The following is a 230,686-nucleotide window of genomic DNA, read 5'->3' as shown; positions in this document are numbered from 1 at the left end:
CATTCAAATTACTCCATCAGCAGTCCGTCATGCTCACAGCGCCAACACATCAGTTTATCAGAACGATGCCGCCCTTCACGATATGCGTTGCGGTTCCGTCAACAATTGTCAGGGCTCCCTTGGCATTCAAGGTCGCGTCCGCTTGAATCTGGATTACGGGTGATTTTATCTGAATCATCGCGGGCGTCATAGTGATCTTGCTCGCGCCGCATTTGAATTCGATCATCGCACCTGCCTTGACTTTCCAGGTTGCGCCAATGTCTTCGGTCACGTTAATGCCGACTTCTTCAGTGCGGTTCATGTCGATCTTGGTGGTCCGATCATTCTTCACGTGAAGATCGTCATTGTTCTCAACGACGGTTTCCATGTCCTTTTGTGCGTGTACACCAATTTTTTCCTGGCCTTTGGAATCATCCATGACCATCTCGTTGTAGCCACCGCCACCGATTGTTGAATCTGTCTTGATACCGGACTTGTTCTTCTCGCCGGGCAAGGAATAGGGTGGCATGTTGTCCGCGTTGTACACGGTTCCGATAACGATCGGCTGGTCTGGATCCCCCTCCAGGAACTGAATGATCACCTCCTGGCCAACGCGCGGAGTGTAAACACCGCCCCAGTTTTGTCCGGACAGGACCTGCGCAACGCGCACACGGCGCGACTGTGTCTTGTCCCGATCCCAGTGAAATTCGACCATGATCTGACCGTATTCGTCGACGTCGATTTCTCCCTGCCCCACGACCTTGGCCGTCTGCGGACCGGGAATACGCGGCTTCGAAGTATGCGCCGGCGTTCTGAATGGAATGTCTGTCGACAGGACGTCGTAGGCACCGGTGTAGGCCTCTTCCTGAGGCCCGCTCTCGCCAGACCGGTAGCTTTCGGTGATAATCTGGTGGCTCGCCCGGACAACAAGGTATTCCTTGTTCTGCGGGCCATGCGGGTGCTCTTTCAGTGTGAACAGGCCGCCTGCATAAAGACGCACGACCTCGCCTGCGCATTCGATGCGCTTGTCCGCTGCCTGCTCTGCTTCAAGGCGAATGTTGGAGTATTTTGTCCCCTTGTCCTTTTCGGTATATCGGCCGGGATAGTCATAGCTTTCCAGCGCACCGGCCCGATAGGAGGAGCCTGCGTCTTTTTCAGCCTCAAGCGAAGCACTTGGTTTTTCAAAATCGTAATCGTTGATCGCAAATTTTCCAGTCCTGAAATTCCGGCCCGGTATCCAGTCATAGATGTGTTCTTCGTCGCGCTGACTGTCCCCCCCGAGTGGAATGAACGGGATATTGGGATCGCCTTCAATTTGGCTGTAGGACGACTTGGAATCGGCAAGAATCATGGTGTGTTTGCCGTCGGAGTGTTCGAAACAATACGAAATACCGAACTCTTCCATCAGCCGGCAGCAGAAGTCGTAATCCGACTCGCGATACTGAACGCAGTAATGGATCGGATCGTATGATTCGGTGAGCTTGTCTTCGAAATCAGCAAAGTCGTGCTCGCCCAGAACCTCGGCCAGGATGTCCTGGACGGACATGTCCTTGAAAATCCGGCAATTGGCGTTTTTGGTCAACAACCAGAACCAGGGGCGCAGGAGCAGTTTATAACGGTAATATCCGCCTTGATGCCCTGCCCACCTGGCATCCGTCAAAAGTCCGTCGAAGTAACGGGTATCACCATTGTTCGTTTTGACCTTTACAGTCATGTGAGTCGCAATGGCGCGATCAAAATCCAGATCTTCCTGCTGACTTACGACTTCAAGACGAATCTCGAATTCTTCGCTCAGTCCCTCATCGCACTCTACGGTGACTAAGGAGAGCTCATCTTCGCCAAAGACCGTTTTGAGTTCGGCCATGCGATCGGTTTGTCTGAGTTGTCCAGTGGCCACGGAGGTCTCCTCGGAAATACTTCGGTTACAAACAACTGCCGTTTGCAGTCGTCTGACAATTTCCTATGGCGTTTCCGACAAAATTGATGTGCTCGGGAACACAATTATTGCAAATAGTTTAAACGCCATCGTCGGAAATTACCAAGCGTTGATTGATAACTTACCCAGCTGATTCTTAAATTGAAAACAGATCACATTAGACTCTTGCCCGCCTCACAAAAAACTCACGCCTGCCTCCTCTTGATAAATCACCGCAATTCGACATACTGATATCAAACCGTACTTTAGTGACTTTCGCCACATTAATATTTTCAAAATCTGGCACGATGTATATCGAAACTTAAATGCGACATTGTTCGCACGCACTCCAAAAGGGAGGATTGAAATCGTGACCTATCACCGCCTTGTTTCCGGTCCTGCAAATTACCGTAAAGAGTTTGCCGGTTCCCGGATGAAGACAGTACTGTGCGCAGCCGCCTTTTCGCTCGTATTCGCCGGATCGAATTTCGGAATTGGAACCGCATCGGCTCAAGATGCGACCTACTCCGCCGAGGAAGTGAGCCAACATTTCAAACAGTTGAAGACACGTTCGCTCAAACCGACTGGACAGACGCGTGCGCTGTGTATCGGGACAAGGGATGAATGCAATCCGAATGGTGCCAAACAAGAAGGTGGCCAGGTCGCCGTTACCTCACAGGATCCAGATGCCAACGCCGGTGACAACCAGACAGCGGAAACACTCGTGGTGGATCCTGATACCAAGGCAATCGACGAAGGTTTCAATCTACTCGTCTCGTTTGAATACGCGTCGGCGCGCCTGAGCACTGAGGCGAAGGTGAACCTGCGGGAATTTGCCAAGGGGATTGCTGATCCGGAACTCGCAAGTGCCGTCTTTGTCATCGAAGGCCATACTGACGGTATCGGTTCGCTGAACTACAACCAGCGCCTTTCGGAGGACCGCGCACAAGCCGTATCCGAATTCCTGGTCTCCCTCGGTGTCGGCAGAGACCGCCTGAAAACCGTCGGCTATGGCAAAACTCGACCGGCTGTCGCCGACATCAATGACCCGTCAAACAGAAGGGTCGAAAGCAAACTCGTTTTTGAATAATTTTTTTCAGACGACGTCCCTGCCGGAAGCGTATCGGCAGGGACATGGGAATTGGGGCAGGAAACTCAGATGAATTTCGATCCGGAGACATTTGGCAGCGAACTTTCGCCCGGTGCCGGGTGCGGCCCTGACCTTTATGATACGGAGCCGGCATTCGCAGCCCTGATGGATGCATGCGAGGAAATGCTGCCCGAACGCTTTGGCGACTTCGATCGCTCGGAAATAGAATTCTCTGACATTTTCAAGCAAATGGAAGGGTTCCTGAAGCAGTCGAGGGACCTCCGCCTGCTGGCAATGCTCGCGCAATTCGCCCTCCTGAACGGGCAGTTGCACCTGTTTGCAAATGTGATCAGAATTATTCGCAAACTCCTGGAAGATCACTGGGACCAGGTTCATCCTCAGGATGCCGATTTCGGACACATGGAGCGCGTCGGAGCACTCGAAGCGCTCAACAATCGACCAACAGTAACACTTCCGCTCGAAGCCGCCCCTCTTCTCAAGACACGACGCAGCGGTCCGATCAGCTACCGCGCGATCAAGATCGCCAACGGGGACACAACACCCCGTCCCGATGAACACACAATTTCGCTCGGAGCCATTGAAGCTGCCCTGACATCAGGCGAGCTGGAACAGGATGTCATCGAGGACGTGCTGCGGGATCTCGCAGAACTGCCTGACGAGTTGCGGGCAATCGCTGAAGTCAGTTCTGCGAAACTGACCGAAGCCGAGGCCAAAGCGTCGCCGCCGAACTACGAACCATTGATGACGCTGCTGCAGGAGATGAGCGCAGAGCTCAATCTTCGTCTCGGCCGGATGTCACCGGATGATGCCGAAGCGGCAACGTCTGAAGGCGACGAGGAAGACGCGACCGGCACCGGGGCTTCCGCGACTTCCAACCTGGAAATCAAAAACGCCGCACAGGCCAAACTGATACTGGATTCGGTTGAAGATTATTTCTCCTCCCGTGAACCGTCGCACCCGGCCTTGTTTCTGGTGCGAGAATCGCGAGGACTTGTTGGCAAGTCCTATCTGGACGCCCTGAAAATTCTGATGCCCCGAAGATTCGACGAAGTCGCACTCTTGCTCGGTGCAAGCGGGCTTCAACTTTCAAACGACAGGCTTATTGAGCTCAACGAGGGCGAAGAAAGCGAACTTGGAAGCATCGACGACTTTTCTGTTCTGGTTATTGAGAATCGTGCGGATGCGATTAAGGGCATTGCCGCCGTCAAGGGATATTTTTCTGCCAACGAGCCGACAAGCCCCATCCCGATGCTGTTGGAAGAGGCTCAAAACATGAGCTCCGGGTCCTTCACCGGCCTCCTCAACCTCTTTCTCCGTCCGGAAGACGAGTAAGACTGGAACCATCATGGCCACGAGCAACACCTTTGTTTCCCTAGAGTTCTCATACTTGTCCTTGACACAGGCGGCTAACGGGTCCTCAATATTTGAGGAAAATTTGTAAAGCGACATTGATGTGACTGTGATCACTTCCAAAACCAGGAATTCGAAGTAAATATAGTTTCAACAACGCGGCGCAACTTAAATAAAGACACAGTATTTTATGCGCCATGTACGAGTACTTGATTGAATTGAACATTTTTTTCTGAGGTCAAAATACGAAAGGCAAGTACAATGGCATCAGGTAGCGGGCAAAGCTTTATCAAGCGAAATAGGCCACCCAGAGTACACATTTTCTACGAGGATCCATTTGACGCAGAACAAAAGGTCGAGTTGCCATTCGTGATGGGCGTCATGGCCGATCTGTCAGGTGACAGTCCGGGAGTTGAAAAGGCAGATGTCGACGAGCGCAAGTTTCTCGATATCGATATGGACAATTTTTCCAAGCGCATGGAAGCGATCGAGCCCGGCACGTCCTTCACTGTGGAGGATAAACTTTCGGGCGATGAGAACACAAAACTTGGCGTTCAGCTGCGTTTCAAGAGCATGGATGACTTCACACCCGGAAAGGTTGCCGAGCAGGTACCGGCATTGAAGAAACTTCTTGATGCACGCAACAGCCTGGCAACTCTGCGCACGATGATGGACGGCAGGGTGCAGGCGATCAGTCAACTGGAAGAGCTGACACGTGATCCCGCACTGATGCAGGCACTCGCCAAGAAAATTGAAGCCGACAGTGCCTCGTCGTCGAATGACGGCGCAGCGGAAGGCGATGAAGAGGAGGCATAAATGAGCAACACCGATACAAGCGCTCAAAAGAGTGGTGCCGCCGTCGGCGAAGTTGCGGGTGAAAAAACCCCGGAGGAATTCGCTTCGATCTTGAAACAGAATTTCCGTATCAAGAGCGAGCAAGACACGGCCAATGAACTCGTTGACAACGCGATGTCGACATTCCTCTCAGAGGCCCTGTCGGACGAAGCGCTGATCAAGGATGATGTCTACGACACCATCGATGAAATGATTGCCAAGCTCGACGAAAAGTTGACGTCGCAAGTGAACGAGATCATTCATGCGCCGGCGTTCCAACAGCTCGAAAGCGCATGGCGCGGCATCGATTACCTGGTTCATAATTCGGAGACCGATGCGTCCTTGAAACTGCAGTTCCTGAATATTTCCAAAAAGGAACTTGCAGGTGTCTTCAAGAGCTACCGCGGCGCCAAGTGGGATCAAAGCCCGCTGTTCAAGCAGATCTATGAAGCTGAATTCGGTCAGCTCGGAGGTCAACCATACGGCTGCCTCGTGGGCGACTACGAATTCTCCTACGATCCGCAGGACATTACCGTCCTCAGGGGCATGGCGAAGATCGCTTCTGCTGCTCATGCACCGTTCCTAGCGGCGGCAGATCCGCAGCTCATGCAGATGGAAAGCTGGACTGAACTTCCGGCCAAACGCGATCTGTCCAAGGTCTTCGATACGGAAATCCACGCTCAGTGGCGCACGCTGCGCGAATCCGAGGATGCTCGTTATCTGGGACTATCGCTACCACGTGTTCTGGCGCGTCAGCCCTATGGTGCCAAATCCGATCCGGTCGAGGAATTCGCCTTTGAGGAAGAGTTCGACGAAGACACGCACGACAACTATGCCTGGATGAACTCCGCCTATGCGATGGCGAAGAACATCAACGCCGCCTACAAGGAATATGGCTGGACAGTTCGTATCCGCGGCGTGGAAAGCGGTGGCCTGGTTGAAGATCTGCCGACACACGTCTTTGAAACGGACGACGGCGGTGTGGATCAGAAATGCCCGGCTGAAATCGCGATCTCCGATCGCCGCGAACATGAAATTTCGCGACTGGGTCTGATCCCGCTGATTCATCGCAAGAATACCGACCAGGCGGCCTTCCTTGGTGCGCAGTCGGTCTTCAAGCCACGTCAGTTCTCCGGCCCGGACGGCAAGGACGCAACCGCATCGGACAATCTTTCTGCGCGGCTGCCCTACATGTTCGCAACCACGCGTTTCGCCCACTACCTGAAGGTGATGGTGCGCAACAAGATCGGATCCACCAAGGAGTCCGCCCAGCTGCAGCGCTGGCTGAACGACTGGATCATGGATTACGTCGATGGCGATCCTGACAACTCGACTGAAGAGACCAAGGCACGCAAGCCACTTCGCGAGGCGAAAGTCACCATCATCGATGACGAGGAAAACCCGGGATACTACAGAGCCCAGTTCTTCCTTCGTCCACACTATCAGCTTGAGGGCATGGACATCGGCATGAGCCTGGCCTCGAGAATTCCGCAAGACGGAAACTGATTTTCAGAATTGGCAGTTGGGCGGAGATCCGCCCAATCGCCAGGCATCCCTCGAGGATGCAATCCGGTTCGACCGGGTGGAGGTGCAAACGAGACGCAAATGCGCCAAGGGGTTTGGACCAGAAGGTCCGAGGTAGATGTCAAATATTGGAAGCACAGCGCCGGTCGAAAGGTGCCGGCCTGACACAAAAGAGGATTACTTAAAATGGCTGTTGATTATTTTCTGAAGCTTGAAGGCATCAAGGGTGAAGCACAGGACAAAACTCACAAGGAAGAAATTGATATTCTTTCCTGGTCCTGGGGTGCTTCGCAATCCGGTACAACGCACATGGGCTCCGGCTCCGGTGGTGGAAAGGCACATTTCCAGGATCTCAGCATTACCAAGTATGTCGACAAATCGACCCCGGTTCTGCTGCAGCACCTTTCGACCGGTAAACACATTGCCGGCGGTTATTTCTACTGCCGCAAGGCTGCTGGCGACTCTCCGCTTGAGTACATCAAGATCGAGATGAAGGACATCATCGTCACGAGCGTATCGACTGGTGGCAGCGGTGCCGACGATCGTCTTACGGAAAACTGCACGCTGAACTTCGGTGAGTACAAGTACGTCTATACCGAACAGAAGCCGGACGGTTCCAAGGGCGCAGCGCCGGAGTTCGCATTCGACATTGCAGCGAACACCAAGAAGTAAGGCATTCGCCGAATTGGCTGCCGCTCCAAGTGAGCGGCAGCCTGTGTTTTCGAGGGGCGCTTCTCCAAAGTCGGGCACAAGAATTCCATTCTTGATGTTGGTCCTCTCGCACATCATCCAGGACCGGATTCTCGTGGGCGTTGCCGATGGCAAAATCTAGTGTGAAAATGCATTCGCCACTGATGTGGGCATTCCGGGCCATGGACGACCCGGACTACAAGGCCGCACAGGATCGTCAGAAGACTTCGGCCTCCGGCAAAGCTCTCAAGTCAGGCCGCAGACTGTCGCGCGCTTACGGTGTATCGGAGCAGACCCTTTTGTCGGAAGTTCGGCAGAACTTGCAGGCGTTGCTCAACACGGTCAATCTCAATTCGACACAAGATCTTTCCGATTTTCCCGAAGTGGAAAATTCAATCCTGAACTTCGGCCTGCCGGACCTTTCCGTACATGTTGTCGATACCATACAGATCGAACGCCTCGCCGACGATATTCGCGAAGCGCTCATTCGTTTTGAACCACGTATGGATCCGCGTAGTTTGCAAGTCGTACGCGACGACAATGTCGAGAGCGATACATTTAAGGTACGATTTGTTATCAAAGCCGAAATTCGTTGTGACCCGGTGCGCGTCAGCAGTGAATTCATTGCTGATGTCGACCCTGCATTCGGTCGAATCAAGATTATCGGGGCGACTGGATGAACCGGGAATTTCTGGACCTTTTCAATCAGGAACTTACTTACCTGCGTGAGCAAGGCGCAGCGTTTGCGGAAGCTTACCCGGCAGTTGCCGAAAGGCTGGGTGGGTTGCTTGAGGACCGATCCGATCCGATGTTGTCGGGACTTCTGGAAGGCACTGCCTTTCTTGCTGCCCGCGTTCAACTCAAGATGAAGCACGAGTTTTCAGAATTCACGTCCAATCTCTTTGAGCAGTTGTACCCTTCAGCCCTCGCTCCCATCCCGTCCATGGTACTGGCGCGCGTGACGCCAAAATACGGCGATGCCAACCTGAGGTCCGGTATCAAGATCGACAGGCACGCGCCCCTGGAGGCCGTGTTTCGGGAGCGGCAGGGCGAAGTCAGGTGCCGTTTCACGCTCACCGCGCCCATTGTTCTGACGCCGCTGCAACTGACCGGGGCGAAATATCTGAGCTCAGCGGCGCAGGTCTCCGGACTCGGCGCGGAAATGGCAGAAGACAAGCGCACGAGAGCGGGCCTGGCCATCAAGTTGACGCACCGGATGGCAGAGGATGACGAAAATGAAGTCTCCGACGAGGAAGCGCTCAAGAAACCGGAATACCAGGTGGCCGGTTGCAGGATTGATGACCTGCCAATCCGGCTGATCGGACCCCTTGATCTCGCGGCCAAGATCTACGAACAGATTTTCGGGCATACGATCGCTGTCTATCTTCGAACCGAGGACGCCTTTGGCCAGGCATCTCTGCAACGTTTGCCGGTCAACGCCGTCGAACAGCTTGGCTTTGACGAGGACGATGCGCTGCTCCACAATGATCGGCGATTGTTCATCGGGTTCGACCATCTGAGGGACTACTTCAATTTTCCGCGCAGTTTTCTTGGGTTTCGGCTGACTGGTCTGCGACGCCACCTGGATCGCGTCAAGGCAAAGTCATTCGAAATCGTCTTCATTTTCGACGAGGCCGAAACCCGCCTTCCCTCCCATGTCGAGCACAAAATTTTCGCTCTTCACACATCTCCCGCCGTCAACCTGTTCGAAAGAGCCACGGACAGAGTGCCGATCAAGAAGGGTCAACACGAGTTCGCCGTCATTACGGATCGCACGAGGCCTCTCGACTATGAGGTTCATTCCGTCACCGAAGTGAATGCCCACTTTTCGGGTGGTGAAAAAAGGACGGTCGAGCCGCTGTACAGCGTGGCACCGGACACTGAAAAAGCGGGGCATGAATGGTTCTATACCGTTCGCAGGTTGCCCCGCAGGCAATCTTCCAGCGAGGTACGCAGACTGCAGCCAAGGTCCTATATCGGGACCGAGACCTTCGTGACGATTTCAAGCGGTGCTCAGGCCGCTGCCATCCTTCAAAGTGGCAACAAACGACTTGCCGAACTGTCCCTGAAGGTCATGGCATCCAACCGCGCGATTGCCGCCGATCTGCCGGTCGGAACCAATCCGGACAAGTCGAACATCGGAGATTTCCGCATTCTGGAAGACGTCAGCCTCAAGGTTGACTGTGTTGCCGGCCCCACACAACCAAGACCACCGCTGCTTTCCTACAATGAGAGATTGGGCGAAGAAGGCCACGTGGGCGCAATTGCCTGGCGCCTGATCAACGTACTCGCGCTCAATCACACAGGACTGATACACGACGCGGCCGGTAAAGATGGCCGCTCCTTCGGCGATATTCTGAGCCTCTTCGCTCCGTTATCCGACAATGCGGCCGACAGGCAGGCGCAATCAGTTCGTGCCGTTTCGACCCGCCCGGTTGTTCGCAGGCTTCAGCAAAAGTCCGGAACCGGTGTGGCACGTGGGCTGGAAGTTACAATCACTCTCGACGACAAGGCGTTTGAAGGAGCCAGCGCGTTTCTTCTGGGGGCGGTACTTGACCGCTTTTTGGCAGAATATGCGTCCATCAATCATTTCACCCAGTGCGTGATCGCAACGACGGAACGCGGTACCATCATGAAATGGCCACCGAGGATCGGCGCCAAAGGGATCCTATGAGCGACCTGGACGAAAAGGACCAGAAAACAAAGGTGCGCCCGAAGGATAATGTACCGGAGGGCGACAAGACTATTGTGCATTTCGCTGGCGCAAAAACGGTATGGCCCGACCCGGACGATACTCCAGATACAAAGCTTCCCGACCCGGATTCAGATGCCGACGCTCCGGCCGTCGAGGCTGAAGCGGACACGGACACGGAAATAGACATTCCGGCAACAGATCCCTGGACAATATCCGAAGACGCGATCCTGTCGCCCGCGATTGAATCTGAAGCGATCAATCAGAACGATCAGGAAACCGCCACCGTCACGGTAGACGAGGCGGATAAAACCGCGTCTGAGCCTGTCGGCGAAGAACCAGCAAAACTTGGCTCCGAGCTGGCGCCATTTGAGACGGACCTGACGCAAGTCGAAACAGTTTCAGCCCCTGAAGAGGCACTCCCGGCAACCGATGATACGGACGACGAACCTGTCGACGCGGTTACTGCGGACGCATCACCGGCCGACACTGAAATGCCGGAAGACCCGAAACCACCGGCAGAAACCCGGATAGAGGTTCCAGTTCAGCAGCAATATGCATCACTGCTTGCAGCCCTGAGCGACCGTGTCCAGAAACATCCGGGCGGCCATGACCTTCTCGCGGTACTGCGCATGCTGGAAGGACAGACCGCTCCCGGAGCTGCACAAGCTGGCATGGACCCGAAGAAGGCCGATGAGCCGGCCCCTCCGCGCATCGGCAAAAGCCGTCGGCTGATGGAAGACATTGTTCGATTTGGACAGGACCCGACCGGCGAATTCGCTACCTCGACAATCGAACGCGCCACCCGCGATGCAGACAACGGACTGATCCTTATGGAGCGGTTCCTGGGAATGCTCGGTCCTCAGGGTGCGCTTCCCTCGGCGCTCAACGATGAAGCGATCATGCGCGGTTTGCGGGGTGACGACAGTTTGCCCCGGTTCCTAGATGTGTTTAACAATCGCTTCATTCAGCTCTTCTTTCGAGCCTGGGCGGACGCCAGACCGATCGTCCAGCACGACCGTCCGGACGACGACCGGTTTCTTGCATATCTCGGCTCCAGCATCGGCATCGGTGGACCAATCTACCAGGACCTTGATGGTATCGATGACAGGCTCAAACTCCTCTATGCTGGTCTGAGTTCCTCGAAGTCCAAAAGCGCCGCGCGATTGAAAGCGCTCATCACAGGTGTGTTCGGCGTTGATGTGGATATCGATCAGTGCGTCGGCACATGGTTGCATCTTGAACCGGACGACCAGCTCAGCATCGGCGGGTTTGGGCCCGGCGGAGCCGGACAACTCGGCATGGATACAATTGTCGGGTCGAAGATCTACAGTGTCAGCGACAAAATCCGTATCAGAATATTCACTCAGTCACTGGATGAATATCGAAAATTCCTGCCACCGACACGGACAAAGCCAAATCCATGGACCGAAAAACTCTTTGATCTCATAGATTTCTATCTCGGGCTCGAGATTGAATACGAAATCGAACTCGCGCTGCCCAAACGCTGTGCTTCTGCTGTCCGGATGGACGGTTTGAGCTCGGCGACGCTTGGTCACATTGGTTGGCTAAAGCCCGCCGATACGGGCGTTCCGGACGACGCGGAATTCGACGACGAAGAAGACATGCTGACGGACACGCGCTTCCGGCCCGTTCGCCGGCATACATCCGTTTATCAATAGGTCTCCAATTTGAAAGGCCGATGCCATGAGCGACATTCTTGTAGAAACAGTTGCAAACAAACTTACGACGGTCAGCTACGATTGCCTGGAACAGGCCATGAGGCTCACAAAGAGCTCGGGCCACCGGAATTTGGAAATCCTCCACTGGCTGTATTACCTCGCGCGCGACGAGAACACCGATTTTGTTCATATCCTGCGCCATTTCGGCATCGATGTCGGGGTCGTCCATGGTGATCTTCAAAATGCGATCGGCGAGCTGAAAATCAACCAGACAGAGCTGCCCTCAATGGCCACCCCCTTCCAGGAAGCGCTTGAACGCGCCTGGTTCGAAGGCACCCTGAGGTATGGCGACTACAAGATCCGGTCGGCTTACGTGCTGATAGCGGCGATGGGCGACAAGACAACCTGGCGCCAGTTTCGAAGCTATTCATCCGCCCTTGAAACGCTCAATCGCGATGTTCTGGTGCGCGATCTGGACAAGATTGCGGGAGCATCCGCTGAAACGGGTGCAAGACCAATCGATGGTTCCGGCCCCAAGGCCGCGGCAACTGCGCCAGGTGGAGAAACTGCGGAAGCAGCGCCGGGCAGCGGTGTCGGCGAAGATGCGCTTTCCCAATTCACGGTCGACTTCACGGCACGCGCCCGTGCGGAAGAATTCGATCCTATCGTCGGTCGGGACGAGGAAATCCGGCAAGTCATCGACGTGCTCATGCGCAGGCGGCAAAACAACCCCATCCTGACCGGGGAAGCCGGCGTTGGCAAAACCGCGATCGTGGAAGGGTTTGCCCAGAAGATTGTCGCGGGAGATGTTCCGCCTGCCTTGCTGGGTACGCGGCTATGCGCACTCGACCTTGGCCTGTTGCAGGCCGGCGCATCGATGAAAGGCGAATTTGAAAAACGGCTGCGTGCCGTCATCGATGCCGTTCATGCTTCGATCGTGCCGACGATCCTTTTCATCGACGAAGCGCACACCCTGGTCGGTGCAGGAGGCGCAGCCGGTACCGGCGATGCTGCCAATCTGCTGAAACCTGCGCTCGCGCGCGGCACGCTTCGCACCGTCGCAGCAACAACCTGGTCGGAATACCGGCAGCACTTTGAAAAGGATCCTGCACTGACCCGGCGTTTCCAGCCTGTTCAGGTAGACGAGCCGGATGAAGAAAAGTGCTTTGCGATGGTCCGTGGGCTGCTTGATCCTATGGAGGAGCACCACCAGGTTCGAATCCTCGATAGCGCAGTCAAATCAGCCGTATCCCTGTCTCACAGATACATCCCCGCCCGACAGTTGCCGGACAAGGCCGTCAGTGTTCTCGATACGGCGTCGGCACGGGTGAACATTTCGCAGGCGGCCCAACCTGCGAGACTCGCGGATCTTGTTGCCAAAAAAGGGTTTCTCGAAACCGAAAAACAGGCACTCACCAACGACACCGAACTCGGCATGGAGCATCAGGAGCAGCTGGACGCTCTCAATACCGCCATCGACGAGACAGAGGCCGATATCGAGAAAGTCCGTGAGGAATGGGAACGGGAGCGCAATCTGGTGGCCGCCGTACGCCGCCTGAATGCCGCCCTCACCCACCTCAAGGGCGGTGAACCTGCTCCGCATCCGGAAAGCACGGAAATCGGGGATCCGGAACATGAGGGTCCGGACCTGGTATCGATAGATGACATCGAACTCGACCTGGACGTTGACCTGGAAGACGAAGAAGCCATTCGCGCGGCCCTTCACGAGAAACGGGCCGAACTTTCACAGATCCCGGAAGATGACCGGATGGTCTATGCCTATGTGGACGACGACGCTGTCGCCAGCATCATTTCAGACTGGACGGGAATTCCGGTCGGCAGGATGGTGCAGGACGAAATGGCAACCATCCTCAATCTGACCGACAGTCTGAACAAGCGGGTGATCGGGCAGGCACACGGTCTGGCGATGATCGCGAAACGCATCGAAACCAGCCGCGCACAGCTCGGGAACCCGGACAAGCCGATCGGTGTCTTCATGCTGTGCGGACCGTCGGGTGTGGGCAAGACCGAAACAGCGCTTGCACTCGCTGAAACGCTGTATGGCGGCGAGGACAGCCTGATCACGATCAACATGTCCGAGTTTCAGGAAGCGCATTCCGTTTCCGGCCTCAAGGGTGCCCCTCCCGGCTATGTCGGCTACGGTGAAGGCGGACGGCTGACGGAAGCTGTCAGGCGCAAACCGTATTCCGTAGTGCTTCTTGATGAAGTTGAAAAGGCTCATCCGGACGTGCATGAAATCTTCTTCCAGGTCTTCGACAAAGGGTGGATGGAAGATGGCATGGGCCGCAGGATCGACTTCCGCAACACCTTGATCCTGCTGACGTCGAATGTCGGAACGGAAATCATCATGAATGCGGCCGGTCATATGCTGGACGCGCCGGTTTCAAGCGATCCGGACCTCGCGGCAACCGACCCCAACGCGCCTGATGCAGAAGAACTCTCCGAAAACCTGAGACCTGCACTGCTTGACGTTTTTCCGCCGGCGCTGCTCGGCCGGATCGTGACGATCCCCTACTACCCACTGTCACCATCCATGCTTGGCTTCATTATTCGCCTGCAGCTCAACCGCATCGTGAAGCGGGTCAAGGAAAACAGAAATGCAGATCTCGCGTTCGGAGATGATGTGATTGCACATATCGTTTCTCTCTGCCGCGATCCGGACAGCGGTGGCAGGATGATCGACAACATCCTGACGAATGATCTTCTGCCAAAGCTTTCGCGTGCGTTCCTGACCGCGCAGATGAATGGCGAAGAATTGACGTCCGTGACAATAGCTGCAGGCGAGGATGGCCTGGAAATAGCGACGACGACCGGCACTTAGGTGCCGGTCAGGCATCCATTTTCCGCAAGGCCGAAAGCCGCGACACCATTTTCCCGGTGCAAAGGTTTGCGAGCCTCACCTGGTTTGTCGGAACAGGAGCACGTTCATGTTCAACATCTTCACGATGAATGCAGCGCTGAACCTGCTTCAAGGCATCGGGAAGCCTCTGCTCAGTCTGGGCGCGCAGAACAACAGCGTTGCAGTTCTGCAGAAATGCCTGGCGTCGCTCGGCTACGACCTGGCGCATTCCGAAACCTCGCAAGGCAATTTTGACGGAATTTACGGCTCCGGAACACAAACCTCCGTTGTCGACTTTCAGTCAGATCAGAAGATCAATCCGGACGGTGTCGCCGGAAACGTGACATTTACCCGGATCAAGGAAGACCTTCCGACCTATAGAGAGCTGCTGGAAAAGCTGAAAAACATCAATTCGGAAGAATTTCGGAAGAGATTCGACCTGTCGGGCGTGCCGACACCCAAGGGATTGCCAGAAAGCTTCGTATGGCGACCAATGGGATATGTGATAGCGATCATGACCCAAATCGACACGCTTCTGGGGGAAGGTGATGTACCCAAAGCGGTCATCGAGCAGATCAAGTACAGAGTGAAAATAAGGCCTGAAAAAACGTCCGCCTTTTCCAGTGCCCAGACTTCGCACGGGAGTATCAATTTCACTCCGGCGCATTACATTCCCGGTGAGAAACTCTATCTCGGGAAAGACTTCACAATACGCGCGTCGTTGTTACACGAAATTTTTCATGCGATGAGACACACGAACAAACTGGGTTCTTCCGACAACGTGGTGCAAACGGGTCGCAGGCGAAATTTGACGGAGGTGAGTTACCCACCCGGAGGCAGGGAAATGGGTAACGAAGTCAAATTGAACTTCAAGAACAGGGGTGAATTGCTGGCAATCACCGTCACCAACACATACCGGTCAGAAATCAACCCTGTTCCGATAAAACACCCCTACAACAAGGAAATGCTCTTCCTGCGGAGCGATCATGAGGGTTTTCTGAAGCAGAACGGCCTCCCGAGGCCGGACCTGTTTCACCTGTCTCCTGAAATAGCGCCACACCTGAAGATATTTCGGGGAGAACAGCCCGATCTTTGTAAAAAGATTGCTGTTTCGAAAGCGCCTTTCAATCCGATCAGGGAACTCAAGTAGAGCGTTAGTTCTCGCAAGCGTCCTCACTGTCCTGCCAGGATTTCCCCGACGACACCGCGATAGGTCTTGAGATCCTTGCTTGCAACAGATTGCGGTGCGTCCGCGCCCGTCTCCATTTCAAAGGAAAGCGGGTCAGCCGGCTCGCCTCGTTGCCGGATTTCGAAATGAAGGTGGGGACCTGTTGAAAGTCCTGTGGTTCCCACATAACCGATGAGATCACCGGCCTGGACAACAGACCCCTTCTCGACCCCGTCCGCGTATTCATGCATGTGGGCGTAACGGCTGGTGATGCCATCCTTGTGCGTGAGTTCTATGAAATTGCCATAGCCACCGCGAACGTCCTTGTAGGTCACTTTGCCGGAAAAGGCCGCCCGGATAGGTGTTCCGGTCGGCGCAGCCCAATCGACACCGGCGTGCAGACGCTCCGTTTTCTTGATCGGATGAAAACGCATGCCGAATTTTGACGTCAGAACGCCTTTGACGGGAACAAGCATTGCGCCAGACAGGCTGATCTTTCCGCCCTCACTGACGCAGGCGAAACCGCGATTTCCTGGTGCCTTTAGAACGTAACAGCGGACGGACCAGTCGTCTCCCCTGCGGACACCGGCAAACAATACCCTGCCCCCGCCCCGCTTTTCGTCCCGAGGCATGTCGGTGAAGACGAGTGTAAACCTTTCGTCCGGCTTGATTGCTCTTTTGAGATCTGTCGAAGGTGCCAGGTAAGCGATCGCCTCGCCGACGATTGACGCCGGTACGGCATTCCGCACCGCCGTGGCATAGAGGCCGTCAATCAATCGATGTCTCTTGGGTGAGCCTGCGCCCTGATCGTCTGCGATTTTCTCCTGTACGACCTCCTTGCCGAACCACGGATCTGCACCGTGCACGTAGGTCTCACCGTCACGGGAGACTGAATAGGCGGCGGTTCCGAGGTAACCCTCCGCAGAGTAGAGTGACAGCTGAACCGGGCGATAGTAGTCACCGATCCTGCCGAGCCGATTAGGCATCCTCGATCCCCTGACCGCGATCTTGTCGCCCACGATTAAATCGCTCCGCTCAAACTCCTGTTTGACGAATTCAAGCAGAGGTTTCGATGCATCGTCGTCAAAACCGTTTTCCTTCAAAAACGCCTCAAGCGAGCTTTTGTCGTCGATTTTCTTCCGGATTTCCATCCGGCTCGCGCCTTGTCCGATCGGGCGTTCGGTCAGATAGAGGTTCAGCGTGTCGGTTGGTGGCTTCAAGAACACAGGGAGGTTCGATGCCGTTGAATTGTCCGTTTCCCCACCTTCATCAACTACAAGACCTTCCGAATCCTCGCCTCCGCCAAAGTTTCCGAACTGGAAATCCGCCTCGCTGCCCGGAGCCCTGATGACGAGGTCGCCGCTTTCATTCAGCATCTGGCTATCCAGTACAAATGCGGTCAGGGTCGGCAGGGCTGCCACGCCCGCAGACTCGGAGCCGGAGGGGACGGGCCGCTCGGACAGCTCTATCCTTTGTGTCGCCCCCCCGTCATTCAGCAACACCGGATCGCCGGCCAGAGGAATGACTGCCGACACTGCCATATCAAAAAACGGATCGGACGGAACAACCAGTTCCTCATCCGAAGCAATGTCGGTTGCCGTTTCGATTGTATCAGTGCCTGGCTCTGCGGGTTTGTCCGCGACTGCAATGTCGGTCTGATCAGGTGCTTGATCGTCATCCGTTTCCTGAGGAGGCGGAATATTGGTTTGATCGACACTCGCCGTCTCTGGTGAAGACAGGGAGATCGCCCCGGATGAAATCAGATGGGCTATGCCGCCAATTCCCCCTCCGATAACAAGGAAAGCAATGGCGAGGATCGCATATGTCGCGACAGAAGAGACATTGGCCCGAGGCCTTTCAGGTTCAGGTGCCTGTCCGCGTGCGGGGTCTTGTTGCGGCTTTTGTGGAGCATTGGCCGGTTTGCCAGACGGCCGGATCACCGTGCGATCAAATTCGGGTCGGTTCGCACCGGAATTCTGATTGTCTGACCACTGAACCATCAACGTATCCTGGCTGAAGCAGGTATTTTTTTGTTTAAGTCGCTATCCTGATCATGCCGGATGACGCCACCAGATGCAAAATGCGGCTGTCATGAATTGGTCGCAGGCTTTCTCAACGGGGAAATTTAACCAGGTTGGAACCGCTTTGGCGGGATTGCTCGACTGATCTGAATTCCGAACCTTCCATATACATTTCGTCGGAATCCAGGGTGAATACGGAAATTTCAGTGCTTAAGCCTCGCAGCTGACCTTTCCAGATTTCCTTGACGGGATAATCATTGGGCAATCCAGTGGCGACGGAGTCACTGATCGCCAGCCGCACTTTCTTTTCCTTTGCAACGGATTCGACCCTGCTGGCTGTATTCACCGTCGTTCCCATGACGGTAAAGGAACGTCGGTGCTCGCCACCTATGTCACCGACCAAAACCGGTCCTGCATTCAACGCGATACGAAGATCCAGTCCCTGCTGGCCTGTAATCTCTCGAATGTGATCGAGAAGGTTGATGATCTCGTGTGCTGCGTCGACCGAAGATTTCTCGGGATTTTCAACCGTATTCGGCGCATTCCAGACCGCCATGATCGCGTCGCCGATATATTTGTCGATATATCCGTGATGCTTGGTAATCGTCTGCCCGATCGCATCGAAACAGTCATTGACCACGCGAACAACGTCCTGGTCCGCAAGTTGTTCGGACATCTTCGTGAAGCCGACAATATCGATGAATGCCACAACAACATGACGTGTATCGCCGCCCAGTCGCGGCAATTGTTCCGATGTCGCCATTTGCCTGATGACATCTGGCGCAAGATAATGTCCGAACAATCTGACCAGCGAACGTTGCCTGCGCTGGAGAATGCTCACTTTACCGACCGCGGCAACGACCATTGCGCTGATGCAACTGACCGGAGCAACACCTGGCGCCAGCAACACTGCGGCTTCGAGCCCGGCAAGCGATAGGACAAGTCCAGCGACGCCCCCCAGAACCGCTACCACCGGCAAAACCAGGAGCGGCAGAAAAAGACCTGCGACGGCTCCCGCGACAGCGAACAGAACCGCTATGGCAACAAGCACACCGTTTCTCGGCGCGACCGCGATGCGGTCGGACAGGGCCGCACCGATCAGATCCGCTAGAATGAAAACACCGGCTGTCTGAGGTTGAGCCCTGGGTCTGCCGCTGGGGCCGGTTTCGGAGGCCTCAACAGGAATACCTGGCAAAAACCGGTCTGAATAAAGATGCTCGTCTTCAAACGGGAGAAGCCCGCCCAACAAAACTATCCTGCCTGCAGAAAATTCTTCAAGCTGCTTTCTGCCCTCCTCGGTTGCCTTCAGACGCAGAACGTCGATCAGCGACATATAAGGCAGCGATGTCGCCAGTCTCGAGTTCGGAACGGCAGTATAGGCTTCCGAAATCTCCGCTTCTGATGCGCCCAAGAGGGCATCGATGAGATGGGGAGACTCATTGAGCGGCAACTCCGGTTCGTGTTGACGCACAATTCCGTCGATGTCGGTTGAGACTATGACGGACCGTACGCCACCGGAACCTATGGCCGCCGTAAAACTTCGATGCGGAACACCGATCTCCGTGTGGGCGATAAATACCCTGCCGCGGTTTCTATAGACAAAACTCTGAAATGGTCTGTCAAAGCCACTTAACCGCGCCTCGCCGGAGCTCGGGTCAACGAAAGAGTCAGCGCTGTAGGCGAACACGAAATCGAAACCCAGGGCCTTTGCGCCTGCGTCCAGAAGTGCCTGCCCCGCTTCAGCCAGAACCGGGGTCATCAAGACGCGGGGAATACGCGACAACCGTTCAGATTCGAGCGATGTCTGGTCCAGCCCGACGACAGCGACCGGGGCCGGAGCCGTCTCTTGCCCAGTCCCCATGCTGGCCCTGATCTGAAACAGGCGGTCAATGACCCAGCCTTCCCAGATGGCCTTGTTCGCCGACAATCCAACAACAATTCCTGCTCCCATCGCGACCAGTGCGATGAGAACCACAAGCTGTCTACGGCCCAAGGCAGAATCCGCCGATCGGCCTCCTGACATCATTTCACGAGAACAACCGCAGTTTTGCGACCGACTTGCGCCGGATCGATCGTGATCTTTCTCATTTCCACCCCAAAATCAGGCGCTTTTCCCTGGAGGAAGAGTTCGACTTCAACAGCTTCCTCATCATTGTCCCGCTTCGGCATTTCAGTCACGATATTATCGAGTACATCAAAGCGTTTCGGCTCGCCTCCGCCAAACGATACGAATACGGAACCGTACTGATCTTTCGCCTTGTCGTCGAAGCGCAACATCAGCGACGCTGCCTTCTTGTTTTCAAGGGTCAGACCACGCAACGTCACCGTCAAACCCTTGTCAGCAGTATTTGAGCTCGACCCACTGTCGGCCTGAAGACAATTTCCGGCGCGCAAAACCTTCTCTTCGCCACCTTCAAGTGAAATTCCTGCGGAAGAAACCGTCAAAGTACCCGATTTGATGCGCACTTCCTGACAGGCTGAATAGTCGAGCAGATCAACGTGTCCGGTCGCGCCCAGGTCAATAACGTCACCCGGCATCAATTCGGAAAATGCGGCAACGTCGATTCCCTCGGACCTGTCGAGCACGAGCGCCACCGGGTCTGCAAATGCCTGACCCGAAGCCAGTGCGCCAAGGGCCACGGCAACCAAAAAACTTGATTTCCTGATACTTCGCTGCGCAATGCCATTAATAAAAATTTTCATGACGGTCTCCAAGATCAATTGTCCTATTGCGCCATGCACTCACTGAAAAGCCAGACGCCAATCCAAGGCAAACAATACCAGAAAATGACGATTTGATTGTGGCCACAGTCACACAAAGACGCATTGGAAAGCAGCATAGAGGCATCTGGAATATTTGCCAGCTATCCTGCCGGTTCCGTGTAAACACCGGTTATTCCCACGGCGTCTGCAGATTTTCCTATGAGACTCAGCAGTTTTGGTGCCAATGAAGGATCAAGCGGGCGTCCCTCCATGGCCGACAACACTCCGACCAGTTGCGGCATCGGCTTTCTGGACCTGATCAACACGATGTGGTCAGCGCCAAACGGAAGCGCCGCTCGCAAATTGAGAACATAGGGGTAGTCGGCTTCAAGCTTTGTGTCCTTGCCCAGTGGATCTGCCGCTTTGTCTGGAGCCAGCAGACGCATGGTGCCATCCGCTTCAAGTGCGAAGACTGCCATGTAACCGCTCTCGTCCGAGGTCAGGCCTACCCTCAGCGGAGAGCCTTCAGGAATGTGTCCTACGGAAGGGGTCAAAGTTCCTTCAACCGGCTGGCGTTCACGCGACAGAGCATAAAGCTCGGACAAGAACAGCCACTTGGCAACGACTTCTGAGAATCGATCGGCATTTCCGGCATTCTTGCGAAGAACAACGTCACCGAATTTGGTCAGTACGTCTCCTGCTTCGACATCCCAGAACAGGTCTGCATTTGCCGCGTCAATCACCTTAAGAGCACCCTCATGACGCCTGGATAGATTGTTGAGCACAGGCATTGCCACGTCGGTGCTCGCGGATATGGTCAGTGCGCTGTTGCCACGTGCGAGGATATTGTCCTGAACCCTTGGCAAGACAGCAGAACGCGTGCCGCCACCGATGGTCAAGCTCGGCGTCTGCCGCCCTTCAGTTGCAACACGGACTGTTTCCTTCAGGAAGCGGGTCAGTTCCTCCATTGAAATTCCGCCGTCGCGGTCAAGGTCCGCGCGGCCCTCAACACCTCTTGCAAAGGACCAACTCAGTGCACCGCGGGGTTCTCCTGCGATCATCAGTTCAGGGATCACCTGGCCATCGACCGTTGCCCCGACATAGATCACGTTTGCAAGCTCCTGCAGGTCGTCCCCGTCTGACGCCTTGTCCTGCAACATCGGGTGCAAGGGTTGAGATCGCAGAAGATCGTTTTCAAAGGGCGGAAGACCTACAAGACGCGTCCCAAGGCGCACTATTCTCGGATCGATCGAGCGTGTCATCGTTCCCGAATGGCAACTGTCTGCGAGAACCAGAACACTTCTGTCTCCCGCAGCCCGAAGCATGGCGGCCAGATCATCGTCCCGCAGGCGTTCGCCGTTCCCGGGCGCTGATACATCGAAGCCGGCCAGGAGGAAAACTTCATCCAGTCCGTCGGCTTCCGAACCCTTGACCCATTCCGTTTCCTGCGCACCGTGACCGGCATAGGACAGGACCAGCACATCATCTTCAGCCGAGCGTTCGATAAGGTCCTGCCAGGCCGAAATAACACCGTCCCTGGTTGCCTCTGCGTCATACAATGTCTGAAGATCCCGCACACCTGCCGCTTTAAGCGTATCGGCAATGTCTTTGGCATCGTTCACCGCTCCCTTCAGCGGTGACACGTTCTGATAGGCATCGATCCCGATGACCAATGCCCGCCATTCGCCTGCGACCGAAGGCGAATGGCCTATAAACACGCATGCCAAAAGCGCTGACAATCGACCAATCCGTCGGCACGCTCCAGCAACCTTCAACACTTTGCTCATGAGACGGTACAATTCCCGGGGCCGCCTTAGCCCCAGCCACCACCGCCGCCGCCGCTGGGGCCACCGCCGCCACCTCCACCGCCGCCGCCACCGCCGCCACCGTTGTCATTGTCACGGAATGTCGGATCTTTTAACGGATCAACTGAAGGTGTTGAGGTGGTTGTCGCAACCGTTGGTGTAGTTCGCACAGGAGCCGCGGTTTTTGGCTGGATCGCACATCCTGCCAAGACCAATGCAAGAATGCTTGTCGAAGGTAGTAGATAAGACAAACGTTTCACTTCATATCTCCTCAAAAAATTAGAACAAATCGTATCTCGGGCGGCTCTGCTCCCACTGGACTTTGACGAGTGCTATCAAGGCATTGTCACCCTGGACAGGATCAAGTTTGGAAGACGTAAAAAAGTTACTCAACGCATCCCGCGTTTTTCGACCAGGCTGACCATCCACCGGCCCGGGTTCGAATCCCAGATCTGTCAGCGCTTGTTGCAGCACTTTCGCCTTCAGTTTCCTGTTGGCCGATTTCAACTCTTCACGGCCTTTTTCTGCCGCCGGAGAAGAAGGATTGACGGCCGTTGCCATGGCCAGCATCCGGATCCTGTCGCGCGCTGCCGCTTCCCCGGAGCGCTGTCCAAGCATCCACGCGGTGTTGAATGCACCCCAGGCATCTCCTCGCTCCGCACTCTCGCGGAACCACTTGGTGGCCTGGTCGTCGCTCTTTTCGACGCCCTGACCGTTGTAATAAAGCAGACCGATCGCAGTACCGGCAGACGGATGGCCGCCCTCATGGGCCTTTTCAAACCAGCCGAGTGCCGCATCAAAGTCCTGACCGGTTCCTTTTCCATCCCGATAGAGCGTACCCATATTGAGATAGCCATAGATATCTTCGCGTGCCGCCGACCGATTGTAGTAGTAGACCGCACGATCAATGTTTTCATCGACATGATCACCGCTCAGGTAAAAACTACCGATCGCATTGAATGAAAACGTGTGGCCTGCCTCAACAGACTGCAATAGCTTTTCCAATCCCGCCTTTTCGTTCTGCTTGGTGCCTTCACCCTTGATTTCTGCCATTCCGAGAGAATGCAGCGCGTAGGCGTCGCCACGCTCGGCGGCCTTGCGATAAAGACTGACGGCTTTCTTGCGATCCCGGTCAATGCCGGCCCCAAGATAGTACATCCGGCCAAGTACCTGACCGGCGCGAACGTGACCCATCTGGTAGGCCTGTTCAAAGTAGGCGCTGGCCTTTTCAAGATCGCCGGCTGCAAAAGCACCTCTGCCGCGCTGAAACACGAACCGACCGATTTCGGGATAGGCCGCCATAGCTTCTCCGCAAACCTTGTCGACCAGTTCCGAGTCGATTTCGTTCGCAAGCCGACCTTCGGTCACCGCCTGCAAATCAAAGGGCTGTGTCGCCAGACCATCGCACTGGGTTACTCTTGGTTGAATAATCTGGGTAACCCGTTCAACCGGTTTTCCGGCTTCACCGGGCAATTCAAGTTCGAAACGCCCTGCCCTGGTCTCAGATCCTATTTGGGGGCGCACTGTCAGGGACGAAAGTCCTGACATCGGGAAACGATCCCCAGGTCCAAGCAAACGTCCGTCGGAGGAAAGCTGCAGATCGCTGTCTACAGACACAACCTTGAGCCAATCATCCGACGCCGGCAGCCCATCGACAGGAGCCTTTGGATAAACCGGAACCGGTCCGACCCCGATATCTGCTTCAACGGCTCGGCCCGTGGCAGTTTCGGACAGCCATGCGACCAACGCCTCAAGGCGCTGTTCACGTTCCTTTTCCTTGTCAGCATCATCGGCATCAGCAACTGCTGTCGCCTGGACAACAGTGACGGACGCGATTGCAGATGCCGAGCCGCCCCATTCATCCTCTACTTCGTATCCGATAAGTTCAACGTCTCCAGCCCCCGATCCCGTTGGCATGAATTGCAGGCTTGCTAGTTGAACGGCACTAATCTTGTCCCCTTCACCAACTGTGCTGCCATCAGGCAGGCGCAATTCACCCTTTTCCGGGGACAGGGTAAGCGTCGCTGTAATGACCCCGCCTTCGGGCTGTACCGGTTCAGGTATGGAAAGCGCACTCGCCCCGCTTCCAACCGGTATACTTACGCGGTGGTGGGCGGTCACGATGGGTTCGGGTTTTGGAGGGACGAAATAGAAGTTCGTCACCAGTGTTGAATCTTCGTAAGGGATCTGTTGCCCGCCGGTCTTGCGCACGACCTCATCGCGAACCTTGGTCATCAGGTCCTTGATTTCGAGCGACGGATCAAGTGCGTTGCCGACAACGGATGAGGTGAACGGGCTCAGCGGCCCCTCACCGTCATAGGCCACCTGGCCAGGTCTCGTTGCATAGGAAATGAAACTGCCGAGCTTGTTCGGAATTCTCCGCAACCCGCGCGTTTTGCCGAGCGCATATTCCTCTTCACCCCAGAACAAACTGCCGATTTCAAACGGATTGTCCCTGCAGGCGTCCAACATCACGATCTGAAGGCTCGAAGCCGCTTTCATGTAGTCGAGCAGATGCGACACCTTGAGGCTTTCGAATTCCAGATCGTATTGCGTCGCCAGTTTTGCATCGACAGGCAAGATGAAGTTCGATTCACCGACCTGCAATGCGTGCCCGGAATAGTAAAATAGAGCGGTGTCACCGTCGTTCAGCTCCCGCAGGAAGCGGCGAACGACCTGTTCCATTGCCTTCTTGTCCAGATTGATCCCGAGGGTTACGTCAAAATCCGCTTCCCGAAGCATCCTTGTGATTTCTTTGGTGTCGTTAAGCGGATTCACCAAGGGTTCTACGAACTCGTAATCCTGGTTGCCGATTACAAGCGCGACCCTTCGCCCGGGATCCTCGGCTGTGGATCCCAGAGCCGGTGTCCCGATCATCGCAAGACCGAGCGGAAAACCAACAATGCCAATTCGAACCGCCCGGTGAAAACCGACTACCGGACCTGAAATTGTGTTTCTTGCTGACCGCATCAAAGCAGACAGGTATTTCCGTTTTTGCATGTCGCCCTCAGCGCTTATTTCGGCACTGTATCTTCTCATCAGTCTTCAAATAGGTCTGTGACGCAGTTCACAATGTAACCGATCTTTCATAGGTTTGGATCGATCTAAATAAATAAAGTTACGTTCAGTTAAGTGATGCACACTTGCGTCCACTTCGCAAGAGCCAGATAGGTATTATCACGCAGCTTTTTATTGCTCCGGCCGGGTGGATGGCGCTTATTGTGCCAGCAATTTGAAAACAGACCGAGTCGAACTACGATCAGAAACGTTTTGGATGATTCACTGATTGGTCGAAGACACATGTCAGATACACTCACTATCCGTCGCCTGAAAGAAAACGAGCTTCACATTCTTCTTGAAATGGCAATGCAGGAAGGCTGGAATCCGGGAATTGAAGACGGTCCGGCGTTTTATGCAGCCGATCCAAACGGTTTTCTTGCAGGTGAAATCGACGGCCAACTGATCAACGTGATTTCTGCAGTCCGATACGGCGATACTTTCGGATTTATCGGGTTTTACATCTGCAAGCGTGACTTCAGAACAAAGGGCTACGGGCACCAGATCTGGGATCACGCACTGTCTTATCTCGGCCCAAGGTTATTAGGCCTGGATGCCGTCAACGAGCAAACCGCAAGCTACGGCGAGCACGGTTTCAGATCGACCTACAGAAATATCCGGCAGATGGGTGTCTCCGTGTGCGATATGCCGATGGACGCGCGAATTGCGCCTCTCGGCCAGGGAATTTTTCCTTCGGTCAAGGACTATGACCAACGCTTTTTCCCAGGACCGCGCCCCGAATTCCTGACGATGTGGACTGCACCCACGCTGGAGACCAGGCGCGGGTTTGTCTTTGTGGATGACGGTTCAGTCAAGGGTTATGGCGTCATCCGACAGTGTCATGAAGGGTTCAAGATAGGTCCCCTATTTGCCGATACTCCGGAAATTGCCGATACATTGTTCCGTGCGCTGGCTGGCCAGGTAAAGGGTCAATTCGTGATTCTGGATACACCCGAACCCAATTCATCAGCATTGCTGCTGGCTGAAAAGTACGAATTGTCGCCGGAATTCGAAACCTATCGAATGTATCGCGGCCCGGTTCCCGATCTGCCACTGGATCAGATCTATGGCATCACGACATTCGAATTGGGTTGAAGGATCGAAGGATAGGCGTCAATGCTCGACGTTCTGGTAGGCGAGCGTTGCTCCGGCCAGATCCTCCAATGCCGCGCCAACGGACTTGAACATGGTTATGGTTGCGTCCGATTGACGGCCCGGGTGCTCTCCCCGGCAGAGTTCATAGAGGTCAGCCTTGATATCCCCGGGCGTAATCAGGCCGGACTTCAGCGGCTGAACGATGTCACCTCCTTCCGACAAGCAACCATCACGCGTATCAACATATATCTCGGCACGCTCGATTAGGTCATCGTCGCTTTCGCGCATCGTTGGCTTGAAGGCACCAACCAAATCAACGTGCGCACCGGGCTTCAGGAGATCTCCCTTGATCAAGGGCTCAGTGGACAATGTGGCCGCGCTGACGATGTCGGCCAAACCAAGAGCATCCCGAAGACTGGATGCGGCCTGAATACGAATCGGCAACTGTCCATCAAGATCACGCGCAAACTGTGCCGTCTTCTCCTGCGAACGTCCCCAGATCGTCACTTCCTCGATCGAACGGATAGCCATATGTGCCGCGATCAGGTTCGGCGCAAGGCGACCGGTTCCCAGCACGAGCAAGTGTCTGGCGTCTGACCGGGCCAGATAACGGGCTGCAAGAGCTGAAGCTGCTGCGGTGCGCCGGGCTGTCAACTCGCCGCCATCTATCATGGCGAGCATTTCGCCCGTTCTGGCATCGGACAACAGATATTGTCCGTGAACGGCGGGAAGGTTTCGTTCCGAATTTCCCGGAACGACATTCACGACCTTGACCCCCGCATACCCACCCGGCACCCAGGCAGGCATGAGCAGCATGGTTCCATCCGGCTCTCCGGGTATCTTGAAATCATGATGGTGACGGGTCGGCATTGTGCAACCTGACCGGAACATTTCCGCCAGCGCATCGATCAGATCCGGATATGGAAGCGCATTGCGCGTTTGGTCTTCAGACAGGAGCAGCATAGGAGATCATTCGATTACAGTTAAAACACCGCGCGACCAAATCACAGAAGATGTGCCGGACCAAGTCGTTCAAATTGCAGAAATGCACTTTCGCCTGCAATTTTCACGATAAATCGAAGATCATCATCACATAGGCGGCAAACAGCGCCAGATGCACAGCCCCCTGAAGATAGCTGGTCGTCCGCGTACTGAAGGTCAGCAAGCTTACGAACAAGGTCAGGACAAGGAGGATAATATCTGCATATTCGAGGCCCAGTTCCAGCGTATGCCCTGTAACCCAGCTGACGACAAGCACGGCCGGTACCGTCAGACCGATTGTCGAAACAGCTGCCCCGAGGCAGATATTCACGGCTCGCTGCAACTTGTTTTCCAGTGCCGACTGCAAGCCACTCATTCCCTCGGGCATGAGCACCAGAGCGGCAACGATGAACCCGCTCAGCGCCAACGGTGCGCCAATTCCGGATATTCCGAACTCAACGTAAAGCGCGAGTTTCTTTGACAACAAGATAATGGGTATCAAGGCGCCGAACAGCCCTGCGACGTGAAACGGAATCGATCTCACCACTACACCATGATGGCCGTCTTCACCGTCGACCGCATCGGGCTGACGGAAGATATCACTATGCGTAACTGTCTGCATGGCGAGGAAAACGCCATAGAGCAAAATGGACATTATCACTTCGAAACCGGCCTGGAGTGGGGACAATTCGCCTCCGGGCGCGGAATGCGTGACCCTGGGCAGCACCAGTGCGAAGATGGCCAGGGGAACAAGCACGGACAAAAACGCATTTGCCCCTTGAAGATTGTATGTCTGGTTCCCGTGCCGCAGTCCACCTGCCAGAAGGCACAGCCCGATCAGCCCGTTCAACACAATCATAATCACCGAAAACATCGTATCCCGCGCCATCGTCGGCGCTGCCTGGCCAGAAATCATGATCGCCACGATCAGTGCCACTTCAATGCCGACAACAGCCAGCGTCAGAATCAGCGTGCCAAAGGGCTCACCCAAGATCGTGGCAAGGCATTCGGCGTGTCTGACAACCGAAAATGCGCACCACATGACAGTGAGGAAAAGAAGAGCAAGCAGACCGAGTGAAGGCCCTACGCCTATCGTTTCGGGATTGAGAACGTCACCTGCTGCGGTGAATGCGGCAAAGACAATGAAGCCGGTAAGGCTTGGCAATTCGTTTCTTAAGATGGACACATGACACCAGAGTGCGGGAGTTTGCAGGTTTCAGGCTTGAAACAATAAGGTGTTGACGAGAAAAACTGCAAGTCACACAAAAGCCCGGCGCAATGCACCGGGCTTTTGTTCCCAAACAGACAAACTCAGATAGCCAGATATTCCTGACGTAGCTCCGCGTTGTCGAGTACTTCCTGCGCGGTGCCGTCAAAAACAACTTCACCCATGTCGAGAATGACCGCGCGGTCGGCCAGATGCAGCGCGGCGATCGCATTCTGCTCGACGATAATGGTCGTGATGCCAAGTTCCTTGACACCTTCAAGAATGCGTTCAATTTCCTGCACGATCACCGGGGCAAGGCCTTCGTACGGTTCGTCCAGAAGGAAGAGTTTGATATCCCGGGCCAGGATCCGTGCGACCGCCAGCATCTGCTGCTCGCCGCCCGAAAGCGTGACAGCCTCCTGAAGTCGGCGCTCCGCCAACCTTGGAAAGTGATCATAGATCCTGTCAATCGACCAACCCTTCGGTTCTGCGATCTGGGAGAGTTCAAGGTTCTCCTGAACCGTCAGGCCCGGAATGATCCGTCGGTCCTCGGGAACCAGACCGACGCCGACGCGTGATGCCTGATAGCTTTTCATGTCGTGAAGGGGCTGGTGATCGAGCCAGATCTCGCCATGGGTCAGGTTGGGATCATCCATGCGCGCGATTGTGCGCAATGTTGAGGTCTTGCCCGCCCCGTTGCGCCCAAGAAGCGCCAGAATCTCGCCTTCGCGGACGTCAAAGCTGACACCCTGCACGATGTAACTTTCACCATAGTAGGAGTGCAGGTCCCAGGCCGAGAAAAATGCCGGCGCCGTTCCCCGCGCTTTTTGCGGTTTCACGGACGGTGCCGTTTTTCCGGCAAACTGATCTTCGAGAATGGTCACAGGTGTGCTCCTCCCAGATAGGCTTCCTGCACGCGCGGATCACCCTTGATCTCTTCCGGCTTGCCTTCGGCGATAATCGCCCCCTGGGCCAGAACAGTTACTTTCTCGGCCAGCGAGAAAACAACATGCATGTCGTGTTCGATAACCACCTTGGTGATTCCCCGATCGCCAATCCGCTTCAACAAATCGATCGTGTTGTTCGTATCCGCGCGGGACATTCCCGCGGTCGGTTCGTCGAGCAACAGAAGCTTCGGATCTTGCGAGAGGCACATTGCGAGTTCCAGCCTCCTCTTGTCACCTCGTGACAAAGACCCTGATATGTCGTCCCTTTTTTCCACCAGGCCGACGTCCTCCAGCATATGGAGTGCCTTGTCGCGGACCTCGGCATCCTGATCCAGGCGCTTGAAGGCATGAAGCGCAAACGATCCATCCCGTTTGGCCATGGTCGGAATCATGATGTTCTCGATCAATGACAATTCGGAGAATATTTCCGGCGTCTGAAAGACGCGGGATACACCGACCTGATTGATCTCGTAGGGTTTCATTCCCGTGAGCGATATGTCGCCGAACATCACGGTTCCGGTGTCCGGAGCAAGACGTCCGATCATGCAGTTCAGGAATGTCGACTTACCGGCGCCGTTCGGGCCGATGATGGCCTGAACGGTTCCCTCTTCTACGGAAAAGTTCACATTGTTGAGGGCTCTCAAGCCTCCGAACGATTTGTTCACGCCCTCTACGCGCAAGATTTCCATGTCTCTTGTTCCTTACTCAGCTGGGGCGGTCGCACCGCTCGGTTCGGCTTTGGAAGACGAACGTTTGAACAAACGCCCGATCCTGGAAACGCCTTCCATGATGCCTCCCGGCAGAAAAATCACGATCAGCATGAACAAGACACCGAGGGTCAAGTGCCAGCCTTCACCGACAAACAGGCCCGCAACGGAAACGACAGGATATTCCAGAAAGTCCGGCAAGAAACTGAATACTTCGTGCAGGGTCTGTTCGTTGAATGCGGAAAAGATGTTTTCGAAATACTTGATGAGCGCAGCACCGAGAATCGGACCGAGCAACGTGCCGGCTCCGCCAAGGATTGTCATCAGCACCACCTCACCCGATGCGGTCCATTGCATGCGTTCGGCACCGGCGAGCGGGTCCGTGATGCACATCAAGGCGCCAGCCAGACCTGCATACATGCCTGATATCACGAATGCGGCAAGCGTGTAGGGACGCGGATTGAGCCCCGTGTAGTTCATTCTGTTCTGATTGGTCTTGACGGCACGCAACATGATGCCGAACGGCGAGCGGAATATTCGTTGCGCAATGAAGAAACCGATCAGCAGCACAATGGCGCAGAAATAGAACCCCGCATAACCCGTCATTTCAATCCCGAACAGGTTGGAAATCAGCGGGCCGTCGGCATTGGCCGAGCTGTCGAACAACCTCGGATCGGATTCCAGGACGCGCAGACCGGTTTCACCGTTGGTGATAGGTGTCAGCACGGAATAGGCCAGATTGTAGGACATCTGTGCAAAGGCAAGCGTCAGGATGGAAAAGTAGATGCCAGATCTGCGCAGGGAGACATATCCAATTGCCAGCGCAAAGACACCTGACGTCACAACCGCCAGAATGGCAGCGGGAATCGGGTTCATGCCCAGCAACTTGAAAGACCAGACAGCAGTATAGGAACCAACTCCAAGAAAGGCCGCGTGGCCGAAGGACAGATATCCGGTCAGTCCGAACAGCAAATTGAAGCCGGTGGCGAAAAGCCCGAAGATTGCAAACTTCTGCAGCAGGTCCGGATATCCGGCCCCGATCGGCGCGAGCCACACGGGCATCGTCAGAACCGCGATGGCAAATACGCCAAACAGGAGATAGTCGCGGGCAGGAGAAATTTTTGTAACCATGTTCTTAGTTCTCCATGACGCCCTTACGGCCCATCAATCCACGTGGACGCACGAGGAGGACAATCACCGCTACGAGGTAAATAATGATCTGGTCGATACCGGGAAAGATCGCCTTAACCTCGTTCATGGAAGCGAAGGACTGCAAAATTCCGAGCAAAAACCCGGCCAGGACGGCGCCGGAAAGAGAGCCCATTCCACCAACCACAACAACAACAAAACTTAGCACGAGGAAGTCCATTCCCATGTGATAGTCCGGTGGCAGGATCGGCGTATACATCACGCCTGCAAGCCCGGCGACAACCGCAGCGATGGCAAAGACGATCGTAAAACGGCGCTCGATGTTGATGCCAAGCAGTCCAACAGTGTCTCGATCTGCCATTCCCGCCCTGACAACCATTCCGAAAGTCGTGAATTGCAGGAATGCAAACACTCCAGCAATCATCACTCCGGCAAATGCCAGGTAGACCATGCGCCAGTAGGGATAAACAATCACTCCCGGATCAAACCCAAACAGCGCGCCGATATCGGCTGCACCGCGCACTGCAACCGGCGCGGCTTGAGGTATCGGGTTGGCGCCGTAAATCGACTTGATGATTTCCTGTAGAACGATGGCAAGGCCGAAGGTGACCAGGATTTGGTCAGCGTGCGCACGCTTGTAAAAATGCTTGATCAGGCCACGTTCCATGACGAAGCCGACGAGCAGCATCACAGGTATGGCTATCAGGATTGAAACCGGCACAGAGTAGTTCAGGATCCAGGCGCCGAAATCGCCAAGATAAGCTTCGACATAAGGGGTCCTGACTTCAAGCGGCGTTCCCCAGGCCGTGGTTTGGGTTTCATCGACCGTAACCACTTCCAGACCGAGCAGTGCATTGAAGGACACCGCACAGAATGCGCCAAGCATGAACAATGCCCCGTGGGCAAAGTTGACGACCCCCAAGGTCCCGAAAATCAGGGTCAGTCCAAGAGCAATCAGCGCGTACGCCCCGCCCTTATCCAGCCCGTTGAGCAATTGTAGAAGAATCACATCCATAGTTTCGCCGCCAGTTTCTGCACCCCTGCCACAGAAATACAACAGCCGCCGGTGGCCGGGCCTCCGGCGGCTGTTTTATTCATGGCTTTATGCGCCGTTGTTACACGCGCCGAGTTCACCACCGAGCATTTCAGCAGGATATTCAACCTGCGAACGCGGGGTAACTTCCACAACTTCGAGAACGTCGAACTGAGAGCTCGGGTTTTCCTTACCCTTCACAACCAGAACATCCTTGAAGCACTGGTGGTCTTCCGCACGATAAAGTGTCGGACCATTGCCCATGCCGTCGAACTCGAAGCCTTCCAGAGCGGCTGCCAGAGCACAAGGCTCGAAGGTACCGGCCCGCTGCGCGGCATCCGCATAGAGCAGTGCCTGACAATAGGTGGTATGGGCAGCCTGGCTCGGCGGGAAGCCGTATTCCTGGCCAAAGGACTTGACGAACGCCTTTGAGCCTTCGTCCTGCAAGGACCAGTGCCAGTTGGTGGATCCGAAGATCCCCTTGACGTTTTCACCGGCACCTTGAGCCATCAAACGGGAATACAGCGGAACAACGATCGCAAAATCCTTGCCGTTGACCTGTTTGTCCCGAAGACCGAACTGAACCGCCTGAGTCAGCGAATTCACCATGTCCTTGCCGTAGTGGTTGAGAACCAGAACGTCGGCACCGGAATTCAACACAGGCGTGATGTACTGCGAGAAGTCGCCCGCGCCAAGCGGCGTGCGGACGGCTGCTGCCGTGTTCCAGCCCATTCCTTCGGTGTATTTCTTGATCGACCCTTCCTGGGACCAACCCCAGGTGTAGTCGGCGGTCAGGTGATAGGCAGTTCGGTCGGTTCCGAATGCATTCTTCAGCACCGGAGCCAGGGCCGCGCCCGACATTTCCGTATTGAAGAAGTGGCGGAACCCGTTCTTGCGCTTGTCCTTGCCGGTCGTGTCATTGGAGTGCGTCAGACCGGCCATGAAAATGACGCCGGCTTCCTGGCAAAGAGACTGCACCGCAATCGCAACACCGGAGGACGAACCGCCCGTGATCATGACCGCACCATCTTTTTCAATCATGCGTTTTGCGGATGCGCGCGCAGCGTCAGACTTTGTCTGGGTGTCGCCCGTCACATAGGCAACCTTCTTGCCGTTCACACCGTTGCCCTGCAACGCCTTTGAACTGAAGGTGTTCAGCATGCCGCCGTCGCCTTCACCGTTCAGGTGTTTCACGGCCAGTTGATAGGCACGCAGTTCGTCGGCCCCTTCGTCGGCGTAGGCGCCGGTTTGCGGGACATTGAATCCGAGAATAACTTCAGCGCCGGTCGGCTCATTCAAATACCCTGCGGACCAGACCTTGCTGGTGAAAATGGTAGGTGTTGCCAACGCGGCTCCGCCAACCGCGCCAGCGCGCAGAATTGAACGACGATTAAGGGGTTTACGAATTAAGCTCATACTTTCCTCCCAGAAAGGCACGGCACGCCCCCGTCGGACGCACCTGCGATAGCTGTACAGCCGCTCGCAATTCTGGACTGTTCCCCGACCGGGAGACCGGCTCCTCAACGCCAAAATCGCAAGCTTCGGGGACTGTAGAAAAAGTCCTTACAAATCAGCAATACGACTATCGGATCGCATCTACTTTTCGCATCATTAGACTTTCGAAGTATTCGCAGCTTCAATTCGACCCTCAATCTGTAATAATATTGCGATGCAACATCGCTTTTTCGAAAACTAAACAATACGTTATTCAATCGAAATTTGGCAGTGCAATATATCGACGGCCAGTTGACTGAAAATGGAAATGTCTTCAGCCACTTAGACCAAAGTTGCACGGGACCGTACCCTTCCGGTTGTATTCGTTGAATTTGACGCGTAACTGCCTGCACATTAAGTGTGCAACAACATCTCCATTCCCGCCAATTTCGACAACAGGACAATCTCATATGGCTGTAATTTCCACTCTTGATGAGCTGCATGATCACTATGGTGTCGTCGGCGAGGCCTCTCTTATCAAGGAGATTGATTCGCTGAGTCCCGCGTATCGCAAAATCGTCGAGGCATCATCGTTCTGCACCCTGGCAACGTGCGGACCGGAGGGACTGGATTGCTCGCCTCGCGGCGATGAGGGCTGTGTTGTCCGAATCCAGGACAACAAGACACTGTTGCTGCCGGACCGTCGCGGCAACAACCGCATCGATTCACTCCGAAACATCGTCCGGGACCCTCGCGTGGCATTGATGTTCATGGTGCCAGGCTGGAACAATGTTCTACGGATCAATGGCAAGGCTGTTCTATCGGTTGATCCGGCCCTCCTCCTCTCCTTCGAGCGCGAAACACACCAACCGCGCTCGGTAGTCGTTGTCACAATTGAATCTGTATATTTTCAATGCGCGCGCGCGATCATGCGGGCTGGGCTCTGGAACCCGGACAGCCAAATTTCGCAGGGCGACCTCCCCTCTGCCGGAATGATCATGCAGGAAGTCAAGTCGAGTTTCGATGGCAGGAGCTACGACGCGGAATGGCCAGCACGTGCAGCTAAAAGCATGTGGTGACAAGTCTTGGAATAACGCATCCAGCGCGCCATATCTGGTCCACACACCGCAAATCGGAACAAGAGATCCCACATGACCACAAATCCGCTGCTCACAGACTGGACCACCCCGTTTGAGCTACCGCCATTCGACAAAATCAAGCCGGAACACTTTGAAGAGGCCTTCGAGACGGCGATGGCTGAAGCAAAAGCGGAAAGCGACGCAATCGCGAAACAGTCGGATCGACCAGACTTCGGGAATACGATTGCCGCACTTGAAAAATCAGGTGAACGGCTGACGAAGGTGGCCCGTACCTTTTTCAACCTCACGAGTGCGGACACGAACGAGACGCTTCAACAGATCGAGCGCGACATTGCACCAAAGCTTGCCAGGCATTCGTCCGACATGCTTTTGAACGAAAAGCTCTTTGAGCGTATCGCCGAACTCTGGAACCAACGGGAAACGCTCGGCCTGAACACCGAGGACGCGAAGGTTCTGGAACGCTATCACATGATGTTCCAGCGCGCCGGTGCCGGTCTCGACGAAAACGGGAAATCCCGTATCGCCGAGATTTCGCAACGCCTTGCAACACTCGGCACGCAGTTTTCCCAAAACATCCTGAGAGATGAGTCGGACTATCAGCTGGTTCTTGAGACGGAAGAAGACCGTGCGGGTCTTCCAGACTTTCTGTTGACGGCTGCGGCAGAGGCGGCACGTGAACGCGGGCATGACGGCAAACACGTCATCACGCTTTCACGATCCAGTATCGAACCCTTCCTGCAGTTTTCAACCAACAGGAGACTGCGCGAAGAGGCTTTCAATGCATGGAGCGCACGAGGAGAACTTGAAGGAGAAACAAACAACGCAAGGATCATCACCGAAACGCTCGCACTTCGATCTGAGAAGGCAAAACTGCTTGGTTTTGAAAATTTTGCTGCATTCAAGCTCGACGACACGATGGCCAAAACGCCCGACAATGTACGCGACCTGTTGACAAAAGTCTGGGAACCGGCTGCCGCACAAGCGCGCGCTGAAGAACAGAAGCTTTCGAAAATGGCGGCGAATGATGGCGAGAATCACACGATTGAAGCATGGGACTGGCGTTTTTATTCCGAGAATGTGCGCAAAGAAGAACACGACCTCGATGAAACAGAGCTGAAACCCTATCTGCAACTCGACAGCATGATACAGGCAGCCTTCGACACCGCGACACGGCTGTTTGGGGTTACATTCAGGGAACTCGACGACATTCCGGTTTATCATCCCGACGTCCGGGTCTTTGAAGTTCTGGACCCGTCCGGACAACATGTCGGTCTGTTTTTGGGTGACTATTTCGCCAGGCCTTCGAAACGTTCGGGTGCCTGGATGTCCGGCTTCCGGTCACAACACAAGCTGAACGGTAACGTTGCGCCGATCATCGTCAACGTAATGAATTTTTCCAAGGGCGCTCCTGGAGAAGCCACTCTGCTCACATTCGATGACGCCCGAACGCTCTTCCACGAGTTCGGCCATGGTTTGCACGGACTGCTTTCAGACGTGACCTACCCGATGATATCTGGAACGAGTGTTGCCCGCGATTTCGTCGAGTTGCCGTCACAACTGTACGAACATTGGCTCTCGGAACCGGAAGTCCTTTCGAAATTCGCGACACATTACAAGACCGGTGAGAAAATGCCGACGGACCTGCTGGACAAACTGCTTGCTGCCGCGAATTTCAACCAGGGTTTCGCAACTGTCGAATACACGGCATCCGCGTTGATCGATCTGGAACTGCATCTTCTGGATTCGCCGGACGAGATTGACATCGCTGCTTACGAAAAAGCGGAACTCGGCAAGATCGGAATGCCCAATGCGATCACGATGCGTCACCGGATTCCTCATTTTCAACATGTCTTTTCCGGAGATGGTTATTCAGCCGGGTACTACAGTTACATGTGGTCGGAGGTGATGGATGCCGATGCGTTTGGCGCTTTCAAGGAGGCTGGAGACATTTTTGATGAAGAGACGGCGGACCGTTTGCTGACGCATATATACTCCGCTGGAGGGCGTCCGGATCCTGAAGAAACCTACAAGGCCTTCAGAGGGCGCGCGCCGAAAATCGACGCCCTCTTGAAAAAACGCGGATTTGCGGCCTGAATATCGACCGGCCAGTGATCAACCGGCCGGTTTCAGAGATTTGGGATCGAAAAATGATAAAACCCATGGCGCCACCGCCTGAACCAACCGCAGGACTGCTGCGTTTTTGTCTCGTGTTGAGCGGCATAGCTGGAGCGGTTGGCATCGTCACGCTTGCGCTATCGGCACATTCCGGCATTTCGGCTTCGCTTGAAACTGCGGCCCAGATGCTGCTGTTTCATGCCCCGGTGTTTCTCGGCATCGGCGTTCTTTCGCAGATACGACAAGTACTGATTCTTCCCTTTACAACACTGAGCATGGCAACGGGATTGATCCTGTTTTGTGGCGACCTCATCACAAACGCCTTGCTCGGCGATGGATTGTTTCCGATGGCTGCTCCGATCGGTGGGATGCTTTTGATTGTCAGCTGGATTGCCCTGGCCCTTGGAGCGCTACGCGTCGTGCCGCGGCAATCCTGATATCTCCGATATCCTGCTTTCAGCCTTTCAACCGCTCAGCGTGCCAGGCAACGTGGTCGCGGGCAAAAGTTGACACGAAATAGTAGGAGTGGTCGTAACCTTCCTGTAGCCGGTAGCAATGTGCCGTTTTTGTTTCGATCAGGGCGTCCGACAATGCACTGGCTTTCAACAGGTCGAAAAACTGGTCATCGGCTCCTTGGTCCACAAGCACGTCGCCGACCCATCCCTTGTCTCGCAGCAGCATTGATGCGTCATGGGCTGGCCAGAGTGTTTCGTCAGCCCCCAGATAAGCGCCGAGCTGCTTCCTTCCCCAGTCAGAGTTTGCCGGATTGGAAATTGGAGCAAACGCGGAAAGCGACTGGTAGTGACCGGGATACTTCATTGCAAGCGTCAGCGCACCGTGTCCACCCATGGAGTGTCCGGTGATACCGTGGTGAACGGAAACTGCGAAATTCTCGGTGACGAGATCGCGAAGTTCGCTTGCGATATAGGTTTCCATCTGGAAATGCGGCCCCCAGGGCGCCTCGGTTGCATTGACGTAAAAACCCGCTCCTTGCCCAAGATCGTAAGCATCATCATTGGCGATATCATCGCCACGGGGACTGGTATCGGGGAAAACAATAGCCAGACCAAACTCGGCAGCATGCGCCTGCATTCCAGCCTTGGTCATGGCGTTCTCATGCGTGCAGGTCAATCCTGAAAGATACCATAGGCACGGCACCGGTCCTTCCTGGGCCTGTGGCGGCAGATAGACGGCAAAAGTCATCTCGCAGCCACACGCATCTGACATATGGGTGTAGACGCCCTGAACGCCGCCAAAAGCCTTGTTCTCGGAAATGGTTTTCATGAAATTCCCACCGATTTAAGAATGTGGAAGACGCCAAGGAACACGCTTGGCGTCTTGCGTTGTTTCCCTCCGCCGGTCTCCGCCGTCCCTGCAGCGGTGTAAACCGGGGGGAAAGTCCAAAAAAGATTTTCAGCCCGGAGTAATCAATAGACGACAACGGAACGGATCGACTCGCCCGCGTGCATCAGGTCGAAGCCCTTGTTGATGTCTTCGAGCGGCATCGTGTGAGTGATCATCGGATCGATCTCGACTTTCCCGTCCATGTACCAATCGACAATCTTCGGCACGTCTGTTCGTCCCCGAGCACCTCCGAAGGCCGTTCCCCTCCAGACACGGCCGGTAACCAGCTGGAACGGGCGGGTCGCAATTTCAGCGCCTGCCGGCGCAACACCGATGATGATGCTCTCGCCCCAACCCTTGTGCGCAGCTTCAAGTGCGGTACGCATGACCTGAACGTTTCCGGTGGCATCAAATGTGTAGTCGGCACCGCCTTTGGTCAGATTGACCAGATAAGGCACCAGATCTCCTTCAACCTCGGCCGGATTGACGAAATCGGTCATGCCGAAGCGTGTCGCCATTTCAATTTTCGCAGGATTGAGGTCGACGCCAACGATCTGGTCGGCTCCTGCAAGACGCAAGCCCTGGATAACGTTGAGCCCAATGCCGCCGAGCCCGAATACGATGGCCCGCGAGCCTTGTTCGACCTTCGCGGTATTGATGACAGCACCGATCCCTGTCGTGACGCCGCAACCGATGTAGCAAACCTTGTCGAACGGCGCGTCCGGACGGATCTTCGCTAACGCAATTTCTGGCACGACCGTGTAGTTGGCGAATGTTGAGGTTCCCATGTAGTGCAGGATCGGATCTCCATCCAGCGTCGTGAAACGCGAAGACCCGTCGGGCATCAGGCCCTGCCCCTGGGTCGAGCGGATCGCCTGACAGAGGTTGGTTTTCGGATTGAGGCAATATTCGCAATTCCGGCATTCCGGCGTGTAAAGCGGAATAACATGATCGCCCGGTTTCAACGACGTGACACCAGGGCCGACTTCAACCACCACGCCGGCTCCCTCGTGCCCGAGAATTGCCGGGAAAAGACCTTCCGGATCGGCCCCCGACAAGGTGAACTCGTCGGTATGACAGATGCCGGTGGCTTTTACTTCCACCAGCACTTCGAAAGCGCGCGGTCCCTCAAGGTTTACCGTTGTGACTTCAAGCGGTTTTCCGGCGCCTACGGCTACAGCTGCACGAACTTCCATGGAAGGTTCTCCCCTGTTTGATCTTTCCGGGAGAGTTACCGCCCAATGTTTCAAATGCAAGAACCGAAACGACCTTTGTTATAGGGAATGCGCAAATCAGCAACAATTCGAGCGAAATTTTCCGGTCCAGCGCGTGCAATGCTATTCGGTTCGCCCGTTTTTGGTCCACTTTTTCCACCGGTTCAGATCGTACGCGACACCTATGTCGTATTCTGACAAACAAGCGACCGAAACCTGATACGCAAGTTGCGGCGCAAACATGAATATGCCCGGCAATAGACCGTCCCTGACCCCGTGGTTATGGTAGCGATCTCAAACCTCAACAAGTTAGGCAACACTCTTGCTAGATCCGCAGGAAACCGGCCTGAAACGTGCGGAGCCGCTGCTTCATGAAGCGTTATTCCTTTCTGGAACTGGCGAAAAACGCCTTTTCCGCGCACCAGAACTGGGGACGCCAGTGGCGATCACCAGAGCCAAAGGCCGAATACGATGTCGTGATCGTCGGCGCAGGCGGCCATGGCCTTGCCACCGCCTACTATCTCGCCAAGCAACACGGTATCCGCAACGTTGCGGTCATTGAGAAGGGCTGGCTCGGAGGTGGCAACACAGGTCGAAACACGACGATCGTGCGTTCGAATTATCTCTGGGAAGAAAGCGCTGCACTCTACAATCACGCGATCGGATTGTGGCAAGGACTGTCACAAGACCTGAACTACAACGTCATGTATTCGTCGCGCGGTGTCATGATGCTCGCGCACACCGTCCACGACGTCCAGGTCGCCCAACGGCATATTCATGCAAACCGGCTTGCGGGTGTGCAGAACGAATGGCTGACACCCGAACAAGCCAGGGAATATTGCCCGCCGCTCAACATTTCCAAGAACATTCGCTATCCCGTCATGGGAGCGGCTCTTCAGCGCGTCGGTGGAACGGCGCGGCACGACGCAGTTGCCTGGGGGTACGCACGCGGTGCCGACGATCTCGGTGTCGACATTATCCAGAACTGCGCGGTGACGGGCATCAAGCGCGGCCAGGATGGCGCCGTTGAAGGCGTTGAAACGTCGAAGGGCTTCATCAAGGCGAAGAAGATCGGTGTCGTGGCAGCCGGGCATACCTCGACCGTCATGGATATGGCAGGGGTCCGCATGCCGCTGGAGTCCTATCCGCTGCAGGCGCTCGTTTCCGAGCCGGTCAAGCCGGCATTCCCATGTGTGGTGATGTCCAACACCATCCATGCCTATATATCGCAATCCGACAAGGGCGAACTGGTGATCGGTGCCGGTACGGACCAGTTCATCTCCTATTCTCAGACGGGCGGCATTCACATCACCAATCACACCATTGACGCAATCTGCGAACTGTTTCCGCATTTCCGCAGAATGCGCATGCTGCGCAACTGGGGTGGTATCGTGGACGTGACACCTGACAGGTCACCAATCCTGTCGAAAACTCCGGTTCCAGGACTGTACGTCAACTGCGGTTGGGGCACAGGCGGTTTCAAGGCAACACCGGGCTCAGGTCACGTCTTTGCACACACGATCGCAAAAGACGAACCGCACCGTATCAATGCACCTTTCACCATCGACCGGTTCCGCACCGGACGTCTGATCGACGAAGCGGCTGCCGCCGCCGTCGCGCACTAAGGGGAGTTTTCATCAGATGTTGCTGGTTTATTGCCCCTACTGCGATGTCGAACGGGCGGAAACGGAGTTTTCCTGCCGTGGTCAAGCGCATATCGCCCGGCCCTCGGATCCTTCACAAACAAGCGACGAGGACTGGGTCAATTATCTCTATATGCGAGCCAACACCAAAGGCGTCTATGCCGAACGCTGGCGTCACATTCACGGCTGCGGACGTTTCTTCAATGCCGTGCGTGACACCGTCAGTGACAAGTTTCTGAAATTCTACAAGGCTGGAGAACCGATGCCGGACCTTGAAGCGCTTGCCAAGGAGGCCGGCAAATGAGCCAGCCATTCCGTACTGAAAAGGGCGGCCGGATCGAACGTGCCGAACAACTCACCTTCACTTTCGATGGTGAGGAGATGCACGGGCACAAAGGCGATACGCTCGCGTCAGCCCTGCTTGCCAACGGTGTTCATCTGGTTGGCAGGTCATTCAAGTATCACCGCCCGCGCGGGATCCTGACAGCAGGTTCCGAAGAGCCCAATGCGCTGGTCGGCATTTACCGGAACGGTGACCAGACCCCGAACTTGCGCGCGACGCAGGTGGAGCTCTACCAGGGCCTTGAAGCAACTTCACAGAACCGGTTTCCATCGCTCGGATTTGATATCGGTGCAGTCAACGACCGATTGTCGATGTTCTTTCCGGCCGGGTTCTACTACAAGACCTTCATGTGGCCGAAATCGTTCTGGGACAAGGTTTATGAACCTGTCATCCGGTCCGCAGCAGGTCTCGGAAAACCGCCCAAAAATCCGGATCACGATTTCTACGGCAACTTGTACGCTCATTGCGATGTGCTTGTTGCGGGATCAGGCCCGGCGGGCCTGACGGCGGCTCTTGCTGCCGCGGAGACAGGCGCGAAGGTGATATTGTGCGACGAACAGGCAGAATTCGGCGGCTCGTTGCTAAGTGAAGTCAACGCCAGTATCGATGGCAAATCCCCCACTGAGTGGGCCGGAGAGGCAATCGCCAAGCTCGATGCGATGGACAACGTCACTCTTCTGACAAGAACCACTGCGTTCGGTTACTTCGCGCACAACTACGTCGCACTCGTTGAGCGGGTCACCGAACACCTGTCCAGCCCTGATCCGAAACTGCCGCGCGAACGGCTTTGGCAGGTCCGGGCGAAAGAGGTCGTCATTGCGTCCGGTGCCATCGAGCGTCCCATGGTCTTTCCGGAAAACGACCGTCCGGGCATCCTGCTCGCCGAAGCCGGCCGGACCTATCTCAACCGATACGGTGTCAAGGTCGGTCACAAGGTCGTTGTCACGACAGCATGTGACACGGCTTGGCAAGCCGCCTTCGATCTTGCCGACCATGGCGTCGAGATCGCCGTAATTGTCGATATGCGCGAAACACCGCCGGAAAGCCTTCTATCGATAGCAAAGGCACGGGGTATCCGGGTCGAAGCCGGTTGTGTCGTCACGGGAACGCTGGGACGCAAGCGCGTCAAGTCGGCATTGATCGGTCGATTGATGACGTCCGGCAAGGTCGCCTCGGGAGGTCAGATCGACTGTGATGCACTGCTCATGTCCGGTGGCTGGACACCGACCGTCAGCCTCTATTCCCAATCCCGCGGCAAAGTCGTCTGGAATGCAGACATGGGAGCATACGTTCCCGGCAAGTCCGTCCAGAAGGAACGCTCTACCGGAGGCGCCAAAGGCCTTTACGGCCTGCAGGCCACACTGGAAGACGGATATGCTGCCGGTGAAGAAGCTGCCAAGGCTGCCATCGGAAAATCCGCCAAAATCACCTACGCCGCTTCAAGCGGCGGCGAGGCAGGCGAAGGCGGTACCCTCGGAGCACTGCCACACGACCGCAATGCGACAAAGGTCAAGGCGTTCGTCGACTATCAGAACGACGTGACAGCCAAGGATGTGAAACTTGCCGTGCGCGAAGGTATGCAGTCCATTGAGCATATCAAGCGTTACACCACAACCGGCATGGCCACCGACCAGGGCCGCCTTTCCAACATGAACGCGCTTCAAATTGCCTCCGGAGCGCTAGAAAAACCCATGACGGATGTGGGACTGACGACTTTCCGGCAACCTTATACACCGACAACTTTCGGTGTCTTTGCAGGCGTCGCACGGGGTGATTTCTTTGATCCTGTCCGCAAGACCCCGTCCCATGACTGGGTGGTGGAACATGGCGGTGTTTTCGAGGATGTCGGCCAATGGAAAAGAACCTGGTACTTCCCGAAGAGCGGTGAGGACATGCATGCCGCCGTCGCGCGCGAGTGCAAAACGGTTCGCGACAGCGTTGGTCTTTTCGACGCGTCAACCCTTGGCAAGATCGAAGTCGTTGGCCCGGACGCTGCCGAATTCCTGGAACGGATGTACACCAATCCCTGGAAGAAACTCGCGCCTGGCCGCTGCCGCTACGGCCTGCTCCTGAACGACGCCGGTTTCATCACGGACGACGGTGTCATCGGCCGCCTTGCCGAAGACAGGTTCCACGTGACGACAACGACCGGCGGTGCGCCGAACGTTTTTGCGACGATGGAAGACTATCTCCAGACGGAATGGCCTGATCTCGACGTCTGGATTACATCAACAACGGAGCAATTCGCCGTTGCAGCGGTTCAGGGACCGAAGGCACGCGAGGTTATTGCCCCATTCATAGAAGGTATCGATCTTTCAAACGATGCTTTCCCGCATATGAGCGTCAAGGAAGCGACGTTCTGCGGCGTTCCCTGCCGACTGTTCCGGATTTCGTTTACCGGTGAACTCGGTTTCGAGATCAACGTTTCGCGCCAGAATGGCACGATGATGTGGGAAACGCTGGCAAAGGAAATCGAAAAACACAATGGCACAACGTACGGCACAGAGACGATGCACGTGCTTCGTGCCGAAAAGGGTTACATCATCGTCGGACAGGACACAGACGGCACAGTAACGCCTCAGGATGCCGGGATGACCTGGGCCATCGGCAAGAAGAAGCTGGATTTTGTCGGCAAACGCGGCCTGGACAGGCCGGATCTTGTTGCCGAGAATCGCAAGCAGTTCGTCGGATTGTTCACCAAGGATCCGCAAGTGAAACTCGAGGAAGGCGCGCAGGTTACGTCGGCAGAAAATCCGGAGACCGGAACGCCTGCCGAGGGACATGTGACCTCGTCCTATTTCAGTCCTGCGCTCGGCCGAAACATTGCGCTGGCGATTGTCAAGAATGGTCACGCGCTGGACGGCAAGACACTGTACGTACCGATGCCGGACGGAAGCATTCCGGTCGAAATCACCGGACCCGTGTTTTATGACAAGGAAGGAGCACGGATCAATGTCTGACACTCTGGCAAACGATCTGATTACGCCTGACGCGGACGCTGCACCGCTCCTGAGCCAACCCGGCGTTTCTATGCTGAATGCTGCGCCAATCACCCGGTTGTCCCTGCGTGCAAGAGAGGCCACGCTGAAAGATGCCGGATCAGCTTTCGGAGTTGAACTTCCGGTCAGGCCGATGACCTGTAACACGGGGCAGTCGCGTGCTGTGCTCTGGATGGGGCCAGATGAATGGACGCTACTGGCACCGGCGGACGACCTGAAAGCAACCTTCGATGCTATCGAAGGCAAACTTGAGTCCCACCCTCATGCACTGGTCGATATCTCTGAAAGATCGGAGGCGGTCATCGTAAGCGGAGAAAAGGCGGTCTGGTTGCTCAATACCGGCATCTTCATCGATTTTTCGCTCGAGACCTTTCCGGTCGGCACCGTCACCCGGACGATTTTTCACAAGTCTCCCGTTATGGTCTGGCGCACGGGCACCGATACCTTCGTCGTCGAGGCCTGGGTGTCCTTCATGGATTATGTTTCAGGTCTCCTGGTACAATCGGCACGGGAACTGGAAGCTGCCTGAGGCCGCAGTCTTCGTCCAAAGAAACACAAACCCTTGCGGGATCCTCCGCAAGGGTTTTTCATTGGGCTGGTGAGCGCAGAGAAAACCCAGGCCAGGGTGACTTCACGAATTCTCCCGGCAACCTATCAATCCGTTTACTTGCAAACCGTCCGCAAATCCCGCAAGTGTGGTCTGCATGCTCAAAATTGGTTCCTATAACATTCAAAAGGCCATCGGCCTGGATGCTCGCCGAAGACCGGACAGAACACTCAAGGTGATTCAGGAGTTGAATTGCGACGTTCTTGCGCTTCAGGAAGCAGACAAGCGGTTTGGACCGCGCGAGAGCACTCTGGACAGGGACACCATTCTCTCGGAGACGGACTATCGACCCGTTCCATTCGCGAAGCGCGAGAAGAGCCTTGGCTGGCACGGCAATGCAATCCTTGTTCGCAACTCGATCGGGATTCTCGACTTTCGCAGACTGGATCTGCCGACGCTGGAACCGAGGGGCGCGGTAGCAGCGGACCTGGAAATCGACGGGATCAAAATCCGCGTCGCCGCGATGCACCTCAGCCTTGTCAGTCATTTCCGGAAAAAACAGATCACCTCGCTCATGCACCAGTTGCATGAGCATCTGGAATATCTGCCCACGGTGCTCATCGGCGACCTGAACGAATGGCGGGACACGGCACGAAGCCTGAAGCTGTTCGAAGAAAGATATGAGGTCACGACACCCGGCAAGAGTTTTCCAAGTCCCCTGCCCGTCGGCAGCCTGGACAGGATCATTACAAGTCCTGAGTTCACCGTAAGCCAGGCAGGCGTCCACACGTCCAAGACCGCGCGAATCGCGTCTGATCATCTGCCGGTGTGGGCCCATCTCTCTCTCGGGACGGCAGGTCATCTGGCTCCAGCACCGGATGCGCACTAGGTCCAGAAATACCCCAGTATGTTGTACAAGACTGCCGCCAAAAGCGCTGCGGCCGGTACCGTCACAATCCAGGCTGCAACGATGGAAAACAATGCCGTTCGTCGCACCAGCAGACGCCGCCTGCGTTCCTCGCGATTGCGAACAAACTTGCGTTGCCTGAGCTTTCCGCCTTCAGGAATGTATCTGTTACGATGCCACTCGCGATAGAACCCGACACCAAATACAGCGCCGACGGCAATATGAGTGGTTGAGACCGGCAGACCAAGACCTGAGGCCGTCAGAACGGTCGCTGCAGTTGCCAAAGTGATGCAGAACGCGCGTATGGGACTGAGTTTGGTGATCTTTTTTCCGACCACCGTTACGAGACGACGGCCGAACAACAGCAGGCCTGCCGAAATTCCGAATGCCCCGACAGCTGTCACCCAGATTGGTACTCGCGTTTCTTCGACACTTCCAAACCAGGTGCTCAGATCCTGAAGTTCCAGCGATTGACTTTGCACGATCGCGGCCAACGGTCCGATCGCATTTGCCACGTCATTTGCACCATGAGCAAAGGAAAGGAGGGCTGCGGTGACCATAAGCGGAATTGTAAACAGATCACGTAACGCGCGTGCGCTGTTTTCCAGGTCGTACAGTTGAGAGGCAACAATACGGCGATACCCCCACCAGATTACGAACCCAATTGCCAAAGACAGCGGCAATGCCAGCCAATCCGGCACCATGGATGCACGATCTGTCGCCTTGAAAAACACATATGCAGAAAAGACACCTCCAAGAGCACCAAGAAGCGCAGGTAGCCAGAAACGAGCCGCTTCCAGCTTGTCGTCCACATAGAGAAGCCGCGCATTGATGAAAGCCATCAGCGCGGCGGCAACCAATCCCCCCAATACCGGTGAAATGACCCAGGTTGCGGCGATGGCAGAAAACGTTGTCCAATTGATTGCCGCAACACTGCTGGCTGCAATCCCGGCACCAACAATGCCACCGATAATCGAGTGAGTCGTGGAAACCGGTGTCCCCACATAGGTTGCAAAATTGATCCAAAGCGCGGCTGCAACCATCGCTGTCAACATCGCCTGCACAAACGAGAAACTGTCGGGAACGTCGTCCGGGCTGAATATATCCCTGGAAACCGTCGACACCACTTCGCCTCCAGCCAGCAACGCTCCGGCACTTTCGCAAATCGCTGCGATAACCAGCGCTCCGGTCAGACTGAGAACGCGCGCGCCGACAGCCGGTCCCACATTGTTGGCGACGTCATTTGCACCGATGTTCAAGGCCATGTAGCCTGCAATGGCGCTAGCAGATGCGAGGATCAAAGCATCTGAAAGTTCAACAGATGTCACCGTGAATGCGGCAACCGCCACGCAGAGCGTCAGGAATACCAAAGCCAGGCCAAGACCACTCAGGCGACGTCCCATTGCTTCAGCGGCATCACCGAAAAAACCGAGTCGTTCCAGATCCTTATCTATACTCTTGGTGTCTATATGCTTGTTTGACAGCAACTAAGAGACCTCATTCAACAGGGAAGATTCCAGGACAGGGAAAACGGGTGTTGAAGAGCCGTTTTCTGCACTTGGTGCACAGACTTCGCCGTATAAAAAACAACGACACGCACGCTACGCTTTGAAAGAATTATTCCGGGAAAGCTAACCGATTTCAGCTCTGTGACGCCGAAGGAAGCGCTTCAAACCGGTTTCGTCGGCCATTTCAATGGCTTCTGATACTGGAGCCCAGACGCACTTTCGCTGTCCGACCTCAGGAAACTTGTTGAGTTGTTTTTCGAATTGAAGTTTGAAAACCAGGACCTTGGTTCTGATCTTCAGCCCGCTTGCCAATCCCTTGAAAGCGCGAAAACTGCCCATTGCGCGCGGGTCCGACCTTCCCACGACGCCTGCTTCCTCGTACGCTTCAATAACAGCGGTCTCGTAGGCTTTCTTGTTTTTTTCCGGCCACCCCTTGGGCAAGATCATGCGTCCTGTGTCCCGCGTGGAAACGAGAAGAACCTCGGTTTCCACCTCTCCTGGCCGAACACACAGAGCCGCGATCTGCAAACGGGCCGGCTTGACAAACAAACCGCTAAGACCCTGCAGCCACGAAACATCATGTGCCATGATTGACCTGGCGAGACTCATTTCCACACCTTTCATCGAGTGGCGCGTGTATAAAGATTTTTGATTTGTCCGTCCAGTCAAAAGTGCACAAAGTGCACTATATTGTTAACGGGCAGGCTCATGATATTCGCTCGTTTTCAACGCATATTGAAACATGACCGGCGCTCCAAGCCCCTGGCCATACTTCAGCTTTTCCATTTTTGAGGCGTCGCAGCTTTTGAATTGGAACATTCACATTCAACAAAATGTCATCGCCCAAATTTCCATTAGACGGCTTAATTTCCGCACCTATTCCGTCAAACCTGAATTCCTCTTCGCAAGGCAGGTACAGCGCGGCTCCCGAAACATTCGATTCGTTTTGTGTTGTTCCCTTGGCAGCGCCGATAACGCCGCATACCGCAACAGCGCACATGTGTTCGATCGCTCGCGCCTTGGCGCATCCATAGACCCGGTGATAGCCGGACAGTTTTTCCGTCATGGAAGGAACCAGCAACAAATCCAGTTCCTGTTTGGCCAGCAGGCTGCTGAGTGCCGGCATCTCGACATCGAGGCAAATCAGAATTGCCATCTTGAGCCCGTCAAGCTGAAAGACGGTAAGACTGTTTCCCGGTGTCAGCATCCAGGTGTCAGCGCTTTGCTCGAATGGTGTCAGGCAAAGCTTGTCCTGACGGATTTCCCTGCCATCCGCCGTAAACAGAATTGCGGTGTTGGTTATGCCGGCCGCCGACTTGACCGGCATCGTTCCAGCAAGGAGCGAGATTCCGTAATCAGTCGCCAATGGCGCAATGCGGGAGATTAGCTCAAGGCCGGTATCTGCAAGAAAAGCCATTTCCTGGTCAGGCCGCAATCCCTGCGGCTTGAAAGCCAGACAACACTCAACAAGGTATTCTGGGAGCATCAGGAGCTTTGCTCCGGAACTCTTGGCCCTTGCCATGCCCGCACCAATTTCATCTGCAAGCGCGTCAACAGATGCCGGCGCCTTGCCGAGATTAAACGACCAGAGCGCAATGGGATAATCTGTCATAATGCCGACGGCCTTCATCAACTGGTACGACAGACATAGGAGCGCATGTCACACAATTTCAAGTGTGATAATGCGAACCTCGATCAATCGAGAAAAAGCCCCGCAAAGGCAGCTAGGACAACAAGAAGCCCTGTACCAACGGCAGAACCGTTCGGCTCCTTTGGCAAGGCCTTGAGTTTCGCGGAACGGCGAATTTGCCGTATGCCCTGCAACGCGTTGTCGGTTCGCTTGTCGATTTCCGCAAAATACGGCGAAAGCTCATTCTGAGCGTGCATGCCATTTCCCCACGATTCCTTCGTAGGGAAAAAGCTAGTTCAGGACCCTTAGATTTTGGTTAATGACCTGTTGACCGGATTTCGATCACAAGCGGCTCTTTTGAGGATCAGCAACGTCCAATATGCGCAGTTGGACTTTAGGTGTCCCCTGCCAGGTGTCGATTGAAAGGGTGCCTGTGACGTGAAGGTTCCTTCCCCGGCCCTCGAGCAGCATTTTTCCGTGCGGCTTGTCCTCGGCCTTGAAGCAGATTGCCTTCAGTGTGGTCCCATCTCCCGCTGCAACAGACGCACGAACGTGCCCCTTGCCGACAACATCCGCGAACGCGACGCGATGGGAAGGAAATGCAAAAACCGGTTCTGAATGCCCGGCTCCGTATGGACCCGCTTTTTCAAGAAGTTCAAGAAGATCCAACGTCGCGCCAGTTGCCGTCAGAGCCGCGTCAACCTTGATTTCCCTTTTTGCCGTAGCAGCTTCAACATCAGATTTAAGAGTTTCGTTGAAGAATATTTCCAACGCTTCGGCTTTGTCCCTTTGCACAGTGAGGCCGGCTGCCATTGCATGGCCACCTCCCTTTTCAAGCAAACCGTTGTCAACAGCTTGCCGGACTACTTTGCCGAGATCAACTCCCGGAACAGACCGTCCGGAGCCAGTTCCTTTCCCTGTCGCGTCATAGGCAATCGCAAAGGCCGGACGTCGGTGTGCATCCTTAAGCCGGGAGGCGATCAAGCCGACAATTCCAGGGTGCCAATCTTCTGACCCTGTCAGCAAAACGGCCGGATCCCGGTCATCAATGGCTGCGACAGCCTCCGCACCGGCCTGTTCAAGCATCAAAGCTTCCATCGCCTGACGCTCGCTGTTCAGCTGATCCAGCCTTTCAGCGATCGCACGGGCTTCATGCGGATCTTCCGTGGTAAGCAGCCTTGCACCAAGAGCTGCGTCGCCGATCCGGCCGCCGGCATTGATCCGGGGACCGACTACGAAACCAAGGTGATAGGGAGCCGGTTTGCCATTCACCCGAGCAACATCGGCAAGAGCGGTCAGTCCGTAGTTTCGCCGCTGGTGCATTACGGCAAGACCGCGTGTCACAAAGGCCCGGTTCAATCCCTGAAGCGGAACCACGTCACAAACGGTTCCAAGAGCAACAAGATCCAGTAATGCCATCAAGTCAGGCTGCGACCGATTTTCAAACGCTCCGCGCCGACGCAACTCCCGGTTCAGGCCCACCAAGAACAAGAACGTGACGCCGACCGCCGCCAGATGCCCCTGGCCGGAAAGATCGTCCTGCCGGTTCGGGTTGACGAGTGCATCAACTTCGGGAAGCGTTTCCCCGACCTGGTGATGGTCAATGACGACCACATCAAGACCAAGCTTGCGCGCCGTTTCGAAGGCGTCGAAGGACGTACTACCGCAATCGAGCGTCACCAGCAGTTCCGCACCGTTTTGATGGAGATGTTCAATTGCAGGCCCGTTGGGGCCATATCCTTCGATAATCCGATCTGGAATGTGAATTATCGGTTCAAGTCCAAGCCATTGGATGTATTTGGCAAAAATCGCCGAGGATGTTGCGCCATCGACGTCATAGTCGCCGAATATCGCAATCTTCCGGCCGGCCTGCAGTGCGTCGGCAATCCTGGCGACCGCGTCGTCCATGTCCTGAAGCCTGGAAGGGTCCGGCATCAGGGACTTGAGCGAGGGGGTCAGAAAGTCCCGTGCATCGTCCTGCTGGACACCGCGCGCTGCAAGGACCCGTGCCAGAACGTCCGGTAGCCCGTGAAGCTGGGCGATAGCCATGGCGGTTCTGGCCTCAGCAGCGCTCAGTCTCTCCCGCCAGGCATTGTCGTTTGCGGAACGGGCGACCCCGAGTACGAGCCGCCTGTCATCCTCACCATTGTTTCCGAGCATGCATTACCCGCTCTTGATCGGACCTCAATCCAGGTGGAACTTTTCCAGATCCGTACTCTGGGCCTTGATGTAGCGGACAGTTCCCGTGGACGACCGCATGACAACCGTGTGGGTGGTGATGTGTTCCCGCCCAAAGCGGACACCCTGCAGGAAGTTCCCGTCGGTCACCCCGGTTGCCGCAAACAGAACGTCCGGGCCAGCCATTTCCTCAAGCGTATATTTCTTCTTGATGTCTTCGATGCCCATCCGGTGCGCGCGCTCGACCTGTTCTTCGCGCGTAATGACGAGCCGGGTTTGCATCTGACCGCCAATGCATCGCAAGGCCGCAGCCGCAAGAACACCTTCCGGCGCTCCGCCTATACCTGCATAGATGTCGATGCCTGTCTCGTCCGGATCGGTCGTGTGAATGACACCGGCGACATCGCCATCGCCGATCAGACGAATTGCAGCGCCCGTCGCACGGATATCTTCAATGAGGCGGGCGTGGCGCGGGCGATCGAGCACACATGCGGTCACTTCATGGACGTTGACGCCCTTTTCCTTTGCAACGGCCGCAATATTGTCGGCGACCGGCGCATCGATATCGATCAGGTTGTCGGGGTAGCCCGGACCGATTGCAATCTTGTCCATGTAACTGTCCGGCGCATTCAAAAGGTCACCGGCAGGAGCAAGCGCAATAACCGCCAGCGAGTTAGGCAAGTTCTTGGCGCAAATGGTCGTGCCTTCCAGCGGGTCAAGCGCAATATCCACCTTGGGACCTTGCTTCGTCCCGACATTTTCGCCGATATAAAGCATGGGAGCCTCGTCGCGCTCACCTTCTCCGATCACGACCGTGCCGTCGATCGGAAGACGATTAAGCTCCCGGCGCATTGCGTCCACTGCCGCCTGGTCAGCTGCCATCTCGTCACCATGACCGCGCAGACGAGCTGCCGAAACAGCCGCTCTCTCACTGACGCGCGCCAGTTCAAGGGTCAGAATACGGTCCAGTCCGCTTGACGGCTGATTTTCAGAATTGGACATCAAAATCTCCAGTTTCTCCTCCCGGAACGAAACCCGGGCAGGCACATATACGTCAATTCAGTTTTTCAATTCGGATCATCTGGGGCTCTTCAGCGACAACCCCTTTGGACATGATCACATCCAGGGCTTCCTTGATGGCGACCTCGGTCGTTTCATACGTGATCAAGATGACCGGTTGTGGTTGATCCGTGTCATGTTTTGCCTGGACTTCTTCCAATGCCTGGCGCTTTTGAACGATCGATTCCAGAGAAATTCCGGCGTCGCCCATGCAACGTGCTATTTCAGCAAACGCGCCAGGACGGTCGAACACAGACAGACGGATATAGTACCCGCCCTCATGGAGGCGCATGCGCGCGCGCTCATAGGGCTTCAAATCCGCTGCAGGCATTCCAAGGACAAGGGTTTTGTCGCCCCGCGCAATATCACCAATGTCGGCCACTACGGATGAAGCCGTTGCGTTGCCCCCTGCTCCCGGTCCGACCAGCACGATTTCGCCGACAAAGTCACCGTCAACCGCCACTGCGTTCAATACGCCGTCAATACGGGCTATCGCAGAGGATTTGGGTACCATCGTCGGGTGAACGCGTTGTTCAATTCCGGTTTCGGTGCGCTGCGCGACGCCGAGCAGTTTGATCCGGAAACCCAGTTCGTCGGCGGCCTGAATATCGGCTGTCGCGATCGAGGTGATGCCTTCCATGTAAATATTGTCGCTTGAGATCCGGGTTCCAAATGCAAGACTGGTCAGGATCGCGAGCTTGTGAGCGGTATCATTGCCCTCAATGTCGAAAGTCGGATCGGCTTCCGCGTAGCCCAGGCGCTGTGCATCGGCAAGACAGTCCTCGAAGCTGATGCCGTCGGCCTCCATCCTCGTCAGGATGTAGTTGCACGTACCGTTCAAAATACCGTAGACGCGACTGACGTCGTTGCCCGTCATGGATTCGCGCAAGGTCTTGACGATCGGAATGCCGCCGGCAACTGCAGCTTCATAGTTGAGGCAGGCATTATTCTCTTCAGCGACTTCCGCGAGATCGACACCATGACGCGCGAGCAGCGCCTTGTTGGCCGTCACGACATGAACGCCTCGTGCAAGTGCGGCTCTGACACTGTCCTCTGCCGCCCCTGTATCCCCGCCAATCAACTCGACAAAAATGTCGATATCAGCCTGTTTCGCCATCTCAACCGGATCTGAAAACCAGTCAAAAATCGAGACATCGATCCCACGGTCCTTGGTTCGGCTACGTGCGCTGACAGCTGTTACTGTCACAGCGCGACCGGTCTTACGCGCAATTTGCGTTCCGTGTTTTTCCAGGAGTTGCACCACGGACGTGCCTACCGTGCCAAGGCCAGCTACGCCAACTTTCAATGCTTCAGCCATTGAGAATTTTGTCCAGTTCTATTCAGCCTGATGTCTCGAGCGGGATGACGTTGTGCAGCTTTTGATCTGCAGTTTCAAGGAAACGGCGAATATTTCTGGCTGCCTGCCTGAGGCGCTGTTCGTTTTCCACCAGTCCGATACGCACATAGTCATCGCCATGTTCGCCAAATCCTATGCCCGGTGCGACTGCAACGTCGGCACGCTCGAGCAGCAATTTGGAATATTCAAGGCTCCCCAGAGGTCGGAACTTTTCCGGTATCGGAGCCCAGCAGAACATGCTTGCCTCAGGAGCAGGAACATCCCATCCCGCGCGGCTGAAACTGTCGACAACAACATCACGGCGTTTTCTGTAGACATCACGGGTTTCGACAATGCAGTCTTCCGGCCCGTTCAATGCTGCGGTTGCCGCAACCTGAATGGGGGTGAATGCTCCATAGTCGAGATACGACTTCACACGTGCCAGTGCGGAAACCAGCCGTTCATTTCCCACCGCAAACCCCATTCGCCAACCGGGCATGGAAAAGGTTTTCGAGAGCGACGTGAACTCGACCGTTACATCCATGGCGCCGGGCACCTGAAGCACGGAGGGAGGCGGCGTCTGTCCGAAATAGACCTCTGAATAGGCGAGATCGGAGAGAATGAAGATGTTGTGCTTGCGCGCGAACGCGACCACGTCCCTGTAAAACTCGAGATCGGCACAATAGGCCGTTGGGTTTGCCGGATAACACAGTATGATTGCGATCGGCTTGGGCACGGAGTGTATGACCGCCCGCTCAAGCGCATCGAAGAATGCCGGTCCGGGTTCGGCAGGAACGTTGCGGATGGACGCGCCAGCCATCAAAAAACCGAAAGTGTGGATCGGGTAGCTCGGGTTCGGGCTCAGGATCACGTCTCCCGGCGCCGAAATCGCCTGAGCCATGTTTGCAAAACCTTCCTTGGACCCGAGCGTCGCAATGACCTGCGTGTCCGGATCAAGCTTTACACCGAAACGGCGGTCGTAGTAGGCGGCCTGCGCCTTGCGCAGTCCCTGAATGCCCTTTGAAGCTGAATACCGATGTGTCCTGGGGTCCTGAACGACTTCGGTCAGCTTGTCGACGATGTGTTTCGGTGTGGGCAGATCAGGATTGCCCATTCCCAGATCAATGATGTCCGCCCCTGCCGCGCGCGCCTTGGCCTTCAAGCGATTGACTTGCTCGAAGACATACGGCGGAAGCCGTTTGATCTTATGGAATTCCTCCATGACGCGGATCCTTGCGAGTTGACGAAGCTGCGGCACCAGCACAAATGACAGTGCGCTTGGCGGGGCTCTTTTAGCAGCCTCGAACCGATTGCGCATCTGTCTTTGCGAAACTAGACACCTAATTTTGGAGTGTTTGTTAAAATGGAATTCCGGGACCTTTTCAATCCGCCTGACCTAAAACGATTAGACTGACTGCAGAGTGCCAAAACTGCCAAAGTTCATGATCCGATTGCTGACTGAGAACGGCCAAGCAGCTTTCCTCTTCAATGGAAAAAGTCTCTTGCCGCTGCGCAGCTCGCCGGATTTTTCGCGTCTTGCGAGATACCAAGTGACAACCTGGGCACTGCTCTGGCGGCACGCATTGCCGAGATTGGCGGATGCATGCCCTTGCCGGTCTGATCTCGCCGGATCCAAGAGTTGGCGCGGTTAAAGGAAGACTTAGCTGAGAGCTACAAAACGGGCGAGAAGACGAACGCCGTCATATTGCACTTGCCGGGAGTTTCGATGTCTGCCGATCCGGCTTCACTGAGGCGTTGTGAGAGACTCCAGATAGGTTGCGGTCTCTTCCCGGTCCTCCGGATTGATGAGACCGCTGGACACACCCGCATTCACCGGAGGGCCATAACCCTTCGGCTTGGGAACGTTTCCGTTCAACTGGCTCTTGTCTGCCTTCAGGGCAACGATTAGTGGTGTGCCAGGCCCGACACTGCATGCAGACAGTGCGAGGGACAACACAATGAAAACCGGGACCTTGCTTCCCCTGAACATGTTGACTGCCGAACTCTCTGTATCGAGGCGCGGTGCGCGACCTCTGCTTCTTATGCAAAATGCTATCAGATCACGTGCGATCATGCTTCTGTCGTGGCCGGTTATCCAGCATTTTGAGACCACACACGCCACCAGATCAGATCTCAGTGTCCTTCCCCATGTCATGAATCGCTTCCAGCCAGAGTGCGATCCATACGCCTCAATACCAATCGACGGCACCAATTCCATGTGTCATAAATAAGTTCATGATGAAAATACCGGCGAAGAATTAACGAGATAACGTTACTTGGGTCGCCACGGCTCTCTGACCTTCCCCTGGCCGGCGGGCAAAAATTACCGGAGGGACTCCCGTCCATGTCTGACGATCGACCGCATCCGATGTTGCAGTACATCATCAACAACCCGGAAGCGTTTGCCCAAAACCTGGCAAAAACACTTGAACAGGCCGGCAAGGCAATGGCGGCCTATATCGAGCCGCGTGAACAGGGGAAAATCAAAACCGATTCGACAGATGAACTGACAGGTGTCGTGAAGACGCTTGCTCAAGTGAGCGAATACTGGGTTTCAGACCCCCAGAGAGCCATCGAGGCACAATCCCGGCTCTGGGGCGGATATATCGAACTGTGGAATTCGTCGCTCAAGCGGATGATGGGTGAACCCTCCGAGCCTGCCGTTGCAACACCGCCAAGGGACAAACGTTTCGCAGACCCGGACTGGGAGAACAATCAATTCTTCGACTTCGTGAAACAGCTTTACCTGATCACCAGCAAGTGGGCCGAGGACATGGTCCACGAAGCTCAGGGACTGGATGAACACACGCGCCACAAGGCCGAATTCTACGTCACCCAGATCGCCAACGCGATCTCACCGTCGAATTTCGTTCTGACAAATCCCGAGTTGCTGAGACTCACGATGGAAAGCAACGGGGAAAACCTGGTCAAGGGAATGCAGCATCTTGTCGAAGATCTGAAGTCGGGACAGGGCGAACTCAAGATCCGGCAAACGGACCCGTCGAAATTCAAGCTCGGCGACAATCTCGGAAATACACCGGGCAAGGTGATCGCGCAGAACGACGTTTGCCAGGTTATTCAATATACGCCGACGACAACAGAGGTTCTGAAACGCCCTCTCCTCATCGTGCCGCCCTGGATCAACAAGTTCTATATCCTTGACCTCAACCCAGACAAATCATTCATCAAGTGGGCTGTCGATCAAGGACATACTGTGTTCGTCATTTCCTGGGTCAATCCTGATGAAGGTCAGGCCCAGAAAAGTTTCGAGCACTACATGAAGGAAGGCATACTCAACACGCTCGATGTCATCAAACGCGCCACCCGGCAGGAAGAAGTCAATACGATCGGATATTGTGTCGGCGGCACACTGCTTGCGGTCACTCTGGCCTATATGGCAAAAACCGGTGACGAGCGCATCAAGACAGCAACCTTCTTTACAACTCAGGTCGACTTCACCTTTGCAGGCGATCTGAAGGTTTTCGTGGATGAAGAGCAGATTTCGATGCTCGAAAAGCGGATGGCGGAACATGGCTATCTGGACGGATCGAAAATGTCGTCTGCATTCAACATGCTGCGCTCAAACGATCTGATCTGGTCGTATGTTGTCAATAACTATCTGAAGGGAAAGGAACCCTTTCCCTTCGATCTGCTTTACTGGAATTCGGATTCCACGCGCATGCCCGCTGCAAACCATTCCTTTTATCTGCGCAATTGTTATCTGGACAACAAACTGTCCAAGGGAGAGATGGAAGTCGCCGGCGAAACGCTCGACCTCTCCAACGTGACGATACCGATCTTCAACCTGGCCACGCGCGAGGATCATATCGCGCCGCCAAAATCGGTCTTTCTCGGGTCGGGCTGTTTCGGTGGGCCGGTGAATTATGTACTTGCAGGTTCCGGCCATATCGCCGGCGTCGTCAATCCTCCAGCCAAAAACAAGTACCAGTACTGGACCGGCGGAGACCCCAAGGGCTTGCTCGAAAACTGGCTCAAGAATGCGGAAGAGCACCCCGGGTCGTGGTGGCCTTATTGGGACGAATGGATCCGCTCGGTCGACCCGACCACGGCCAAAGCGCGCAAACCCGGTGCAAACCGCGTGAAAATACTGGAAGATGCGCCCGGCTCTTACGTCATGAAGAAAGTGTAGTCACAAAAACTGCCTATTTCAGGTTTTAATCTGAATTGCATCAATGGGTGTTTTGATGCGAGGCAAATTATTGTGCTGAAAGTGTTTTGTCGATATGTGCGCGAAACAGGGTACTTTGTTTTCGCGATGCTGGTTATGATGAGCCAGTCAGCATTGGCTTGCCAGAACTACCGGGCGGTCAATCTCGCCGACGCCTTGAGTTCTGGCGGGGTATTTATCGGTGAAATCATTGCTGAGTCCAGTAATCAAGACGGCGAAAACAGTTCTATCGAACACAGGCTGCACGTTGACATCAAGGAGATATTCCACAGTCACTCACCTTTGCCGGAGAGCATTGTTCTGCACTACCACGGCAGAGAAAAACGCGAAGCACTACGACGCAATGTGAGATACGTGTATGTCGTTTGGTTACTTGACTTTGAACATCCGGCAGGCACCGGAAACACGACCAATGTTCTAATGACAGCCATGTGCGGCGGACATGTTCCCTACATTTTCGATGAGGAAAGTGATGCGGGTCGCGCAATCAAACAGATATTCGCCGATGACGGTTTTGATCGTGAAACCAAGGCCAAAATTCTCTCGAGATTTGTCGGTCTTTACGGCCAGGGTTTTTGACCAGCCTGAAAGAAATCGCGGTTCTTCCGCTAGCCAAACTGCGCGCTGATCGGTGCAAGGGACATGCCCAGTAGCTTCCCGAGCTTTTCAGCCGACATCGGTCTTCCGAAGTGGAACCCCTGTACAGTCTCGCATTTGCAACTGGCCAGGAATGCCTGTTGCTTTGCAGTCTCAACCCCCTCCGCAACAACGTTCAAACCGAGTTCCCGTCCCAATGAAATGATGGCACGAGCGATGCTGCGGTCGTTTTCGTCGGTCTCCAGGTCCCGGATGAAGCTCTGGTCGATCTTCAGGCGGGTCAATGGAAAGCTTTTCAGCGCAATCAGACTTGAAAATCCGGTGCCGAAATCGTCAATCGCAAGTTTCAAACCGATCTTTCGAAAATCGTCCATAAGCCGAACCGCCTGGTCGGCATTCTGCATAAGCAGGCTTTCCGTGACTTCCAACTCCAGATAGTTGGCAGCCAGACCGGTCCTTCCAAGTGTTTCACGAACATCCGTAATCAAGCCCACATCACGAAACTGACGGGCGGAGACATTTACGCCAATGGTAATCGGAACCAACCCTTCCCTCTGCCATTCCCTGTTCTGGCGGCAGGCTTCAAACAGCACCCAGCGCCCGAGTGGAACGATCAGGCCACTGTCTTCCGCCAGTGGTATGAACTGCTCCGGCATCAATTCACCAAGAACCGGATGTTGCCAGCGGGCAAGTGCTTCAGCGCCGACAATCCTGCCGGTAAAGAGATCGTATTGTGGTTGATACTTAAGGTGGAATTCCCCCTTCGCGATGCCACTGCGCATGTCTTCCAGCAGTGTCAGTCGATTGACCGACGTTCCCGGTCTTGTATTTTCAAAGACCTTGTAACCGTCCCGTCCCTGTGACTTGGCCTCGAACATCGCCTTGTCGGCGTTCTTGAGGAGTTGCTCGGCATTTTCCGCGTCGAGCGGATGACAAGCCGCACCAATGCTGCAAGTGACATGGAAGGAAAGATCGCCGATTCTGATTGTTTTGGTGATCTCGTTCTTCAACCGTGCCATCAAGTCAATGAGCGCGGGCTTGTCGGCGTCCTCGCCCTCGACAATCAACACGAACTCATCACCACCAAAACGGATAGACTGGTGCCTTCGGTCGTGGACCGAAAGGATCCGTTCAGCGACGATCGTCAATACCCGGTCGCCGATTGCGTGACCAAAGCTGTCATTGACAAATTTGAAGTTGTCGAGATCGACGAAAAGTACGGCCACCGGATCACCGGTTTTTCTGCTACACTCGATTTTTTCCGCGAGCTTCGCCTTGAAGTCATGCCTGTTGGGCAGACCCGTCAACACGTCGTGGCTTGCGAGAAACCGTATTTCCTTTTCCGCCCGCTCTCTTTCAACTGCAATCGACGCCAAACGCGCGGCTTCCACGGCAAGCTTTTTTTCGTGTTCCGTCGGGCTCCGGACCTCGTTGGAATACAGTCCGAAGGTGCCCAGGACCTGCGTGTCTTTTCCAAAAAACGGCACCGACCAGCAAGACCGCATTTCAAACCGACTAACGGCCTCCCGAAAATCTTCCCACAATTCGTCTTCGTGAATGTTTTCAACAAAAACGCTCTCTCGTCTGTAAACAGCCGTGCCGCAGGACCCGACCTTTGGCCCGACCGGAAGGCCGTCACACAGGTCCACATACTCACTGGGCAGGTTTGGAGCCACAGCGGCCTGAAGGTTTTTGCCGTTTTGGGTGACCAGCATGACCGACCCGACAACCCCATCCATCTGGCTTTCGATTGTCAGAACAAGCGTTTCGAGTACATCCTGAAGAGGCTTTGCATTCGCAATTTCCTGCAAAACCTTGTTTTGCCCCTGCTGAAGCAAATCGGACTTCTTGCGCTCTGTGATGTCACGAGAGATACCGACGATACCAACAACCTCATTCTGATCGTTCAAGACCGGAAACTTCGAGGAAGACAGCCAGCGACGTTTGCCGTTTGCAAGGATCAGCTTTTCTTCATAGTCAATGCTCGCCTCTTTCGAGGCCATGATCGCCACCTCGGCAGCGGCGAACTTGCTTCCGGTATCCGGCAGGTGGAGCTCAATGTCGGTCTTGCCGATGACTTGCGTAGGTTCGTGAAATCCCAGATCAAAGGCAACCTGGTGGTTGGCCGCGACAAACCGGTGGCGCCGATCCTTCACATAAACATAGTCCGAGACATGATTTACGAGCGTCTGCACCCAATCGCCGCTCAAGTGCAATTGATCATCCTTGCTCAGATGATCGAGTTGATTGATGCGTTCCAGTTCCTCGGCAAGAGTTTTCCCGCTCGTCAACAAACCAGCTTGCGCTGCCGTGAGGCTGTTCTCCTGGGCCATGCCGTCGCCGAATTGCCTTTATGATTTATGCCTATAAAAACGCCATCATATGTATTCACCAACTAATAAACAATAAACGAAAAGAAAATTTTGAAAATACACAATCTACTTACGTAGAGAATACTAAACATAACCACTGGTTGTATTTTTAGTTTCCGCGGTTGAAGTTACCGACTCCATCGCCGCCCTCCACACGACCGTGCAAGGGAAACCCATGTCAGCTGACTACCAGTTGATGAGCATGCGATTGCCAAGCGTCGGGGTCTGGGAGTAAGGTGGCAGCTCGTTCGTAAGCGCAGCGTTAACCATGCAGACCAATCAACGTCATCAGTTTTCACGCCCCCGGCCAACCGGGTTCAGCGCTCATCGTCCGAATTCCGGCTTGTCCAATCTGAGTTCAGGCGGGAGAATGCCAGCGGGCGCACTATCCACATACACAAAGATCATTGCACCCGCGCTTCTTACGGCAACCTTGTGGTCGCATGTCTCCCTGGGAATGATGACAGCAATTGTGGCAACGTCGCTTGCAATAGTCTGCCTGATACTGCTGCAGCGCATCCCCGCCAAACGAAACGGCAAATGCGGTTGGGCAAAATCGGTCGGGCTTGGCGAACGGATTTGGCTGAACAGACTTTCAGTCCCCATCCCCTCCCAACTGGGCGCACGCATCACAACGCTGTACATAGTTTTCTGGCTTGGCTCGCTGATTGCACTACTTGGTGGAGCGACAGCCTCGCCCGTTCTTGCGGCGACAGGCCTTGCTGTCGCCTATTGCACCCAGTTCGTATGCTTTCACAAGCTGATCCAGCTATTCCGGCAAATGAAGGAAAAAGCGCCTCTGTACAGGTTCTGGCTGGCTACTCCGGGCAACGACAATGCCAGAGCAAAGCCTTAGATACTCCGGACAACCTTTTTCATTGCCCTTTGTGTATCCGTTTCTCTGCGAGAAGACCTATGTAGGTCAAGGCAACACTCGCACCTGCAATCGAGGTGATATCGGCGTGATCGTATGCAGGCGCAACCTCGACCACGTCCCCGCCGACAAAGTCAAGTTTGCCTAGTCCACGCAGGATGGAAAGCGCTTCTCGCGATGACAAGCCGCCGGACACCGGCGTACCGGTGCCGGGAGCAAAGGCCGGGTCGAGACAATCGATGTCAAAGGTCATGTAGGCTGGTCCGGAACCGACACGCTCGACGACACGATTGATTACGCCCTTGATGCCGAGCTCATCCATTTCCTCACCGAATATCATGTCCAGACCACAAGTTTCGGGAGCGTGCGTGCGAATACCGATCTGAATCGACCTGGCGGGATCAATCAGCCCTTCCCTCACGGCCCTTCCCGTAAAGGTCCCGTGGTCGATCCGGTCGCCCTCATCGGGCCAGGTGTCCTGGTGCGCATCGAACTGGACCAGGGCCAGAGGACCGTGCGTGGCAACGTGGGCCTTCAAAAGCGGATAGGTGACAAAATGGTCCCCGCCGATTGAAAACAGATGCGTGTCAGTCGCGAGGATTTCCGCTGCCTGCGCTTCAATATGACCTGGAATATCCGCATTGCGACCGTAGTCAAAGACGCAGTCGCCATAGTCAACGCAGGCAAGCTCTTCAAAAGGATCCATATGAAAAGGATATTGCGGGTCACCGTCAAAGATCGCCGATGCACGGCGCACACCCTGAGGACCGAACCGGGCTCCGGGCCGGTTGGAAACGGAAGCGTCGAACGGAATACCCCATACAGCCAGGTCGACACCCTGCAGATCGCGGCTGTACCGGCGTCGCATGAAAGAAAGCGCCCCGGCATAAGTCGACTCGTGCGACCCGCCCTTCAAGGACTGACCAAGAAAGGCATTATCCGTCGGGCGGGGTAATTCAGCAGACATTCTGACATCCTGATATCGGGTGGCCGGCAATTCCAACAAACAGTTCCCTGCCCTTCGTTGTTCTAACCGGCAGTTGCTCCTCCACGGTCTTAACAGAAGGCATCTGTGGCTGCCAATCGAAACAGTCGAAGTCCCTGGCGGGCCTTGTCGAACCTGCTCTCACTCAGGCTGGCACATGCTTTTTCAACAGGTCTGTAGCTAACCATTGTTCGTTGCCGCCCGCAGGATTAAAACTTGTCTAACTTGTTTCCAAATCCCACAAGACCGATCAAGGATCTCAGCCTGTGGCAAACCAGAAACCCATAATCCTGCGCGGCAGAACGCTGACCTTCCACGCGGCGCCGAACGGACCTGAAGACATAACCGCCTTTTCATACGAGGAAGATGGCGCATTGCTGCTTTCGGACGGCAAGATCAAAGTGCGTGGACCATTTGCGGAAGTTCAATCAGGCGCACCGGACGGGACGGAAATCGTTGATCATCGCCCTCATCTTCTCCTGCCCGGGTTCATAGATACGCATATCCACTTTCCGCAGGCTCAAGTGATTGCATCGTGGGCTGATCAACTGCTGGACTGGCTGAACGACTACACCTTTCCGGCCGAATTACGCTTCGCCGACAAGGCTCACGCTGACCGGATCGCAAACGGTTTTTACGATGCACTCATCGCACATGGCACAACCACCGCTGTTGCCTATTGTTCCAGCCATCCGAATTCCGTCGATGCCTATTTCGAAGAGGCAGAACGCCGCGGCATGATGATGCTCGGCGGCAAGACGATGATGAACCGGAACGCGCCTGAAGCGCTTTGCGATACGGCACAAGGTTCTTACGATGACAGCAAGGCACTACTTGCAAAGTGGCACGAAAGGGGCCGCGCGCGATATGTGATCACGCCACGCTTTGCCATTACGTCAACACCTGAACAGCTTGATGCCGCCGGAAGCCTACTGAGAGAAAATCCGGACTGCCATCTTCAAACGCATATCAACGAGAACCACAACGAAATCGCTTTTACCCGAGAACTCTATCCGGATGCTGCCCACTATCTGGGCGTTTACGAGAGTTTTGATCTCCTTGGGCCCAAGACCCTGCTCGGCCATTGTATTCACATGACCGGGCATGAGCTTCAGGTCATGCGTGAAACGGGTGCTGTCGCCGTCTTCTGTCCGACATCCAACCTCTTCCTCGGCAGCGGGCTTTTCGACAAATCAGGCATTGAAAGCGCGGGCATCAGAACCGCGATCGCAACGGATGTCGGAGGGGGTACCAACTATTCGATGCTGCGCACTTTGGACGAAGGCTACAAGATCCTGCAACTTCAGCGCCAACGCATGCATCCGCTGACGAGTTTCTACTGGGCAACACTTGGAAATGCCAGGGCCTTGTCGCTGGTGGACAGAATCGGCACGCTAGACGCCGGTTCTGATGCCGACGTTGTGGTTCTAAACGCCGGCGCGACACAACCGATGGCACTCAGGATGGAAACCGTCGAGACCCTGTCGGAGGAATTGTTTCTGCTGCAGACGCTCGGTGACGACCGGACCGTCGTTGAAACCTATGTCGCGGGAAACAGACAGAAGTCAGTTCGTCTGAAACCCTGATTCGACGGTCATCCGATCAGATTGCCCCGGATTTCTTTTCCAGACGCAGAAACGCCGGTAACAACGACAATACGGCGAGCAACATCAGGACAAGCGCGACACCGAAAAAGACCACGCTGAAACCTTCAATTTGCAGGAATGGTGTCATGACAATCGGCGAAATGACCTGGCCAAGAAACATGCCGGTGGTCACGAACCCCGAGACAGTTCCCCGTCGCTCCGGTGGTGCCACCTTAAGAGCGAGAAGCAGAAACCCCGGTTGGACGAACGCATAGCCCGCACCGATCAATGCAGCACCAGCCAAGATAAAGACCCACGTGGCCTCCACGGCGAGCGCAACAAATCCGCCTCCCATCACCAGATATCCAACCGACAAGGTCAATGCCAGTCCCAGTCGACTGCAAACCCTTTTGAATATCAGCGCGACACACCCGCCAACCAGGGTCAATGTACCCAATGCGACGGCCGTTGCAGATGCACTCTCAAAACCACTCCGGTCCAGGTAGAACGGCAACTGGCTCGGCATCAGGAAGAAAAGTGAAACCGTCGTCATTGCCAGTGCGGCAACCATGAGGGCCTGTATCACCCACCTCTGATTGGGCGTGACTTCCGTGGAGCTCGCGGGCACTCCTTCAACCCCTTCGCCCGCATGTTTTTCGCGATGACCAATGGACACGAGCAACGGCAGGAGAAGTATTGGAATCGCGTAGATCAGGAATGGCAGACGCGGAGACAGGCCTGCCAGATATCCGGCGAACCCAATGAAAATGAACCCACTGAAATTGACGGTCGCAGTCTGCCATCCCAGGAATGAGCTGCGGCGCTCGCCGGTGAAGAGATCACCGACAAGCGAGACCTGCGCGGTCATCGTCATTGCGACAGCGACACCCAGCAAAAGCCGGCTCACAAGAATTGAGTTCAGGTCCGGCAGGTAAGCCCCTGCGCTTCCGGCAATTGCAAAAAGCGTGACACCGGCAATCAGCAACGGCCCGCGCCCATGGCGATCTGCAATCAATCCCGCGATGGGAGCAACAAGTACGACCGTCAGTGAGGGCGCAGACACCAGGAACCTGACCAGATAGTCCGCGCCAGGGACATCGGCAAAACTTGCTTCCAGCGCGGGCAGCGCCGGGCTGATCGTCGCATTCGCCATGATCTTGAAGGTGGCAGTCATCAGGAGCGCAACCGCCACCGCATCCATCCAGAGCGGACGTTGCTTGAATAACCTATCGTCTGACACGGGAATTTCCTTGCCTTTGAGAAAATGTCCCGCCACTCTACAAATTCAAGTCGACTTGAGGTCAAGGCATGAAGTTACTGGATATTTCGGAAGTTTCTCAACAGAGCGGGATCGCTGCATCCGCGCTCCGGCATTATGAGGAAAAGGGCCTCATCACTTCCCTCGGGCGCCGTGGCCTGAAACGGCTGTTCGGCCCGGAAGTTCTGGACCAGCTGTCGCTGATCACACTTGGGAAAACTGCAGGGTTTTCACTTGATGAGATCAAGGCAATGTTCGGCCCGGACGGTCGCCCGAAAATCTCCCGTGATAAACTGGAAAAAAAGGCCGATGATCTCGACCGGCAGATCGAGCGACTTGCCGGCCTCAGGGACATGATCCGTCACGTAGCGGATTGCTCTGCGCCCTCGCACATGGAGTGCCCGAAATTTCGCAAGTTGCTGCGAGTAGGAGGCAAGCGAAAACCTGTAGGTGCGAAGAAAAGAAATAACATTGGCCAGCTTTATATCCCAGATTGAACTGCTTAAGTTTTTGCAACGGCCGCCACGCGGCATTGAATGCGAATTTCTTCTATCAATTCTCGAATAATGTTCATTCGGGTGGTTCATTCAAAGATTTTGAAATGTCGATCATAAACTGGCTGTTTCGCCGACAAAAAACTCCAAAAGTCTACCTTGGAGACGTTCAGATGCATCTGGACTGGAACATCGTCAGTTCCTTTTGTGAATTGATCGGAACAACGGTCGGCCGGCAACCAAGCCAGGAAGAATTGAAACAATATTTCTCTGCTGCACTGGGTCTTGCAGCCTATGTGCCGAACGATCAGGAAATGTCAGGAGGTCATCTTTTTCATTTCGCGATCACCGACCTTCGACACGGTTATTTCGGGCCATTTGGAGAAAGCGACTATTGGGTACCAATTGTTATTCGTCCTTCCATTACCGTGAAGGGATTCCTGATCGACATTGATACCGGACGCATAATGGCCACGCGCACACACACTCAAAAAACACCCTGGAAGAGGTACAAGAACCCTGTCTTTCTCGCCTGGAGTTTCTTTCCGGGAACAACCGACCCGGACGCAGCTCAGCCCATGGGTGACATGGCTGCGATCAAAATCCTGAAAAAACTCAAGGCGCTTGCAAAGAAGCAGGCAAGGGTCGACTACCTTCTTGAAAAGAACAGGGTTACCTGACGGGCCTGACGCTGGAAGAGGCTCGGGCCTTTGGGTTCTTCGTGGTGGATTTCGACATCCTTCATCACTCTGCGCACCAGCAGCAGGGCGAGCACGCCGAAGACGACGCCACCGGCGGCTTGCCCGATCAGAACGCCGGGCGCACCAAGATAGGCCCCGCCAAGCCAGACGAAAGGGATGGTGCCAAGTGTATGGCGACCCCAGTTTATCCAGGTCGAATAGAAGGGACGGCCAAGATTGTTGAAAAAGGCATTCGAAACAAAAAGCACGCCGTTGAAGAAGAATGCCAGGGCCAGTGGACCGCAAAAAAGATAGATCAGCGTGAGTGCCATGCCTTCGGCCTCGAACAACCGGGCAATCGGCTCCCGCAGGAGGAAGAGAACAAGTGCTGCCAGTCCGACAACAAGCGCTGTAAACAGCAAGGCTTCGCGCAAGGAGCCGCGAACCCTGTCAAAGCGGCCTGCGCCGTAATTCTGTCCAACGATCGGACCGATGGCACCCGAGAGCGCAAAAATCGTCGCGAAGGCAAGCGGTGACATGCGGGCGACTACCGCCATGCCGGCAACTGCATCTTCGCCAAATTCCGCCATCGACCGCGTCACCCAGGCCTGGCCTACCGGCGTTGCCAACTGTGTGAGGATCGCAGGAAACGCGATCGCGGAAATCGGCGGCAAATCCTTGAAGATCTGCAATGGCCTCGGCAGGCTGAGGCCACCGTGAAAGCGGAAGACCGGCGCCAGGGCAAAAGCTGCGATCGCCAGTCTTGACGCGGCACTCGCCAGTGCAGCCCCGGTCAACTCCAGATCAAGTCCGAAGATCAGGATCGGATCAAGCACCGCATTCACAAGACCACCCATGATTGTCGACATCATCGCAAGTCTAGCGTCCCCGTGCGCCCGCAGGATGGCCCCTCCGGCCATGCCCAGCAGAAGCACGGGAAGGGTCGGAACGATGATGGCGAGGTAGTGAACGGCCAGCCCGTGGGTCACACCCCTGGCTCCGATCAGGTCGACAAGCGCATCCAGTGACAGCCAGACGGCCAGTGCAAAGATGGCCGCAAACAGAAATCCGACCGTCAACGCGGTCGATGCCCGCTGGCGGGCTCTTTCCTTGTCCCCGGCCCCGAGTGCCTGTGCCACAAGAGCGCCGGCGGCAATGGCCACGCCAATGTTGAAGGATGTCGTGAAGAACAGGATCGCCCCGGCATATCCGATCGCTGCGGCCAGTTCATCCTTGCCGAGCATCGATATGAAAATCATGTCGACGAAATCGACGGCAAAGATCGCCATCAGACCGACTGATGACGTCAGCGACATCACCGTCACATGACGAAACAGACTACCTTCGATAAATCTTGCCTGGGACATGAAACCTGAACGACTGGGGCGCGCTGGAATGACTGGGGGCGGAATGCGTGCGATGTTTTGACCGGACCAGCTCTAGCCGAAAACTCCGGGATACAGAAGTCTCACATGAATCGATTGCAGGTAGCGCGAACAAAAAACCCGCCGGATCGCTCCGGCGGGTTCTTCGAAATCTGAAACCAGTTTCTTCGGCGATTAACGCTTGGAGAACTGGAAGGACCGACGGGCCTTGCGCTTACCGAATTTCTTACGTTCGACAACGCGGGCATCGCGGGTGAGAAAACCGTTCTTCTTCAGAACGCCGCGCAGTTCCGGCTCATAATGGGTCAGGGCCTTGGAAAGGCCATGGCGCACAGCACCGGCCTGACCGGAGAGACCGCCACCGGTGACGGTTGCGACAACGTCATACTGGCTGTCACGATCGGTCAGCATCAGCGGCTGACGCAGGATCATCTGCAGGACAGGACGCGCGAAATACTCGGTGAAGTCCTTGCCGTTGACGGAGATCTTGCCAGTACCCGGCTTGATCCAGACACGAGCGATCGCGTCCTTGCGTTTGCCGGTTGCGTATGCACGGCCCTGTGCGTCCAGCTTCTGGACGTGGACAGGTGCCTCGGGGGCTGCGGTCTCGACCGCGCCGCCCAGTTCTTCCAGGGATTGCAGCTCAGCCATTCTTAAGCCCTCTTGCCGTCATTCTTTGCGTTGAGGCCCTTGACGTCGACCAATTCAGGTGACTGAGCTTCATGCGGGTGTTTCGGACCAGCGTAAACCTTGAGGTTCTTCAGCTGTTTGTTGGACAGGGGACCGCCAGGCATCATGCGCTGGACAGCCTTTTCCAGGACACGCTCGGGGAAACGGCCTTCCAGGATACCGCGCGCTGTGCGCTCCTTGATGCCGCCCGGGTGTCCGGTGTGCCAATAGTATTTCTTGTTGTCGTACTTGCGACCGGTGAGAACGACCTTGTCGGCATTGATGACAATGATGTTGTCGCCCGTGTCGACATGTGGCGTGTAGGTCGGCAGATGCTTGCCGCGCAGATGGTTGGCGATGAAAGCGGCAAGACGGCCGACAACCATGCCTTCTGCGTCGATCAAGATCCACTTTTTCTCGACCTCAGCCGGCTTGGCAGAGAAGGTCTTCATGTGTTTGATCCAACTTGGTCAGTTACAGAAAAGGCCCGCGCGGCTTCGATTGAGCCAGCGAACGGACCTGAATTCGTTCGAGGCAGCTTATACGCCGGCGAAAATATGCCGTCAAGAACCTTGTTTGAACCATCGGTCAATTTAGTCCAATAAATTCAATAAGTTAAAAAAACGGTACTCTACTACCGCATTCTTTTATCTAAATATTCCTACATCGTTTGGATTTATTCGAAAATTCTCAAACCTGCGTCACGTCTGACAATTATCGTCTATTTTACCTAGTCTTAATTCCCGCCACCTAGTTTGCCTCCTGCAATCACTGAAAGAATGCATGATGGGTCTTGGCAGCCTCCGGCGAATAAAACCGAACCCGTTGCTCGCAGCACTGTTGAGTACGTTCGTTCTTGTGTCAGTCGTTTATTATTCTCTGGATGCGCTGATCGATTGGCAGGTCCGTATCGCGATCCAGAAAGACGCTGAAATCCGGTCGCAAAAGTGGACCGAAAACTTCTTTGAAACAACACCGTCTGTCAGACAGATGATTGAATCCGGAGTCGCTCCGGAAAAGGATTTCGCCAAGCTGGAAAATTCGTTTGTGCTCACTGGCGTGATCCGCATAAAGCTGTTCGACAGTGAAGGTATGCTGGCGTTCATGTCCGACAACGGTGTTCTTGCGCCAACACAATTCTTCAGCGAAAGAGCACTCGGCGTGTTTGACTCCGGAGACAGCATCGTCTTCCTGCATGCGCCAGAGGAAAAACTTGGCCATCCGGAGCACCTGCGGACGTATGTCGAGATCTACACGCCCGCCGTCCTCCCCTCCGGCGAGCGCATCGGTGTCGTCGAGGTCTATTTGGATGTCAGCGTCCTGGAGGCAGCACTGCAGGATTCGTTTCGACAGATCAGCGGTTACCTGATCGCCGGAACGATCGCGGTTCTGTTGATCCCGGCAGGAGCCTATGTCGGAATCACACGTCAGATCATCCGGAAGGATCGACAGTTTCTGGAGTTCACGCGATATGACCAACTCACGGGTGCCCTGAGTCGCAACAGTATTTCCGGAATTCTGACCAGGCAATTTTCAGAACCGCAGACACTCAGTCGCCTCGGTGTTCTGTTCGTTGACATCGACCACTTCAAACAGGTCAACGACAAATATGGGCACTCATTTGGCGACAGTCTGTTGCGGCACATCTCGCACATTCTCATGGCCAACCTGCATGGCAAGTCCGATGCAGTCGGACGTTTTGGCGGCGATGAGTTTGTCGTGCTTTGTCCCAACATAAACCCGCACGACTTTCGAAAACTGTACGGGCGCGTGATGGACGCGGCGCAAAAAGCTTTTCAACACGATGGCAACAGCTACATTCCGAGCTTGAGCATTGGGGCATATCTTACCGCCGAGGGAGATACGGAAAAGACCGCACTTCATCGCGCCGACCTTGCCGTCTACGCTGCTAAACGCAACGGGCGCGGTCAGGTTTTCGAATACTCCGAGGAACTGGAAGGACTGTTTACGCAGGAAGATCCGAAGCAGACGGCCTAGGATACTCTCTACCGCGGAGGCACCGAATAGGTCGCCGTCGCATGCGCGACAAGTTCCTCTTCCCCTGCCCCGGCAATACCGCATTCAACCACTGCCAATCGCTTGCCAAGTTTCAGAAGCCGGCATGTGCCGAGCAAATCTCCAGCCTCGGGTTTGCGCAGGAAGTTGATGCTGAAGTTGGTCGTTACTGCCAGTGCGACCGGACCGATATGCGCCAGGATCACGACATAGGCTGCCAGATCTGCAAGTGCCATCATGGCAGGACCCGAAATCGTTCCACCGGGACGCAGATGGAGGTCGGTTGCCGCAAGGCGCATGACCGCTTCGCCAGACGAGACACTGTCGATGGAATATGCACGTCCACCGGCATGGATCTGCGGAAACTCCCGGTCCAGGAACCCGGCGATCTCCTGAGCTGTCATTACCGGCTGCATCGGTGTCTCCTACCTCTTTCAATTCATGCCGGTAATCCGACCTGCTTTTACGTAAACGTCAAAGCAAATTGATTGCAAGGGCAGTTGCTGACAAAACGTTACTCTGCAGGCTGGGTCCGCGCAGCACGCCTCTTTTCAATTGCGTAGATACCACGGTCCCAAAGCCATTCAGCAAGAGTGCTGAGGCCGATACCGGTACGCATCTGAAATTCCTCGAAATGAAAGCGCGAGGCGCGCAGGCCTTTCAGCACGAGACCGCGCCGCAATGCCTTTCGCATGGCAACAGGACCGCAAAAAAAGACATGAGCCTGTGAAAGATCGCCACCCAGATCGGTCGCAACGCGATCTGGCGTCAGGCGAACACCTTCTGCGGAATTGACGATTATCAGTTCAAGACCAGAGACCTCTTCCGCAATTTTCTCAAGTTCGACCACGTAAGGAATGTCGTCCCGTTCGCGAACACAGTAGTAGAGTTTTACCGGGCCGGTTTCCCGAGATTTCAGGCTTTCGGCAAATGCGATGAAGGGTGTGATACCGACGCCGGCACCGATCCAGATCTGCGGGTCCCTGCCGAACGGCATCGAAAAGTGACCGAATGGTCCCGTGACGGTCGCCTCCATGCCTGTTTCTACTTCGCGACGAAGTCGCCGAGTGTAGTTGCCGAGATCCTTGATCGAAAATCGCAAGCTTCGATCTTCATGGGGTGCCCCGCTCAATGTGAAGGGATGTTCTTCCGACAGTCCGCTCCCGTTGATTGAAAGAAAGGCGAATTGTCCGGGTTTGTGCTTCAGGCCACGGCCTTTGGGTTTCAACTCGATTTCCGTCAGGCCGCCCAGATGCCTGACTGCAGAAATCTTGTAGCCGTGTCCACGCGGTACCATTGGCCGGAACAAGGACATCCAAAGATAGCTGATGATACCGAGCAGACAGAAGGCCGAAATATAGAGCCCGAGCGGATCTGCAACGGAGAAAGGTTTCTCGATGAAAAAGAAGTGAAAGGCCGCAAGGGCGAAAAAAATGCCGATCAGGCGATGGCTCCATTTCCACAAATGATAGGGAATGAAGGTTATGACCGACGCAAGGGCAAGAACAAGAAGTCCATAGAGACTGATTTCACCAATATCTTCGGCGATTCCGGCGAGCGGGCCGCCCCGAAGGCCGTTCATTTCCGCATCGACTATATCGTGCAGACCCATTGCGACCATGGCGATGACACCGAGCCATTTGTGCAGGACATAAATCCGGTCAAGCGAACCAAATACCGTTTCGAGACCCGGCATCCGTGTCGCGATGAACTGGTTGATACCCATCAGGACCAGCGCTGAAGACCCGAGATACTGGCTGAATAGCGCGACCGGGTCGCGCGTTGCCGCGAGAGGCACAAACCAGATAATTGGCAAGAGACATGCAAGGGCGATCAAAACCAGTCCGGATATTCTCAAGTCACTCTCCCGATTCGAAAGCTCCGTTCAGCGCCTGGGAGCAAATTCAGCGCTGAAGTAGCAGGAGATGGTTCAATTACAATAAACCTTGGTTTAATTCACTTTCGGTCAGCTGATTTTTCGAGTGTTGCAGCCATGGTGTCCTTGCGGCCCAGCGCTCCACTATATTTGACGACGAAGATTTCGTATTGTCGGCTCACTCTTTGAATTCATGTCGGAAAAAGAGAAATACCTGATGCTCAATTCACGCGCCGCTGGCCAGTTTGCAACAAAAACTTCGACCGTCCTGGCCGTGCTTTTCCTGTCCGGACTGGCACACGCCGATGACTGGACCTTCATGGATGACCGGTCGAGTCCACAGAAGCTGGTTGAAAGCTACTATTTCGCCATCAGCAACGGGTATTACGTGCAGGCCTACGGTTATTTCCAGAAAAGTTCGGCTCCACAGAATTTCGAAACCTGGGCCAAAGGCTATGCGGACACCAAAACGGTGAGCGTGAAATTTGGACCTACGGAACCTGACCCGGGTGCCGGACAAATCTACTGGGCCCTGCCGGTGGCAATCGACGCCATACAGACCAACGGCAAGAGCAAAGTCTTTACCGGGTGTTACAAGATCCACATGATCAATCCCGGCATGCAGAGCGATCCGCCCTACCAGCCAATGGGGATCGTCTCCGCATCGCTCAAGGAAACCAAACAGTCCTACAAGGACGCAAAGCCCGGCAGTTGCTGAGCAGCGACGTTAGCGCACACGAACTGGTTGTCAGATGCCCGCCCTGTCACCCGGGATGGACAAACTCAGCCTCGCCTGCGCCCACGCCTCCGACCTGCAGATCCTGCTGCCTCGCTTTCAGCCCGCGCTGCATCAGCAGCCTTGTTGGGAGGCGACACAAGCGGACCGATCTCGCTCAACACCTCGTCAAGCGTTGGCCGTTGCCCGTCAGAATGGGCGTCCAGTGCGTTTCGCATGGCAGCAAGATGAACCGGAGATGTTCCGCAACATCCTCCGATGATCCGGGCGCCTGCATCCAACGCCATGTGTGTGTATTTTGCCATCAGTTCGGGCGTTCCGGTGTAGACAACCTCATCGCCACGGATCTGCGGAATGCCGCAGTTGGCCTTCGCGACGACAATCGCATCCGGATAGGCCTCGGTGATTTCCATGATCGCTGCCAGCAGGTCTGAAGCACCAACCCCGCAATTGGACCCTATTGCGACCGGTGTGCACGCGAAATCGGATTGCAGATCGCCTAACCCCCTGGGTGCAAGGCCCATCATGGTTTTTCCGGCGGTGTCGAAACTGGCCGTGATGACCAGTGGAAGGTCGAAATCCTTCGCCGCCTCCGCGACTGCCTTCATTTCCTCGATGGCCGACATGGTTTCTGCCCACAGAATATCGGCGCCGCCTTCGACGAGGCCTTCTATCTGCTCGCGGAAAGCAACGACGCCCTCCTCGTAGCTCAGCGCACCAAGCGGCTGGAACAATTCGCCTGTCGGGCCGATCGAACCGCCGATCAGCACTTCCCGGTCGACTGTCGCGGCCACTTCCTTCGCCAGTTCCACACCGGCGACATTGAGTTCATTCACCCGGCCTTCAGCCTTGTGCAACTTCAGGCGATGACGGTTACAGCCGAAAGTGTTGGTCAGGATGATGTCGGATCCGGCATCGACAAAGGATTGGTGCAGCGCCCTGATTTTCTCCTGTTCGTCTACATTCCAGAGCTCCGGTGCATCACCGGACAACAGCCCCATCTCGAACAGATTGGTCCCAGTTGCACCATCGGCAAGCAGTGCTCCCTTGCGCGCCAAAAGGTCTTCAAATTTCGACATTCGGAGGTCTTTCGTTTTCCGGCTTCGTCTTGGTTGCATTGGCTGCCTGCAATAGCAGAACCCGCGCGGATGTCCACGCGGGTTTTGACAGTTTTCCAGATGATGTGCCCGCGCCGTCAGGGCCGGTCGCGGGTATCCCCTGTCACGTCAGAAAGAGGTCAGCTCCTCGGCTTGAGGTTCTCCGGATCGTAGAGAGGTTGATAGCCGACACCGGCGACTTCCGCGGGATAAGTCTCTGACATGTATTCGACAGTCAGCTTGCGGCCGACTTCACAATAGTCCTGCGGCAGATAGGCCAGCGCGATGTTCTTTCCGATCGTCGGACCGTAAGCAACGGAGGTCGTGTAGGAAATCCGACCGAGGCTGTCTACAAGTGTCTTGCCGGTCTCCGGATCCATCACCGGCATTGCCCCAACCGGATAACGCTTCACGCCGCTGGCATCGGTGTTTTCGGTCATCACTAGTGTACAAAGCATGGCGGGCTGCCTGTCACGGGCACGGTATTCAAGGTGCTTGGCCTTGCCGCGGAAATCGGCCTCCTTCACCTTCGGGCGCGCCAGATCCGCTTCATAGAGATTGTACTGGGTCAACAGGTCGGCATTCTGCAAACGCAGGCTCTTTTCCATGCGCCTGGAGTTGGCGTAGGTTTCGACGCCAACAGCCATGACACCAACCGCGCGCAAAGCATCCCAGACAGCAAGCCCGTCCTCATATTTCATGTGCAGTTCCCAACCCTGTTCACCGACATAGGAGAGACGGAGCGCAGAGACCGGTTTGCCGGCGATCTCGATCGACCGGATTGCCGCGAATGGGAAGTTATCCGGATCGAGCGCAGCAGGGTCAGACACGACTTTCTTGAGGTTGTCGCGCGCGTTCGGTCCCCAGATACCAATGGTCGTGAATGTCTCGCTCACATCGGTAACAGTAACCTTGAAGCCTTTTTCCTCGGCTACGCGCTTCACGTAAAGACAGTCGCGTGGCCCGGCATCGGCCCCATCGACGATGCGGCACCGATCGGCCATGCGGAACACGGTCAGGTCCGCACGCACATTGCCTTCGTCATCCAGGAAATGGGTGTAGATCCCCTTGCCCACGTTGTTGTCCCCACCGATCCTTGCGGCGCATAACCACTCCATCAGCTCGACGTGATCCGGACCCTCGACGTCGAACATGTAAAAATGCGACAGGTTGATGATGCCGCAGTCTTCACTCAGGGCAAGCTGTTCGGCATTCGAGACGCGCCAGAAATGACGTCTGTCCCACTCCGACTCGCGAACCGGGACCCTGTTGCCGTATTTTTCCAGCAGATGCTCATTGGCGGCGTAGCCGTGCGCACGCTCCCAACCGCCAAGCTCCATGAAGTGCCCGCCGAGTTCAACTTCCCGTTCGTAAAACGGGGACCGCTTGACGTTTCGACCGTTGGCATAGGGTTCGCGCGGGTGAATGGCCGGGAAATAAATCTTCTGTGCGGCCTCATAGCAGCGACCCTCGATGAATTCTTCGGTCAGCTGGTGCGCATAGAAACGCGAATAATCGATCGTGGCATGGTCGATTTCCGTCCGGCCGTCGGTGATCCAGTCAGCAATCAGTTTGCCGTAACCCGGTCCGTCCTTGACCCAGATGGCAACACAATACCAAAGACCACGGACCTTCTGGCTTTCTCCGCAAGACGGTCCTCCTGCGGCCGAGACCTGAAGCAGACCATTGAAGGAATGGCCCTCGTTGTAACCAAGCTCGCCCAGGATCGGTGTCAGTTCCATCGCGCGTTCTAGCGGTTCGATGACCTGTTCCATTTCAAGATCGCGTTGGGAAGGCGACAGCCGTGCCTGGTTCTTTTCCAGAATATCGCGCGGATGACACATGCGCGGATGCGTCGTTTCGTAATAACCCCACTCGATCTGGCCGCCTTCGGCCGTCTTCGGATCACCCGTATCACGCATATAGGCCGAATTGCCCTGGTCACGCAGTAACGGATACCCGATGTCCTTGCCGGTCCCCTCGAATTCGTTGTAGGGGCCAAAGAACGTCAAGGGGTGGTCGACGGGCATGACCGGGAGATCCTCTCCGACCATTTCGGCGATCTGACGTCCCCACAGTCCAGCGCAAACGATGACATGGTCGGCCATGATCGTGCCGCGGTGCGTAACAACGCCCTTGATGCGGCCACCTTCAACAATCAGGGACTGTGCGGGTGTGTTTGCGAATGCCTTCAGTTTTCCGGTCTTTTCCCCCTCGTCGACGAGCTTGCCGGCGACAGTCTGCGACCGCGGTATGACCAGGCCAGCGTCCGGATCCCACATGCCGCCCTGAACCAGGTCTTCTTCGATCAGCGGAAACTTTTCCTTGATCTCGGCAGGGCTGACAAGACGTACATTCGTGCCGAACGCCTTTCCCGATGTCACTTTCCGCTTGATTTCCTCCATCCACGCGTCGTCGCCGGTACGAGCGATCTCAAGACCGCCAACGCGGGCGTAGTGTCCCATCTTTTCAAAGAAATCGATGGAATACTGGGTCGTCCAGACGGAAAGGTAGTCGTGGCTTGTCGTGTAGCAGAAATCGGAAGCGTGCGCTGTTGAGCCGATATCTGTCGGAATGCCGGACTTATCAATGCCAACGATATCATCCCAGCCGCGCTCTATGAGGTGGTGTGCAACTGACGCGCCGACAATGCCGCCCAGACCAACGATGACAACTTTTGCCCTGTCAGGAAATGCTGACATGATTCATTCCTTTTCATTAAAGTGAAAGCGACCTGACAAGTCCGCTTCCTTCAACATGTGACATCCGCGACGGATTGACCGAACAGAAACCCGGTTGCGGCTGGCCAGGAGCCCGTGCCGGATCTCAATCTTTGGCCGGCAGTATCGCGATAGATCAAGGGGCAAAATAGCTTGAATGCGTCATTGCGGCATTATCACCACGACACGACAATCCAAAAATCCTAAACCGGGAAGGTTCAATAGCGGCCGTTTCAGGTCATAAGCACCGGCAGCCACCGATTTTGAATGGTACCGATCGACCTTGTTGAGGGTTGTGCACCATGCGACCGCATCATGCCTGCCCGAAAAGAACCAAATGCGCGCGAATCCACGTGGTGATGAACGGATTTGCGGGATAAAATCGATCAAGCAAGTAACATGACGCATTTATAGCAATGTGCGACGCTTCTGGAGCCGGGTTGCACATGTGCCTGATAAAGACTACGCCAAACAAAAAAACCACCTTTGGAGCTGAAGTAATGTCAGACGCCGCCCCGTCAGGCCGCCGAGGACGATCCGCCCGCCGCGAACGCCGGCAATCGGGTCCCGCAGGTCAGGCTGTTCCCTATATTTCCAGAAACATCCCGAATTACGACGTCCTCAGTGAGGAAGGCGTTGAAAGGATCGAAGCCAACGCCGACCGGATTCTTGCGGAAATCGGTCTGGAATTCCGGGAAGATCCGGAAGTCCTGGAAATCTGGAAAGATGCCGGAGCCGAAGTCGACGGTGAGCGCGTTCGTTTTCCCAAAGGAATGCTGCGCGAGATCCTGAAGACCGCACCGTCGCAATTTACGCAACACGCTCGAAATTCCGCCCGGAATGTGGAAATCGGCGGCAACAATCTTGTGTTTGCGCCTGTCTACGGACCTCCATTTGTCACCGACCTCGACCAGGGGCGGCGCTACGGCACGATCGAGGATTTTCGAAACTTCGTGAAGCTGGCCTACATGTCACCCTGGCTGCATCATTCAGGCGGAACCGTTTGCGAACCTGTGGACCTGCCGGTGAACAAGCGCCATTTCGACATGGTCTATTCCCATATCAAGTATTCCGACAAACCGTTCATGGGATCAGTCACTGCACCGGAACGTGCGGAAGATTCAGTCAAGATGGCTCAGATCGCATTTGGCGAAGAGTTCGTCGACCAGAACTGCGTCATGATCCAGCTGATCAACGCAAACTCGCCGCTTGTGTTCGATTCGACCATGCTTGGCGCACTCAAGGTCTATGCCCGCCATAATCAGGCCTGTATCGTTTCTCCGTTCATTCTGGCAGGCGCCATGAGCCCTGTAACAGTGGCGGGGACACTGTCACAGGTTTTGGCGGAGGCCATGGCCGGTTGCGCATTGACACAACTTATTCGCCCTGGAGCTCCTGTCGTTTTCGGCGCGTTCGTCAGCTCGATCTCGATGCAGTCCGGAGCTCCGACATTCGGCAGTCCGGAAGGATCGTTGCTGCTCAACGGTGCAGCGAAACTGGCTCGCCGGCTCAAATTGCCCTTTCGTTCCGGCGGTTCGTTTACTGCGTCCAAACTGCCCGACGCACAATCCGCACAGGAATCGGCACAAACGATCCTTGCAACACTTCATTCCGGCGTGAACTTCGCCTTGCATTCGGCAGGCTGGCTGGAAGGCGGACTGTGTTCTTCCTACGAGAAATTCGTGATGGACGCAGACCAGCTCGGCATGATGCACGTGCTTGCCAAGGGTATCGAGATTTCAGAGGAAACCCTTGCGATGGATGCCTTGCAGGAGGTCGGTCCTGGCGGCCACTTTCTTGGCGCAGCGCACACGCAGCGCAATTTTGAAGCCGCGTTCTACCGGTCGGCGATCGCCGATAACAACTCGTACGAACAATGGCTGGCCGATGGTGAGCTCGATTCGGCGGCCCGTGCCAATTCAAGGTGGAAGGAGATGCTCAGGTCGTATAGCGGGCCGGAGCTCGACCCTGGCATTGACGACGCCCTGCAGGCCTATATCACCGAGCGCAAGGCCTCATTCCCGGACAGCAACGTCTGAAGCAAGTCACCCAGGTGCCCCGGTCTGACCGGGGCACTTTTGTTTTCAAGACGAATTTCCGGCTATCATCGAGCACCTCAGATTGCCCGCGCCCAGTTTCATCGTGATAAGTCCAGATTCCGCATTATTGTCTTCAGACTGATCGAGAATCTCTGTTACCGATTCTGCCCGATTGTTCATCTCTGCGGCCAATGAGGAATTTGATGGAAAACGCGAACCAGAACACCGGTGTTCAACCGCTGCATCCAATCTCGTCGGAACTGACCCGTTGGCTGACCGAAAAGGCGCTTCCGGTGTGGTTCACCTGCGGGGTCGACCTTGCCAAAGGAGAGTGTTTCGAAGCCATCGACCTGATCGATCAAAAACCCACGAAGGATCCGCGGCGTGCGCGTGTTGTTCCGCGTCAGATATATTCATTTCTTGAAGGGGCTAAACTTGGCTGGGAAGGTCCGGCCGACGAGGTGGCCACGTCCCTCTTCGACTGGTATTTGCAGAACTACCTGACCAGAAGCGGTTATTTCGCTTCGGCGGTCGACATCGAAAACAAGATCGTTGACCACACATTCGATCTCTACAATCAGGCTTTCGCGCTGTTCTGTTTTGCAAATGTTGCTTCTCATCTTCCGGCCAGGAAGGCGGAGGCCACCGAACAGGCCGCCAATCTGGTGAATTTCCTTGTAGAACACTACAAGCATCGGGAAGGTGGTTTCCGCGAGGCAAATCCTGACCGCCGCCCGCTTTGCTCCAATCCCCACATGCATCTGTTTGAAGCCTGCCTTGCTTGGGAGGACACCTCGGATGATCCCATTTGGGCGGAACTTGCCGATGAAATTGCAGAACTTGCGCTGAACAGCTTTATCGATCCGGTCAGCGGTGGTCTTCGCGAATTTTTTGACCTGGACTGGACCCCCTTGCCCGGAGACAGGGGGCGCATCATGGAACCGGGACATCAGTTCGAATGGGCATGGTTGTTGTGCCGTTGGGGACGATCGCGCCAGGATGCCGCAGCGATCATAGCGTCCCGGAGGCTATACGACATTGGCTGGACCTACGGTATCGACGAGAACCGGGGCGTCACTTTCATGGCGCTGAACGACGATTTCACCGTTCAAAATCCGCTCGCTCGCCTTTGGGGACAAACAGAGTGGATAAAAGCCGCGATTGCGCTGACCGAAGTCTCTGGCGGAGCGGAAAGAGAAGCCTATTTCACGGACATCCCGGCGGCGGTCAGTGCATTGCGCATCTATCTGGACAAAGCTCCAGACGGGCTATATCTCGACAAGATGGACCCGGCCGGCTCGTTCGCCGACGAACCGGCACCTGCCAGTTCTCTCTACCACATCGTTTGTGCTGTATCCGAACTGGACCGATTTACCGGCGGGTCCTGAGCGTGGTGTTTTTGCCAACAGTCACAATGGCGAAACCAGAGTAGGAAACGACGCAAACAGCCTTTCTCATTTCAGCAGGTCATTCTATAGCTTGTCGCCGGATTTGATCGACACAACCGTACCAGCGACAAGGAGGCTGAATGCCCCAGGCCCAAATCATCGATGGCAAGGCCATTGCAGAATCTGTTCGGGACGAAATCACACGCCGCGCAGCCGCATTGCTTGAAACCACCGGCAAACGTCCGGGTCTTGCGGTCGTTCTCGTTGGTGAAGACCCGGCAAGCCAGGTTTATGTACGCAACAAGGATCGCGCGGCAGAGGCCTGTGGTTTCCACTCGGTCAAACATACGCTAGCTGCGGATTCGAGCGAGGCAGAGGTCCTCTCGCTCGTCGAGCAGTTGAACAATGATCCCGACATTCACGGTATCCTTGTACAGCTTCCCCTGCCCGGCCACATCGAGGAAAGCAAGGTTCTTCGGCTGATTCGCCCGGAGAAGGATGTTGACGGTTTTCATCCGGTGAATGTCGGTCTTCTGACCGCTGGCGAGCGCGACAGCGCACTCGTCCCCTGTACACCGGCCGGCAGCCTGGTTCTCCTGAAGCGCACATTCGGGGACACACTCTCCGGTAAAACCGCCGTTGTCGTCGGACGGTCCAACATTGTCGGCAAACCCATGGCGAGCCTGCTTTTGCAGGAAAGCTGCACGGTCACGATCGCGCACAGCCGAACGAAGGACCTTCCCGACGTTGTTCGCGGTGCCGATATCGTCGTAGCTGCTGTTGGCCGTCCGGAGATGGTCAAGGGAAGCTGGATCAGGGACGGGGCAACCGTGATCGATGTCGGCATCAATCGGATCCCTGCTCCGGAACGCGGCGAAGGAAAGTCCCGCCTTGTCGGCGACGTTGCCTTCGATGAGGCGGTTGGTCACGCCGGCGCGATTACACCAGTTCCGGGAGGTGTTGGTCCCATGACAATTGCAATGCTGATGGTCAACACGCTCACCGCTGCCAGACGTCTGCTGGGTCTTCCTGAAGAAGAACCCCTCTTCTAGTTCATCGGAACAGTTATTTGACAGTAATACACGCCGGGCACATCCGGCGTGTTTGTTTTTGTCGATCATAAGCACGGTTCAATTGGCAAAAAACCCTAGTATCAACAGTTCTGGCCAAGCCATTGGATCACCTTGGCTCTTGCTTTCAGCTGTACGTCATGGTCTATCGAGATTCAGCAAGATTTAACCATGGCAGCCTACATTGGCTTTCGTAGGGGCTGCGTTAGCAGTTCAGCCGAAGCGCCATATCAAAGGATGAGTGCGCTCCGGCAGGACCAACCCGTCAGGCGGCAGTAAGTGAAGGGTCTACCGTCTTGCAATTCCGGCCGATGCCGGAACACGCGGTTGTGCGTGGAAAAGAAGCGGGTTGCTCACTCAGCGACCGGCCTTTTTGTCGTTGTTAAACATACTTTTGCATTCGGCCTCGTTTTTCTATTTCTTTTTGCTGTTGCCCTGCCTGCGAATGCCTTCGATATCTTCGGCTGGAAACCCTTCGGCGGGGCGGAAGAAGAAGGGGAAGCTGTTCCTGATCCAATTCCCTATGAGGCGGAGCTTGCCGTCTCGACCGGGAATGAAGATCTGACCAGCGACATGAAGAGCACTTCCCTGCTACTTCAGCAGCAGGACAAACCGCCATCCGGCGAAGCCGGGCTCATCGCACGCGCGCTTTCGGACCGTGAACGGCTGGTGGCAAAACTTTACGCCGATGGCCGCTACGGCGGGACCGTTTCAATCAAGCTTGCCGGACTGCCGCTCGAAACCGCACTTGAACAAAGCGACCTTCCGGATGGGCGCCCGGTGAAAGTTTCCATTCTGGTCGACCCGGGTCCGGAATTTACATTCGGAAATGTCTCGATCTCCTCAACGGGCGGTGACCTGTCGACTGATCCATCCTTCTGGGGACTGGCACCCGGTGAGACCGCCGGCTCGGGCAAGATATTGTCGGCAGAAGGCAGAATAGTTTCGATACTGCGTGGTCGCGGATATCCGAAGGCGAAAATCGCGGAGCGGCGAATTACTGCAGACCACAGCACCAACAAACTCGATGTCGCCCTCGTGGCCGACGCCGGGCCGCAGGCCAGGTTCGGCGCGGTCTCTGTAAACGGTACGGAAGTCACTGATCCGGGTTTCGTGAAGCAGCAAGCGATGTTGCCGCAAGGTGGCATCTATTCTCCCGAAGACATCGCTCGCGCCCGCAAACGCCTGAATGATCTCGGTATCTTTTCATCCATCCGGTTCGTTGAAGGTGACATTGCCGGACCCGACGGAACGCTTCCTATCGCAATCGAGGTCAGTGAACGCAAACGCCACGTAATCGGCGCCGGTGCTTCCTGGTCGAGCACCGAGGGGTTTGGTGTGGAGGCATACTGGCGCCGGAGGAACCTCTTTGGCCGCGGCGAATTGCTTTCCGTTGAAGGATCCGTCGGCCGGATCGGCACCGAGAGTTTTGCAAATCAGGAATACTCGGCCCGAATAGCGTTCGAAAAGCCCGGCGTTTTCGGTCCCCTCACCAGCTTCTCCACCAGCCTGGAGGCACGGCAGGAAAATCCTGACGCTTACAAAAGCAGAACAGTCACGTACAACGCCTTTCTCAATCGCGAGTTTTCTGAAAAGCTGAAGGGCCGCGCCGGAGCCGAAGTGTTCTTTGCGGACGAGGAAGACGCTTTCGGGGAAGATGAATATCTTCTGGTCGGATTGCCGGCAGACCTGACTTTCGACAACAGGGACGACAAGCTCAACCCTTCCAAGGGGGTGTTCGCGGCACTGTTCGCAGAACCTGCCTATGACACGCTCAACTCCAACGCCATGGGCTTCATGAAAGGAACGGTGTCCAGCTACTATGCGCTGGACGAGGCGAAGCGTTTCATCCTGGCGGGCAAGGTGACGGTCGGATCGATCCTGGCGCCATCGGTTGAATCTGTTCCGGCCAGCCGCCGTTTCATAGCCGGCGGTGGCGGCTCCATAAGGGGTTACGCCTATCGCAATGTTGGTCCGCGGGTTGGTGATGAGGTCGTGGGAGGACGCTCCCTGGTCGAATTGTCCGGAGAGATCCGGATGAGAGTGACGGAGACGATCGGTATCGTCGGGTTTGTCGATGCCGGAAATGCGTACGAAGACAGCGTCCCCGATTTTTCCGAGGAATTGAAGGTGGGTGTTGGCGCCGGTCTCAGATATTTCACGCCAATCGGTCCGTTGCGCGTAGATGCGGCAATACCACTTGATCCTGGCAAGGATGACCCAGATTTTGCTCTTTATGTCGGATTGAGCCAGGCGTTTTGAGTACAGCCTCGACTAATGTCAGACCGAATTGCCCTGCTTTCAGCCGTGAAACGGATAAACAGTGTCTAACTGACGCCAAAAAGGCCTGATAAAATCTGGCGAATCCTGTTTTTCCTTTGCATTGACCCCTAAATTTGCAGATTCTGTTCTAGATGCGTTTTTTAAGCCTTGCCCTGCGAATCTTCGGATTCCTGATCGTTGTGGCGATCGCAATACCGGTGCTCGTGATCGCAGCGCTGCAGGTTCCTTCCGGCCGCACCCTGGTGTCCGGCGTTGTGAGCTCGCTCGCGTCGAACGACACTCAGACAATATCGGTTGAAGGCATCTACCTGAGCTTCGGACTGAATGCGTCCGTCGAGGACATCAGTATTGCCGACAAGGACGGTGTCTGGCTTAACGCTGAAAGGCTCAGCCTGAACTGGAACCCATTGCAGCTCCTGACCGGCGATCTCGACATATCCTCCATTTCAGCCGGCAGGATTGACTTGAATCGGCTTCCAGCGAGCGAACCGGTTGCTCAAGTCGAGGCAGGGGACGGTGAAAATGACCCTTCAGGCGGAGTTTCGCTGCCGTTCAACGTCTCGCTCGAGAGCCTCGTATTTGACGAGATCAATCTCGGAAATTCCCTGATTGGGGAACCCGTCTCGCTCAAGGTCAGCGGTTCGGGTGCATTCGCACTTGATCCTGCTGTCGTTACTGCGGCCCTCGATGTTCACCGCGTTGACGGAATTGACGCCGGTCTGACCGCAAATGCCGAATTCGAACCAGCCGCCGAAACGCTCGCGTTCGATCTTGTTCTTTCAGAGCCGCGCGGTGGACTGGCCGCGCGTCTGTTGGATGTTCCAGACTTGCCAGCCGTAAAGCTTGCCCTGAATGGCAGCGGTCCCCTGACGGACTGGGCCGCCAATCTGGATGTGGCGCTTGACGGAAGGTCAACTGTCAAAGGCTCCGCGAAACTTTCAGAGCAACCGCAAGGAAGGCAACTGACTTTTGATCTTGATGGTGACCTGGAACCGCTTGCCCCTCCGACGGCGAAGGCCTTCCTCACAGGTACGACACATGCCACCGGCAATGCGCGCTTTTCGTCCGATTTTGCACCGCTTTCCGCGAACATTGAACTGACCACGCAGACTGTCAATTTGAATGCCAATGCAAATCTTGACAACGCGGCGGTCAACGCGACCGGATCCGTATCGATCAACGCGGGAGACAATGCTCTCATCGCTGTCGACATGTCGGACAGACGTATTGCGTTCGGTGCGCTCGATGCCAGGTTTTCCGTGACCGGCAGCGAGGCGGCGGCCGACTGGTCGCTCACGCTCGACCTGGCCTCCTTCCAGACCAACGAGGTCAAGAGCGGCAAGATCGTGCTGGAAACGGCAGGGAACGGCGCCGACCTGCAGCCTGACGCGTTGTCTTCGCCATTTTCTCTTTCGGTTTCAGTTGCGAATCTTGAGGGACTGACACCTCAGGCCGAGCCGCTTTCGGGAGCTGTGTCTCTCAAGTCGGAAGGCGTTCTCAACGGCGCCGACAAGTCCGTCACGTTCTCGAAACTGGCTTTCACTTCCACTGCGGCGGCGCTGACACTGTCGGACACACTGGTATCGCTAAACAAGGTCTCCGGTCAGGGCCGCCTTTCTGTTGCTGACCTTGCCGTCTTCTCGACGCTGGCACAAAGGGAACTCGGTGGCAGTGTTTCCACATCCTTTTCCGCCGACCTCGATCCGTCGACCGTCAACGGATCGGCAACCGCTGCCATCTCCACGCGCGATCTGGCCACGGGTGTTGCTCAGGCTGATACGTTGCTGGCAGGCGACACGCAGATCGATGCGGCCCTTGCCTTCGCTGGCTCTGAAGACGTGACGGTGAAAAGCCTGTCGCTCAAGAACACAGCGCTCAGCATTGATGGCAATGCCCATTATCAGGAGGCTTCACTTGCGTCCGAATTTTCCATCGCTCTCGAGGATCTGAGCAAGGTGGACTCTCAACTGGCGGGTTCCCTGGACGTAACCGCAAAGACAACCGGGCCGATCGATGCGCTGAACGTTGAGGCGGACGCGGCATCAAAGCAGATCATGCTCGCAGGCACCCCTCTTGACAATCTTTCCTTTTCAGCAACAGCCATCGCGGACACCGCGGCTCCGAGCGCGACAATCAAATCCTCCGCCAGCCTGAACGGTCAACCGATTGCGATTGACGTCGAACTCAAAAGCGAAGACGGCGGTGCGGATATCAATCCGCTGTCGGTCAAACTCGCAGGCAACACCGTGACCGGTGCACTCGCCGTTGCCGACCTGGACAATCCGGTTGAAACACTCAAGGGAAATCTCAAGATCGACGCCCCTGATCTTGCGTCACTCTCGCCTCTGCTGCTCACCGAAATCGGTGGACGTTTGCAAGGAACGGTTCTGGCAGATCCGGACAGCAAGAAACTGGCGCTCGATGTTGTCGGCTCGGATATCGACGTTCCTTCGCTCAGCATCGGCAGTGTCAAGCTGAAAGCGGACATTGCAGCGCCCTACACGCCCCAATCAGCTTCCGCGGATATCGAGCTGTCGGACCTTGTTACGGACGCGACACCTGTTCACGCCGTCAAACTGCTGGCTGAGCCGGACAATGGAGGCATATCCGTGACGGCGGATGTGAAGGTCGACCAGGGAAGCGACGATGGCCTTTCACTGGCAGCGCAGATTTCGCAACCGGAGACAAATGCCTACGATATCGCCCTGTCAGAACTTACGATGCGCTATCAGGGTCTTTCAAGCCAGCTGCAGCAGCCGACAACAATCTCCTATGCAAACGGCAATACGAGCATACAACCCCTCGAACTGAAACTCGGCAACGGCTCCCTTGCACTTTCAGGAACGGCAGGGCAGTCACTGGATCTTGCCGCCGAGCTGAAATCCATCCCGCTAAATCTCGCGAATGCCTTTGTCCCTTCTCTCGGACTTGGAGGAACCTTGTCGGGATCGGTCAAGGCGCAGGGAAGTTCGACCGCGCCTGAGGCCAGTTGGACGATATCCGGCCAAGGACTGACGGCAAATGAACTGAAGAACAACGGGCTTGCCGCCCTCGGATTGCAGACTTCTGGGACACTCAAGGACAACCGGATTTCACAGAATACGACAGTGAGCGATCCCAACGGCCTGAAGCTCAACGCGTCTGGTGAAATTGGCCTTGACCAACCCAATACGCTCGCCGTTGCGCTCGACGGATCGGTCCCTGTCACCGCCTTGAAACGCCCTTTGCTCGAAGCGGGTATCCGAGGTGAAGGCACGATCGCACTGAAAGGCAATGTCGGCGGATCGGCCGCTTCGCCGACCTACCAGATCACCGCAACACCAACAGGTCTGAAGATCACAAGTCTTTCAACGGGGCTGACCGTCCAAAATATTGGCGGCAATGCAGCGGTCACACAGGATCAAGCATCGCTGAACGGCATCACCGGCGAGCTGGCAACCGGCGGCTCGCTGTCGGCCTCCGGCACTGTCGGGATGAACGACGGTTTTCCCGCCAATCTTGCCTTGAAACTGAACCAGGGCCGTTATGTCGACCCGGGCCTGGTCACTGCTGAAGTCGATGCCGACATCAAGATTACAGGTCCGCTTGCATCACCATCCAGTTCCGCCCTGATCGGCGGATCGATTACGATCAACAAGGCTGACATCTCGATACCGGAGTATCTGCCTGGCGCAATTCCTCCCGTTGAAGTCAGGCACATAAACGCATCGAAAGCGATCCGGCAACAGATTGCGGACCTTGGCGGTGAGCCGAAACAGAGCAGCGCGGAGCAAAAGTCGGTCCCCCCTCGTCTCGACATCGTCCTCAACGCGCCTGGTCGAATATTCATTCGCGGCCGGGGTCTCGACGCCGAACTTCAGGGCAACCTGAAGGTCGTCGGCACAACTGCGGACCCGCAAGCGATCGGGGCTTTTTCGCTCAAGCGCGGCCAACTGGATATCTTGACCAGGCGGCTGACATTTTCCCGCGGAAGCGCGACGTTCGACGGGTCTCTCACTCCCTTGATCGATTTTGCTGCAACGACAACCGTCAACGATACCACGATCACGGTCACCGTCAGCGGACAGGCCGATGATCCGGAGATCGCCTTCAGCTCGTCGCCTGATCTGCCACAGGACGAGGTCCTCGCACTGCTGCTGTTCGGCAAAAGTGTCGGGAACCTGTCAGCGACGCAGATAGCGAGTCTTGCAGCCGCGATCGCGACACTTACCGGAGGCAGCGACAGCGGACCGCTGGCAACCCTCCGCAAGTCGCTCGGGCTTGATGCGATTGACATAAACACGGATGGTGAAGACGGCCCATCGGTGGCGGTCGGCAAGTATATCAATGACAATATCTATCTCGGCGTTGAACAGGGAACAGGATCCGGTTCGAGCCGTGTCAAGGTCGACATCGATCTTGACCGAGGTCTGAAAGTACGCGGAGAAGTTGGTGCCGACGGGTCCTCGAAGGCTGGAATTTTCTTCGAACGCGAGTACTGATCTAAACAGTGCCGCCGTCATTATTACCGAGCAATTTGCTCATTCCCGCCGTGGCACACTCTCAATGCGACAAATTGCCTGGCAGCTGTTGCACTGCACAGGCGGTTCATGCAAGTGTGCGCGCCATGACCCATCCATATAGAAAAAATTCCCCGTTCCTGCCTGACGAAACCGTTCATTTGGTAACGGGAAGAACCGGTCATGACGGGAGTTCTGTAATGACGACACGCAGCAGCGAGTACACCCTGGGTGAACGTATCTGCAAGGCACGAGACGCCTCAAGCCTGTCGACTGCGCAGCTGGCCCGCCGCCTGGGGATCAAGACGTCAACACTTCAAAGCTGGGAGAGTGACCGGTCCGAACCACGCTCCAACAAGCTGGTTCTGCTTGCAGGTGTCCTCAATGTGAGCCCGACCTGGCTTCTTGTCGGACGGGGTACGCCACCTTTCGCCGAAGAACCGGCCTCTGCCGATCTGGACAGCATGAAAGTTACGCTTGACCGCATTCAAAAGCAGGCACAAGCACTTGCAGACGAAATCGCCGGTTTGCAGGAACGGCTGGACGGCTAAACCTCTCCAGGTCCTGCACTGATGCGGCGACCCTTCTCCCAAAACCATATATTGCCTGACCAAATCGCGACCTCCGAAGAGGTATGCGCAGAAGTCAGGCATGTCACCTGACTGGACGAACGGACTGTTCAGGTCACGCACGTACTGGATTGAACGCAAAAGCGCTTGCCAGACCGTTCAGACGCACTCTATCTGTTGATCAAACGGGGCCGGACAATCCTCCGGCCGATCCTATTTCCCAGACATCAGGGAGTGCTCCATGTCTTTAAACTCGGCACTAGTCAAACAACAGGTCTATATCAACGGTGCGTGGGCCGATGCAGATAGCGGCCAGACAATCGCTGTCGCCAATCCCGCGACCGGCGAGAGTATCGGGACCATTCCTTACTGCGGCCGTTCCGAAACGGCTCGGGCAATCGCGGCTGCGGAAGCTGCATTCCCGGCCTGGAAAGCCCTGACCGCCGAGGCACGCGCCGACTTTATGCACAAGTTGTGCGATGCCGTCATGGATCAGCTGGATGACCTCGCGGTGTTGCTGACCACCGAAATGGGCAAGCCGCTCGCGGAGGCCAAGGGCGAAATCACGCTTGGGGTGAAATATATCCGTTTCTTCGCTGAAGAAGGCAAACGCATATATGGCGACACGATCCCCTCGCCCTGGGCAGACCGGCGGATCCTCGTCACCAAGGAACCAGTCGGCGTTGTTGCTTCCATCACGCCGTGGAACTTCCCGAACTCCATGATTGCACGCAAACTGGGTGCAGCCCTGGCGTCCGGTTGCACAATGGTCATGAAACCGGCCGAGTTCACGCCCTATTCAGCGCTGATCTACGGTCTCGTGGCGGACAAGATCGGTCTTCCTGCCGGTGTCCTCAACATCGTTACCGGAGACGCGCCGGCGATCGGCGAGGAAATGTGCGAAAATCCGGCGGTCCGCAAGATCACATTCACCGGCTCGACCCGGGTGGGGAAACTGCTGGCCGCAAATGCCGGCAAGAACATGAAGAAGATTTCGATGGAACTTGGTGGAAATGCGCCGTTCATCGTCTTCGACGATGCCGATCTCGACAGGGCGGCAAACGGCGCCATTGCCAGCAAGTTTCGCAATTCCGGCCAGACCTGCGTCTGCGCCAACAGGTTCTATGTACAGGCCGGCGTGTACGACGCGTTTGCAGAAAAGCTCAAATCCGCAATGGCGGAACAACTGACCGTAGGCAACGGTCTGGAAGACGGTGTTACACAGGGTCCCCTGATCAACGAAGCTGCGGTTGAAAAAGTCGCCGCACACGTTCAGGACGCGCTGGACAAGGGCGGTACGCTGGTGACCGGTGGCCACCGGCCCGACCGAACCGGCACCTATTTTGAGCCGACGCTTGTTACCGGAGCCAGCCAGGACATGAAGGTGGCGCATGACGAAACCTTCGGCCCGCTTGCCGCCCTGTTCAAATTCGACACGGAAGACGAAGCCATCAAGCTGGCCAACGACACCGAATACGGCCTTGCCTGCTATTTCTATGCACAGGATCTTGGCCGCTGTTTCCGGGTGATGGAGGCGCTCCAATATGGTCTTGTCGGTGTCAATGAAGGTGTCATAACGACCGAAGTCGCACCATTTGGAGGGTTCAAGGAGAGCGGCATCGGCAACGAGGGTTCCAAGTACGGGCTCGATGACTATCTCAACATCAAGTACAGCTGCCTTGGTGGCCTGGGAATGTAGGATATTTCAGCGGCGCGCCCTGCCCGCCGCGCTTCCCGAAATGAGCATGGCTCACGCAGCCTTGGCAAGAAGTGCGGCTATACCAGAGGTACTTGTCGGACGGCTGAAATAGTATCCTTGCCCGTATTTGCATCCCAGAGACTGCAATCTTTGCGACTGCTCGAACGTCTCAATGCCCTCGACGATCACCGACATGCCATACCCCTCGGCGAGGAGAAGCACTGCTTCAATGACAGCCATGTCCTCTTCCCTGTCGAGGGTGTCCCTGACAAAGGACTTGTCGAGTTTGATTTTGGAAAACGGATACTTGGTTATGTATCCCAGCGAAGAGTAGCCCGTACCAAAATCGTCCATTGAGAATTTGCATCCGAGCTCTCTCAACTCTTCCATGCGAAACTTCAGGTCCGTGCTTTCATCGATAAAGAGGGATTCGGTAACTTCGAGATCCAGGCGTTCCGCCGGGAAACTGGCGCGATCCAAAGCTTCCGAAACAGTCTGGACGAGGTTGCCCCTGAAGAACTGTGCAGGAGACACGTTGACGGACAGCCTCAACGACGCATCCCACGTCAGCGCCTCCTTCATCGCCCGGTTCAACACCCAGGATCCGATTTCCTGAATGTAGCCGTTTTCCTCGGCGATCGGAATGAACTCCATGGGGGAGACAGCACCGAATTCACGGCTGTCCCAACGAAGCAATGCCTCGACACCAAAAACGCTATTGTCCCTGAGATTGACCAGTGGCTGATAATCCAGCCGCAGTTCGTCCCGTACAATCGCCTTGAACAATTCGGTTTCCAGCTTACGGCGCCTTTGCAAGGCCGTGTCCATCTCCGACTGGAAGCGAACGGTCAGGTTCTTGTTGTCACGCCTGGCCTTGGACAACGCGTTTCCGGCTCTCATCAGGAGTGTGTCTGGTGTCTGCTCGCTACCTGAAACCACGTAACCGAAATTCAGCTGCATCGAAATTCGCGCGCCATCGATCGAGTAGTCTTCACCGATTACGCGCTGAATTTCGTCCACGATTTCAAGTTCCCGGTCGTCACCAGACCTGGAAATGTAAACTCCGGCAAAAACATCTGCGGTAATCGCCGACCATGTGATCCCCTGGGAAAGGTGACTTTTCAATCTGGATGCAATCGATTGACGCACTCGATCGCCATAGGAAAACCCGAGGGTCGCAACAATCTGATCCAGGTTGGTGACCGCGAACTGGATTACGCACACTGTCTCGTTCTTGTTGCAGGCGCCGTCTGCCTGACGTGAGATTTCACGCTCGAAACCGCTTCGGTTCAGGAGGTCGGTGATCGGATCAAATCTTGCCAGATATTCCAGCCGTGAAGCCGACTCGCGCTCGTCGGTCACATCACGACAGGTCATGCAGGCAAGTGTCCTGATTTCCGTCTTGTCATGCCCCTTCCTTGCCGCGAGTGTCTTTTCGGCTTTCGTCACGACATATTCTATGAACCGACGCCTGGTACCATCCTGGGCCAACACGAGAATTTGCGGAACCGGCATACGGCTGTCGGGAGCCTGAAGCACGGCGATGACTTCTTCAACAAGTGCATTTGGCAGAACGGAGCGAGCTGGGCTGCCAGCCAGTGCCTCGCTTGAAAACAAGGTACGTGCGGTCTGGTTGGCAGCTGTGATGACACAATCGCTGTCGAGAACAAGGATCGCATCGAAACTGTCGTCAAAGACCTGGCCGAGCATACGTTCGCTGTTACGCTGCTTGATGTCTGCCACGCGCGCGAGCAGCTTGTGCAGGCCCAGTTCGCGCAGAACAACAATCACGCCCGCAAACATGAGCAACAGATAGGCACTTGCAGTCGGCACAAGCACAGGCATCGACTTTTGAAAACTGATTGCAACGATCTCAATCGCCAGCGCCGACAGAACAAGAATTCCAAGCTTGACTGCCCAGCCTTCGATCTTGGTCATCAGCAAGAGGATGAGTACCAAAGCTGCGACCAGAAGGACAAGATATTGACCTTGTTGTACAAGCGCCCGTTTCTGAAGAAGCGTTTCTGCGCCAAGAGCCTGGATCACTGCGCCAGGCAGGATTCCATAAACCGGGACTGCAAAGAGATCCCTGAGTTCCTGGGCGCTCGCTCCAACAATCACCTTCTTGCCTGCGAACCGGTCAGGGTCGACGGCGCCGTTCAAAACATCGACAAGTGGAACGCGGGGCACTTCATCAATCGCGATACCGAAGTCCAGGAAAAACGAACCGCTGGTCTCGCCGGTGTGTTCTCCCATGAAAGCGGCTGCAGAAACTTCCGTCGTCCCGTCAATTTCAAATCCATAAAGATTTCGCCAGATCCGGCTGTCGCTTTCCATCGGCACCATGACAACCACCGGCCAGGCATGATCGAGAAACGGATCTATGGGCAAATTGATTATTTCGGCATCAACGGAACCCGCTGATGCTGCCTGCCGAAAAGCAGCCAGACTTACATTTCCAGCACGCTCAATTGAAGCAGCGAACAACGCGTCGTCTTCAGGGTTCGACACCGCACTGAAGTCGATATCATAGACAAGATCAAGGGCTCCGGCTGCCGCCAGCTTATCCGTCAGATCTGCGTATATCCGGCGCGGAAACGGCCACTGCCCTATCTTGTCAATGCTACCGGCATCGATGTCGACGAAAACTATCTTGTCCGAAACCGGGCGTTTGTCGAGGCTGAACCGAACTTCCCAGAGGAACCTGTCTACCGTTGCCGGAAGGCCGGTAACCCGCAGAACGAGAATGGCCGCGGTCAGGAGAACCGCGACCAGGACAGCGCTGATAAAACGCCTTCCGAAATTCTCCAACCGAAGTTGCACCCACCTCACCCGTTCAATTTAGTGGCAGCCGGCACTCGACCGAACGTCGACACACCCATGCCTAGTTTCCATTGCTGTTGCCATTCGAATTGCCGTTGCCGTTGCCGTTCGAATTTCCGTTGCCGTTGCCGTTCGAATTGCCGTTGCCGTTGCCATTCGAATTGCCGTTGCCGTTGCCGTTCGAATTTCCGTTGCCGTTGCCGTTCGAATTGCCGTTGCCGTTGCCGTTCGAATTTCCGTTGCCGTTGCCGTTCGAATTGCCGTTGCCGTTGCCATTCGAATTGCCGTTGCCGTTGCCATTCGAATTGCCGTTCGAATTGCCGTTGCCGTTGCCGTTCGAATTGCCGTTCGAATTGCCGTTGCCGTTGCCGTTCGAATTGCCGTTACTGCCGAACAAGCCGCCAAACAGTCCCTTCCCGTTGTTGCCGGACGCATTATTGGCCGTTTCAGGATCAACCTCGGCGACATTGTCCAACAAACCGACCATCGGACTCCTTTTGGCGCCCTTGCTAATACTTGGTTTGGTTGGTCCGCCGACGCTGAGGCCCTGAGAACCGGACCGAGAACTCGAGGCATTCTGCCCCCTGGTCAGATCGGCTCGATCTCCTGAAGAAAAATCCTGAACTCCAACAATACCACGCTCGACGGATACACGGGTTCGACCTGAACCCACCTGCACATCAAAGCGCGTTCCCTTGACGACTGCGGCCAAAAAGGGTGTTTCGACGAAAAAGTGAGGTCTTGAACGTTTCGCAACGTCCACGGTTACCTTGCCCTTGCGCTGAAGCAAAGTCGTCTTCGAATTGTTGCTCTGATATTTGGAAATTGCGAATGTCGTATTGGGGCCTACCGATATGGTCTCCTCGCCCCTGGCGATCAGCACCCTGCCACCGGCCCTTGTGCCGAGGGTGAAGCCTTTTTCAAAGACCATGCCTTTCTTTGCCCGAAATGCCTCGACACCGGGTGCAACGAAATAGACGATCCCTGAAACACGTTTGACGGTCCAATCCGCCGCCAAAACACCAACGCCGGAACCTGCAAGGATAATCGGTATTAAGAAAATGGCAGCAAAAAATCTAATCCATTTTTTAGCCAACCAGTATTTCTTGTGAGAATTATTAGCGCGATCCAACAACCTAACGTTGTTTTTAAATATATTATCAATCATAGCTAAATCACCTCACAGCTAAACTTAGATTTCTTTCTTATATTTTCTTGCTTAACTCAAGGTGAACCATCCGTTACATTGACAACTTTAACAAACTAGGGTTTCCAAGGTGTAAATTAGGTCAAAGAAAGTCTCATGTCGTCCGGCGGACAAACTCGTCGGAAGCTCGAATTCAAGTTCGACACCCCGAAACAGGGCAAAGATATCGATATTCTTCTGATCGGCATCCCTGCGCGTCGCCTTCACAAAATACGAACGATCATTGCTGGCCAAATCATCCAGGCAACAAAGTGCGCCGCTGCTGCTTCGGTAGTCAGACATGCCTTGAGATTGTCTTCGTGCACGTCAAGAAAACGCGCATTTCAAGCTGACTTGATTCCACTTCGGTGCCGAAATACCGCACTGTCAATGTCAACCGGACATGCCACCTGAACATTGTTCAGTCACACCGAACGGTCAGTCAAATTGCACAGCGGGATTTCGTACCTATCTTCCAGCCTGCAGCGTTCATGAGCGAACGCTTTTTGACCACACGAAACAAGGCTTTCTCATGATCCGTCTAGCAACTTCCGCACTGGCGCTTTCCCTGCTTGCAGCCCCGGCATTGGCCGAGCCCGTCGCATATGAATTCGACAAGTCTCACGCCAACCTGTCCTTCACCTACAATCATCTCGGCTATTCGACCACGGACGGCCGTTTTGGCGACTGGGATGGCAAATTGCTGATCGATCAGGACACACCCGCCAATTCCACCGTTGAATTCACGGTCAATATCGACAGTCTCGACACGTTCTGGGCGGATCGTGACACTCACCTGAAGAGCCCGGACTTCTTCGACGCCGCAAAGTATCCGCAGGCAGCCTTCAAGAGCACCAAAGTTGAGCAGACCGGCGAAAACCAACTTGAAGTGACCGGGGACCTCACGCTGAAAGGCGTAACCAAGCCAGTTACCCTTACAGTCGACGTTACCGCTATAGGCGAGCATCCCATGGCCAAAAAGGCGGCTGCCGGATTTGCAGTGTCGACAGTCCTCAAGCGCTCCGATTTCGGCATGGACATGTTTGTGCCCTATGTGGGAGATGAGGTGACCGTTACGTTCCATGCCGAAACGCTGAAGGCGGACGCGACCAACTGATTCAGTCTTGTGGAGGCCGGTTCGACCGGCCTCTCTTCCAAAGGAGAGGACCGTGCTGCGCAACACCTCGTCAGGCTATGGACGCATAGCAATCGCGTTCCATTGGACAATGGCAGTCCTGATTGTCGGCATGCTTGCCTTCGGTCTCTACATGACAACGCTGCCACCCACGGCCGCGGAAACCTTCCAGTTGTATCAACTGCACAAATCGGTCGGTTTCGTGGTGCTGACCCTTGCGGTGTTTCGCCTGGGCTGGAGACTGGTGAACCCCTCGCCAAAATTGCCGGAAGGCATGCACCCGCTTGAGAAACTTGCCGCCCATCTGGGACATGCCGGGCTCTACGCGCTTATCTTCGCGATGCCCATTACCGGTTGGTTCATGGCCTCTGCGTCACCATGGGGCATTCCGACGGTTCTCTTCAACGTTCAGCCGGTTCCCCATCTTCCTGTGCCGGATGCGCTCGGGACAAAGGAACAGGCAGAGGCTTTCTTCAAAATTCTGCACAAGTATGGCGCGTTCCTGCTCATAGCGCTTGTCGTGGTTCATGTTGCTGCGGCATTCAAACATCATTTCATCGCCCGGGACGATACACTTAAGCGCATGGTATCGACTGCCCCAGCCAAAGGTGACTCTTAATTCTCAACATCAGAGTATCGTTTCATGATCATGAAAAATATCGCCTATTCTCTTTCACTGTCTGCTGCCCTATGCATCGCGACGCCCGCATTCAGTGAAACCTGGACCGTCGATCCAGCGCAAAGCAAACTCGGCTTCGAAGTCCAGCAGGGCTCCGGGGCACTGACGGGAACCTTTGCATCCTGGGATGCCAGCATCGATTTTGATGTCAACTCGCCGGAAACTGCGAAAATTTCAGCGCAAATCAAACCTGCAAGTGCTGCCACAGGCAATCCTCAGTTCGACACGACAATGCCGGCCGAAGACTGGTTCAACGTCGCCGGGTTTCCGGTCGCCGAATTCCAGGCAGACGGAGCGTCGCTTGTCGAAGGCAACAGCTATCAGGCCAGCGGCACGCTGACCATCAAGGGTGTTTCACATCCCGTGCAACTGGATTTCACGCTGAATATTGACGGCGACACGGCAAATGCGAAGGGAACCGCTAAACTCAACAGGCTTGACTACATGCTCGGAGCCGGTGTTGGAACCGATACGGTCGGAGATACTGTTACGGTGACCCTGGACCTGACAGCCACCCGATAGTCCGGCCAGTTCCGGATGCAACCAAATGAGCAGGCCGCGGGACTTGGCGACCCCGGCCTTTTTGCCGTATGAGAATGGCAACCAAGTTCCAGCACTTTCGGCAAGCACCCCGCTGAAACAGCCAGATCAGGAAAACCGCCTCATGAACGCTTCCCTCACGCCCCCGGAATACCTGCATAGTGCCCTTTTTCCTCATGGCGAAGACAAGACGCCGTACCGCAAGCTGTCTTCTGATCACGTAAGTACCACGGAGTTTCAGGGGGAAGAGGTCCTGATGGTGGCCGCGGAAGGGCTGAGGCTGCTGGCTGAAGAGGCTTTCAAGGACATCAATCACTATCTGCGACCGGGACATCTGGAGCAGCTCCAGAAAATCCTCGATGATCCGGAAGCAACTGCCAACGACAAGTTCGTGGCCTTTGACCTACTGAAGAATGCCAACATCGCTTCACACGGCGTCTTGCCAATGTGCCAGGATACCGGCACGGCGATCATTATGGGCAAAAAAGGCCGAAGGGTCTGGACCGACGGCTCCGACGAAGCCGCTCTCGGTGAAGGTTCGCGTGACGCCTACTTCAAAAAGAACCTGCGGTATTCGCAGCTTGCGCCTCTTTCCATGTTTGAGGAAACGAACACCAAGAGCAACATGCCGGCACAGATAGAGCTCTACGCCGACGGTGAAGATGCCTACAAGTTCCTTTTCATGGCAAAGGGCGGCGGCTCGGCGAACAAGACATTCCTGTTTCAGGGAACACCGTCGCTGCTCACTCATGACAGGATGATCGAATTCCTGAAAGAGAAAATTCTGACGCTCGGAACTGCCGCCTGTCCGCCGTACCACCTGGCCATCGTTATTGGTGGCACGTCGGCGGAAATGAACCTGAAAACCGCAAAACTTGCATCGGCAAGATATCTGGACGGGCTGCCGACGGAAGGGTCTGAAAGCGGCCATGCCTTCCGGGACCTGGCGATGGAAGAAGAAATCCACAAGCTGACCCAGGCAACGGGTGTCGGTGCCCAGTTCGGCGGCAAGTACTTCTGCCACGATGTTCGCGTCATCCGCCTTCCCCGCCACGGTGCGTCGCTGCCGATCGGCCTTGCGGTTTCGTGTTCTGCCGACCGTCAGGCAGTCGGCAAGATAACAAGAGACGGGATCTTCCTTGAGCAACTGGAGATGCATCCGGAGAAATATCTGCCGGAAATCACCGACGATTCCCTTTCCGACAATGTTGTGAATGTCGATCTGACGCGGCCAATGTCAGAAATCCTGGGTGAATTGACCAAACATCCGATCAAAACCCGATTGTCGCTGTCAGGTCCTCTGATCGTTGCCCGGGATCTGGCGCATTCCAAGTTGCGCGACCGACTTGAGAGCGGGGAGCCCCTCCCCGACTATTTCAAGAACCACCCGATTTACTACGCGGGGCCGGCAAAAACTCCAGAAGGCATGCCGTCGGGATCCTTCGGGCCGACCACCGCCGGAAGGATGGATGCCTATGTCGACCAGTTTCAGGCGGCAGGCGGTTCCATGGTGATGCTGGCAAAGGGTAATCGCTCTGCGCAAGTCCGCAGAGCCTGTCAAGCTCATGGCGGATTTTATCTCGGCTCCATCGGTGGTCCCGCCGCCCGCCTTGCACAGGACTGTATCAAGAAGGTCGAAGTGGTCGAATTCGAAGAACTCGGCATGGAAGCCATCTGGAAAATCGAAGTCGTGGATTTCCCGGCTTTCATCGTTGTGGATGACAAGGGCAACGACTTCTTCAAGGAGCTGCACCTCAGCTAATCAGCCGGTGCAACGAAAGATAAAGGCGGCTTCGGCTGCCTTTTTTGTGCCCACCAGTTTGTATTTGTCTTAAAAACTTTACCGGATCTTTATTCCATGCAGGCAACAAATGTGAGTGAAATCTCAACATCATAGATGTTTACATGGTAAAATTCGCACTATACCTGCTGGTTCTTGTCATTCTTGCGTATGGTAGTCAGAAGCTTGGCTTTTCTGGTCTGCATTTTCTGTTTCTGGTTGCGATTTTGGGCAGCGTTGCCTGTATGGTACTCTGGCCACTGTTCCGGCAGATCTTTGAAGCGACTGCTTCGGTGCTGCCAACCAAGTCCAACCGGGAGCAGCACGCGGAACCCCATGATATCAACGACGAACGTGTTCAGCAGGTCCTGACGAAAGAGCAATCCAGGGTCAGCACCGTACGCGAGGAACCTGCCTCCGCCGTCAGAAAAGACATCGTTCCGGAGCTGGTGTCTGTTTCAGAAGGCGACCCGGACGCGTCCTTTGACAGCCTGCGGGAGCATTTTGCCCGCAACGCGGTTTATGCCTTTCGTCCTTACCCGCCGCATCGCGAGAAACACGGTCGCAGCAAGGTTGGCGGCTTACCGAGTCTTCCCAAAAATGTCCCGTGGCCAAAAGCGCCCGGAGCCGCTGGTCACGTGAAGGCCGGCCTGCCGCTGCATTTCCTTGCTCAGATAGATCTTGCAGACCTTCCCTGGCGCCCGGAAGGTATTCCAGAAACGGGATTGCTGCTCTTTTTTGGCCGGTTCGATGAGAGCCTCACATGGGCTGAACCGGATGTCGCCCCCCAAAACGACATGCAAGTTCTTTATGATGCAGAGTACTCCGGCACTGCGACAGCCTTCCCGAAAAACCTGCCGCCCATCAAGGACGGCAACTATCATTTCGACCTGCTTTTCGGCCTCCCGGGCGATGAGAAGACCAGGGTATTTCCGGAATGGCCGCTGAATTTTGCGAAAGTCGAAACCATGCCGGAGAGCGCAGCTCTGCCTTTTGCCTCCCCAGAGGGATATGATTCGGCTCACAAACATCATCTTACGGCACAGCTGACAGCGGCCTTCGCCACAATGGAAACAGACAATGCCGACATTTGCGAATTTCATCTGTTTCAGCCCAGAACAGAAGAGGAGCGTGCCGAAGGCAAGCCCCTTGTCCTGAGGCCGCATTCCGAAACGGGCTTTCCCTTTGCACCAAGGGGAATGTCACTCATTTGCCGAATTCTGCGGAACCGGCACGGAGCAAAACTGGAAGAAACCGGATTTGAAACTTGTTTCGAAGACTGGCAGATGCAAGCCGAGACGTTAAAGGAAAGCAAGTTCGAACAGCGAATGGTCAATGCGTTCATTGAAGATCTGAACGACTTTCTGGAACAAGCCGCCGACAAACGCTACAGCGCCTATCTGAAGGCCGACATAGAGCGAGCCCTGCACAGACTGGTCACCGAAACCGGTGGAAGTCCGAACCTATCAAAACTCGTTCCCGAAGCGGTGTATGCCGCTGCCTCAGACAGACACCCCGTTTTTATGAAAGACGAAAATGGCATCAAGTGCCCGGAATTTCCCGGTGCCCGCTCAGGCAACTGTTACCATCAGATGTTCGGACACCTGTCTTCGGTGCAATTCAACCTGCCGCATGACAGCGCCGAGCAGTTACTGCTGCAGTTGTTCAACGACTGGGGTGCGGAAATGAGCATCCGCGATGGCGGTGAGTTCGATTTCATGATCGAGGAAAGCGATCTGCATGACCATGAATTCGACAGGGTCAAGGCAGCGTGCGGCGGTCACTGAGCACTCATACATTTGCGCTTCAGCGCCTGATTCCCGAGCCAGTAGCGTCTTTTGATTCTTCGATCCGACCTTCGGCTGTTCCAAAATTTCACGAATGCCTAACGGTCTGTTCCAAAAACGACGGTATTCCGGCAATCTCTGATTGAAAAATTTTTCCAAACGTCTTTAAGGCGCTATTCGCGTTGCAAATGCGGCACAATTGATCGAAGTCCAATCCGCTCACATCAACGTGAGATGCCCTTCCAATCATTTTTAGGCCATGATTGTTAATAGTGCAGCAAGGAGATTTTCCTAACGTAACCTTCGATGTGTAGCGCGCCTTGAACTGGGCAGGCGCTGAAGGGGGATAGAAATGAAGACCTATTTTTATGCGATGATTGCAATTCTGGCAGGATCGTTCCTGCTACCGGCCGAAGTATCAGCGCGAGCCGGATATTTCGACCACAGCACCAATACCTGGGTGACACCCAAGTATCATCCAGGTGGCAAGTCACCTGTACGGCGCAAGAAAGTCAGCTACAAGGGTCCCTATACGCCGGGCACCATTGTTATCGATACTTCGGAGCGCCGCCTTTATCACGTCCTGCCGAATGGCAAGGCAATGAAATACGGTGTGGGTGTCGGCAAGACTGGTTTCCAGTGGGCCGGAACGCACCGCGTGACTCGCAAGGCCGAATGGCCGAGCTGGACACCGCCGGCGCAGATGCGCGCACGCGAACGCAGGAAGGGCCGCATCTTGCCGAGCTACATGCCTGGTGGCCCGAACAATCCGATGGGCGCACGTGCACTCTATATCGGTTCGACCCTCTACCGCATTCACGGTACGACCGAACCGTGGACGATTGGCTCGGAAGTGTCTTCCGGATGCATTCGGATGGCAAACGAAGACGTCATCCACCTTTACAAGAGCGTCACTGTCGGCGCCAAGATCGTCGTCAAGCGCTGAACAGAACACCTCCTCGCTTCTAAAAAGACCGGGTCAATTGATCCGGTCTTTTTCTTTTTTGTTCCAGGGACCATCCAGCGGCCTGGTTCGCTTTGTTATTCCAAATCACACATCGATCTGATTGGCGATCAGCTGTTCAGCTGTTGCTTTGGCAATCGCCGCGGGTTCTGGATCAAACCCCATGTGCGCTGCAACGATCGCGCCTTCCTTCAGGATCAGCAATTGTCTGGCGAGCAGATCAGGATCATGCGCACCGGCGTCCGCACAAATTGATCTGAATGCCGTTTGCAACAGTCTCTTGTGCTCGGCTGACTGTGCATATGCCGGATGATCAGGATCCTGAAACTCGCTTGACGCCTTGATGAACATGCAACCCTTGAATGCGGGTTCCTCGAACCATTCCTCCAGAATGTCGAATATGGCTGCGAGGCGATCTTTCGGCGGCAAGGCTGTATCGTCAAGCTTGCGGAAAAACCAGTTCCGGAACGTTTCATCGCGGTATCGAAGCACTGCCAGTATCAGCTCATCTTTCGTTCGGAAGTGCTTGAACATTGTCGTTTTGGAAATGCCTGTTTCGGCAACCAGTGCGTCCATGCCCGTGGCATGAAATCCTTCCCGATAAAATATCGGCAGGGCTTTTCTGACCAATTCGTCGCGTTTGCTCGGGCGCATCACGATCCTTTCTGTACTAGTTTGTACATAGTTCAATACGAGTGCTCGTTCAAGTCACAAGGCACGCAATTCATTAGGCAATGCGCAGTTGGCATCGTGTGAACGACCTGGCGATCAATCAAACTTCACTTGACTTAATGAACTGATCGGTACATATATTGAGTGTACAAATCAGTACATAATGGAACTTTTCACCAGAGGAGAGTTTGCATGTTCACACTTAGACCCGCATTTCCGAGTGGTTTTTATGTCGTGGGTGCCGCAACGACCGCGGCTCTGCTGGTGATAGCTGCCTTGAGCGCCGATCCCGCCGAGACGCAGCATATGAAGGCGTCGACGCCTACGCCTTCACCGCAAATCCTAGCCATGGAATTGAACCAATGACCGAACAAAGACCTCCCTTGCCACCTTTCACACGCGACACGGCAATTCAGAAGGTACGCGCAGCCGAAGATGGCTGGAACGGACAGAACCCCACAAAGGTCGCCCAGGCCTACACATCCGATACCATCTGGAGAAACCGCGCCGAGTTTCCGGTCGGCCGGCTCGAGGTCATCGAATTTCTGACACGTAAATGGCAAAGGGAGCACGAGTACCGCCTGATTAAAGAACTCTGGACGTTTGAGGACACCAGAATCGCGGTTCGTTTTGCATATGAATGGCATGATAGCGACAAGAACTGGTATCGCTCCTATGGCAACGAAAACTGGGAATTCGCTGCCAACGGTCTGATGCACCGGCGCTATGCAAGCATCAATGACCTGGCAATTTCCGGGAGTGAGCGAAAATTTCACTGGCCAATTGGCCCGCGTCCCGTTGACCATCCCGGGCTCAGTGAGCTTGGGCTTTGAAAGACAAGAGTGGCTACCCGCTTCAAAAGGAACGTGTGCGATGACCCGTGCATTCACTGAAATTGCCTTCACCAAGGGTGTCAGGGAAAGACAAAGCGAACAAGGTTCGCGTGAGAGTTATGCGGCGCTCGATGATGAGACGGCCGATCGCGGTGACCGGTTGACCGCGGCCGAGGCGCAGTTCATCCGGGCTCGGGACGGCTTTTATCAGGCGACAGTTTCTGAAAGCGGATGGCCCTATGTTCAATTCAGAGGCGGACCTGTCGGCTTTTTGAAAGTACTTGACGACAAGACCCTCGCCTATGCGGACTTTCGTGGAAACCGGCAATATATCAGTCACGGCAACTTGGGTTCGGACAGTCGCGTTTCGATTATCCTGATGGATTACCCGAACCGCGCCCGCTTGAAAATCTGGGCGCAAGCTCAGCAGAAAACGATTGCCGGAAACGAAACACTTGCCGCCTCTGTAACTGAAAAGGGGTACAGGGGCCTTCCCGAGCGCGTCATTTTGCTCACAGTTGAAGCCTTCGACTGGAATTGTCCGCAACATATTCCACAGCGCTTCACGCTTGCCGAACTTGCCCCTGACCTGAAAGTTATGCGCAACCGCATTCGGGCGCTGGAAGAAGAAAACGCTGAACTCAAGGCGTTTTTGAAATCCTCGTCGTAACGCCAATCCTTCCCCACGAACGGCGTTGCACTGACCGGACCATCCGCTTCCGCAGCAGTCGTTTCGCTACCTGTCACCTTGCTCAAAGCGAGCAAAGGGTCATTTCACCGTTGTGCAAGAAGCACCCCTTGTCAAAGACCGAAAGATCGACCGGATTCGGCAACCGAATGTCCGACACGTCCGGCAAAGACTTTTTCGACGGATCATAGGACCGGTGGATCTGCGACAAAAACACCAAACGGACATGGCTGGTGTCCGCAAGTTTTCTCAAGGCAGCAACCTGGTCCGCAAGTTCGGGCGCTACACGACGCTGATCCAGGACCTGCAGGTAATCGACGACTGCAATCGTTTCTTCCGACGTTCCCGACAGGCGTTCAATGATCACTTCGGCGCACAAGTTGTCCGACAGCTCGATGTCAATCGCGGCGCTGCGTTGCCGACCAACACCGGTCTGCACCAGGGTCTCCTGGACATCGTCATGGGAAAACTCTGAAGACAAAAAAACGGAATTGAAGCCTTGAGCGGACGCTTGTGACAGCAACTGAAGTCCCAGAACCGTTTTGCCCTGGCCCGGTCTGGCAGCCAGAAGCAGCATTTCGCCCGGCTTGAGGCTGGAGAAAATCGCAGCCTCCGGGCGCGACCGATGATGGAAACTCGCCAATTGCCCCCAACTTTGGAACCCCTCGGTTGAGGCAATACGATCCAGAGCCCGGCTAAGCGCAATGTTTTCGCGGCGTGCAAGAAGTCTTGCCTTGCGTTTCAGACGGAAAATTGGAGCTGACAGATGCATTTGCGACCTCCTGAGCCACATGCGAAACGCGCAGTCCCTCCTTATGCGAACGCATGATCAGGCAGTTCAAACATCAAGCACCCTGCAGGTCAGCTGCTGCTCCGTTTGGAGGGAGAAGGCGTGGGTCGAGCCTAAGCTGATGCTAACTGATTCTGGCGGATGATTTCCAGAAACACCGTCACTTAGATATCGCGGCTCAAGCCTTTTTGATGCAACTCCTCAAGATAGACACCCCAGTGTTTTTCCGGTTGTTGACCCAAATCCAGAAAGTACCGCCAGGAAAAAATGCCGGAATTGTGCATGTCGTCAAAATGAATGCGGACCGCGTAGTTTCCCACGGGCTCGACCTTCATGATTTCAACATTCCTCTTGCCCGGGATTGTCTTCTTTTGAGAGGGTGCGTGTCCCTTGACCTCGGCAGACGGTGAGCAAACCCTCAGATATTCCGCAGACAGCTCATGCCGCTCGCCATTATCAAAGGCGATCGACAGGGATTTCCTGTCATTGGAGACACGCAATTCGGTTGGCCAGGGAGTGCTCTCTTCGGTCATCAAGGTCCCGTCCGGGTGTCTGTTGATCGTTGCATGACGGCGACGATACGTTTTCTTGTTTGCCCGTCAAGCGGCGTTTTGACCCGCCGCTTTCACGCTTGCATAACCGTCGAGCGCGGCCTGCCTTGCAGCAGCATGATCGACGATCGGCAACGCATAGGTCTTCCCAAGAACGACCCCTGCCCGCTCCAGTGCAGCTTGCGGCGCGTTAAAGGGTTCAAACAGATGGGGGGCTTCAAGATTCTTCAGTGCCGGTACCCATCGTCTGACATAGTGCCCTTCGGGATCGAATTTCCGCGCTTGCGTGATCGGATTGAAAATACGGAAATAAGGTGCCGCATCTGCTCCGGACCCGGTCACCCATTGCCAGCTTGCAGAGTTGTTGGCGAGGTCGGCATCCAAAAGAGTGTCTCGAAACCAGGCCTCGCCATGATGCCAATGGATACGCAAGTGCTTTACCAGAAAGCTCGCAACGATCATGCGCACCCTGTTGTGCATGTATCCGGTCTGCCAAAGCTCCCGCATGCCGGCATCAACAATCGGATAACCCGTTTCACCCCGTTGCCAGCGTTTCAGGTCATCTGCCTCCTCGCGCCACGGATAGGCATCAAATGTCGATCGCCAGTTGGAACTCGGCAAGTCGGGGAAATGATAGAGCAGATGATGCGCAAACTCTCTCCAGGCGATTTCGGACAGGAATTTATGGCCATCGTTGCCGGTTTCGGCATTGGAAAGCATCCGCTTTCGCGTTTCGTGCCAGATCTGGCGCGGCGACACTTCGCCGAAATGAATATGAGGTGACAAACGCGATACGTTCTGCAGGTCGGGGCGATTTCTCAGTTCGCCATATCCGGGCAAACCTGTTGTCAAAAATGAGTTCAGACGCTTCAAAGCCCCGTCTTCACCCGGTTTCCAGATGTCCTCCCAGCCGGCCGCCCAGTCGGGACTGGAAGGCAGCAGGTCAAAATCTTCCAACCGGCCGCTCAGCGGACATTCCACAAACCTGATCTCCTCTGGCGCTGGCAACGCATCAGGTACTTCCAAATTCTGCGCTTTCTTCCAGAACGGAGAATAAACCTTGAACGGTCCGCCCGTCCTGGTTTTCAGTTCCCAGGGTTCGAAGAGCAAAGATGCCTTGAAGCTTTTTCCATTGAAGCCCTCTTCCTTCAAGACGGCCTTGATTTCCGTGTCCCGCTCGATTGCCTGCGGTTCGTAGCGCCTGTTCCAGACAACGTTCGACACTTCAGCGTCCCTGGCAAGTTTCGGGATCAGGTGTCGCGCGTCACCTTTCAGAAATACAAGGCCGGGCAGCTTTTGTTTCAAGGCTGTAAGGCTTTGATGGAGCCACCACTTGCTCGCTCCACCCATGGGATGGGTGTCGCCTGTCTGTTGAGGATCTTCATGGATAAAGACGGGCAACACAGATCCACTTTCCGCGGCTGCAAACAGCGCCGGATTGTCCGTTGTCCTCAGGTCCTGCCGGAACCAAACCAGTGTTGTCATGCTGCCTCAAAATGTTGTGCCACAAAGGAATACGTCGGAGCCAGCGGATGGATCAGCAAAACAACCGGTGCCGGTGGCACCGGTTTCCGCTTTCCGGCGGCCGGTCTATGCGGCTACAGGTATCTTGGCTGCCTCGCGGAACTTGCCGAAGTGTACGTCCCAACCCGCATCCAACGCGCTGAGCATCATGAATGCGGCTTCTCCGGCGGCCTGTTCAATGCCCTCATGCGTTAGCGTCAATCTGGTTCCACCCGCTGCGTCTTCGAGCGTCCATCGCACGGTGGTCATGGCGCCTTTCAGGGGTTTTACTGTGAACGTGTAAACCAGGCTGTCGTAAGGGCGCATCTCCAACACCTTGCCCCAACAGATCCGGGACATGTCGCCGTGATGGTCAAGCAGCGTGTAGTCTGCTCCCTCCTTGAGATCGTGTTCTGCCGGATGAAACCAGCGTGCCAGTTTTTCCTTCTCGGTCAGGAACGTCCACACGACCGCGCGAGGCGCTTCCAGAAAAATGGTCTTTGTGATCGTTGTTGTACTCATTTTCCCGATTCCTTCTTTTCTTTCATGTCCCTGGAAATCTCACGCTGCAAATCGGCAAGCTTGATATCCCAGAATTGCTCGAAATACCCTAGCCACTCAAATGCCGACTTCAGTGATTTGGGCGCGAGGCTCTTTCGACGCTCCCGTCCGCTTACCTCGCTATTGATGAGCCCTCCTTCCTCGAGGATGGCCAAGTGCTTGTTGATCGCAGTCCGGGTGATATCGAAGCGTTCGGCGATATCGGAAATCGCCAGATCCTCCTGTGCCAGAAACAAGAGAATCTGACGTCTGGTCGGGTCTGACAATGCACGGAAAACCTCCTGAGGACCGGTATTCATTTGCGATCCTCAACGATCGGCAGAAAATCAAAAGGCCCGTCCTGGTAAAGAAATGTCACACATTCCACCGCAGAGACACATTTGCTCACATGTGCCACTCCCGCCGGTATCTCATAATAGTCGCCGGCCCCTAGAACTGTTTCTGCACCATCCGGAGCGCTACCGGACAAGTGGACCATTTGTCCGGAAACGACGAGGCCATACATCCCTGCGCTTTTCATGTGAACCGGACTGACAAGACCTGCCGGCAAACGCACCATCGCCATGTAACTTTCTTTGAAGCGATTGCCTTTCAATGGTGCGAAGGCCACACCCTCAACAGTTGTTTCCCAGGACAGCGCCTGTTGAATCGACAACCTGATTTCCGAAGCCACCACTTCTGACGCAGTTGATCCCAACACAATGGCGGCTGCAATTGCCTGAAACATTTTGCCAATTTTCATCGAACTCTCCTTACAACACCTTTTGGTGTCATAATATATAACACCATTTAGTGTTATTTCAAGCATCGTGCGCTTTTAATATTCAAAGAAGAAATTGCTTTTAGTTCGAAATCGTATTAACTTGTACGAAATCGTACTAATGGAGTCTTCAATGACACTTTCCCGCAGAAAAACCCTGGCACTTCTTGGTGGCGGACTTATCGTGGCAACAGGCGCAGCGGCCGGAGCATTTGCGATGACCAGGACGCCTTCCAAGGCGCTCGCCCCTTGGAATGCCGCAGGGGACTATGAAGACCCCCGACTTTTCGCGCTCTCATACGCGCTACTTGCCCCCAATCCCCATAACAGGCAACCGTGGCTGATCGATCTGGAAAAGGACAATCAGTTCACACTCTATCGGGACAAGACCCGGGACCTTCCCCATACCGACCCGTATCACCGACAGATCTTTGTCGGCCTCGGCTGTTTTCTCGAATTGATGACGATTGCCGCTACCCTGCGAAACAGGACTGCAAAAATTGAGCTGTTTCCGGAAAGCCCAGCTGACCCGATTGCGCGGGTTCAGTTGGCAGAAGGTGGTGATGTTGACCCATTGGCTGATCACATTCTTTCGCGTCGGTCCTGCAAGGAACCGTATCTGGACAAACCGGTTCCAGAGAAAATCGCAATCGAACTCGGCAGGTACGGTACGGTTTTCACCAAAAATGGGAAGGTGGACCGCATAAAGGCACTCACCTGGGAGGCATGGCTGACGGAAATGCACACCCATCGCACGCTGAAGGAAAGCGTGGACCTGATGCGCTTCGGCAAAACCGAAATCAACGCCGATCCTGACGGTATCGACCTGGGCGGACCCTTTTTGGAAAGCCTCATGCTTGCAGGGATTCTGACCCGTGAAAACCAGCTGGACCCGACGACAACCGGTTTCCAGGAAGGGATAAAGCTCTACCGGAAAATGCTGGCGGCCACACCGGCCTACATTGCGCTGACAACATCAGAAAACAACCGGAAAGATCAGATCGACGCAGGCCGGCGCTGGCTTCGATTGAATCTGGAAACGACGCGGCTTGGCCTGGCCCTGCATCCGGTCAGTCAGGCCCTGCAGGAGTTTGATGAGATGGAACCGCACTACCGTCAGGCGCACGAGTTACTTGCCAATCCCGGAGAAACTGTTCAGATGCTGGGTAGATTGGGATACGGCCCAATGACGCCCCCTACTCCCCGGTGGCCACTTGCGACACGGATCATGAATGAATAACGAAACACGAACCCTGTTCTTCAGCTTTTTCAATGAAATCGGCATCATAGCGCAGTTGAGCCGTACCGCACTCGAAGCACGCCTGCCAAAGGGGCTGACCTTGCCCCACTTCAGCGTGATCAACCATCTGATCCGGGTCAGAGACGGGCAAACGCCACTTGCCATTGCCAGAGCGTTCCAGGTGCCCAAGACAACTATGACCCACACTCTGAACGGGTTGGCGGAAAACGGGTTTGTTGAAATTCGTCCGAACCCCGAGGACGGTCGGAGCAAAACTGTCTGGCTGACGGATGCGGGCCGCCGGTTCAGAGACGAGGCGATCAGATCGATTGACCCCGATATCGAGGCCTTTCGCGCGCGCTACCCCGAAGACAAGATCCGGGCTCTCGTTCCTGATCTTGCAGACATTCGGGCTGTTCTTGACGCCAATCGGGACTAAAGGACAATTTCGGCCGGATTGACAAAAATACACTGCCAAGTTTACCTGTTGGCTGAATGCAGATAACGAATGTCCGGAACAAATTGATATTGTTTCCGGTCGCGCCATATGATGTGGTCAATAAAGAAGAAATTGTGGGAGAGCAGAGCGTGACAGACGGTAAGATTGTTATTCCTTCAGAAGGTTCGGACGCTGCAGGTCTACCGTCACCGATGATCGACCCCTTCGGCCGTGCCGTTACATATTTAAGGGTATCCGTTACGGACCGCTGTGATTTTCGCTGTGTCTATTGCATGGCGGAAGACATGACATTTCTCCCGAAGCGGGAGGTTCTCAGTCTTGAAGAGCTGGACCGTCTCTGCACTGCATTTGTCGAAAAAGGTGTCCGTAAGCTCCGCCTGACCGGTGGTGAGCCACTGGTGCGCAAGAACATCATGAGCCTGATCCGGAGCCTCGGACGACATCTTGAGAGTGGTGCTCTCGAAGAATTGACCATTACGACGAACGGCTCGCAGCTCGCCCGATATGCGAACGAGCTATACGAATGCGGCATCCGGCGGATCAATGTTTCCATCGACACGCTTGATGCCCAGAAATTCAAGGCCGTCACCCGTTGGGGCAATCTTGGCAAGGTCATGGACGGCATTCGTGCCGCAACCGATGCCGGGCTGAAGGTCAAGATCAACATGGTTGCGCTCAAGGATGTGAACGAACACGAGATCGTCCCGATGCTGCAATGGTGCCACGAACAGGGACATGACCTGACCCTTATCGAAACCATGCCGCTTGGCGAAATCGATGGGGACCGCACGGACCAGTATCTCCCATTGTCCACTGTAAGGGCAGGACTCGCCGAAAAATTCACGCTTACGGACATCCCGTACAAGACAGGAGGTCCGGCGCGATATGTCACGATCGAGGAAACAGGTGGCCGGTTGGGCTTTATCACGCCTTTGACACATAATTTCTGTGAAAGTTGCAATCGTGTCCGCATCACCTGCACCGGACAGCTCTATATGTGCCTGGGTCAGGACGACATGGCAGACCTTCGCGAGCCGCTGCGTGCTTCAGAGGGCAACGATCTTCTGAACAATGCCATCGACGAGGCTATCGGTCGCAAACCGAAGGGGCATGACTTCGTGATTGACAGGAAATCCAGACAACCTGCCGTTTCACGTCACATGAGCGTCACCGGCGGCTAGCACCCGGATTTCTCCGCCCCCCGGCCCTTGAAAGCGCAGCCTACTCTGCAGGTATCAGTTCTCGCATTGTGGCTGCGCGTTTGATGGATAGTGCGGCCAGCAGGCTCATGACGATTCCCATCGCCATAACCCAAATCATGCTCCAGGGCGAACCTGCCAGAAAACTGTCGGCAAACAACCAGGCGACCAGCGAGCCTGCAATTGCCCCCATGCCGACCTGCATGGAGGCAACAAGTCCGGAAGCCGCACCTGCAAGTTCGGGCCGAACACTGACAGCACCCGAAATCGCGCTCGGCAGGCAGACGCCGTTGCCAAGACCAAGAACGAACATCGGCAGAAACAAGCTTGCAGCGGTTACGATTCCGCATGCGGCGAACCCGGCGATAAGCGCGACGGACAGCGCGGCGATAAGAGTGCCTGCGAGGATCATTGGATAGAGCCCGATCCGTTCGGCAAACCTGCCGGAAATATAGTTTCCGACGATGTATCCGAGCGCGACGAACATGAAATAGAAGCCCATTTCGGCGGCGCTCAACGAGAGGAGTTGCGCTGCTATGAACGGAGCGCCGCCAAGATAGGCGAAATAGGTCAGTGCGGAAAACGCTGCCGTAAGTGCGTAGCTCCAGTATAGCGGCTCTTTCATGAGGAGCCGGTATGAGCGAAGGACCTGACCCGGACCGATAGAGGTGCGTGTCTTGTTGGTTTCCGGCAAATACAGAACACTTGCCACCAGCACGACAATTCCAATTATCAGCAAGAGAAAAAACCCGCCCTGCCAGCCGTAGAACTGGTCCAGAATGCCACCGATCGCGGGGGCTATGGTCGGTATGACAGCCATTCCCATCGTCACATAGCCGATCATGCTTGCCGATTGCCGCGGCCCGTATAGATCTCTGACGATCGCGCGACCAAGCACCAATCCCGTACAGCCTCCTGCGGCCTGAAGAACACGTGCTGCTATCAGGGCTTCAATCGTGGAGGCGATCAGGCAGAGGATACTTCCGACAACGAACAGAAACATTCCAATGATGATGACGGGACGGCGCCCGAACTGGTCCGACAAGGGCCCCCAGAACAATAGCGAGACCGCAACCGCAATGAAAAACGCCGACATGGAAAGCTGGATTTCACCTGATGAAGCTGAAAAGACAACCATCATCCCGGCCAATGACGGCAGATAAATCTGCATCGCCAACGGGCTTATTGTCGAAATCGCAATCAGCATGCCGAGAGAGGGTCTTCCCTCAACACTCTTTTGCTCTGCCTGGCGGGAATCCATGCGCGGAGACACACCCTCTACATAGGATTGAAATTATACGAAGACTCAACGAGAGGTAACTTACAGACAGGGCGTGATCCGCGCGTGAAACTGGTACCAACGCGGGCAAAAACAAGAAACTCATGGATTTTCCGGCACGGCCTCAGTCAATATGAAGACTTGATCCGTCCCGGTGAAAACAGGTCTGAAAACAGGGAAATAGCTTGATCAAGTAACGTTGCGGTGGCCGGATTTCAATCCGGCCACCGCAACTGAGTTCTCAATTCTCAATCAAATACGATCTGCGGTGCAGCCCTTCCTGCCGCGCCTTCCGGATTGTCGATCGTCGACATGACCTTGCTTGCGATGTCCTTGTAGATGGCGGCCATCGGTCCTTCCGGATCGGATACGACAATGGGTGTTCCCGCATCCGACGTTTCCCTGATCTTCATCGTCAACGGAACCTCGCCCAAAAACGGTACCCTGAGCCGTTCTGCTTCCGCGCGCGCACCTCCGTGGCCGAAGATATCGTGACGTCCGCCGCAGTCCGGGCAAAGGAAGTAGCTCATGTTCTCGACAATGCCAAGAACCGGCACATCAACCCGTTTGAACATGTTCAAGCCCTTGCGCGCATCGATCAGCGCAAGGTCTTGCGGCGTCGAAACGATGACGGCACCTGCCAGAGGAACCTGTTGCGCCATCGTCAGCTGCGCATCGCCGGTTCCCGGAGGCATGTCGACCACGAGGACATCGAGATCACCCCAGGCAACTTCCCGCAGCATCTGTGTCAACGCCGATATGACCATCGGCCCGCGCCAGATCATGGGTGTTTCCTCTTCAACCATGAACCCCATCGACATCACCTTGATGCCGTATCCTTCCAACGGCTTCAAAACACGTCCTGACGCAGTTTCCGGTCTTCCGGAAACGTTGAAGAGCCGCGGAACGGAAGGCCCGTAAATGTCGGCGTCCAGAACACCTACCTTCAGCCCGTTCGACGCCATCCCCAGTGCGAGATTTGCAGTTGTCGTCGATTTTCCGACGCCACCCTTGCCCGAGGCCACCGCAATGATGTGCCTGATACCGGGCACACCAGGTTTCGGGGCAGCCTGCTCGTCGGGTCCACGTTGCGATTGACGCGGTGCCGGCTTCGGCGGGGTGCTGCGGTCTCCACCGGGAGCGCGTTCCGCGGTGAGTGCCACCATCGCATTTTCCACGCCCTCAACTTCCTTGACCACCTTTTCGGCAGCTTGTCGCAAAGGTTCCAGTTCCTGCGCCCGCGCGGCTGGAACAGTGATCGAAAATGCAACGCGGCCGTCGGAAACAAAAACGTCCGACACAAGGCCGAGCGAAACAATGTCACCTTCCAGATCCGGGCCCTTTATCTGCCGCAGTTGTTCGATGACGGCGCTTTTTATTGTGTCGCTCATTGCCTCGTCCTATGTTGCCGCCAGCCCAAATTCACAGGGCCGACTATTTCGACGGAAATCTAATTTCCTTGGCAGCAAAAACAACCTGCCAAAATGCTGCACGCGTTCGTGCACGCCCGAAATATCCTTGAACCTGCGCAAATGCTACAAAATACACTCGATCGGGTTGCACCCTTGATCACGACAGATAATCTTTTTCAGTCAGATTCTCGCCAGTTTCTGCATCCCGGCTTCAAACCTTCAGGAAAACAAATGCCAACATGCCTTATCACCGCGACCAATCGCGGGATCGGTTTCGAACTTGCCAGAGCAGCTCTTTCCGATGGTTGGAAGGTCTATGGCTCAGTCAGATCCGAGAGTGCCGCTCGCCAATCCGCGGAACAGCTGGGCATCAATAAAGACTATGTACCCGTTGTTTTTGACGTGACGGACCATTCCGCGTTGCACGCGGCGGCACGCAAGCTTGACGACCGTCTCGAGCTTTTGATCAATAACGCGGGTATCATCACACCCGAGCGACAGACCCCGCTCGACATGGATTTCGCAGGATTTTTGCGAACACTGGAAGTTAACACTCTCGCGCCGCTGGCAGTCTCGCAAGCGTTTCTACCTCACCTTCGCAGATCAGACGCGGCCAGAATACTGACAATATCGAGCCAGATGTCATGGATGGGATATCGAAAGGCGGACACGCTCGCATACCGCGCCTCAAAAGCGGCCGTGAACAAGGTCATGCAAGGATTGGCGACCGACCTCGAGCCAGACGGTATTCCGGTAGCACTGATCGATCCGGGCTGGGTGCGTACATCAATGGGCGGGCCTGCTGCCGACAACTGTCCCAGTGAGGTTGCGGCGGGAATCTTGAACGTTGCACGATCACTCGAACTCGCAGACACGGGCAAGTTCTTCAAATGGACAGGCGAAGAGCGTCCCTTCTGAACCAACCACGCGAAAAAACCTGGAGCATCGACATGAGCTGGCCCCACCCTCTCACCCTCACCGGGACGCACGTGACGCTTGCACCCCTAGCCCATTGTCATGCTGACGACCTCGCGGAAGCGGCAGCCGAGGGAGATCTCTGGAAAGCCTGGTACACATCAGTGCCCAGGCCAGACCTCGTGCGCGAGGAGATCGATCGGCGACTTTATCTCCAGCATATCGGGTCCATGCTGCCGTTTTCGGTACTCACCCCCGACGGCAAGGCAGTTGGAATGACGACTTACATGAACATCGATCCCGTGCACAAAAGAGTTGAAATCGGTTCAACCTGGTACTGCAAGGCCGTTCAGCGCACGCCGGTCAACACCGAATGCAAACGCATGCTGCTGGCCCATGCGTTTGAAGAACTTGACTGCATCGCGGTAGAGTTTCGCACCCATTTCATGAACAGGCAAAGCCGAGCGGCAATCGAACGTCTGGGCGCCAAGCTGGATGGCGTCCTGAGATCGCATCAACGCACGTCTGACGGCTCCTTGCGAGATACCGCAGTCTATTCGATTCTGTCTCATGAATGGCCAGCGGTAAGAACGGGGCTGGATTTCAAGCTTGCAGAAGAACGGTGACGCTCTTATCCACATAAAGATTAGCGGACGAAATTATCCAAAGCTTTCTTTAACCAAGAATACATCTGTGAAGCACACTTTTCCCCATAACTTTGCAGCCAAAGTGTAATTTCCCACTCTCTTCTTTGAGTTTGACTAACATTTTAAGCAAATGTGAGGAATTGAGGCGCAGGCTGGTTCCATCGGCAAAAAAGATTGGACATGCAATGGAGCTCTACCGCGCCTGCTATCGCAGCAAAATCAAATGGGACAACATGCGCTTGCCCCTTCCCGACGAGATCGATCGCACATTGCTCAGGATCCGTCGGATCAACCGCAAGGCTGGTGTTACCGGAGCGCTTCTGCTGGTGGATCAACACGTCATTCAGGTTCTGGAAGGCCAAACCGGCCAAGTTCTGGACACGGTCTACTGTGTCATGAACGATCCGCGCATGAATGATATCGAAGGCATCATCCACGAGCCGGTCGATTTTCGCCTGTTTCCAAATTCACTTATGTTCTTCCGGGATCTGACTGACGGCATCGCGGCATCCAACCATCCGGTATTGCGTCCGCTGCTGGATCACCCGGGCGACGTTACGAGGGACGAGGCCTATCTGGCCTTCAGCCATTTTGCGACTGAACTTCAGGCAGGCAGGCTGACGAACGACATGCTCATGATCTGAAGGCCGGGCGCCGACAGGCACCTGACGAGGACTGCCTGCTTCGGCTTGTCGAGCACTTTATGCGATCAATGCTGCAAGGAGCCGGTCTCAGCACCCTGCTCTTTCCTCGATCGACACGATCCGCGTGTTGCTCATCGCAGCAACAATGCCCGTGAGCGGTGAGCCGATCACCGCATTTTCAGCCTTTAAGACCTTGCCCTCCTGCTTTACCCTCCCATAGTGTTTCCAAAACAAACACATATGGAGTCGCGCGCTGTTGTCAGGCCCTTACGTGCTGAAACCCAATCCGCTGGATCCAAGGCTTTCGACCTCTGTCAGCGGCATCGACCAGAATGGCCAGACGGTTGATACCAGGGTTGTTACCGAAAAACCTCTGACGCTCTACCTGAATTCGCAGGAAGTCGTCACGATGATGACCATTGGCGATCATCCGGATCTGCTTGCCGTCGGGTACCTGAAAAATCAGAACATGCTTGCCGAGGACGATGTCATTACCGGCATTGACCATGACGACGATATCGACGTTGTCATCGTGCGGACCGAGCGGGAAACCAACTTCGAGGAGAAGCTCAAAAAGAAGGTGCGCACGTCCGGTTGCGCGCAGGGAACAGTTTTCGGCGATGTCATGGAAGGTTTCGATACGGTCGCGCTGCCACAAGAGGCCAATCTCAAGACGTCCTGGCTTTACGCACTTACCAAATCCATCAACACGACACCGTCGCTCTACCTGGAAGCCGGTGCGATCCACGGATGCGTGCTGTGCCGGGAAGACAGACCACTTGTCTACATGGAAGATGTCGGGCGGCACAACGCCGTCGACAAGATCGCCGGCTGGATGGTGCTGAACAACATTCCGGCGAGCGACAAGATTTTTTATACCACCGGCCGGCTGACCTCCGAGATGGTCATCAAGACGGTGATGATGGGCATTCCAATACTTGTCTCCCGGTCCGGTTTCACTGCCTGGGGCGTTGAACTTGCGCGCCAGTCCGGCCTGACACTGATCGGCCGGGCGCGCGGCAAGCGTTTCGTTGCGCTTGCAGGGGCAGAGCGAATTGAGTTTGACATGGACCCGGAGGTGGCAGAAGACGAGCCAGCCAAGGTGAAACGCAAGGGGAGCATGACTGCACGATGATGGCGAAGCGCACTGCCTTGACCGTCGACAAGGTTCTCGGCTGCATTCTGGCGGGCGGACAGTCCAGGCGCATGGGAGGCGGTGACAAAAGTCTGTTGGATGTTGGTGGCAAATCCATGCTCGACGTGATCCTGGATAGGCTATCTGCACAGGTGTCCGAGATCGTCCTGAACGCCAACGGTGATCCGGACCGCTTTGCGAAATTCCACCTTCCGGTCATCCCGGACCCGGTCGGAGACTATGCAGGGCCTCTCGCCGGTGTTCTTGCCGGACTGACGCATGCGAAAGCGCAAAGACCCGATGTCAGCCACGTGGTTTCCATCGCCGGTGACACACCGTTTTTCCCGACGAACCTGGTGGACCGCTTGTGTTCCTCGGTTCCTGCCGACAAGCCGGTGATCGCGCTGGCGTCGTCATCGAGCAAGCTTCACCCTGTCTTCGGTCTGTGGCCGGTCGCACTCAAGGATGATCTCCACACGTGGCTTGAAACCGGTCAAAGCGGAAAAGTTCTCGCATTCGTCGACCGGCACGACAGTGTGGAAGTTTCCTTCGATCCTGATCCGGCAACGGGCCTAGATCCTTTCTTCAATGCAAACAAACCCGACGATCTGGCGACCGTTCGCGATACCCTGAGCTCCCGCATCTCATGACAGCAACACCCGTCTTTGGCATCACCGGCTGGAAGAACTCCGGCAAGACACAGCTCGTTACCCGGCTTGTTGCGGAATTCACCGCCCGAAACTTCAAGGTCTCGACCGTCAAGCACGCGCACCACAATTTCGATATCGACAGGCCCGGTGCCGACAGCTATCGCCACAGGGAGGCAGGTGCGAGCGAAGTCGCCCTGGTTTCCGGGCGCCGTTGGGCGCTCATGCACGAGCTCAGAAATGAAGATGAACCGACGCTGAAGGATATACTGTCCCGCCTTGCACCCTGCGATCTCATTCTGATTGAAGGCTACAAGCGTGAAGACCATCCGAAAATAGAAGCCCGACGAACAGAAACGCTGGACCGCGGACCGCTGGCACCTCAGGATCCGAACATACTGGCCATCGCAGCCGACCACCAGCTGCCTGATGAAAGCTTGCCGGTGTTCGACCTCGATGACATTTCGGCAATGGCGGATTTCATTCAACACCACCTGGATCTCAAAAGGTCGCGGCTATGACTGGCAAGCCCCTGCTTGACGACTGCTTTTTGCACGACAAGGACAGGTTACGGCACCACGAGGCCCTGGCGATCCTGAAAAACAGGCTCACTGCGATCGCAGGGACCGAACTTGTCAAACTGGAGGATGCACTTGAACGGATTCTTGCCGAAGACATAACCGCTTCGCGCAACATCCCGCTCGCAGATAACTCCGCCGTTGACGGCTATGCCTTCCGGCATGCTGACTTTGATGAATCCGGAGGGTTTTTCAGACTTCAGCAACGGATTGCAGCCGGTCACGCAAGTGCCGAAACGCTTGCCCCCTGGGCAGCTGCGCGGATTTTCACCGGCGCCGTCATGCCGCCTGGAGCAGATACTGTCGCGATGCAGGAAGACTGCGAAACGCACAGCCAGGACGGAGAAGAATTTGTCATAGTACCGCAGGGCTTGAAGTGGAGCGCAAATTGCCGGAAAGCCGGAGAGGATGTCGCAGAGGGCACGTCCATTTTGACCGCTGGCCAAAAGTTGCGTCCGCAGGATCTTGCCGCCATTGCTTCAACCGGACAGGCAGAAGTGTGTGTCTACAGGAAACTCAAGGTCGCGTTGATATCAACCGGCGACGAGTTGCGGCGCCCGGGTAACCTGATCACTGTTGGTGATGTGTACGATTCCAACCACTATCTGTTGCGCGGTTTGGCATCCACCGTCCCCGTGGAAATTGAAGATCTCGGTATCCTGAAGGATGATATGGCTACTGTCGAGGCTGCTCTAAGAGACGCTGCCGACAGGTTTGATGTCATTCTGACAACCGGAGGCGCCAGCCGAGGTGAGGAAGACCACATCCTCAATGTTCTTGACGTGCTTGGGAACCGGCACATGTGGCAACTTGCCATCAAGCCCGGCAGGCCGATGATGTTCGGAAACATCGGGGCCTGTGTGTTCCTGGGGCTTCCCGGCAATCCGGTCGCTGCGATGGTTTGTTTCCTCCTATATGCGCAACCGGTCATAAACCTACTGTCGGGGGGGGCTTTCAGGGAGCCACAAGCCTTTCAGATGCCTTCCGCATTTGAAATTTCCAGGAAGAAACCGGACAGACGCGAGTTTTACCGTGGATACCTGGACACAGACGACGAAGGCCGCACGGTGGCGCACAAGTTCATGCGCGATGGGTCGGGTCTGATCACCGGTTTGCGTGAGGCGGACGGATTAATAGAGATCCCGGAAGAGGTCACGGCAATCGGCAAGGGTGACATGGTTACGTTTCTGCCGTTTTCCGGCTTCGGCATCAGATAAACCCGGCAGTTTCCCGCCGGGTTTCTGGATGGTCTTAGGTCAGTAGGCGTAAGGCCAACTGGCCGGAACAAACCGGTAGCTTTCCCCTGCCTTGGAAACGCGTCCCATCCCCGGAAACGGGATATGCGCGCCTGCAAAGAAGAGTTTGTCGGCAGCGGCCTGATCAAAAAACTTCTTTCTGGTCTCAGCGGCCTGTCCTGAATCAATATCGAACCCGATACCCCATCCTGGCTTGTCGAACTGGTAGACCGTCATGTGAATGATATCGCCGGCAACCACCAGCGTTTCGCCGTTGCTGTCGAAAACATATCCGGTGTGTCCCGGCGTGTGCCCGGGCAATGCCATTGCCTGAACGCCCGGCATCAGTTCCTTGTCGCCAGAGAACAGGGTCTGATTGCCTTTGTAGGCTTCCGCAGCGCGTCGTGCGCCAAGAAAGAATGGCTTGAACTGCTCGGGGGCACCGTTCATTGCGGCATCGTCAAACCAAAAGGCGTTGTCGACTTCCGGCAGGATCAGTTCTGCGTTGGCAAAGACCCTGTTGCCATCGCCATCGATCGCGCCGAACAGGTGATCGGGATGCATGTGCGTGATCAGGATGGCATCGATCTGGTCGGGTGATACGCCTGCCGCTTTCAGGGCTGAGGGCAGACGTCCCATAGTCGGACCGAGTGCATCTGACGTGCCTGCGTCGACAAGAACGAGACGGTCACCGGTATTGACGAGATACGCATTTACCGGGATACGCAGAGCGTCTCCTTCAATGAATGCCTCGTCGCGGAGCCTTTCACCTTCTGCGGCATCGTAGCCGACGACAACTTCCGGTGTCACATCAAGGTAACCGTCCAAAAGCGCGGTGACTTCCATGTCGCCTACCTTGTAGCGAAGCGCCCCCGCCATCGGTTCGCCAGCTTTGGGAGCGGCTGCATTTGCAACACCGGAAACAAGGGTGACACCGCCGGCAGCTGCAAGAGCCCCTGCCCCGGCGGCTGCGCCCAGCATGGTTCGTCTGGAAAGAGAAATGTCGGATTTGGTCATGAACTGCCTCCCGGCTTGACCTGATAAAGATATTACTGAGAAGCCCCGATCGTGACTCCGATGGGGCTCTTTTATAGGTGTTTCATTCAATTTGATTTTGAAGAGCGGTAAACCTTATAAAACTCATAAGTACCATTTATATATAGCTGCAACGATGTGCGTTTTCGATGCAAAGGCCAATATGGACAAGCTCAGTGCACTTTCAGGTTTCGTACAGTCCGTGAATCTGGGAAGTTTTTCAGCCGCCGCCAAACACCTTGGCGTTTCGCAACCCGCAATCAGCCAGCAGATTCGCGGTCTGGAGGACCAGTTGGGGACACGATTGCTGAACCGTACGACACGGCAGCTTCGCCTCACGGAAGCCGGAGAGCGATATTACGTCTATGCGCGTGACATCCTCGACCGGCTGGTGGAGGCCGACCGGGCCGTTCAAAGTGACGAAACACAGATGTCAGGTCCGCTTTCGATCGGTCTGCCGCTTGGCTTTGCTGAAAGCGTGCTCGCCGATTTCCTGATCCGCTTCAAGAAAGAACATCCCTGCTTGCTGCTGGACGTGTCCCTGTCTGACCAGTTCGTGGACATCATCCAGGAACGCCTGGACGTCGCCATCCGGATGGGAGAGATCAAGGACGAACGCCTGATCGTGCGAAGACTTGGTGTCGCCCGGCGATGTCTGGTCGCTTCGCCTGACTACCTCGAGCGGAACGGCCAGCCCGTTCATCCGGCAGAGCTGAAGGATCACGACTACCTGCTCTACAAGAACATCTCGACCGGAGACCACGTACCTTTCATCAGCACACTCGGAGAGAAACTTTCGATCAAGATCAATCCGACAATGATCGTGAACAACTCTTCCACATTGCGTCAGGCGGCGCTGGCAGGTCTCGGCATAACCATAGCCAATCGCTGGATGATCGAACCCTACCTGAAAACAGGAGAGCTGAAACTGGTCCTGCCCGAATGGCAATACCCGCCTCACCCGATCCACGCGGTCTATCCCTCCAACCGGTTCATACCATTCAAGGTACGCCGGTTCGTCGACCGGTTGCAGGACTACTTCAAGGATATGGGAGCTTTGGATGGCTCGGCCGGCCATCTCTATGACTGAAAGTCCTTGCCGTGGTGTTGCTTGTCCCTGAAGCGATAAAGAGACCTAGATTTCGTCCACGGCCACGTACCAAGTTTCCTTCAAAGCATCGGCTTCCCATGTCTGCCAGGCAGCTGTTTCGGTCATTGCAGCACGATACTGCTCGAAGACAGGCGACTGCGTCAGCGAATAGGTCACGAACCGGCTGACAACAGGTGCGTACATGGCATCGGCGATGGTGAAATCTCCGAAGAGGAATGGCCCTCCGGACTTTTCCAGACACTCGCTCCAGATCTCGACAATCCGGCTGACGTCGGCCTTGACAGCCTCGTCGACGGCAAGCATTTCCACCGGGCGGCGCATGTTCATCGGACAAGCTCCACGTAACGCGCTGAAGCCAGAGTGCATTTCGGAAGCAATCGCTCTTGCCCGGGCACGCATTGCCTTGTCCGCCGGCCAAAGACCCTTTTCAGGGTAACATTCGGCTGCATATTCAAGGATCGCCAAACTGTCCCAGACCGTCAGGTCGCCATCTTGCAGAACGGGCACCTTCATGCTGGGAGAAAAGGCACGGAACTTCGGATTGCCATTTTCAAAATCAAATGGAACCAGTGATTCCTCAAACGGAATCTCCTTGTGCTTCAATGCAATCCACGGCCGGAATGACCAGGAGGAATAATTCTTGTTTCCGATGAAGAGTTCGAAAGATGTCATCCTGTCCCCCAGTTATCGGCAGTGAAAAATTATTTGCTGCGCGATCAAGTTGGAAATTAACATGTGAAATTGCTTAAAGCGTCCGGGCGTGCGACACAAATTCAAGTGTTTCATGGTTTTGATGAACAAGTTTGATCCTTCGTTCTTGCCGACAGCAAACGGGGTGAGTGTCATGAGCAGATTGTTCAGCAGTTTGCCGACCTGCTCCGATTATCGAAGCCTGTTTCGCAGCCTGTCGATGCTTTCCCCAAAGATACACACCTATAAATTGCATAAAACCATGCGCTGCACTGTGTTTTTTTCGCAGGAACGGTTGAAATTTGGTTCGAAGTGTATGGAATAGAGCCATCGAGCAAAAAGGCGGGACGAACCCGTCTGCGCTGCGAAAAAATAATAGGGGAATATAATATGCGTGTTTTGCGTATGGCTGCAGCAGCTGTTGCTGTTCTGGCTGCCGTTGGTGCGGCCGAGGCGAAAGACTGGTCGAAGGTACGTATCGGGACAGAAGGCGCCTATCCTCCATTCAACTCGCTGACATCCGACGGCAAGCTTGTCGGTTTCGACGTCGACATCGCCAAAGCGCTTTGCGAAGAAATGAAAGTTGAATGCGAATTTGTCGTGCAGGACTGGGACGGCATGATCCCTGCTCTGCAGGCGGGCAAGTTTGACGCGGTGATCGCTTCCATGTCTATAACCGAAGAGCGTCTGCAAAAAGTCGACTTCTCCAACAAGTACTACAATACGCCGCCTGCGATTGCCGTACCGAAGGACTCCAAGATCGCCGGTACGGGCGACGAGCACCTCAAGGGCGTTGCTCTCGGTGCCCAATCTTCGACAACCCACTCCAACTATGCCGAAGAAAAGCTGCCGTCTGCCGACCTGAAGCTCTACCCGACCCCGGACGAGTACAAGCTCGACGTCGCCAGTGGCCGTGTTGATGCCGTGATCGATGACGTTGTTGTTCTGTCCGAGTGGCTCGACACCGATGACGGTTCCTGCTGCAAGATCCTCGGAACACTTACTCCGGATCCGGTCATCAACGGTGAAGGTGCAGGTATTGCGATCCGCAAGGGTGAAGATGAGCTGAAAGACAAACTCAACGCAGCCATCGAAGCCATTCTGGCGAACGGAAAGTACAAGGAAATCAACGACAAGTACTTTACATTCGACGTTTACGGCGGCTAATTTTCAAGTCAGTTCAACACCATTGAAACGCGGCGCCACAAGCGTGCCGCGTTTTGCCGGAGGGACAAACCCGCGGCGCCGGCCTGAGGGGTGGCCGGAACCACAACAACAAGAAAAGAAAGAAGCGCCGGCTTATGGAAGAAGCTCTGACGCTGCTGTCCTTCGGGGAAAATGGCTGGGGAGACACCATCGCTGCAGGTGTCATGGTTACGGTTCTCCTGGCGATCGCTACATTGCCATTCGGACTTGTCCTCGGTTTCCTGATCGCTTTGGCGAAAAATTCGAGCGAACCCAGCCTCAAGCTGGCGGCAAACATCTACACAACGATTTTTCGAGGCCTGCCGGAACTCCTGACCTTGTTCCTGGTCTATTTCGGCGTACAAATCGGGATCCAGCAAGGCCTGAAGCTGATGGGTTTCGATGCCTTTATCGAGGTCAATTCCTTCGTCGCGGGCATGGTCGCGCTTTCCCTGGTATTTTCGTCCTATGCATCGGAGGCATTTCTGTCGGCTTTCAGGGGCATTCCTCAAGGCCAGTATGAAGGTGGAAACGCACTCGGACTTTCGCGATATCAGACCATGACGCTTGTGATCCTGCCGCAACTCATTCGCCTTGCTCTACCTGCGCTCGGGAATCTCTGGCTGATCCTTTTGAAGGAAACGTCCTTGGTTTCTGTGATCGGTCTTCCAGATCTCGTTCGTGAGGCCGGAATAGCCGCCCGTGTCACCAAGGAACCCTTTCTCTTTTTCGGCATCGCCTGCCTGGTCTACCTGTTGCTTGCAATGATCTCTTCAACGGGCCTTTCACGCATCGAGCGCTGGACCAAGAAGGGAGAGGTTGCAAGATGATCGCGGCCAATCCTGAAACCGGGCAAATTCGCCCACCCGCACCGCCTCGCGCGTGGACAAACATTCGTATTTTCGGCCATGTTCTCATGGCTCTCTGGATCATATCCGGTGCTTCTCTTTTGTATTTTCTGGGCAGCAACGTCGCGAGCACGTTTGTAGAAAAGTACTGGCTGAAATATGTGGACGGCTTTCTCGTAACACTTCAGATTGTCGGACTTTCCCTGCTTGTCGGCGCGTTGCTCAGTATTCCTGTCGCGCTCGCGCGCAACTCGACCTGGAAGATTTTTTCGTGGCCAGCCTATGGCTATGTCTATTTCTTCCGCGGAACACCGCTGCTCGCCCAGACTTTTCTGATCTATTACGGCGCCGGTACCTTCCGGCCAGAACTGGAAGCTGTCGGGCTTTGGGGGTTTTTCCGGGAAGCCTGGTATTGCGTGATTTTCGCGTTTTCACTCAACACGGCCGCCTATCAGGCCGAAATATTACGCGGTGCCATACTGAACGTGCCGAAAGGCCAATGGGAAGGTGCTGAGGCACTCGGAATTTCAACGCCGGTCACCTTCTTCAAGATCATCCTGCCTCAGGCTCTGATGGTGGCGCTGCGCCCCTATGGCAACGAAATCATCCTCATGATCAAGGGCTCGGCAATTGCCTCCATCATCACGATCTATGACCTGATGGGCGAAACAAGGCGTGCATATTCCAGATCCTACGACTTCCAAGCCTATATCTGGGCCGCGGTGGCCTATCTTTTGATCGTCGAAACCCTGCGCCGAATCTGGGACAAGATCGAAGCCCGGCTCACGCGCCACCTGAAGCGGTGATATCGGGTCCATAAAATTGATCTCAGCCGGGCGTGGCCCGGCATTCATCTCTTTGCCAAACCTGATATCAGGGGTATCAGCCTGCGGCACAGATCCGCGTCAACTGAACACGCATTGCCTGGAAGTTTCTCATGTCCAATTCGCTTTCCGATTCCGATGGTCTCCACCCGGACAGTCTGCTTGCCCACGCAGGTGGCGGGTTCGACGCGGCGACCGGTGCCGTCGTACCGCCGATCCAGACAGCGACAACCTTTGTCCGGGATGAGGACTATGAGCCGGTCCTTCCCGGTCACATCTACAGCCGCGACAGCAATGCGCTCTACCGGAAGACTGAAAAGCTTCTCGCAGCCCTTGAGGGCGGGGAAGACAGCCGTCTGTTTGCATCGGGGATGGCAGCAATCGCCGCAATTGTGCGCAGCGTCAGACCTGGCGGGACCCTGCTCGCGCAGTCCGGCATCTACTGGGGCACTACCTTGTTCCTCAGAAAACACTGCGCACGCAACAACATTGCCCTCGTGGAAGCCGATGCCAGTGATCTGTCGGCTTTTCGAGACGAGTTTTCCGTCACACAGCCGGATTTGGTCTGGCTTGAAGTCCCGAGCAATCCATTCCTCAAGGTCGCAGACATTCGCAAGATTGCAGAGCTGTGCAATGGAACCTCGGCGGTTCTTTGCGTTGACGCGACCGCGGCAACGCCGCTGATCCTGAAGCCGCTCTCTTTCGGTGCTGACCTGGTCATGCATTCAGCAACAAAGGCGCTCAACGGGCATTCCGACCTGCTTGGCGGTGTCGTATCCACCAGCAATGCCTCCAGTGAGGTCTGGACGTTCATCAGTGAAGAACGCCAAAATGCAGGTGCAGTGCTCGGGTCCTTCGAAACCTGGCTTCTTCTACGTGGGCTCAGAACCCTCGCACTCAGGGTCGAGCGGATGAACTCCAATGCGATTGATCTCGCCCGCAGTCTGGAAGCTCACCCCAAGGTCAAAACTGTTCTATATCCCGGATTGAAAAGCCATCCCCAGCACAGCCTTGCCAAGTCCCAGATGACAAACGGGTTCGGGTCTTTGATGTCCATAATGATCGACGGAGGCAAGGACGAATCCCTGAAAGTTGCCGGTGCCCTGGATATCTTTCAGCGGGCCACATCGCTTGGAGGGACTGAAAGCCTTGTCGAACATCGATTTACAATCGAAGGTGAAGGTTCGGGAATTCCGGAAAACCTCTTGCGACTTTCCATTGGCATAGAACACGGCAATGACCTGATTGCCGATTTCGACCAGGCACTGACAACAATCTGACTCAGATTTTGCCGGCTTTTCTCTCATCTCTCATCGATCGCAACCAGGTCATGAGTTTCTTCAGTGGCGGTCGTATCACTCCGGGGCGCGTGAGCATGTAGTATCCGGTACCCAGGCGAACCGTGTCTTCAAACAGGACGCGCAGGCTACCGGAGGCGATATCCGGTTCAATGAACGCCATTGCCGTTGCCGAGATGCCATCACCGCGCCTGAGGCCCTCAAGAACCATATAGCCCGGCAAGTGGGTTATGTTCAGTTTTCCCTTCGGGACGACACCCTGCTCTTCCATCCACATGGCAAGCTCGTTTGTCCCGTATTCCTGCAACCAGGGGAATTCGATTATATCCTCAGGAGTTTCGATTACCTTGTCTCCGATCAGGCAGTTTGCTCCGACCACAGCAAAATTGGTCGGTAACAGGAGTTCGGACTCCAGCCCAGGCCAGTTGCCGCCGCCGAAGCGGATCGCAAGGTCCACGCCGCCCGGCTTCAGCTCGATAACTTCGGCAGTCGGGTTGAGCATTAGTTCGATGTCGGGATACTGCAGGCGAAAGTCGTTGATACGCGGCATCAGCCAGCTGACAGCGAATGAAGGCGTCATCGTTATGTTCAGCGGCCTTGCGGTATCGTCCTTCAAAAGCGCGTCTACCGCTTCGCGTATCGTTTCGAATCCACCACTCAATCCGCTGTAGAGTTGTTCGCCTTCCGGTGTCAGCGCAACACCGCGGCCTTCCCGTGCCACCAGTTGCAGTCCCATGAAATTTTCCAGGCTGCGTACCTGCTGGCTGATGGCTGCATGGGTCACGTTAAGTTCCCGGCCCGCGGCTGACAGACTTCTGGTTTCCGCCACGACCGCAAACACCTTGAGACTGTTCAGGGAGGGTAAAGCTCGCCAATCCATATGTAACTACACCTTACATTATTGAAATCTTCCTGACTCGTTTTTCCGAGCAAAAAAGCACATGTTTGGTTCAGAGACGAAGCGAGGAGTGTAAGACCATGTTAGATATTTATGCCCGCAGCCTTTTGGAAGCAACCCGTTCCTCAAAAAATGATCAGCTGGATCCGCGGACCAAGAAGCGCCTCGCGCAGGAAGCTGCCCAAAAGGAACAGGCTGCGCGTTTGTGGTGGCGCCCACCTTATTGGGTCTGAGTCGGCGGCGGGTTACAAGCAGGGTGCGCCTGCCCACCTCCCGTCAAGGATCTTTGCAGGAAACCCAGGCTGACAGACGCCGACAAATACCCTAAAACCATGACAAACCAGTTTAGAAAAGGCCCGGCTCGACCGCCGGGCCTTGTTTTGCGAAGGGAGCGCGTCATGGCAAAGGTTGCATTCATCGGTCTGGGTGTCATGGGATACCCGATGGCAGGCTACCTGAAAACAAAGGGCGGTCATGATGTCACGGTCTACAACCGGACCACCGCAAAAGCCGAACGATGGACTGCCGAATTTGGCGGCAGTTTTGCACGAACCCCAAAGGAAACTGCAGCGGGTTGTGATTTCGTCTTTGCCTGTGTTGGCAACGACGAGGACCTGCGCTCGGTGACCACTGGTGAAAACGGAGCCTTTCACGGTTTGAAAGAAGGCGCCATCTTTGTCGACAACACAACGGCGTCCGCCGATGTCGCGCGCGAACTTCATTCCGCAGCAAGGGAAAAAGGCTGCGGCTTTATCGATGCCCCTGTTTCAGGTGGGCAGGCGGGTGCTGAAAACGGTGTTCTCACGGTTATGTGCGGCGGAGATGCTGAAGACTTCGACAAGGCAAAACCTGTTATCGAATGTTTTGCAAAATTCGTCGGGCTGATGGGAGACAGCGGCGCCGGACAGCTGACAAAAATGGTCAATCAGATCTGTATCGCAGGTCTCGTTCAGGGGCTCTCGGAAGCCATTCATTTTGCCAAGAAGGCAGAACTTGACGTTGAAAAGGTCATCTCCGCCGTTCGGGGCGGCGCTGCCCAATCATGGCAAATGGAAAACCGCTGGGAGACCATGCGCGACAGCGAATTCGAATTCGGCTTTGCGGTCGACTGGATGCGCAAGGATCTTGGGATCTGCCTGCAGACCGCAAATGAAACCGGCGCAAGGTTGCCTGTAACGGCCCTGGTCGATCAGTTCTATGCCGAAGTCCAGTCCATGGGCGGAAACCGCTGGGACACATCGAGCCTGATCGCGCGGCTCGAAAATGCTGAAAGAAAGTAGGTAGTCACCTGATGGCCAAGGCCGCCGAGACGAGTTGGACGGTCGCGCACATCCTCAAGCATCTTGAGCAAAGCGGTTCTGAAGAGAACCGCGCCGGGATGGCGCGATTCGGCATCGACATGACCAGGGCCTTTGGCGTTCCCATGTCGGTTTTGCGGCCTTTCGCCAGGACGATCCACAAATCGAATGACCTGGCTCTTGACCTCTGGGCCTCGGAAATTCACGAGGCCCGCCTGCTTGCAATCCTGATCACTCCCCCCAAGGAGATGACTGATGAACTGGCAAGATCATGGCTAGATGACACTCACTCCTGGGATCTGTGTGATCAACTCACAAATGTGCTCGCCCGTCGAACGGATTCAGACAAACTTGTCAGTGAACTGACGAGCGACACGAGAGAATTTGTCAGGCGCGCCGGTTTTGCGCTTATCGCCTGGCGCGCCGTCCACGCCAAATCGTCTCCGGACAGTGAATTCCTCGGCTACCTGGACCTGATCCGGAAGATGTCGACTGATGACAGGAATTTTGTCTGGAAGGCCGTTCACTGGGCTTTGCGGCAGATCGGCAAACGGTCGATCGAGCTGCACGGACCTGCCCTCGCTCTCGGTGAAGACCTCGCCGCTTCAAGCGACAAGACCGCCCGCAAGGTCGGCCGCGAAACCGTCAAGGAGCTTTCATCGGACAAAGTCCTTGCCCGTCTGGGAACAAAATAGCCCCTCTTCAGACTTCGACCTCAAGTGTGCCGATCGGATTGGAACAGCAGGCAAGTATGTAGCCGGCCTCGACATCGTCCTCGCTGATACCGCCCGAATGCACCATGTGGACCTCCCCGGCCAGTTTTTTGACCTTGCAAGTCCCGCAAACGCCAAATGTGCAGCCCGAGGGAATGTTCAGACCGGCATCCTTTGCCACGGCAAGAACGGTGTCGGTTTCAGTGCACCAGGCAGAGACACCCGAATTGGCAAAGACAATCTGCGCCTGCGTGTCCTCCTGAGGAACAACATCGTCGAATTCCGTCAATTCCGCCTTGGTTTCGGCAGGCGCCTGGAAGCTTTCCTGATGATAGCGGTCCATGTCGTAGCCAAGCGCATTCAGGATTTCGCGCACAGCATCCATGAACCCTTCCGGACCGCAGCAAAAGACGTCCCGATCAAGGTAGTCATTGCACATCAATCCGAGCATCAGCTGATTGAGTTGGCCCCGGTAACCCGTCCACACCTCATACGGGTCGCTTTGCTTGACGACGAAATGCAACTGCAAACCAGTGACACGGCTTGCCATATATTCCAGCTTCTGGCGGAAAATCAGGTCAACGGGCCTGTGAGCGCACTGAATGAAGCAGATATCGGGATCTTCCCCCCGCTCAAAAAGCGTCTGCGCCATCGACATCATCGGCGTCACACCGGATCCGGCCGAGACGAACAGGTATTTGCCATCCGGACTTGGAGGTAGATGGAACAGACCGGCAGGCCCAAAGGCTTTCAGCCGCATGCCGGGTTTCAATTCGTCCAGCATCCATCGCGTACCCTGACTGTCCGGCTGTGCCTTCACGGTGACCGAAATGTAGGCGTTGGAAACCGGAGACGATGACAGGGTATACGTTCGCTGGACATTTCCACCCGGGACCGGCAGGTCCAGTGTAACAAACTGCCCTGCCCGGTATACGAAGGTTGCGCCAGAAGGCGGCCGGAAGGAAAATGTCTTCACGTTGGGAGCTTCGGGCACCACCATCACGCATTCCAGAAGCTCGCTGTCGTTCCAGACCGGCGTGTCGCGCCCCGGCATCGGTATCATCGATCTACTCCGCCGCTACACGGAAGCGGCCAATAAGGGCCGCTTCGAGGTTTTGCGCGTACCAGTCGATGAACTGGATGACGCCACTTTCCTGGACGGGAGAATAGGGCCCGGGCTCGTAGGCCGGAGACCGGATGCCGATCTGGTTCTCTTCAACGATCTGCCGGTCCTCGTCATTCGTGTGCATCCAGACCTCGGTCAACCGGTCGAGATCATAGTCGACACCCTCTTCGGCATCCTTGTGTACAAGCCAGGTTGTCGTCACCTCGGATTCCATCGGACCGATCGGCAACACCCTGAAGGTCAGCACATGATCCGACAGGAAGTGGTTCCAGGTATTTGGATAATGGAAATGGAGGCAGGTTCCGGCGTTGTCGAAGGGAACCGTGCCGATCCGCCTGGACACTGCTGCCTTTCCGTCCATCGTATAGCTTACGGCCTCGCCCAGGAACGGAATACGCACGAAACGCCATTGTTCGTCCGGTGAGATCAGATATTTCGCGGGAAGGCCTGAGCCTTCGCAACGATCCACATGGGTTTTACCGACATTCGACGTTGATGCATCGTCTGCACCGACCAGATTCGGATCATCAGGAAAAGTGCGGCAAAGCGATGGATGCGACCCGGAGCAGTGATAGCACTCCCGGTTGTTTTCCAGAACCAGCTTCCAGTTACCCTTTTCAACGATCGTTGACTGGTGCGCAACTTTCAGGTTGCCGAGATCGTGAGGACCCAGGTAGCGAGCGGCCTGTTTTTGAAGCCCGCCAAGGTCCGGAGCCCGGTCGGCGAGACAGATGAAAACCATGCCTGAGACATCGGTACAATGAACGGATTTCAGTCCATGCTCCTGCGGATTGAAGTCCGGCCCCATTTCACGCGCCCACAGCAACTTGCCGTCCAGTTCATAAGTCCACTGGTGATAAGGGCAGACAAGCTTGGGTGCGGAGCCCTTGGCGGCCGCACAGATCCGGCTCCCGCGGTGACGGCAGGAATTGTGGAATGCGCGAATCGCGCCGTCGGCCCCGCGTACGATGATCACTGAATACGCTCCGATCTGGAGCGTCACGTAGTTTCCGGACTTCGGCAATTCCGCGCTTGGGACCGCAAAAATCCATTCTTGCTGCCAGATATGCTTCAGGTCGGCCTGAAACACATCCTCGTCGCAATAAAAGGCCTGTGGCAGCGAGTACCCTGCCCGGCGTCTCATCAACAGTGAGAGAATGTCCGCGTCGCTGTTCATTTCGGTATGTCCTGATCCTGCCGGTCTGGCCGGCCCGTCGTTGAGATGAAATTAGGCTTGCAGCGGTCACAAGCCGTAGCGCAAAAACGGCATTGTCTTATTCAAGTGAGACGTTGCCCAAGAATTTCACCGGACAGCTGAACTCAGATGTCCTTCACAAGCCGCAGCGCGTCGTAAATGGCGGCGTGTGTGTTGCGTGCCGAAACAGCGTCGCCGATCCGGTACAGCGCAAACTCACCTTTCGGGTTGGCGTCCAACGGCTGCGGTTGACCGAAAACAAGAGCTTCCTGCTTTACAAACCCAAGATTTTTCGAGCGAGGCTTCAGATCGAAATAGAGTTCATCCAGGGGAATGGTGCCATGGTTGATCACGATCTGATCGAATTCACGCTCTTCGGTGAAAGCTGAATAGTCTGTCCCGATGACAGCTGTGATCATGTTTCCGGACCGTCTGGCGGCCTTCAGTCGATAGGTCACCGTGAAACGGACGTCCTTGTCCTGAAGGGCGCGCATGTACGGAACCAGATTCATCGCCATGACATCGGGGGCGAAAGACCTGTCCGGCGTCATGATCTCGACATGCGCTCCTGACGCCGCGATCAACTCGGCGGCCTGCAATGCCGCATGGTCGCCCGCATCGTCATAGACAAGGACACGCCTGCCCGATTTCACGTCGCCGGCTATGATATCCCAGGAAGACGCGACAAGATCATTGCCCTCCGACAGCACGTCGGTATGCGGCATGCCGCCGGTCGCAATGATCGCGACGTCAGGACACTCCGCCAAGACATCTTCCGCGTCGGCAAACGTGTTGAAATTGAACTTCACACCACGTGCAAGACACTGCTCCATGCGCCACTCGATGATGGATATCATCTCCCGGCGCCGCTCGGACCGGGCGGTCAGACGGATCTGACCTCCAGCGTCAGGTGCGGCTTCAAAGACGGTCACTTCATGACCGCGCTCTGCAGCAACGCGGGCCGCCTCCATGCCGGCCGGTCCGGCGCCAACCACGACGACTTTCCTTCTCACGTCCGCAGGCGCAATCTCGTGTGGCATTGTCAGTTCCCGGCCGGTCGCAGGATTGTGGATACACAGCGCGTCCCCGGCCTGGTAAATCCTGTCTAGGCAATAGGTTGCGCCAACGCAGGGTCGTATGTCCCCTTCCCGTTTTTCTTTTATCTTCCGCACAATCATCGGATCGGCCATATGGGCCCGGGTCATACCCACCATGTCCAGGAGACCTTCTGCAATCGCATGGCGCGCAGTTGCCACATCCGGGATCTTGGCAGCGTGGAAAGTTGGCAACCCCACTTCCCTGCGCACCCTGCCTGCAAAATCCAGATGGGGCGCATTGCGCATACCCTGAACGGGAATCACGTCTGTCAAACCCGGATCGGTATCAATGTGACCGCGTATCACGTTGAGGAAATCGATCTGACCGGTTTCCTTCAACCGATGTGAAATCTGAAGCCCCTCTTCCGGCGTGATGCCGCCTTGCAGGTCTTCGTCTGCCGTATATCGAATGCCAAGGATGAAATCGTCCCCGACGCGCTTGCGTATCGCGTCTATAACTTCGAACGAGAACCGCATCCGGTTTTCCAGTGATCCACCGTAGGGCCCCTCCAGGGAGTTTGTCACCGGCGACCAGAACTGGTCCATCAAATGCCCGTAGGCCTGCAGTTCGATGCCATCCATACCGCCTTCCTTCATCCGCTCTGCGGCATCGGCATAATCCTGGATTATCCGAACAATGTCCCAGTCCTCGACCTGTTTGGGAAAGGCGCGATGCGCTGCCTCGCGCTCGTGGCTTGGCGCGACCGCGGGGAGCCAGTCACCCTTGTTCCAATGGGTTCGGCGCCCAAGATGGGTGAGCTGGATCATCACGGCACAACCGTGATCGTGGCAGGCATCCGTCAGGCGTCTCACCCACGGCACGACCTCGTCCTTGTAGGCAAGAATGTTGTTGAACACAGGTGGTGAGTTTCTCGAAACCGCGGCGGAGCCTGCCGTCATGGTCAGCGCAACACCCGCCTTTGCGCGCACTTCATGATAGGCCCGGTAGCGGTCTTTCGGCATGCCGTCTTCAGGATATGCCGGCTCATGCGACGTGATCATGATCCTGTTTTTCAGCGTCAGATTCTTCAGCTGATATGGCTGTAGCAGCGGATCCCTGGACATGTGTTTCCCTCAATTCGCGTCCTGCCGCGACCAAGCCACGACGGCTGGCGAACTTAAATCGCATCGGCTACGGGTGAAAAGGCGTAAAAACGACATCTATGTCGCTTTTAAAGACACTCATGTCAATTTTTGTTGTATCCGGTCATGCCTGCTGTTATCGAACCGCCATGAGCGAACCTTTGATAGAAAAGTCCAGTGGTTGGCGCGGTACGCGCGAGATCTGGATGCTGGCAGCTTACGAGGCATTGCTCGACAACGGCATCGATGCGGTAAAAGTCATGCCTCTGGCTGAACGGCTGGGCCTGTCACGAACAAGTTTCTACGGCCACTTTTCTGACAGGGGCGACCTGCTCGAAGCGCTGATTGGTTTGTGGCAATCCAAGAACACAGGCAATCTGATCAAACGCACCGAGGCATATTCAGAGACAATCACCGAAGCGATATTGAACGTATTCGATCTCTGGCTGATGCCGGACTTGTTTGATTCCCGCCTCGAATTCGCTGTCAGGAACTGGGCGCATTCTGATGCCCGGCTTGCGCAGATGCTTGAAGAAGCAGACCATATTCGTGTCGACGTCTTGCAGGCGCTGTTCGAGCGCTTCGGCTTCAACCCCGAACAAGCTAGTGTCAGGGCAAATACGGTTTACCAGACACAGATCGGCTACATTTCGATGAAGAAGCACGGCCCGGCAGAACCGCTCGAACCCCGTCGCCAACGCATGCTGCTTTATGCGGAGATCTTCGCCGGGCAGCCGGTTACGGACGCTGAAACAGCACGGTTCTTTGCAAGGCATCCGCTGCCCGAAGTTTAGTCGAAGACAATTTCACGCAGCCGATTGCCCAGACGCGCGCAAGCGGAAATCGTCCTCCGGATCAAAGCCGGATTGAGGCTGTTTGTTTTTCATGAACAGGGCCAGCACCTGGCACAAGACAATAAATGCGACAAGTGGCACGAGGCTTGAAAAGATCATGGAAATCAGCCAGTCCCGGGTCAGAAGCACGTCGTGAACGGTTGGCGATATCCAAAGCAATGCGGCCGATGCCTGGAGCATCAAGGGCCACCTGGGTACTTCTTTCACCACCAAGATCAACGCGACGGAATAAAAGAGCCAGTCATAGAACATGAATGACGGCGCGGTCAGGGCAATGGCAAACAATGAAACGGCAACAGCTCTTTGCCGTGGAAGCAACCGAACGGAGAACCAGACAGCAAAGGCCGCCAACACGATCGACAGGACTTGCGTTGCCATTCGTATTTCAGCAGAAGCCCCCCACTTGCCGAAGGAACTGCCGATCGTCGACATCATGCCGTAGTTGGCCGAAAGCTGTAGCATGTGCACACCGTCCCGCATCGACGCCAAGAAAGTTTCCCAGAGCCCCAAGCCGTAGACGCCGACAGAAAGACTGATCAGTGTTGCGGTTCCAAGAGCAGCATAAAAAATCGTGCGCCAGTCACGATTGGCCGCAAGGAACACAGGAAGCAACAGGCCATATTGCGGTTTGATTGTCACCAGCGCGAGTGCCAGGCCGCTCAGGACCGGTCGATCTCGGCTGTGCAACATCGCGAACAACAACAGGAACGTTATCAACGGCGATAGCTGCAGAAGCTGAAACGCGTAATAGGCTCCCGGAGACAACAACATGAAGACATAGGGCCATGCCGCAAGACCTGGTCTGACGAGATGGATCATCCCGAAAAAGCAGGCGGAAAAGACCGCCATCCCGATCAACTTTGCAACGGGATAACTGAAATAGGCCAGTGGCTCAAACAAGAGCAATGCATGGGGTGGATTCAAGAAGAGAAGATTTTCGTTCTTTTCCGAAAATCTCTCGCTGAAGATGGCCGGATCGTAGGCATCGGCAGCCTGACCACTCAGGGCGAGCTCACCTGCCCGGTAAAACGCAACGAAATCCTCGCGCTGTACAAGCGACAAATCCGCGTGGAAGTCAAAAAGCCCACCAAAGTCGGTCTGAACCCAGGAAGATGCCAGAAACACCGAGACTGCTATCAGCATGAAGGCAAAAAACGGACCTCCAAATCTGGCGTTCAGATCGTCAGCTTTCAGAAGGTCAAGCACCCTTGCACGCAGTTTCAAAACCCGCGCGAAACTCGCTGCAAATGCCTCATGCCCATCGGAAACCAATTCCAGCCTCATCCTTGTGAATGCTTGCTGGTTCCGTAGTACGCAGGCGAAATGAAATTGCCGTTAATCCGCGTGCTTAATGCCCCGTTCACACCGTACGACCGGCAGGTTTCTTTTGGAAATCGCGGTAAAGCTGTGAGCCAGAATTCACTTGTGTTCCGAAGACGGAATACAATCTCACGACCCTGTGCGGGGTTTTTCCGTAGCCACGTAGGACAATGGCAGCGCAGTTGTGTTCTTGATCTGCTCCATGGCGAATGTCGTTGAGACATCCGAAATATCAATCTTTGAAACAAGCTTCTTGTAGAACGCGTCGTAGGCTTCGATATCGGGAACCGCGACCCGCAACAGGTAGTCGACCTGCCCGGCCATCCGGTAGAACTCGACGACTTCGGGAAACTCCCGAATGACGTCGGCAAATTTCTTCAACCAGTCTTCGGAATGCTGGCTCGTCGTGATTGCCACAAATGCCGTCACCTTCGCATTCACCTTGGCGGGCTCCAGCAGCGCGACACGTGCGGTTATGACGCCATCTTCTTCCATCTTCTGGATCCGGCGCCAGCAAGGTGTCGTCGACAAGCCGACCCGTCGCCCGATTTCCGCAACAGGTACGGTGCAGTCTTCCTGGAGGATGGACAGTATTCGTCGGTCGATGCGATCAATCATGGTTTCTGCTACCAGCGTCGCGAGTGATATTTCCAGAAAGAGATCAAATCACTCGGCAGGAAAAAATTTCAATTCACAGGCTGAACTCGTAACGGTTTTTCAACTTGCCTGTCAATTCCCCCTCAAATGAGAATTTTTTTCGAAAATCTCACTTTCGCAACCGCAACGATTTCAAGTCAACCGCGAAACCTCTTTTTGCAGCACAGGAAGCAGATCGCTTTCAAACCATGGATTTTTCCTCAGCCAGCCATTGTTGCGCCAGGAAGGATGCGGCAACGGGATTACGGCCGGCTTGCCCGGTTGCCGGGTTGCCTCGAAATAAGCCTGCCAATTCACCACGGTTTCCGTAAGGCTTTTCTTGCGCTCACTCCCAAGGTGGTAGGCTTGAGCATATTGCCCGATCACCAGTACCAGTTCGATCTGAGGCATCTCTGCAAAAAGTTCATCGTGCCAGAGCTTCCTGCATTCCCTGCGCGGCGGCAGATCCCCTCCCTTGGAATCCAGGCCAGGGAAGCAGAAACCCATTGGCACGATCGCGAGACGGTCGGGATTGTAGAACGTCTCTTCGCCAATCCCCATCCAGCTGCGCAACCTGTCGCCGGAAGGATCGGTGAATGGTCTGCCGCTTTGATGCACCCGCGTACCCGGTGCCTGACCGCAGATGCACAACCGTGCCGCTGAAGATATCTGCAGCACTGGTCGCGGCGCGTGCGGCAGCGGCTTTCCATCCGGATTTTCAATACATTTCCGGCAGGCACGAATGCCTGCGGCGAGCTGGTCCAGTCCTGGCGAATTCTGCTTGGAAGACAAAGAGTTGCACCTTGATACAGCTGATTAACACATTTCTTACCACGATCTTGAGGACGATCTTAAGGAATGATGAGTCAGTCTTGGAAAACAAGCAGTATCACAATAACGAAATCAACACCGTCCGGGCGTCACATGAAGTCCCAAGCGTCAGCAAACGGCAGCGACACGCTGGCTATCAACAGGCATCGCGCTCTCCGGCGACGGGAGATGGCCCGTTCGGTCAGAGATATTCGCAGCCGCCTGGGAGCGCCTGAAAGCCGTCACTCCACATTCGAACACGAGCGCCAGCACCTGTTTGCGGACACACGCATCAATGCGGCTTTTGCTGCGCCCCTGCTGGCATTGATCGTGGCTGCCATATCTTCCCTGTGGGTGAGCCCGCAGTTCATGGGAGCCTGGTTCCTCATTACTATCTGCACCCACTTTCTGATGGTGGTTATCAGTCACTCTTACGAAAAGGCGCCATCTGACCAGAAAGTCCGGATTGTCTGGAGCCGTCGATTTATCATTGGTGACCTGATCTACGGATGCAGCTGGGCCCTTTTCTTCCTGATGCCGGTTGCAAGCGGCGCAGGTGAAGGTCTGGTCATCTTCCATTTCGCGGCTTTGTTGATCGTGATTGCCATGAACACGATGCAATCCGCCAACTTGCCGAAGTGCCTTCTGGCAAGCACGCTGCCGATCACCTTTTTTGTCACTTTCAGCTTTTTGCAGCAATCCAGTGCGGTTCACTACACGCTGGCAGCGATGGCTATTGGTGCACAGGGGTTTTTCCTGATCCTCGGCAATCAGCTTCTCAAGAACGCAAACACGATGCTGGAGTATCGGGCTGACAAGGATCACCTGATTGCAGAACTCGAAACCGCGAATTCAATGTCCGACGAGGCGCGCAGGCGTGCAGAAGCCGCAAACCTTGCCAAATCCCGCTTCCTTGCAACGATGAGCCACGAACTGCGCACTCCGCTCAACGCCATTCTCGGGTTTTCGGAGATCATGAAGGACGAGGTCCTGGGTTCAATGGCAAACAAGACCTACCGCGCCTATGCGGAAGACATCCACGGCTCGGGTGAACATCTGCTCAATCTCATCAACGAGATTCTCGACCTGTCCAGGATCGAGGCGGGACGCCACGAGCTGCATGAAGAACCAATTTTGCTTGAGGACGTGGTTGCCGAGTGCGGCACCATGATGAAGGTTCGCGCCAAAGCAAAGTCGATCGTGCTGCATCACGCGCATCAGTCGGATCTTCCGCGTGTGTGGGCCGATGAACGCGCTCTGCGGCAGGTCGTGCTCAACCTCATGTCCAACGCGGTCAAGTTCACACCAATCGGCGGTGAAGTTCGCGTCAACCTGGGTCCTACAAGCGACGGCGGGCAGTATGTGTCTGTCCGGGACAACGGCCCCGGAATTCCGGAGGAGGAAATTCCCACCGTTCTGGAAGCTTTCGGCCAGGGATCACATGCGATCAAAAGCGCGGAACCTGGTACGGGCCTCGGGCTTTCCATCGTGCAGGCCCTTATCAGCATGCATGACGGCACGTTCAAGATTAAGTCGCAGTTGGGCGAAGGTACAGAGGTAACGGTCTGTCTGCCTCCTTCACGAAACATGAATTACCCAGCAGACGACAAGTCCGTTGCGCCCGGCAGCCTGGACGCACGTCTGAGAACGGCAAATTCTGGTTGAGTTCAGGACTTTGCAGAGACACCTGCGTCTGCAAATGTCGCCATTCCGGAATGCATTTCCGCGGAAGCCTTGACTATTCCTGCCGCAAGCGCCGCACCAGATCCTTCTCCTAGTCGCATGCCGAAATCGAACAGCGCATCCTTTTCCATATGCTCGAGCACCCTGGCATGTGCGTGTTCCGCGGAGACATGCGCAAACACGCAATGATCCAGTCCGGCAGGCTCCATCGCGTACACAACCGCGGCGGCCGCCGTTGTGACGAAGCCGTCGATGATCACCGGTACACGTTGCAAACGCGCAGCGATGATAAGACCGGCCATGGCGGCAATCTCCCGGCCACCAACCCTGCGAAGGATTTCAAGCGGATCTTTTTCGCCATTGAGCCGAACGACGGCCGTTTCAACTGCCGCCCGTTTTCTGGCAAGGCCTTCATCATCGACCCCGGTTCCGCGCCCGATCCAGTCCGAAGCTTCACCACCGAAAAGCCCATGAAAAACGGCTGCTGCAACAGTGGTGTTGCCGATGCCCATTTCTCCGAGACAAATGAGGTCAATGCCTCCGGCAAGTGCCTCCATGCCATAAGCCATCGTCGCCGCGCAATTTGCTTCGTCCATTGCATCTTCGCGCGTGATGCTGGGCGTCGGCATGTCTACCGCCAGATCAAAAACCTTCAGGCCGATGTCATTCACGCGGCAAAGCTGATTGATGGCGGCACCGCCGGCAGCAAAATTCTCGACCATCTGCTTGTTGACGGCGCTCGGGAAAGCCGAAACCCCTTCGTCGGCAACTCCATGCGCAGAGGCAAAGATTGCGACCATGGGCCGGGTGACCTTGGGAGGCGCCTTGCCAGACCAGGCTGCCAGCCATTCGGCAAGCTCTTCCAGGCGACCAAGCGAACCGGCAGGTTTTGTCAATTGGCTGTCCCGCTCCCGGACCTTGTGCAGCGCTTCTTCGTCCGGTCCCGGCATCGATTTCACCAGGTTGCGGATATCATCGAAAGGAAGCGCGGTTTCGGAAAGGGACATATTGTTTTTCCCGGTCTGTTTGAAGGTCAATGAGCCGATACTTGGTGCTGTCAGGCGGCTGATCTATAACGACGCCTTGAAAAAACTCAAGCACAGGACCGGCCTGATGAACCCCGAAACCGACCAAACTTCCAATTCTCGGGAGAACCGCGGTTCCAACGATACCAAAAACAGGTCGAATGGGCTGACACCTGCTTTTTCCAAGCTTGTAGCGGACACCGCCGCGTGCGTACGATTCTTTTCCCGCCTCCCACTGCCACAGGTCAATTCTGCCGACGACCCTTCATCGCCACCCGACTTTTCCCGGATCGCGCGGGCCGCGCCCCTGGCCGGTGTTGCCGTTGCACTCCCGGCCGCCGGTCTGGGCATGTTTCTCGCCTATACGCATCTACCGGGGCTCGTGGTAGCTACCATCACGATAGCTCTGCTCTGCGCAACCACCGGTGCCCTGCATGAAGATGGAATGAGCGATGTTGCGGACGGGTTTTTCGGCGGCACAACGCGGGAACGGCGTCTGGACATCATGAAGGACAGCAGGATCGGAGCATTCGGTGCCCTTGCCCTTGTGCTGACCGTTGTCCTGCGCATTTTTCTCCTCGCTTCATTATGGCAAAAGTTCAGCCCCGCAGACGCTGCGCTCCTCTTTCTAGCTTCGGAAGCCATCAGCCGGACCTTGCTCGTCTGGCAGTGGTACGAAAGACCTCTTGCCCGCCTGGACGGCCTGGCGGCCAGATATGGCAAACCCGGCGGCGAATCTGCGTTGCAGGCCGTGTTTTTAACTATTCCACTGCTCATTCCCGCGGCATTGATCCTGACTGTGCCAGCTCTTCTGGTCGGCGTTCTGGTTGCTGCAGCGGCGGCTTTTGGCACCGGACGTCTGTCGGTGCAGAAAATCGGCGGCGTCACAGGCGACGTATTGGGCGCTATTCAGCAAATCTGCGGACTTGGATTCCTCACCGGGATGCTTATGGTGCACTGAGAAAGTGCGGTGCAGGCAGCTACACGTCATGAAAAACGAATTTCTCGGCAAACCGATCGAAACATGGTCCTGGACAAACAGGATTGTGGTTCTGATTGCAGTCTTGTTTTGTCTGTCCGCCTGTGGAAGCAGGCCTGAAGTCGGTGCGCTTGCACTGACGGAAGTCCCGGCGCAAGGGGCCAAGACTCACGAGATCCTTGTTGTCACGACGCGAGAACGCGACAGTCGCCCCGACACATATTTCAACGGTGAACGTGGCGAGCAGGTCAACTACGCGCAAGCAACAATCTCCGTGCCGCCGAGCCACGAGCTAAGCCAGGTCGAATGGCCTGACAGCTTGCCCGGCAACCCGGATACGGATTTTGTGGCGCGCAATGCCGGATACATTGCCGACAAGGACGCCTTCACCCGGGAAATCAACAGCAGGCTTTCGAGATTGCCGAAGGGCAAGCGAGAGGTCTTCCTGTTCATTCACGGCTATAACACATTGTTTCCGGAGGCGCTTTACCGGTTTGTTCAGGTCGTGCATGACGGAAACATCGAAGCCGTGCCGGTTCTGTTCACCTGGGCGTCTCGTGGCAAGTTGCAGGACTATGTCTATGATCTGAATAGCGCCGCCATCGCCCGACAGGCCCTGGCGCAGACGATGCTGCAGCTTGCAAACTCCAAGGCAGAAAAAATCACTATCCTGGCGCATTCCATGGGCAACTGGCTGCTGATGGAAACCGCAATCCAGTCGTCTCCGGCGCAAAGAAAAGCTCTTGAAGGCAAAGTCGATGTCGTCATACTCGCAGCGCCCGATATCGACATAGATCTCTTCAAGGCCCAACTGAAGAAACTGGGCACCCCGGCCAATCCGTATGTTGTCGTAGTGTCCCGGGACGACAAGGCGCTCCGCATCTCCCGGGCGATAGCCGGTGGCAAAGAGCGTGTCGGCGCTTATTCCAATGATGAGGAACTTGCCGAACTTGGCGCAATCGTGATCGATGTGACACAACTCGATTCGCTGGATTCTGCAAATCACTCGAAATTTGCACAGCTGGCACAACTCAGTCCGGAATTCCGCAAAACCCTCGGACAATCGGGGCTTCGTTCTGCCACCGACGCCGGACGCGGGGCGACGCTCGGCGATAACCTGGGAACGTTCGTCGGCAACACGGTTGCTTTGCCGGTGAACATCATAACCGCGCCCTTTACCTATGGGGGTGGCGGCTGACGCCGTATCTGGGTTCTTTCCAGCCGCTTTCCAGTCTTGGCAAAGCCACAATCTGTCGCCATATCCGCTTCATGAATTCGCCTTGTATAAAATTCTGCCAGATCGATCAGGAATCCGGCCTTTGCGCCGGCTGCCTCCGGTCTCTCGATGAAATCGCCGGCTGGACGGGTTTCAGCGAAAAACAACGCATGGAAATCCTGTCGCAAATCCCCAACCGCCGCCTGCCCGAGGCTGCCGAAGGCAGCAACTGATGGGTGGCCCCAGACAGATCCGGGGCCTGGTGGTCGCCGCATTGATCATTATCTGCGGCGTCATGATCTTTCTGGCCTTTTTCGGCAATCCGACAGATCCGGAAAACATCAATTTCGACGACAGTGGACCGCGTCTCGTTGCGCTTTCAGCGTTGGCGTTCGTCTTTCTTGCCAGTTTCATTTTCGGTCAACCGAAAATCCGAGAAATCGTGCAAGGGACGCTATTCTGGGGCGGTCTGTGCGCCCTGCTTGTCGTCGGCTACACCTACCGCACCGATCTGGTTCAGGCCGGATACCGTGTACTCGGCGCACTGGCCCCCGGACTTGCCGTCACCCAACCTGACGGTTCTATCCTCATCGTGCGCGACGCAACCGGTCATTTTGTACTTGATGGCCGTGTCAACGGTGCGCAAACCCATTTTCTGCTCGATACCGGTGCCAGCGCCGTTGTCCTGACATACGGCGACGCCCAACGGGCAGGTTTTCATCCGGAAGACCTGTCGTTCACCGTACCTGTCTCGACCGCAAACGGCCGGACACTTGTGGCACCGATCCGCATCGACACGATCACCGTGGGAGACCATTCATTCAATAACATCCGCGGTTTCGTCGCACGCGAGGGCTCGCTGAGCGGCAGCCTGTTCGGCCTCACCGCCCTCGACCGGCTGCAGAGTTGGCGGATCGAAGGTGACCGACTGATCATGACTCCTTAGAACAAGCGGAAAATTTCCCGCTATTCAGCGGCTTCCACATCAAGATCCGTCGGGCTGACTGCGGCCAGGGCCCTGTCAACGACCTCCAGTCCGGCACCGGGCTTGATTGCCTCGACCGTCAGGATCCGCCGCCATGACCGTGCTCCGGGACGTCCGTGAAACAGGCCGAGCATATGCCGGGTCATACGTGCAAGCTTGACACCCTTGCCAAGCTGTTCTTCCAGATAATTCCTGTGAGCCCGCACCGCATCCCAAGGTGAGACGTCCCCTGTCGTGCCTCCATAAAAACGGCGGTCGACTTCTCCCAGCATCTGCGGCGTGTGATATGCAGCGCGGCCGAACATCAAACCGTCCAGCGTGTCAAGAAATGGCTCCGACTGGTCGAGCGTTTGCAGTCCGCCGTTAAGCCCGATGAACATTTCAGGAAACCGATGTTTCAGGCGCAGGACACGATCATAATCAAGGGGAGGAATATCACGGTTTTCCTTTGGGCTCAGTCCCTTTAGCCAGGCCTTGCGGGCATGTACCCAGAGAGCATCCGCACCGGCCTCGAATACCAACTCGGCCATGCGGTTGAGAGCCGTTTCGGGATCCTGGTCGTCCACACCGATCCTGCACTTGACGGTCACCGGTATCTCGACAGCATCCTTCATGGCCGAAACGCAGGAAGCGACGAGTTCCGGCTCCAGCATGAGACAGGCACCGAATCGCCCGGACTGCACGCGGTCGGACGGACAGCCAACATTGATGTTGACTTCACCATAGCCGTATTCGGCAACGATCCGAGCCGACTCGGCCATCTCCACCGGGTCTGAACCGCCCAGTTGACATGCAATCGGATGCTCCAGACCGGAAAACCCGAGCAGATGATCCCGGTCACCATGAATGACCGCCCCTGTCGTAACCATCTCCGTATAGAGCAACGCATGTCGCGACAACTGACGGTGAAACGCACGGCAGTGCCTGTCAGTCCATTCCATCATGGGCGCAACGGCGATCTTATGTTCTTGATATTCTTTCATTTTTCTTGTTTTCAAGGAACCGGAATTGCACGGGTAAGGTCCAGGTCGGACAAAATTGTCTGTCTTTCGCGCCGTAGTGATCTTCTGGAGAACACACGACGCACCCGCTGGATAGCAAAATTGGTCGCAATTCAAAAGCTCCCTTCTGGTAATTGCGGCGCAATGGTTCGTCGAAAGGGCATCTTCAAGTCCGATAGGTTGCAGCATCGCAAGGATGCCCAAAGCTGACTTTTGTTGCTCTTTATCCAGATGACCGAGATGCGGGACATTGCGGATCTTCAATTCGCGGCGCTGAATGTCAGCTCGGTGATTACTATCATTTGTGTAGTGGATTGCTTTCGTCCGAGAAGTATCTCGTGGTTCGTTCAGTCCTTAGAAGACGCGTCATGGAGCTGATCAATCCCAGCTCAAGACACTTCTGAAAGGATCTTACGATGACTACTTCTACACAAGACAAGCCAGTTTCAAACGGCGTAAACACCGAAGCGCTGATTGGTGCACGGGGTGTATTTGCAGAGATGCCGCAAGCAGCGTCTTTTACATTCCGTAGCAACTGCGACTGGGTTGATGGCAGCGAGAGCCGCAACACAATCAACGGCTATTTCGGCCTGGGTGAAGAACACATCCGCAAGCAAACCTTCGTCATCAGCTCTGATCACCCGGCGGTGTTTTCGGCCACTGACAGAGCACCAACACCCCCGGAAATCGCGTTATCCGCATTGGCAAGCTGCCTGACCGGCGGCATAGCTGCCGTTGCACAGAATCGTGGCATCCAGTTGCACAAAGTTCAGGCCGTTGTTGAAGGCGATATGGACATGCGTGGTATCCTGGGCATGGATCCCGACATTCGCAACGGCTTCAGCGCCGTCCGTGTGACGTTTAACATCGACGCGGATGCGAGCGATGACGATATCCGTGCTTTGGTCGCTCAGTCGCAGAAAAGATCGACTGTTTTTGATCTGATGACCAACCCCACCAACGTGCATGTTGTCGTTGCTTAGAAACCCGATGGAAACAGGGAGCGAGTGTCATGCGATGTATTTCGACCGTCATCATTGGCGCCGGGCAAGCCGGGCTCGCGATGAGCAAATGTCTCTCGGACCGTTCCGTCACCCATGTCGTGCTGGAACGGGGCGAGATAGCACAATCCTGGGTAAAAGACAGATGGAACAGTTTGCGCCTGCTCACCCCAAATTGGCAATCCCGGTTGCCGGGTTTCAGCTACCGAGGACCGGATCCGGATGGATTCATGAACATGCCGCAAATCACGGATTACCTGCGTGATTATGCTCATGTGATTGCCGCGCCCGTGGAAGAACACACGACCGTTAGTTCCGTAACCCCGGACGGGAACAGCTATTTGGTCTGCACCAGCAGCGGCGACTGGATTTGTGACAATGTCGTCGTCGCAAGCGGAGCCTGCGCGCAACCAAGACTGCCGCAGATAGCCAACACCGTTCCGACAAGTATCGCGCAACTCTCTCTCGCTACCTACAAATCGCCAAACCAGGTTGCACAGGGCGGTGTTTTGGTTGTCGGAGCCTCGGCAAGCGGTGTGCAGATTGCAGCTGAGCTCAGCACGGCCGGGCATTCCGTGACCCTTGCCGTGGGTGAACATATTCGCGCGCCGCGTCACTATCGCGGGCGGGACATACAGTGGTGGCTGGATCGCACCGGTGTCCTGGATGCAGCCGTCAAGGATGTAGACGATATTGCCCGGGCGCGTCGCGTACCGTCCTTCCAGCTGATGGGCGACGCGGGGTTGGATGCGATCGATCTGAATACGCTTCAAGCCATGGGAGTAGCCATCACCGGCAGACTGGTTGGCATTCGGCACGGAAAGGCCCAATTTTCTGGCTCTTTGGCCAATCATTGCGCCATGTCGGATCTGAAAATCGGGCGGCTCCTTGAACACTTCGACGATTGGGCCATGCGCGTAAATCTCCCTGATCTGCAAGTCCCGCGGCGACTTCCTCCGACTTGTTTTCCCAGTTCACCGCACCTGACGGCCGACCTGAACAATGGTGCATTCCGCACCATAGTTTGGGCAACGGGATATTCTCCGGATTTCAGCTGGTTGAAGCTTCCCGTGTTTGATCAGAAGGACACCCTGATCCACGACCAGGGCGTGGTCGCACCTGGTCTTTATGTGCTGGGGCTACCCTTCATGCGACGCCGGAAGTCCGCGCTGATCGATGGCGTGGGTGGCGACGCTCAGGCTCTTGCCGATCATCTTGTTGCAAATCGAACCAAGCGCGCTGCCTGAAGGAAATCGATCATGGGTACGAAGACAATCCGTCCGGCCATCCCAACGCCGTTCACCAGAATGGTCGGAGTAGATCATCCCATCGTGCTCGCCCCAATGGCAGGAGCCGTGGAAAGCGATCTGGCCGCCGCCGTTGGAAACGCAGGCGGGTATCCAATCATGCCTTGCTCCTGGAGCAGCAAGGAGACCATTGACACCGAACTGGCAAACCTGCGCGCAAAGACTGACGCACCATTTGCCGTCAATCTTTGCCTGGATATGCCCCAGGACGCGCGGCTGGAGTATTGCCTGTCACATCGCCCCAATGCAGTTCATTTCTTTTGGGGGGACGCTGCTCCCTTTGTAGAGCACGTCCATGCAAACGGGGCGTTGGTGATGCAGACCGTTTCAACCTCCAAAGAGGCGAAACGTGCCGTTGAGGCCGGCGTAGATGTGTTGATCGCACAAGGTTGGGAGGCTGGCGGACATGTTAAAGGCACAGTCGCGACATTGCCCCTGCTTCCCGCTGTGGCAGATGCTGCGGGATCAGTTCCCGTGTTGGCTGCAGGTGGTATCTCCGACGGACGCGGATTGGCGGCCGCACTATGTTTAGGGGCAAGCGGTGTTGTCATGGGGACCCGTTTTCTGGCGACGCCAGAAAGTGCAGCGCACGCTGATTACATCGCGCATGTCATTGCGGCCCAGCATTCGGACACAGTTCACGAAACCAACCTGTACAATGTCGGATGGTCAAATGCGGCACATCGCGTGTTGCGCAACGCGTTAGCGGATCGCTGGCTTGAAGAAGGCCGTCCCGACAACCAGACACGCCATCGATCCGGTGAAATCATAGCCAAGCGAGGCAGCAACTCCATCGCGGCCTATCAATCTACAACCCCTCACCACACGATGACTGGCGAGATTGAGGCGCTGTCAATGTGGGCCGGCCAAAGCGTTGGTCTGGTAAACAGCGTCGACCCCACCGGCGCCATTGTAGACAGCATTATGGCAAAGGCGCATGCCGCGTTGCGATTGCCTTAACGCGTGGCCAAAATTTCCTCGGCATTCGGCAGACTTGCAAAAATGCAATCGGAGAGCCAACTTGAAATGTTACGTGTCAGAGCGGTAGGCCCAGTGATCTCCATCGCTCCAGAAGCCTTGGCCGCCTTGTAGGTTGTGCGACCCAACCACGCGTCCGCCATCGCGCGAACCCTGGTTGTGATAAACACGTCAACATCCAGGCCCGGATCGGTGGTGCAGACATCAACACTGTCACCCTCAACCGTGATCCACCACTTTGGTTGCTCGTTGAAATCCGTAAACTGGAACAGGACAACCGTTTTGTTGCCGGGCAGATTGTCGGGAACGATGCTGCGCTGAAGATACAACATCAGCAGTTCAACATCGTAATCCGCGTCGCTCATGAATGCCTTCGACCATTCCATGCCCCAGCTGCCCAGTGCCAACAAGATCGGCTGCAGCTGCCGACAGCTCGCGGTCGGTATGTATTCGTGACCCCGGCCTCCCTGGATACGACGCTTGTACACCAGGTCATACTCCTCCAAAGTGACCAATCTGCGCGTCAAGAGCGTGGGCGAAATTGCTCCCAACCCTCGCTGGAGTTCGGAGAACCGCGTGCTCCCCATCAACAGTTCGCGCACAATCAGCATGGTCCATTTTTCGCCCAGAATCTCGGTCGATTTGGCGATTGGACACCACTGGCCATAGCTGTGCGACATCAAGGTTACTCCAGAAAGTGTAGCAAGGCGCTCCAATCCGTATAGTGTTTTGCTCCAACTTGTAAAGCATCCAGTCTCGTCAGGGTCAGGTAACTCTCATTGCATCAGGCGGCCCAGTCGTGGGCCTGCAAACCGGAGAGAACACATGAACCTACCTATCCACACGGCCCAAACAGCAGCCCTTAAATCACGTGCGATTTTTGAAGCTATCACTCAAGCGCGCGGGTTCGTTCCCAACGTTTATGCCGTCTATGGCAGCCTTCCCGGCGCAATGAACGGATTTGTCGGGCTGACGGGTGCATTTGGCGACAGCAGCCTGTCTCCCGCCGAACGCGAAGTGGTCCAACTTGCGGTGAGTGTCGCCAACAGGTGCCGTTACTGCGTTGCCGGTCACACGGCATTTGCCGCTGACGCGGGTCTCAAAGACGCCCACGTCCGCGCGATGCGCGATAGCCAGGACCCTGATGATGATCGTCTTGGTGCCTTGGCGCGGTTTGCCCGGAAACTAACAACAGAACGCGGCCGAAATTGCGCCAAAGAACGCACGGATTTTCTGATGGCCGGTTACAGCCCGGATCAGGCTCTGGAAGTGATCATAGGCGTCGCAAACAAAACACTGAGCAACATGACTGCCAACTTGCTGGAGCTGCCGCTCGATGAGAATTTTGCACCCTATGCATGGGATCCGAAGGTGGAAGCAGCATGAGCTTTGCAGGTCGCGAAAAAGGCTGAAGATCGCTCAGGCGTTGCTTGACAGTATCTGCTGCCTTTGATGTGCCCTCACTATATGCAAAAAGACCTGGGTCTCAGGCCAATCCTGCAACGGACCTACCAAGCTTTCCAGGTCCTGGCTCTCAAGTAGGGTGTTCAAGACGTTTCCTTTACGTCTTGTCCTGCTCCCCGGCAGAGCGCTGTGCCAAGAGAATAGTGCCTGAGACCGCATCTCCGTCTGCCGGTTTCAAACGTCTGCGCACATCATGGGCAAGCCACGGCTCCAGAGGGCTTGCCAATCCACCGAGCAGAGAAACGCGAGGGGCTCCCTGTGCAAGCAGTGCGCGCACCAGGGTGTCTATCTCGCCAGCGGCGGCCTGAACGATCTGCCGGGCTGCCGGATCACCCTGCTCGGCATGGCGCAATACCGTGGGAGCGAAGACGGCATAGTCGGTGGCTGTCGCCAGGTCCATCCACCTGACAACCTCCATCGGATCGTGCGAAAATTTTTTCATTACTTCCGCAAGTAGCGCCGTCTTATCCTCCCGGCCATCATGGGCGCGCAAGGCCGCGCGCACCGCGTTCAGCCCCAGATACGCACCGCTTCCCTCGTCGGAAATCGGGAAACCATAACCTCCAACACGGAGTTCCTGCCTGTCGACGAGACCAATCCCCACCGAACCGGTTCCGGCGATGACAATCGCGCCGTCTTCACCGGAATGCGCTCCGAGACAGGCGCCCATTCCGTCATTGACGAAAACGATTCCCGCAAATTCATGTGGATGGTTCGAAAGGGCCTCCAGTACCCCTTTCCGGCTGAGGCCCGCCAGTGCAACGCCGACCCGAACCTGTCCGAGAACCTCTTGTCCGAGACCGGCCTCGCTCATGGCATCGGCGCTCGCCGCCATGATCGCATCCCATGTCTTTTCAATTCCGAGCCGCGTCGCCGCCGGCCCGGCCAGACCCTGCCCGAGAACCCGCCCTGCCGCGTCTTCGATCCGCGCCCGGCAGCCCGTTCCGCCGCCGTCAACACCGAGGAAAAAGGGGCCCTCCTTCATGCCGTCAACCGCTCGATGTCGGCACCACAGCGCCTGAGCTTGTCATCAAGCTGCTCGTAACCCCGGTCGAGATGGTAGATCCGGTTGACGACCGTTTCCCCCTCCGCGGCGAGACCGGCCAGTACAAGGGAAACGGAAGCGCGCAGATCCGTCGCCATGACGCTTGTTCCGAACAACTCCGTTTTTCCACGGATCAGCGCACTTGGCCCCTGGAGCTTGATCTCGGCACCCAGACGGCAGAGTTCGGGCAGATGCATGAAGCGGTTTTCGAACACGGTCTCCCGGATGAGAGACGCACCTTCCGCGCAGGTCGCAAGGGCCATGAACTGCGCCTGTAGATCCGTCGGGAAACCTGGGTACGGCTCCGTTGTCACGTCCGCTCCGGTGAGCGGGCCACGACGGGCAACCACCATGCCGCGATCACTCGGCCACACCTCCACCCCCATGGTCTCAAGAACCTGGACGACGGACGCGAGATGTTCCAACCGGGCGTTGAGCAATTCAAGCTCACCGCCGGTAATCGCAGCTGCAACAGCATAGGTGCCGGCTTCGATACGGTCAGGAATGCAATGGTGCCGGGCAGCGCGCCAGCTCGTATCGCCGCTGACGAGTATGCGGTGCGTCCCCTCTCCTTCGATACGCGCACCCATGGCGCGCAGAAATGCAGCCAGATCGGCAATCTCCGGCTCCCGGGCAGCATTCAGGATTTCTGTCTCGCCCTTTGCCGTGGTACCGGCCATCATCGTCGCCGCAGTCGCGCCAACCGAAGGCCCGGGAAGCACGACCCGCGCGCCCCGTAGTCCATTCGGAGCGGAGGCGACAATTGTCCCGCGCTCCAGTGCAATTTCAGCACCGAGCATTTCAAGCGCATGAATGTGCATATTCACCGGCCGGGCGCCGATCGCACATCCGCCGGGCAGAGAAACCTTGGCGTGACCGCAGCGCGCAAGCAACGGCGCCAGCACCAGAACAGTCGCGCGCATGCGGCGCACCGTGTCGTAAGGGGTTTCCTGCTGCGACAGGTCCTTCGTGGTGATCACCACGCGGCCGATGCCCTTGTCCACCTCGGCATTGTGGAAGGAGGCCAGCGTCAGCATCGTGTCGACATCGCGTACGGCAGGCAGGTTCGTCAACTCGACCGGATTGGGATTCAGCAATGCGGCGGCGATCTGGGGCAACGCAGCGTTCTTTGCGCCGGAAATGTCAACCACACCGCGCAGTACGTTGCCTCCCCTGATACGCAATCTATCCATATGCTTCAGCCCTTGTTTGTCGCTTCAAGCGATTTTCGCAGGAAAATCCGCGCCTGCCCTGCGGCAAAATCCGGTAGCTCACCGAAGACTTCGTAACCGGCCTTGCGATAGGCAGCGAGCCCCGCCTCACTGAATGTATCGATCCAGGCTCCGGTGCAGCCCCGTTTCCGAGCGCGTTCCTCGGCCGCTTCCAGAAGCCGAATTGCCATTCCCTGTTTCCGATGTTTTTCCGCAACCCAGAGCCACTGGATGTAAAGATAGTTCCAAATCGTGAAACCGAAAGCTCCGGCGATCACCTGCCCCTTCTGATCGTGCAGCATGACCTGCAATTCGGACCGGTTCGGCTCTCCGACGAAGGCAGCGTTATGGGCGAAGAGATCCTCATGGATCGTCTGCCAGTGGTCGACCGGCGCATCGGTGATCGTCAGGATTGGGTCACCGGGCCGGTTGGCACGCACAATCCGTCCTCCGCATTGCGGTGTCTCAACACCGGTGGTCGTCGGAAAGGAAATCGGCAGACCGCGCAGCGTTCTTACCGCGAGCAATGCGAAGCACTCTGCCTCGACGGCGTCCGAGCGCCAACCGTGATCTTCGGCTGCGACGGCCTCGACCTTCGCGTAGGTCTCAAGCATTTTCATCAACGCCGGGTTCCAGCGCCCACCGCCGCAGACCACCAGGCGGGTCGGGCGGGTCGGCAGCGTGTCGAGACCGGCACCAACGGCTGCGGCAGAAAAGGCAGTCAAGGTCGCGGCACCATCTTCAAGGGACAGGTCTTCCACCCAGTCGTAGCCAAAGTCAAAACGGTCCAGCGATTTCGGATAGGGCTGACTGAGATAAGGTATCGTCAGTCGCTCCGCCAAACGTGGCTCATCGACGGTTCCGGCGAATGCATTCGCGCCATTGCGGTCCATATCCCCCGCTCCCCTCGAGCGAACGAAATCGTTGATCGGCGCGTTGGCGGGACCGGTGTCAAAGGCTGCAATCTGCCCGTCACCAGAGATCCAGGTGACATTGGCAACGCCGCCGAGATTCAACACTGCAGTGTCTTTCGGGCATCCCGCGCTGGCCAGAAGGGCCTTGTGGTAGATCGCCGACAGGGGTGCGCCCTGTCCGCCGGCGGCAATATCGGCCGAGCGGAAATCATAGGCAACATCCGTGCCCAGAAGCTGCGCCATCAACCGGCCATCACCCAGTTGGCGCGTTGCGCCGATACGCCCGGGAACCGGGGCACGATGAAGGACTGTCTGGCCGTGAAACCCGATGATGCCGATATCGGCCATGGTGAGCCCTGCAGCTTCGACCACATTGCGCACCGCATCTGCCTGGGCCCGGGAAATTGCCGCTTCCGCCTCGACAAAGATGTCCGGTTCCGGCCCGTCGAAGGCCCACGCACGCGCCTCGGCGAGCGTCTTTTCAAGCAGACGATTTGTTTTGTCCGGATAAGGGACCAGCTCATAGCTACCGAACTCGGTGATCGTCTCACCATCGGTCTTCAACAGGGCCACGTCTATATATCCGTCGAGGACGGTACCGGTCATCAGACCCACGGCCCAGATCGGCTCCATGTTCAGTCCTTTCCATAGATTGCAGTGGCAACCGCCTGTCGCAGCGGGATGATGTCACTCTCCCTGAACCTGCTGGGGTGCACCCGGTTGGTCAGAAGGGACCAGGCATGTCCCGCCGCGAAGTCAATCCAGAGCCCTGTTCCGGTGAACCCGGTATGCCCGATGGTCTGGTCCGAGCATTGACCACCACCTGACCAGTCCGGATGCGGCAATTCCCAACCATGACCACGGGTTGACCCGACCGGGGTCCGCAATAGGCGCGGATGACTGTCTCCAGCTGCTTCCTTGTCGAGAAGGTCTTGTGCAAAGTCCAGAACGGAGCTCACGGTACCGAAGAGGCCCGCATTGCCCGCGCCCTGAAGAGCGAAGCAATTCTCGTCATGAACCTCGCCGACGAGCACACGGCCGCGCCAGTTGCAATATTCGGTCGCTGCCGTGATGGGTGCCTTTCCGGAAAAGGCGAAGCCAAAGCCCGGATCCATGTCCCGTATCCGGCACCCTTCGAGCCGCTCGAGCCCGATGCCGAGCAGAATGAAATTAATGCAGGAGTACACCGCCTCTCCACGGGGCCATTCATGCTGCAACACAAAGGCGCGCAAAAGGTCCGGATCACTGCCATAGGTGTAGATCGGAAAGACAGGTGGCAATCCTGTCTGGTGGCCAAGGCACTGGCGAATGGTCAGCTGCCGCTCCCATGCGGTGTCCGGGTGATATTGGCGCAGGTCCGGTATCAGCGTAGTGAGCGGCGCATCCAGATTGATGCGGCCCTCCCTGGCGTGGCGCATTATCCGCTCGGTGGTTAAAATGACCTTGGAGAGAGAAGCCAGATCGAACCACGTATCCACGGTCATCGGCCGGGATTCAGGCACGAGCTGCGCCTGGCCGGCGGCACGGGTCATCCGAGCGCCATCCCGTGAGACGAAGCCAAGAACGCCTCCTGGAACATTCCCTGAGGTCACGGCGGTCTCGAACCTGGCAAAAGCAACATCGAAGGAGGCTTGTCTGTCCAAGGATCATGCCTCCTGCCGGTAGAAATGATCTTCGCCTGCCCCCAGCCATGCCTCCACTTCGGGTGTAAAACCAATAGGGCGCACCAGGGAAGGCATCGCACGGGAATCGATGCCGTATTCGGCACGACGGCGTTCAAGTGAAGGGACGGCCTCGATCAGCTGCCTGGTGTATCTGTGGCGCGGGTTCGCCAGCAACTCACGGGCATCGCCAATTTCAACGATTTCTCCGGCATAAACCACGGCAATGCGGTGCGCGATGCGCTCGACCACGGCCATGTCATGGGTCACGAAGAGATAAGCCAGGCCAAATTCCCGCTGCAGGTCAATCAACAGATCGAGCACTTTCGCCTGGACAGAGACATCGAGAGCCGAAACCGCTTCGTCCAGTACCAGAACGGAAGGCTTCAGCATGAGTGCCCGGGCGATGCAGACCCGTTGCCTTTGACCACCTGAAAATTCATGCGGATAGCGCGTGAGGCTGTCGGCGGGCAAGCCGACGCGGCTCAGCAGTAATTCCATCCGGGTGATGGCCTCTTCATCAATACGGCGCCCCACCGCGGTTATGGGTTCCGCAAGAATACTTTGGACAGTGAGACGTGGATTCAATGAGGCATTTGGATTCTGGAACACCATTTGTGTCGGTTTTTCGGTGCCGCCAATCCGAGTACAGTCAACCTGGGTCACGCCGCTGGTCGGCTTGACGAGGTCTAGAATGGCGCGCGCGGTCGTCGATTTTCCAGATCCGGATTCGCCGACAATTCCAAGCGTCTCGCCAGCCCTCAACTCAAACGAAACTCGCTCGACGGCGTGGATGTTGCCTGTGTGCTTGCGGAACAGGCCCGTGCGAACCGGAAAACGGACGCTCAGATCTTCAACCTTCAGCACCCGATCCGCAGAGGCCTTGTCGCTCCGGACCGATTTGCCGTCCGAAAAGTGGGGAACGGCGCTCAAGAGGTGCCGGGTATAGGGATGCTGCGGGTTGTCCAGGATCTTGTCGAGTGGTCCCTGTTCCACCACTTTGCCATCTTGCATGACCATGATCCGGTCAGCGATACCGGCGACGAGGCCGATGTCATGGGTAATGAATATCATCCCCGTCCCGGTCTCGCGCTTCATCTGGGAAAGCAATCCCATGATCTGCGCCTGGATTGTCACATCAAGCGCGGTTGTCGGTTCATCCGCAATCAGAATCCGTGGGTTTGAGGCGAGCGCGATCGCGATCATCACGCGCTGAAGCATGCCACCGGAAAGCTGATGCGGCGCATCGCCAAGACGCCGGGCGGCATCGGGTATACGCACACGTTCCAGGGCCTTGCACGCAGCTTCCCTTGCCTCTGCCCTGGTCAGCCCCTGCTGAAGCCGGAAGATCTCTTCAATCTGCGCGCCGATCGTCATCACCGGGTTGAGCGATGTCATCGGCTCTTGAAATATCATGCCGATTTCGCGGCCACGGATCTGTTCCAGTTCACTCTCGGCAGCCGAGGCAAGGTCCAGAGACGCGCCATCGGAACGCGTGTAACTGATCGAACCGCCGGTGATCCGGCCGCCGCCATAGTCTACGAGGCGGTTCACAGCCATGGATGTTACAGATTTTCCCGACCCGGTTTCGCCGACGATGGCCAGGGTCTCACCGGGATCGAGATCGAAGCTGACGCCGTGAACAACCTGGTTTTCCTCAGGCCGTGGGCCGAAGCCAACCTTCAGGTCTCGAACAGAAAGAAGGCTCATGCCAGCCTCCTCCGGGTCTTCGGATCAAGGATATCGCGCAAGGCATCGCCCAGCAGGTTGAAGCTGAGCACGGCGAGCATCAAAGCAACCGCAGGCATCCAAAGGAGCCAGGGAGCCATCTCCATGAGGTTTCGGGCATCGGAAAGCATCAAGCCGAGCGATGCATTGGGTGGCTGGGTACCGAGCCCCAGGAAGCTCAATCCCGCCTCGGTTACCAGCGCCCACGCGAGTGCAAGCGTAATCTGGACCGTTAGCGGTGCGACGAGATTCAGTGCCAGGTGCCGCGTCATGATGTAACTGCGTGACGAGCCGAAGGTACGGGCGGCGTCGACAAAGTCACGACGGCGCAGAGAAAGGGCGGGCCCGCGCACGACACGTGTGAAGATCGGGGTGTAGACGATGGCAATGGCCAGGACCGATGTCCAGGTGCCCGGCCCGAAGATCGTGATGATCAAGAGGGCGAGCAGGATAGCCGGAAAGGCCAGCAGAACATCCATGAAGCGCATGACGGCTCCATCCCACAGCCCGGCGAACCACGCAGCGGTCAGGCCGAGAACGGCGCCGAGCAAAGAGGCAATGCCGACCGAGAAAAACGAGATTATGAAACTCTGACCGATCCCGTCCATCAATCGCGAAAACACATCCCGCCCGAACAGGTCGGTTCCGAACCAGTGAGCGGCCGAGGGGCCTTGCAGCCTGGCGATCCGGTCCTGCATGAGCGGGTCATAGGGAGTGAACCCGGTCTTGCCCAAGACCGCAGCGATCAGAAAAACCGCAAATGTGATCAGACCTATACGTCCCGAAGGATGACGCGTGAGATCGTTCAGGAGAGCTGTCATTTGGTTTCGAATCGAATGCGCGGGTCGAGGGCTGCGTAGGCGAGGTCCACCAGCAGGTTCACAACCATGAAGTTGAAGGCAATGAAGAGAACCGAACCCTGGACGAGAGCGTAGTCACGTTGCAAAATCGCATCGAGAACTGTGCGTCCTAGACCCGGCAGCGCAAATATCTGTTCAACCAGCACAGCACCGCCAAGAAGGTACCCGAATTCGACTCCAGAGAGCGTGATCACCGGGATCAGCGCATTCGGCAGGGCATGACGCCAGATCACGCGGCGGCGCGACATGCCCTTGGAGCGGGCGGTTCGAACATAGTCTTCCTGCAAGATGTCCAGCATGGTGGAGCGTGACATGCGAATGACTGCGGCAGCAAAGGCAGTCCCGAGTGTGATGGCCGGCAGGATCATCTGTGCAAGATTGGCAAGTGGGTCCTCGGTGATCGGCACAAAGGTTCCCATTTCGGGCAACACGCCGAAGCCCACGGAGAGCAGATAGATAAGCAGCAGTCCGACAACAAAACTAGGCGTCGACTGACCGAACATTGCGACGATGCGCACGATGAGATCCGATGGCCGGTCCTTGTGTGTCGCGGCATAGATCCCGGCGGGGATACCGATCGACAGGGCAATCAGCATCGACAGGATCGCCAGTTCAAGCGTCAGCGGGAAATGCTGCCAGATGATCGTCATCACCGGCTTTCCGTATGTCGTTGAAATTCCGAAATCGCCCTGCAGCACGCCTGCGAACCATCTCCAGAACTGAATGAACCAGTTCTGATCAAGGCCAAAATAGGCCCTGAGAGCGTCACGCTGAGTGGGGGTCAGCAGACCGGACTCGGTGCCAAGCATCGCAGTGATCGCGTCGCCCGGCACCAGCCGGATGGAAATAAAGACGAAGACCGACACGCCCAGCATCACCAGCGGAAACACCAGAAGGCGTTTGATCGGGTAGGACATGAGGATCTCCGTCTGCAGGCCTACTTGTTCACACTGACGTTAGCGAGACCGAACAACGAACCGGTGGGTGTCGGTTCGAAACCGTCGACGTAGTCCTGTGTCCCGGCATAGGAATATCCCGTGTAGAGCCAGACCCAGGGCGACACTTCCGCCAGATGTTTTTCGAAGGACTGGAAGATCTCCTTCCGCTTGGCCGGGTCGGTTTCCTCCCTGCCCTGTGCCATCAGGCTATCGAGATCGTCATCGATATAATTGGCAACTTTCTGCAGGTTGCCATCCCTGGTCCAGTAGCGGTTGTACATGGTGTAAGGATCCGGCTTGCCGCCATTCAATGCCACGGCCATGTCGAAATCAGCTTTCAGCCAGTGGTCGACATAGACGTTCAGTTCTTTCATCTCGATCGTCAGATTGATGCCGATTTCAGACAGTTGCGACTGGAGAACCTGTGCTTCGGAGGCAGCGGTTGGCGGCTCTCCGGTTGCGGCCATGATGTTCATGTCGAAGCCATCGGCAAAACCGGCTTCGGCCATCAGTTGCCTGGCCTTTTCGAGATCCTGCTGGTAGCAGAAGAGCTGATCTTGCGGCGTCGCATAAGCCGCCATGGTCAGCGGTCCGGTGACAGCCCCCTCGCCCAGGAGCGCAGTGTCGAGAACGTCCTGACGATCGACAGCGCAGGAGATCGCCTGGCGAACCTTTTGTTCGGTCAGCGGGCCACGCGACGGGTTCAACTGCAGAACGTGGTAGGAAAGGACCGGCGCCTTGGCCAGTTTGAGGCCTGATGCCTGCGGGATCAGAGTTGCCACAAAAGGATCGTTGATCAGCGCAAAATCCACCTGCTTCGAACGCAGCGCCGCAAGAATCGAGGTTTCGTCCGGCAGGACCGAGATATCGAGCCCGTCGATGGCGATCTCACCACCGTGCCAGTCCTCATTGGCGACCAGGGTGGCGCTCGAATTCGGTGTCCAGCTCTCATATTTGAACGGCCCGGATCCCACGACCTCGGTGCCGATGGTTCCAGCTTCGATTGCGCTGGCTTGCACAATCGCTGCATTCACCGAAGCGAGTGCGGTCAGGAACGGGACGTTCGGGCCGTCGAGATTGAAGACGACCGTCATGTCATCCGGCGTATCGATCGAGGTAATCGCGGTGAAATTCGCACGGGCTGCCGAACCGACTTCTTCGTCGAGGATGCGTTCGAAGCTGGCCTTGACGTCAGCGGGTGTGACCGCCGAGCCGTCGTGGAACTTGGCGCCCTCGTCCAGTTTCATGGTCAGAACCGTGGCTTCGTCGTTGAACTGCCAGGAACCGGCGAGTGCAGGAACGATCTCGGCATCCTTGTCGAGGCGCACAAGCGGCTCATACATCAGTTCAAGGAATCGGATCGACGAAAAGGCAGTCTGTTTATGCGGATCAAGGCCGGTGGCATCCTGAGACCACGCGACCTTAAGGTTTTCGGCCATTGACACGCCACTTAACGCCGTGGTGCTCAGTATTACGGCCAGGCCGACCGTCCCAAGTGACTTGGTAATCATCTTTGACATAATGCAATCTCCCTCTGTAGAACGATTAGGCGATCTAGTCCGTCAGTCTTGCGCAGATTGCTCCCCGCGTCTTGTCTATTGCTTTCCTCAGTACACCGCCGTTTTCCGCGAGAACCTCACTGGCGGCATCCCGGTTGAGTCCCGTGAGTTTCATGCAGATTGCCAGCTTGACGTCATTGCCAGCCTCGGCAAGAAGAACAGTGGCCTCTTCCGGCTCAACGCCTGTTATTTCCGACAGGATACCGACGGCACGTGTCTGCAGCTTGGAATTTGAGATCGACAGATCAACCATCAAATTCTGGTAAGTCTTGCCAAGGCGGATCATTGCCGCGGTGGTCAGCATGTTCAACACCATCTTCTGAGCCGTACCTGACTTGAGCCGGGTCGAGCCCGTGACGACTTCAGGACCAACGACCGGTGCAATGGAAATCTCGGCATGGCGTGACAAGAGGGAATTGGGATTGCAGGTGAGCGCCATGGTGCGCGCGCCCACTTCCGAGGCATAGTCGAGAGCGCCGATCACATAGGGTGTCCGGCCCGAAACGGCGATACCGACAACCACATCCAGTTCGGTCAAGGACACGGCCGCCAAATCATCCGCTCCCTGGGCCTCGCTGTCCTCGGCCCCTTCAACGGCATGGCGCAACGCCCGGTCACCTCCGGCGATAATGCCAATGACCATCGACGGCGGCACCGAGAAAGTCGGCGGACATTCGGAAGCATCAAGAACGCCCAGGCGGCCGGACGTTCCCGCGCCGATATAGATCAAACGTCCTCCGGCGCGAAACGCATCGGCTATGACTTCGACCGCCGTTGCGATGACCGGCAGTTCCGCCTCGACGGCAGACGCAACCATCTTGTCTTCTGCATTGATCCGGCCAACCACTTCAGGAACCGGCAGCAGGTCGACATCCGTCGTGCGCGGATTTCGCGTCTCGGAAATAAGATTGCGGAGTGAACGAACCGACAGCGGATCGGACATTGGAACCCCCTGTTACTTTTCGCATGATCTTCGACTTAATTATTCCAATAGTCAACGATTTGTTCAATTTTTTATTCCTTATTATTTGCACGTATTGTATCATTGGGGCAAAGAACAGAATATTCCATTTATAATTCATGCACTTAGAAGATTGCCGAAAGAGAGCGCCCCTGCTCCGGAGTATAGGCAACAACGAAGCTATTCGCGGCGATGGAAATATCTATTCCATTTGAACGGTTCCTGCGAAATGATGATTCCGAACCTTTCACAAGGATGTACCATGTCGATTCTGACAATAATGAAGGGGCAAATGGACAGCCTTACGGCTGCGGAGCGCGAGATTGCAAAGTTTGTTCTCGCCTCGCCTGACGAGATGATCCATCTTTCGTCCGCTGAACTGGCAGAACAGACCGGTCGCAGCCAGTCCAGTGTCGTCAAGTTCTGCCAGAAACTCGGCTGCCGTGGATATCAGGACTTCAAGGTCGCGGTGACAAAGGCCGCGTCGCAAACGTGGCAGGTGCCAGCGGGAGTAATTCACGGAACGATCGGCAGTGACGACCCGTTCGCGACCATACTCCAAAAGCTGCTCGGCTCTAAGATCCACGCCATGCAGCAAACGCTTTCAGTCAACAACGAGAAAACGTTGCGAGCAGCCCTGGACGCAATCCGCACAGCGCGGCGGATCCAGCTTGTCGGCGTCGGCGCCTCTTCGCTCGTAGCCCAGGACTTCGCCTACAAGCTCCAGAAAATCGGCTACATGGTGTTGTTCGACGCAGACAGCCACATCCAGATTGCCAATGCCGCAACGCTTGAAAAAGGCGATCTGTGTATCGCGCTTTCCTATTCGGGCGACACGCTTGAAAGCCGCCGCATTGCCGAGACAGCGCTCAAAAAGAACGCTACCGTGATTTCCGTAACCGGCGTTCAACCCAATCGCCTTGCCGACCTGTCGGAAATCCAGCTCTATATTGTCGCAGATGAGCATCAGGCCCGCAGTTCGGCAATCTTCACCCGTGACGCACAGCTCGCCCTCGCGGATCTCATGTTCATCCTGCTCATTCAGTCCGACAGCCGTGCCAACGGTCTCATCCATGCCGCGGAAGACGCTGTCTCCACTCTAAAAACCTAGGGGACCCGAGGAAACCCGGCCCGTCCAAAACTCTGCGTAGCCACTCGAAACCAGGTAACACAAATTGTTTTGTTTGCCTGCGCTTTGAGCGCGTACACACACATTCAGGGCAATTTCAACAGCTCACGTAAAACACGACTAATTCGCAGGGACCGGCTGGCGCATGGAACAAGAAATGAAGATCACGCTGACCCAACTTCGAACCTTTATTGCAGTTGCCCGCGAACGATCGTTCACGCGCGCTGCAGAACGCTTGTCGTCGTCGCAACCATCTGTAAGCGCAGCAATCAAACATCTGGAAGCGGAGTTGAAGCTTCGGCTCTTTGATCGCACTACAAAAGAACTCCACCTGACTGCGGAGGCCAAAGCGTTCCTGCCGACTATTGAAAGACTGAGTGACGACCTGGAGGCCTCTTTACAGGATTTGCGCGCAACGGCTGAACGTCGCAGAGGCAGGGTCGCAGTCGCCGTGTTGCCTTCCATTGCAACAAATGTGCTGCCGGCCACAATTTCTCAGTTTTCGGCTGCCTATCCAAACATCCGGATATCGCTGCGTGACGACAACACGGCGGCAATCTGGCAACAGGTGCGCAATGGCGAAGTGGACCTCGGCATCGCTGGACGTATTCAGGCTGAAGAAGGCCTTCATTTTGAGACCCTTATCAGGGATCCCTTCGGTGCCGTGATGCATCCCACCCACCCTCTGGCAGGCGAGACAGGACCAATCAGATGGAGCGAACTTGAGGGATACCCGTTTGTTTCATTCGGTGCCGATACAGGAATCAGGCCACTGCTCGATTCGATCGACCCGACCCCGAACAACATCTCGTCACCTTGGATTGAAGGCTCTAATATTGCAGCAGTTCTTGCCCTTTTGAAAGCCAACCTTGGGATTGCTGCTCTGCCGGAAATGGCAATGCGGTCCGATGGACGCGACCTGGTGTTCAGAACGCTTCTCGACCCGCCACTCTACCGCAAGATCGGTTTGGTCACCCGCGCAAACCGTGCTCTTTCGCCCGCTGCGCAGGGCTTTGTTGACAATATGCGGGAGGTGCTCAAACCCCAGTGGCTTCGATAGCCTATGGCTGTTCATTTATAATTTTTTCAAATAAATGGTGCTTTTCTATCAAAAAATCACATGAAAATGATTGCCACGCCGAACATCACGTAGTGTCCTCCGCCCATCATTGATGGGAGGAATTCATACAATGGCACTTACTACAATTAATCGACGTTCGATCCTTTCCACCGTTAGCGTCGCACTCGTCACATCAGTTCTGAGCATGGCAACGCCCGCAAGTGCCGATGATCCTGAATTTCTCAACATTGGTGGCGGTCCAAGTGGCGGCACCTTCAACGTTGTCGCCACCGGCCTTGGAAACCTGATGCGCGAAGCATTTCCTGACAGCGTTGTTGGCGTGCAACCAGGCGGTTCCGGCCCGAACCTGCTGCGCGTTTCCGCTGGCGAGGCTGATATCGGCCTGACGTCTGCCAGCAACGCGACCGATGCGTGGCACGCGCGGGACCCGGCAACCCCGGACAAGCCGATCAAGAATGTCCGCGGACTGATGACATTCTTTCCAAGTGCGATCCAGATCTGGGTGGACGCCGATTCCGACATTCACAGCATTGAAGATCTGAAGGGCAAACAAGTCAGCGCCGGTCAACCTGGCCAGACATCCTGGAATGCATTCAACAATCTGCTCGCCGTTCACGGCATGACGACGGATGATATCGAAGCTGATGGCGGTACCATGCACAAACTCAGCTGGAAGGAGTCCCAGAATGGACTTCGCAATGGCCAGCTTGATGCGGTTATGTGGGTAGCGCTTTACCCGCATTCGACGGTGCTTGCCACCGAAACGGCCCGCAAGATCAGGGTTCTTTCACTGGATGAAGCCAAACTTGACGAATACCTGGCAAAGCATGGTGGTGGCTTCCAGAAAGTAGAGCTCCCGGTTGGTCTGTATCAGGGGCAGTCAGCACCGGCAAATTCAGTTGGCACAAAAACCTTCCTGTTTGCTTCCGACAAGATGCCTGATGACGTTGCCTACAAGGTCACCTCGACAATCTGGGACAATCTCGACCGGTTCAAGCAGACCCATGCCCTGCTGAACTTCATCTCGGGTGAGACGGCAGGCCATGGAATGGCCGTACCTCTTCATCCCGGAGCCGCACAGTTCTACAAGGACAAGGGTATTGCGTTTGATGAGCCGGCCCTGAACTGATCCGCCCTGGGTACTTCACCACGTGTTTGAAACCCTGAATGAGAGACATCTCAGGCATGCGTCTTAAGTCCGAACAGGTCGCGGGTGCATTGGCAGTCGCCATGGCAGTGTTTCACCTTGCAGCGGCCTCTCCGTTTGTCCTGATGCCAAACATCATTCTGCGGGGCTGGCATCTGTTGTTCGCCTTGTTGATCGGGTATTTGATCTACAAATTTCCGATCAAACGCCTGCGCGGTCCGGTCGATGGTCTTTTCATTGCCCTGTCCGTGGTGTGTCTTGGCTATCTGATTTTCAACCACGCGGAAATTGTCGTCCGTCCTCCCTGGACCCTTGAGGCTTCGCCGTTCGAACTCTTCGTTGCTATTGGCACAGTTATAGCCGTGCTGGAGTTGACGCGGCGAAGCCTTGGGTTGACGATCTCAGCGCTGTGCGTCGTTTTCATCGTCTACGGGTTTGTCGGACCATACCTGCGATATGTAGACATGCTTCGTCCGCTCGCGCATGGCGGCGTCGGCATCAATGAATTTGTCGACCAGATGTATTTCAGCTTCGAGGGCATATTTGGTGTCGCGCTCGGTGTTTCGGCCGACTTCATATTCCTGTTTGTCGTGTTTGGTGCGTTGTTGCAGGTCATAGGTGGTGGCGACTTCTTCGTCAATGTCACACGTGCAGCCACAGGAGCAACGCGTGGCGGTCCCGCAAAAATGGCGGTCATGGCCAGCGCCCTGATGGGCACCATGTCCGGCAGCGCGGTTGCCAATGTCGCCACGACCGGTGCCATTACGATCCCGTTGATGAAAAAACTCGGATATCCCAAGGCATTTGCCGGTGCGGTTGAGGCCGTTGCCTCGACAGGCGGACAGATCACACCACCCATCATGGGCGCGGCAGCTTTTCTGATGGCGGCTATCCTGGGTATCAGCTACCAGGAAGTCATAACTGCCGCGGCGATCCCCGCCATTCTGTTCTTCTTGTCCCTGTTCATTGCCGTTCACTGGGAAGCTCTCAAGCAGGGCCTTCAACCCATGGAGCGCAGACAACGCGGTGCAACCTGGCGGGAATTCAAGGCCGGCTGGACATTCCTTCTGCCGCTTGTCGTCATCATGACGTTTCTTTTGCTTGGCTATACGCCCAGTCTTTGCGCCTTTTATGGTGTGATGGCAACACTGGCGACGCCGTTCCTGCGGCGTAGCACAATGGTATCACCGGCTGTTCTCGCCGAAGGGCTAAAACTGGGTGCAAAAGCGGCGGTGGTGGTGGCAATTGCCTGCGCCTCTGCCGGTATCATTGTCGGGATCGTGCAGATTTCAGGCCTCGGATTTCGTTTCAGCAGTCTGGTGATTTCATTTGCTGACGGCAATCTCTACCTGGCACTCGTGCTCGCGATGTTTGCGGCATTCGTCTTTGGCATGGGCATGCCGACGACACCTGCCTATATCATCCAGGCAACACTGGTGGCCCCTGCCCTTGTGGATCTGGGGGCGCAACCGCTGGCTGCTCACCTGTTTGTTTTTTATTATGCGGTCCTTGGCCAGATCACGCCTCCCGTAGCGGTCGCCGCATTTGCAGCAGCACCCATAGCAGGCACAAGCCCGACCTCGGTTGGATGGCGTGCCTTCCTGCTGGGTATCCCTGTCTATGTCATTCCGTTCCTGTTTGTTGCCAATCCTGAGCTCCTTGGCCAGGGAGACTGGTCGATGTTGTTTCTGGTTCTGGCGCGCTCTGCCTTGGCAATCATCTGCCTTGCGATGGCCGTGACAGGGTGGCTCTGCGGACGCCCTCTCAAGTGGACAGGTCGGACGCTTCTCGTTGGCGCGGCCGTGATGCTCGTGACACACGATCCGGCGTTCAATGCAGCGGCGATTGTGGTCATTGCGCTGGTAACTGGACTGCAAAGGCACCGGTTTGGACACAGATTGATTGGAAAAGTGGGCAATGAAGAATAACGACCAGCTGGTCCCCAATTCGTCAAAGACAACCGGTCCGGTGGCCTCCCGGCGTGAATGGAAACTACCGCCACCCGAACCGACTGTTTTTGCCTATGAACCGATCACCGTGCATGAACGCATTGCCTATATTGCAGGTCAGATCCCCAAACATCAGGGAAAACTTGCCTATTGTGGCCTGGTCGGAAGTGGCGTGTCGTTTGAAGAAGCAAAAGCGGCCGCGCAGATCTGCGCTGAACAGGCCCTTGCCTGGCTAAACAGGTCAGCGGGTGGCCTGGACAATATCGAACGCATATTGCGTCTCAAATGCTTTGTTGCTCATGCGGAGGGTTTTACGCAAATCTCCGAGGTCGCGGACGCAGCATCAATCTTGCTGGTAGAGTATTTTGGAGATGCGGGGCGTCATTCGCGATCTGTCATTGGTGTCAGAAGCTTACCCAGAAACGCACCTGTCCTGGTCGAAATCACTGCGGCGCTTTGCAGTGAACCGACATGACATGGGCCGTCACAGCGAAACGTCAGACACCAGATTGAATTCTTCGTCACCTGGATCGGCGCGCGATCAAAGCGGGGCAAGAAACTGTTTCAGCGCCGCACGCATGCCTGTTGTTTCAGCGTGTCCACCGTTCGGCTCGATAAAAGTTTTCAGGTCGCGGGCGTTCCGCGCGTAGGCGTCGGTCACGCGCGCGAACGCAGGTTCAAATGCGGCCTGCGGCGTCAGCGGATCCATGTAACCCGCCCCGATGAACTGCGGTCTTGGTGCAATGAGTGCTGCAACATCTCCCATATCGTAGTCCGGCAACAGACCGGGGACGGTCATGTAAATCCCATGAAGATCGTGCGCCCCGGTCCTGATCAACTCACCAATGCTGGAGAATGCGCACAGGTGTGAACATCTGGCGATGTCAGGATTTAGTGCTGCATGCCAATAGGAAAGCGTTGCTCCCATGGAAAAGCCAAAAGTGGCAACGCGGCCGCGTTCTATCCCCGGAAATGCAGACAGAGCAGAATATGCCCGATCCGTGTCGTCAAGCATGAGGCCCAGAAGCGGTCGACCGTGCCACAGCGCCTTTTTGCTGAGCTCAGACTCCGTTCCCTCAGATTGCCGGCGCCCAAAACCCGGCATCTCCGGGCAAAGCACCACGTATCCAAGGCTTGCAAGCCAAAGACCCACCGGCGGCTGCAACAGGCTCGGCCGTCCGTCAGACACTTCTGTCATGCCGATTTCGTATCGATTTCCATGAGCATGCCCATAAAGAACAGCCGCTCCGTTTCGACTATTCTCCGGTGGACACAGTACTCTGGCCGGCAAAGGGTCTTGGTCACATTCAATGACACCGTCAAAACAGTGAATGCCCGACTGCGTCCAATGACGGTGCTCTACCCATTTGCCCGGACGTTGCGCCCGGCAACCAGTCAAATTCCGGAGTTTTCGCCTGCTCAGTTTCATGGTGCAGCACAGTCTTTGCCAAAATCTGTATACTGGTATACTAGTATTAAAGGGAACAGGAACGCCACCCGTGCAGCACATGCGAAAATGGACTGAGCCGCAATATGCAGCCAAACTGCCGGATCGTCGGCAGCTGGAAGTCTTTGGTGTTGTCCAGGCATTTTACCACATTCCCGCCCCCGCAGCGGGGAGCAAGGACGATTTCCCGAGACGGCGAATTCAGAAATCGACCGAAAGCAACATTCCGCCCCGAAATGATGCCGAAACCACCGTACTCGACCCGGTGAACGTCGCGATTACGTCCTGCAAATCCGCATCAAGCGAGTGCACCGACACGGTCCGGGGCGCTCAATTGGGCGAATTCAGAACCAGGGCGTTCACGGCATGAAAGCTCTGACCCGCGATACGGAAGACCTGTTTTCCACTTGGCAAGTCAATCCGTCGCTGCCGATCGCCCCGCAAGCCTATGAATTCCTAAGGCAATGCATTGTTGACAACACATTGCCGCCCGGCGCTCCAATCAGCGAAGGCATTTTTGCGGCCCAGTTGAAAATAAGCCGAACTCCCTTGCGAACAGCCATGCAACAATTGGCGGGAGAAGGTTTGATCGTCACGCGGCCGCAGGTCGGTTCGGTGGTTGCAATGCTGGATACCGAGCGCCTTGAAGAAGCTGTTTTCATGCGCTCGGTTCTTGAGGAAGCCGTCGTGCGCCGGTTGGCCGAAAGAGGGCTTGACCGCCAGGTACTGGCAAAATCCTTTGCGGTCCAGAAGCTGGCGGCCGATGCCGATGATTATGCAACATTCTTTCAGGAAGATGAGCAGTTTCACGCGAAACTGGCTGTATTGGCGGGAGTGCCGAACACCTGGCGCCTCGTCCATTCGGTCAAGGGCCACGTCGACCGGCAACGTTTCCGCATGATGTCGGGCATTCCCTATCGGTCGATGCGGGCATATCGTGATCATCTGAAGATTGTCCGCCGCATTGCGGCGGGGGATGGAGACGGAGCCGCTCTGGAGATGCGCAAGCATGTGCACTCGGTTCTGGAACTGGTGCCGGACAACGGCACATTGCTGCAGCTGCAGGCACAATTGCCTGCCGATGATGGCTAGCAAAAGGTCGGGAGGAGTAACCATGACCAATCGAATGAAAACACTGCTTGGCACCAGCGTCCTGTCGCTGGTGCTTTTGACAGGCAACGCAATGGCGGAAGCCGATTTGCGCATGACCTGGTACAACGACGGCAATGAGAGTGAAGCCATGCAGGCTCTGCTCGACAAATTCGAGAAGCAAAATCCTGACATATCCGTCACGCTCGACGTTGTTCCCTACAAGGCCATTCTTGAAAGTCTGCCTGTGCAGCTTGCTGCTGGCGATGGGCCCGACATCGCCCGTGTGACCGACCTTGGTGGTCTGTCCAAGTATTATCTGGACATGACGCCGTACCTGGAAAACGCCGATTACTGGCGCGAAAATTTCGGTCCGTTCCTTAAATGGCTCGATCCGGACGGAGACCAGATCTCCGGCTTCATGACACAGCTGACCGTTACGGGCCCTTATGTAAACAAGACACTTTTTGAGCAAGCCGGTGTCGCAATGCCAGGAGAAGGTGCAACCTGGGACGACTGGGCCAAAGCCGTCAATGAAGTCGCCGCCAAGCTGGACATCCCCATTCCGATGGCATGGGACAGGTCGGGACACCGGGTATCGGGACCGGCGATCGCGATGGGCGCGAAAATGTTCGACGATGACGGCAACCCTGCACTTGTCGATGACGGTCTCAAGTCAATGGCAACCAAGCTGTACGACTGGCATCAGGACGGCACAATGGCGAAGGAACTGTGGGGGTCCGTGTCCGGGTCTACCTATCTTGGCGCCAACGAGGATTTCGCCAACGCACAGGTCGTGATGTACATGTCCGGTTCGTGGCAAATCCCGCAATTTGCCGACAAAATCGGTGACGCGTTTGACTGGTGGGCAGTCCCTGCGCCCTGCGGAACCGCTGCCTGTACAGGCATGCCCGGTGGTGCGGCCCTGGTTGCGATGAAGGACAGCGATCATCCGGAAGAGGTTGCCAAGCTGATGGACTTCCTTGCGCAGGAAGAAAACCTGGCGGAGTTTTACGGCAAGAACCTGTTTATTCCGGGTCATCTCGGGCTGGCGACAGGTGGTGTTGACTTTGCCACCGACGACCCGCGTGCCAAACATGCACTCGAAACATTCGCAAATGCCGTACCGGGCATTTCGCCGACCGCTTTCGACCTTCAGGGATACGCGAACAACCGCGTGATGTTCAACGCCCTGATTTCACGCCTCGGCGAGGCAATCGTCGGTGAGTTGACGCTGGACCAGGCATTTGACCGCATGACGCAGGATGTTGAAAAGCAGCTTGCCGAAAAAGAACGCGGCAACTGAGTGTTGTCCGTATCCCGGCCTTCTGGCCGGGATACATTCCTTTTTTGGCATTTTCCCGCCAGGTTGAACCATGTCTCCCAAACTCAGTAAAACGGCGTCAGAACAGCTTCAGGCCATTGCTGCCTGGCCGTTGCAGATGTTTTTCAGACTTCTCGACATCCCGCTTCGCGGGATACAGAAGATGGGCGGCATCGGGTCGATGCCATACGTATTTCTTCTTCCAAATCTCGCCTTTTTCGGGATGTTCGTGATCATCCCGCTATTCATCAACTTCGGTTTCTCGCTCACCGGCGGAACCAATCTGTTCCTGCAGGACCGCGTGTATGTCGGAGGCGAGCAATACTCGTTTCTGTTCAAATGCGAAAACTACATGGTGTCCGCAACCTGCCAGGAGGACCGCTTCTGGAAGGGCATCTTCAACACCGCGATTTTCGTCCTGTTTCAGGTAACATTCCTTGTCATATTCTCCCTGATCACAGCTATAATCCTTAATCGCAAGATCAGGGCGCGCGGCTTTTTCCGTGCTGTTTTCTTCTTTCCCGTGCTTCTGTCGCCGGTTGTCGTTGCGTTGATCTGGAAGTGGATTCTTCTACGTGACGGTATCCTGAACGCATTTCTGGTGTCGCTCGGTCTCGACAAAATACTGTTCTTCGTTTCGCCCGAATGGGCGATGTTCTGGGCAGTGTTCGTCTCGATCTGGGCACATATGGGTTTCTACACCCTCATTCTTCTTGCCGGGCTTCAGGCCATTCCGCCAGACCTTTACGAAGCAGCGGAAATGGACGGTACGTCGAAGGAAAGGGTCTTCTGGCGGATCACGCTGCCGCTTTTGTGGCCAAACATGCTTGTCGTTATTGTGTTGGCGCTGATCAAGGGTGTGCAGATCTTCGACGAGGTTTACGTACTTACGGGCGGCGGGCCCGGCACTGCCACACAATTCATCGTCCAGTACATCTACAACACCGGCTTTACAAATCAGGTTCAGAATTTTGGCCTTGCGTCCGCGTCGTCAGTCGTTCTGGGCGTGGTCTTGTTCGTCCTTACAATGCTGCAACTCGCTGCCACAAGGAGGCGCAACAATGGCTGACGCAACCGCTAATCGTCGGACGATCGGAACGTTGCTCACCGCGAGGCGCGGCAGGGGTAAGCTGCACTGGACGGACATATTCACCTACCTCTACCTGGCCTTTGGCATTCTCCTGATGTTCGGACCTGTCGTCTGGCTGGTTCTGTCCAGCTTCAAGACGCCCGCAGGTCTGCTGGAGTTTCCGCCGACACTTTTGCCATTGGGTCAGATCAGCACCGAGGTCGAGGGATATGACAAACCGCTGCCGATCTTCCGCGCAACGCTGGAAGACGGTACGGAAATGGAACTGGCGCAAGTCAGGCGCATCGGAATTGTCAGCCAGATGGTTGATCCCGCCAATCCAGACCAGACTTACAAAGTTCCGATTTCCAATCGCACACCTGTTCGCGAATTTCGCATTGCCAGCGAGAACTACACCGAGCCTCTGCGCAAATTCAATTTCGGCGGCTATCTGTGGAATTCCATCATCGTAACAGTGGTTGCAACCGCGATAACGCTGCTGATCAATTCCATGGCCGCCTACGGCTTGTCGATCTACGAATTCAAGGGGCGAAACGCGATCATGATCTTCGTGATCGGAACGCTGATGATCCCGATCACCGTGATCCTGGTTCCGGTTTACCTGGTGGTGACGTCACTCGACATGGTCAATTCACTGTGGGCCGTAATCTTGCCCGGAGCTGCCACTCCGACCGGGGTCTTTTTGTTGCGCCAGTACATGCTGACGCTGCCACGTGATCTTATCGAGGCTGCCCGCATGGACCGTGCGAGTGAATGGCAGATCTACTGGCGCGTCGTACTGCCCCTTGCCCTGCCCGCGATCGCGGTGCTGGCAATATTTTCCATCATGTGGCGTTGGAACGACTTTCTGTGGCCGCTGATCGTCTTGAACCGATCCGAAGTCTACACGTTGCAACTCGGGCTGAACGCCTTCCAGGGCGAGCTCGACGTGCAATGGCACTATATTCTGGCCATGACTGTCGTGACACTGATCCCGGTCGTGGTTGTGTTCGGATTTCTTCAACGGTTTATCACCACGGGTATTGCAAGCTCAGGAATGAAATGACGAAACCTCTTATTTTCCTCGACCCGCATCCACGTAATGAAATGATGGTTTACGATCAGGCGACAGAAGACACGCTGAACCAAATGGGCCGCGTGGTCGCCCATTTCGGCAGCCGGGCGCCTGACCACCTTGTTGACGACATCCTCTCAGAAGTCGAAATCATCATCGGTCAGACCGCCATGCCCAAGGAGCGGCTCGACCGAGCTCCCAGACTGCGTGGCATTCTTAACGTCAAGGCTAACTGGGAACCCAACATCGACTATGCCGAAGCCCACGCGCGCGGCATTCATGTCCTCTCGGCAGCTCCCTGCATGGCCCCGGCTGTGGCCGAATATTGCGTTGGTCAGGCGATCGTGCTGGCACGGGGTCTTCATACGTCCGATGGTTTCTTCCGTGATGGCAGCGAAGCCTATGGAATTGCCGGAAACGAGACTGCTTATTCGCTTTATGGCGCTGACGTGGCGCTTCTCGGCTACGGAAATCTCGGCCGGTCACTTGCACCGCTGCTGCAACCATTCGGCTGTCAGATCATGGTGCACGATCCCTGGCTTTCGGACAGCTACCTGCGCAACGAAGGTTTGGAACCCGTCTCGCTGGAACATCTGCTGACCCGACCCAAGTTCATTTTCCTGCTCGCGGGTGTGACATCGGAAAACGAGGGTTTTTTGAACCGGAGCAAACTTGAAAAGATCCGCCCGGATTCTTCCGTCATTTTGGCCAGTCGAGCCGAAATTGTCTCGTTCCCGGATTTTGTCGAACTGGCGGGCGAAGGACGATTCCGCGCTGCCGTCGATGTCTTTCCACAAGAGCCCGTCGCACCGGACGACCCCGTTCGAATGACACCGAAAGTGCTGTATTCCGCGCATCTGGCAGGCGGGATCCGACCGTCCTATGCGCGCATTCGTGAAGCCATGCTGGACGACGTGGGTCAGATTCTGAAGGGTCTCCCCCCACTTAGAATGCAACGCGCCGAACCCAGCCTGGCCGGCAAGATGCGCAGCCGGTAGCAAGAAGGATCGCGAATGACTCAGATTGATTTGAAAGCTGTGCGCAAGTCCTATGGCACTGTCGAGGTGATCCACGGAATCGATCTTTCCGTGAACTCTGGCGAATTCGTCGTCTTTGTAGGCCCTTCCGGATGTGGCAAGTCCACGCTCTTGCGTATCATCGCCGGACTGGAAGACATCACCAGCGGGACCGTCGAGATTGATCGGTCGGTGGTCAACACCATTCCAGCTTCGGACCGCGGTCTGGCAATGGTGTTCCAGTCCTATGCACTTTATCCGCACATGACGGTCTACAAGAACATGGCTTTCGGGTTGGAAAACTCGAAGATGCCAAAGGCCGAAATTGATACCAAGGTCCGCAAAGCCGCAGAAATGCTGCAGATAACAGACTATCTTGACCGCCGCCCCAAGGCACTTTCCGGCGGACAGCGTCAGAGGGTCGCGATCGGACGGGCAATCGTACGCGACCCGAAGGCATTTCTGTTTGATGAACCATTGTCGAACCTCGATGCCGAACTGCGCGTAACAATGCGCAAGGAACTGGCCGCGCTGCATGCCGAGATCGGCGGCACGATGATCTATGTCACCCACGATCAGACCGAGGCAATGACGCTTGCAGACAAGATTGTCGTCTTGCAAGGCGGTGTCGTGGAACAGGTCGGCAAGCCACTCGATTTGTACAACAATCCGCAAAACGCCTTTGTCGCCGGCTTTATCGGTTCGCCGCGCATGAACCTTGTCCAGGCAACCGCAGAGGAGGATGGTGAAGGCTTTGCGCTGGTGGCAAAAGGCACGCGTGTGTCGCTGCCGCCAATTCAGGGTATCAAGCCTGGAGATACGGTGACCTACGGTATCCGGCCGGAACATATACTGCTCACCGATGCCCCCAATTCCAGTGATGCAATCGCCGAGGTCTTTTTGTCCGAGCAACTTGGTGGGGAGACCTACCTCTATTGCAAAGTCGACGGGATCGAGCAGCTCACCATTCATCAACCAGGGCAGTTGCCGATCGAAAACGGCGAAACCCTTCACCTGCGCTTTGACAGGGCACAGATGCACCTGTTCGATGCCAACGGCAAGGTCATCACCAACGGGGTGCAGACGTGAAAAAGTTCGGCCTGGCGGTCATCGGTTGCGGCATGGGGGCGAAACCGCATGCAGGTGCTCTCAAGGAGCTGGCAGATGTCATTGACGTAAAGGGAATTTACGCCCGCAGTGAAGGAACGCGGGCGACATTCGCCAGTGAACACGGGTTCGCCGTTGCCGAGAGTGCCGAGAGACTGGCTGCCGATCCGTCTGTTGATGCCGCTCTCATCCTGACGCCTCCCAATGCGCGCGAGGACCTGGTTCGTCTGTTCGCGACCAACGGCAAACATGTTCTGTGTGAGAAACCCCTGGAGCGAAGCGAAGAGGCAGCTCGGCGAATTGTCGGGATCTGCGAGAGCAACGGCGTCAACCTGGGTGTTGTTTTGCAGCACCGATTTCGCCAGGCGAGCGAAAAGCTGGCGGGGTTGCTTGCCTCAGGAGCGTTGGGTGAAATCCGTGCCGTGCGTGTCGACGTGCCGTGGTGGCGCGATCAGAAATACTATGACGAGCCCGGACGTGGCACTTATGCGCGCGACGGCGGCGGCGTGCTTATCTCTCAGGCGATCCATACGCTCGACTTGATGCTGTCACTGACCGGTCCGGTAGTGGCGGTCCAGGCCCTCGCGGCAACGACACCTTTCCATGAGATGGAAGCAGAGGATTTTGTGGCGGGAGGACTGCAATTTGAATCTGGTGCGGTCGGGTCCCTGTTTGCAACAACAGCTGCCTTCCCCGGGGAAGCAGAATCCATCCGCCTCGATTGCGACAAGGGAAGCGTGCTCCTGAAGTCAGGAACCCTGACCATAGACTGGCGGTCGGGCGAACGTTCCGTATTCGGTGAGACAACGACGACCGGTGGCGGTGCGGACCCGATGGCGTTTCCCCATGAATGGCACCGTGATCTGATCGCCGACTTCGTCAAATCCGCACAGTCCGGGCAAAAACCGCGTGTGACCGGACGCGACGCATTGCAGGTTCATGCCCTTATCGCGGCTTTGGAAAAATCTTCGGCCGAACGCGCCTACGTCTCGCTCAATCATTCTTGAGGACAAAACTATGACCCCCCTGACACTCGGGGTGGTGGGCATCGACCACCGCCATATCTTCGGCCAGCTCTCGGGCATGATGGAACTGGGATGCACCTGCAAGGGCTGGTGGACCGAAGGAGAGCCTCAGCCAGTCGAAGGCTTTTTGAAACGATTTCCTGACGTGCCAAGGGTCGGGGATCTCCGCCTGCTTCTGGACGATCCCGAGATAGACATGATCCTGATCGCCGATGTTCCAGCGCGCCGGGCGGACCGCGCCATGGAAGCGATGCGATCGGGCAAGGATGTCATGCTGGACAAGCCGGGTTGCACAACCCTGGAGCAACTCGAAGACATCAAGGCCTGTGTCGCGGAAACTGGCCGGATATGGTCGATCGATTTTTCAGAACGCTTCGAGGTGCGTGCTGTCAGCAAAGCTGCCGAACTCGTCAGGGACGGTGCAATTGGGGAAGTCATACAGACGGTCGGTCTCGGTCCTCATCGGCTCAACCGGCCAACACGGCCGGACTGGTTCTTCGACGATCGGATGTATGGCGGGATTCTGACCGACATAGCATCTCACCAGATTGACCAGTTTCTGTTTTTCACAGGCTCACAGGACGCTGAAATCATCACGTCTTCAGTGGGTAACTTCGCCAATCCCGATGACCCGGGTTTGCAGGATTTCGGCGAGATCCTGCTTCGGTCCGGCAACCGGCAGGGCTACATCCGTGTCGACTGGTATACACCTGATGCGCTGCCGACATGGGGGGATGGCCGCCTGGTCATTTCAGGCACGGAAGGTCAGATCGAATTGCGCAAATATGTTGATATCGCTGGGCGGAGCGGCACGGATCATGTTTTCCTCGTCAACAAGGACCGCTGCGAATACATCGATGCGTCCGGAGAAGACCTCCCGTATTTCGCCAATCTCATCAACGATGTGAACACCCGCTCGGAAACCGCAATGTCGCAGGCGCATTGCTTCAAGGTGATGGAGCTGGCCTTGAAGGCGCAGGCAAAGGCCACTCGCCTGGGAACCCTGAAATGACCTTTCAGGTCGCCGTACTCGGCGCCGGGATCGGTGTTCAGCACATCAGTGGCTTGCTTCAACTTACGGACCGCTTCCAGGTTCGGACTGTTTGCGATCTAAACAAGGAACTGGCCGAAGCACAGGCCAACCGAACCGGTGCGAAGTTCTCGACATCCATCTCTGAAGTGCTCCGTGACCCGGAAATCGATATCGTGGACATCTGCTTGCCTCCTCGCCTGCATGTCCCGATCGCAATGGACGCCCTGGCAGCAGGAAAGCATGTCGTCGTTGAAAAACCTCTTGCCGGATCAGTTGCGGATGCCGATCGCCTATGTGAAGCGGAACGCAAGGCGGAAGGGAAGATCTTTCCGGTGTTTCAATACCGTTACGGTCGCGCGTTTCGTCAGCTCCAGGCATTGAAGGATGCCGGCCTGCTTGGCGCACCGCGTGTCGCCTCTCTGGAAACTCACTGGAACCGAAAAGCCGATTACTACGCTACACCCTGGCGTGGCACATTGGCTCATGAATTGGGTGGGGCAGTGTTAAGTCATGCCATCCATATCCACGATTTGATCTCGACCCAGTTCGGTCGCGCTGCCAATGTTTCCGCACTTCTCAACACATCCATCAACGCAATTGAAACAGAAGACTGCGCGGCAATTGCAATGCGCATGGAAACCGGCGCGCTCGTTACCTCCTCGGTCACGCTTGGTGCCGCTGATGATACCTCACGGCTCAAAATGGTGTTTCAGCATGCGACTGCGGAAAGCAAGCAGGAGCCATATGCACCCGGTGAGGCCAACTGGACATTTACCGCGCGTGATGCCGATCGACAGAATGAAATCGACAACGTTGTGCGGGCGACAAGCCAGTGCCGGGAGGGTTTTGCCGGTTATTTCGAGGCGATAGCCGATCATCTGGACGGCAGGCCCAGCCCCGTGGTGAATTTGTCTGATGGGCTGGCTGCGGTTGAACTGGCAGCGGCCATATACCTTGCCGATCGCACCGGTGAACGTGTGGTTCTGCCACTCGACCGTAGTTTGCCCATTTGTCGAGGATGGGGTGATCTGTCTCATGCCACCGTTTCGTCCTGACCGATAAGGTTTTGTTCGCTTCCGGTCCAATTGAATTCTGATCTGGAGGAGCCGGTTCGCCAATGCCCGATCAAGCGTGAAGCGCGTCGTGGCGGCGTGTTTTTTTCCATTGGCCGGCCGGATCTTGCGTGTCATACGGGATGCGAGGGTCCACTTCAGCGAAAAGTCGTCTCGGTACCCGGAACTGGCAAGACAGCAGCAAAACGTGTCTCGATCTGCCAGGCAAGGAACCCGGCCTCCTTTCAGGAGATATGCAAATCGTCCAAAGGTGAGCGCGCGCCTTTCGGACCAGGTAAATCGATCATTTTTGCACGCCCTGATGTCACTCTGTTTCCTTTGCAGCAGCAAGCCTGTATATTAGTATATTAAATTCAACGACAGACTAAGCCGTCAATGGCGACGCTGATGCAAAGCGGACCAAATGAACACTTCTGAGAACCTAAAACAGCGGATCGTCGGGCAGTCCATGACGGATCGTGTCTATGATGCAATCCTCGCGATGATCCTCCGGCTTGAGATCAAGCCACGCGAAAAATTATCCGAAGTACAGCTGTCGAAGGAACTTGGTGTTAGCAGAACGCCCGTCCGTGAAGCATTTCTTCGCCTGGAAAGCCTGGGGTTTCTCGACATCGTGCCACAGCGTGGAACAATCGTGGCGCCGATGCGGGATGCGGAGTTTCGCAAGTCGCAATTCATGCGGGAAGCGTTCGAACTGGCGCTGGTACGCAGGGCCATCGAGCTTGAGGACAATAGCGAACTTTGCATGGCGCTTGACCGCGAGCTAAAGCTGCAAACAGTCCACTCGGAGCTTGCTGACGAAAACTCGTTTTTCGAATCCGATGAAGCCTTTCACGAGGCCATTGCTGTTCATTGCGGGGTCGCGGAAATCTGGCCTGAAGTGCAACGTGTCAAGATGCACATGGACAGATTCAGATACGCGATCAGGTCACAGCGCGAAACATCAACGATCCTGGAGCAACATCGAAGAATTGCAGAAGCAATTTGCAATCGCAACGAAGCCGAGGCACTGGCGGCCATGACACTACATTTGCGCCGTGCCAATCACCTTATTGCAGATGCAGCGAAAGAACACCCGGAATATTTCGAGCTGTGACAATGGCTTGATCACGTATTTCTCTTCTTTTTATCAATAACTTATCGTTTGAGGCCCTCACAAAACCGGACGTGGGACAAGTGATCGCGCTCGGCACTTCGGCTGGATCACACTGGCGTTTTGGCGATATTGACACCGATTGATCGCCCAGGTCGCCCGGCCAATTGAAGGCTCTGCGCGTCACGTCTGAGCGGGCAAAGGCCAGGTCCTCGCATCGGTCGTCTTACCTCCCGTACCCAATTCAAGCACAATGCTAACAGTCAATCCGATCATCGCCGCCCGGGAAAGACTGAAAGCCATACCGGCCTGCACGCCACCCGCGCGTCGCGCAAGACGACACATCGATGATGCCCCCTCGCCTGCTTGAATCATACTGGGAATGAGTTGCCGGCTCTACTGCAACGCGCTTTCAAAAGGCAACGCCATGGCTCCTCTGAGGTCGGCAAACTATGTTTCAAGGAATATCCTGATCGCCTTGTATCGCGCATCGCTGATTTGCGCATCAACCCGTCCTTGGTTGCCGAACATATGAACTCAGCAACGGATCGCACCGACCATTGAACCGGGATCAGACAGAGGCGGCTGGAACCTTTCACTTGGCTTGCCGGCCGAGCGTCCAAATCCGTTGCGATCAAGTTTCCCCTCGACGGCATGGATACCGCCGCTTTCCAGCTGACAGGCAGCTGCACTGACTTTCATTCAGGTGGCGACGGAGAGAAAGACGAACCGCTCAGCGTGCGTTTCCACGCGTTGATGTTTCCTTACAACTCCGCTTGCCGACCACATAATTGTATATTACCATACAAGTAAGAAAAAGGCGTATTGAAAGCTTGAAAACTCGAAACCGGGAGGAAGTTTAGGATAATGACCAACATCAAGAAGCTATCAACCATGTGCGCCGCCGTTGCGGGACTGGTGTTAGGAACGACCGCGGCAATGGCAGATTCCAGCACACGGGTCGCGTTGGTTCCTGGCGGCCCGCATCCGTACTTTGCTGCCTGGGAGCTGGCAGGAAAAGACGCTGCCAAGGATTTTGGACTGGGAGCTGCAGACTACAAGGTTCCGCAAAAGTGGGAATTGAGCCTGCAGAACCAGATGCTCGAAAGCCTCGTGACCCAGGGTTACAATGCTTTCCTCGTCTTTCCAGGTGACCCGGTTGGTACAGTCGCGATTGCCGATGAGCTTGCTGCGACAGGTGCCCCGGTTATGGCACTGGCGGGATGTCTGAAAGATCCCTCCCAAGCCGTTTTCTGCATGGGAACGGATACCGGCAATTCAGCTTATCTGGGGACACAGGAACTTTTGAAGGTTCTTCCCAAGGGCGCGAAAATCGCTCATTTCACAGGTTTTCTGGTCGACCCCAACACACAGCTGAGGATTGACGCTGTCGAAAAAGCTGCCTCCGAAGGAGGAGCCGAAGTGGTCCAGGTGATCGCAGATATCGACGCACCCGAGCCTGCAGAAGAAAAGATCAACGCCTATCTTGCGGCACATGCAGATGACGTTGACGGTATCATCACGACTGCCTGGGTTCCTGCGGTCGTCGCATCAAACGCGCTGCGAAAGATTGGTGACAAGCGCATCAAGATGGTGGGCATCGACCATGATGAGGTTGTCCTGGGCGCCATCAAGGACGGCTATGTCCATGGAACAATGCTTCAGAATCCATACGGCCAGGGCTATCTGGGTTCCTACGCAGCCGATCGCCTGCGTTCCGGCTGCACTGTGAAGGATGATGCTCCGTTCAAGTCGATCGCGTTGACCGACAAGTTTATCGACAGCGGAACCGTATTTGCAGGTGCTGATGCGGTCGACAACTACGTCAGTTCGATGCAGAACATCACCAAAGAGATCTTTGATGGTTTCGAAGACACCTACCTGAATTGCGGCTGACAGCTGTCTTGGAGGAGCGACACCGCTCCTCCATCTTTCCTGCACGGCAATCGGTAGTCGACAATGTCCCAGATCGAAAACGAAAATAAGACCGGGTCCTCGGCCATACCCAAACAGGGACGCCGTTTCGACCCGATCCAACGCTTCCTCTTGAGCAATGAATTCGGGCTGATCGTCCTCATCGTTGTCTTTGCGATCATCTTCTCAACCGTTTCCCCGATGTTTCTTTCGAAGTTCAGCCTTTACGCTCTGGGCAGGACATCGGCTGTCAATATCATGATCGGCTTCTCGATGATGATCGTTATTGTCACCGGCGGTCTGAACCTCGCTGTAGGGGCGATTGGCGTGTGCGCGGCCATGGCAGGCGGCTGGTTGATGCAGGCAGTTGGCCTGCACTGGCTTCCTGCCTTGATGGGCGGGCTGGCAATTGGCGGGCTCCTCGGTGCAGTCAATGGTGTGCTGATCGTTCGAAGCGGCCTGCACAGCTTTGTCATAACGCTCGCCACCATGAGCATCATGTTCGGTGTCATGATCTTTCTGACCCAGGCAGAATCGTATCGCGAGATTTCTCCCGCCTTTACCGCATTTGGCCGGATGAAGCTCTGGGGTGTCATCCCGCCGATGCTGCTGGTTACGATCGGTATCGGCATCTTGCTCTGGGTGCTGTTCGTCTATAGTTCGCTCGGCCGGCAAATCCTTGCAGCCGGCGCAAGTCCAGCTGCGGCTGAATTGTCGGGGATCCATGTCGACAGGATGATCGTCTGGTGCCACGGCCTGTCGGGTGTTCTTGCCGGCGTTGCCGGTTTCATGCTGGTTTCGCGAACCGGCGCGGCAATTCCTTCCATGGCGGGTCAACTTGGCCAGGACTGGCTTTTGCCTGCATTCCTGGCTCCTGTGCTCGGGGGAACCCTTTTGACCGGAGGAAGAGTTTCAGTTCTCGGGACACTTCTCGGCGGTTTTCTCGTGACAATGCTGACCAGCGGACTGCTGCTGATGCAGGTGGGCGCCTTTTGGATGCAAACCTATCTCGGTCTTTTGCTGCTCCTGGCAGTTCTTCTTGATCTTGCCCGTCGCTCTTATCTGTCGAGGAACAAGCTGGTATGAAGCGAGAGTTTTTGAAGCAGGACTGGTTCGGCCCCTTCATTGTCACCTTGTTGGCGATTGTAATTGTCGGTGCACTGAAGCCCTCGTTCCTGTCGCCGTTCAACATTCAGATCCTTTTGCTCGCCATCTCGGTCAACGCGCTGGTGGCCTTTTCCCAGATGGTCATCATCGCGATCGGCCAAATGAATCTTTCGGTCGGAGCAATCGGTGGGCTTGCCGCGATTTCGTTTGCCGGAATGATGGAAATATGGGGACTGCCCTGGCCGCTCGCCGCAGTCTTGTCGCTCGGAATAGGCCTGTTCGCAGGACTGACGAACGGATTGCTCTGTGCCTATACGGGTATTTCGGCCTTTGTCATCACGCTGGCAACCTTGTCTGTTTTCAAGGGCATAAATCTCGGCATCACCGAAGCGCAGCCATTTTATGATGTTCCGGAAGTCGTCAAATGGCTTGGCAATGCAACAATGGTTGGACCGATCCCCTGGCTTGTCGTTCCATTCGCGCTGTCCGCAATCGCACTATGGTACCTGTTGTTCCGACTGCCACTCGGGCGTTCGGTGCTCGCAGTGGGTGGCAACACCCATGCGGCGGAGTTGTCAGGCATCTCGGTGCCCTGGATTGTTGTCTTTGCTCACTCGGCATCAGGTCTTCTTGCTGCGTTGGCAGGTATAATGCTGGTTGCCCGGCTACAACTGGGACAGCCAAGTATCGGTGACGATTGGCTGATCCTGAGCTTTGCCGCACCGATAATCGGTGGCGCGATCCTGACCGGCGGCCGCGTGAGCGTCGGTGGCACCTGTTGCGGTGTCGCCATCGTGGCAATCATCACCCAGGTTCTGGTGCTGTTCAACATCGACCCGTTCCTGGTGCAGGTCGTCCTGGGTGGATTGATCCTCTGGGCAGTCAGTGTGAACCGTATCCGTGAAGTCAGGGAGCAGCGCAAGGCTGCTGCTGGTGCGTCATGAGCAACCCTGTATTCGAAGCCACCGACGTCACGAAAGTCTTTCCGGGCGTGCTCGCTCTCGACAAGGTGGGCTTATCGTTGTCGCCAGGATCAATTCATGCGCTTCTTGGTGAAAACGGGGCCGGAAAATCCACACTGATCAAGATCATGACCGGCGTGCATAGACCTGACGGCGGGTTGATGTCGCTCGACGGGAAACCGTTTTCACCCCATACACCTCGCGACGCAATTTCAAGCGGGGTTGGTGTCGTCCACCAGGAACGGAACCTGATCCCGCAGTTCTCCATTGCTGAAAACATATTCCTGGAACGGCTGAGTACCACGCCATTCAAGAAAATCGACTACCCAAACTTGTATGCTGAAGCCCAGAAGTGGCTCGACCTCCTGGAAATCGATGCCAGGCCCGAGACACAGGTTGACAAGCTCAACGTAGCCAGAATGCAGTTGGTCGAAATTGCAAAGGCATTGTCACTGGACACCCGTATTCTCTTGCTCGACGAACCGACAGCGTCACTGACCCAGCACGAAACGGAGACATTGTTCGGTATCCTGAACCGGTTGCGGCAGGACGGTGCGAGCCTTGTATTCGTCAGCCACAAGCTTGAGGAAGTCCAGGAAATCTGTGACCGGGTAACAGTCTTGCGCGACGGTCACAACGCCTGCGAAAGCCGATCCCTGACGGGACTGGACCGACAAGATATCGTTCGCCTCATGATCGGGAGAAGCGAGCAGATTCCGCAATGGAGCCAACGTGACAACTCCGGCCACGATGTAGCGCTCAATGTCCAGAATGTTGCGACCCAGGATGGACATCGCAACGTAAGTTTCCAGCTTCGCAAGGGGGAAGTTCTGGGCCTTTACGGTCTTGTCGGCTCAGGACGGACAGAACTTGCCAAAGCGCTGATCGGGGCCGGCAAGGTTACGTCCGGCGATATCCTGATCAATGGCGAGAAAGCCTCGATAGGCTCTGTAGCTGACGCTCTTCACAACTACAGTATCGGATATGTCAGTGAAGATCGCAAAGGAGAAGGATTGATCCTGATCCATTCGATCCTGGAAAATGCCGGTATCACCGTCTGGAAACGATTGATGAATGCGATCGGGCTCGTGACGGATGGAAAGGTTGAGAGTGCTGTCGATCCCGTACTCAAGAAGCTTGAAGTGCGAACGCCGTCCTTGCGACAGATAGTCGGCAATCTCTCAGGTGGCAATCAGCAAAAGGTCAGTGTCGCCAAATGGTTGGCTGCAAACGTCAAAATCCTGATCGTGGACGAACCAACTGTTGGCGTTGATATCAAGACAAAAGCCTACGTCCACGAATTGATCCGGGAACTTTCCGACGCAGGCACTTCAATATTGCTTATCACGAGCGACATGCCGGAAATGGTCACGGTCGCCGACCGAATTCTCGTCATGGATGAGTTCGAGTTGCGTGGCGAAATCGTGAATGATCGCAATTACGACGCCGTCAGCGAGCGCATCATGCATCATATTCATGGTTCCACAGAGGAGGCTGCCGAATGAACCGTCTCATCGACACGCATCATCATCTCTGGGATACAGCAAAAACGGACTATCCCTGGATGACGGCAGAACTTGATGCCATCCGTCGTCGGTTCGACACGGACGACCTGCTCGCGGTAACCGGTCCGGCTGGCGTGACAGGCACCATTCTGGTGCAGACCCGGAGCAGTTTCGAAGAATCCCAGGAATTTCTGGCAGTTGCAGCGGATACAGACCTGATCCTCGGAGTCGTGGCTTGGGTCGATTTGAGCTCACCCGATGTTTTCGAACGGATCACGACCTTGAAATCGGGAAAGGGTGGAACCTATCTCGTTGGCATTCGTCATCAGGTTCACGATGAGGAAGACGAGAACTGGCTGTTGCGGGAGGACGTTCAACGCGGACTGTCCGCCATTCATGCCCAAGAACTTGCCTATGACCTGTTACTGCGTCCACGTGAGTTACCGGCAGCCATCAGTGCGGTACGGAACCTGCCGGACATGCATTGGGTGCTGGATCACATAGCCAAACCGGAAATCGCGAAGGGTGGCTGGCAGCCTTGGGCAGATCACATCGAAGACCTTGCAAAAGCATCACCGACCTGTTGGGTCAAACTGTCAGGTATGGCGACCGAGGCAGACTGGAATGCATGGACCATCGATGATCTGAGACCCTATGCAAACCACATCATAAAGTCATTCGGACCGCAACGATGCATGCTCGGTTCGGATTGGCCCGTCTGCCTTCTTGCTGCGCCATACCGAAGAATTATGGACACGGCACGGGACTTGATCACGAACCTTCCCGCTGATCAGCAGGCGGACATTTCGTTCAGAAACGCAATAGAAGCTTATCGGCTGGGACCTGATGCGAGGAACTGAAAGCGTGAACCGTGATGCGCAGTCATGCAAGACCCTGCGAGCGCTGCAACCTCCGGCAACCGGCGTTTTGCACATTGCTCCTGTCGCGCTACATCACGCACACCGGACAGCTGGATGCAGCTATTCACATGCAGTCAGATCGTGGCCAAGTCAATGTCCGAGACGGATGTTTGGGATCATCGCGCCATTGTGCCTTCATCAATCGGCTCAAGGGACTGTCCGTGCTGCTTCTTGTTGCCGTGGCCACGTCGATGCATCTGACCTGAGGCGAAGAGAAGGAAGCAGCGCATGGCAGTGATCAAGCGGGCGGAATTGACTATGGTTGACCTCAAGCCCAAGGTCGAACGCACCGATGCTATCCAGGCCTTCGTGAGTCAGGAAACGCCCATTCTCCGGTTGACCGATGCCGACGGCAACGTCGGAACCGGGTACAGCTATACCATCGGGTCAGGTGGACCGGCGATCATCAGCCTCTTGCGAGAAACGTTGCTGCCGAAATTGATGGGGCGAGAAGCAGAAGAAATCGGAGGCATCTGGCAAGATCTGCTGTTTTCCACCCACGCAACGTCCGTTGGCCCGATCACATCCCTTTCGCTTGCCTGCATTGACACTGCCCTTTGGGATTTGCGTTGCCGTCGCGCCAACCTGCCACTTTGGCGCCTGGCTGGTGGCGTCAGGCAATCGGTCCCGCTCTACACGACCGAAGGAGGCTGGTTGCAGCTTCCGCAAGAAGCGCTTGTTGCCGATGCGGTCGCGATGAAGGACGCAGGCTTCACCGGTGCCAAAATAAAAATAGGAAAACCCACGATCGCCGAAGATCGCAGCAGGCTTGCAGCTGTAAAGGAAGCCGTTGGCGACGCATTCCGCGTGAAGGTTGATGCGAACCAGTCATTTGATCTCGCGGAGGCGATCCGGCGTGCGGACATGTTGGCAGATGTCGGCATCGACTGGTTTGAAGAACCAATGCGCGCGGATGACATCGGTGCGCATCAGGTCCTCGCACAACGCTCACGCGTTCCGATTGCCGTGGGTGAAAGCATGTACAGTCTGAGCCAATTCAAGGATTACCTTGAAAGAGGAGCCTGCCACATCGTGCAGGCCGATGTGGCACGGGTTGGCGGAATTACGCCATGGCTCAAGATTGCCCACATGGCTGAGGCATTCAACGTCCCTGTTTGCCCGCACTTTTTGATGGAACTGCATGTTGCGCTTGTTTGTGCGGTACCCAACGCTCCTACACTGGAATACATCCCCCAACTCGACGACGTGACGCGCAAACCGATGAACGTGAAGAACGGTTTCGCCATCCCTTCCGATGAGCCCGGCCTGGGTATTGATTGGGACTGGGAAGCGATTGGCCGCCTTTCGGACCCAGGTCACAACGTCTGTGTGACGTCCTAGCCGCATATGATGCAAAGGATGGATTGTCAGAACATGAAGGATTGAAAATGCAACGTATCGGGATGATGGTTGGCATTCGAGCTGAAAAGATTAAGGAATACAAGCGACTGCACGCAGACGTCTGGCCAAGTGTTCTCGCGCAGATTTCCCGCAGCAACATCCGCAATTATTCAATTTTTCTGCGCGAGCCGGAAAACGTTCTGTTTGGCTACCTCGAGTACCATGGTGAGGACTTTTCGGCTGACATGGCACGAATGGCGCAAGACCCGGAAACGCAGAGATGGTGGACGCTGACCGACCCCTGCCAGGAACCCCTGGCATCACGCGCGGACGGTGAGCAGTGGTCCATGATGGAAGAAGTTTTCTACTACAACTGAAATTGGAACCAGGTGCGTTGACAGGAACGTGTCCAGCTGGCCTCTCAAGTACCTAACCTGAAAGGTGCGAACCTTGGTTTCACAAAGAAATAAAACGGCTTGCGCGCTTGCTTGTGTCTGATGAGGTGTGCCGCTTGAAGGTTGCCCCTGAATGCGGTGAACCGACTGCTTCAGCCTTCCAGCGTCAAAGCCGCAGGTGCGTCTCAGCATCGAACAGATGAACATCCTGCGGGCTTACCTTCAAATGAAGTACGTTGCCCGGACGCAAGGCAGGATCGGGAGCAAGACGGGCAGTCAATTCCTGTCCATCCAGCATGCAGATTGCCATTGTGTCGGACCCAAGCGGTTCCAGAACGTCGATTGTTGTCTGAAACATTGCTTCACCCGCGTCGCAAGGCGTCAGATGCTCGGGCCTGACGCCGACAAGAATTTTTCCCTCCGCCGGAAATCTTTTCCCAGGCAACGAAATCGGAACGCCTCCGATCCTGATTGCCGCCCCGGCCTCCCCGGTGCTGCAAGTACCATCCAGAACGTTCATCTTGGGCGACCCGATAAACTCCCCGACAAATCGCGTTTTCGGAGATGTGTAGACGTCGACCGGTGCCCCTTGTTGTACCACTTCACCATCCTTGAGAATAACCACCCTGTCCGCCAGCGTCATCGCTTCGACCTGGTCATGGGTGACATAAATTGTTGTCGTCTTGAGGAGACCGTGCAGACGCTTGATCTGCGTGCGCATGTCCACGCGCAACTTGGCGTCCAGATTCGACAGGGGCTCGTCAAACAGGAACACCTTGGGCCGGCGTACGATTGCCCGTCCCATCGCAACGCGCTGACGCTGTCCGCCGGATAACTGGCCGGGTTTGCGGTGCAGGAGTTGGGTGATCTGCAAGATGTCGGCCGCCTGTGCCACTTGTGACTGCCGTTCGTCCGCCGTCATTCCGCGCATCTTCAATCCAAAGCCGATGTTTTCGGCAACCGACATGTGCGGATAAAGCGCATAGTCCTGGAACACCATCGCGATATCCCGCGCTCGTGGCTCGAGATCATTCACCACCTTACCGGCGATCTTGAGATGCCCTCCGGTAATTTCCTCAAGACCGGCAATCATGCGAAGGAGTGTGCTCTTGCCGCATCCTGACGGACCGACAAATGCCACGAACTCTCCGTCCTCGACTTCAAGGTCAACCCCTTTCACAGCGCAGAACGCACCATATTTCTTAACAATCCCCTGAAGTTGAATTTCGGCCAAGTCCACCTCCAAATACTCTCAGCACGCCTGCTGCCACTGCCTTGTGCCATGTCTCGCGACCCTGGCGCATTTGGCATTCCACCGGGGTCGCTCACACTCCACTTGCCGCACAGGCTTGACCGGCATCACATTATCGGTACATTATCGATAACGTTATCGATACACAAGAGATCAAACGAGATATGGCGGCTGAAAGCTTCGACGATCAGGGCAGTAGCAAGATGGGCAGGGCCAGACAGCAGATGCGCAGAAGCGCAAAGCGCAGCCACGTCATCTTTGAAAGCCTGCAAAAGGAAATCATGCTGGGGCAGCTCCCCCCCGGCACGACCATCCTGGAACTGGAACTCGCCAACCGTTTCGAATGCAGCCAAAGTACTGTGCGCGAAGCTCTCATGTTCCTTCAGACCGATGGTCTGGTCGAACGCCTGCATCATCGCGGCACTTTCGTCGCGGACAGCCGAATTGAAGATGCACGCGAGCTTATCCTGATCCGGCATGACATTGAATGTAGAGGCGTCACACGGGTGCTGAGCCGCTTTGGCCCGTTCCTGCGAAAGGAACTGGAGGCCGATCTCGACGGAATGCGGGCGGCGGCCAAGAATGATGACGAATACCAGTTGTCACTGCACGACAGGAACTTTCATTTGAACCTCTACAGCGCCGCCGACATGCCGACCGTGCGTCCAATCCTGCGCCGCTGCCTGATCCACAATCATCGATTCAAGATCCTGAATTCGGAGCCTAACCGCGGGCTTCTGGAAACTGCCGAGCGCCATGTTGCCATTTTGGATGCCCTGGCTGAGGGAGATGAGACAAACGCTGTCCAGGCATTGTCCCACCACATCACGACAATCGTTGATTTCGGTCCCAGCATCCTGACCGGCGACGCGGAAAAACCAGAGCCCGGCCAATGACTTTGCCAGAGCCAACTCCCTCTGACCTCATACCGTCCGAGCGCATGCAGTGGCTACTGGAAAAACTGGCCATGGAAGACGCCGGTCTGGGTGACCCAACGCAGCTTTCGCCGGTCGAGGCGCGCGCGCTGGCCGAGCAGACCAACCAGCGCTGGAATACAGACCTGCCGGAGATGACTTCAACCGATTTTGCAGTTCCGGCTTCCGAAGGTCACACGATCGAATGCAGATTGCTCAGCCCGTCAAATGCAAACGGGCTGATTATGTTCATTCACGGTGGAGGCTGGGCATTGTGCAGCCGCGATACGCATGAAAGAGCAGCCCGTCTCCTGGGTCTTGAATCCAGGGCTCATGTTCTGACATTCGACTACCGGCTGGCGCCCGAAGCACCCTATCCGGACGGCCTGAAAGACTGCTTGACGGTCTGGGAAGCAATTCTTGGCGGACACGACAAACTTCGCGATTGCGGGCGGCCTTCGGCTGTTGCAGGCGACAGCGCCGGAGCCAACCTCGCCTTGTCCCTGCTGCTCTCGCTGCAGGCTGATGGCAAGACACTTCCTGACGCAGCGCTGCTATTTTACGGTGTCTACGATGCGAATTTTCAGACCGTCTCCTATTGCGACCAAAGGGACGGCCCGGGCCTGACCCGAGAGAAAATGAAACGTTACTGGGACTGGTACGTTGCCAAAACGGACCTACGCAGTACTGCACTGGTTTCACCAATGCAGGCAAGCGACGCACAGCTTCTTGCTCTTCCGCCGCTTTTTTTGAATGCGGCAGCAATCGATCCCCTTCGCTCTGATACGGAAAATCTCGTCCGGCGGCTGCGCAGCCTTGGCCGAACGGACCCCTACATCCTTTATCCGGGCGTCGTCCATGGGTTCATGCAAATGAGCCTCGAATTACCCGAAGCACGATTGGCTGCCACGGAAGCCGGGAGGGCTTTTCGCGAACTAACAGGTAACTGAAACAAACAAATTCAAGAGGAGGAAGTCATGCCCAAACTCGTATCGGTCGCGCTGGCCCTCGGCCTGCTGGCCGGAACCGCTGCCGCCCAGGCGGATGAAACCGTCAGGTTCTGGTATCATTTCGACAACGCCGACAATCCGATGTCCGAACTTGTCGCCAAATTCGAAGCAGAAAATCCGGGCATCAAGATTGAAGCCGAGAACATTCCCTGGAACAGTTATTACGACAATCTCTACACGTCGATCGTGGCAGGCAATGCACCCGATGCGGCAATGGTGAAGATGTTTGCCCAACCCCGCCTTGTTGAAATGGGCGCGCTGGAGCCGATCGGCGACAGGATCGATGCCTGGGAAGGGAAAGCCGACTTGCAGGACAATCTCCTGAACCTTGCACAGGCTTCTGACGGCAACTCCTATTATCTGCCGGTTCAGTACGTGGTTCTATACCTGTACTACCGGCAGGACATGTTCGAGGAACTGGGCCTGGAAGTTCCCAAGACATGTGACGACTTCCGTGATGCGGCAATCAAGTTGACACGCGATACTGACGGCGATGGTCAAACCGACGTTTACGGCTTTGGTTTCCGGGGAGGCAAAGGTGGCCACGATCACTGGGGAAGCCTGGTTCTGTCCCGCAGCGGTGTCGACTTTTCCAAGGACAGCCTCGGGAGCGAGGCCGGTGTCGCAGGTTCCCAGTGGGTGGTTGATCTGTTCCAGAAAGACAAAGTTTTCCCGCCATCGGCGCCCAATGACGGCTTCAAGGAAGTCACAGGCGCTTTCAAGGCCGGCAAGACGGCAATGACCATTCACCATATCGGATCTTCCAATGGCATGGTCGAAGCTCTCGGCGACGCCGTTTCCGCTGCGCCGGTTCCCGAGTGCGGTGGTGGCCACTGGACGGCGTTTGGCGATGAATCGACAGCCATATTCTCGTCGGCACAAAACAAGGACGCTGCCTGGAAATGGATCTCGTTTCTGTCAAGCGAAGGCAACAACAAGGAATTCAACATGGCGACCGGACAGCTTCCCGTTACCAAATCGGATTCCGAAAACTGGACCTTGCATGAAAAGCGTTTTGTCGATGCAACCGTCGGCTCCCTGCCATTCGCAAATCTCTTGCCGAACACGCCTGAAACATCCGATTTCGTAAACACGGTCTGGCCGGTGAACATGCAACGTGCCCTGACGGGAGAAATTACCGCGGAGCAGATGAACGCCGAAATCAACAAACTTTATAATCCGTGAGCTTGCTGTGGCGGGGTGTTCGGTTCGGAGCCGAACACCCCGCTTCAAGGTGACCACGTCAACGGGAAATTCATGGACCGCATTTCTTACCTGCCTTCGGAAACACCGCCGGATGCGCCAACCCGAAATTGCACGCCACGCTCACATCATCGGCTCCGGACGGACAGATAGACATGCTCACGATGAACGAACCGATGGGCCGGGCAGCCCTGGCCAGAAAAGTGCTCCCCTACGCACTTCTTTCGCCTGCCGTTCTGGTTACCCTCGCCATCGTCTTCTTTCCGATGATCCAGGCTGCCTGGATGAGCCTGCACGACTACATTCTTTGGAAACCCAAGGATTTCACGTTTGTGGGCCTCAAGAACTTCGCCACGGCCCTTGGTGACGAAGTGTTCTGGATTTCTCTGAAACATACCGTCATCTGGATCGCGCTGACCATCCCGGCCCAGCTCCTGCTTGGACTCGCGACAGCTTTGCTGCTCAATCAGGAATTTCCCTGGCGTCCGTTGGCCAGAGCGCTCGTCATCATTCCCTGGGCACTGCCCAGCGTCGTCATCGCGCTCATGTGGGTCTGGATATATGACGCCAATTACGGGATCCTGAACGAATTCATGCTCAGGCTGGGACTGATCAAGGCCTCCGTTCCCTGGCTTGCCGATCCCGATACCGCGCTTTATGCGATCATACTGACGCTTACCTGGCAGGGTTTTCCCTTCTTCGCGGTCATGATTCTTGCAGGGCTCCAGTCCATCCCAAAAAGTTATTACGAGGCGGCGTCGCTGGATGGCGCCAGCACACTTCGACAATTCTGGCACATAACCTTGCCGGGCATTTCCGGTGTTCTGATCACTGCCGTACTGCTACGGACAATCTGGGTCGCTAACTCGATTGACGTCATTTTCGTGATGACCGGAGGAGGTCCAGGTTATGCCACGTACACGTTGCCTCTTTATGCCTTCATCAAGGCGCGAACCAATCTCGACTTCGGTTACGGATCTTCGCTGGCCGTCCTTTTCACTCTAATGCTGCTTGGACTTGTTGTCGTTTATCTGCGCCGTGCAGGACGGGGGATCGATTGATGGTCGGCCGAAAATCCCTTGTGAAGCGCCTGCTAACCGTCGATCTGCCGATGCTGGCAATTCTGACTTTCACCCTTGGCCCTTATCTGTGGATGCTTCTGACCTCGCTGACATCGGAAGACCGATTATTCACGGAAGGGCCGAGCCTGGTCGGAGCGACAATTGAAAACTACGTCCGGCTGTTCGCTACGGTCGGCTTCCTCACAAATCTGGTTCATTCCTTCATTATCGCAGCGGGAACTGTCGTGGTTGGCCTCACCCTTTCGGTCACCGCCGCTTATTCCTTTTCGCGCTTTTCATTCCGCGGCAAGCGGTATCTTCTGCTGCAATTCCTCATCATCAACATGTTTCCTGTCGTGCTTCTGATCCTGCCACTTTTCGTGATGATGCGGGTCCTCGGCATCCTGGATACGCATCTGGCCCTCATCATTGCCAATGCCACGGTAGCCATTCCGTTTTCAGTCTGGATGATGACCAGCTACATGAACGGTATTCCCAGAAGCCTGGACGAAGCAGCGATGACAGACGGCTGCAGTCGCCTCGGAGCCTTGTGGCGAGTCGTGCTGCCACTTTGCACACCGGGCATCATCGCAACAGGTATCTATATCTTCATCACCGCATGGAACGAGTATCTTTACGCCCTCACCCTGGGCGGGCGGAACGTGAGACCCATCACAGTCGCGATTCAGACCCTTATCGGCGAATACGAAGTCGAGTGGGGTCTTCTGACGTCAGGCGGCATCATCGGCGCCCTGCCCGCCACGATACTATTCCTTATCGTTCAAAAACGCCTGATCAGCGGCCTTACTCAAGGAGCGGTCAAGGGATGACAACACACAGGGCCTCAAAGTGAAAAATCCGGTCGGTATTATTTCCATGCAATTCGTGCGTCCGTTCACGCGCGAAAATCTCGGCCTCTTCCAGTCCATTCGTGATCTTGGATTCGACTTTGTCGAACTGCTGGTTCCAGAACCCGGTGACAACCTAGACTTGACAGAGACACGGCGGGCGCTGGACGACGCCGGAATTGACGTCGTGCTTGCAGCCCGTGTCAACCTTCAACGATCCATCGCAAGCGAAGATGCCACCTGCCGCAAGGGTGGGATCGAGTATCTGAAACGCTGCGTTGATGTGGCGGTGCAGCTTGGAGCAAGGGTTATTGGCGGCCCGCTCTACGGCGAACCTCTGGTCTTTGCCGGACGTGCTCCGGCCCCCTGGAGTGCAGAGCAAATAAGAGCGCGATCGGACCGCACAAAGGAAGGGCTTGCGAATGTGTCTCCTTTCGCAGCAAAGGCGGGCTGCGTCCTTGCGCTGGAAGCCCTGAACAGGTTCGAAACCGATATCGTCTCCACAACGTCTCAGGCCATCGAGGTCGTGGACGCGGTGTCCTCACCCGGCCTTGGCATTGTTCTGGACACATTTCACATGAACATGGAAGAACGCTCCATCACAGGTGCCATCCACGCTGCAGGATCCCGGATCGTACATTTTCAGGCCAACGAAAATCATCGTGGCTTTCCGGGAACCGGACATCTGGACTGGCCGGCCATCATGCGAGCACTCGTGGACACCGGATATGACGGCCCGATTTCGCTCGAACCATTCCGCCGCGACGACGACAGGGTCGGTCTGCCGATTGCCCATTGGCGCGCACCGCGGGAAGACGAAACTGAAAAACTCAGGACGGGGCTTGCCCTCATCAGGTCCTGTCTGGCCATGGCGGGATCGAACCAATGACGTTGAATATCGGATGGATCGGATGCGGTCGCCATGCCACACAGATGCTCATTCCGCAACTCGGACGCAACGACCTCAGAGTTGCAGCGGTGTGCGACGTCAATACGGAAGCAGCTGCGCGTGCTGCCTGGCAGTATGGCGCAGATGAAGTCTATGCCGACTATCGCGACCTGATTGCTCACAAGGGACTTGATGCCATCGGCATGGCGGTGGGGCCGGACCTTCACCATGTTGCCTCAATCGAAGCTCTGAAGCAGGGCCTTCCAGTTTTCCTGGAAAAGCCGCCTGCAAAAAATGCGGGCGACACGGCGGAAATTGCTTCGGCATCCGACAAATATGGAAAACCTGTTCTGCTCGGGTTCATGAAACGGTATTCGACCGGCAACAGAATTGCCGGCAACTATTTGAAAAGCGGCAATTTTGGAGATGTTCTGGGTGTCTCGGGAACCTACATGACCGCCCCGACCTATTTTGCCGGTGAAGTCGATTTTTCAGGCTTCTATCTCCATCACTGTGTCCACTACATGGACCTGATTCCCTGGTTTGCCGGTTCGGACTTTACCGACATGGCACTTCGCAAGAATGAGCCCAAGCCCGGCCACCTTCTCTTCCATCTCAATTTTGAATGCGGAAACGGGGTCATCGGGACAGTCATTATGGGAACTGTTCAATCACGCGGCACACCGATGGAATTTATCCAGATCATGGGTGACCATGTTCGTCTCGAAGTGGACAACATCATCAATGTGGCCTGCTATCGCGATCCGCCCTTCAAGGCAGAAGACCCTGCAGCAACATTGCTAGTTGGCGCGGACACCCTGTCCTGGACACCAAATTTCACCGCCGCCGCAAACGAGGACCACAAAGGCTACAACGCGCTCATCGCAGACGTCGCAAATGCGTTGAAAGGAGGCCCGTCGAACGCCCCGGATATCAGGGACGGTGTGCGGGCAATGGTAAATCTGGAGCGCATGATTGCTCTCATTTGAACAAGCCGCAGACCGCGTTCCCCCGGTATGTGCGGCTAACTGGCGGGTGGTCGGTCGACAGATCGATCGCCCGCCGGGCTCGCGCCGGCAACGACCATTTTCAAGGAATATCGGCGACGACGAAACATCTGCCTTGTCATTTTCGCTCACGACAGAACTGATCGGAAAATTGATCTGTCGCAGAACTGATCTGGCCCGCGACGACCGGTTCGACAACACCACTGGCCGCACTCTACTGGCCCGGCCGGATGCAACAGCGGCAGGAGGCAACCAGGGTAAAACTGCAGCCAGGCAATCCTAAACCGACATCAAGAACACGGTCATTGGCCAGTTCTGATCGCCCGGTTCGTCCTGGAACCCAGGGCATTGCCGGCATCACATCACCCGGCAGGATCGGGCTGAATGGCGGTTCCGGCGGACATGAATGGCATGCCGCCGAAACCTGATTTGTCAGACCCGTTGTGTGAAGGTGGCCGCTTTCACTTCGATGGCATAGTCTTTTGCAAGATCCAGAAATGCATCGTAGCTCTTCTGGACTTCGGCGAATTTTGGATTGGCGGAAGCATTTTCAGCCATGACTTCGCTGACTGCTTTCTTCAGTGCCGCAATCACATCTTCGGGGAACGCACCGAAAGTCACGCCCTCCGACTTCAGCTTCTGCATGGCGACTGCATTGAAATAGTCGAATTGTGCCGTCGTTTCGACAGACGTCGCTTCAGCTGCATTGGCGATGACCGCCTGGAGATGTGTCGGCAGGCCGTCAAAGGCGTCCTTGTTGACGACGATTTCCAGCGCTGCGGATGGTTCGTGGAAGGCCGGGACGTAGCAGTATTTGGCAACTTTCTGGAGGCCAAAAGCCATGTCCAGCATCGGCCCGACCCATTCGGCGGCATCGATCGCACCGGACTGGAACGCCGGAAATATTTCCGGAGGCGGCAGCAAAACGGCATTGACGCCCAGCTTGCGCATGGCTTCTCCACCGAGACCTGCGATCCGCATGTTAAGACCAGCCAGATCATCAAGGTTTTCGATAGGCTTCTTGAACCATCCGGCGGCCTGGACGCCGGAATTGCCGGAATAGAAGGGTTTCAGACCGCGTTCGGCATAGATCCCGTCCCAAAGCTCCTGCCCACCGCCGTAGCGGAGCCAGGCGGTTGTTTCCACTGCGGTCATACCGAAGGGAACGGCTGAAAAGAAGTGCAATGCGGAGTTCTTGGAAGCTGCATAATAGGGCGTCGAATGACCGATCTCGGCTGTGCCCTGTTCGACGGCATCCTCGACCCCGAAGGGCGGGACCAGTTCGCCTCCGGAAAACACCTTGAGGGTCAGTTGACCGTCGGACATGGCCGCGACGCGGTCGGCAAACGACGTTACGTTGGTACCGACACCGGGCGCCTTGGCTGGAAAGGATGTCGGCAGCTTCCATTCCACCTTGCCCTGTGCAATAGCAGGCGCTGCCAGAAGCGTTGCAGGTGCGGCGACCGCCCCTGCTCTCAGAAAATCCCGTCTTTTCATGTCAAATCTCCTCTGATCAAAACAAAACTCCGGGCAGCCAGGTCGCGAGCGCCGGAAAGACGGCAACGAGGCCAAGTGCCAGCAACTGGATCGCCACGAACGGTATCACGGCGACATAGATTTGCGACGTTCGAATGTCTTCCGGCGCAACGGACCGGAAGTAGAACAGCGCGAAGCCGAATGGTGGCGTCAGGAATGATGTCTGCAGGTTAAGCGCAATCAGCACGGCGAACCAGACGGGGCTGATATCTGTCTGCAGGATGATCGGACCGACGATCGGCACGACAATGAATATGATTTCCACGAATTCGAGAATGAAACCAAGCAGAAAGATCACCAGCATTGTCAGCAACAACATGCCGTAAGCGCCACCCGGCAGTGATTGCAGCAATTCGGCCACATGTTCGTCGCCGTCAAACCCCCTGAAAACCAGGGACAAAATACTCGCCGCGATCACTATGCCGAAGATCATGCCGGTTATGGTCACGGTCTCACGCAGCGCTGCCAGCAGCACGCCGTTTTTTACAAGCGAGGTGGAAATGGTGAGGAGCAGTCCAAGTACGATGGCTGTCAGGGCAACCGAATAGATCGACTTGACCGTCCAGCTGATCTTTCCCGCTTCGAACACCAGCCCCAGAATGCCGGACTGGCGCAGGAACAAAAGACACAATGCCAGCAGGGCACAGGCAAGGGCCACCCGGCCGACAGTGCCCCCCTGCCCGCCAACCGAGATCAGCAGTGCACCGGCAACACCGACGCTGGCAGCTTCCGTCGGCGTGGCAATGCCGACGAGAATACTTCCAAGCACGGCAATGATCAGCCCCAGCGTTGGAGCAATGCTCCAGGTCAGCTCCCGGAAAGTGATCCGGGACTGATCAATTGCGTTGTCCGGTTGGGTGTCTGAGCGCCGCAGCCTGAAAAGGACATAACCGGCATAAAGCGCGACCAGCAGGAGACCCGGAAGCAATGCGCCGGCGAACAGGTCGCCAACCGTGACAGGGTCCGGTGCGAAGTTCCCCGCCTCCTGTTGCGCCTCGAAATAGGCATTCGAGACCTGGTCCCCCAACAAGATCAAGACGATAGAAGGAGGGATAATCTGTCCAAGGGTTCCACTGGCACAGATCAGCCCGCTGCTCATGTGTTTGTTGATGCCTGCCTTGAGGAGCGCCGGCAGCATGATGGTTCCGAGCATGACGATGGTTGCGCCGATGATCCCGGTCGAGGCTGCGATCAGCGCGCTTACGAGCACGACGGACAGTCCGAGCGCCGACTGATTTCCACCCAGTGCTGTCGAAAGGCTTTTGAGCATCCGCTCCGCCTGCTGCGATTTTTCCAGAAGCAGTCCCATGAACACGAACAAGGGCACCGCCAGCAAAAGCGGGTTCGACATGATACCGAAGACCCGTTGCGGTACCGCCTGGAAAAACACCAGGTCGAAGTCCCCCACCATCGCCGCCAATAGAGCGATCAGTGTCGAGGCACCGGCGATTGCGAGCAAGACGGGAACACCGGACAAGATGCAGCAGAAGACAGCCACGGTCATCAACAACAGCCAGAATATATCAGCGCTCATGAAGCATTCCGCCGAAAGAAACCAATAACCCTGACGAGCGTCAGAAGCACTATCAGGGTCGGCAGAACAAGCAGGCAGGTCTTGACCAGAAAGAGGCCCGGCAACCCGCCGGTTTCCGGCGAACCTTCAAGGATCACCCACGAACTTCGCACCAAGGGGTAAGCCATCCACATCATGATTGAAAATACGGGCAGTGCCAGGAAAAGGTCTCCCAGCCAATCGATCCACCGATTGGCATTCCCGCCCAGTTTCTGACGGAAGATATCGACGCGCACGTGTTTGTCGGCGCTGAAAGTCACCGCCACGGACAACGCGACAAGAGCCGCAAACGCATAGTTGACCGCATCCTGGATTTCAAGAAAGCCAAATCCCAGCAAGTAGCGCATGAGAACCATGGACAATTGTCCAAGAAAGACGATCACGGCAAGAACCATGCAAATCCGGCGCACACCTGAAAACACAGCACGCATCAAAACTCAAATCCTGCCACTTGCAGATTTCCATACAGAATCGCCCTTTTGAGGCGGCATCAATCTAGGGAGCAATCCTGCAATTGTATACAGACATCTGATGAACTTCCTAAGCGAACATTCGCGTTTTGATCCGTGCGGGTAGCGTGATCCGCGAATGGAAATCAAATCGTTGATACACCGCCTTCAGATGCTGACCGTGCAGTGCGGCATGAAGCCTCATTCCAAAGCGACTCTCAGGCGCCATGTGACTGCTCGCTTATTTTCGATGATGGAAATTATTGTATTTTTTCAATACATTACAAATTCGACATCCTCAATCTGGTGTGTGGATTTAACTCATTTCACGTTAAAAATTCACCTTGCGGCGATGCAGCAACTTCGATACGCGATTTCTACCGGATGCTTGGTGCTCTGCACCCGGCGGGCGTTTTACCCGTTCCGGAATTCAACACAGTATCCGTCATGAAATCCCGTCGCCCTGAAGATATTGATACATTCGGAGTTCAACCATGCTCGGCAAGAAAATTCCCTTCGTTACCTTTCGCACCCGCGTCCGTGACGATTCAATCGAGGGACCAAATCCGTTCCGCTGGGAAGACAAAACCAGTGACGACTACTTCGGCGACAAGAGAGTTGTGCTGTTTTCTCTTCCAGGTGCCTTTACCCCGACCTGCTCTACATTCCAGCTGCCGGATTTTGAAAAACTCCATGGTGAGTTCCAGGCAGAGGGCATCGATGAGATCTACTGCATTTCCGTCAACGACGCTTTTGTCATGAATGCGTGGGCCAAGGCACAAGGTGTTGAGAACACAAAGGTGATTCCGGACGGGTCCGGCGAATTCACACGCAAGATGGGCATGCTTGTCGCCAAGGACAATCTCGGCTTCGGAATGCGGTCCTGGCGTTATGGCGCTGTCGTTGATAGCTGCGTTGTCGAGCAGTGGTTCGAAGAAGACGGCTTCTCCGACAATTGCAATACCGACCCTTACGGTGTCTCTTCTCCGCAGAATATCCTGGAACAGCTCAGAGCAGCCAAGATTGAAGCCGCGTAGGCCGAGCACATCATGCCGATGCCTGAAGAACCCTGGCCAATCGCCAGGGTTTTTTTGCGTCTCTTTTCCTCTGGTCTTGACGATCGCGCCGCCTATTTCATTTGTAGTTATGGAGGAGACTGCAAATGCGCAAGTGTGTCGGGATGGCGGCCATCGTTTCGTCTTTCGTTTTTTTGGTCCCGGCTATAGGGCAAGAATCTCCAGCTCCCTTCGCCTCTTTCGACAAGGCCGGACCAGAAGAATTGAACGACCCACACGATCTTGCCTTCGGTCCGGATGGCCGTCTCTACGTTGCAGACAAATTTGGCCACCGGATCGCCGTGCTCGATCCTGATTCACTCGAGCTGGTAGAAAGTTACAGTTCGGGAAAACTGCCCGGTGTTCACGATGTTTCCTTCGGTCCTGACGGACGTATCGCGGTCGCGGTGACGGGAGCGGGCGGCGTTTTTGTCTACAGCGGACTGGAAACGCTGGATATTGCACCGACCGCTGTTCTGGCAGCACCGCGTACCGAAGGCGCACTTGCCCACAGCAATGGCCGCATTTATGCCATGGCCGGGGGAACCGGACTGTTGATCGCCTATGAAAACGGCGAAGCTGTTGCCACTGCAGGCTCGCACCCGGGAGCGCACGACGTGGCCGAAGGACCGGACGGATCTGTCTGGGTCGCCGATAATTTCAACCGCCGCCTTGTTCGTTATTCCCCTGAACTGGAAAAACTACAGACTGTCGATGGTCCGGAATTCGGGTTTTACGGACCAAGGTATCTCGATGTCGATACTTTCGGCAGGCTTGTCGTTGCAGATCAGGACGCTCATCGCATCTTGATGATCGATCCGGACGCCGAGGGTGGAGCCGTCCTAATCGGCGTGCTCGGAACAGGTCGCCCTGGCAAGGGAGCGAACCAATTCGATGACCCGGAGGGCGTCGCAATCCGGGGCAACGAGTACTATTTCTCCGACAGCGACAACAACCGGATTGTCCGCTACACGGTCGCGATAAACTGAGCCGGAATGGAAACGGCCGGACACATGGTCCGGCCAGTTTGACCGGACTCAGAGACGCTGACGGCGTTCCCGTTCATGCCGTTCGTCATCTGACCTGAGTTCAAGCCACATGGCATTCAGGATTGCCAGACAGCAGGCCAGCGGCATTCCAAGGATCCAGGCAAAATACCACATGCGATTGTCTCCTCAATAAGCCGTGTGATTGTCGCGCTCGATCGTTTCTTCGTCGACCTTGCCCCAGAGCACCTTGTAGACCCATGCCGTGTAGACAAGGATGATGGGCAGGAAGATCAATGTTGCGACCAGCATGTTGAACAGCGTCCTGTGCGTTGAAGACGCATCCCAGACGGTCAGGCTCGCTTCGGGCTGTACCGAAGACGGTAGAATGAACGGAAACATCGAAATGCCCACCGTCGCAATGATCCCGACGATTGCCCATTTCGAAAACACGAAAATGAGCATTTCGAGACGGGTCTGAAGCAATACCAGCGTTCCGATCAAGCCGAGAAATCCCAGACCGGGAACGAGCCATAACCAGGGATATGTCACATAGTTGGTCATCCAGGCTCCATCTTCGATAACAGCCTGTTTGGCGAGCGGATTGGCCTGCATGTTGGGGTCAACTTCGGACGTAATCCTGAAACCGTCGACATATCCGCTTGCCACCAGATATCCGCCGAGCGCGAAGAGGATAATTGCAAAAAGCGCCGCTATTGTTCCGTATCTGCGGGCCCGTCGCGCAATCTCACCCGATGCCCGCATGACAAGCCAGACGGCTCCGTGCATAACCAGCATGCTGACAGACAACAAGCCGCACAGAAGCGGGAATGGCGAGAACAGCCCGAAGAACGAGCCCTCGTAGGTCATCCGCAAATCATTGTCGAGCGAGTACGGTACACCAAGCATCACGTTGCCGACGGCAACTCCGAAGACGAGCGCAGGCACAAAAGAGCCGATGAAGAGTGCCCAGTCCCAGCTGCTGCGCCAGGAGGGGTCGGGTTTCTTCGACCGATATTTGAATGCGACCGGTCGCAGGATCATGGCGGCAAGCACCACGAACATTGCAAGGTAAAAACCGGAAAAACTGATCGCATAGAGAGGTGGCCAAGCGGCGAAGATGGCTCCGCCACCGAGTATGAACCAGACCTGGTTTCCCTCCCAGGTCGCTCCGATCGTGTTGATCACCACCCTTCGTTCGATATCCGTCTCGGCAATGAAGGGCAGCAAGGCCCCTACTCCCATGTCGAAACCATCGGTTACGGCGAATGCGATCAGAAGCACACCGAGCAGCACCCACCAGATGACTTTCAGCGTCGAGTAGTCGATCAATTCATAGAGGATCATCGCGCTTTACTCCGCAGGAACTGGGACTGTGCCGGATACGGGGCGTACTGATGCCGGCGTCACTTCTGACTCTTCACCATCGTCAGGGCCGATCTTTATGTACTTGAACATCAACGTGACCTCGATCACCAGAAGCGTGCTGTACAAGAGAACAAACCCGGCCAGCGTGAGGAGAACTTCCACCACGGACAGACTTGAAACTGCCGCCGACGTCGGCAACATGCTTTCGATGATCCACGGCTGGCGACCGTATTCGGCAACAAACCAGCCCATCTCGCAAGCAACCCAGGGAAGCGGTATCGACCAGACGGCAACATGCAGGAGCCAGCGCCGCTTTTCCCTCAGGACATCGAGTTTTCCGGCCGAAGAGTAGTAGAAGAAGACCGATGTCAACAGGATGAAGAAGAAGCCGCAAGCGACCATGATGCGAAAGGCATAGAACATCGGAAAGACGTTCGGAACGGTCGACCATGCAGCCTCGTCAATCTGCTCGGTGGTCGCTTCCATCGGGTTGTCGGTATAGGGAAGAAGCAGATAGGCATACCCGAGTGAATTGGCGTTGTATCGAAACGTCTCACGGACCTCTTCAGACACTGTGTCGGGATTTTCTCTGATTTTCTGCAGCGCGTCCCAGGCGACCGCGCCCTGGCGGATCCTGTCCTTGGACCGGTCAACCAGCTCGTGGATACCGGGAATGATCGTATCGAGCGACCGTGTTGCAATAAGTCCCATGACATACGGCACCTCGATCGCGAAAATATTCTCGCGATTTTCCATATCGGGCCATGCAACAACGTTGAAGGCCGCTGGAGCCGGCTCGGTATGCCACATGGCCTCTATTGTCGCGAGCTTCATCTTCTGGTTCAGATTGGCCTCATAGCCGCTTTCATCACCGAGGACGACGACTGAAAGCGCTGAAGCAAAACCGAATGCCGCGGCAATTGTCATGGAGCGCTTGGCGATTTGCAGATGCCTGCCCTGCAGCATGTACCAGGCGGATATACCCAGCATGAAAAGGGCAGCCGTCACGTAACCTGCCGATACCGTGTGAACGAACTTGGCCTGGGCAACCGGATTGAAAAGCACGTCAAAGAAGCTGCTGACTTCCATGCGCATGGTGTCGGGATTGAATTCGGCACCGATCGGGTTCTGCATCCAGCCGTTTGCGATCAGGATCCAGAGCGCTGAAAAATTCGTTCCAATTGCCACGGCCCAGGTCGCTGCAAGGTGCTGCCGCCTGGAAAGCTTGTCCCAACCGAAGAAGAAAAGGCCGACAAAGGTTGCTTCCATAAAGAAGGCCATCAGCCCTTCAATCGCAAGCGGAGCTCCGAAAACATCCCCGACATACTGGCTGAAATAGGCCCAGTTCATACCGAACTGAAATTCCATTGTCAGCCCGGTTGCGACGCCGAGAACAAAATTGATTCCGAAGAGCGTGCCCCAGAATTTGACCATGCGCTTCCAGATCTCGCGGCCGGTCATCACATAGACCGTTTCCATAGTCGCGAGCAGAATGGACAACCCAATGGTCAAGGGTACGAACAGAAAGTGGTAGAGCGCGGTCATGGCGAATTGCAGCCGTGACAGATCGACGACGCTTAGTTCCATTGTATTCCCCCTCTTCAAGCCGGCGGCTTGAGCTCAAGGTCAGGCGGACCTCTGAACCGATCCGGTGCCACTTCCCTCACACTCTTTCAAGCAAGGACGCGCATTCCGTTCCCGTCAAAAAACCGGTTCAGAGCAATACACTAACTGCTTCGGATGGTGGCGCAGCCACACCACAAGGTCAATGCGACAGATCGTATTCGACAACTTAAAATCGCAGAAAACTGCGGCAGGATCCTTTGAAAAAACGAAACAATTCAGGGCAGCCGCGTGTCACTGCCGCTCAAACGAACGACACGGTCTGCAACATCAAGTTCACGATCCTTGTGCGCAATCATCAAGACCGCCTGATCTGTCCTGAAGTCAAGAAAACGCGCCAGAACCTCGGCCCCTGTGTTCTCGTCCAGACCTTCTGTCATTTCGTCCAGAACGTACAGGCTTGGTCGCGTCAGGAAGGCTCGCGCCAACGCAAGCCTGCGTTGCTCGCCTCCGGACAATCCGAGCCCATCTTCGCCCAGAATGCTTTGCAGTCCATCCCCATCCTGAGCAATTCGCTCAGCCAGGGCGGATCGTTCCAGAGCTTCCCATAGCTCGGCCTCACCGGCATCGGGATTGGCAATACGCAAATTCGCAGCAATGGTGTCGTTGAAAAGATAGGGCCGCTGGCTCAGAACAGCTACGGATCGGCGCAAGTCACTTTCGGAAAAATCCCTGATATCTGTCCCGTTCAGCCAGATTGTGCCTTTGTCGGCATCAAGAAGCCGAGCTGCGAGCGAGGCCACCGTGGTCTTGCCACAGCCGCTGCGCCCGGCAACAGCCACGACCTCACCGTGCCCAATTTCCAACGACAGACCATCCAGAATGGGCCGCGCCGCGCCAGGATAGTTGAAGCGCACCGATTCGAAACGTAGGACAGCATCCGTTGTATCTTCCAGCTCACTTGGCGCTTCCGGTTTTGCCGTTGATCCTTCAGTTCCCGCATTCTTCCTTCGCGCCGCTATCGAACGTTCTGCAGCCAATTCCGTTCGCGGCAGATTTGCCAGGCCAGGAAGCATTGCCGAAAACAGTTCGGGCAAAGCCATGACCACCAGAACAAGGCCAACGGCGGGTGCAAGCGTCAGGTGTCCATCCGCGACCTCCCAGGCGCATACAAGGAGCATAAAGGCAAGAAAAGTCTGACCGATCAGGCTCGATAAACCGACGAGCCGGTTCGACCGTTGCTCCAGCTTTTCCTCAACTTCCATCAACCGGCCGTCTGCTGTCAGAATATGGTCTGCAGCATCTCCAAGACCGCCATAAACGGCGATATCGCGCCTCCCCCCGGCAAGATCGGCCGCACGTAGACGCATCGCATCTGAGGCGGCATCCGCCCGGCGAACGGTATTGCGTTCAGAATTGTCAAAAGACCGCCACGCAAGGATTGCCCAGGCCGCGATGAAGATCAGGCCAACAGTGAAAACCGCCCGGGAAACCGTTGCCCAAACGACCAACAGGAAAGTCGCCACGATCACGGAAAGCACGATTGGGACCACGAGACGCAGGTAGACTGAATCGAGCGCGTCTATGTCCGCCGTCAATCGGTTCAAGACGGTTCCGGACCGCTTCTTTTTCGCCGACTCAATCGCGTAGGCCTCAAACAGGCGGTTACGCAAATCAGTCAAGAACCTGAAGGTCGCATCATGGGTCAGCACGCGTTCGCCGTAGCGTCCGGCTGTCCTGATGATGGCAAGCGCGCGAATGATTGCGCTTGGTGCGAAAATATTGAGAAAGGCACCACTCAGTCCTGCCAGCGCCGCGGCCGTGATGAACCAGCCCGAGACCCCTAGCAGAAGAATGCCCGCAGCAACCGGCAACAAGGAAACCGCAATACCGACCCAGAAATGCAGCCTGCTGAAGCGTTGCTGGCTCTTTATGAATTGCCAGACAGCCGTCATTTCACGTTCTCCGGCGCCACAGGCGTTTTTGCAATGTCCAGATCAAGGTGTCGCCCGGAAATTTCCAGGACGGCCGGGTCATGGGTCGCGATGAGGCACGTTCGTTCCTTCGACAGAATTTTCAAGCCTTCGATCACATCCGCAGCAGTGTCCGGGTCGAGGCCGGCAGTGGGTTCATCAACAATCAGTATCCTGGCTTCCTTGCGCATCGCGGCACGCGCCAGTGCGATCCGCCTGATTTCGCCGACCGACAGACCAAAACCGTCTTCACCAAGTTGCGTCGCCAGGCCGCGCGGCAGCCGGCTGACCAAATCCTGGGCGCCTGCGAGGTGCAGCGCAGACTGGATGTCGGCATCTTGTACCCCGGATGGATCCGGCATTGCCTTGAGCAGATTTGCCTTCACGCTGCCATGGAACAACCGCGGCGCCTGCCCGAGATACATGACCTTCCGGCGCAACGCGTCCGCGACCATTGAAATGTCATCCCCGTCAACGAGCACATTGCCGCTGTCAGGCATTCGAAAGCCCAGGACAAGATCCAACAAGGTCGTCTTGCCGCACCCGCTTCTGCCGGTGATCAACAGCGTTTCGCCAGACTCGATCCGACAATTGAACCGGTCGAATACTTTGCGACCTGCCAGATCGATCGTTACGTTGCCAAAGGAAATGCCGGGAGCTTCGAAAAGCCATTTCTTGTCCTGGTGCATTTGCGGCTCAACGGCTGTCCTCACCACGGAGACAGCAGCAGCCGGCGTATCGATAGCATCCAGCATTTCAGACAATTTCTGACGAGCGGCAAGCCCAGCTGCACGGTCATGGTAAGCAGCGGAAAAAGATCGCAAAGGCGCAAAAAACTCGGGCGCCAACAACAGGATAAACAATCCTTGCGCGTACCCGAGCGACTTCCCCCAGACACCGATCTCGATATCACCAAGCAGCGAAAACCCGACATAAACTGCCGAAAAGGCAATCCCTAGAGCGGAAAACAACTCCAGGACAGTCGACGACAGGAAGGCGACCTTCAAAACCCGCATGGTGCCGAGTCTGAAGCGTTCACCGGCATCACGGATTTCGGATCTCGAGTTTCCAACCGCGCCGAACAGGACAAGTGTCTCCAATCCTCTTATCCGGTCCAGAAGCATACCGCTTAGTCGTGCCAGTTCCTCCTGCTGATCGGCGCTGGCAGTCTTGGCGCGCGCACCGATCAATGCCATGAAAACCGGTATGACAGGGCCGCTGATCACGAGGATCAACGCCGCAAGCCAACTGAACCAAGCCGTCACAAGGACAATTGCGAGCGGAACCAGCTTCAGCCTCATAAATTGTGGCCAATAGTTCCGGTAATAGGGACCGAGCAGATCGACCTGATCGGTGACATGCGCAGCAAAGGCGCCTGACGGCGGAAAACTCTGCGCCGGTGAACGTGCTATCGCCGCAAAAAGGAGGTCCCCACGTGCCTTCTTCTGAATGCGCCGAGCCGCTCGTTGAGCCTGGCCCTGAGCCAGTATCTGCAGATACACTCGAATGAGAGCGATCATGACAAGACCGGCGACACATGTCAGGAGCACAACCGGCAGCTCTGAATTTGCGCCTTGGCTGTCGACGGTTACATCTGAAAGGACCAGACCAAGTGGCCATGCAATGAGGCCGGCCTGCGGAATCCAGAGAAGATCGGCGACCGCCAGAATTGTCCCGGCCCGGTTCAGCGCCGTTTTTTCGGAGATGTCGGCATCACCGATCTCCTGGCCACTTTTTCCGCTGTTTTCCAAGTCCTTCCCCAGTGCACCGCAAACCGTATGACGCGTATTTGCGCAACGATCAGGATTGTCTCCCCGTCAATCATGGTTTGCGTCACTGCGCAAGGAACCATCCGAGGAACACCTCTTACATTCTCGAGCGGCGTTTCTCCACAAAACGTCGGTCAAAAATCGAGGACGTTTTGGCGCATCGCGTTTTCAGTGTCCTGACGGAATGCTGTCAGGAGGCCTGTGCGATGAAGGCAAACAGGGAATATTCCCTCCAATGTCCAAGGAGAAAGAGATGAGTGAACCCTGCCTTGAGGTGGTGATTTTCAAAGTCAAAGACAGCGAAAAAGCCCGCGTTGCCCGCAGAGCAGCGCAAGACACCGTCAAACACTATGACGGTTTCATCTCCTGGACCGCCTACGAGTCCTGCGAGGAGAAGAACCTGTTCGCCGACATTGTTCTGTGGAAGGATCTGACGACTGCCAAGGACGCGGCTAACAAGGTCATGAAGGACCCGGCCTTTGTGGCCATCATGGCGGAAATCGATGGATTGATATCAATGTCTCACTACACGGCAGACCGTGTTGTCGAAGCAAACGCTGCTGCTGCCTGACAAAAAAGGGGCGGCAAAGTGTGCCGCCCCTTTTCATTAACAACAGAAACGGGACAAACTACATTGTCGGAATGACAAACTCGGCACCGTCCTTCAGGCCCGACGGCCAGCGGGAGGTCACGGTCTTGGTCCGTGTGTAGAACTTGAAACCGTCAGGACCATGCTGGTTCAGGTCTCCGAAACCGGATTTCTTCCAGCCACCGAAGGTGTGATAGGCAAGCGGCACAGGGATCGGCACATTGATGCCGACCATGCCGATATTGATCCGGGAAGCAAAATCGCGCGCGGTGTCGCCGTCACGCGTGAATATCGCAGTGCCGTTTCCGTATTCATGGCTAAGCGGCAGATCCAGGGCTTCTTCGTAAGTCTCTGCACGCACAACAGACAGGACAGGGCCGAAGATTTCGGTCTTGTAGATGTCCATGTCCCTGGTGACGTTGTCGAACAGGCATCCCCCCATGAAGAAACCGTCCTCATAGCCCTGCATGGAGAAATCACGGCCATCGACGACCAGACTTGCACCTTCCTTGACACCCTGGTCCACCAGTCCCCTGACACGACCAAGTGCTTCCTTTGTGACGAGCGGTCCGAAATCAACGTCATTGCCGGCGGTATACGGTCCGATTTTCAAGGCTTCAACCTTGGGCGCCAGCTTCTCAATGAGCGCATTTGCAGTCGTTTCACCGACAGGAACGGCAACAGAAACAGCCATGCAACGCTCGCCGGCAGCACCATAGCCAGCACCGACCAGTGCATCGGCAGCCTGATCCAGATCGGCATCCGGCATGATGATCATGTGGTTCTTGGCACCGCCGAAGCACTGTGCCCGCTTGCCGTTTGCTGTCGAGCGGGAATAGACGTACTGGGCGATCGGTGTGGAACCGACGAAACCGACGGCCTGAATGGTCTCGGCGTCGCAGATAGCGTCAACCGCGCTCTTGTCGCCGTTGACAACGTTCAAGACACCCGCCGGCAACCCTGCTTCGATCATCAGTTCCGCCAACATGATCGGCACGGACGGATCGCGCTCGGAAGGCTTGAGAATGAACGAGTTGCCACAAGCGATAGCCGGACAGAATTTCCACATCGGTATCATGGCCGGAAAGTTGAACGGCGTGATACCGGCGACAACACCGAGCGGCTGGCGCATGGAGTACATGTCGATGCCGGGACCTGCACCTTCAGAGAACTCACCCTTCAGGTGATGTGGGGCACCAATGCAGAATTCGGCAACTTCCAGACCACGGATAACATCTCCCTTGGCATCCGGAAGCGTCTTGCCATGTTCACGGGACAGAGCTTCCGCGAGCTTGTCCATATCGCGGTTGAGCAGGTCGACGAATTTCATCATGACTCGGGCACGACGCTGCGGGTTGGTTGCAGCCCATCCGCGCTGTGCCGCTGCGGCATTGGCGATCGCAGCGTCCATTTCAGCCTGACTGGCGAGCGCAACCTGCGCCTGGATTTCTCCCGTCGCCGGGTTGTAGACGTCGGCAAAACGACCAGACGTACCTTCCACGTGCTTGCCGTCAATAAAGTGACCGATTTTCTGCATATCGCATGTCTCCCATCTGGCCCGAGGCAGCCAGCCGACGGCTGATCTCCCGGAAAATTTGTTCTGGTGTTTTTCGCTCTTATTTTTGTTATATACAAGATCCAGTTTTCCGGATCTGTTGTGCGTTTTTTATAGTTATGTCATCTATCTGCCATAACCTTGCAAACACTCCTGGAATTGTCATCCCTGAAAAGTGCGGGATCCGGGATGTGGTGCTTCTGACAGTTCCACGAAACCAGCAACGTTTTGACCAGGGCAGAGACAAGGTCATGAAATTCATGAATTGGGACGACATCAGAATTTTTCTGACCATTGCAAGAACAGGTCAGATTCTGGCAGCAGCAAAACGCCTTGCCCTGAACCATGCAACCGTCGCAAGGCGGCTTACCTCATTGGAAGAAAGCCTCGGCGCCCGATTGTTCGACCGATCAACGTCGGGCTGTGTGCTCACGGAAGCAGGCAGCCGCTTTTTCGACCGGGCCGAACGCATGGAAGCAGAAGCTGTTGCCGCGGAAGCAGACCTCGGCGGCGACACCCCGGAAATTGCGGGAACGGTCCGAATAGGTGCCCCAGACGGGTTTGGGGTGGCTTACCTTGCCCCGCGCCTTGGCAAGCTAACGGAGAGACATCCTGGCTTGACCGTGCAACTGGTTCCCATAGCACGTTCCTTTTCTCTCTCGCGACGGGAAGCCGATATCGCGGTGACGATTGACCGACCGGAAACCGGAAGGCTGGTCGCGGGCAAGCTGGTCGACTATGCCCTCGGACTTTATGCGTCCAGAACCTATCTGGAAACAAGGGGGACTCCCGCCTCTTCATCCGATCTAAGCGCGCACGACCTAATCGGCTACGTCGAAGATCTTCTCTATTCCCCTCAACTGAACTACGGGACAGAGTTTTCCAAAGACTGGACTGCCCGCTTTGAAATCGCCTCAGCTCTTGGCCAGACAGAAGCAGTTCGCGGCGGTGCGGGAATTGGCATACTTCACGATTTTATCGCGCGCGAGGACAAGGCACTCGTGGCCGTATTGCCGGAATTGAAATTGCGCCGGTCATACTGGATGGTGACACACGAGAGTTCACGACCGCTACGTCATGTTGCCGCCGTTCAAGATTTTCTTCGCGATCAAGTCGCGCGCGATAAAACAATTTTCAGCGAATGATTTCTTCATCCATGTGTTCTGGCGCAAGTCCTATTGATATCGCACGATCACGCACTTTGATTGTGATTGCAGTCACAATCAAAGTGCAAAAAACCATGTATTAAAAAACAAGAATTAATTATTCAGCATATTCATGGAGTATTACATCTAAAAATAACTTTTGAGGAGGCAATTATGTCTTTTGGATTTTCTTCAGACGACAAAAAGAACGAAACATTCAATTTTGACTTTTCCAATTCGGAACGGGATGTTGCTGACAATCTCCGGAGCAAATCAGACGAAGATGACCCTTCAACCCTGGCTTATGTCGTGAAACATGTTTTTGTTAAGTCCTTTTCCACCAGCGGCGATGCTGATGACGGTGTTCCTACGGCGCAAGCCATTGATACAGACGACTATCTGATGTGACTTGAACCGGGCCAGAGCTGCATCAGATGCGTTGCAAACCTGTGGTTTGCCGCTAACGCCAATCTTGCGTTTCCGCGATCCAGTCAAGTGTGCGTTGATCCGGAGTGGAATTTTTCGTGACATCGCTGATGATCGCGACGCTGTTTGCACCGCTTTGCAGAACATCCCTGCTCCGCTCTAGCGTGATGCCGCCGATCGCGACCAGCGGCAAGTCGCCGATTTTCCGTTTCCAGCCTTCGATTTTTTCGAGCCCCTGAGGTTTCCAGCTGAGCGCCTTGGAACTCGTGGGAAACACCGGGCCCAGCGCCACATAGTCGGGTTTGACAGAAAGCGCGGCATCGAGTTCCGCGCCGTCATGGGTCGACACGCCCAGTCTCAGCCCAGCGCGCCGAATTGAAGCCAGATCTGCATCTGCGAGATCTTCCTGCCCGAGGTGAACATAGTCGCAGCCAAGATCGACCGCCAGGCGCCAGTGATCGTTGATGATGAGCTGACAACCGTACTTCCGGCAAGTTGCCTGAGACGTTGCAATCTCCCGCCGCAGTGTTTCTTCCGACGCATCCTTGATGCGCAATTGGACGAGTTTGATGCCAAGCGGCACAAGTCGGTCAATCCAGTTTGAACTGTCAACGATCGGATAGAACGGGTCGAGATCCATCACACTCTCTCTGACGATGCTTGAAATCCGTGTTTCCATTAGCAGGTCTGGCCAGTTGGAGCTTGCAAAAAGGCAGCGAACTCCGACTTTGTTCGAATGCGAACAACCCGGAGATGTTGCGGAGGGTTCTCATAGATCTTCATCAATCTGGCGCGCGCGCTGCGCCGTGTACGCCAGATGAAGTGCAAGAACTCGATTGTTTGCAAGTTGAAACGTTCCGGACATCCTTCGGCCAGATCAGGGCGCGATTGCCCGTAGTACCGCAGCGATCGTTTCAGCACTCGGAATATCCTCAGGGCAACGGGAATATCAAGCCAGACAAACGTGTCGGCCCTGGAGACGCGCTCTTCATATGTATTGGAATGGCCACCTTCAAATATCCAGGAATCCTTCATGTGCACTTCGTGGGTCAGAAGATCTTTTTCTTCCCGAGTGCGCTCCAGCCAGCCCGCACGATAATGGATCTTGTCCATGTGGTAGACGGGCAGGCCTGACTGCTTGCCGAGAAGCCGAGCGAGCATGCTCTTGCCCGATCCCGGGCCACCGACGATCATCACCCGTTTCATGGAAGCACCTTGATAAGGAAATTGCGGGCCGACGTTATACACTCTTCCGATTGTCTGAAAAGATGGAAACGCACTGTTCAGTGGACACATTCACCACGCAGACCCAATTTAGGCTTCAGACGTGCATTGATTGGCAAGGAGAAGCCGATGAGCTGGTTGAACAGTCCCGATCCAATTCCCGGTGTTGCAACAAGCTGCGACCCTATCGACACGATTATCGTCCCGCGAACCTCTGACCTTGGTGGCTTTTCGGTTCGACGGGCCTTGCCCTCGGCAAGACGGCGCATGGTTGGCCCATTCATCTTCTTTGATCAGATGGGTCCGGCTGAACTGTTGGTGGGCGGTGGTATCGACGTGCGCCCTCACCCGCATATCGGTCTTGCCACGGTCACTTATCTCTTTGAAGGCGAAATGTACCATCGCGACAGTCTCGGCACCGAGATCGCAATCGCCCCGGGCGCGTTGAACTGGATGAGCGCCGGCAAGGGCATTGTCCATTCCGAGCGCGAGCGCCCGGTACGTCTGCAGGAAAAACGCCCGCTGTTCGGCCTGCAAAGCTGGGTGGCACTGCCGAAACAGCTGGAGGAAGGGGATCCCTCATTCCAGCACCATGGAGCAGAAGAGCAGCCTGAATTTGCAGATAACGGTGCCTCGGTGAAACTGATTGCCGGCAACCTCTATGGCCATGAGGCACCGGTGCAGACCGCATCAGACATGTTTTATGCGGATATTTCGCTCGAACCCGGTGCAAAGGTTCCTCTGGATGCCGGCTGGGAAGAGCGCGGCCTTTACACGATATCGGGACAGATCACTATTGCCGGGCAGCCCTTTGACCCCGCGCAGTTGCTGGTTTTCAAGCCTGGCGACCATCTGGTGATCGAGAACAAGACATCTTCACCCGCGCGGTTCGTCGTGCTCGGCGGTGAACCGATGGATGGAAAGCGGTACATCTGGTGGAATTTCGTCTCGTCGTCAAAGGAACGTATCGAGCAAGCCAAGGAAGACTGGAAACTGGGGCGGTTTGACACCGTTCCGGGAGATGCAGAGGAATTTATCCCGCTTCCAGACCGTCCAGGGCCGTAAAGGCGCGCATACCGCAATACCCTGCCTTCTAACAGCATACAGAGCCGGTCACTTCCGGCTCTGTATTTTTCATTTTCGCCTCTGCATCAACAGGCCTATAACCGATCGTCCGGTTTCGGTTGGTTTTGCGCGTCAGCTACTTGCAATCGCAACCGGTTCTCTGCCAATAAGGTGCCCGATCCGAGAGCGCTTCGCGCGCATTTTGTCTTGTTGACCGCGAGAGCCTCATGCAGAGCAAACATTCCGCTTCATGTGTCACTCGGGAACTCGAAAACAAAGTCTTCGGATCGGCAAGCGCGCTTTCTTTTGCGACTGGATCCGCAGTCGAAGCGTTTCGCGCAGTCTTTTGCCCGGCGCAAAGGACCAATGCATGGCCGCACGACGGCGGACAATATGAGAGAACGGACCGATCGATCTTGTTGGTTCTGTCCCAGGTCAGATCGCAATCTTCAGCGAAATTGAGGCGGCTGCGGACCGGACAGAATTGAAATGTGACGGCAATCAAGAAGACAAATCGAGCAAGGGCAAAACCTGTATTTGACTTGCTGACACGGGTGGAACGACATGCGGCTTGGAATTGACTGGGGCGGAACAAAAATCGAGATCATTGCGCTGTCCAACGAAGGCAGCGAACTCTTCCGGCAGAGAGTCGACACACCCAGGGACGACTACCAAGGGTGCCTGGAAGCGGTAAAACATCTGGTAAATGAGGCAGAGACGGCGACCAGTCAATCCGGAACGCTCGGCCTCGGCATTCCGGGATCACTGTCGCCAAAGTCTGGCCTCGTCAAGAATGCCAATTCCACCTGGATGAACGGCAAGCCACTCGACAAGGATCTTGAATACGTCATCGGCAGACCTGTGCGTATCCAGAACGACGCCAACTGCCTTGCCGTCTCCGAGGCGACCGATGGTGCCGGCGCAGGTGCGCATATCGTTCATGCCGTTATCATCGGGACCGGTTGCGGTTCGGGTATTGCGATCGACGCCAGAGCACATCAGGGTGCAAATGGCATCGGCGGCGAATGGGGTGCGATTACCGTTCCCTGGCTCAAGGAAGACGAGTTTCCGGGGCCGGACAGCTGGATCGGGCACCGGGGGGTTATTGACCGCTGGTGTTCAGGTACGGGATTTCAGCTCGACTACAAGGAAAAAACCGGAACCTTGCTGAAGGGGCACGAGATCATGGCGCTCAAACGTTCCGGTGACCCCGTGGCAACACATGTCTATGAGGCTTATGTGAGCCGCCTCGCCCGGTCACTGGCAATGTCCGCCAATCTGCTTGATCCGGATGTTTTCGTTCTTGGCGGCGGCATGTCGAACATCGATGAGCTCTATGAAGATCTGCCGCCCGCCATGGTGCCTTACATTTTTTCCGATACGTTCGACACACCGATCCGCAAAGCCGTTCACGGCGACAGCTCAGGTGTACGAGGCGCCGCCTGGCTCTGGAACTGAACAGCTAGTCGGTGGACTGCCAGACCCGGCGTTGCCCAAGGGTGACCAGAATAATGCCGACGCCTACAGCTGCCACCGCAGCCAGTTTCGCGGCATTCGGCACTTCGTTGAACACCAGATACCCGAGACCGAGGCCCACGACTGCTGCGACAGACCCTATCTGACTGAGATAGACCGGCCCCGCGGTTTGCTGAAGCCGAAAATAGAGACCGTATTGAAGTCCGAAGATGGCGGTCTGCGCCGCGAGCAATCCTGCCGCTTCGGGCGTCCACGCAACAGGCGCAACCGGTATTCCCCAAGTTGCGGTGAAGGCCGACAGAACGAGAAAACCCACCACCATCATGCCGAGTGCCAAATCTACCGGCTTTGCTCCTTTTGGCCATTTCAGCGTTCTGTATATGTTTCCAGCTGCCAGAAACAGGGGAATTGCAAGCGCCAGCAACGACCAGAAAGACGCCTCTGCAGACAATTCCGACCCTGAAATCGCCAGTAAAATTCCGCCCGCGACACCGAAGAACACGCCGGCGCCCATGATCCACTGGAAACGCTGAAGACGCAGGACAACCGCAAAGGCGTAGGTCAGTACCAAAGGAAACGCAAAACAGAGTGCCACAAAGCCGGCTCCCACCCTGGGTGCGGCCGCCACGGCGATCATGTTCGGCAAGATGAACAAGAGGCCTGTGATCAGGATGTAGATCACCAACCGTTGCTGGTGCCCCTTTTCTTTTGCGACCCTTGTGCTGCCGTTTTTCAAACCGGCCAGTCTGGTGGCACCAAAAAGTCCGATAGCGCCACCGAGGATCGACCACTGCAGCAGCGCGATGGGGTGCCAACCGATTTCGGGAGCCGCCTTGGCAAAAACCGTTGAAACTCCGAGAAACGAGCCGACAATCAGCATAAGCACAAGCGACCTTTCCAGTGGGCTCCTGCCTCCTGCCGAAGACTTGTACCCCTGTCCGATACCTCCGGAACTCGATTGCGTATCCTGTCTGGCCATGGCTGACATTTGATCGTCCTTTTGATCTGTTTGGCAACAGCGCGTTTTCGCCTGGAGGTATAGGTATCATTTTTTATCTTTATTTCAAGATACTTTATGTCAAGATTCTTGACGCGTATTGACAGCAGGTATCGAAAAGGGAAAGGTCGGTTCACCAAACCATTGGAGATGCCGGACTGTCTGTCGGTGGATTTCATTCTCCCGACAATGGCAGAAACGCAGAACATTACGTTCCCGGGACGACGCTATGAACAAACCTTCCGACACGCGGTCAAAACCATCGAAACACCTGTTCGGCGACCCGGCGGACCTAATGACCGACCGGGCTGAACGCGCGCGGCGGCAATGGCAGAAGGAAGTCCCGGAAGTTGCCGAACAACTGCTGCCGATGGTGTTGCTCGGGCGCCTGAACGAAGCGGCGCAGTTGATGAACCGCGATTACCTGGTTCCGGCCTACGCGAAAATCGGTCTGAAGCTGGGAGAATTCGATGTGCTGGCGACACTGGTCAGATCCGGTCCTCCCTACAAACTGACACCGACCGAGCTTTATCGCTCAACGATGATGAGTTCAGGCGGCATGACTGCGCGTGTGGACAAGTTGGAAAAGGCCGGTCTGGTTGAACGTTGCCCGCATCCCGACGACCGTCGTGCCCTTACCGTGTGTGTCACTGACAAAGGCCTGCAACTGGTCAAACGCATGATCCCACAGTATGTCGACATGCAGGCCCGTGCAGTCGAAGGTCTGACGGCGAACGAACAAGACCAGCTCTCGGCACTTCTTGAGAAACTCATCCGAACCGCAAACGATCCCATTACGGGCAAATAGGTGCGAAACGGACAAACGGTGTCGTGACAGATCTTTCAGTCACCGATTGCCTTCAATCCCTTTTCCAGCAGGTTCCATTGTTTCCTTGAAACGGCTTCCTTGGACGCCAGCAACCAGTATGTCTGGTGATGGGGCAGATTTTCAGTTGAAACGCGTTGCAAGCGTCCGGTCTTCAAGTCCTCCTGACAAAGTGGCAGAGAAGCAAGCGTGACCCCAAAACCTTTTCTTGCCGCGGACAAAGCTGCAAAAAAGGTGTCGAAGCGAAGATCGGCAAGCGGCGTCGACGGCGTTCCGAACCTGGCTGACCAATCGTTCCAGCCGGGTCGAGGTCCAACGACCGCGATCCGGGGCAGGCCTGTCCAATCCGCGGAACGTCCCAAAAGCTTCGGCGAGGCTACGGGTGCGATGACTTCACTGTAGAGCGGCAGTTTATACGTGTAGGGCCAATCTCCCGACCCGTATCTTATCTGGATGACACCGGGCTCTTGCTGAACTTCCGAGGAAAGAACAAGTGTCTTGAAGGAAATCTGCGCATCTATTTCAGATGACAGTCTGTACAATCGAGGCATCAGCCAAAGTTCAATGATTGACGCACTCGCCGAGATCGTTACCCGATTTCGTGATATTCCGAATATTCCCTCGGAACTTTCCCTCAGACTCTCCAAGGCAGAACGGACGTGCGGAACCCATGTCTCGCCCTCGACCGTCAGGGAAATGCTGCGCGGCTGACGCAAAAACAACTGTGTTTCCAGGCGCTTTTCGAGCTTGCCGATCCGCTGACTGATCGCTGATTGAGTCAACCCGGTTTCCTGCGCAGCGGCTGTAAAACTTCCTGTACGCGCCGCGACCTCGAACGCCCTCACCCACTCCAGCGGCAGGTTCTCAAATCTGGACTTATCCATTAGCAAAACGAACCCTAAGTCTCTTAATTCCTAATTTGATTTTATAGTAAAACAGCACGATCTTGTCATTGTCCAGACAGGAGAGGCTTTGGCGGATGACACAGGTGGCAATCAATGAGTCGGGTAATATTCTTGTTCTCGACCACAACCGGGAACAGTTTCGCTTCCACGCGGTCTGGCTGCGTGACAATGCCTGGGACACGGAGACAAGATCCCCATCGAATGGTCAAAGGCTGATTGCGTTGCGGGATATCGATCCTAAGGTCCAGATTTCCGCGGTTGCAGTCGAAGGCACAACGCTCAAGATTACATTTTCACCTGAAAACAAGGACGTCGATTACTCAATCGACTGGCTGATTGCGAACGCTTACGACCGTCCGCGAGTCTCTGAAAAGGGCTGGCTCGCCGATAGCATCGAGACCTGGGACGCGATGCTCAATGAAAATGTTCCTTCTGCCGATTTCAATCACATAGCCTCGGATCCATCGGCAAAGCGAGCGTGGCTGGAAAGCGTTGCCAGGTACGGTTTCGGAAAACTCAACGGTGGACCGGTAGAAGACCAGGCGCTGATGAAAGTCGTCCAACTGTTCGGTTTTGTCAGGGAAACAAACTACGGAAGGCACTTTGAAGTCCGGACCGAAGTCAATCCAACCAATCTGGCCTTCACGGGACTGGGACTTCAGGCACATACCGACAATCCCTACCGCGATCCCGTGCCGACAATTCAGGTTCTTTACTGCCTGGAAAGTTCAGCTGCGGGCGGCGAAAACATGGTGGTCGACGGATTTAAGGCGGCAATGCGCCTGAAGAACGAAAATTCCGCGTGGTTCGATGTTCTGAGCCGATACTGCGCGAAATTTGAATATGCAGGCGAAAAGGGTGTTGCCTTGACGTCCCGCCGACCGATGATAGAGCTTGCGCCTGATGGAGAACTCATAGCGGTTCGCTTCAACAACAGGTCTGCAGCCGCAATAACCGACGTGCCTTTCGAAGATATGGCCCTTTATTACGAAGCCTACCGCAGGCTCGGCGAAATCATTGACGATACGGCAATGGAAGTGACTTTCCGTCTCGAGCCCGGCGAATGCTTCATCGTCGACAACACGCGAGTACTACATGCCCGCAAGGCTTATTCGGGAACCGGTTCGCGTTGGCTACAGGGGTGTTACGCCGACAAGGATGGCCTGCTTTCGACGCTTGCGTCCCTTCAAACGTCTGTCCAGGAGGCAGCTGAGTGAGCAAGCCGGATTTTTCAACACTCAATCGCGACAACATCGTCGCGTTCATAGGTGATATCTTTGAACGCTGCGGAGACGAGGAATATCTCGGCGAGCCGGTCACCATGGCTGAGCACATGCTCCAGGGCGCCACGATCGCGGAACGGAACGGCCTTGACGAGGAGATCATCGTCGGGGCCCTGCTTCACGACATCGGACACTTCACTTCGGAGTTCGGAACCTTTTCCATGGAAGACACCGAGGACCGTTTTCACGAGGAAGCGGGTGCACAGGTTCTCAGCTCATACTTTCCGTCGGTGATCGTCGATTGCGTCCGTCATCATGTTGCTGCAAAGCGCTATCTGTGTGCGACGAAACCGGACTATTTCAAACGCCTCTCCGAGGCATCTGTCCATTCGCTCAATCTCCAGGGCGGTCCGATGAGCCCCGATGAAGTCGCGGATTTTGAAAAGAACCCGAACCTGAAGAAGATCATTCAGGTTCGATATCTCGACGAAGCCGGCAAACAGGCAAATATGGAAACTCCCGACTTCTGGCATTTCGCGCCCATGGTGCAGACTTTGGTCGACAGACACCTGGAGACGCGCGCCTGAATTCCGCCAACCAAACAAGATCAGGCAAGGCCATTGCCGCACGTGAACTGTTTACGGATATCCCAGCGAGAACAAGGTCGTTTCCTGCCGGAAGATCTGCTGGTTTCTGATCAGCATGGCCGTGCCGACATATTCGCCCGCAGGCCAGGCCTCTCCCCTCAGCTTGCGGCCGGCAAAGGCAACCCATTGTGCCTTTTGCCGCTCGAGCGGTTCGCCTTCCGATTCCGCCATTACGCCTTCGGGGCCGACGAGACGAAGCGCAACCCGATCACCTTTCTTCAGATTTATCAGTCGCGCAAAAAAGACAAAAACAGGAGACCGGGTCCCGGGTTCGGCTTCGGTTCCCGTTTCCAGATCAATCGACTTGACTGCACTGTCCGCAAACCCGGTCTGAATGATCTCGCCGTCGGCATCCTTCAACAATGCAACGAGGTCACCTTGCCAGAGCGAACCGTCGTAAGCCGCTTTTGCCTCTGCAACGGACGCACACTGCGCAAGACGATCCTCTGCAGCTTCCGGATGCCCAAGGAACGGGTCGACAACCTGGCCGTCCTTCCTCAAGGAAAGATGCACATGCGGAAAGGCGGCGAAACCGGAAAAACCGACCTCGCCGAGGACATCACCGCGCTCGACACGATCTCCGCTGGAAACAATCACTGAACCTTGCCGCATGTGGCAATACTGGGTCTCCCAGCCGTTCCCGTGGGAAATCACCACTCCGTTGCCGCACTCCTTGCCCTCGATCCGCTTTCGATCTTCTGCTGATTGAACTAGCCTGTCCGGCATGTCGTTTCGAACACCCTTTACGACGCCGGGCGCGGAGGCGATGACGCCGGCTTTCTGGTTGGTGTTCAATACCCGGAAATCCGTTCCCTTGTGACCGTCATAGCCGGCCTGTGCACACATGGCGGTCTGAACGTCCGGTCCCGGATCAATATCAACGTAGTTCTGGACAAAACAGTCCTGCCCGAAGTCGCAATCGATCGGCAAGGACACTTCAAGCTCAGCAGCCGAAACATGCGTGTCATATGCCGCACCCGTCACTTGGACAGCAAAGACCGCGACAAGGATTGTGCCAAAGCGCCACATCATCGATTAGTTCCTTTTCAATTGATGTCCCGTTCAAGTAGCGTGACTTGCAATCCGGCGAATGATCGCCGACTGTCTTCGAACATCTTTCCGGCAATTTATGGAACAAGCGTGATGATTAAGTGGCTGTCCACTCTTCTGATATCTGCATTCATGATCTTTCCCGCGGCAGCGCAAAGCGAACTGCAGATACGGGATATCGAAAAAGGCAGTGGCGAGGAAGCCAATGTTGGCGAAACCGTCGTCGTTCACTACACCGGTTGGCTGATGGACGGGACCAAGTTCGATTCCAGTGTGGACCGAGGACAACCCTTCTCCTTCACGCTTGGTGAACGCCGTGTCATTCCCGGATGGGAAAAAGGCGTTGAAGGCATGCAGGTCGGCGGCAAGCGTGAGCTGATCATTCCACCTGACATGGCCTACGGCTCCCGCGGCGCAGGCGGCGTCATTCCACCTGATGCGACGCTCAAGTTCGAAATCGAGCTTCTGGACGTCAAAGGGAAGAAATTTTCCGATATCGGCAATGACGAACTGAAGGAAAAACTTGCGTCCGGCGCGACCGTGATCGATATCCGGAGGCCTGACGAGTGGAAACAGACCGGGGTTGTTGCCGGTAGCCATCTCGTGACCTTTTTCGATGAAAACGGCAATGTGAACCCGGATTTCGGCGCTTCGCTCCAGAAGCTTGTCGCTGGTCCCGAGGATGAGGTTGTGCTCATCTGCCGAACAGGAGCCCGTAGCAAGGTCTTGTCCCAGTACCTGTCGGAGCAGGCCGGCTTTACAAATGTCGTCAATGTCGAAAGTGGCATCATGAGCTGGATCGGAGACGGCCAAGCCGTCACGGCTGCTGTCTTGCCGGAAAATTGCTGGCTCTGCTGATAAAAATCGACCAACAGCAATTGATCGGTCCGAGACCACAATTACCGCAACAAAGCTATCCCGCTAGTGACCCACGGCAAGTTCGAGGCTCATCCGGTTATGATCGGTGACGACCTTGCCCATCTCCATCGTGACGATCTGCCCGTCATCGACCACGACCTTGCCGTTGACGACGGTTGTTGAGGCCCCTTGCGGGCAACAAAAGACGACCGCAGCGACGGGATCATGCAGTCCGCCTGCAAATTGAAGCGTGTTGAGATCCAGGGTGAAGAAATCAGCACACTTGCCTGTTTCCAAAGAACCAATATCGTCCCGTCCCAGCACCGCGGCGCCGCCTCTCGTGGCAAGTTCCAGAGCTTCCCGCGCGGTCATCCATTCACCAGCGCGCAACGGATGTGATGGCGGCAGCAGTGCATGTTTCCGGGGGCCTTCGGGCGGCATCAGTCCCAGCTGCAGCCTGGCGAGCAGCATGGCCTGTCGCACTTCTCCAAGCATATTGGACCCGTCATTGCTTGCAGAGCCGTCAACACCCAGCCCCACCTTCACACCGGCTGCCATATACTTCTTGACCGGCGCAATACCCGAGGCAAGCCGCATGTTGGAACATGGGCAGTGTGCTGCCCCGCAGCCGGTGCCCGCGAACAGGCGAATTTCCTCGTCGTCGACATGGATTGCATGGGCGAACCAGACATCGGGGCCGGTCCAGTCAAGACCTTCCATCCACTCCACGGGACGTTTGCCGAAACGCTCAAGGGTGTAGCGTTCCTCATCCAGCGTCTCGCACAGATGGGTGTGCAACATGACGCCCTTGTCGCGTGCCAGGTGTGCACTTTCCCTCAAAAGGTCTTCCGACACCGAAAACGGCGAACACGGAGCGACCACAATCCGGGTCATCGATCCCGGGGACGCATCATGATAGCGGTCTATCACCCGGATGCTGTCTCTCAGTATGTCATCTTCTTCCTCAACACAGTCGTCCGGCGGCAATCCGCCCTTGCTCTCACCCAGCGACATCGAGCCACGGCTTGCATGGAAACGGACACCGAGATCCCGGGCTGCTTCGATCTGATAGTCCACCTTGTTGCCACTCTGAAAGAGATAGGAATGGTCGAAAACAGTGGTACAGCCCGACAGCACAAGTTCTGCAAGACCGACGAGAGCGCTGTTTCGGGACGCTTCCGGGTGGGTCTTCGCCCAGATCCGGTAATGGGCCTGAAGCCAGGGAAAGAGGTTGTTGTTTTGCGCTGCGGGAAGATTGCGCGTGAGCGTCTGGTTGAGGTGATGGTGAGTGTTGACGAAACCCGGCAGAACAATCTGGCCGGTCGCGTCGATCACTTTGTCGGCGGTCTTCGGCAGTTCCTCGGTGGGCCCGACCTGTGTGAGCATTCCGTCTTCGGCAAAGAGCCCGCCATTTTCGATTTCACGGCGCTCGTCATCCATCGTGACAAGGATGTCGGCATTCTTCAGAAGCAGTGTCCGGCCCATGGCTGCCCTTCGCATCAATTCGACTCAGGTTCAGGTCGCGGCCAAGCGTATCTGCTAAGTTGTCCCAGAACTATGTTGTCAAAAGAGGAAACACTTTCAGCAATTTGTCGGAAATCTAATCTTCCAAAGGCGGCATCCGGTTCCACGCATCGAGCGCGGCAATCTTGTATGCTTCGGCAAGTGTCGGATAGTTGAAGGTGTTTTCGACAAAATATTCCAACGTGCCGCGAAGGTTCAGGACTGCCTGTCCGATATGAACCAGTTCGGTTGCCCCTTCTCCGACAATATGGCAGCCAAGTAGCCGCCTGGTCTTCAGGGAAAAGATCATCTTGAGCATGCCCGTATCAAGGCCCATGATGTGCCCGCGTGACGTTTCGCGAAACCTTGCAACACCGCACTCATAGGGAATTCCGCGTTCCTTGATTTCCTCTTCCGTCATGCCGACGGTCGAGATTTCAGGCACAGCGTAGATCCCGTAAGGAAAATACTCGGGCGGATCGTGGGCCGCTTCGCCAAGCGCATGGCACGAAGCGATACGCCCCTGTTCCATCGATGTCGAGGCGAGGCTCGGAAAACCAATCACATCGCCGGCGGCAAAGATATGGGAGACTTCCGTCTGAAACGTTTCGGGATCGACTTCGAGGCGGCCACGGTGGTCAACCGACAAACCGCAACTGTCCAGATTGAGAGACGGTGTCGCGCCCATGCGGCCGGCGGCAAACAGGATGACGTTGGAGCGAACACTCCGCCCCCCCTCCAGTTTGATCTCGCAATCGGCAGGACCATGCTTTTCAATTGCTTCAACCTTGGCTCCGAAGCGCATGGCGATTCCGCGATCCCGCAATTGATGGGTGAAATCGGCGACAAGTTCCTTGTCCAGAAAATCCAGCATCGTTTCGCGGGGTTCAACGAGTGTCACGTGAACGTCGAGCGCCGAGAAGATCGAGGCATATTCCACACCGATAACCCCTGCCCCGATAACGGCGATCGAGCGTGGGATCTCGCCCAGATCGAGAATCTCATCGCTGTCGAGCACGAATTTCCCGTCGAAGGGAACATAGCCGGGACGAAAGGGGTTTGTCCCGACGGCGATGACAAATTTGTCCGCGCTGTATTTCAGGATCTCCCCGGCATCGCCTTCCACCTCGATCATGTGGCTCTCGACAAAGCGTGCCTCACCCCGGACCGTGTCGACCTTGTTGCGGGAGAACTGATGCTCAAGCACATCCACTTCGTGGTTGAGCGTGATGTGGAGCCGCGCCCTGAGATCGGCGGCGGTCAGGTCCTGCTTGACACGATAGGAGCTTCCGTAAAATCCGCGCTCGCGCCATCCCGTCAGGTTCAGAACAGTCTCTCGCAGTGTTTTTGAGGGGATTGTTCCGGTGTGAACCGAGACACCACCGACCCTGCGGCCCCGTTCCACCACAAGTACGTCGCGCCCGAATTTTGCTGCCTGGATCGCAGCCCGACGGCCCGCCGGCCCGCTGCCGATCACGATAAGATCGTAGTGTTCCATGTGCCCCTCAATGCCGTTCGACCAACGCGCCGTTTTCCCGCCGATTCTCCTTGGCGTTTCTGTCTGTCGAGGCACTGCAAGACAGCATCTTTGTTCCCGGGTCAAGTGCTCGCGAAAATAACGCGTGGACCAAGACCGCAAACTGATCAAAAACGACTGTTTTTTCCTTCCCGGTCAATAGACCATTGCCTTCCCATCGCGCTTCGGCTATGCGTCGTCTCATGAAGACGAGCCTGAAAGCAGTATGGTGGTGGCGCGGCGCGACATAGGCGGCCAGCGAACAGTCATGCTCTGAAAGGATCAAGCAATTCACCAAAGGCCGCCGCGGGACACCGCTGGCGGCCTTGGTGCATTAAGAGGCCGCCAACGCCGCAAACGGCCACCAGAAACGGGAACGGAAAGACCATGCCGGTACTGGCAGATCAGACCTATGAAACCGAAAGCGGGATTACGATCCTTCGGACCTCACGCCCCTCCGACTACGAAACCGGAACGTCCGACTGGATCGACCGGCTCGACAGCGAATTGGGCGCGGTTCTTTCTTCGTCCTACGAGTACCCCGGCCGCTACACCCGCTGGGACATGGCGCTGGTCAATCCCCCTCTTGTTCTGGAGGCTGCCGACCGAAAGGTCGAGATACGGGCCTTGAACGATCGCGGCAAGGTTCTCATACCTGCAATCGTCGAGGCCTTGCGGACACACGATGTTGTTGAAACCTTTGATGCCGGCTCTGACAGGATCGAACTTACCGTCAAGAAACCGGATCGCCTCTTCAATGAAGAGGAGCGCTCCCGCCAGCCGTCGACATTTTCAATCGTTCGCGCGCTGAAGGACCTTTTTGCCTGTGGCGATGACCAGCTCGGCCTCTACGGAGCCTTCGGTTATGATGTGGCCTTCCAGTTCGAACCGATCGACCAGAAGCTGGAAAGACCTCACGATCAGCGTGATGTCGTTCTGTTTCTCCCCGACGAAATCCTGATTGTCGACCACCACGGAAAACGGGCCTATGTGCTTGAATACGATTTTGTGGTCAACGGCAAGACCACGAAAGACCTGGAGCGAACGGGCGAACAAAGTTCCTATGCACCGGCGAACAAAGACCCTGGCCGGGGAGATCATGAGCCGGGTGAATATGCCGAACTTGTTGAAAAGGCGAAGGATTACTTCCGGCGGGGCGATCTGTTCGAGACCGTTCCGGGGCAAACATTCTATGAACCCTGTGCCAACCCACCCTCGGCTGTTTCCAGGCGCCTTGCCCAGATCAACCCTTCCCCCTACTCGTTCTTTTTCAACCTCGGCAACAACGAGTACCTCGTCGGGGCTTCGCCGGAAATGTATGTGCGTGTCACAGGTGGCCGACGCGTGGAAACCTGCCCGATCTCCGGCACGATCCGACGCGGCAAGAACGCGATCGAGGACGAGGCGCAGATCCGCAAGCTGTTGAATTCGGCAAAGGACGAGGCGGAGCTGACCATGTGTTCCGACGTCGACCGAAACGACAAGAGCCGGGTTTGTGTCCCAGGCTCTGTCAAGGTGATCGGGCGGCGGCAAATTGAGATGTATTCCCGGCTGATCCACACGGTGGATCATATCGAAGGTACTCTTCGCGAGGACATGGATGCGCTGGACGCCTTCCTCTCCCATACCTGGGCCGTCACAGTGACAGGGGCGCCGAAACGGTGGGCGATGCAGTTCATCGAGGATCACGAAAAGTCACCGCGTGCCTGGTACGGTGGGGCCATCGGCGCTGTTCTCTTCAATGGCGACATGAACACCGGCCTGACACTGCGGACCGTCCGCATCAAGGACGGACTGGCGCAGATCCGGGCTGGCGCAACACTGCTTTACGACAGTGTTCCGGAAGACGAAGAAGCGGAAACCGAACTCAAGGCAGAAGCCATGCGTGCGGCGGTTCGCGAAGCCGGCCTGGCGACCCGTTCCACCGAAACGACTGAAACCCACAAGCCTGGCGAGGGCCTGAAGATCCTGCTCGTGGATCACGAAGACAGTTTTGTGCACACGCTTGCGAATTATTTCCGGCAAACGGGCGCCGACGTCGTCACCTACAGAACGCCGGTTGCCGACCATGTCTTTCATGACGTCAATCCGGACCTGGTTGTTCTGTCACCAGGCCCCGGCAACCCGAAGGACTTCGACTGCGCAGCGACGATCGGTCGAGCCCGCGCCCGCGCGTTGCCGATCTTCGGCGTCTGCCTCGGACTGCAGGCACTTTCGGAGTATTTCGGTGCGGAACTCGGCCAACTGGATATTCCAATGCACGGTAAACCGTCACCGATCAGCATCTCCGGGAATTCCCTCCTCTTTGACGGTCTCAATGCGCCGGTGATCGTCGGCCGCTATCATTCGCTGTTTGCGAAGAGGCCTACCCTGCCCGGGGATATTCGGGTGACGGCGGAGACCGAGGATGGTGTCGTGATGGCGATTGAGCATGAAAAAGAGGCCATTGCCGCGGTGCAGTTCCACCCGGAATCCATCATGTCACTGGATCAGGACGCAGGTCACATGATCATCGAAAATGTTGTCAGCCGGCTCGTTTCGGCGAAGAGCCGCGAACGCGAAGACGCCTTGTAATTTTTGTCAAGACACGTTGGCGGTATTTGCGCTAAGGATGCGAGTGGAAATTGAAGGAGACACCCTTTGCATATTCTGCTCGCAATTCTTGCCGCCCTCGCAGGCGCTGCGTTCTGGATCTACCGGGCCCGCCAGGCGGCCGACAGCACACGAGTTGTTCTGGAAGCGGCCCAAGACGTCAAATCTGCGGCCCGGCGCTTCGGTTTTCGGACCCGTGCCAATCAGCATCCGACCGAAGGCGTCGATGATCCACGGGTGACGGCTGCTACATTGCTGGTTTTGACAGCCGAGACGGACGGCGGCATCTCGCGGGCAGAACAAGACGCCATCCTGGAGCAACTGCAAACCGTGTTTCAGATGTCTGCTGCGGAAGCCGACGACCTTTACCTGTTTTCAAGGTGGCTTGCCAATCAAAGCAGCAACCCCGACGACATGATCCGCCGCCTGATCAAGAGAACAGTTCACCTTGGCGGTCGCGACACGATTCCGGACCTAATCCAGATGGTTTCACTTGTCGGCAACGCCGATACGGGAACATTGACAGACGACACGATACACATCGTAGAAAAACTCAAGCAATTGCAAGGTTGAACGAATTTTGTCTGAAGGAATTCTACAGTCTGTCAGATCACCCGAACATACCAAGTGATACTGAACAGATTTGGTTTCATGGAACATCTTGGGTTGAAAAGAAAGTTGATTAACGGACTGCAACCGAGTTCTATTGAATTCCAGGTTTGATTTTGCACTGTCTTCACCGGGTGGCATTATAACAGACAGGATCCGACAACACGGGGTCTCGGGAGAAACAATGACGGGCGGCGCCGACAGGAAATCTGCATGGTTTGACAGGCCGCGCTGCAAAAAGGCCGGCGCTTCCTTGCTCGTGTGCGCTGCCGCGGTCTTTGCTCTGGCTGCAGGAGCAAATGCCCAAGAGGATACCGGACTGAAAAACCATATCCTTGGAATTGGAAATTGTCCGCCGTGGAACCCTCAATCGCCTGAAATTTGCCGCAACAGCCTGGACAAGGTGGTGAGTGCTTTGGGTCCGAGGCTTGATGCCGGTCCGGACAACATTCACCTTCTCATCAACGAGGGTGCCAATGCTTCCGCCTTGAAGCGAAAGGCCACGGAGCTGGCCAATCGTCTTGGTCCGGAAGATCGTCTGATCATCTATGCCAACCTGCCTCTGGGCCAGAAGGATGATGACCCTTCGGGCGAGGCCAATGGCTACGTGCTCGAGTTCTGGGCAGACCAACGCCCCGAAACAGCAACAGATGCAATCAGCGAGGGCACGTGGGTATCAGCGCCAGCCTTTGCGGCGATGATCCACACTATTCCGGCCGCCGAGGTTATCCTCGTTCTTGATACCAACAACTCCTATGCGGTCAATATGCACCTTTTCGACGCACACAGGGTCGACCACAAGGAACGTCCCGAAGCGCTGGTCTCCTCGGCAGGTGCCGGACAGGCCGCCAACTATTCGGCAGATCGGACAATATCGCTGTTTGCGAAGCACCTTGCGTCGGCGCTTCATGAAACGGATGGCTCCCTGCTGGATGTGATGAGTGTGGCAGCCGGTGGTACACGGCAGGCAGCGATACCGATCTGCGCGGCGCTCAAGGAGCACCAGGACGAAAACGAGGCTCAGTCGGCGGATTGCCAGCAGGTCCCCGCCATTCACGATCCCGATGCTCTCCTGGGTGAAACGGCCCTTGTTCCGTTGGCCGAGTCCGGTTTGAACGACTAAGAACCGGGCTCGCCGTTTATCCGGAGAGGGCCCCGCCCGCATTGCAGCTTGCCGAAGCCAGAACGTTCAATGCATCACCTGTGTTGGCTTCCGCTTTTCTGATACTCGGTCGTCCCTGGAGCCGCTCCACGAACCAGTCCCAGTCATCGGCATCAATCCGCGCCAGACCGGAATCACGGAGCGGCGCAATCGGCTGAATGCCGTTTTGGCCGACCTGGCCGATCGCGAAACGAAAGGCGTAGCCAGGGGTCAGGCCCATGCGCAGATCCGAAACGACAACCTTGTCTCCGACAAGCTCTGTCCTGAAATATCCCCTGCTGAACCATTCCAGCTTTTTGAAGGCCGCTGTATTCGTCAGGCATGCCGCCAATTCCGGATGCCGGGGATGCTCATAAATCTCAGGTGCGCCTTTGCCGTCGAGCAACGAGAAATACAGGTTGTCGTAGCCGTCTTCCCGCAATCCGATGACTTTCCAGAGCAAAATATTGAAAGGCGCAGCAATCGCGTAAACGGCATCCGGTTCCATGCCCTGGCTCTGAAACACCGATCGCGCCTGAGACTGCACATATTGCTGAAGCACAGCGCTGAGGCCAAGATAACCAGTCGTCAACACCAATGCGCCTGCGACCCAGTTTCGAAGTCGTGACGTCCAGTTTTTCTTGCACAGTGCATAGATAACCACGACGAGCAGCGGGATCGTGTAAACCGGATCGATAATGAACACCGAGCCGACGCCCACCGGGTCCGGGTAAAACGGCCAGAACAGCCTTGTGCCATAAACTGTCATCGCGTCGATGATCGCGTGCGTCGACAGGACAAGAAAAACCGCTCCCCATGTCAACCAGCGTTGATCCCGCAAGCCTTTGAACAATCTCATCAATGCTTCACCGATTACCGGCGCGGCCAAGGCATGGACGAAGATCGAATGCGACCAGCCGCGGTGGTAAACGAAACTGTCGATGGGGTCGTCAAACGGAATAAACACATCCAGATCCGGCAATGTGCCGAGCAGGCCACCCACCAACACTGCCTTGCGTGGTCCGATCTTTGGTCCGAGGCAGGCGGTTGAAACGGCGGCACCGAGAACGAATTGAGTGAGTGAATCCATTTATTGGTCCGTGGGTAACACAGCAGGAAAGTCAGCCGGATATGTGGTAGCGTGCACCCATTGGCAATGCATCACGCAAAAAAGGCGGATCAGTCAACCCGCCCTTGTCTCTTGTTCGTCAAAATCGAGGCGACTCAGTCCACTTCCCTGACCGCTCCCTTGGCCGCACTTGTCGTCATCTTGGCGTAAGCACGCAATGCCTTGGTGACCTTGCGCTTGCGCGTTTCGATCGGCTTCCAGGCCTTGTCACCCCTCGCTTCCATTGCGGCGCGGCGTTGTGCCAGTTCGTCATCGGAAATGTCGACTTTCAGGACCCGGTTCGGGATGTCGATAACGATTGTGTCGCCTTCTTCCACCAGGCCGACAGCGCCACCTTCTGCTGCCTCCGGAGACATGTGGCCGATCGAAAGGCCAGAGGTTCCACCGGAAAAACGCCCGTCCGTCACCAGTGCGCATTCCTTGCCCAGCCCCTTCGATTTCAGGTAACTGGTCGGATAGAGCATTTCCTGCATGCCGGGCCCACCACGCGGTCCCTCGTAGCGGATCAGCACAACGTCGCCGGATTTGACCTTGTTCGTCAGAATCGCCGAAACCGCACTGTCCTGACTTTCAAAGATACGCGCCGGACCGGTAAACTTGAGTATGCTATCGTCAACCCCTGCGGTTTTTACGACACAGCCTTCTTCGGCAATGTTGCCGTACAACACCGCAAGGCCGCCGTCATTGCTGTAGGCATGCTCGCCTTCGCGAATGACGCCCGTTTGGCGGTCAAGATCGAGTTCGTCCCACCGCCGGTTCTGACTGAAGGCAACCTGCGTCGGCACACCGCCAGGGGCAGCCTTGTAGAAATTGTGCACGCTTTCGGAATTGGTCTGACGGATATCCCAACGTGCAAGGGCTTCCCCCATCGTTGAGGAGTGAACTGTCGGATTGTCGGTATGCAGTTTTCCGGCGCGATCCAGTTCACCAAGGATAGCCATGATGCCGCCGGCCCGGTGAACATCTTCCATATGGATATTTTCCACCGCCGGGGCGACCTTGCAAAGCACAGGCACCTGCCGCGACAGCCGGTCGATGTCATCCATCGTAAAGCCGATTTCCCCTTCATAGGATGCGGCCAGAAGATGCAGGATCGTATTGGTAGACCCCCCCATCGAGATATCGAGGGTCATGGCATTTTCGAACGCCTTGAAATTCGCGATATTACGCGGCAGAACACTTTCATCATCCTGCTCGTAATAGCGTTTGGCGAGATCGACGATCAGGTGACCGGCTTCGACAAAGAGCCGCTCGCGGTCCGCATGGGTTGCGAGTGTGGAGCCATTGCCGGGCAACGCCAGGCCGAGTGCTTCCGTCAGACAGTTCATCGAGTTCGCCGTAAACATCCCCGAACACGAACCGCAGGTCGGACACGCGTTCTGCTCCAAGGCAAGGACATCGGCATCGGACATCCTGTCATCTGCCGCTGCGACCATGGCGTCCACCAGATCGACGGATTTCTGTACACCGTTCTCCAGGACAACCTTGCCTGCCTCCATAGGTCCGCCAGAGACGAACACAACAGGAATGTTCAACCGCATGGCCGCGTTCAGCATGCCCGGCGTGATCTTGTCGCAGTTGGAAATGCACACCAGGGCATCGGCGCAATGGCCGTTGACCATATATTCAACCGCATCGGAAATCACTTCGCGGGACGGCAGCGAATAAAGCATGCCGTCATGGCCCATGGCGATACCATCATCCACCGCGATCGTGTTGAATTCCTTGGCAACCCCACCAGCCTTTTCGACTTCGCGCGCGACAAGCTGGCCGAGGTCCTTCAGGTGAACGTGTCCGGGCACAAACTGGGTAAAGGAATTGGATA

Annotated in this window: 203 protein-coding genes and 2 pseudogenes (2 of these 205 only partly in view); 115 read left to right on the top strand and 90 right to left on the bottom strand. The window is 55.8% G+C overall.

Annotation, left to right across the window (positions count from 1 at the left end):
- Both ACO6TI_RS19530 and ACO6TI_RS19525 read right to left on the bottom strand, forming a co-directional pair.
- A protein-coding gene (locus ACO6TI_RS19530; RefSeq protein WP_422383136.1) for a DUF6931 family protein crosses the window boundary here: on the bottom strand, positions 1 to 3 show its 5' portion. Its footprint begins 588 nt before the window's first position; 3 of the gene's 591 nt are visible here — the first part of the coding sequence; the start codon lies at positions 1 to 3; its stop codon lies beyond the left edge, outside the window.
- Positions 4 to 49: 46 nt separating this feature from the next.
- Positions 50 to 1,876 (bottom strand): type VI secretion system Vgr family protein, encoded by a 1,827-nt coding sequence (locus tag ACO6TI_RS19525; protein ID WP_158705724.1) that lies wholly within the window; start codon positions 1,874 to 1,876, stop codon positions 50 to 52.
- A gap of 388 nt (positions 1,877 to 2,264) precedes the next feature.
- Between ACO6TI_RS19525 and ACO6TI_RS19520 the strand changes: the two genes are divergently transcribed.
- The 10 genes from ACO6TI_RS19520 (at position 2,265) to ACO6TI_RS19475 (ending at position 15,787) form a co-directional block, all read left to right on the top strand.
- Positions 2,265 to 2,984 (top strand): OmpA family protein, encoded by a 720-nt coding sequence (locus tag ACO6TI_RS19520; RefSeq protein ID WP_055118154.1) that lies wholly within the window; start codon positions 2,265 to 2,267, stop codon positions 2,982 to 2,984.
- Positions 2,985 to 3,053: 69 nt separating this feature from the next.
- Positions 3,054 to 4,337 (top strand): ImpA family type VI secretion system protein, encoded by a 1,284-nt coding sequence (locus ACO6TI_RS19515; protein ID WP_055118156.1) that lies wholly within the window; start codon positions 3,054 to 3,056, stop codon positions 4,335 to 4,337.
- A 279-nt stretch (positions 4,338 to 4,616) separates the two neighbouring features.
- Positions 4,617 to 5,171: a type VI secretion system contractile sheath small subunit gene (gene tssB, locus ACO6TI_RS19510; RefSeq protein ID WP_055118158.1), complete on the top strand. Its 555-nt coding sequence runs from the start codon at positions 4,617 to 4,619 to the stop codon at positions 5,169 to 5,171.
- Entirely contained in the window at positions 5,172 to 6,695 is a 1,524-nt protein-coding gene (tssC, locus tag ACO6TI_RS19505) for a type VI secretion system contractile sheath large subunit (protein ID WP_029066023.1), read from the top strand.
- A gap of 204 nt (positions 6,696 to 6,899) precedes the next feature.
- Positions 6,900 to 7,385: an Hcp family type VI secretion system effector gene (locus tag ACO6TI_RS19500; protein ID WP_055118160.1), complete on the top strand. Its 486-nt coding sequence runs from the start codon at positions 6,900 to 6,902 to the stop codon at positions 7,383 to 7,385.
- Between the two features lie 146 nt (positions 7,386 to 7,531).
- On the top strand, positions 7,532 to 8,083 hold the full coding sequence (gene tssE / locus ACO6TI_RS19495; RefSeq protein WP_196892528.1) for a type VI secretion system baseplate subunit TssE: 552 nt from the start codon (positions 7,532 to 7,534) through the stop codon (positions 8,081 to 8,083).
- The gene (tssF, locus tag ACO6TI_RS19490) at positions 8,080 to 10,077 is read left to right on the top strand and encodes a type VI secretion system baseplate subunit TssF (protein WP_055118164.1); all 1,998 of its coding nucleotides are present in this window, start codon (positions 8,080 to 8,082) and stop codon (positions 10,075 to 10,077) included. Before tssE ends, tssF begins: the two co-directional genes overlap by 4 nt.
- Positions 10,074 to 11,777: a type VI secretion system baseplate subunit TssG gene (gene tssG, locus ACO6TI_RS19485; protein WP_422383135.1), complete on the top strand. Its 1,704-nt coding sequence runs from the start codon at positions 10,074 to 10,076 to the stop codon at positions 11,775 to 11,777. The genes tssF and tssG overlap by 4 nt, the downstream gene beginning before the upstream one ends.
- Positions 11,778 to 11,802: 25 nt before the next feature.
- Complete coding sequence (tssH, locus tag ACO6TI_RS19480; RefSeq protein ID WP_055118168.1) at positions 11,803 to 14,619, top strand: type VI secretion system ATPase TssH; 2,817 nt, start codon at positions 11,803 to 11,805, stop codon at positions 14,617 to 14,619.
- A 106-nt stretch (positions 14,620 to 14,725) separates the two neighbouring features.
- On the top strand, positions 14,726 to 15,787 hold the full coding sequence (locus ACO6TI_RS19475; RefSeq protein WP_108872523.1) for a peptidoglycan-binding domain-containing protein: 1,062 nt from the start codon (positions 14,726 to 14,728) through the stop codon (positions 15,785 to 15,787).
- Between the two features lie 23 nt (positions 15,788 to 15,810).
- On the opposite strand, the gene ACO6TI_RS19470 is transcribed toward ACO6TI_RS19475, so the two are convergent.
- The 6 genes from ACO6TI_RS19470 to ACO6TI_RS19445 all read right to left on the bottom strand — a co-directional run bounded on the left by ACO6TI_RS19470 (position 15,811) and on the right by ACO6TI_RS19445 (position 25,334).
- The gene (locus ACO6TI_RS19470) at positions 15,811 to 17,805 is read right to left on the bottom strand and encodes a M23 family metallopeptidase (RefSeq protein WP_422383134.1); all 1,995 of its coding nucleotides are present in this window, start codon (positions 17,803 to 17,805) and stop codon (positions 15,811 to 15,813) included.
- Between the two features lie 112 nt (positions 17,806 to 17,917).
- Positions 17,918 to 19,819 carry an adenylate/guanylate cyclase domain-containing protein gene (locus tag ACO6TI_RS19465; protein WP_209003881.1) on the bottom strand — a complete coding sequence of 634 codons (1,902 nt, stop codon included), beginning with the start codon at positions 19,817 to 19,819 and terminating at the stop codon, positions 17,918 to 17,920.
- A 29-nt stretch (positions 19,820 to 19,848) separates the two neighbouring features.
- Entirely contained in the window at positions 19,849 to 20,529 is a 681-nt protein-coding gene (locus tag ACO6TI_RS19460; protein ID WP_208992784.1) for a hypothetical protein, read from the bottom strand.
- A gap of 161 nt (positions 20,530 to 20,690) precedes the next feature.
- Positions 20,691 to 22,316, bottom strand: a complete 1,626-nt coding sequence (locus ACO6TI_RS19455) for a caspase family protein (protein ID WP_422383133.1) — start codon at positions 22,314 to 22,316, stop codon at positions 20,691 to 20,693.
- A gap of 26 nt (positions 22,317 to 22,342) precedes the next feature.
- Positions 22,343 to 22,594 carry a hypothetical protein gene (locus ACO6TI_RS19450; RefSeq protein WP_422383132.1) on the bottom strand — a complete coding sequence of 84 codons (252 nt, stop codon included), beginning with the start codon at positions 22,592 to 22,594 and terminating at the stop codon, positions 22,343 to 22,345.
- 19 nt (positions 22,595 to 22,613) lie between these two features.
- A complete protein-coding gene (locus ACO6TI_RS19445) occupies positions 22,614 to 25,334 on the bottom strand; it encodes a caspase family protein (RefSeq protein WP_196892541.1) in 2,721 nt (906 codons plus the stop codon).
- Between the two features lie 300 nt (positions 25,335 to 25,634).
- Here ACO6TI_RS19445 and ACO6TI_RS19440 point away from each other — a divergent pair, with 300 nt between their 5' ends.
- Positions 25,635 to 26,486, top strand: a complete 852-nt coding sequence (locus ACO6TI_RS19440; RefSeq protein ID WP_422383131.1) for a GNAT family N-acetyltransferase — start codon at positions 25,635 to 25,637, stop codon at positions 26,484 to 26,486.
- Between the two features lie 18 nt (positions 26,487 to 26,504).
- On the opposite strand, the gene ACO6TI_RS19435 is transcribed toward ACO6TI_RS19440, so the two are convergent.
- The 7 genes from ACO6TI_RS19435 to ACO6TI_RS19405 form a co-directional block, all read right to left on the bottom strand.
- Positions 26,505 to 27,449, bottom strand: coding sequence for an ornithine cyclodeaminase family protein (locus ACO6TI_RS19435; RefSeq protein ID WP_055118186.1), 945 nt, complete (start codon positions 27,447 to 27,449; stop codon positions 26,505 to 26,507).
- Positions 27,450 to 27,552: 103 nt separating this feature from the next.
- Positions 27,553 to 28,632 (bottom strand): calcium:proton antiporter, encoded by a 1,080-nt coding sequence (locus ACO6TI_RS19430; protein ID WP_082443015.1) that lies wholly within the window; start codon positions 28,630 to 28,632, stop codon positions 27,553 to 27,555.
- 146 nt (positions 28,633 to 28,778) lie between these two features.
- Positions 28,779 to 29,558, bottom strand: a complete 780-nt coding sequence (locus ACO6TI_RS19425; RefSeq protein WP_055118190.1) for an ABC transporter ATP-binding protein — start codon at positions 29,556 to 29,558, stop codon at positions 28,779 to 28,781.
- Entirely contained in the window at positions 29,555 to 30,310 is a 756-nt protein-coding gene (locus ACO6TI_RS19420; RefSeq protein ID WP_055118192.1) for an ABC transporter ATP-binding protein, read from the bottom strand. Before ACO6TI_RS19420 ends, ACO6TI_RS19425 begins: the two co-directional genes overlap by 4 nt.
- 12 nt (positions 30,311 to 30,322) lie before the next feature.
- The gene (locus ACO6TI_RS19415) at positions 30,323 to 31,459 is read right to left on the bottom strand and encodes a branched-chain amino acid ABC transporter permease (RefSeq protein ID WP_104705444.1); all 1,137 of its coding nucleotides are present in this window, start codon (positions 31,457 to 31,459) and stop codon (positions 30,323 to 30,325) included.
- Between the two features lie 4 nt (positions 31,460 to 31,463).
- Complete coding sequence (locus ACO6TI_RS19410) at positions 31,464 to 32,492, bottom strand: branched-chain amino acid ABC transporter permease (RefSeq protein WP_055118196.1); 1,029 nt, start codon at positions 32,490 to 32,492, stop codon at positions 31,464 to 31,466.
- Positions 32,493 to 32,579: 87 nt separating this feature from the next.
- Positions 32,580 to 33,926 carry a substrate-binding protein gene (locus tag ACO6TI_RS19405; protein WP_029066038.1) on the bottom strand — a complete coding sequence of 449 codons (1,347 nt, stop codon included), beginning with the start codon at positions 33,924 to 33,926 and terminating at the stop codon, positions 32,580 to 32,582.
- Positions 33,927 to 34,414: 488 nt separating this feature from the next.
- Here ACO6TI_RS19405 and ACO6TI_RS19400 point away from each other — a divergent pair, with 488 nt between their 5' ends.
- The 3 genes from ACO6TI_RS19400 (at position 34,415) to ACO6TI_RS19390 (ending at position 37,596) form a co-directional block, all read left to right on the top strand.
- Positions 34,415 to 35,023: a pyridoxamine 5'-phosphate oxidase family protein gene (locus ACO6TI_RS19400; RefSeq protein ID WP_422383130.1), complete on the top strand. Its 609-nt coding sequence runs from the start codon at positions 34,415 to 34,417 to the stop codon at positions 35,021 to 35,023.
- A 72-nt stretch (positions 35,024 to 35,095) separates the two neighbouring features.
- Positions 35,096 to 37,138 carry a M3 family metallopeptidase gene (locus ACO6TI_RS19395; RefSeq protein ID WP_422383129.1) on the top strand — a complete coding sequence of 681 codons (2,043 nt, stop codon included), beginning with the start codon at positions 35,096 to 35,098 and terminating at the stop codon, positions 37,136 to 37,138.
- A 53-nt stretch (positions 37,139 to 37,191) separates the two neighbouring features.
- Positions 37,192 to 37,596, top strand: a complete 405-nt coding sequence (locus tag ACO6TI_RS19390) for a DUF423 domain-containing protein (RefSeq protein ID WP_422383128.1) — start codon at positions 37,192 to 37,194, stop codon at positions 37,594 to 37,596.
- Positions 37,597 to 37,615: 19 nt separating this feature from the next.
- Here ACO6TI_RS19390 and fghA read toward each other — a convergent pair whose 3' ends face one another.
- On the bottom strand, positions 37,616 to 38,443 hold the full coding sequence (fghA, locus tag ACO6TI_RS19385) for an S-formylglutathione hydrolase (protein ID WP_104705447.1): 828 nt from the start codon (positions 38,441 to 38,443) through the stop codon (positions 37,616 to 37,618).
- 143 nt (positions 38,444 to 38,586) lie between these two features.
- Entirely contained in the window at positions 38,587 to 39,699 is a 1,113-nt protein-coding gene (locus ACO6TI_RS19380; RefSeq protein WP_055118204.1) for an S-(hydroxymethyl)glutathione dehydrogenase/class III alcohol dehydrogenase, read from the bottom strand.
- Between the two features lie 389 nt (positions 39,700 to 40,088).
- Between ACO6TI_RS19380 and ACO6TI_RS19375 the strand changes: the two genes are divergently transcribed.
- The 5 genes from ACO6TI_RS19375 to ACO6TI_RS19355 all read left to right on the top strand — a co-directional run bounded on the left by ACO6TI_RS19375 (position 40,089) and on the right by ACO6TI_RS19355 (position 46,138).
- Positions 40,089 to 41,342 (top strand): sarcosine oxidase subunit beta family protein, encoded by a 1,254-nt coding sequence (locus ACO6TI_RS19375; protein WP_029066045.1) that lies wholly within the window; start codon positions 40,089 to 40,091, stop codon positions 41,340 to 41,342.
- A 16-nt stretch (positions 41,343 to 41,358) separates the two neighbouring features.
- Positions 41,359 to 41,664: a sarcosine oxidase subunit delta gene (locus ACO6TI_RS19370; protein WP_108872532.1), complete on the top strand. Its 306-nt coding sequence runs from the start codon at positions 41,359 to 41,361 to the stop codon at positions 41,662 to 41,664.
- The gene (locus tag ACO6TI_RS19365) at positions 41,661 to 44,663 is read left to right on the top strand and encodes a sarcosine oxidase subunit alpha family protein (RefSeq protein WP_422383127.1); all 3,003 of its coding nucleotides are present in this window, start codon (positions 41,661 to 41,663) and stop codon (positions 44,661 to 44,663) included. The genes ACO6TI_RS19370 and ACO6TI_RS19365 overlap by 4 nt, the downstream gene beginning before the upstream one ends.
- A complete protein-coding gene (locus tag ACO6TI_RS19360; RefSeq protein ID WP_422383126.1) occupies positions 44,656 to 45,231 on the top strand; it encodes a sarcosine oxidase subunit gamma in 576 nt (191 codons plus the stop codon). The genes ACO6TI_RS19365 and ACO6TI_RS19360 overlap by 8 nt, the downstream gene beginning before the upstream one ends.
- A 175-nt stretch (positions 45,232 to 45,406) precedes the next feature.
- A complete protein-coding gene (locus ACO6TI_RS19355) occupies positions 45,407 to 46,138 on the top strand; it encodes an endonuclease/exonuclease/phosphatase family protein (protein ID WP_104705452.1) in 732 nt (243 codons plus the stop codon).
- Here ACO6TI_RS19355 and ACO6TI_RS19350 read toward each other — a convergent pair.
- From ACO6TI_RS19350 to ACO6TI_RS19310, 9 genes are all read right to left on the bottom strand, one after another.
- Positions 46,135 to 47,643 (bottom strand): inorganic phosphate transporter, encoded by a 1,509-nt coding sequence (locus ACO6TI_RS19350; RefSeq protein WP_235808860.1) that lies wholly within the window; start codon positions 47,641 to 47,643, stop codon positions 46,135 to 46,137. The two genes, ACO6TI_RS19355 and ACO6TI_RS19350, sit on opposite strands and share 4 nt — an antisense overlap.
- Before the next feature lie 144 nt (positions 47,644 to 47,787).
- On the bottom strand, positions 47,788 to 48,273 hold the full coding sequence (locus ACO6TI_RS19345; protein WP_055118933.1) for an NUDIX hydrolase: 486 nt from the start codon (positions 48,271 to 48,273) through the stop codon (positions 47,788 to 47,790).
- Positions 48,274 to 48,370: 97 nt separating this feature from the next.
- Complete coding sequence (locus ACO6TI_RS19340; protein ID WP_422383125.1) at positions 48,371 to 49,276, bottom strand: nitrilase-related carbon-nitrogen hydrolase; 906 nt, start codon at positions 49,274 to 49,276, stop codon at positions 48,371 to 48,373.
- A gap of 83 nt (positions 49,277 to 49,359) precedes the next feature.
- Positions 49,360 to 49,551 (bottom strand): hypothetical protein, encoded by a 192-nt coding sequence (locus ACO6TI_RS19335; protein WP_104704281.1) that lies wholly within the window; start codon positions 49,549 to 49,551, stop codon positions 49,360 to 49,362.
- A gap of 85 nt (positions 49,552 to 49,636) precedes the next feature.
- On the bottom strand, positions 49,637 to 51,454 hold the full coding sequence (gene recJ / locus ACO6TI_RS19330) for a single-stranded-DNA-specific exonuclease RecJ (RefSeq protein ID WP_196892554.1): 1,818 nt from the start codon (positions 51,452 to 51,454) through the stop codon (positions 49,637 to 49,639).
- Positions 51,455 to 51,478: 24 nt separating this feature from the next.
- Positions 51,479 to 52,474 (bottom strand): class II fructose-bisphosphatase, encoded by a 996-nt coding sequence (glpX, locus tag ACO6TI_RS19325; RefSeq protein ID WP_196914581.1) that lies wholly within the window; start codon positions 52,472 to 52,474, stop codon positions 51,479 to 51,481.
- A 52-nt stretch (positions 52,475 to 52,526) separates the two neighbouring features.
- Positions 52,527 to 53,849, bottom strand: coding sequence for a homoserine dehydrogenase (locus ACO6TI_RS19320; protein WP_055118220.1), 1,323 nt, complete (start codon positions 53,847 to 53,849; stop codon positions 52,527 to 52,529).
- Positions 53,850 to 53,871: 22 nt separating this feature from the next.
- Positions 53,872 to 55,089, bottom strand: a complete 1,218-nt coding sequence (locus tag ACO6TI_RS19315) for an LL-diaminopimelate aminotransferase (RefSeq protein WP_422383124.1) — start codon at positions 55,087 to 55,089, stop codon at positions 53,872 to 53,874.
- Between the two features lie 522 nt (positions 55,090 to 55,611).
- Positions 55,612 to 56,022: a hypothetical protein gene (locus ACO6TI_RS19310; RefSeq protein WP_144436182.1), complete on the bottom strand. Its 411-nt coding sequence runs from the start codon at positions 56,020 to 56,022 to the stop codon at positions 55,612 to 55,614.
- A 189-nt stretch (positions 56,023 to 56,211) separates the two neighbouring features.
- On the opposite strand from ACO6TI_RS19310, the gene ACO6TI_RS19305 reads away from it, so the two are divergent.
- Together ACO6TI_RS19305 and ACO6TI_RS19300 are read left to right on the top strand one after the other, a co-directional pair.
- On the top strand, positions 56,212 to 58,017 hold the full coding sequence (locus tag ACO6TI_RS19305) for a PHA/PHB synthase family protein (protein ID WP_422383123.1): 1,806 nt from the start codon (positions 56,212 to 56,214) through the stop codon (positions 58,015 to 58,017).
- A gap of 72 nt (positions 58,018 to 58,089) precedes the next feature.
- Positions 58,090 to 58,635 carry a hypothetical protein gene (locus ACO6TI_RS19300; RefSeq protein ID WP_104704276.1) on the top strand — a complete coding sequence of 182 codons (546 nt, stop codon included), beginning with the start codon at positions 58,090 to 58,092 and terminating at the stop codon, positions 58,633 to 58,635.
- A gap of 29 nt (positions 58,636 to 58,664) precedes the next feature.
- Here the strand turns inward: ACO6TI_RS19300 and ACO6TI_RS19295 are convergent, their stop codons facing one another.
- The gene (locus tag ACO6TI_RS19295; RefSeq protein WP_104704275.1) at positions 58,665 to 60,986 is read right to left on the bottom strand and encodes an EAL domain-containing protein; all 2,322 of its coding nucleotides are present in this window, start codon (positions 60,984 to 60,986) and stop codon (positions 58,665 to 58,667) included.
- 409 nt (positions 60,987 to 61,395) lie between these two features.
- On the opposite strand from ACO6TI_RS19295, the gene ACO6TI_RS19290 reads away from it, so the two are divergent.
- Positions 61,396 to 61,881, top strand: a complete 486-nt coding sequence (locus ACO6TI_RS19290) for a DUF6653 family protein (RefSeq protein WP_196899356.1) — start codon at positions 61,396 to 61,398, stop codon at positions 61,879 to 61,881.
- Positions 61,882 to 61,900: 19 nt separating this feature from the next.
- On the opposite strand, the gene speB is transcribed toward ACO6TI_RS19290, so the two are convergent.
- Positions 61,901 to 62,866, bottom strand: a complete 966-nt coding sequence (speB, locus tag ACO6TI_RS19285; RefSeq protein WP_196899354.1) for an agmatinase — start codon at positions 62,864 to 62,866, stop codon at positions 61,901 to 61,903.
- A gap of 284 nt (positions 62,867 to 63,150) precedes the next feature.
- Between speB and guaD the strand changes: the two genes are divergently transcribed.
- A complete protein-coding gene (gene guaD / locus ACO6TI_RS19280; protein WP_422383122.1) occupies positions 63,151 to 64,470 on the top strand; it encodes a guanine deaminase in 1,320 nt (439 codons plus the stop codon).
- Positions 64,471 to 64,486: 16 nt separating this feature from the next.
- On the opposite strand, the gene ACO6TI_RS19275 is transcribed toward guaD, so the two are convergent.
- Positions 64,487 to 65,710 carry an MFS transporter gene (locus ACO6TI_RS19275; RefSeq protein ID WP_348317566.1) on the bottom strand — a complete coding sequence of 408 codons (1,224 nt, stop codon included), beginning with the start codon at positions 65,708 to 65,710 and terminating at the stop codon, positions 64,487 to 64,489.
- Between the two features lie 68 nt (positions 65,711 to 65,778).
- Here ACO6TI_RS19275 and ACO6TI_RS19270 point away from each other — a divergent pair, with 68 nt between their 5' ends.
- Positions 65,779 to 66,225, top strand: coding sequence for a helix-turn-helix domain-containing protein (locus ACO6TI_RS19270; RefSeq protein ID WP_422383121.1), 447 nt, complete (start codon positions 65,779 to 65,781; stop codon positions 66,223 to 66,225).
- A 104-nt stretch (positions 66,226 to 66,329) separates the two neighbouring features.
- The gene (locus ACO6TI_RS19265; protein WP_422383120.1) at positions 66,330 to 66,902 is read left to right on the top strand and encodes a hypothetical protein; all 573 of its coding nucleotides are present in this window, start codon (positions 66,330 to 66,332) and stop codon (positions 66,900 to 66,902) included.
- On the opposite strand, the gene ACO6TI_RS19260 is transcribed toward ACO6TI_RS19265, so the two are convergent.
- The 3 genes from ACO6TI_RS19260 to rplM all read right to left on the bottom strand — a co-directional run bounded on the left by ACO6TI_RS19260 (position 66,872) and on the right by rplM (position 69,408).
- On the bottom strand, positions 66,872 to 68,269 hold the full coding sequence (locus ACO6TI_RS19260) for an MATE family efflux transporter (protein ID WP_422383119.1): 1,398 nt from the start codon (positions 68,267 to 68,269) through the stop codon (positions 66,872 to 66,874). The genes ACO6TI_RS19265 and ACO6TI_RS19260 overlap by 31 nt on opposite strands.
- Positions 68,270 to 68,461: 192 nt before the next feature.
- Positions 68,462 to 68,938: a 30S ribosomal protein S9 gene (gene rpsI / locus ACO6TI_RS19255; RefSeq protein ID WP_035900212.1), complete on the bottom strand. Its 477-nt coding sequence runs from the start codon at positions 68,936 to 68,938 to the stop codon at positions 68,462 to 68,464.
- A gap of 2 nt (positions 68,939 to 68,940) precedes the next feature.
- Positions 68,941 to 69,408 carry a 50S ribosomal protein L13 gene (rplM, locus tag ACO6TI_RS19250; protein ID WP_055118243.1) on the bottom strand — a complete coding sequence of 156 codons (468 nt, stop codon included), beginning with the start codon at positions 69,406 to 69,408 and terminating at the stop codon, positions 68,941 to 68,943.
- A gap of 331 nt (positions 69,409 to 69,739) precedes the next feature.
- Here rplM and ACO6TI_RS19245 point away from each other — a divergent pair, with 331 nt between their 5' ends.
- Complete coding sequence (locus ACO6TI_RS19245) at positions 69,740 to 70,954, top strand: GGDEF domain-containing protein (RefSeq protein WP_422383118.1); 1,215 nt, start codon at positions 69,740 to 69,742, stop codon at positions 70,952 to 70,954.
- 8 nt (positions 70,955 to 70,962) lie between these two features.
- On the opposite strand, the gene ACO6TI_RS19240 is transcribed toward ACO6TI_RS19245, so the two are convergent.
- Both ACO6TI_RS19240 and ACO6TI_RS19235 read right to left on the bottom strand, forming a co-directional pair.
- Positions 70,963 to 71,388 carry a PaaI family thioesterase gene (locus ACO6TI_RS19240; protein WP_422383117.1) on the bottom strand — a complete coding sequence of 142 codons (426 nt, stop codon included), beginning with the start codon at positions 71,386 to 71,388 and terminating at the stop codon, positions 70,963 to 70,965.
- Between the two features lie 98 nt (positions 71,389 to 71,486).
- Positions 71,487 to 72,830, bottom strand: a complete 1,344-nt coding sequence (locus ACO6TI_RS19235; protein WP_422383116.1) for a ferric reductase-like transmembrane domain-containing protein — start codon at positions 72,828 to 72,830, stop codon at positions 71,487 to 71,489.
- A 235-nt stretch (positions 72,831 to 73,065) separates the two neighbouring features.
- Here ACO6TI_RS19235 and ACO6TI_RS19230 point away from each other — a divergent pair, with 235 nt between their 5' ends.
- The gene (locus tag ACO6TI_RS19230) at positions 73,066 to 73,566 is read left to right on the top strand and encodes a hypothetical protein (RefSeq protein ID WP_422383115.1); all 501 of its coding nucleotides are present in this window, start codon (positions 73,066 to 73,068) and stop codon (positions 73,564 to 73,566) included.
- 65 nt (positions 73,567 to 73,631) lie between these two features.
- On the opposite strand, the gene bmt is transcribed toward ACO6TI_RS19230, so the two are convergent.
- Together bmt and ACO6TI_RS19220 are read right to left on the bottom strand one after the other, a co-directional pair.
- Positions 73,632 to 74,663, bottom strand: coding sequence for a betaine--homocysteine S-methyltransferase (gene bmt, locus ACO6TI_RS19225; protein WP_196899342.1), 1,032 nt, complete (start codon positions 74,661 to 74,663; stop codon positions 73,632 to 73,634).
- A 158-nt stretch (positions 74,664 to 74,821) separates the two neighbouring features.
- Positions 74,822 to 77,383 carry a GcvT family protein gene (locus ACO6TI_RS19220; protein WP_422383114.1) on the bottom strand — a complete coding sequence of 854 codons (2,562 nt, stop codon included), beginning with the start codon at positions 77,381 to 77,383 and terminating at the stop codon, positions 74,822 to 74,824.
- 518 nt (positions 77,384 to 77,901) lie between these two features.
- Here ACO6TI_RS19220 and ACO6TI_RS19215 point away from each other — a divergent pair.
- The 7 genes from ACO6TI_RS19215 to ACO6TI_RS19185 all read left to right on the top strand — a co-directional run bounded on the left by ACO6TI_RS19215 (position 77,902) and on the right by ACO6TI_RS19185 (position 90,948).
- Positions 77,902 to 79,440, top strand: a complete 1,539-nt coding sequence (locus ACO6TI_RS19215) for a trimethylamine methyltransferase family protein (RefSeq protein ID WP_055118255.1) — start codon at positions 77,902 to 77,904, stop codon at positions 79,438 to 79,440.
- Positions 79,441 to 79,643: 203 nt separating this feature from the next.
- Positions 79,644 to 80,828 carry an AGE family epimerase/isomerase gene (locus tag ACO6TI_RS19210; RefSeq protein WP_422383113.1) on the top strand — a complete coding sequence of 395 codons (1,185 nt, stop codon included), beginning with the start codon at positions 79,644 to 79,646 and terminating at the stop codon, positions 80,826 to 80,828.
- Between the two features lie 140 nt (positions 80,829 to 80,968).
- Positions 80,969 to 81,880: a bifunctional methylenetetrahydrofolate dehydrogenase/methenyltetrahydrofolate cyclohydrolase FolD gene (folD, locus tag ACO6TI_RS19205; protein ID WP_422383112.1), complete on the top strand. Its 912-nt coding sequence runs from the start codon at positions 80,969 to 80,971 to the stop codon at positions 81,878 to 81,880.
- Between the two features lie 351 nt (positions 81,881 to 82,231).
- Positions 82,232 to 84,160 (top strand): autotransporter assembly complex protein TamA, encoded by a 1,929-nt coding sequence (locus tag ACO6TI_RS19200; RefSeq protein ID WP_422383111.1) that lies wholly within the window; start codon positions 82,232 to 82,234, stop codon positions 84,158 to 84,160.
- Positions 84,161 to 84,312: 152 nt separating this feature from the next.
- Positions 84,313 to 88,662 (top strand): translocation/assembly module TamB domain-containing protein, encoded by a 4,350-nt coding sequence (locus ACO6TI_RS19195; protein WP_422383110.1) that lies wholly within the window; start codon positions 84,313 to 84,315, stop codon positions 88,660 to 88,662.
- Positions 88,663 to 88,880: 218 nt separating this feature from the next.
- The gene (locus ACO6TI_RS19190) at positions 88,881 to 89,231 is read left to right on the top strand and encodes a helix-turn-helix domain-containing protein (protein ID WP_422383109.1); all 351 of its coding nucleotides are present in this window, start codon (positions 88,881 to 88,883) and stop codon (positions 89,229 to 89,231) included.
- A 259-nt stretch (positions 89,232 to 89,490) separates the two neighbouring features.
- Positions 89,491 to 90,948, top strand: coding sequence for an NAD-dependent succinate-semialdehyde dehydrogenase (locus tag ACO6TI_RS19185; RefSeq protein ID WP_104704260.1), 1,458 nt, complete (start codon positions 89,491 to 89,493; stop codon positions 90,946 to 90,948).
- 51 nt (positions 90,949 to 90,999) lie between these two features.
- On the opposite strand, the gene ACO6TI_RS19180 is transcribed toward ACO6TI_RS19185, so the two are convergent.
- Together ACO6TI_RS19180 and ACO6TI_RS19175 are read right to left on the bottom strand one after the other, a co-directional pair.
- The gene (locus ACO6TI_RS19180) at positions 91,000 to 93,771 is read right to left on the bottom strand and encodes an EAL domain-containing protein (protein WP_422383108.1); all 2,772 of its coding nucleotides are present in this window, start codon (positions 93,769 to 93,771) and stop codon (positions 91,000 to 91,002) included.
- 61 nt (positions 93,772 to 93,832) lie between these two features.
- Positions 93,833 to 94,789: a FecR domain-containing protein gene (locus ACO6TI_RS19175; protein ID WP_422383107.1), complete on the bottom strand. Its 957-nt coding sequence runs from the start codon at positions 94,787 to 94,789 to the stop codon at positions 93,833 to 93,835.
- 700 nt (positions 94,790 to 95,489) lie between these two features.
- On the opposite strand from ACO6TI_RS19175, the gene ACO6TI_RS19170 reads away from it, so the two are divergent.
- From ACO6TI_RS19170 to ACO6TI_RS19145, 6 genes are all read left to right on the top strand, one after another.
- The gene (locus ACO6TI_RS19170) at positions 95,490 to 96,074 is read left to right on the top strand and encodes a YceI family protein (RefSeq protein WP_104704258.1); all 585 of its coding nucleotides are present in this window, start codon (positions 95,490 to 95,492) and stop codon (positions 96,072 to 96,074) included.
- A 52-nt stretch (positions 96,075 to 96,126) separates the two neighbouring features.
- A complete protein-coding gene (locus tag ACO6TI_RS19165) occupies positions 96,127 to 96,711 on the top strand; it encodes a cytochrome b (RefSeq protein WP_422383106.1) in 585 nt (194 codons plus the stop codon).
- A gap of 24 nt (positions 96,712 to 96,735) precedes the next feature.
- Entirely contained in the window at positions 96,736 to 97,293 is a 558-nt protein-coding gene (locus ACO6TI_RS19160; protein ID WP_422383105.1) for a YceI family protein, read from the top strand.
- Positions 97,294 to 97,435: 142 nt separating this feature from the next.
- On the top strand, positions 97,436 to 99,073 hold the full coding sequence (locus tag ACO6TI_RS19155; RefSeq protein WP_196892599.1) for a fumarate hydratase: 1,638 nt from the start codon (positions 97,436 to 97,438) through the stop codon (positions 99,071 to 99,073).
- A 143-nt stretch (positions 99,074 to 99,216) separates the two neighbouring features.
- On the top strand, positions 99,217 to 100,878 hold the full coding sequence (locus ACO6TI_RS19150; protein ID WP_422383104.1) for a DUF1963 domain-containing protein: 1,662 nt from the start codon (positions 99,217 to 99,219) through the stop codon (positions 100,876 to 100,878).
- Between the two features lie 352 nt (positions 100,879 to 101,230).
- Positions 101,231 to 101,824 (top strand): L,D-transpeptidase, encoded by a 594-nt coding sequence (locus tag ACO6TI_RS19145; protein WP_055118273.1) that lies wholly within the window; start codon positions 101,231 to 101,233, stop codon positions 101,822 to 101,824.
- A gap of 105 nt (positions 101,825 to 101,929) precedes the next feature.
- On the opposite strand, the gene ACO6TI_RS19140 is transcribed toward ACO6TI_RS19145, so the two are convergent.
- Positions 101,930 to 102,496, bottom strand: a complete 567-nt coding sequence (locus tag ACO6TI_RS19140; RefSeq protein ID WP_055118275.1) for a TetR/AcrR family transcriptional regulator — start codon at positions 102,494 to 102,496, stop codon at positions 101,930 to 101,932.
- Positions 102,497 to 102,706: 210 nt separating this feature from the next.
- Between ACO6TI_RS19140 and ACO6TI_RS19135 the strand changes: the two genes are divergently transcribed.
- From ACO6TI_RS19135 to ACO6TI_RS19125, 3 genes are read left to right on the top strand one after another with little or no spacing between them, the layout of a single operon-like run.
- Positions 102,707 to 102,880, top strand: coding sequence for a hypothetical protein (locus tag ACO6TI_RS19135; protein WP_158510419.1), 174 nt, complete (start codon positions 102,707 to 102,709; stop codon positions 102,878 to 102,880).
- The gene (locus tag ACO6TI_RS19130) at positions 102,877 to 103,347 is read left to right on the top strand and encodes a DUF1348 family protein (protein WP_104704254.1); all 471 of its coding nucleotides are present in this window, start codon (positions 102,877 to 102,879) and stop codon (positions 103,345 to 103,347) included. The genes ACO6TI_RS19135 and ACO6TI_RS19130 overlap by 4 nt, the downstream gene beginning before the upstream one ends.
- A gap of 40 nt (positions 103,348 to 103,387) precedes the next feature.
- Positions 103,388 to 104,017, top strand: coding sequence for a pyridoxamine 5'-phosphate oxidase family protein (locus ACO6TI_RS19125; RefSeq protein ID WP_422383103.1), 630 nt, complete (start codon positions 103,388 to 103,390; stop codon positions 104,015 to 104,017).
- An 82-nt stretch (positions 104,018 to 104,099) separates the two neighbouring features.
- Here the strand turns inward: ACO6TI_RS19125 and ACO6TI_RS19120 are convergent, their stop codons facing one another.
- The 6 genes from ACO6TI_RS19120 to ACO6TI_RS19095 form a co-directional block, all read right to left on the bottom strand.
- Positions 104,100 to 104,807, bottom strand: a complete 708-nt coding sequence (locus ACO6TI_RS19120) for a DNA helicase (protein WP_196879288.1) — start codon at positions 104,805 to 104,807, stop codon at positions 104,100 to 104,102.
- 182 nt (positions 104,808 to 104,989) lie between these two features.
- Complete coding sequence (locus ACO6TI_RS19115) at positions 104,990 to 105,358, bottom strand: gamma-butyrobetaine hydroxylase-like domain-containing protein (RefSeq protein ID WP_108872558.1); 369 nt, start codon at positions 105,356 to 105,358, stop codon at positions 104,990 to 104,992.
- A 66-nt stretch (positions 105,359 to 105,424) separates the two neighbouring features.
- Positions 105,425 to 106,861 (bottom strand): cryptochrome/photolyase family protein, encoded by a 1,437-nt coding sequence (locus ACO6TI_RS19110; protein ID WP_422383102.1) that lies wholly within the window; start codon positions 106,859 to 106,861, stop codon positions 105,425 to 105,427.
- A gap of 105 nt (positions 106,862 to 106,966) precedes the next feature.
- Entirely contained in the window at positions 106,967 to 107,401 is a 435-nt protein-coding gene (locus ACO6TI_RS19105; protein WP_055118286.1) for an SRPBCC family protein, read from the bottom strand.
- Positions 107,398 to 107,739, bottom strand: a complete 342-nt coding sequence (locus ACO6TI_RS19100) for an ArsR/SmtB family transcription factor (RefSeq protein ID WP_055118288.1) — start codon at positions 107,737 to 107,739, stop codon at positions 107,398 to 107,400. Before ACO6TI_RS19100 ends, ACO6TI_RS19105 begins: the two co-directional genes overlap by 4 nt.
- Entirely contained in the window at positions 107,736 to 108,182 is a 447-nt protein-coding gene (locus tag ACO6TI_RS19095; RefSeq protein ID WP_055118290.1) for a cupin domain-containing protein, read from the bottom strand. Before ACO6TI_RS19095 ends, ACO6TI_RS19100 begins: the two co-directional genes overlap by 4 nt.
- Positions 108,183 to 108,333: 151 nt before the next feature.
- On the opposite strand from ACO6TI_RS19095, the gene ACO6TI_RS19090 reads away from it, so the two are divergent.
- The 3 genes from ACO6TI_RS19090 to moaA all read left to right on the top strand — a co-directional run bounded on the left by ACO6TI_RS19090 (position 108,334) and on the right by moaA (position 111,081).
- Positions 108,334 to 109,440, top strand: coding sequence for an Acg family FMN-binding oxidoreductase (locus ACO6TI_RS19090; protein WP_409858157.1), 1,107 nt, complete (start codon positions 108,334 to 108,336; stop codon positions 109,438 to 109,440).
- A complete protein-coding gene (locus tag ACO6TI_RS19085; protein ID WP_055118292.1) occupies positions 109,433 to 109,879 on the top strand; it encodes a MarR family winged helix-turn-helix transcriptional regulator in 447 nt (148 codons plus the stop codon). The genes ACO6TI_RS19090 and ACO6TI_RS19085 overlap by 8 nt, the downstream gene beginning before the upstream one ends.
- Positions 109,880 to 110,091: 212 nt before the next feature.
- Positions 110,092 to 111,081, top strand: a complete 990-nt coding sequence (gene moaA, locus ACO6TI_RS19080; RefSeq protein ID WP_209003760.1) for a GTP 3',8-cyclase MoaA — start codon at positions 110,092 to 110,094, stop codon at positions 111,079 to 111,081.
- Between the two features lie 40 nt (positions 111,082 to 111,121).
- Here moaA and ACO6TI_RS19075 read toward each other — a convergent pair whose 3' ends face one another.
- Positions 111,122 to 112,360 carry a multidrug effflux MFS transporter gene (locus ACO6TI_RS19075; RefSeq protein ID WP_209013100.1) on the bottom strand — a complete coding sequence of 413 codons (1,239 nt, stop codon included), beginning with the start codon at positions 112,358 to 112,360 and terminating at the stop codon, positions 111,122 to 111,124.
- Between the two features lie 266 nt (positions 112,361 to 112,626).
- Positions 112,627 to 113,769, bottom strand: a complete 1,143-nt coding sequence (locus ACO6TI_RS19070; RefSeq protein WP_055118295.1) for an Mrp/NBP35 family ATP-binding protein — start codon at positions 113,767 to 113,769, stop codon at positions 112,627 to 112,629.
- A gap of 252 nt (positions 113,770 to 114,021) precedes the next feature.
- Between ACO6TI_RS19070 and ACO6TI_RS19065 the strand changes: the two genes are divergently transcribed.
- From ACO6TI_RS19065 to glp, 7 genes are all read left to right on the top strand, one after another.
- The gene (locus ACO6TI_RS19065) at positions 114,022 to 114,708 is read left to right on the top strand and encodes an SDR family oxidoreductase (protein WP_108873107.1); all 687 of its coding nucleotides are present in this window, start codon (positions 114,022 to 114,024) and stop codon (positions 114,706 to 114,708) included.
- A 32-nt stretch (positions 114,709 to 114,740) separates the two neighbouring features.
- The gene (locus ACO6TI_RS19060; protein ID WP_422383101.1) at positions 114,741 to 115,331 is read left to right on the top strand and encodes a GNAT family N-acetyltransferase; all 591 of its coding nucleotides are present in this window, start codon (positions 114,741 to 114,743) and stop codon (positions 115,329 to 115,331) included.
- Between the two features lie 206 nt (positions 115,332 to 115,537).
- Entirely contained in the window at positions 115,538 to 115,996 is a 459-nt protein-coding gene (locus ACO6TI_RS19055) for a BLUF domain-containing protein (protein ID WP_055118962.1), read from the top strand.
- 256 nt (positions 115,997 to 116,252) lie between these two features.
- Positions 116,253 to 117,131 (top strand): formate dehydrogenase accessory sulfurtransferase FdhD, encoded by an 879-nt coding sequence (gene fdhD / locus ACO6TI_RS19050; protein WP_104704243.1) that lies wholly within the window; start codon positions 116,253 to 116,255, stop codon positions 117,129 to 117,131.
- A complete protein-coding gene (mobA, locus tag ACO6TI_RS19045) occupies positions 117,128 to 117,781 on the top strand; it encodes a molybdenum cofactor guanylyltransferase MobA (protein WP_196879283.1) in 654 nt (217 codons plus the stop codon). The genes fdhD and mobA overlap by 4 nt, the downstream gene beginning before the upstream one ends.
- Complete coding sequence (mobB, locus tag ACO6TI_RS19040; protein ID WP_055118298.1) at positions 117,778 to 118,299, top strand: molybdopterin-guanine dinucleotide biosynthesis protein B; 522 nt, start codon at positions 117,778 to 117,780, stop codon at positions 118,297 to 118,299. The genes mobA and mobB overlap by 4 nt, the downstream gene beginning before the upstream one ends.
- A complete protein-coding gene (gene glp, locus ACO6TI_RS19035) occupies positions 118,296 to 119,573 on the top strand; it encodes a gephyrin-like molybdotransferase Glp (RefSeq protein WP_422383100.1) in 1,278 nt (425 codons plus the stop codon). Before mobB ends, glp begins: the two co-directional genes overlap by 4 nt.
- A gap of 39 nt (positions 119,574 to 119,612) precedes the next feature.
- Here the strand turns inward: glp and ACO6TI_RS19030 are convergent, their stop codons facing one another.
- Positions 119,613 to 120,608, bottom strand: a complete 996-nt coding sequence (locus tag ACO6TI_RS19030) for an MBL fold metallo-hydrolase (protein ID WP_196892622.1) — start codon at positions 120,606 to 120,608, stop codon at positions 119,613 to 119,615.
- A 181-nt stretch (positions 120,609 to 120,789) separates the two neighbouring features.
- Here ACO6TI_RS19030 and ACO6TI_RS19025 point away from each other — a divergent pair, with 181 nt between their 5' ends.
- Positions 120,790 to 121,716: a LysR family transcriptional regulator gene (locus tag ACO6TI_RS19025; protein WP_055118966.1), complete on the top strand. Its 927-nt coding sequence runs from the start codon at positions 120,790 to 120,792 to the stop codon at positions 121,714 to 121,716.
- A 45-nt stretch (positions 121,717 to 121,761) separates the two neighbouring features.
- Here the strand turns inward: ACO6TI_RS19025 and ACO6TI_RS19020 are convergent, their stop codons facing one another.
- On the bottom strand, positions 121,762 to 122,409 hold the full coding sequence (locus ACO6TI_RS19020; protein WP_422383099.1) for a glutathione S-transferase family protein: 648 nt from the start codon (positions 122,407 to 122,409) through the stop codon (positions 121,762 to 121,764).
- A gap of 408 nt (positions 122,410 to 122,817) precedes the next feature.
- On the opposite strand from ACO6TI_RS19020, the gene ACO6TI_RS19015 reads away from it, so the two are divergent.
- From ACO6TI_RS19015 to ACO6TI_RS19000, 4 genes are all read left to right on the top strand, one after another.
- Entirely contained in the window at positions 122,818 to 123,594 is a 777-nt protein-coding gene (locus tag ACO6TI_RS19015) for an ABC transporter substrate-binding protein (RefSeq protein WP_055118308.1), read from the top strand.
- Between the two features lie 134 nt (positions 123,595 to 123,728).
- Complete coding sequence (locus ACO6TI_RS19010) at positions 123,729 to 124,442, top strand: ABC transporter permease (protein WP_055118968.1); 714 nt, start codon at positions 123,729 to 123,731, stop codon at positions 124,440 to 124,442.
- Entirely contained in the window at positions 124,439 to 125,266 is an 828-nt protein-coding gene (locus ACO6TI_RS19005) for an ABC transporter permease (protein WP_196998694.1), read from the top strand. The genes ACO6TI_RS19010 and ACO6TI_RS19005 overlap by 4 nt, the downstream gene beginning before the upstream one ends.
- Before the next feature lie 131 nt (positions 125,267 to 125,397).
- The gene (locus ACO6TI_RS19000) at positions 125,398 to 126,564 is read left to right on the top strand and encodes a trans-sulfuration enzyme family protein (protein WP_196998693.1); all 1,167 of its coding nucleotides are present in this window, start codon (positions 125,398 to 125,400) and stop codon (positions 126,562 to 126,564) included.
- A 1-nt stretch (position 126,565) separates the two neighbouring features.
- On the opposite strand, the gene ACO6TI_RS18995 is transcribed toward ACO6TI_RS19000, so the two are convergent.
- Entirely contained in the window at positions 126,566 to 127,462 is an 897-nt protein-coding gene (locus ACO6TI_RS18995; protein WP_422383098.1) for a LysR family transcriptional regulator, read from the bottom strand.
- A 416-nt stretch (positions 127,463 to 127,878) separates the two neighbouring features.
- On the opposite strand from ACO6TI_RS18995, the gene ACO6TI_RS18990 reads away from it, so the two are divergent.
- Both ACO6TI_RS18990 and ACO6TI_RS18985 read left to right on the top strand, forming a co-directional pair.
- Complete coding sequence (locus ACO6TI_RS18990) at positions 127,879 to 128,760, top strand: NAD(P)-dependent oxidoreductase (protein WP_055118315.1); 882 nt, start codon at positions 127,879 to 127,881, stop codon at positions 128,758 to 128,760.
- A gap of 11 nt (positions 128,761 to 128,771) precedes the next feature.
- Entirely contained in the window at positions 128,772 to 129,473 is a 702-nt protein-coding gene (locus ACO6TI_RS18985) for a DNA alkylation repair protein (protein WP_422383097.1), read from the top strand.
- Positions 129,474 to 129,480: 7 nt separating this feature from the next.
- On the opposite strand, the gene ACO6TI_RS18980 is transcribed toward ACO6TI_RS18985, so the two are convergent.
- The 3 genes from ACO6TI_RS18980 to ACO6TI_RS18970 form a co-directional block, all read right to left on the bottom strand.
- Positions 129,481 to 130,554 (bottom strand): 2Fe-2S iron-sulfur cluster-binding protein, encoded by a 1,074-nt coding sequence (locus ACO6TI_RS18980; protein WP_108872571.1) that lies wholly within the window; start codon positions 130,552 to 130,554, stop codon positions 129,481 to 129,483.
- Positions 130,555 to 130,558: 4 nt separating this feature from the next.
- The gene (locus ACO6TI_RS18975; RefSeq protein ID WP_422383096.1) at positions 130,559 to 131,794 is read right to left on the bottom strand and encodes an aromatic ring-hydroxylating oxygenase subunit alpha; all 1,236 of its coding nucleotides are present in this window, start codon (positions 131,792 to 131,794) and stop codon (positions 130,559 to 130,561) included.
- Positions 131,795 to 131,937: 143 nt separating this feature from the next.
- Positions 131,938 to 133,974: an FAD-dependent oxidoreductase gene (locus tag ACO6TI_RS18970; protein WP_422383095.1), complete on the bottom strand. Its 2,037-nt coding sequence runs from the start codon at positions 133,972 to 133,974 to the stop codon at positions 131,938 to 131,940.
- A 167-nt stretch (positions 133,975 to 134,141) separates the two neighbouring features.
- Between ACO6TI_RS18970 and ACO6TI_RS18965 the strand changes: the two genes are divergently transcribed.
- Complete coding sequence (locus tag ACO6TI_RS18965; protein ID WP_422383094.1) at positions 134,142 to 134,786, top strand: TetR/AcrR family transcriptional regulator; 645 nt, start codon at positions 134,142 to 134,144, stop codon at positions 134,784 to 134,786.
- A gap of 12 nt (positions 134,787 to 134,798) precedes the next feature.
- Here the strand turns inward: ACO6TI_RS18965 and ACO6TI_RS18960 are convergent, their stop codons facing one another.
- From ACO6TI_RS18960 to ACO6TI_RS18950, 3 genes are all read right to left on the bottom strand, one after another.
- Positions 134,799 to 136,130 (bottom strand): glycosyltransferase family 87 protein, encoded by a 1,332-nt coding sequence (locus ACO6TI_RS18960; protein ID WP_422383093.1) that lies wholly within the window; start codon positions 136,128 to 136,130, stop codon positions 134,799 to 134,801.
- A 165-nt stretch (positions 136,131 to 136,295) separates the two neighbouring features.
- Positions 136,296 to 136,781 carry an Lrp/AsnC family transcriptional regulator gene (locus ACO6TI_RS18955; protein WP_173937391.1) on the bottom strand — a complete coding sequence of 162 codons (486 nt, stop codon included), beginning with the start codon at positions 136,779 to 136,781 and terminating at the stop codon, positions 136,296 to 136,298.
- A gap of 174 nt (positions 136,782 to 136,955) precedes the next feature.
- Complete coding sequence (locus tag ACO6TI_RS18950) at positions 136,956 to 137,594, bottom strand: uracil-DNA glycosylase family protein (protein ID WP_422383092.1); 639 nt, start codon at positions 137,592 to 137,594, stop codon at positions 136,956 to 136,958.
- Between the two features lie 132 nt (positions 137,595 to 137,726).
- Here ACO6TI_RS18950 and ACO6TI_RS18945 point away from each other — a divergent pair, with 132 nt between their 5' ends.
- On the top strand, positions 137,727 to 139,277 hold the full coding sequence (locus ACO6TI_RS18945; RefSeq protein ID WP_422383091.1) for a sensor histidine kinase: 1,551 nt from the start codon (positions 137,727 to 137,729) through the stop codon (positions 139,275 to 139,277).
- 2 nt (positions 139,278 to 139,279) lie between these two features.
- On the opposite strand, the gene cobT is transcribed toward ACO6TI_RS18945, so the two are convergent.
- Positions 139,280 to 140,302, bottom strand: coding sequence for a nicotinate-nucleotide--dimethylbenzimidazole phosphoribosyltransferase (cobT, locus tag ACO6TI_RS18940; protein ID WP_422383090.1), 1,023 nt, complete (start codon positions 140,300 to 140,302; stop codon positions 139,280 to 139,282).
- Position 140,303: 1 nt separating this feature from the next.
- On the opposite strand from cobT, the gene ACO6TI_RS18935 reads away from it, so the two are divergent.
- The 4 genes from ACO6TI_RS18935 to ACO6TI_RS18920 all read left to right on the top strand — a co-directional run bounded on the left by ACO6TI_RS18935 (position 140,304) and on the right by ACO6TI_RS18920 (position 143,461).
- Positions 140,304 to 141,281 carry an adenosylcobinamide-GDP ribazoletransferase gene (locus tag ACO6TI_RS18935; RefSeq protein WP_422383089.1) on the top strand — a complete coding sequence of 326 codons (978 nt, stop codon included), beginning with the start codon at positions 140,304 to 140,306 and terminating at the stop codon, positions 141,279 to 141,281.
- Positions 141,282 to 141,309: 28 nt separating this feature from the next.
- Positions 141,310 to 142,497, top strand: coding sequence for an alpha/beta hydrolase (locus ACO6TI_RS18930; protein ID WP_104704230.1), 1,188 nt, complete (start codon positions 141,310 to 141,312; stop codon positions 142,495 to 142,497).
- A 71-nt stretch (positions 142,498 to 142,568) separates the two neighbouring features.
- Positions 142,569 to 142,748 carry a DUF1289 domain-containing protein gene (locus ACO6TI_RS18925; protein ID WP_422383088.1) on the top strand — a complete coding sequence of 60 codons (180 nt, stop codon included), beginning with the start codon at positions 142,569 to 142,571 and terminating at the stop codon, positions 142,746 to 142,748.
- Positions 142,748 to 143,461: a TIGR02281 family clan AA aspartic protease gene (locus ACO6TI_RS18920; RefSeq protein WP_196899308.1), complete on the top strand. Its 714-nt coding sequence runs from the start codon at positions 142,748 to 142,750 to the stop codon at positions 143,459 to 143,461. Before ACO6TI_RS18925 ends, ACO6TI_RS18920 begins: the two co-directional genes overlap by 1 nt.
- 20 nt (positions 143,462 to 143,481) lie before the next feature.
- Here the strand turns inward: ACO6TI_RS18920 and dusA are convergent, their stop codons facing one another.
- Positions 143,482 to 144,483: a tRNA dihydrouridine(20/20a) synthase DusA gene (dusA, locus tag ACO6TI_RS18915; RefSeq protein WP_422383087.1), complete on the bottom strand. Its 1,002-nt coding sequence runs from the start codon at positions 144,481 to 144,483 to the stop codon at positions 143,482 to 143,484.
- 518 nt (positions 144,484 to 145,001) lie between these two features.
- Between dusA and ACO6TI_RS18910 the strand changes: the two genes are divergently transcribed.
- From ACO6TI_RS18910 to ACO6TI_RS18900, 3 genes are read left to right on the top strand one after another with little or no spacing between them, the layout of a single operon-like run.
- On the top strand, positions 145,002 to 145,484 hold the full coding sequence (locus ACO6TI_RS18910) for an OsmC family protein (protein WP_422383086.1): 483 nt from the start codon (positions 145,002 to 145,004) through the stop codon (positions 145,482 to 145,484).
- Between the two features lie 29 nt (positions 145,485 to 145,513).
- Positions 145,514 to 146,749 (top strand): flavin-containing monooxygenase, encoded by a 1,236-nt coding sequence (locus ACO6TI_RS18905; RefSeq protein ID WP_422383085.1) that lies wholly within the window; start codon positions 145,514 to 145,516, stop codon positions 146,747 to 146,749.
- Positions 146,750 to 146,761: 12 nt separating this feature from the next.
- A complete protein-coding gene (locus tag ACO6TI_RS18900; protein WP_348317641.1) occupies positions 146,762 to 147,769 on the top strand; it encodes a nitronate monooxygenase in 1,008 nt (335 codons plus the stop codon).
- Here the strand turns inward: ACO6TI_RS18900 and ACO6TI_RS18895 are convergent.
- Positions 147,766 to 148,467, bottom strand: a complete 702-nt coding sequence (locus ACO6TI_RS18895) for a winged helix-turn-helix transcriptional regulator (RefSeq protein WP_055118343.1) — start codon at positions 148,465 to 148,467, stop codon at positions 147,766 to 147,768. The genes ACO6TI_RS18900 and ACO6TI_RS18895 overlap by 4 nt on opposite strands.
- Positions 148,468 to 148,612: 145 nt before the next feature.
- Here ACO6TI_RS18895 and ACO6TI_RS18890 point away from each other — a divergent pair, with 145 nt between their 5' ends.
- Complete coding sequence (locus ACO6TI_RS18890) at positions 148,613 to 149,173, top strand: carboxymuconolactone decarboxylase family protein (RefSeq protein WP_422383084.1); 561 nt, start codon at positions 148,613 to 148,615, stop codon at positions 149,171 to 149,173.
- A 175-nt stretch (positions 149,174 to 149,348) separates the two neighbouring features.
- Here the strand turns inward: ACO6TI_RS18890 and ACO6TI_RS18885 are convergent, their stop codons facing one another.
- The 10 genes and pseudogenes from ACO6TI_RS18885 to murQ form a co-directional block, all read right to left on the bottom strand.
- The gene (locus tag ACO6TI_RS18885; protein WP_196879386.1) at positions 149,349 to 150,236 is read right to left on the bottom strand and encodes an N-acetylglucosamine kinase; all 888 of its coding nucleotides are present in this window, start codon (positions 150,234 to 150,236) and stop codon (positions 149,349 to 149,351) included.
- Positions 150,233 to 151,489, bottom strand: a complete 1,257-nt coding sequence (gene murA, locus ACO6TI_RS18880) for a UDP-N-acetylglucosamine 1-carboxyvinyltransferase (RefSeq protein ID WP_055118349.1) — start codon at positions 151,487 to 151,489, stop codon at positions 150,233 to 150,235. Before murA ends, ACO6TI_RS18885 begins: the two co-directional genes overlap by 4 nt.
- A 5-nt stretch (positions 151,490 to 151,494) precedes the next feature.
- Positions 151,495 to 151,947, bottom strand: a complete 453-nt coding sequence (locus tag ACO6TI_RS18875; RefSeq protein WP_422385318.1) for a GNAT family N-acetyltransferase — start codon at positions 151,945 to 151,947, stop codon at positions 151,495 to 151,497.
- Positions 151,948 to 153,054: pseudogene (locus ACO6TI_RS18870) on the bottom strand (anhydro-N-acetylmuramic acid kinase); the annotation flags it as partial. It abuts the gene before it with no gap.
- A 2-nt stretch (positions 153,055 to 153,056) separates the two neighbouring features.
- Entirely contained in the window at positions 153,057 to 154,064 is a 1,008-nt protein-coding gene (locus ACO6TI_RS18865) for a serine hydrolase domain-containing protein (RefSeq protein WP_422383083.1), read from the bottom strand.
- 3 nt (positions 154,065 to 154,067) lie between these two features.
- Positions 154,068 to 155,792 carry an ABC transporter ATP-binding protein gene (locus ACO6TI_RS18860; RefSeq protein WP_422383082.1) on the bottom strand — a complete coding sequence of 575 codons (1,725 nt, stop codon included), beginning with the start codon at positions 155,790 to 155,792 and terminating at the stop codon, positions 154,068 to 154,070.
- On the bottom strand, positions 155,789 to 156,631 hold the full coding sequence (locus ACO6TI_RS18855; protein ID WP_422383081.1) for an ABC transporter permease: 843 nt from the start codon (positions 156,629 to 156,631) through the stop codon (positions 155,789 to 155,791). Before ACO6TI_RS18855 ends, ACO6TI_RS18860 begins: the two co-directional genes overlap by 4 nt.
- Entirely contained in the window at positions 156,628 to 157,587 is a 960-nt protein-coding gene (locus tag ACO6TI_RS18850; protein WP_055118356.1) for an ABC transporter permease, read from the bottom strand. The genes ACO6TI_RS18855 and ACO6TI_RS18850 overlap by 4 nt, the downstream gene beginning before the upstream one ends.
- Positions 157,588 to 157,607: 20 nt before the next feature.
- Complete coding sequence (locus ACO6TI_RS18845; protein WP_422383080.1) at positions 157,608 to 159,128, bottom strand: ABC transporter substrate-binding protein; 1,521 nt, start codon at positions 159,126 to 159,128, stop codon at positions 157,608 to 157,610.
- Positions 159,129 to 159,162: 34 nt separating this feature from the next.
- The gene (gene murQ, locus ACO6TI_RS18840) at positions 159,163 to 160,110 is read right to left on the bottom strand and encodes an N-acetylmuramic acid 6-phosphate etherase (protein ID WP_422383079.1); all 948 of its coding nucleotides are present in this window, start codon (positions 160,108 to 160,110) and stop codon (positions 159,163 to 159,165) included.
- Positions 160,111 to 160,390: 280 nt separating this feature from the next.
- Between murQ and ACO6TI_RS18835 the strand changes: the two genes are divergently transcribed.
- The 5 genes from ACO6TI_RS18835 to ACO6TI_RS18815 all read left to right on the top strand — a co-directional run bounded on the left by ACO6TI_RS18835 (position 160,391) and on the right by ACO6TI_RS18815 (position 165,909).
- Positions 160,391 to 161,239 carry a MurR/RpiR family transcriptional regulator gene (locus ACO6TI_RS18835; RefSeq protein ID WP_055118980.1) on the top strand — a complete coding sequence of 283 codons (849 nt, stop codon included), beginning with the start codon at positions 160,391 to 160,393 and terminating at the stop codon, positions 161,237 to 161,239.
- Between the two features lie 163 nt (positions 161,240 to 161,402).
- A complete protein-coding gene (locus ACO6TI_RS18830; RefSeq protein WP_422383078.1) occupies positions 161,403 to 162,317 on the top strand; it encodes a LysR family transcriptional regulator in 915 nt (304 codons plus the stop codon).
- Positions 162,318 to 162,447: 130 nt separating this feature from the next.
- Positions 162,448 to 163,467, top strand: coding sequence for a TAXI family TRAP transporter solute-binding subunit (locus ACO6TI_RS18825; protein WP_422383077.1), 1,020 nt, complete (start codon positions 162,448 to 162,450; stop codon positions 163,465 to 163,467).
- A 38-nt stretch (positions 163,468 to 163,505) separates the two neighbouring features.
- Complete coding sequence (locus ACO6TI_RS18820) at positions 163,506 to 165,413, top strand: TRAP transporter permease (protein ID WP_422383076.1); 1,908 nt, start codon at positions 163,506 to 163,508, stop codon at positions 165,411 to 165,413.
- On the top strand, positions 165,403 to 165,909 hold the full coding sequence (locus tag ACO6TI_RS18815; protein WP_055118368.1) for a RidA family protein: 507 nt from the start codon (positions 165,403 to 165,405) through the stop codon (positions 165,907 to 165,909). The genes ACO6TI_RS18820 and ACO6TI_RS18815 overlap by 11 nt, the downstream gene beginning before the upstream one ends.
- Before the next feature lie 66 nt (positions 165,910 to 165,975).
- On the opposite strand, the gene ACO6TI_RS18810 is transcribed toward ACO6TI_RS18815, so the two are convergent.
- The gene (locus ACO6TI_RS18810) at positions 165,976 to 166,632 is read right to left on the bottom strand and encodes a dienelactone hydrolase family protein (RefSeq protein ID WP_422383075.1); all 657 of its coding nucleotides are present in this window, start codon (positions 166,630 to 166,632) and stop codon (positions 165,976 to 165,978) included.
- Positions 166,633 to 166,942: 310 nt separating this feature from the next.
- Here ACO6TI_RS18810 and ACO6TI_RS18805 point away from each other — a divergent pair, with 310 nt between their 5' ends.
- The 11 genes from ACO6TI_RS18805 to ACO6TI_RS18755 all read left to right on the top strand — a co-directional run bounded on the left by ACO6TI_RS18805 (position 166,943) and on the right by ACO6TI_RS18755 (position 177,788).
- Positions 166,943 to 167,251: a hypothetical protein gene (locus ACO6TI_RS18805; RefSeq protein WP_422383074.1), complete on the top strand. Its 309-nt coding sequence runs from the start codon at positions 166,943 to 166,945 to the stop codon at positions 167,249 to 167,251.
- Positions 167,248 to 167,973 carry a GntR family transcriptional regulator gene (locus ACO6TI_RS18800; protein ID WP_055118374.1) on the top strand — a complete coding sequence of 242 codons (726 nt, stop codon included), beginning with the start codon at positions 167,248 to 167,250 and terminating at the stop codon, positions 167,971 to 167,973. Before ACO6TI_RS18805 ends, ACO6TI_RS18800 begins: the two co-directional genes overlap by 4 nt.
- A 22-nt stretch (positions 167,974 to 167,995) precedes the next feature.
- On the top strand, positions 167,996 to 169,276 hold the full coding sequence (locus ACO6TI_RS18795) for an ABC transporter substrate-binding protein (RefSeq protein ID WP_422383073.1): 1,281 nt from the start codon (positions 167,996 to 167,998) through the stop codon (positions 169,274 to 169,276).
- A 70-nt stretch (positions 169,277 to 169,346) separates the two neighbouring features.
- Positions 169,347 to 170,363, top strand: a complete 1,017-nt coding sequence (locus ACO6TI_RS18790; RefSeq protein WP_422383072.1) for a carbohydrate ABC transporter permease — start codon at positions 169,347 to 169,349, stop codon at positions 170,361 to 170,363.
- Positions 170,356 to 171,429 (top strand): carbohydrate ABC transporter permease, encoded by a 1,074-nt coding sequence (locus tag ACO6TI_RS18785; protein ID WP_422383071.1) that lies wholly within the window; start codon positions 170,356 to 170,358, stop codon positions 171,427 to 171,429. Before ACO6TI_RS18790 ends, ACO6TI_RS18785 begins: the two co-directional genes overlap by 8 nt.
- Positions 171,426 to 172,436 carry an NAD(P)-dependent oxidoreductase gene (locus tag ACO6TI_RS18780; protein ID WP_422383070.1) on the top strand — a complete coding sequence of 337 codons (1,011 nt, stop codon included), beginning with the start codon at positions 171,426 to 171,428 and terminating at the stop codon, positions 172,434 to 172,436. Before ACO6TI_RS18785 ends, ACO6TI_RS18780 begins: the two co-directional genes overlap by 4 nt.
- Before the next feature lie 15 nt (positions 172,437 to 172,451).
- Entirely contained in the window at positions 172,452 to 173,543 is a 1,092-nt protein-coding gene (locus ACO6TI_RS18775; protein WP_422383069.1) for an ABC transporter ATP-binding protein, read from the top strand.
- Positions 173,540 to 174,568 carry a Gfo/Idh/MocA family protein gene (locus ACO6TI_RS18770; RefSeq protein WP_422383068.1) on the top strand — a complete coding sequence of 343 codons (1,029 nt, stop codon included), beginning with the start codon at positions 173,540 to 173,542 and terminating at the stop codon, positions 174,566 to 174,568. The genes ACO6TI_RS18775 and ACO6TI_RS18770 overlap by 4 nt, the downstream gene beginning before the upstream one ends.
- 10 nt (positions 174,569 to 174,578) lie before the next feature.
- Positions 174,579 to 175,598 carry a Gfo/Idh/MocA family protein gene (locus tag ACO6TI_RS18765; protein WP_422383067.1) on the top strand — a complete coding sequence of 340 codons (1,020 nt, stop codon included), beginning with the start codon at positions 174,579 to 174,581 and terminating at the stop codon, positions 175,596 to 175,598.
- The gene (locus ACO6TI_RS18760) at positions 175,595 to 176,674 is read left to right on the top strand and encodes a Gfo/Idh/MocA family protein (protein ID WP_422383066.1); all 1,080 of its coding nucleotides are present in this window, start codon (positions 175,595 to 175,597) and stop codon (positions 176,672 to 176,674) included. Before ACO6TI_RS18765 ends, ACO6TI_RS18760 begins: the two co-directional genes overlap by 4 nt.
- A gap of 421 nt (positions 176,675 to 177,095) precedes the next feature.
- Positions 177,096 to 177,788 (top strand): GntR family transcriptional regulator, encoded by a 693-nt coding sequence (locus ACO6TI_RS18755; protein ID WP_035898330.1) that lies wholly within the window; start codon positions 177,096 to 177,098, stop codon positions 177,786 to 177,788.
- Between the two features lie 631 nt (positions 177,789 to 178,419).
- Here ACO6TI_RS18755 and ACO6TI_RS18750 read toward each other — a convergent pair.
- Positions 178,420 to 178,503: pseudogene (locus ACO6TI_RS18750) on the bottom strand (hypothetical protein); the annotation flags it as partial.
- A gap of 149 nt (positions 178,504 to 178,652) precedes the next feature.
- Here ACO6TI_RS18750 and ACO6TI_RS18745 point away from each other — a divergent pair.
- The 7 genes from ACO6TI_RS18745 (at position 178,653) to ACO6TI_RS18715 (ending at position 185,911) form a co-directional block, all read left to right on the top strand.
- Positions 178,653 to 179,681, top strand: coding sequence for a sugar ABC transporter substrate-binding protein (locus ACO6TI_RS18745; protein ID WP_196879396.1), 1,029 nt, complete (start codon positions 178,653 to 178,655; stop codon positions 179,679 to 179,681).
- 63 nt (positions 179,682 to 179,744) lie between these two features.
- The gene (locus tag ACO6TI_RS18740; protein WP_082442833.1) at positions 179,745 to 180,785 is read left to right on the top strand and encodes an ABC transporter permease; all 1,041 of its coding nucleotides are present in this window, start codon (positions 179,745 to 179,747) and stop codon (positions 180,783 to 180,785) included.
- Positions 180,782 to 181,750, top strand: a complete 969-nt coding sequence (locus ACO6TI_RS18735) for an ABC transporter permease (protein ID WP_422383065.1) — start codon at positions 180,782 to 180,784, stop codon at positions 181,748 to 181,750. Before ACO6TI_RS18740 ends, ACO6TI_RS18735 begins: the two co-directional genes overlap by 4 nt.
- Positions 181,747 to 183,273, top strand: coding sequence for a sugar ABC transporter ATP-binding protein (locus ACO6TI_RS18730; RefSeq protein WP_422383064.1), 1,527 nt, complete (start codon positions 181,747 to 181,749; stop codon positions 183,271 to 183,273). Before ACO6TI_RS18735 ends, ACO6TI_RS18730 begins: the two co-directional genes overlap by 4 nt.
- The gene (locus tag ACO6TI_RS18725) at positions 183,270 to 184,133 is read left to right on the top strand and encodes an amidohydrolase family protein (protein ID WP_422383063.1); all 864 of its coding nucleotides are present in this window, start codon (positions 183,270 to 183,272) and stop codon (positions 184,131 to 184,133) included. Before ACO6TI_RS18730 ends, ACO6TI_RS18725 begins: the two co-directional genes overlap by 4 nt.
- Positions 184,134 to 184,421: 288 nt before the next feature.
- Positions 184,422 to 185,534, top strand: coding sequence for a mandelate racemase/muconate lactonizing enzyme family protein (locus ACO6TI_RS18720; protein WP_350184547.1), 1,113 nt, complete (start codon positions 184,422 to 184,424; stop codon positions 185,532 to 185,534).
- A gap of 47 nt (positions 185,535 to 185,581) precedes the next feature.
- The gene (locus ACO6TI_RS18715) at positions 185,582 to 185,911 is read left to right on the top strand and encodes an L-rhamnose mutarotase (protein WP_422383062.1); all 330 of its coding nucleotides are present in this window, start codon (positions 185,582 to 185,584) and stop codon (positions 185,909 to 185,911) included.
- Positions 185,912 to 186,095: 184 nt separating this feature from the next.
- Here the strand turns inward: ACO6TI_RS18715 and ACO6TI_RS18710 are convergent, their stop codons facing one another.
- A complete protein-coding gene (locus tag ACO6TI_RS18710) occupies positions 186,096 to 187,163 on the bottom strand; it encodes a sn-glycerol-3-phosphate ABC transporter ATP-binding protein UgpC (RefSeq protein ID WP_350184548.1) in 1,068 nt (355 codons plus the stop codon).
- A 182-nt stretch (positions 187,164 to 187,345) separates the two neighbouring features.
- Between ACO6TI_RS18710 and ACO6TI_RS18705 the strand changes: the two genes are divergently transcribed.
- From ACO6TI_RS18705 to ACO6TI_RS18670, 8 genes are all read left to right on the top strand, one after another.
- Positions 187,346 to 188,077: a GntR family transcriptional regulator gene (locus ACO6TI_RS18705; RefSeq protein WP_422383061.1), complete on the top strand. Its 732-nt coding sequence runs from the start codon at positions 187,346 to 187,348 to the stop codon at positions 188,075 to 188,077.
- On the top strand, positions 188,074 to 189,045 hold the full coding sequence (locus ACO6TI_RS18700) for an alpha/beta hydrolase (RefSeq protein WP_422383060.1): 972 nt from the start codon (positions 188,074 to 188,076) through the stop codon (positions 189,043 to 189,045). The genes ACO6TI_RS18705 and ACO6TI_RS18700 overlap by 4 nt, the downstream gene beginning before the upstream one ends.
- A 27-nt stretch (positions 189,046 to 189,072) precedes the next feature.
- Positions 189,073 to 190,290 (top strand): ABC transporter substrate-binding protein, encoded by a 1,218-nt coding sequence (locus tag ACO6TI_RS18695; protein WP_055118401.1) that lies wholly within the window; start codon positions 189,073 to 189,075, stop codon positions 190,288 to 190,290.
- 173 nt (positions 190,291 to 190,463) lie between these two features.
- On the top strand, positions 190,464 to 191,369 hold the full coding sequence (locus ACO6TI_RS18690) for a carbohydrate ABC transporter permease (protein ID WP_055118403.1): 906 nt from the start codon (positions 190,464 to 190,466) through the stop codon (positions 191,367 to 191,369).
- A complete protein-coding gene (locus ACO6TI_RS18685) occupies positions 191,366 to 192,199 on the top strand; it encodes a carbohydrate ABC transporter permease (protein WP_055118405.1) in 834 nt (277 codons plus the stop codon). Before ACO6TI_RS18690 ends, ACO6TI_RS18685 begins: the two co-directional genes overlap by 4 nt.
- A gap of 19 nt (positions 192,200 to 192,218) precedes the next feature.
- Positions 192,219 to 193,106, top strand: a complete 888-nt coding sequence (locus ACO6TI_RS18680; RefSeq protein WP_108872602.1) for a TIM barrel protein — start codon at positions 192,219 to 192,221, stop codon at positions 193,104 to 193,106.
- Complete coding sequence (locus tag ACO6TI_RS18675; protein WP_422383059.1) at positions 193,103 to 194,095, top strand: Gfo/Idh/MocA family protein; 993 nt, start codon at positions 193,103 to 193,105, stop codon at positions 194,093 to 194,095. Before ACO6TI_RS18680 ends, ACO6TI_RS18675 begins: the two co-directional genes overlap by 4 nt.
- 323 nt (positions 194,096 to 194,418) lie before the next feature.
- Positions 194,419 to 194,541 (top strand): hypothetical protein, encoded by a 123-nt coding sequence (locus ACO6TI_RS18670; protein WP_422383058.1) that lies wholly within the window; start codon positions 194,419 to 194,421, stop codon positions 194,539 to 194,541.
- Between the two features lie 4 nt (positions 194,542 to 194,545).
- Here the strand turns inward: ACO6TI_RS18670 and ACO6TI_RS18665 are convergent, their stop codons facing one another.
- The 3 genes from ACO6TI_RS18665 to ACO6TI_RS18655 are packed head-to-tail and all read right to left on the bottom strand — an operon-like array spanning position 194,546 to position 197,653.
- Positions 194,546 to 195,610, bottom strand: a complete 1,065-nt coding sequence (locus ACO6TI_RS18665) for a TRAP transporter substrate-binding protein DctP (protein WP_108872603.1) — start codon at positions 195,608 to 195,610, stop codon at positions 194,546 to 194,548.
- A 16-nt stretch (positions 195,611 to 195,626) separates the two neighbouring features.
- Positions 195,627 to 197,183, bottom strand: a complete 1,557-nt coding sequence (locus ACO6TI_RS18660; RefSeq protein WP_196892672.1) for a TRAP transporter large permease — start codon at positions 197,181 to 197,183, stop codon at positions 195,627 to 195,629.
- Positions 197,180 to 197,653: a TRAP transporter small permease subunit gene (locus ACO6TI_RS18655; protein ID WP_409858037.1), complete on the bottom strand. Its 474-nt coding sequence runs from the start codon at positions 197,651 to 197,653 to the stop codon at positions 197,180 to 197,182. Before ACO6TI_RS18655 ends, ACO6TI_RS18660 begins: the two co-directional genes overlap by 4 nt.
- 512 nt (positions 197,654 to 198,165) lie before the next feature.
- Here ACO6TI_RS18655 and ACO6TI_RS18650 point away from each other — a divergent pair.
- Positions 198,166 to 198,708, top strand: a complete 543-nt coding sequence (locus ACO6TI_RS18650; RefSeq protein WP_422383057.1) for a peroxiredoxin — start codon at positions 198,166 to 198,168, stop codon at positions 198,706 to 198,708.
- A gap of 125 nt (positions 198,709 to 198,833) precedes the next feature.
- Positions 198,834 to 199,715: a DUF5074 domain-containing protein gene (locus ACO6TI_RS18645; RefSeq protein WP_055118419.1), complete on the top strand. Its 882-nt coding sequence runs from the start codon at positions 198,834 to 198,836 to the stop codon at positions 199,713 to 199,715.
- Between the two features lie 48 nt (positions 199,716 to 199,763).
- Here ACO6TI_RS18645 and cydX read toward each other — a convergent pair whose 3' ends face one another.
- The 5 genes from cydX to cydD form a co-directional block, all read right to left on the bottom strand.
- On the bottom strand, positions 199,764 to 199,889 hold the full coding sequence (cydX, locus tag ACO6TI_RS18640) for a cytochrome bd-I oxidase subunit CydX (RefSeq protein WP_082442831.1): 126 nt from the start codon (positions 199,887 to 199,889) through the stop codon (positions 199,764 to 199,766).
- 12 nt (positions 199,890 to 199,901) lie between these two features.
- Positions 199,902 to 201,059 (bottom strand): cytochrome d ubiquinol oxidase subunit II, encoded by a 1,158-nt coding sequence (gene cydB, locus ACO6TI_RS18635; RefSeq protein WP_196879404.1) that lies wholly within the window; start codon positions 201,057 to 201,059, stop codon positions 199,902 to 199,904.
- 6 nt (positions 201,060 to 201,065) lie between these two features.
- Positions 201,066 to 202,667, bottom strand: a complete 1,602-nt coding sequence (locus ACO6TI_RS18630) for a cytochrome ubiquinol oxidase subunit I (protein ID WP_422383056.1) — start codon at positions 202,665 to 202,667, stop codon at positions 201,066 to 201,068.
- Positions 202,668 to 202,921: 254 nt separating this feature from the next.
- Complete coding sequence (gene cydC, locus ACO6TI_RS18625) at positions 202,922 to 204,598, bottom strand: thiol reductant ABC exporter subunit CydC (RefSeq protein WP_422383055.1); 1,677 nt, start codon at positions 204,596 to 204,598, stop codon at positions 202,922 to 202,924.
- Positions 204,595 to 206,367, bottom strand: a complete 1,773-nt coding sequence (gene cydD, locus ACO6TI_RS18620; RefSeq protein ID WP_422383054.1) for a thiol reductant ABC exporter subunit CydD — start codon at positions 206,365 to 206,367, stop codon at positions 204,595 to 204,597. Before cydD ends, cydC begins: the two co-directional genes overlap by 4 nt.
- A gap of 271 nt (positions 206,368 to 206,638) precedes the next feature.
- On the opposite strand from cydD, the gene ACO6TI_RS18615 reads away from it, so the two are divergent.
- Entirely contained in the window at positions 206,639 to 206,956 is a 318-nt protein-coding gene (locus tag ACO6TI_RS18615; protein WP_422383053.1) for a hypothetical protein, read from the top strand.
- Positions 206,957 to 207,014: 58 nt separating this feature from the next.
- Here the strand turns inward: ACO6TI_RS18615 and ACO6TI_RS18610 are convergent, their stop codons facing one another.
- The gene (locus ACO6TI_RS18610) at positions 207,015 to 208,511 is read right to left on the bottom strand and encodes a CoA-acylating methylmalonate-semialdehyde dehydrogenase (RefSeq protein ID WP_055118429.1); all 1,497 of its coding nucleotides are present in this window, start codon (positions 208,509 to 208,511) and stop codon (positions 207,015 to 207,017) included.
- A gap of 278 nt (positions 208,512 to 208,789) precedes the next feature.
- On the opposite strand from ACO6TI_RS18610, the gene ACO6TI_RS18605 reads away from it, so the two are divergent.
- Complete coding sequence (locus tag ACO6TI_RS18605; protein WP_108873114.1) at positions 208,790 to 209,674, top strand: LysR substrate-binding domain-containing protein; 885 nt, start codon at positions 208,790 to 208,792, stop codon at positions 209,672 to 209,674.
- Positions 209,675 to 209,740: 66 nt separating this feature from the next.
- Complete coding sequence (locus ACO6TI_RS18600; RefSeq protein WP_422383052.1) at positions 209,741 to 210,082, top strand: hypothetical protein; 342 nt, start codon at positions 209,741 to 209,743, stop codon at positions 210,080 to 210,082.
- Between the two features lie 52 nt (positions 210,083 to 210,134).
- Here the strand turns inward: ACO6TI_RS18600 and ACO6TI_RS18595 are convergent, their stop codons facing one another.
- Positions 210,135 to 210,740 (bottom strand): thiamine phosphate synthase, encoded by a 606-nt coding sequence (locus tag ACO6TI_RS18595; RefSeq protein ID WP_196899265.1) that lies wholly within the window; start codon positions 210,738 to 210,740, stop codon positions 210,135 to 210,137.
- Between the two features lie 38 nt (positions 210,741 to 210,778).
- Positions 210,779 to 211,306, bottom strand: a complete 528-nt coding sequence (locus ACO6TI_RS18590) for a DNA topology modulation protein FlaR (protein WP_196998664.1) — start codon at positions 211,304 to 211,306, stop codon at positions 210,779 to 210,781.
- Between the two features lie 147 nt (positions 211,307 to 211,453).
- Here ACO6TI_RS18590 and ACO6TI_RS18585 point away from each other — a divergent pair, with 147 nt between their 5' ends.
- The gene (locus tag ACO6TI_RS18585; RefSeq protein ID WP_104704295.1) at positions 211,454 to 212,389 is read left to right on the top strand and encodes a pirin family protein; all 936 of its coding nucleotides are present in this window, start codon (positions 211,454 to 211,456) and stop codon (positions 212,387 to 212,389) included.
- 564 nt (positions 212,390 to 212,953) lie between these two features.
- A complete protein-coding gene (locus ACO6TI_RS18580) occupies positions 212,954 to 213,847 on the top strand; it encodes an ROK family protein (protein WP_104704187.1) in 894 nt (297 codons plus the stop codon).
- Between the two features lie 4 nt (positions 213,848 to 213,851).
- Here the strand turns inward: ACO6TI_RS18580 and ACO6TI_RS18575 are convergent, their stop codons facing one another.
- On the bottom strand, positions 213,852 to 214,853 hold the full coding sequence (locus ACO6TI_RS18575) for a DMT family transporter (RefSeq protein WP_422383051.1): 1,002 nt from the start codon (positions 214,851 to 214,853) through the stop codon (positions 213,852 to 213,854).
- 304 nt (positions 214,854 to 215,157) lie between these two features.
- On the opposite strand from ACO6TI_RS18575, the gene ACO6TI_RS18570 reads away from it, so the two are divergent.
- Positions 215,158 to 215,670: a MarR family winged helix-turn-helix transcriptional regulator gene (locus tag ACO6TI_RS18570; protein WP_055119005.1), complete on the top strand. Its 513-nt coding sequence runs from the start codon at positions 215,158 to 215,160 to the stop codon at positions 215,668 to 215,670.
- Positions 215,671 to 215,705: 35 nt separating this feature from the next.
- Here ACO6TI_RS18570 and ACO6TI_RS18565 read toward each other — a convergent pair whose 3' ends face one another.
- Positions 215,706 to 216,572, bottom strand: a complete 867-nt coding sequence (locus ACO6TI_RS18565) for a LysR family transcriptional regulator (protein WP_055118438.1) — start codon at positions 216,570 to 216,572, stop codon at positions 215,706 to 215,708.
- A gap of 95 nt (positions 216,573 to 216,667) precedes the next feature.
- On the opposite strand from ACO6TI_RS18565, the gene tmpA reads away from it, so the two are divergent.
- A complete protein-coding gene (tmpA, locus tag ACO6TI_RS18560) occupies positions 216,668 to 217,810 on the top strand; it encodes a 2-trimethylaminoethylphosphonate dioxygenase (protein WP_281927055.1) in 1,143 nt (380 codons plus the stop codon).
- Positions 217,807 to 218,403, top strand: coding sequence for a (R)-1-hydroxy-2-trimethylaminoethylphosphonate oxygenase (gene tmpB / locus ACO6TI_RS18555; RefSeq protein ID WP_055118441.1), 597 nt, complete (start codon positions 217,807 to 217,809; stop codon positions 218,401 to 218,403). The genes tmpA and tmpB overlap by 4 nt, the downstream gene beginning before the upstream one ends.
- 51 nt (positions 218,404 to 218,454) lie before the next feature.
- On the opposite strand, the gene ACO6TI_RS18550 is transcribed toward tmpB, so the two are convergent.
- The gene (locus ACO6TI_RS18550) at positions 218,455 to 219,495 is read right to left on the bottom strand and encodes a M23 family metallopeptidase (RefSeq protein WP_282046465.1); all 1,041 of its coding nucleotides are present in this window, start codon (positions 219,493 to 219,495) and stop codon (positions 218,455 to 218,457) included.
- A 111-nt stretch (positions 219,496 to 219,606) separates the two neighbouring features.
- On the opposite strand from ACO6TI_RS18550, the gene ACO6TI_RS18545 reads away from it, so the two are divergent.
- Complete coding sequence (locus ACO6TI_RS18545) at positions 219,607 to 220,371, top strand: FKBP-type peptidyl-prolyl cis-trans isomerase (protein WP_104704293.1); 765 nt, start codon at positions 219,607 to 219,609, stop codon at positions 220,369 to 220,371.
- Between the two features lie 63 nt (positions 220,372 to 220,434).
- Here ACO6TI_RS18545 and ACO6TI_RS18540 read toward each other — a convergent pair whose 3' ends face one another.
- Both ACO6TI_RS18540 and sthA read right to left on the bottom strand, forming a co-directional pair.
- Positions 220,435 to 221,856, bottom strand: a complete 1,422-nt coding sequence (locus ACO6TI_RS18540) for an 8-oxoguanine deaminase (RefSeq protein ID WP_422383050.1) — start codon at positions 221,854 to 221,856, stop codon at positions 220,435 to 220,437.
- Between the two features lie 115 nt (positions 221,857 to 221,971).
- A complete protein-coding gene (gene sthA / locus ACO6TI_RS18535) occupies positions 221,972 to 223,372 on the bottom strand; it encodes a Si-specific NAD(P)(+) transhydrogenase (RefSeq protein ID WP_055118447.1) in 1,401 nt (466 codons plus the stop codon).
- A 405-nt stretch (positions 223,373 to 223,777) separates the two neighbouring features.
- On the opposite strand from sthA, the gene ACO6TI_RS18530 reads away from it, so the two are divergent.
- The 3 genes from ACO6TI_RS18530 to ACO6TI_RS18520 all read left to right on the top strand — a co-directional run bounded on the left by ACO6TI_RS18530 (position 223,778) and on the right by ACO6TI_RS18520 (position 227,714).
- Complete coding sequence (locus tag ACO6TI_RS18530; protein WP_055118452.1) at positions 223,778 to 225,964, top strand: anthranilate synthase component I; 2,187 nt, start codon at positions 223,778 to 223,780, stop codon at positions 225,962 to 225,964.
- Between the two features lie 66 nt (positions 225,965 to 226,030).
- Entirely contained in the window at positions 226,031 to 226,555 is a 525-nt protein-coding gene (locus tag ACO6TI_RS18525) for a TerB family tellurite resistance protein (RefSeq protein WP_055118453.1), read from the top strand.
- Positions 226,556 to 226,775: 220 nt separating this feature from the next.
- Positions 226,776 to 227,714, top strand: coding sequence for a hypothetical protein (locus tag ACO6TI_RS18520; RefSeq protein ID WP_209013469.1), 939 nt, complete (start codon positions 226,776 to 226,778; stop codon positions 227,712 to 227,714).
- Between the two features lie 16 nt (positions 227,715 to 227,730).
- Here the strand turns inward: ACO6TI_RS18520 and ACO6TI_RS18515 are convergent, their stop codons facing one another.
- Together ACO6TI_RS18515 and ilvD are read right to left on the bottom strand one after the other, a co-directional pair.
- A complete protein-coding gene (locus ACO6TI_RS18515; RefSeq protein ID WP_281927059.1) occupies positions 227,731 to 228,822 on the bottom strand; it encodes a metal-dependent hydrolase in 1,092 nt (363 codons plus the stop codon).
- A 134-nt stretch (positions 228,823 to 228,956) separates the two neighbouring features.
- On the bottom strand, positions 228,957 to 230,686 hold the 3' portion of the coding sequence (ilvD, locus tag ACO6TI_RS18510; RefSeq protein ID WP_055118457.1) for a dihydroxy-acid dehydratase. It continues 115 nt past the right edge of the window; only the last 1,730 of its 1,845 coding nucleotides appear in the window; the start codon falls outside the window, past its right edge; its stop codon occupies positions 228,957 to 228,959.

The sequence above is a fragment of the Roseibium album genome, from assembly GCF_965233825.1.
Taxonomy (GTDB): Bacteria; Pseudomonadota; Alphaproteobacteria; order Rhizobiales; family Stappiaceae; genus Roseibium; species Roseibium album.
This window is presented reverse-complemented; position numbering and strand designations above follow the sequence as displayed.

Coding starts and splice junctions, on each gene's coding strand:
- ACO6TI_RS18805 (WP_422383074.1), top strand. CDS start 166,943: ATGCGAAAATGGACTGAGCCGCAATATGCAGCCAAACTGCCGGATCGT.
- ACO6TI_RS19380 (WP_055118204.1), bottom strand. CDS start 39,699: ATGGAAGTTCGTGCAGCTGTAGCCGTAGGCGCCGGAAAACCGCTTGAA.
- ACO6TI_RS19405 (WP_029066038.1), bottom strand. CDS start 33,926: ATGAGCTTAATTCGTAAACCCCTTAATCGTCGTTCAATTCTGCGCGCT.
- ACO6TI_RS18650 (WP_422383057.1), top strand. CDS start 198,166: ATGCTCGGCAAGAAAATTCCCTTCGTTACCTTTCGCACCCGCGTCCGT.
- ACO6TI_RS18665 (WP_108872603.1), bottom strand. CDS start 195,610: ATGAAAAGACGGGATTTTCTGAGAGCAGGGGCGGTCGCCGCACCTGCA.
- ACO6TI_RS18990 (WP_055118315.1), top strand. CDS start 127,879: ATGGCAAAGGTTGCATTCATCGGTCTGGGTGTCATGGGATACCCGATG.
- ACO6TI_RS19030 (WP_196892622.1), bottom strand. CDS start 120,608: ATGACCAAATCCGACATTTCTCTTTCCAGACGAACCATGCTGGGCGCA.
- ACO6TI_RS18595 (WP_196899265.1), bottom strand. CDS start 210,740: ATGGATCTCGACCCGTTCTATCCGATCGTTGACAGTTCAAACTGGATT.
- ACO6TI_RS18695 (WP_055118401.1), top strand. CDS start 189,073: ATGCCCAAACTCGTATCGGTCGCGCTGGCCCTCGGCCTGCTGGCCGGA.
- tssG (WP_422383135.1), top strand. CDS start 10,074: ATGAGCGACCTGGACGAAAAGGACCAGAAAACAAAGGTGCGCCCGAAG.
- ACO6TI_RS19060 (WP_422383101.1), top strand. CDS start 114,741: ATGAGCTGGCCCCACCCTCTCACCCTCACCGGGACGCACGTGACGCTT.
- ACO6TI_RS18820 (WP_422383076.1), top strand. CDS start 163,506: ATGAGAGACATCTCAGGCATGCGTCTTAAGTCCGAACAGGTCGCGGGT.
- ACO6TI_RS18975 (WP_422383096.1), bottom strand. CDS start 131,794: ATGAACAGCGACGCGGACATTCTCTCACTGTTGATGAGACGCCGGGCA.
- ACO6TI_RS19230 (WP_422383115.1), top strand. CDS start 73,066: ATGCTCAATTCACGCGCCGCTGGCCAGTTTGCAACAAAAACTTCGACC.
- ACO6TI_RS18645 (WP_055118419.1), top strand. CDS start 198,834: ATGCGCAAGTGTGTCGGGATGGCGGCCATCGTTTCGTCTTTCGTTTTT.
- ACO6TI_RS19340 (WP_422383125.1), bottom strand. CDS start 49,276: ATGACAGATTATCCCATTGCGCTCTGGTCGTTTAATCTCGGCAAGGCG.
- folD (WP_422383112.1), top strand. CDS start 80,969: ATGCCCCAGGCCCAAATCATCGATGGCAAGGCCATTGCAGAATCTGTT.
- ACO6TI_RS19075 (WP_209013100.1), bottom strand. CDS start 112,360: ATGGATTCCCGCCAGGCAGAGCAAAAGAGTGTTGAGGGAAGACCCTCT.
- ACO6TI_RS19265 (WP_422383120.1), top strand. CDS start 66,330: ATGTCGATCATAAACTGGCTGTTTCGCCGACAAAAAACTCCAAAAGTC.
- ACO6TI_RS18980 (WP_108872571.1), bottom strand. CDS start 130,554: ATGATACCGATGCCGGGGCGCGACACGCCGGTCTGGAACGACAGCGAG.
- ACO6TI_RS18700 (WP_422383060.1), top strand. CDS start 188,074: ATGACTTTGCCAGAGCCAACTCCCTCTGACCTCATACCGTCCGAGCGC.
- tmpA (WP_281927055.1), top strand. CDS start 216,668: ATGACACAGGTGGCAATCAATGAGTCGGGTAATATTCTTGTTCTCGAC.
- ACO6TI_RS19000 (WP_196998693.1), top strand. CDS start 125,398: ATGTCCAATTCGCTTTCCGATTCCGATGGTCTCCACCCGGACAGTCTG.
- mobA (WP_196879283.1), top strand. CDS start 117,128: ATGATGGCGAAGCGCACTGCCTTGACCGTCGACAAGGTTCTCGGCTGC.
- ACO6TI_RS19085 (WP_055118292.1), top strand. CDS start 109,433: ATGAATAACGAAACACGAACCCTGTTCTTCAGCTTTTTCAATGAAATC.
- ACO6TI_RS19135 (WP_158510419.1), top strand. CDS start 102,707: ATGTTCACACTTAGACCCGCATTTCCGAGTGGTTTTTATGTCGTGGGT.
- ACO6TI_RS19130 (WP_104704254.1), top strand. CDS start 102,877: ATGACCGAACAAAGACCTCCCTTGCCACCTTTCACACGCGACACGGCA.
- ACO6TI_RS18530 (WP_055118452.1), top strand. CDS start 223,778: ATGCCGGTACTGGCAGATCAGACCTATGAAACCGAAAGCGGGATTACG.
- ACO6TI_RS19435 (WP_055118186.1), bottom strand. CDS start 27,449: ATGCTGCTCCTGTCTGAAGACCAAACGCGCAATGCGCTTCCATATCCG.
- ACO6TI_RS18930 (WP_104704230.1), top strand. CDS start 141,310: ATGAAAAACGAATTTCTCGGCAAACCGATCGAAACATGGTCCTGGACA.
- ACO6TI_RS18800 (WP_055118374.1), top strand. CDS start 167,248: ATGAAAGCTCTGACCCGCGATACGGAAGACCTGTTTTCCACTTGGCAA.
- ACO6TI_RS19370 (WP_108872532.1), top strand. CDS start 41,359: ATGTTGCTGGTTTATTGCCCCTACTGCGATGTCGAACGGGCGGAAACG.
- ACO6TI_RS18970 (WP_422383095.1), bottom strand. CDS start 133,974: ATGTCCAGGGATCCGCTGCTACAGCCATATCAGCTGAAGAATCTGACG.
- ACO6TI_RS19415 (WP_104705444.1), bottom strand. CDS start 31,459: ATGGTTACAAAAATTTCTCCTGCCCGCGACTATCTCCTGTTTGGCGTA.
- ACO6TI_RS19400 (WP_422383130.1), top strand. CDS start 34,415: ATGGCTGTAATTTCCACTCTTGATGAGCTGCATGATCACTATGGTGTC.
- ACO6TI_RS19095 (WP_055118290.1), bottom strand. CDS start 108,182: ATGAAAATTGGCAAAATGTTTCAGGCAATTGCAGCCGCCATTGTGTTG.
- ACO6TI_RS18900 (WP_348317641.1), top strand. CDS start 146,762: ATGGGTACGAAGACAATCCGTCCGGCCATCCCAACGCCGTTCACCAGA.
- ACO6TI_RS19360 (WP_422383126.1), top strand. CDS start 44,656: ATGTCTGACACTCTGGCAAACGATCTGATTACGCCTGACGCGGACGCT.
- rpsI (WP_035900212.1), bottom strand. CDS start 68,938: ATGGCTGAGCTGCAATCCCTGGAAGAACTGGGCGGCGCGGTCGAGACC.
- ACO6TI_RS18760 (WP_422383066.1), top strand. CDS start 175,595: ATGACCTTTCAGGTCGCCGTACTCGGCGCCGGGATCGGTGTTCAGCAC.
- ACO6TI_RS18660 (WP_196892672.1), bottom strand. CDS start 197,183: ATGAGCGCTGATATATTCTGGCTGTTGTTGATGACCGTGGCTGTCTTC.
- ACO6TI_RS19295 (WP_104704275.1), bottom strand. CDS start 60,986: ATGGCCCAGGAGAACAGCCTCACGGCAGCGCAAGCTGGTTTGTTGACG.
- ACO6TI_RS19420 (WP_055118192.1), bottom strand. CDS start 30,310: ATGGAAATCTTGCGCGTAGAGGGCGTGAACAAATCGTTCGGAGGCTTG.
- tssC (WP_029066023.1), top strand. CDS start 5,172: ATGAGCAACACCGATACAAGCGCTCAAAAGAGTGGTGCCGCCGTCGGC.
- ACO6TI_RS19460 (WP_208992784.1), bottom strand. CDS start 20,529: ATGAAAATTTTTATTAATGGCATTGCGCAGCGAAGTATCAGGAAATCA.
- ACO6TI_RS18890 (WP_422383084.1), top strand. CDS start 148,613: ATGAACCTACCTATCCACACGGCCCAAACAGCAGCCCTTAAATCACGT.
- ACO6TI_RS19025 (WP_055118966.1), top strand. CDS start 120,790: ATGGACAAGCTCAGTGCACTTTCAGGTTTCGTACAGTCCGTGAATCTG.
- glpX (WP_196914581.1), bottom strand. CDS start 52,474: ATGTCCAATTCTGAAAATCAGCCGTCAAGCGGACTGGACCGTATTCTG.
- murQ (WP_422383079.1), bottom strand. CDS start 160,110: ATGTCCGATCCGCTGTCGGTTCGTTCACTCCGCAATCTTATTTCCGAG.
- ACO6TI_RS19100 (WP_055118288.1), bottom strand. CDS start 107,739: ATGAATACCGGTCCTCAGGAGGTTTTCCGTGCATTGTCAGACCCGACC.
- ACO6TI_RS19500 (WP_055118160.1), top strand. CDS start 6,900: ATGGCTGTTGATTATTTTCTGAAGCTTGAAGGCATCAAGGGTGAAGCA.
- ACO6TI_RS19240 (WP_422383117.1), bottom strand. CDS start 71,388: ATGCAGCCGGTAATGACAGCTCAGGAGATCGCCGGGTTCCTGGACCGG.
- ACO6TI_RS19335 (WP_104704281.1), bottom strand. CDS start 49,551: ATGCACGCTCAGAATGAGCTTTCGCCGTATTTTGCGGAAATCGACAAG.
- ACO6TI_RS19210 (WP_422383113.1), top strand. CDS start 79,644: ATGGAAAACGCGAACCAGAACACCGGTGTTCAACCGCTGCATCCAATC.
- ACO6TI_RS19090 (WP_409858157.1), top strand. CDS start 108,334: ATGACACTTTCCCGCAGAAAAACCCTGGCACTTCTTGGTGGCGGACTT.
- ACO6TI_RS19155 (WP_196892599.1), top strand. CDS start 97,436: ATGAACGCTTCCCTCACGCCCCCGGAATACCTGCATAGTGCCCTTTTT.
- ACO6TI_RS18745 (WP_196879396.1), top strand. CDS start 178,653: ATGACCAACATCAAGAAGCTATCAACCATGTGCGCCGCCGTTGCGGGA.
- ACO6TI_RS19470 (WP_422383134.1), bottom strand. CDS start 17,805: ATGGTTCAGTGGTCAGACAATCAGAATTCCGGTGCGAACCGACCCGAA.
- ACO6TI_RS19070 (WP_055118295.1), bottom strand. CDS start 113,769: ATGAGCGACACAATAAAAAGCGCCGTCATCGAACAACTGCGGCAGATA.
- ACO6TI_RS19345 (WP_055118933.1), bottom strand. CDS start 48,273: ATGAGTCTCGCCAGGTCAATCATGGCACATGATGTTTCGTGGCTGCAG.
- ACO6TI_RS18785 (WP_422383071.1), top strand. CDS start 170,356: ATGGCTGACGCAACCGCTAATCGTCGGACGATCGGAACGTTGCTCACC.
- speB (WP_196899354.1), bottom strand. CDS start 62,866: ATGTCTGCTGAATTACCCCGCCCGACGGATAATGCCTTTCTTGGTCAG.
- ACO6TI_RS19395 (WP_422383129.1), top strand. CDS start 35,096: ATGACCACAAATCCGCTGCTCACAGACTGGACCACCCCGTTTGAGCTA.
- cydX (WP_082442831.1), bottom strand. CDS start 199,889: ATGTGGTATTTTGCCTGGATCCTTGGAATGCCGCTGGCCTGCTGTCTG.
- tssB (WP_055118158.1), top strand. CDS start 4,617: ATGGCATCAGGTAGCGGGCAAAGCTTTATCAAGCGAAATAGGCCACCC.
- ACO6TI_RS18730 (WP_422383064.1), top strand. CDS start 181,747: ATGAGCAACCCTGTATTCGAAGCCACCGACGTCACGAAAGTCTTTCCG.
- ACO6TI_RS19160 (WP_422383105.1), top strand. CDS start 96,736: ATGATCATGAAAAATATCGCCTATTCTCTTTCACTGTCTGCTGCCCTA.
- ACO6TI_RS18965 (WP_422383094.1), top strand. CDS start 134,142: ATGAGCGAACCTTTGATAGAAAAGTCCAGTGGTTGGCGCGGTACGCGC.
- murA (WP_055118349.1), bottom strand. CDS start 151,489: ATGGATAGATTGCGTATCAGGGGAGGCAACGTACTGCGCGGTGTGGTT.
- cydC (WP_422383055.1), bottom strand. CDS start 204,598: ATGACGGCTGTCTGGCAATTCATAAAGAGCCAGCAACGCTTCAGCAGG.
- ACO6TI_RS19305 (WP_422383123.1), top strand. CDS start 56,212: ATGTCTGACGATCGACCGCATCCGATGTTGCAGTACATCATCAACAAC.
- ACO6TI_RS18910 (WP_422383086.1), top strand. CDS start 145,002: ATGCCGCAAGCAGCGTCTTTTACATTCCGTAGCAACTGCGACTGGGTT.
- ACO6TI_RS18675 (WP_422383059.1), top strand. CDS start 193,103: ATGACGTTGAATATCGGATGGATCGGATGCGGTCGCCATGCCACACAG.
- ACO6TI_RS19320 (WP_055118220.1), bottom strand. CDS start 53,849: ATGGCTGAAGCATTGAAAGTTGGCGTAGCTGGCCTTGGCACGGTAGGC.
- ACO6TI_RS18585 (WP_104704295.1), top strand. CDS start 211,454: ATGAGCTGGTTGAACAGTCCCGATCCAATTCCCGGTGTTGCAACAAGC.
- ACO6TI_RS19110 (WP_422383102.1), bottom strand. CDS start 106,861: ATGACAACACTGGTTTGGTTCCGGCAGGACCTGAGGACAACGGACAAT.
- ACO6TI_RS19455 (WP_422383133.1), bottom strand. CDS start 22,316: ATGAGCAAAGTGTTGAAGGTTGCTGGAGCGTGCCGACGGATTGGTCGA.
- ACO6TI_RS18945 (WP_422383091.1), top strand. CDS start 137,727: ATGAAGTCCCAAGCGTCAGCAAACGGCAGCGACACGCTGGCTATCAAC.
- tssH (WP_055118168.1), top strand. CDS start 11,803: ATGAGCGACATTCTTGTAGAAACAGTTGCAAACAAACTTACGACGGTC.
- ACO6TI_RS18775 (WP_422383069.1), top strand. CDS start 172,452: ATGACTCAGATTGATTTGAAAGCTGTGCGCAAGTCCTATGGCACTGTC.
- ACO6TI_RS19005 (WP_196998694.1), top strand. CDS start 124,439: ATGATCGCGGCCAATCCTGAAACCGGGCAAATTCGCCCACCCGCACCG.
- ACO6TI_RS19145 (WP_055118273.1), top strand. CDS start 101,231: ATGAAGACCTATTTTTATGCGATGATTGCAATTCTGGCAGGATCGTTC.
- ACO6TI_RS18920 (WP_196899308.1), top strand. CDS start 142,748: ATGGGTGGCCCCAGACAGATCCGGGGCCTGGTGGTCGCCGCATTGATC.
- ACO6TI_RS18615 (WP_422383053.1), top strand. CDS start 206,639: ATGAGTGAACCCTGCCTTGAGGTGGTGATTTTCAAAGTCAAAGACAGC.
- ACO6TI_RS18960 (WP_422383093.1), bottom strand. CDS start 136,130: ATGAGGCTGGAATTGGTTTCCGATGGGCATGAGGCATTTGCAGCGAGT.
- ACO6TI_RS18855 (WP_422383081.1), bottom strand. CDS start 156,631: ATGACAGCTCTCCTGAACGATCTCACGCGTCATCCTTCGGGACGTATA.
- ACO6TI_RS19065 (WP_108873107.1), top strand. CDS start 114,022: ATGCCAACATGCCTTATCACCGCGACCAATCGCGGGATCGGTTTCGAA.
- ACO6TI_RS19475 (WP_108872523.1), top strand. CDS start 14,726: ATGTTCAACATCTTCACGATGAATGCAGCGCTGAACCTGCTTCAAGGC.
- ACO6TI_RS18520 (WP_209013469.1), top strand. CDS start 226,776: ATGACGGGCGGCGCCGACAGGAAATCTGCATGGTTTGACAGGCCGCGC.
- ACO6TI_RS18895 (WP_055118343.1), bottom strand. CDS start 148,467: ATGTCGCACAGCTATGGCCAGTGGTGTCCAATCGCCAAATCGACCGAG.
- ACO6TI_RS18755 (WP_035898330.1), top strand. CDS start 177,096: ATGAACACTTCTGAGAACCTAAAACAGCGGATCGTCGGGCAGTCCATG.
- ACO6TI_RS19515 (WP_055118156.1), top strand. CDS start 3,054: ATGAATTTCGATCCGGAGACATTTGGCAGCGAACTTTCGCCCGGTGCC.
- ACO6TI_RS19270 (WP_422383121.1), top strand. CDS start 65,779: ATGAAGTTACTGGATATTTCGGAAGTTTCTCAACAGAGCGGGATCGCT.
- ACO6TI_RS19195 (WP_422383110.1), top strand. CDS start 84,313: ATGCGTTTTTTAAGCCTTGCCCTGCGAATCTTCGGATTCCTGATCGTT.
- ACO6TI_RS18720 (WP_350184547.1), top strand. CDS start 184,422: ATGGCAGTGATCAAGCGGGCGGAATTGACTATGGTTGACCTCAAGCCC.
- ACO6TI_RS19310 (WP_144436182.1), bottom strand. CDS start 56,022: ATGACATGGGGAAGGACACTGAGATCTGATCTGGTGGCGTGTGTGGTC.
- ACO6TI_RS18605 (WP_108873114.1), top strand. CDS start 208,790: ATGAATTGGGACGACATCAGAATTTTTCTGACCATTGCAAGAACAGGT.
- ACO6TI_RS19355 (WP_104705452.1), top strand. CDS start 45,407: ATGCTCAAAATTGGTTCCTATAACATTCAAAAGGCCATCGGCCTGGAT.
- ACO6TI_RS18835 (WP_055118980.1), top strand. CDS start 160,391: ATGTCGATTCTGACAATAATGAAGGGGCAAATGGACAGCCTTACGGCT.
- ACO6TI_RS18845 (WP_422383080.1), bottom strand. CDS start 159,128: ATGTCAAAGATGATTACCAAGTCACTTGGGACGGTCGGCCTGGCCGTA.
- ACO6TI_RS18765 (WP_422383067.1), top strand. CDS start 174,579: ATGACCCCCCTGACACTCGGGGTGGTGGGCATCGACCACCGCCATATC.
- ACO6TI_RS18705 (WP_422383061.1), top strand. CDS start 187,346: ATGGCGGCTGAAAGCTTCGACGATCAGGGCAGTAGCAAGATGGGCAGG.
- ACO6TI_RS18565 (WP_055118438.1), bottom strand. CDS start 216,572: ATGGATAAGTCCAGATTTGAGAACCTGCCGCTGGAGTGGGTGAGGGCG.
- ACO6TI_RS19105 (WP_055118286.1), bottom strand. CDS start 107,401: ATGAGTACAACAACGATCACAAAGACCATTTTTCTGGAAGCGCCTCGC.
- bmt (WP_196899342.1), bottom strand. CDS start 74,663: ATGTCGAAATTTGAAGACCTTTTGGCGCGCAAGGGAGCACTGCTTGCC.
- ACO6TI_RS19440 (WP_422383131.1), top strand. CDS start 25,635: ATGTCAGATACACTCACTATCCGTCGCCTGAAAGAAAACGAGCTTCAC.
- ACO6TI_RS19260 (WP_422383119.1), bottom strand. CDS start 68,269: ATGTCCCAGGCAAGATTTATCGAAGGTAGTCTGTTTCGTCATGTGACG.
- ACO6TI_RS18810 (WP_422383075.1), bottom strand. CDS start 166,632: ATGACAGAAGTGTCTGACGGACGGCCGAGCCTGTTGCAGCCGCCGGTG.
- rplM (WP_055118243.1), bottom strand. CDS start 69,408: ATGAAGACCTTCTCTGCCAAGCCGGCTGAGGTCGAGAAAAAGTGGATC.
- ACO6TI_RS19245 (WP_422383118.1), top strand. CDS start 69,740: ATGATGGGTCTTGGCAGCCTCCGGCGAATAAAACCGAACCCGTTGCTC.
- ACO6TI_RS18825 (WP_422383077.1), top strand. CDS start 162,448: ATGGCACTTACTACAATTAATCGACGTTCGATCCTTTCCACCGTTAGC.
- ACO6TI_RS19115 (WP_108872558.1), bottom strand. CDS start 105,358: ATGACCGAAGAGAGCACTCCCTGGCCAACCGAATTGCGTGTCTCCAAT.
- ACO6TI_RS18795 (WP_422383073.1), top strand. CDS start 167,996: ATGACCAATCGAATGAAAACACTGCTTGGCACCAGCGTCCTGTCGCTG.
- tssF (WP_055118164.1), top strand. CDS start 8,080: ATGAACCGGGAATTTCTGGACCTTTTCAATCAGGAACTTACTTACCTG.
- ACO6TI_RS18905 (WP_422383085.1), top strand. CDS start 145,514: ATGCGATGTATTTCGACCGTCATCATTGGCGCCGGGCAAGCCGGGCTC.
- ACO6TI_RS18515 (WP_281927059.1), bottom strand. CDS start 228,822: ATGGATTCACTCACTCAATTCGTTCTCGGTGCCGCCGTTTCAACCGCC.
- ACO6TI_RS19010 (WP_055118968.1), top strand. CDS start 123,729: ATGGAAGAAGCTCTGACGCTGCTGTCCTTCGGGGAAAATGGCTGGGGA.
- ACO6TI_RS18830 (WP_422383078.1), top strand. CDS start 161,403: ATGGAACAAGAAATGAAGATCACGCTGACCCAACTTCGAACCTTTATT.
- tssE (WP_196892528.1), top strand. CDS start 7,532: ATGGCAAAATCTAGTGTGAAAATGCATTCGCCACTGATGTGGGCATTC.
- ACO6TI_RS19020 (WP_422383099.1), bottom strand. CDS start 122,409: ATGACATCTTTCGAACTCTTCATCGGAAACAAGAATTATTCCTCCTGG.
- ACO6TI_RS18690 (WP_055118403.1), top strand. CDS start 190,464: ATGCTCACGATGAACGAACCGATGGGCCGGGCAGCCCTGGCCAGAAAA.
- ACO6TI_RS18735 (WP_422383065.1), top strand. CDS start 180,782: ATGAAGCGAGAGTTTTTGAAGCAGGACTGGTTCGGCCCCTTCATTGTC.
- ACO6TI_RS18995 (WP_422383098.1), bottom strand. CDS start 127,462: ATGGATTGGCGAGCTTTACCCTCCCTGAACAGTCTCAAGGTGTTTGCG.
- ACO6TI_RS18740 (WP_082442833.1), top strand. CDS start 179,745: ATGTCCCAGATCGAAAACGAAAATAAGACCGGGTCCTCGGCCATACCC.
- ACO6TI_RS19120 (WP_196879288.1), bottom strand. CDS start 104,807: ATGCATCTGTCAGCTCCAATTTTCCGTCTGAAACGCAAGGCAAGACTT.
- ACO6TI_RS18885 (WP_196879386.1), bottom strand. CDS start 150,236: ATGAAGGAGGGCCCCTTTTTCCTCGGTGTTGACGGCGGCGGAACGGGC.
- ACO6TI_RS19390 (WP_422383128.1), top strand. CDS start 37,192: ATGATAAAACCCATGGCGCCACCGCCTGAACCAACCGCAGGACTGCTG.
- cydB (WP_196879404.1), bottom strand. CDS start 201,059: ATGATCCTCTATGAATTGATCGACTACTCGACGCTGAAAGTCATCTGG.
- ACO6TI_RS19365 (WP_422383127.1), top strand. CDS start 41,661: ATGAGCCAGCCATTCCGTACTGAAAAGGGCGGCCGGATCGAACGTGCC.
- ACO6TI_RS19185 (WP_104704260.1), top strand. CDS start 89,491: ATGTCTTTAAACTCGGCACTAGTCAAACAACAGGTCTATATCAACGGT.
- ACO6TI_RS19140 (WP_055118275.1), bottom strand. CDS start 102,496: ATGCGCCCGAGCAAACGCGACGAATTGGTCAGAAAAGCCCTGCCGATA.
- ACO6TI_RS18610 (WP_055118429.1), bottom strand. CDS start 208,511: ATGCAGAAAATCGGTCACTTTATTGACGGCAAGCACGTGGAAGGTACG.
- ACO6TI_RS19290 (WP_196899356.1), top strand. CDS start 61,396: ATGCCAGCGGGCGCACTATCCACATACACAAAGATCATTGCACCCGCG.
- ACO6TI_RS18570 (WP_055119005.1), top strand. CDS start 215,158: ATGACCGACCGGGCTGAACGCGCGCGGCGGCAATGGCAGAAGGAAGTC.
- ACO6TI_RS18725 (WP_422383063.1), top strand. CDS start 183,270: ATGAACCGTCTCATCGACACGCATCATCATCTCTGGGATACAGCAAAA.
- glp (WP_422383100.1), top strand. CDS start 118,296: ATGACTGGCAAGCCCCTGCTTGACGACTGCTTTTTGCACGACAAGGAC.
- ACO6TI_RS19015 (WP_055118308.1), top strand. CDS start 122,818: ATGCGTGTTTTGCGTATGGCTGCAGCAGCTGTTGCTGTTCTGGCTGCC.
- ACO6TI_RS18575 (WP_422383051.1), bottom strand. CDS start 214,853: ATGTCAGCCATGGCCAGACAGGATACGCAATCGAGTTCCGGAGGTATC.
- ACO6TI_RS18985 (WP_422383097.1), top strand. CDS start 128,772: ATGGCCAAGGCCGCCGAGACGAGTTGGACGGTCGCGCACATCCTCAAG.
- fghA (WP_104705447.1), bottom strand. CDS start 38,443: ATGAAAACCATTTCCGAGAACAAGGCTTTTGGCGGCGTTCAGGGCGTC.
- ACO6TI_RS18850 (WP_055118356.1), bottom strand. CDS start 157,587: ATGTCCTACCCGATCAAACGCCTTCTGGTGTTTCCGCTGGTGATGCTG.
- ACO6TI_RS19315 (WP_422383124.1), bottom strand. CDS start 55,089: ATGGAGGAATTCCATAAGATCAAACGGCTTCCGCCGTATGTCTTCGAG.
- ACO6TI_RS18590 (WP_196998664.1), bottom strand. CDS start 211,306: ATGAAACGGGTGATGATCGTCGGTGGCCCGGGATCGGGCAAGAGCATG.
- ACO6TI_RS18550 (WP_282046465.1), bottom strand. CDS start 219,495: ATGATGTGGCGCTTTGGCACAATCCTTGTCGCGGTCTTTGCTGTCCAA.
- sthA (WP_055118447.1), bottom strand. CDS start 223,372: ATGGAACACTACGATCTTATCGTGATCGGCAGCGGGCCGGCGGGCCGT.
- cobT (WP_422383090.1), bottom strand. CDS start 140,302: ATGTCCCTTTCCGAAACCGCGCTTCCTTTCGATGATATCCGCAACCTG.
- ACO6TI_RS19215 (WP_055118255.1), top strand. CDS start 77,902: ATGTCAGACGCCGCCCCGTCAGGCCGCCGAGGACGATCCGCCCGCCGC.
- ACO6TI_RS19190 (WP_422383109.1), top strand. CDS start 88,881: ATGACGACACGCAGCAGCGAGTACACCCTGGGTGAACGTATCTGCAAG.
- ACO6TI_RS19410 (WP_055118196.1), bottom strand. CDS start 32,492: ATGGATGTGATTCTTCTACAATTGCTCAACGGGCTGGATAAGGGCGGG.
- ACO6TI_RS18545 (WP_104704293.1), top strand. CDS start 219,607: ATGATTAAGTGGCTGTCCACTCTTCTGATATCTGCATTCATGATCTTT.
- ACO6TI_RS18580 (WP_104704187.1), top strand. CDS start 212,954: ATGCGGCTTGGAATTGACTGGGGCGGAACAAAAATCGAGATCATTGCG.
- ACO6TI_RS18715 (WP_422383062.1), top strand. CDS start 185,582: ATGCAACGTATCGGGATGATGGTTGGCATTCGAGCTGAAAAGATTAAG.
- mobB (WP_055118298.1), top strand. CDS start 117,778: ATGACAGCAACACCCGTCTTTGGCATCACCGGCTGGAAGAACTCCGGC.
- ACO6TI_RS18815 (WP_055118368.1), top strand. CDS start 165,403: ATGAAGAATAACGACCAGCTGGTCCCCAATTCGTCAAAGACAACCGGT.
- ACO6TI_RS19220 (WP_422383114.1), bottom strand. CDS start 77,383: ATGTCAGCATTTCCTGACAGGGCAAAAGTTGTCATCGTTGGTCTGGGC.
- ACO6TI_RS19170 (WP_104704258.1), top strand. CDS start 95,490: ATGATCCGTCTAGCAACTTCCGCACTGGCGCTTTCCCTGCTTGCAGCC.
- ACO6TI_RS18860 (WP_422383082.1), bottom strand. CDS start 155,792: ATGAGCCTTCTTTCTGTTCGAGACCTGAAGGTTGGCTTCGGCCCACGG.
- ACO6TI_RS19375 (WP_029066045.1), top strand. CDS start 40,089: ATGAAGCGTTATTCCTTTCTGGAACTGGCGAAAAACGCCTTTTCCGCG.
- ACO6TI_RS18540 (WP_422383050.1), bottom strand. CDS start 221,856: ATGGGCCGGACACTGCTTCTGAAGAATGCCGACATCCTTGTCACGATG.
- ACO6TI_RS18790 (WP_422383072.1), top strand. CDS start 169,347: ATGTCTCCCAAACTCAGTAAAACGGCGTCAGAACAGCTTCAGGCCATT.
- ACO6TI_RS19445 (WP_196892541.1), bottom strand. CDS start 25,334: ATGCAAAAACGGAAATACCTGTCTGCTTTGATGCGGTCAGCAAGAAAC.
- ACO6TI_RS18655 (WP_409858037.1), bottom strand. CDS start 197,653: ATGCGTGCTGTGTTTTCAGGTGTGCGCCGGATTTGCATGGTTCTTGCC.
- ACO6TI_RS18630 (WP_422383056.1), bottom strand. CDS start 202,667: ATGGAACTAAGCGTCGTCGATCTGTCACGGCTGCAATTCGCCATGACC.
- ACO6TI_RS19150 (WP_422383104.1), top strand. CDS start 99,217: ATGGTAAAATTCGCACTATACCTGCTGGTTCTTGTCATTCTTGCGTAT.
- ACO6TI_RS18780 (WP_422383070.1), top strand. CDS start 171,426: ATGACGAAACCTCTTATTTTCCTCGACCCGCATCCACGTAATGAAATG.
- ACO6TI_RS19055 (WP_055118962.1), top strand. CDS start 115,538: ATGGAGCTCTACCGCGCCTGCTATCGCAGCAAAATCAAATGGGACAAC.
- ACO6TI_RS19125 (WP_422383103.1), top strand. CDS start 103,388: ATGACCCGTGCATTCACTGAAATTGCCTTCACCAAGGGTGTCAGGGAA.
- moaA (WP_209003760.1), top strand. CDS start 110,092: ATGATCGACCCCTTCGGCCGTGCCGTTACATATTTAAGGGTATCCGTT.
- recJ (WP_196892554.1), bottom strand. CDS start 51,454: ATGCTCGGAAACAATGGTGAGGATGACAGGCGGCTCGTACTCGGGGTC.
- ACO6TI_RS18925 (WP_422383088.1), top strand. CDS start 142,569: ATGAATTCGCCTTGTATAAAATTCTGCCAGATCGATCAGGAATCCGGC.
- dusA (WP_422383087.1), bottom strand. CDS start 144,483: ATGAAAGAATATCAAGAACATAAGATCGCCGTTGCGCCCATGATGGAA.